The sequence below is a fragment of the Paeniglutamicibacter antarcticus genome (assembly GCF_039544305.1).
Lineage (GTDB): Bacteria > Actinomycetota > Actinomycetes > Actinomycetales > Micrococcaceae > Paeniglutamicibacter > Paeniglutamicibacter antarcticus_C.
The window spans coordinates 1-226940 of record NZ_BAABLK010000034.1 but is presented as its reverse complement, the minus strand read 5'-3'; the positions used below and the strand labels follow the sequence as shown (position 1 = coordinate 226940).

At 61.8% G+C, this 226940-nt stretch carries 221 protein-coding genes, 5 tRNA genes and 6 pseudogenes (1 of these 232 running past the window's edge); 150 read left to right on the top strand and 82 right to left on the bottom strand.

Annotated features, from left to right (window positions below):
• The 3 genes from paaZ to ABEA12_RS12615 form a co-directional block, all read left to right on the top strand.
• Positions 1-709 carry the 3' portion of a phenylacetic acid degradation bifunctional protein PaaZ gene (paaZ, locus tag ABEA12_RS12625; protein ID WP_210099984.1) on the top strand. It extends 1418 nt beyond the left edge of the window, so 709 of the gene's 2127 nt are visible here — the last part of the coding sequence; its start codon lies beyond the left edge, outside the window; the stop codon is at positions 707-709.
• A gap of 205 nt (positions 710-914) precedes the next feature.
• A complete protein-coding gene (locus tag ABEA12_RS12620; protein ID WP_210099985.1) occupies positions 915-2132 on the top strand; it encodes a phosphotransferase in 1218 nt (405 codons plus the stop codon).
• Between the two features lie 142 nt (positions 2133-2274).
• A complete protein-coding gene (locus tag ABEA12_RS12615) occupies positions 2275-2745 on the top strand; it encodes a hypothetical protein (protein ID WP_210099986.1) in 471 nt (156 codons plus the stop codon).
• A gap of 97 nt (positions 2746-2842) precedes the next feature.
• Here the strand turns inward: ABEA12_RS12615 and ABEA12_RS12610 are convergent, their stop codons facing one another.
• Positions 2843-3511 (bottom strand): response regulator transcription factor, encoded by a 669-nt coding sequence (locus tag ABEA12_RS12610; protein WP_210102468.1) that lies wholly within the window; start codon positions 3509-3511, stop codon positions 2843-2845.
• A complete protein-coding gene (locus ABEA12_RS12605; RefSeq protein ID WP_345468469.1) occupies positions 3507-4973 on the bottom strand; it encodes a sensor histidine kinase in 1467 nt (488 codons plus the stop codon). Before ABEA12_RS12605 ends, ABEA12_RS12610 begins: the two co-directional genes overlap by 5 nt.
• A 2280-nt stretch (positions 4974-7253) precedes the next feature.
• On the opposite strand from ABEA12_RS12605, the gene ABEA12_RS12600 reads away from it, so the two are divergent.
• A complete protein-coding gene (locus tag ABEA12_RS12600; protein ID WP_345468466.1) occupies positions 7254-8117 on the top strand; it encodes an SDR family NAD(P)-dependent oxidoreductase in 864 nt (287 codons plus the stop codon).
• A gap of 192 nt (positions 8118-8309) precedes the next feature.
• Here ABEA12_RS12600 and ABEA12_RS12595 read toward each other — a convergent pair whose 3' ends face one another.
• Positions 8310-8762: a hypothetical protein gene (locus ABEA12_RS12595; RefSeq protein ID WP_210099987.1), complete on the bottom strand. Its 453-nt coding sequence runs from the start codon at positions 8760-8762 to the stop codon at positions 8310-8312.
• A gap of 416 nt (positions 8763-9178) precedes the next feature.
• Here ABEA12_RS12595 and ABEA12_RS12590 point away from each other — a divergent pair, with 416 nt between their 5' ends.
• Positions 9179-9703 carry a nuclear transport factor 2 family protein gene (locus ABEA12_RS12590; RefSeq protein WP_210099988.1) on the top strand — a complete coding sequence of 175 codons (525 nt, stop codon included), beginning with the start codon at positions 9179-9181 and terminating at the stop codon, positions 9701-9703.
• A 570-nt stretch (positions 9704-10273) separates the two neighbouring features.
• On the opposite strand, the gene ABEA12_RS12585 is transcribed toward ABEA12_RS12590, so the two are convergent.
• Together ABEA12_RS12585 and ABEA12_RS12580 are read right to left on the bottom strand one after the other, a co-directional pair.
• Positions 10274-10501, bottom strand: coding sequence for a hypothetical protein (locus ABEA12_RS12585; protein WP_210099989.1), 228 nt, complete (start codon positions 10499-10501; stop codon positions 10274-10276).
• A gap of 362 nt (positions 10502-10863) precedes the next feature.
• Complete coding sequence (locus ABEA12_RS12580) at positions 10864-12540, bottom strand: thiamine pyrophosphate-dependent enzyme (protein ID WP_210099990.1); 1677 nt, start codon at positions 12538-12540, stop codon at positions 10864-10866.
• Between the two features lie 280 nt (positions 12541-12820).
• Between ABEA12_RS12580 and ABEA12_RS12575 the strand changes: the two genes are divergently transcribed.
• From ABEA12_RS12575 to ABEA12_RS12560, 4 genes are all read left to right on the top strand, one after another.
• A complete protein-coding gene (locus ABEA12_RS12575) occupies positions 12821-13399 on the top strand; it encodes a GNAT family N-acetyltransferase (RefSeq protein WP_345468460.1) in 579 nt (192 codons plus the stop codon).
• Between the two features lie 492 nt (positions 13400-13891).
• Positions 13892-14251, top strand: a complete 360-nt coding sequence (locus ABEA12_RS12570) for a GntR family transcriptional regulator (protein WP_210099992.1) — start codon at positions 13892-13894, stop codon at positions 14249-14251.
• A complete protein-coding gene (locus ABEA12_RS12565) occupies positions 14248-15147 on the top strand; it encodes an ABC transporter ATP-binding protein (RefSeq protein ID WP_210099993.1) in 900 nt (299 codons plus the stop codon). The genes ABEA12_RS12570 and ABEA12_RS12565 overlap by 4 nt, the downstream gene beginning before the upstream one ends.
• Before the next feature lie 2 nt (positions 15148-15149).
• Entirely contained in the window at positions 15150-15863 is a 714-nt protein-coding gene (locus ABEA12_RS12560) for a hypothetical protein (protein ID WP_210099994.1), read from the top strand.
• Between the two features lie 201 nt (positions 15864-16064).
• Here ABEA12_RS12560 and ABEA12_RS12555 read toward each other — a convergent pair whose 3' ends face one another.
• Positions 16065-16478 carry a dihydrofolate reductase family protein gene (locus ABEA12_RS12555; protein ID WP_345468455.1) on the bottom strand — a complete coding sequence of 138 codons (414 nt, stop codon included), beginning with the start codon at positions 16476-16478 and terminating at the stop codon, positions 16065-16067.
• A gap of 376 nt (positions 16479-16854) precedes the next feature.
• Between ABEA12_RS12555 and ABEA12_RS12550 the strand changes: the two genes are divergently transcribed.
• The 3 genes and pseudogenes from ABEA12_RS12550 to ABEA12_RS12545 form a co-directional block, all read left to right on the top strand.
• The gene (locus tag ABEA12_RS12550; protein WP_345468452.1) at positions 16855-16989 is read left to right on the top strand and encodes a hypothetical protein; all 135 of its coding nucleotides are present in this window, start codon (positions 16855-16857) and stop codon (positions 16987-16989) included.
• A pseudogene (locus ABEA12_RS18710) lies at positions 16949-17365 on the top strand (FAD-dependent oxidoreductase); the annotation flags it as partial. The gene ABEA12_RS12550 and the pseudogene ABEA12_RS18710, both read left to right, overlap by 41 nt.
• 353 nt (positions 17366-17718) lie before the next feature.
• Positions 17719-18096 (top strand): annotated as a pseudogene (locus ABEA12_RS12545) (FAD-dependent oxidoreductase); the annotation flags it as partial.
• 22 nt (positions 18097-18118) lie between these two features.
• On the opposite strand, the gene ABEA12_RS12540 reads toward ABEA12_RS12545, so the two are convergent.
• The 5 genes from ABEA12_RS12540 to paaI form a co-directional block, all read right to left on the bottom strand.
• The gene (locus tag ABEA12_RS12540) at positions 18119-18460 is read right to left on the bottom strand and encodes an HNH endonuclease (RefSeq protein WP_210099995.1); all 342 of its coding nucleotides are present in this window, start codon (positions 18458-18460) and stop codon (positions 18119-18121) included.
• Between the two features lie 79 nt (positions 18461-18539).
• Positions 18540-19244 (bottom strand): nicotinamide mononucleotide transporter, encoded by a 705-nt coding sequence (locus tag ABEA12_RS12535; protein WP_210099996.1) that lies wholly within the window; start codon positions 19242-19244, stop codon positions 18540-18542.
• A gap of 87 nt (positions 19245-19331) precedes the next feature.
• Positions 19332-19949 (bottom strand): TetR/AcrR family transcriptional regulator, encoded by a 618-nt coding sequence (locus tag ABEA12_RS12530; protein ID WP_210099997.1) that lies wholly within the window; start codon positions 19947-19949, stop codon positions 19332-19334.
• Positions 19950-20061: 112 nt separating this feature from the next.
• Entirely contained in the window at positions 20062-21381 is a 1320-nt protein-coding gene (locus tag ABEA12_RS12525; protein ID WP_210099998.1) for a phenylacetate--CoA ligase family protein, read from the bottom strand.
• 50 nt (positions 21382-21431) lie between these two features.
• Complete coding sequence (gene paaI, locus ABEA12_RS12520) at positions 21432-21872, bottom strand: hydroxyphenylacetyl-CoA thioesterase PaaI (RefSeq protein ID WP_210099999.1); 441 nt, start codon at positions 21870-21872, stop codon at positions 21432-21434.
• A 261-nt stretch (positions 21873-22133) separates the two neighbouring features.
• Between paaI and ABEA12_RS12515 the strand changes: the two genes are divergently transcribed.
• On the top strand, positions 22134-22499 hold the full coding sequence (locus ABEA12_RS12515) for a hypothetical protein (protein WP_210100000.1): 366 nt from the start codon (positions 22134-22136) through the stop codon (positions 22497-22499).
• Positions 22500-22598: 99 nt separating this feature from the next.
• Here the strand turns inward: ABEA12_RS12515 and ABEA12_RS12510 are convergent, their stop codons facing one another.
• A complete protein-coding gene (locus tag ABEA12_RS12510; protein ID WP_210100001.1) occupies positions 22599-23651 on the bottom strand; it encodes a GNAT family N-acetyltransferase in 1053 nt (350 codons plus the stop codon).
• Positions 23648-25810, bottom strand: coding sequence for a S9 family peptidase (locus ABEA12_RS12505; protein ID WP_210100002.1), 2163 nt, complete (start codon positions 25808-25810; stop codon positions 23648-23650). The genes ABEA12_RS12510 and ABEA12_RS12505 overlap by 4 nt, the downstream gene beginning before the upstream one ends.
• Before the next feature lie 933 nt (positions 25811-26743).
• On the opposite strand from ABEA12_RS12505, the gene ABEA12_RS12500 reads away from it, so the two are divergent.
• On the top strand, positions 26744-28144 hold the full coding sequence (locus tag ABEA12_RS12500) for an amino acid ABC transporter substrate-binding protein/permease (RefSeq protein WP_210102471.1): 1401 nt from the start codon (positions 26744-26746) through the stop codon (positions 28142-28144).
• A gap of 32 nt (positions 28145-28176) precedes the next feature.
• On the top strand, positions 28177-28899 hold the full coding sequence (locus tag ABEA12_RS12495; protein WP_210102472.1) for an amino acid ABC transporter ATP-binding protein: 723 nt from the start codon (positions 28177-28179) through the stop codon (positions 28897-28899).
• A gap of 112 nt (positions 28900-29011) precedes the next feature.
• On the opposite strand, the gene ABEA12_RS12490 is transcribed toward ABEA12_RS12495, so the two are convergent.
• The 6 genes from ABEA12_RS12490 to ABEA12_RS12465 form a co-directional block, all read right to left on the bottom strand.
• A complete protein-coding gene (locus ABEA12_RS12490) occupies positions 29012-29815 on the bottom strand; it encodes a polysaccharide deacetylase family protein (RefSeq protein WP_345468441.1) in 804 nt (267 codons plus the stop codon).
• A gap of 218 nt (positions 29816-30033) precedes the next feature.
• Positions 30034-30501, bottom strand: a complete 468-nt coding sequence (locus tag ABEA12_RS12485) for an HAD hydrolase family protein (protein ID WP_345468438.1) — start codon at positions 30499-30501, stop codon at positions 30034-30036.
• Positions 30502-30910: 409 nt separating this feature from the next.
• The gene (locus tag ABEA12_RS12480; protein ID WP_210100004.1) at positions 30911-31606 is read right to left on the bottom strand and encodes a Crp/Fnr family transcriptional regulator; all 696 of its coding nucleotides are present in this window, start codon (positions 31604-31606) and stop codon (positions 30911-30913) included.
• Positions 31607-32093: 487 nt separating this feature from the next.
• Positions 32094-33008 carry a MetQ/NlpA family ABC transporter substrate-binding protein gene (locus ABEA12_RS12475; RefSeq protein WP_210100005.1) on the bottom strand — a complete coding sequence of 305 codons (915 nt, stop codon included), beginning with the start codon at positions 33006-33008 and terminating at the stop codon, positions 32094-32096.
• A gap of 97 nt (positions 33009-33105) precedes the next feature.
• A complete protein-coding gene (locus ABEA12_RS12470; RefSeq protein ID WP_210100006.1) occupies positions 33106-33825 on the bottom strand; it encodes a methionine ABC transporter permease in 720 nt (239 codons plus the stop codon).
• Positions 33816-34856, bottom strand: a complete 1041-nt coding sequence (locus tag ABEA12_RS12465) for a methionine ABC transporter ATP-binding protein (RefSeq protein WP_210100007.1) — start codon at positions 34854-34856, stop codon at positions 33816-33818. The genes ABEA12_RS12470 and ABEA12_RS12465 overlap by 10 nt, the downstream gene beginning before the upstream one ends.
• A 503-nt stretch (positions 34857-35359) precedes the next feature.
• Between ABEA12_RS12465 and paaA the strand changes: the two genes are divergently transcribed.
• The 8 genes from paaA (at position 35360) to ABEA12_RS12425 (ending at position 41016) form a co-directional block, all read left to right on the top strand.
• Positions 35360-36349 carry a 1,2-phenylacetyl-CoA epoxidase subunit PaaA gene (paaA, locus tag ABEA12_RS12460; protein WP_210100008.1) on the top strand — a complete coding sequence of 330 codons (990 nt, stop codon included), beginning with the start codon at positions 35360-35362 and terminating at the stop codon, positions 36347-36349.
• Between the two features lie 3 nt (positions 36350-36352).
• Positions 36353-36646, top strand: a complete 294-nt coding sequence (gene paaB, locus ABEA12_RS12455; RefSeq protein WP_210100009.1) for a 1,2-phenylacetyl-CoA epoxidase subunit PaaB — start codon at positions 36353-36355, stop codon at positions 36644-36646.
• Positions 36643-37503, top strand: coding sequence for a 1,2-phenylacetyl-CoA epoxidase subunit PaaC (gene paaC / locus ABEA12_RS12450; RefSeq protein WP_210100010.1), 861 nt, complete (start codon positions 36643-36645; stop codon positions 37501-37503). The genes paaB and paaC overlap by 4 nt, the downstream gene beginning before the upstream one ends.
• A gap of 17 nt (positions 37504-37520) precedes the next feature.
• A complete protein-coding gene (paaD, locus tag ABEA12_RS12445; protein WP_210100011.1) occupies positions 37521-38006 on the top strand; it encodes a 1,2-phenylacetyl-CoA epoxidase subunit PaaD in 486 nt (161 codons plus the stop codon).
• Positions 38003-39199: a 1,2-phenylacetyl-CoA epoxidase subunit PaaE gene (gene paaE / locus ABEA12_RS12440; protein WP_210100012.1), complete on the top strand. Its 1197-nt coding sequence runs from the start codon at positions 38003-38005 to the stop codon at positions 39197-39199. The genes paaD and paaE overlap by 4 nt, the downstream gene beginning before the upstream one ends.
• An 85-nt stretch (positions 39200-39284) precedes the next feature.
• Positions 39285-40064 carry an enoyl-CoA hydratase/isomerase family protein gene (locus tag ABEA12_RS12435; protein ID WP_210100013.1) on the top strand — a complete coding sequence of 260 codons (780 nt, stop codon included), beginning with the start codon at positions 39285-39287 and terminating at the stop codon, positions 40062-40064.
• 287 nt (positions 40065-40351) lie between these two features.
• Positions 40352-40783: a hypothetical protein gene (locus tag ABEA12_RS12430; RefSeq protein WP_210100014.1), complete on the top strand. Its 432-nt coding sequence runs from the start codon at positions 40352-40354 to the stop codon at positions 40781-40783.
• A gap of 23 nt (positions 40784-40806) precedes the next feature.
• Complete coding sequence (locus ABEA12_RS12425; RefSeq protein WP_210102474.1) at positions 40807-41016, top strand: helix-turn-helix transcriptional regulator; 210 nt, start codon at positions 40807-40809, stop codon at positions 41014-41016.
• On the opposite strand, the gene ABEA12_RS12420 is transcribed toward ABEA12_RS12425, so the two are convergent.
• Together ABEA12_RS12420 and ABEA12_RS12415 are read right to left on the bottom strand one after the other, a co-directional pair.
• On the bottom strand, positions 41013-42305 hold the full coding sequence (locus ABEA12_RS12420) for an MFS transporter (RefSeq protein ID WP_210100015.1): 1293 nt from the start codon (positions 42303-42305) through the stop codon (positions 41013-41015). The two genes, ABEA12_RS12425 and ABEA12_RS12420, sit on opposite strands and share 4 nt — an antisense overlap.
• Before the next feature lie 55 nt (positions 42306-42360).
• Positions 42361-42810 carry an Lrp/AsnC family transcriptional regulator gene (locus ABEA12_RS12415; RefSeq protein ID WP_210100016.1) on the bottom strand — a complete coding sequence of 150 codons (450 nt, stop codon included), beginning with the start codon at positions 42808-42810 and terminating at the stop codon, positions 42361-42363.
• 219 nt (positions 42811-43029) lie between these two features.
• Here ABEA12_RS12415 and ABEA12_RS12410 point away from each other — a divergent pair, with 219 nt between their 5' ends.
• The 5 genes from ABEA12_RS12410 to ABEA12_RS12390 all read left to right on the top strand — a co-directional run bounded on the left by ABEA12_RS12410 (position 43030) and on the right by ABEA12_RS12390 (position 48105).
• The gene (locus tag ABEA12_RS12410; protein ID WP_210100017.1) at positions 43030-44199 is read left to right on the top strand and encodes a thiamine pyrophosphate-dependent enzyme; all 1170 of its coding nucleotides are present in this window, start codon (positions 43030-43032) and stop codon (positions 44197-44199) included.
• Positions 44196-45296, top strand: coding sequence for an alpha-ketoacid dehydrogenase subunit beta (locus ABEA12_RS12405; RefSeq protein WP_210100018.1), 1101 nt, complete (start codon positions 44196-44198; stop codon positions 45294-45296). Before ABEA12_RS12410 ends, ABEA12_RS12405 begins: the two co-directional genes overlap by 4 nt.
• On the top strand, positions 45293-46732 hold the full coding sequence (locus ABEA12_RS12400) for a dihydrolipoamide acetyltransferase family protein (RefSeq protein WP_210100019.1): 1440 nt from the start codon (positions 45293-45295) through the stop codon (positions 46730-46732). Before ABEA12_RS12405 ends, ABEA12_RS12400 begins: the two co-directional genes overlap by 4 nt.
• A gap of 619 nt (positions 46733-47351) precedes the next feature.
• Entirely contained in the window at positions 47352-47816 is a 465-nt protein-coding gene (locus ABEA12_RS12395) for a hypothetical protein (RefSeq protein ID WP_210100020.1), read from the top strand.
• Positions 47800-48105, top strand: a complete 306-nt coding sequence (locus ABEA12_RS12390) for a transcriptional regulator (protein WP_210100021.1) — start codon at positions 47800-47802, stop codon at positions 48103-48105. The genes ABEA12_RS12395 and ABEA12_RS12390 overlap by 17 nt, the downstream gene beginning before the upstream one ends.
• 670 nt (positions 48106-48775) lie before the next feature.
• Here ABEA12_RS12390 and ABEA12_RS12385 read toward each other — a convergent pair.
• Positions 48776-49756: a Clp protease N-terminal domain-containing protein gene (locus ABEA12_RS12385; RefSeq protein WP_210100022.1), complete on the bottom strand. Its 981-nt coding sequence runs from the start codon at positions 49754-49756 to the stop codon at positions 48776-48778.
• The gene (locus ABEA12_RS12380; RefSeq protein ID WP_210100023.1) at positions 49753-49998 is read right to left on the bottom strand and encodes a hypothetical protein; all 246 of its coding nucleotides are present in this window, start codon (positions 49996-49998) and stop codon (positions 49753-49755) included. The genes ABEA12_RS12385 and ABEA12_RS12380 overlap by 4 nt, the downstream gene beginning before the upstream one ends.
• A gap of 425 nt (positions 49999-50423) precedes the next feature.
• Here ABEA12_RS12380 and ABEA12_RS12375 point away from each other — a divergent pair, with 425 nt between their 5' ends.
• The 3 genes from ABEA12_RS12375 (at position 50424) to ABEA12_RS12365 (ending at position 52819) form a co-directional block, all read left to right on the top strand.
• A complete protein-coding gene (locus ABEA12_RS12375; RefSeq protein WP_210100024.1) occupies positions 50424-50645 on the top strand; it encodes a hypothetical protein in 222 nt (73 codons plus the stop codon).
• A gap of 119 nt (positions 50646-50764) precedes the next feature.
• On the top strand, positions 50765-51598 hold the full coding sequence (locus ABEA12_RS12370; RefSeq protein ID WP_210100025.1) for an MBL fold metallo-hydrolase: 834 nt from the start codon (positions 50765-50767) through the stop codon (positions 51596-51598).
• 21 nt (positions 51599-51619) lie between these two features.
• Positions 51620-52819, top strand: coding sequence for an MFS transporter (locus ABEA12_RS12365; RefSeq protein WP_210100026.1), 1200 nt, complete (start codon positions 51620-51622; stop codon positions 52817-52819).
• Here ABEA12_RS12365 and ABEA12_RS12360 read toward each other — a convergent pair.
• Positions 52774-53703: a phosphatase PAP2 family protein gene (locus tag ABEA12_RS12360; RefSeq protein WP_210100027.1), complete on the bottom strand. Its 930-nt coding sequence runs from the start codon at positions 53701-53703 to the stop codon at positions 52774-52776. The genes ABEA12_RS12365 and ABEA12_RS12360 overlap by 46 nt on opposite strands.
• Positions 53704-53862: 159 nt before the next feature.
• On the opposite strand from ABEA12_RS12360, the gene ABEA12_RS12355 reads away from it, so the two are divergent.
• From ABEA12_RS12355 to menD, 8 genes are all read left to right on the top strand, one after another.
• Positions 53863-54453: a winged helix-turn-helix domain-containing protein gene (locus tag ABEA12_RS12355; RefSeq protein WP_210100028.1), complete on the top strand. Its 591-nt coding sequence runs from the start codon at positions 53863-53865 to the stop codon at positions 54451-54453.
• The gene (locus ABEA12_RS12350; RefSeq protein WP_210100029.1) at positions 54450-55136 is read left to right on the top strand and encodes an SRPBCC family protein; all 687 of its coding nucleotides are present in this window, start codon (positions 54450-54452) and stop codon (positions 55134-55136) included. Before ABEA12_RS12355 ends, ABEA12_RS12350 begins: the two co-directional genes overlap by 4 nt.
• A gap of 52 nt (positions 55137-55188) precedes the next feature.
• Positions 55189-56187, top strand: a complete 999-nt coding sequence (locus tag ABEA12_RS12345) for an o-succinylbenzoate synthase (RefSeq protein ID WP_210100030.1) — start codon at positions 55189-55191, stop codon at positions 56185-56187.
• A 233-nt stretch (positions 56188-56420) separates the two neighbouring features.
• The gene (locus tag ABEA12_RS12340) at positions 56421-56954 is read left to right on the top strand and encodes a transposase (protein WP_345468556.1); all 534 of its coding nucleotides are present in this window, start codon (positions 56421-56423) and stop codon (positions 56952-56954) included.
• A 298-nt stretch (positions 56955-57252) separates the two neighbouring features.
• The gene (locus ABEA12_RS12335) at positions 57253-57504 is read left to right on the top strand and encodes a hypothetical protein (protein ID WP_210100033.1); all 252 of its coding nucleotides are present in this window, start codon (positions 57253-57255) and stop codon (positions 57502-57504) included.
• Positions 57505-58107: 603 nt separating this feature from the next.
• On the top strand, positions 58108-58545 hold the full coding sequence (locus ABEA12_RS12330) for a hypothetical protein (RefSeq protein WP_210100034.1): 438 nt from the start codon (positions 58108-58110) through the stop codon (positions 58543-58545).
• Positions 58546-58679: 134 nt separating this feature from the next.
• On the top strand, positions 58680-60755 hold the full coding sequence (locus tag ABEA12_RS12325) for a PhoX family protein (RefSeq protein ID WP_210100035.1): 2076 nt from the start codon (positions 58680-58682) through the stop codon (positions 60753-60755).
• Between the two features lie 96 nt (positions 60756-60851).
• The gene (gene menD / locus ABEA12_RS12320; RefSeq protein ID WP_210100036.1) at positions 60852-62651 is read left to right on the top strand and encodes a 2-succinyl-5-enolpyruvyl-6-hydroxy-3-cyclohexene-1-carboxylic-acid synthase; all 1800 of its coding nucleotides are present in this window, start codon (positions 60852-60854) and stop codon (positions 62649-62651) included.
• Here menD and ABEA12_RS12315 read toward each other — a convergent pair.
• From ABEA12_RS12315 to ABEA12_RS12300, 4 genes are all read right to left on the bottom strand, one after another.
• The gene (locus tag ABEA12_RS12315) at positions 62648-63439 is read right to left on the bottom strand and encodes an amino acid ABC transporter ATP-binding protein (RefSeq protein ID WP_210100037.1); all 792 of its coding nucleotides are present in this window, start codon (positions 63437-63439) and stop codon (positions 62648-62650) included. The genes menD and ABEA12_RS12315 overlap by 4 nt on opposite strands.
• Before the next feature lie 11 nt (positions 63440-63450).
• Positions 63451-64245 carry an amino acid ABC transporter permease gene (locus ABEA12_RS12310; protein ID WP_210100038.1) on the bottom strand — a complete coding sequence of 265 codons (795 nt, stop codon included), beginning with the start codon at positions 64243-64245 and terminating at the stop codon, positions 63451-63453.
• 93 nt (positions 64246-64338) lie between these two features.
• Positions 64339-65127 carry an ABC transporter substrate-binding protein gene (locus ABEA12_RS12305; protein ID WP_210100039.1) on the bottom strand — a complete coding sequence of 263 codons (789 nt, stop codon included), beginning with the start codon at positions 65125-65127 and terminating at the stop codon, positions 64339-64341.
• Positions 65128-65308: 181 nt separating this feature from the next.
• The gene (locus tag ABEA12_RS12300) at positions 65309-66646 is read right to left on the bottom strand and encodes an isochorismate synthase (RefSeq protein WP_210100040.1); all 1338 of its coding nucleotides are present in this window, start codon (positions 66644-66646) and stop codon (positions 65309-65311) included.
• Positions 66647-66762: 116 nt separating this feature from the next.
• Between ABEA12_RS12300 and ABEA12_RS12295 the strand changes: the two genes are divergently transcribed.
• Complete coding sequence (locus tag ABEA12_RS12295) at positions 66763-67461, top strand: demethylmenaquinone methyltransferase (protein WP_210100041.1); 699 nt, start codon at positions 66763-66765, stop codon at positions 67459-67461.
• A gap of 187 nt (positions 67462-67648) precedes the next feature.
• On the top strand, positions 67649-68746 hold the full coding sequence (locus ABEA12_RS12290) for a polyprenyl synthetase family protein (protein ID WP_210100042.1): 1098 nt from the start codon (positions 67649-67651) through the stop codon (positions 68744-68746).
• Between the two features lie 46 nt (positions 68747-68792).
• On the opposite strand, the gene ABEA12_RS12285 is transcribed toward ABEA12_RS12290, so the two are convergent.
• The 3 genes from ABEA12_RS12285 to ABEA12_RS12275 are packed head-to-tail and all read right to left on the bottom strand — an operon-like array spanning position 68793 to position 71160.
• Complete coding sequence (locus ABEA12_RS12285) at positions 68793-69284, bottom strand: HIT family protein (RefSeq protein WP_210100043.1); 492 nt, start codon at positions 69282-69284, stop codon at positions 68793-68795.
• A 10-nt stretch (positions 69285-69294) separates the two neighbouring features.
• Positions 69295-69729 (bottom strand): hypothetical protein, encoded by a 435-nt coding sequence (locus ABEA12_RS12280; RefSeq protein ID WP_210100044.1) that lies wholly within the window; start codon positions 69727-69729, stop codon positions 69295-69297.
• 24 nt (positions 69730-69753) lie between these two features.
• Positions 69754-71160 carry a PucR family transcriptional regulator gene (locus tag ABEA12_RS12275; protein WP_210100045.1) on the bottom strand — a complete coding sequence of 469 codons (1407 nt, stop codon included), beginning with the start codon at positions 71158-71160 and terminating at the stop codon, positions 69754-69756.
• Between the two features lie 112 nt (positions 71161-71272).
• Here ABEA12_RS12275 and ABEA12_RS12270 point away from each other — a divergent pair, with 112 nt between their 5' ends.
• The 3 genes from ABEA12_RS12270 to gabT all read left to right on the top strand — a co-directional run bounded on the left by ABEA12_RS12270 (position 71273) and on the right by gabT (position 74636).
• Entirely contained in the window at positions 71273-72865 is a 1593-nt protein-coding gene (locus ABEA12_RS12270) for a sodium-dependent transporter (RefSeq protein WP_210100046.1), read from the top strand.
• A complete protein-coding gene (locus tag ABEA12_RS12265) occupies positions 72862-72999 on the top strand; it encodes a methionine/alanine import family NSS transporter small subunit (RefSeq protein WP_210100047.1) in 138 nt (45 codons plus the stop codon). Before ABEA12_RS12270 ends, ABEA12_RS12265 begins: the two co-directional genes overlap by 4 nt.
• A gap of 296 nt (positions 73000-73295) precedes the next feature.
• The gene (gene gabT / locus ABEA12_RS12260) at positions 73296-74636 is read left to right on the top strand and encodes a 4-aminobutyrate--2-oxoglutarate transaminase (protein ID WP_210100048.1); all 1341 of its coding nucleotides are present in this window, start codon (positions 73296-73298) and stop codon (positions 74634-74636) included.
• A 121-nt stretch (positions 74637-74757) separates the two neighbouring features.
• Here gabT and rarD read toward each other — a convergent pair whose 3' ends face one another.
• A complete protein-coding gene (rarD, locus tag ABEA12_RS12255) occupies positions 74758-75705 on the bottom strand; it encodes an EamA family transporter RarD (protein WP_210100049.1) in 948 nt (315 codons plus the stop codon).
• Positions 75706-76064: 359 nt separating this feature from the next.
• Here rarD and ABEA12_RS12250 point away from each other — a divergent pair, with 359 nt between their 5' ends.
• A complete protein-coding gene (locus ABEA12_RS12250; protein ID WP_210100050.1) occupies positions 76065-77462 on the top strand; it encodes an FAD-dependent oxidoreductase in 1398 nt (465 codons plus the stop codon).
• A 308-nt stretch (positions 77463-77770) separates the two neighbouring features.
• Here ABEA12_RS12250 and ABEA12_RS12245 read toward each other — a convergent pair whose 3' ends face one another.
• Positions 77771-79270, bottom strand: a complete 1500-nt coding sequence (locus ABEA12_RS12245; RefSeq protein ID WP_210100051.1) for a catalase — start codon at positions 79268-79270, stop codon at positions 77771-77773.
• Between the two features lie 57 nt (positions 79271-79327).
• Positions 79328-79756 (bottom strand): Fur family transcriptional regulator, encoded by a 429-nt coding sequence (locus ABEA12_RS12240; RefSeq protein WP_210100052.1) that lies wholly within the window; start codon positions 79754-79756, stop codon positions 79328-79330.
• Between the two features lie 71 nt (positions 79757-79827).
• Between ABEA12_RS12240 and ABEA12_RS12235 the strand changes: the two genes are divergently transcribed.
• From ABEA12_RS12235 to efeB, 5 genes are all read left to right on the top strand, one after another.
• Positions 79828-81108 carry an MFS transporter gene (locus ABEA12_RS12235; protein WP_210100053.1) on the top strand — a complete coding sequence of 427 codons (1281 nt, stop codon included), beginning with the start codon at positions 79828-79830 and terminating at the stop codon, positions 81106-81108.
• A 105-nt stretch (positions 81109-81213) separates the two neighbouring features.
• Entirely contained in the window at positions 81214-82083 is an 870-nt protein-coding gene (gene htpX, locus ABEA12_RS12230; RefSeq protein WP_210100054.1) for a zinc metalloprotease HtpX, read from the top strand.
• 382 nt (positions 82084-82465) lie between these two features.
• A complete protein-coding gene (gene efeU / locus ABEA12_RS12225; RefSeq protein WP_210100055.1) occupies positions 82466-83314 on the top strand; it encodes an iron uptake transporter permease EfeU in 849 nt (282 codons plus the stop codon).
• A 46-nt stretch (positions 83315-83360) separates the two neighbouring features.
• Positions 83361-84521, top strand: coding sequence for an iron uptake system protein EfeO (gene efeO, locus ABEA12_RS12220; RefSeq protein ID WP_210100056.1), 1161 nt, complete (start codon positions 83361-83363; stop codon positions 84519-84521).
• Between the two features lie 5 nt (positions 84522-84526).
• Positions 84527-85846 (top strand): iron uptake transporter deferrochelatase/peroxidase subunit, encoded by a 1320-nt coding sequence (gene efeB, locus ABEA12_RS12215; protein WP_210100057.1) that lies wholly within the window; start codon positions 84527-84529, stop codon positions 85844-85846.
• Positions 85847-85958: 112 nt separating this feature from the next.
• Here efeB and ABEA12_RS12210 read toward each other — a convergent pair whose 3' ends face one another.
• Positions 85959-86447, bottom strand: coding sequence for a YajQ family cyclic di-GMP-binding protein (locus tag ABEA12_RS12210; RefSeq protein ID WP_210100058.1), 489 nt, complete (start codon positions 86445-86447; stop codon positions 85959-85961).
• A gap of 157 nt (positions 86448-86604) precedes the next feature.
• On the opposite strand from ABEA12_RS12210, the gene ABEA12_RS12205 reads away from it, so the two are divergent.
• A tRNA-Tyr gene (locus ABEA12_RS12205) sits at positions 86605-86686 on the top strand.
• 155 nt (positions 86687-86841) lie between these two features.
• On the opposite strand, the gene ABEA12_RS12200 is transcribed toward ABEA12_RS12205, so the two are convergent.
• Positions 86842-87606 carry a hypothetical protein gene (locus ABEA12_RS12200; protein WP_210100059.1) on the bottom strand — a complete coding sequence of 255 codons (765 nt, stop codon included), beginning with the start codon at positions 87604-87606 and terminating at the stop codon, positions 86842-86844.
• Between ABEA12_RS12200 and trxA the strand changes: the two genes are divergently transcribed.
• Entirely contained in the window at positions 87605-87976 is a 372-nt protein-coding gene (trxA, locus tag ABEA12_RS12195) for a thioredoxin (protein ID WP_210100060.1), read from the top strand. The two genes, ABEA12_RS12200 and trxA, sit on opposite strands and share 2 nt — an antisense overlap.
• Before the next feature lie 13 nt (positions 87977-87989).
• Here the strand turns inward: trxA and ABEA12_RS12190 are convergent, their stop codons facing one another.
• Positions 87990-88982: a DNA-3-methyladenine glycosylase family protein gene (locus tag ABEA12_RS12190; protein ID WP_210100061.1), complete on the bottom strand. Its 993-nt coding sequence runs from the start codon at positions 88980-88982 to the stop codon at positions 87990-87992.
• Positions 88983-89076: 94 nt separating this feature from the next.
• Between ABEA12_RS12190 and ABEA12_RS12185 the strand changes: the two genes are divergently transcribed.
• Both ABEA12_RS12185 and ABEA12_RS12180 read left to right on the top strand, forming a co-directional pair.
• Positions 89077-90453 (top strand): cystathionine beta-synthase, encoded by a 1377-nt coding sequence (locus ABEA12_RS12185; RefSeq protein WP_210100062.1) that lies wholly within the window; start codon positions 89077-89079, stop codon positions 90451-90453.
• Positions 90454-90467: 14 nt separating this feature from the next.
• A pseudogene (locus tag ABEA12_RS12180) lies at positions 90468-91553 on the top strand (cystathionine gamma-synthase); the annotation flags it as partial.
• Between the two features lie 86 nt (positions 91554-91639).
• On the opposite strand, the gene ABEA12_RS12175 reads toward ABEA12_RS12180, so the two are convergent.
• Positions 91640-92827: an amidohydrolase gene (locus ABEA12_RS12175; RefSeq protein ID WP_210100064.1), complete on the bottom strand. Its 1188-nt coding sequence runs from the start codon at positions 92825-92827 to the stop codon at positions 91640-91642.
• A 59-nt stretch (positions 92828-92886) separates the two neighbouring features.
• Entirely contained in the window at positions 92887-93324 is a 438-nt protein-coding gene (locus ABEA12_RS12170; RefSeq protein WP_210100065.1) for a hypothetical protein, read from the bottom strand.
• A 140-nt stretch (positions 93325-93464) separates the two neighbouring features.
• On the opposite strand from ABEA12_RS12170, the gene ABEA12_RS12165 reads away from it, so the two are divergent.
• The 6 genes from ABEA12_RS12165 to ABEA12_RS12140 all read left to right on the top strand — a co-directional run bounded on the left by ABEA12_RS12165 (position 93465) and on the right by ABEA12_RS12140 (position 97938).
• Positions 93465-93737 (top strand): metal-sensitive transcriptional regulator, encoded by a 273-nt coding sequence (locus ABEA12_RS12165; RefSeq protein WP_210100066.1) that lies wholly within the window; start codon positions 93465-93467, stop codon positions 93735-93737.
• 10 nt (positions 93738-93747) lie between these two features.
• Positions 93748-94443 carry an MOSC domain-containing protein gene (locus ABEA12_RS12160; protein ID WP_210100067.1) on the top strand — a complete coding sequence of 232 codons (696 nt, stop codon included), beginning with the start codon at positions 93748-93750 and terminating at the stop codon, positions 94441-94443.
• A gap of 325 nt (positions 94444-94768) precedes the next feature.
• A complete protein-coding gene (locus tag ABEA12_RS12155; RefSeq protein ID WP_210102475.1) occupies positions 94769-96757 on the top strand; it encodes a DEAD/DEAH box helicase in 1989 nt (662 codons plus the stop codon).
• A gap of 123 nt (positions 96758-96880) precedes the next feature.
• Entirely contained in the window at positions 96881-97057 is a 177-nt protein-coding gene (locus tag ABEA12_RS12150; RefSeq protein ID WP_210100068.1) for a hypothetical protein, read from the top strand.
• 665 nt (positions 97058-97722) lie between these two features.
• A tRNA-Thr gene (locus ABEA12_RS12145) sits at positions 97723-97794 on the top strand.
• Between the two features lie 70 nt (positions 97795-97864).
• Positions 97865-97938 (top strand) — tRNA-Met (locus ABEA12_RS12140).
• 94 nt (positions 97939-98032) lie between these two features.
• On the opposite strand, the gene ABEA12_RS12135 is transcribed toward ABEA12_RS12140, so the two are convergent.
• The 3 genes from ABEA12_RS12135 to ABEA12_RS12125 are packed head-to-tail and all read right to left on the bottom strand — an operon-like array spanning position 98033 to position 101447.
• The gene (locus ABEA12_RS12135; protein WP_210100069.1) at positions 98033-98788 is read right to left on the bottom strand and encodes a succinate dehydrogenase/fumarate reductase iron-sulfur subunit; all 756 of its coding nucleotides are present in this window, start codon (positions 98786-98788) and stop codon (positions 98033-98035) included.
• Entirely contained in the window at positions 98785-100728 is a 1944-nt protein-coding gene (locus tag ABEA12_RS12130) for a fumarate reductase/succinate dehydrogenase flavoprotein subunit (protein ID WP_345468373.1), read from the bottom strand. The genes ABEA12_RS12135 and ABEA12_RS12130 overlap by 4 nt, the downstream gene beginning before the upstream one ends.
• Positions 100725-101447 carry a succinate dehydrogenase cytochrome b subunit gene (locus ABEA12_RS12125; protein ID WP_210100071.1) on the bottom strand — a complete coding sequence of 241 codons (723 nt, stop codon included), beginning with the start codon at positions 101445-101447 and terminating at the stop codon, positions 100725-100727. Before ABEA12_RS12125 ends, ABEA12_RS12130 begins: the two co-directional genes overlap by 4 nt.
• Positions 101448-101783: 336 nt before the next feature.
• Between ABEA12_RS12125 and ABEA12_RS12120 the strand changes: the two genes are divergently transcribed.
• Both ABEA12_RS12120 and ABEA12_RS12115 read left to right on the top strand, forming a co-directional pair.
• A complete protein-coding gene (locus ABEA12_RS12120) occupies positions 101784-102479 on the top strand; it encodes a VTT domain-containing protein (RefSeq protein WP_210100072.1) in 696 nt (231 codons plus the stop codon).
• A 180-nt stretch (positions 102480-102659) separates the two neighbouring features.
• Positions 102660-102731 (top strand) — tRNA-Thr (locus ABEA12_RS12115).
• Between the two features lie 71 nt (positions 102732-102802).
• Here the strand turns inward: ABEA12_RS12115 and ABEA12_RS12110 are convergent.
• Positions 102803-103411 (bottom strand): DedA family protein, encoded by a 609-nt coding sequence (locus ABEA12_RS12110; protein ID WP_210102476.1) that lies wholly within the window; start codon positions 103409-103411, stop codon positions 102803-102805.
• 285 nt (positions 103412-103696) lie between these two features.
• On the opposite strand from ABEA12_RS12110, the gene ABEA12_RS12105 reads away from it, so the two are divergent.
• From ABEA12_RS12105 to ABEA12_RS12070, 8 genes are all read left to right on the top strand, one after another.
• Positions 103697-105754: a MinD/ParA family ATP-binding protein gene (locus tag ABEA12_RS12105; protein ID WP_210100073.1), complete on the top strand. Its 2058-nt coding sequence runs from the start codon at positions 103697-103699 to the stop codon at positions 105752-105754.
• A 1-nt stretch (position 105755) separates the two neighbouring features.
• Complete coding sequence (locus tag ABEA12_RS12100; protein ID WP_210100074.1) at positions 105756-106691, top strand: DUF2797 domain-containing protein; 936 nt, start codon at positions 105756-105758, stop codon at positions 106689-106691.
• Between the two features lie 32 nt (positions 106692-106723).
• The gene (locus ABEA12_RS12095; protein ID WP_210100075.1) at positions 106724-107008 is read left to right on the top strand and encodes a hypothetical protein; all 285 of its coding nucleotides are present in this window, start codon (positions 106724-106726) and stop codon (positions 107006-107008) included.
• Between the two features lie 86 nt (positions 107009-107094).
• Positions 107095-107547, top strand: a complete 453-nt coding sequence (locus ABEA12_RS12090; RefSeq protein ID WP_210100076.1) for an FAS1-like dehydratase domain-containing protein — start codon at positions 107095-107097, stop codon at positions 107545-107547.
• Positions 107544-107984, top strand: a complete 441-nt coding sequence (locus ABEA12_RS12085; RefSeq protein ID WP_210100077.1) for a MaoC family dehydratase — start codon at positions 107544-107546, stop codon at positions 107982-107984. Before ABEA12_RS12090 ends, ABEA12_RS12085 begins: the two co-directional genes overlap by 4 nt.
• A gap of 5 nt (positions 107985-107989) precedes the next feature.
• Entirely contained in the window at positions 107990-109228 is a 1239-nt protein-coding gene (locus tag ABEA12_RS12080; RefSeq protein ID WP_345468358.1) for an MFS transporter, read from the top strand.
• A 10-nt stretch (positions 109229-109238) separates the two neighbouring features.
• On the top strand, positions 109239-110315 hold the full coding sequence (locus tag ABEA12_RS12075) for a UDP-N-acetylmuramate dehydrogenase (protein ID WP_210100078.1): 1077 nt from the start codon (positions 109239-109241) through the stop codon (positions 110313-110315).
• A 45-nt stretch (positions 110316-110360) separates the two neighbouring features.
• Complete coding sequence (locus ABEA12_RS12070) at positions 110361-111467, top strand: winged helix DNA-binding domain-containing protein (RefSeq protein ID WP_210100079.1); 1107 nt, start codon at positions 110361-110363, stop codon at positions 111465-111467.
• Positions 111468-111477: 10 nt separating this feature from the next.
• Here ABEA12_RS12070 and ABEA12_RS12065 read toward each other — a convergent pair whose 3' ends face one another.
• The 19 genes from ABEA12_RS12065 to ABEA12_RS11975 all read right to left on the bottom strand — a co-directional run bounded on the left by ABEA12_RS12065 (position 111478) and on the right by ABEA12_RS11975 (position 128765).
• Entirely contained in the window at positions 111478-111858 is a 381-nt protein-coding gene (locus tag ABEA12_RS12065) for a cupin domain-containing protein (RefSeq protein WP_210100080.1), read from the bottom strand.
• Positions 111859-112119: 261 nt separating this feature from the next.
• Positions 112120-112269: a hypothetical protein gene (locus tag ABEA12_RS12060; protein WP_210100081.1), complete on the bottom strand. Its 150-nt coding sequence runs from the start codon at positions 112267-112269 to the stop codon at positions 112120-112122.
• 739 nt (positions 112270-113008) lie between these two features.
• A complete protein-coding gene (locus tag ABEA12_RS12055) occupies positions 113009-114076 on the bottom strand; it encodes an Ig-like domain-containing protein (RefSeq protein WP_345468352.1) in 1068 nt (355 codons plus the stop codon).
• A 317-nt stretch (positions 114077-114393) separates the two neighbouring features.
• Complete coding sequence (locus ABEA12_RS12050) at positions 114394-114834, bottom strand: hypothetical protein (RefSeq protein ID WP_210100083.1); 441 nt, start codon at positions 114832-114834, stop codon at positions 114394-114396.
• Positions 114835-114905: 71 nt separating this feature from the next.
• Complete coding sequence (locus ABEA12_RS12045; RefSeq protein ID WP_210100084.1) at positions 114906-115565, bottom strand: hypothetical protein; 660 nt, start codon at positions 115563-115565, stop codon at positions 114906-114908.
• Between the two features lie 91 nt (positions 115566-115656).
• The gene (locus ABEA12_RS12040; RefSeq protein WP_210100085.1) at positions 115657-116154 is read right to left on the bottom strand and encodes a hypothetical protein; all 498 of its coding nucleotides are present in this window, start codon (positions 116152-116154) and stop codon (positions 115657-115659) included.
• A 682-nt stretch (positions 116155-116836) separates the two neighbouring features.
• Positions 116837-117124 (bottom strand): transposase, encoded by a 288-nt coding sequence (locus tag ABEA12_RS12035; protein ID WP_210100086.1) that lies wholly within the window; start codon positions 117122-117124, stop codon positions 116837-116839.
• Positions 117125-117598: 474 nt separating this feature from the next.
• The gene (gene asd, locus ABEA12_RS12030) at positions 117599-118717 is read right to left on the bottom strand and encodes an aspartate-semialdehyde dehydrogenase (protein WP_210100087.1); all 1119 of its coding nucleotides are present in this window, start codon (positions 118715-118717) and stop codon (positions 117599-117601) included.
• A 64-nt stretch (positions 118718-118781) separates the two neighbouring features.
• A complete protein-coding gene (locus ABEA12_RS12025) occupies positions 118782-119240 on the bottom strand; it encodes a hypothetical protein (RefSeq protein ID WP_210100088.1) in 459 nt (152 codons plus the stop codon).
• Positions 119237-119482 (bottom strand): NF038396 family protein, encoded by a 246-nt coding sequence (locus tag ABEA12_RS12020; protein WP_345468345.1) that lies wholly within the window; start codon positions 119480-119482, stop codon positions 119237-119239. Before ABEA12_RS12020 ends, ABEA12_RS12025 begins: the two co-directional genes overlap by 4 nt.
• A complete protein-coding gene (locus tag ABEA12_RS12015; RefSeq protein ID WP_210100089.1) occupies positions 119479-120051 on the bottom strand; it encodes a dihydrofolate reductase in 573 nt (190 codons plus the stop codon). The genes ABEA12_RS12020 and ABEA12_RS12015 overlap by 4 nt, the downstream gene beginning before the upstream one ends.
• Positions 120048-120851 (bottom strand): thymidylate synthase, encoded by an 804-nt coding sequence (locus tag ABEA12_RS12010; RefSeq protein WP_210100090.1) that lies wholly within the window; start codon positions 120849-120851, stop codon positions 120048-120050. The genes ABEA12_RS12015 and ABEA12_RS12010 overlap by 4 nt, the downstream gene beginning before the upstream one ends.
• A 154-nt stretch (positions 120852-121005) precedes the next feature.
• Complete coding sequence (locus ABEA12_RS12005; RefSeq protein ID WP_210100091.1) at positions 121006-121386, bottom strand: GntR family transcriptional regulator; 381 nt, start codon at positions 121384-121386, stop codon at positions 121006-121008.
• Entirely contained in the window at positions 121383-123278 is a 1896-nt protein-coding gene (locus ABEA12_RS12000) for a hypothetical protein (RefSeq protein WP_210100092.1), read from the bottom strand. The genes ABEA12_RS12005 and ABEA12_RS12000 overlap by 4 nt, the downstream gene beginning before the upstream one ends.
• Before the next feature lie 99 nt (positions 123279-123377).
• Entirely contained in the window at positions 123378-123707 is a 330-nt protein-coding gene (locus ABEA12_RS11995) for a GNAT family N-acetyltransferase (RefSeq protein WP_210100093.1), read from the bottom strand.
• A gap of 81 nt (positions 123708-123788) precedes the next feature.
• Entirely contained in the window at positions 123789-124754 is a 966-nt protein-coding gene (locus ABEA12_RS11990; protein ID WP_210100094.1) for an NUDIX hydrolase, read from the bottom strand.
• Between the two features lie 4 nt (positions 124755-124758).
• Positions 124759-126972, bottom strand: coding sequence for an RNA degradosome polyphosphate kinase (locus ABEA12_RS11985; RefSeq protein WP_210100095.1), 2214 nt, complete (start codon positions 126970-126972; stop codon positions 124759-124761).
• Between the two features lie 90 nt (positions 126973-127062).
• Positions 127063-128040 carry a mycothiol synthase gene (gene mshD / locus ABEA12_RS11980; protein ID WP_210100096.1) on the bottom strand — a complete coding sequence of 326 codons (978 nt, stop codon included), beginning with the start codon at positions 128038-128040 and terminating at the stop codon, positions 127063-127065.
• 26 nt (positions 128041-128066) lie between these two features.
• Complete coding sequence (locus ABEA12_RS11975) at positions 128067-128765, bottom strand: winged helix-turn-helix domain-containing protein (RefSeq protein WP_210100097.1); 699 nt, start codon at positions 128763-128765, stop codon at positions 128067-128069.
• Between the two features lie 227 nt (positions 128766-128992).
• Here ABEA12_RS11975 and ABEA12_RS11970 point away from each other — a divergent pair, with 227 nt between their 5' ends.
• From ABEA12_RS11970 to ygfZ, 3 genes are all read left to right on the top strand, one after another.
• The gene (locus ABEA12_RS11970; protein WP_210100098.1) at positions 128993-129730 is read left to right on the top strand and encodes a hypothetical protein; all 738 of its coding nucleotides are present in this window, start codon (positions 128993-128995) and stop codon (positions 129728-129730) included.
• 239 nt (positions 129731-129969) lie between these two features.
• Positions 129970-130569, top strand: coding sequence for a heme-binding beta-barrel domain-containing protein (locus tag ABEA12_RS11965; RefSeq protein ID WP_210100099.1), 600 nt, complete (start codon positions 129970-129972; stop codon positions 130567-130569).
• Between the two features lie 2 nt (positions 130570-130571).
• The gene (ygfZ, locus tag ABEA12_RS11960; protein WP_210102479.1) at positions 130572-131645 is read left to right on the top strand and encodes a CAF17-like 4Fe-4S cluster assembly/insertion protein YgfZ; all 1074 of its coding nucleotides are present in this window, start codon (positions 130572-130574) and stop codon (positions 131643-131645) included.
• 94 nt (positions 131646-131739) lie between these two features.
• On the opposite strand, the gene ABEA12_RS11955 is transcribed toward ygfZ, so the two are convergent.
• The 5 genes from ABEA12_RS11955 to ABEA12_RS11935 form a co-directional block, all read right to left on the bottom strand.
• Positions 131740-132468, bottom strand: coding sequence for a GNAT family N-acetyltransferase (locus tag ABEA12_RS11955; protein WP_210100100.1), 729 nt, complete (start codon positions 132466-132468; stop codon positions 131740-131742).
• 139 nt (positions 132469-132607) lie between these two features.
• Positions 132608-133636 (bottom strand): 6-phosphofructokinase, encoded by a 1029-nt coding sequence (locus ABEA12_RS11950; protein ID WP_210100101.1) that lies wholly within the window; start codon positions 133634-133636, stop codon positions 132608-132610.
• Positions 133637-133861: 225 nt separating this feature from the next.
• Positions 133862-134125, bottom strand: coding sequence for a PspC domain-containing protein (locus ABEA12_RS11945; protein ID WP_425571778.1), 264 nt, complete (start codon positions 134123-134125; stop codon positions 133862-133864).
• 52 nt (positions 134126-134177) lie between these two features.
• Positions 134178-134405, bottom strand: a complete 228-nt coding sequence (locus tag ABEA12_RS11940) for a hypothetical protein (protein WP_210100102.1) — start codon at positions 134403-134405, stop codon at positions 134178-134180.
• Positions 134402-135997: a PspC domain-containing protein gene (locus tag ABEA12_RS11935; protein WP_345468332.1), complete on the bottom strand. Its 1596-nt coding sequence runs from the start codon at positions 135995-135997 to the stop codon at positions 134402-134404. The genes ABEA12_RS11940 and ABEA12_RS11935 overlap by 4 nt, the downstream gene beginning before the upstream one ends.
• Before the next feature lie 125 nt (positions 135998-136122).
• On the opposite strand from ABEA12_RS11935, the gene ABEA12_RS11930 reads away from it, so the two are divergent.
• Positions 136123-137397 carry an ATP-binding protein gene (locus tag ABEA12_RS11930; RefSeq protein ID WP_210100103.1) on the top strand — a complete coding sequence of 425 codons (1275 nt, stop codon included), beginning with the start codon at positions 136123-136125 and terminating at the stop codon, positions 137395-137397.
• Positions 137390-138064, top strand: coding sequence for a LuxR C-terminal-related transcriptional regulator (locus tag ABEA12_RS11925; RefSeq protein ID WP_210100104.1), 675 nt, complete (start codon positions 137390-137392; stop codon positions 138062-138064). The genes ABEA12_RS11930 and ABEA12_RS11925 overlap by 8 nt, the downstream gene beginning before the upstream one ends.
• A gap of 103 nt (positions 138065-138167) precedes the next feature.
• Here ABEA12_RS11925 and ABEA12_RS11920 read toward each other — a convergent pair whose 3' ends face one another.
• Positions 138168-139367, bottom strand: coding sequence for a pyridoxal phosphate-dependent aminotransferase (locus ABEA12_RS11920; RefSeq protein ID WP_210100105.1), 1200 nt, complete (start codon positions 139365-139367; stop codon positions 138168-138170).
• 238 nt (positions 139368-139605) lie between these two features.
• The gene (locus ABEA12_RS11915) at positions 139606-140184 is read right to left on the bottom strand and encodes a hypothetical protein (protein ID WP_210100106.1); all 579 of its coding nucleotides are present in this window, start codon (positions 140182-140184) and stop codon (positions 139606-139608) included.
• A gap of 171 nt (positions 140185-140355) precedes the next feature.
• Here ABEA12_RS11915 and ABEA12_RS11910 point away from each other — a divergent pair.
• From ABEA12_RS11910 to ABEA12_RS11875, 8 genes and pseudogenes are all read left to right on the top strand, one after another.
• Positions 140356-140428 (top strand) — tRNA-Trp (locus ABEA12_RS11910).
• Positions 140429-140545: 117 nt separating this feature from the next.
• A complete protein-coding gene (secE, locus tag ABEA12_RS11905; protein ID WP_210100107.1) occupies positions 140546-140815 on the top strand; it encodes a preprotein translocase subunit SecE in 270 nt (89 codons plus the stop codon).
• 58 nt (positions 140816-140873) lie between these two features.
• Complete coding sequence (nusG, locus tag ABEA12_RS11900; protein ID WP_210100108.1) at positions 140874-141740, top strand: transcription termination/antitermination protein NusG; 867 nt, start codon at positions 140874-140876, stop codon at positions 141738-141740.
• 133 nt (positions 141741-141873) lie between these two features.
• Complete coding sequence (gene rplK / locus ABEA12_RS11895) at positions 141874-142305, top strand: 50S ribosomal protein L11 (protein WP_210100109.1); 432 nt, start codon at positions 141874-141876, stop codon at positions 142303-142305.
• A gap of 166 nt (positions 142306-142471) precedes the next feature.
• The gene (gene rplA / locus ABEA12_RS11890; RefSeq protein ID WP_210100110.1) at positions 142472-143179 is read left to right on the top strand and encodes a 50S ribosomal protein L1; all 708 of its coding nucleotides are present in this window, start codon (positions 142472-142474) and stop codon (positions 143177-143179) included.
• 1346 nt (positions 143180-144525) lie between these two features.
• Positions 144526-145080, top strand: coding sequence for a 50S ribosomal protein L10 (rplJ, locus tag ABEA12_RS11885; protein WP_210100111.1), 555 nt, complete (start codon positions 144526-144528; stop codon positions 145078-145080).
• Positions 145081-145149: 69 nt separating this feature from the next.
• On the top strand, positions 145150-145524 hold the full coding sequence (rplL, locus tag ABEA12_RS11880) for a 50S ribosomal protein L7/L12 (RefSeq protein ID WP_210100112.1): 375 nt from the start codon (positions 145150-145152) through the stop codon (positions 145522-145524).
• Between the two features lie 203 nt (positions 145525-145727).
• Positions 145728-146789: pseudogene (locus tag ABEA12_RS11875) on the top strand (acyltransferase family protein); the annotation flags it as partial.
• 100 nt (positions 146790-146889) lie between these two features.
• Here the strand turns inward: ABEA12_RS11875 and ABEA12_RS11870 are convergent.
• Positions 146890-147396: an aminoacyl-tRNA deacylase gene (locus ABEA12_RS11870; RefSeq protein ID WP_210102482.1), complete on the bottom strand. Its 507-nt coding sequence runs from the start codon at positions 147394-147396 to the stop codon at positions 146890-146892.
• Complete coding sequence (locus ABEA12_RS11865; RefSeq protein WP_345468320.1) at positions 147390-148367, bottom strand: thiolase family protein; 978 nt, start codon at positions 148365-148367, stop codon at positions 147390-147392. The genes ABEA12_RS11870 and ABEA12_RS11865 overlap by 7 nt, the downstream gene beginning before the upstream one ends.
• Positions 148368-148687: 320 nt before the next feature.
• On the opposite strand from ABEA12_RS11865, the gene rpoB reads away from it, so the two are divergent.
• Together rpoB and ABEA12_RS11855 are read left to right on the top strand one after the other, a co-directional pair.
• Positions 148688-152194 (top strand): DNA-directed RNA polymerase subunit beta, encoded by a 3507-nt coding sequence (gene rpoB, locus ABEA12_RS11860; RefSeq protein WP_210100113.1) that lies wholly within the window; start codon positions 148688-148690, stop codon positions 152192-152194.
• A gap of 193 nt (positions 152195-152387) precedes the next feature.
• Positions 152388-156281, top strand: a complete 3894-nt coding sequence (locus ABEA12_RS11855) for a DNA-directed RNA polymerase subunit beta' (protein ID WP_210100114.1) — start codon at positions 152388-152390, stop codon at positions 156279-156281.
• A 1030-nt stretch (positions 156282-157311) separates the two neighbouring features.
• On the opposite strand, the gene ABEA12_RS11850 is transcribed toward ABEA12_RS11855, so the two are convergent.
• Together ABEA12_RS11850 and ABEA12_RS11845 are read right to left on the bottom strand one after the other, a co-directional pair.
• On the bottom strand, positions 157312-158052 hold the full coding sequence (locus ABEA12_RS11850; RefSeq protein WP_210100115.1) for a class F sortase: 741 nt from the start codon (positions 158050-158052) through the stop codon (positions 157312-157314).
• A 36-nt stretch (positions 158053-158088) separates the two neighbouring features.
• Positions 158089-158865, bottom strand: a complete 777-nt coding sequence (locus tag ABEA12_RS11845; protein ID WP_210100116.1) for a hypothetical protein — start codon at positions 158863-158865, stop codon at positions 158089-158091.
• A gap of 878 nt (positions 158866-159743) precedes the next feature.
• On the opposite strand from ABEA12_RS11845, the gene rpsL reads away from it, so the two are divergent.
• From rpsL to truA, 39 genes and pseudogenes are all read left to right on the top strand, one after another.
• Positions 159744-160118, top strand: a complete 375-nt coding sequence (gene rpsL, locus ABEA12_RS11840) for a 30S ribosomal protein S12 (RefSeq protein WP_210100117.1) — start codon at positions 159744-159746, stop codon at positions 160116-160118.
• Positions 160118-160588, top strand: coding sequence for a 30S ribosomal protein S7 (gene rpsG, locus ABEA12_RS11835; RefSeq protein WP_210100118.1), 471 nt, complete (start codon positions 160118-160120; stop codon positions 160586-160588). Before rpsL ends, rpsG begins: the two co-directional genes overlap by 1 nt.
• Before the next feature lie 81 nt (positions 160589-160669).
• A complete protein-coding gene (gene fusA / locus ABEA12_RS11830; RefSeq protein WP_210100119.1) occupies positions 160670-162784 on the top strand; it encodes an elongation factor G in 2115 nt (704 codons plus the stop codon).
• Positions 162785-163018: 234 nt separating this feature from the next.
• On the top strand, positions 163019-164209 hold the full coding sequence (gene tuf, locus ABEA12_RS11825; RefSeq protein WP_210100120.1) for an elongation factor Tu: 1191 nt from the start codon (positions 163019-163021) through the stop codon (positions 164207-164209).
• A 198-nt stretch (positions 164210-164407) separates the two neighbouring features.
• A complete protein-coding gene (locus ABEA12_RS11820) occupies positions 164408-168442 on the top strand; it encodes a hypothetical protein (protein WP_210100121.1) in 4035 nt (1344 codons plus the stop codon).
• A 70-nt stretch (positions 168443-168512) separates the two neighbouring features.
• Positions 168513-168638 (top strand): hypothetical protein, encoded by a 126-nt coding sequence (locus ABEA12_RS11815; RefSeq protein WP_345468310.1) that lies wholly within the window; start codon positions 168513-168515, stop codon positions 168636-168638.
• Positions 168639-169203: 565 nt separating this feature from the next.
• Positions 169204-169512 (top strand): 30S ribosomal protein S10, encoded by a 309-nt coding sequence (rpsJ, locus tag ABEA12_RS11810; protein ID WP_013349689.1) that lies wholly within the window; start codon positions 169204-169206, stop codon positions 169510-169512.
• A 19-nt stretch (positions 169513-169531) separates the two neighbouring features.
• Positions 169532-170182: a 50S ribosomal protein L3 gene (gene rplC / locus ABEA12_RS11805; protein WP_210100122.1), complete on the top strand. Its 651-nt coding sequence runs from the start codon at positions 169532-169534 to the stop codon at positions 170180-170182.
• A 4-nt stretch (positions 170183-170186) separates the two neighbouring features.
• A complete protein-coding gene (gene rplD / locus ABEA12_RS11800; protein ID WP_210100123.1) occupies positions 170187-170789 on the top strand; it encodes a 50S ribosomal protein L4 in 603 nt (200 codons plus the stop codon).
• Positions 170786-171088, top strand: a complete 303-nt coding sequence (rplW, locus tag ABEA12_RS11795) for a 50S ribosomal protein L23 (protein WP_210100124.1) — start codon at positions 170786-170788, stop codon at positions 171086-171088. Before rplD ends, rplW begins: the two co-directional genes overlap by 4 nt.
• A 30-nt stretch (positions 171089-171118) precedes the next feature.
• The gene (gene rplB, locus ABEA12_RS11790) at positions 171119-171958 is read left to right on the top strand and encodes a 50S ribosomal protein L2 (RefSeq protein ID WP_210100125.1); all 840 of its coding nucleotides are present in this window, start codon (positions 171119-171121) and stop codon (positions 171956-171958) included.
• A gap of 12 nt (positions 171959-171970) precedes the next feature.
• Positions 171971-172252 carry a 30S ribosomal protein S19 gene (rpsS, locus tag ABEA12_RS11785; protein ID WP_210100126.1) on the top strand — a complete coding sequence of 94 codons (282 nt, stop codon included), beginning with the start codon at positions 171971-171973 and terminating at the stop codon, positions 172250-172252.
• Positions 172253-172308: 56 nt separating this feature from the next.
• Complete coding sequence (rplV, locus tag ABEA12_RS11780) at positions 172309-172674, top strand: 50S ribosomal protein L22 (protein WP_210100127.1); 366 nt, start codon at positions 172309-172311, stop codon at positions 172672-172674.
• A complete protein-coding gene (rpsC, locus tag ABEA12_RS11775; RefSeq protein WP_210100128.1) occupies positions 172675-173505 on the top strand; it encodes a 30S ribosomal protein S3 in 831 nt (276 codons plus the stop codon).
• A complete protein-coding gene (rplP, locus tag ABEA12_RS11770; RefSeq protein ID WP_210100129.1) occupies positions 173506-173922 on the top strand; it encodes a 50S ribosomal protein L16 in 417 nt (138 codons plus the stop codon).
• A 2-nt stretch (positions 173923-173924) separates the two neighbouring features.
• Positions 173925-174233, top strand: coding sequence for a 50S ribosomal protein L29 (gene rpmC, locus ABEA12_RS11765; protein WP_210100130.1), 309 nt, complete (start codon positions 173925-173927; stop codon positions 174231-174233).
• Positions 174233-174520, top strand: coding sequence for a 30S ribosomal protein S17 (rpsQ, locus tag ABEA12_RS11760; RefSeq protein ID WP_210100131.1), 288 nt, complete (start codon positions 174233-174235; stop codon positions 174518-174520). The genes rpmC and rpsQ overlap by 1 nt, the downstream gene beginning before the upstream one ends.
• A gap of 176 nt (positions 174521-174696) precedes the next feature.
• Positions 174697-175197, top strand: coding sequence for a hypothetical protein (locus ABEA12_RS11755; protein WP_210100132.1), 501 nt, complete (start codon positions 174697-174699; stop codon positions 175195-175197).
• A gap of 74 nt (positions 175198-175271) precedes the next feature.
• Positions 175272-175676 (top strand): endonuclease/exonuclease/phosphatase family protein, encoded by a 405-nt coding sequence (locus tag ABEA12_RS18705; RefSeq protein WP_425571777.1) that lies wholly within the window; start codon positions 175272-175274, stop codon positions 175674-175676.
• A gap of 373 nt (positions 175677-176049) precedes the next feature.
• Positions 176050-176418, top strand: coding sequence for a 50S ribosomal protein L14 (gene rplN, locus ABEA12_RS11750; RefSeq protein ID WP_210100133.1), 369 nt, complete (start codon positions 176050-176052; stop codon positions 176416-176418).
• A gap of 2 nt (positions 176419-176420) precedes the next feature.
• Positions 176421-176765 (top strand): 50S ribosomal protein L24, encoded by a 345-nt coding sequence (rplX, locus tag ABEA12_RS11745; RefSeq protein WP_210100134.1) that lies wholly within the window; start codon positions 176421-176423, stop codon positions 176763-176765.
• Complete coding sequence (rplE, locus tag ABEA12_RS11740; protein ID WP_210100135.1) at positions 176765-177334, top strand: 50S ribosomal protein L5; 570 nt, start codon at positions 176765-176767, stop codon at positions 177332-177334. Before rplX ends, rplE begins: the two co-directional genes overlap by 1 nt.
• Positions 177335-177396: 62 nt before the next feature.
• Positions 177397-177795 (top strand): 30S ribosomal protein S8, encoded by a 399-nt coding sequence (rpsH, locus tag ABEA12_RS11735; protein WP_210100136.1) that lies wholly within the window; start codon positions 177397-177399, stop codon positions 177793-177795.
• 21 nt (positions 177796-177816) lie between these two features.
• A complete protein-coding gene (gene rplF / locus ABEA12_RS11730) occupies positions 177817-178353 on the top strand; it encodes a 50S ribosomal protein L6 (protein WP_210100137.1) in 537 nt (178 codons plus the stop codon).
• Positions 178354-178355: 2 nt separating this feature from the next.
• Positions 178356-178727: a 50S ribosomal protein L18 gene (gene rplR / locus ABEA12_RS11725; protein WP_210100138.1), complete on the top strand. Its 372-nt coding sequence runs from the start codon at positions 178356-178358 to the stop codon at positions 178725-178727.
• 29 nt (positions 178728-178756) lie between these two features.
• Positions 178757-179452: a 30S ribosomal protein S5 gene (gene rpsE, locus ABEA12_RS11720; protein ID WP_210100139.1), complete on the top strand. Its 696-nt coding sequence runs from the start codon at positions 178757-178759 to the stop codon at positions 179450-179452.
• Positions 179453-179454: 2 nt separating this feature from the next.
• Entirely contained in the window at positions 179455-179661 is a 207-nt protein-coding gene (rpmD, locus tag ABEA12_RS11715; RefSeq protein ID WP_210100140.1) for a 50S ribosomal protein L30, read from the top strand.
• Between the two features lie 2 nt (positions 179662-179663).
• Positions 179664-180119 carry a 50S ribosomal protein L15 gene (gene rplO, locus ABEA12_RS11710; protein WP_210100141.1) on the top strand — a complete coding sequence of 152 codons (456 nt, stop codon included), beginning with the start codon at positions 179664-179666 and terminating at the stop codon, positions 180117-180119.
• 295 nt (positions 180120-180414) lie between these two features.
• Complete coding sequence (gene secY, locus ABEA12_RS11705; protein WP_210100142.1) at positions 180415-181719, top strand: preprotein translocase subunit SecY; 1305 nt, start codon at positions 180415-180417, stop codon at positions 181717-181719.
• The gene (locus ABEA12_RS11700) at positions 181716-182288 is read left to right on the top strand and encodes an adenylate kinase (RefSeq protein ID WP_210100143.1); all 573 of its coding nucleotides are present in this window, start codon (positions 181716-181718) and stop codon (positions 182286-182288) included. The genes secY and ABEA12_RS11700 overlap by 4 nt, the downstream gene beginning before the upstream one ends.
• A gap of 106 nt (positions 182289-182394) precedes the next feature.
• The gene (map, locus tag ABEA12_RS11695; protein ID WP_210100144.1) at positions 182395-183225 is read left to right on the top strand and encodes a type I methionyl aminopeptidase; all 831 of its coding nucleotides are present in this window, start codon (positions 182395-182397) and stop codon (positions 183223-183225) included.
• Positions 183226-183286: 61 nt separating this feature from the next.
• Positions 183287-183448, top strand: a complete 162-nt coding sequence (locus ABEA12_RS11690; RefSeq protein WP_210100145.1) for a hypothetical protein — start codon at positions 183287-183289, stop codon at positions 183446-183448.
• Positions 183449-183456: 8 nt separating this feature from the next.
• Positions 183457-183678, top strand: a complete 222-nt coding sequence (gene infA, locus ABEA12_RS11685; RefSeq protein ID WP_007271050.1) for a translation initiation factor IF-1 — start codon at positions 183457-183459, stop codon at positions 183676-183678.
• Positions 183679-183761: 83 nt separating this feature from the next.
• A complete protein-coding gene (rpmJ, locus tag ABEA12_RS11680) occupies positions 183762-183875 on the top strand; it encodes a 50S ribosomal protein L36 (protein ID WP_071894985.1) in 114 nt (37 codons plus the stop codon).
• A 152-nt stretch (positions 183876-184027) separates the two neighbouring features.
• Positions 184028-184399 (top strand): 30S ribosomal protein S13, encoded by a 372-nt coding sequence (rpsM, locus tag ABEA12_RS11675; RefSeq protein WP_210100146.1) that lies wholly within the window; start codon positions 184028-184030, stop codon positions 184397-184399.
• A 43-nt stretch (positions 184400-184442) separates the two neighbouring features.
• Positions 184443-184844 (top strand): 30S ribosomal protein S11, encoded by a 402-nt coding sequence (gene rpsK / locus ABEA12_RS11670; protein WP_210100147.1) that lies wholly within the window; start codon positions 184443-184445, stop codon positions 184842-184844.
• A 173-nt stretch (positions 184845-185017) separates the two neighbouring features.
• The gene (locus ABEA12_RS11665; RefSeq protein WP_210100148.1) at positions 185018-186025 is read left to right on the top strand and encodes a DNA-directed RNA polymerase subunit alpha; all 1008 of its coding nucleotides are present in this window, start codon (positions 185018-185020) and stop codon (positions 186023-186025) included.
• A gap of 94 nt (positions 186026-186119) precedes the next feature.
• Positions 186120-186629 (top strand): annotated as a pseudogene (gene rplQ / locus ABEA12_RS11660) (50S ribosomal protein L17); the annotation flags it as partial.
• A gap of 137 nt (positions 186630-186766) precedes the next feature.
• A complete protein-coding gene (gene truA / locus ABEA12_RS11655) occupies positions 186767-187705 on the top strand; it encodes a tRNA pseudouridine(38-40) synthase TruA (protein WP_210100150.1) in 939 nt (312 codons plus the stop codon).
• Positions 187706-187784: 79 nt separating this feature from the next.
• On the opposite strand, the gene ABEA12_RS11650 is transcribed toward truA, so the two are convergent.
• Positions 187785-188600, bottom strand: coding sequence for a DUF4184 family protein (locus tag ABEA12_RS11650; protein ID WP_210100151.1), 816 nt, complete (start codon positions 188598-188600; stop codon positions 187785-187787).
• A gap of 561 nt (positions 188601-189161) precedes the next feature.
• On the opposite strand from ABEA12_RS11650, the gene rplM reads away from it, so the two are divergent.
• From rplM to ABEA12_RS11630, 4 genes are all read left to right on the top strand, one after another.
• On the top strand, positions 189162-189605 hold the full coding sequence (rplM, locus tag ABEA12_RS11645; RefSeq protein WP_210100152.1) for a 50S ribosomal protein L13: 444 nt from the start codon (positions 189162-189164) through the stop codon (positions 189603-189605).
• 36 nt (positions 189606-189641) lie between these two features.
• Positions 189642-190142 carry a 30S ribosomal protein S9 gene (gene rpsI, locus ABEA12_RS11640; protein WP_210100153.1) on the top strand — a complete coding sequence of 167 codons (501 nt, stop codon included), beginning with the start codon at positions 189642-189644 and terminating at the stop codon, positions 190140-190142.
• A 173-nt stretch (positions 190143-190315) separates the two neighbouring features.
• Complete coding sequence (gene glmM, locus ABEA12_RS11635) at positions 190316-191662, top strand: phosphoglucosamine mutase (protein WP_210100154.1); 1347 nt, start codon at positions 190316-190318, stop codon at positions 191660-191662.
• Between the two features lie 128 nt (positions 191663-191790).
• Positions 191791-193134, top strand: coding sequence for a UDP-glucose dehydrogenase family protein (locus ABEA12_RS11630; RefSeq protein WP_210100155.1), 1344 nt, complete (start codon positions 191791-191793; stop codon positions 193132-193134).
• A gap of 100 nt (positions 193135-193234) precedes the next feature.
• Here ABEA12_RS11630 and ABEA12_RS11625 read toward each other — a convergent pair whose 3' ends face one another.
• The 3 genes from ABEA12_RS11625 to ABEA12_RS11615 form a co-directional block, all read right to left on the bottom strand.
• Positions 193235-193360 (bottom strand): hypothetical protein, encoded by a 126-nt coding sequence (locus ABEA12_RS11625; protein ID WP_345468279.1) that lies wholly within the window; start codon positions 193358-193360, stop codon positions 193235-193237.
• Between the two features lie 669 nt (positions 193361-194029).
• Positions 194030-195565, bottom strand: coding sequence for an NAD(P)H-hydrate dehydratase (locus ABEA12_RS11620; RefSeq protein ID WP_210100156.1), 1536 nt, complete (start codon positions 195563-195565; stop codon positions 194030-194032).
• 82 nt (positions 195566-195647) lie between these two features.
• Positions 195648-195998, bottom strand: a complete 351-nt coding sequence (locus tag ABEA12_RS11615; RefSeq protein ID WP_210100157.1) for a holo-ACP synthase — start codon at positions 195996-195998, stop codon at positions 195648-195650.
• A gap of 186 nt (positions 195999-196184) precedes the next feature.
• Here ABEA12_RS11615 and ABEA12_RS11610 point away from each other — a divergent pair, with 186 nt between their 5' ends.
• The gene (locus ABEA12_RS11610) at positions 196185-196748 is read left to right on the top strand and encodes a mycothiol transferase (RefSeq protein ID WP_210100158.1); all 564 of its coding nucleotides are present in this window, start codon (positions 196185-196187) and stop codon (positions 196746-196748) included.
• Between the two features lie 86 nt (positions 196749-196834).
• On the opposite strand, the gene glmS is transcribed toward ABEA12_RS11610, so the two are convergent.
• Positions 196835-198706 carry a glutamine--fructose-6-phosphate transaminase (isomerizing) gene (gene glmS, locus ABEA12_RS11605; protein WP_210100159.1) on the bottom strand — a complete coding sequence of 624 codons (1872 nt, stop codon included), beginning with the start codon at positions 198704-198706 and terminating at the stop codon, positions 196835-196837.
• 148 nt (positions 198707-198854) lie between these two features.
• Between glmS and coaA the strand changes: the two genes are divergently transcribed.
• From coaA to ABEA12_RS11570, 7 genes are all read left to right on the top strand, one after another.
• Positions 198855-199814: a type I pantothenate kinase gene (gene coaA, locus ABEA12_RS11600; protein WP_210100160.1), complete on the top strand. Its 960-nt coding sequence runs from the start codon at positions 198855-198857 to the stop codon at positions 199812-199814.
• 93 nt (positions 199815-199907) lie between these two features.
• A complete protein-coding gene (mscL, locus tag ABEA12_RS11595) occupies positions 199908-200306 on the top strand; it encodes a large conductance mechanosensitive channel protein MscL (RefSeq protein WP_210100161.1) in 399 nt (132 codons plus the stop codon).
• A gap of 176 nt (positions 200307-200482) precedes the next feature.
• Complete coding sequence (gene alr, locus ABEA12_RS11590; RefSeq protein WP_210100162.1) at positions 200483-201685, top strand: alanine racemase; 1203 nt, start codon at positions 200483-200485, stop codon at positions 201683-201685.
• Positions 201678-202241 (top strand): tRNA (adenosine(37)-N6)-threonylcarbamoyltransferase complex ATPase subunit type 1 TsaE, encoded by a 564-nt coding sequence (gene tsaE, locus ABEA12_RS11585; protein WP_425571776.1) that lies wholly within the window; start codon positions 201678-201680, stop codon positions 202239-202241. The genes alr and tsaE overlap by 8 nt, the downstream gene beginning before the upstream one ends.
• 2 nt (positions 202242-202243) lie before the next feature.
• Positions 202244-202915: a tRNA (adenosine(37)-N6)-threonylcarbamoyltransferase complex dimerization subunit type 1 TsaB gene (gene tsaB / locus ABEA12_RS11580; protein WP_210100164.1), complete on the top strand. Its 672-nt coding sequence runs from the start codon at positions 202244-202246 to the stop codon at positions 202913-202915.
• A gap of 47 nt (positions 202916-202962) precedes the next feature.
• On the top strand, positions 202963-203397 hold the full coding sequence (rimI, locus tag ABEA12_RS11575) for a ribosomal protein S18-alanine N-acetyltransferase (RefSeq protein WP_210100165.1): 435 nt from the start codon (positions 202963-202965) through the stop codon (positions 203395-203397).
• A gap of 110 nt (positions 203398-203507) precedes the next feature.
• Complete coding sequence (locus ABEA12_RS11570) at positions 203508-204104, top strand: hypothetical protein (protein WP_210100166.1); 597 nt, start codon at positions 203508-203510, stop codon at positions 204102-204104.
• A 1032-nt stretch (positions 204105-205136) separates the two neighbouring features.
• Here the strand turns inward: ABEA12_RS11570 and ABEA12_RS11565 are convergent.
• A complete protein-coding gene (locus ABEA12_RS11565; protein ID WP_210100167.1) occupies positions 205137-205475 on the bottom strand; it encodes a hypothetical protein in 339 nt (112 codons plus the stop codon).
• A 53-nt stretch (positions 205476-205528) separates the two neighbouring features.
• Between ABEA12_RS11565 and ABEA12_RS11560 the strand changes: the two genes are divergently transcribed.
• The 3 genes and pseudogenes from ABEA12_RS11560 to tsaD all read left to right on the top strand — a co-directional run bounded on the left by ABEA12_RS11560 (position 205529) and on the right by tsaD (position 208217).
• Positions 205529-206740 carry an O-antigen ligase family protein gene (locus ABEA12_RS11560; protein ID WP_210100168.1) on the top strand — a complete coding sequence of 404 codons (1212 nt, stop codon included), beginning with the start codon at positions 205529-205531 and terminating at the stop codon, positions 206738-206740.
• Positions 206741-206910: 170 nt separating this feature from the next.
• Positions 206911-207072: pseudogene (locus ABEA12_RS11555) on the top strand (GNAT family N-acetyltransferase); the annotation flags it as partial.
• A gap of 71 nt (positions 207073-207143) precedes the next feature.
• A complete protein-coding gene (gene tsaD, locus ABEA12_RS11550; RefSeq protein ID WP_210100169.1) occupies positions 207144-208217 on the top strand; it encodes a tRNA (adenosine(37)-N6)-threonylcarbamoyltransferase complex transferase subunit TsaD in 1074 nt (357 codons plus the stop codon).
• A gap of 175 nt (positions 208218-208392) precedes the next feature.
• On the opposite strand, the gene ABEA12_RS11545 is transcribed toward tsaD, so the two are convergent.
• From ABEA12_RS11545 to ABEA12_RS11535, 3 genes are all read right to left on the bottom strand, one after another.
• On the bottom strand, positions 208393-209598 hold the full coding sequence (locus ABEA12_RS11545; protein WP_210100170.1) for an IS110 family RNA-guided transposase: 1206 nt from the start codon (positions 209596-209598) through the stop codon (positions 208393-208395).
• 352 nt (positions 209599-209950) lie between these two features.
• A complete protein-coding gene (locus ABEA12_RS11540) occupies positions 209951-211093 on the bottom strand; it encodes a glutamate--cysteine ligase (RefSeq protein ID WP_210100171.1) in 1143 nt (380 codons plus the stop codon).
• A gap of 150 nt (positions 211094-211243) precedes the next feature.
• Positions 211244-212497, bottom strand: coding sequence for a class I SAM-dependent methyltransferase (locus ABEA12_RS11535; RefSeq protein WP_210100172.1), 1254 nt, complete (start codon positions 212495-212497; stop codon positions 211244-211246).
• Between the two features lie 440 nt (positions 212498-212937).
• Between ABEA12_RS11535 and ABEA12_RS11530 the strand changes: the two genes are divergently transcribed.
• The 11 genes from ABEA12_RS11530 (at position 212938) to ABEA12_RS11480 (ending at position 226013) form a co-directional block, all read left to right on the top strand.
• A complete protein-coding gene (locus ABEA12_RS11530) occupies positions 212938-214818 on the top strand; it encodes a polysaccharide biosynthesis protein (RefSeq protein WP_210100173.1) in 1881 nt (626 codons plus the stop codon).
• The gene (locus tag ABEA12_RS11525) at positions 214815-215954 is read left to right on the top strand and encodes an aminotransferase class I/II-fold pyridoxal phosphate-dependent enzyme (protein WP_210100174.1); all 1140 of its coding nucleotides are present in this window, start codon (positions 214815-214817) and stop codon (positions 215952-215954) included. Before ABEA12_RS11530 ends, ABEA12_RS11525 begins: the two co-directional genes overlap by 4 nt.
• A 797-nt stretch (positions 215955-216751) precedes the next feature.
• Entirely contained in the window at positions 216752-217375 is a 624-nt protein-coding gene (locus tag ABEA12_RS11520; RefSeq protein WP_210100175.1) for a sugar transferase, read from the top strand.
• On the top strand, positions 217365-218033 hold the full coding sequence (locus ABEA12_RS11515) for an acetyltransferase (protein ID WP_210102484.1): 669 nt from the start codon (positions 217365-217367) through the stop codon (positions 218031-218033). Before ABEA12_RS11520 ends, ABEA12_RS11515 begins: the two co-directional genes overlap by 11 nt.
• Complete coding sequence (locus tag ABEA12_RS11510) at positions 218030-219259, top strand: glycosyltransferase family 4 protein (protein WP_210100176.1); 1230 nt, start codon at positions 218030-218032, stop codon at positions 219257-219259. Before ABEA12_RS11515 ends, ABEA12_RS11510 begins: the two co-directional genes overlap by 4 nt.
• A complete protein-coding gene (locus tag ABEA12_RS11505) occupies positions 219256-220323 on the top strand; it encodes a polysaccharide biosynthesis protein (protein WP_210100177.1) in 1068 nt (355 codons plus the stop codon). The genes ABEA12_RS11510 and ABEA12_RS11505 overlap by 4 nt, the downstream gene beginning before the upstream one ends.
• Before the next feature lie 2 nt (positions 220324-220325).
• Positions 220326-221189: an SDR family oxidoreductase gene (locus ABEA12_RS11500; protein ID WP_210100178.1), complete on the top strand. Its 864-nt coding sequence runs from the start codon at positions 220326-220328 to the stop codon at positions 221187-221189.
• A 13-nt stretch (positions 221190-221202) separates the two neighbouring features.
• Positions 221203-222345: a non-hydrolyzing UDP-N-acetylglucosamine 2-epimerase gene (gene wecB, locus ABEA12_RS11495; protein ID WP_210100179.1), complete on the top strand. Its 1143-nt coding sequence runs from the start codon at positions 221203-221205 to the stop codon at positions 222343-222345.
• Between the two features lie 16 nt (positions 222346-222361).
• Positions 222362-223618, top strand: a complete 1257-nt coding sequence (locus ABEA12_RS11490) for an MATE family efflux transporter (protein ID WP_210100180.1) — start codon at positions 222362-222364, stop codon at positions 223616-223618.
• A complete protein-coding gene (locus tag ABEA12_RS11485) occupies positions 223615-224802 on the top strand; it encodes a polysaccharide pyruvyl transferase family protein (RefSeq protein ID WP_210100181.1) in 1188 nt (395 codons plus the stop codon). The genes ABEA12_RS11490 and ABEA12_RS11485 overlap by 4 nt, the downstream gene beginning before the upstream one ends.
• Complete coding sequence (locus ABEA12_RS11480; protein WP_210100182.1) at positions 224799-226013, top strand: glycosyltransferase family 4 protein; 1215 nt, start codon at positions 224799-224801, stop codon at positions 226011-226013. Before ABEA12_RS11485 ends, ABEA12_RS11480 begins: the two co-directional genes overlap by 4 nt.
• Positions 226014-226940 lie beyond the last annotated feature (927 nt).

Genomic DNA, 226940 nt, shown 5'->3' with positions numbered 1-226940 from the left:
CGAGACCGCTCGCAGCTCCACCGGCCACGGAGCCCCGGTGCCGCACCTGGTCCACGGCGGCCCCGGCCGCGCCGGTGGCGGCGAGGAACTCGGCGGCATCCGCTCGGTCTTCCACCACATGCAGCGCACCGCCATCCAGGGTTCGCCGAACATGCTCACCGCCGTTACCGGGGTCTGGCACGCCGGCGCCGACCGAGTGATTGCCGGATGCGACGAATTCGGTGCAGTCGAGGGCGCGATCCACCCCTTCCGCAAGTCGCTGGCCGAGCTACAGATCGGGGATGCCTTCGCATCGCCGCTGCGCGAGGTCACACTGGCAGAGATCACCGACTTCGCCAACGAAACCGGTGACACCTTCTACGCGCATACCGATGCTGCAGCCGCCGAAGCCAACCCGTTCTTCCCCGGCATTGTTGCCCACGGCTACCTGCTGGTCTCCTGGGCGGCGGGACTCTTCGTCCAGCCCGCACCGGGACCGGTCTTGGCCAACTACGGCCTGGAGAACCTGCGCTTCATCACCCCGGTGCCGGACGGCGACTCGATCCGTGTCACCCTTACGGCCAAGAAGATCACTCCGCGTGTCACCGACGAATACGGTGAGGTCGCGTGGGACGCGGTCATCAACAACCAGGATGGCGAAATCGTTGCCACCTACGACGTGTTGACCCTGGTGGAGAAGGAAAACACCACCTACGCCAACTGGTCCTAGGCTGGTCCTGGCATTGGCCGGTCATCCGTTTCCCCTTGGGGGGGGTGCGGGCGACCGGCCAATGCCGTTTCCGGGTTGCCGCGGTGCACCGGCAATGGTGGTTCGAATCCCTGCGGATGTGAGATGGTATCGGACAGGGGGGAAAGGTCTCGTTGGGACTCCCGGCCTTTTGGACCCTCGAGAGTGTAAAAGGAACGAGGCATTGATGAATCCACCGGCTGTCCAGGGTCCCCGGCACTGGGATGAACGCGAACAACTTGAGTTCTTCGGATCAATCGAGTTTGCAGGGATCCTTGCAGAGGCAGTTGCGTCCATGGGTCTTGCCAATGCCAAGGTGTCCGTGGCAGAGCTGCACCACCGCCCCGGGGCCGGCGTCTCGGGTGTCTTTGCGGCGAATAACGGGTCCTCCAACCTGTATCTGGGCGCCACCGCCGAAAAACTGGATATTGTTCCCGAGGGGACCGTGCGCCTGGATAGCGGCAGGGGCACCGTGGTCGTTTGGCTGCATCCAGCGGATCCGTTGCTTCCAGGGCTGCCGCTGGCCACCACCCCGGCTTTGGTGGAGGAAAACTGGGGAGGCGGCCGCGTGCTCCAGGACCTGCGTACCTTGGCCTACCGCCCCCTGCGTCGGGCGGTGATGCACGCACGGTTCACCGACGGGCACCAACTGTTCCTCAAGGTGCTGCGCCAGGATTCGCAACTGTTCCATGATAAGCACCTGGCATTGCTGGAGGCAGGCGTCCCTGCGCCGATTCCTCTTGGCCCGCCAACCAGCGGCGTGCTTGCCCTTCACCGGGCCACCGGCGAGGCGCTGGCCGAAGGCCTCATGCATGCCCCGGGCCTGCCCTTGGAACCGCAAAAAATCATCGAGCTCCTTGACTCATTGCCGCAATCACTGATGAATGTGCCCGCCCGGCCCGCATGGTCGGACAGGCTGGGCTGGTATGGGCATGCCGCCCAGACGGCAGTGCCGGACCAAACAGTGAACATCGGATCCATGCTCCAACGTTTGGCCGGCATCCTGGAAGACTCCGAGCGCGGTCAGCTGGTTCCGAGCCACGGGGATTTCTATGAGGCAAACGTCTTTTTCATGGACGGAAACATCACCGGACTGCTGGACATTGATTCGGCGGGCCCCGGATACCTGGTCGATGACTTGGCCTGTTTCTTGGGCCACCTGGCGGTATTGCCGGGCTTGGACCCCCGCTACGGGCGGGTTAACGGCTACCTCGAGATCTATGCCAAGGCCTTTGAACGAGAGCTGGCGAACCGCGATGTCCCGGGTCGCGGCCTCTATGCGCGGGCTGCATGCGTGGTCCTGTCCCTGGTGGCAGGGGCCCGAGACGAGACAAACCCCGGCTGGCACGCCGTTGCCTTGGCCCGGCTGGCCGTAGTCGAGCAACTGCTCACCCGGGCCGGTTAGCCTTCGGGACGCGGAAGCGACGGATATGGCACCGGCTGCCCAGATGAGAACTTTCTCATCGGGTTCTCCTCTTCGGCTCACATTCACCGGCCATGCTGGAAACACGGCAATGGCAGTGCAGTGATCGAAGGAGCAGGAAACGATGAAGAAGTCGCGTACGTTTTGGTCAATCACGGGTGCACTTGGAGTGATGGCCATCGGTGCAGGCATCGGGGCGGCACAGCCGATCTTCCCGAGTAACGCGCCGGTCAACCTGCACGAAGGCGTGACGCTGCCTGGGCCTTCGTCGGTGAAACGGGTCGCCGGCTCCGTCAAGATCGAAGAGAGCCCTACACAAGTGGAGATCGGTGCGCCCCAATCGGCAACCCCTGTGTCTGTGGTCGAACCCGACCGGTCTTCGGCGCCGGCTGCCCCGACTGTTTCGGCCAAGCCTGCCGTTTCCCCTGTGTCTGCTAAATCAGCGGTGTCCCCGGTATCGGCCAAGTCTGCGGTCTCCCCGGCTTCAGCGAAATCGGCTGTTTCGCCGATCTCTGCAGCGTCGGCCGTGTCTGCGTGGTCACCGCAGTCCCCGCCTTCGGCCCCCTCAGCACCCTCGGCGTTCAGCGCCGATTAGCTCTCGGTTCAGGCCCCGGCGCTGAGACCGGATCCCATCTTCAGGCCGGAGCCCGTTACATGGTTCACGTGCATTTGTTTGCAGGCCGTGCGAGAGATCAGGCAGGTTCCTCGAAGCGGTAGCCCATGCCCCTGACCGTGGTGAACCATTCGGCGCCCAGCTTGTTGCGCAGGTACCTCACATACACGTCCACGACGTTGGAGCCGGGGTCAAAATCGTACCCCCAGACCCTCGAAAGCAACTGTTCCCTGCTCAGCACGTGTCCAGGGTTGCGCATGAAGGCCTCGGCCAGGGCAAACTCCCGGGTCGATAGATCGATCTCACGGCCGGAGAGAATGGCCCGGCGGCTACCGAGGTCAAGTTCCAGGGACCCGGCCTTCAAGGTGTGGGTATCGGCTCCGTTTGCCTGGGGGCGCAGGCGTAAACGCACTCTCGCCAGAAGCTCTTCGAAGCGAAAAGGCTTGGCCATGTAGTCGTCGGCGCCACCTTCCAACCCTGCCACGGTGTCATCGATGCTGGTTCGGGCAGTCAAGATGATCACGGGGGTATCCACGTGGGAGCCTCGAATGCGTTTGAGTACATCGAACCCGTCCTCATCGGGAAGACCCAGGTCAAGGATGATGAGCTCAAAATCCTGGGCTTGGGCCAGGGACCCTCCTTCCAACCCGGTCGCGGCAACGGTCGGCTGGAAGCCCGAGGCCTTGAGCCCCTTGGCTATAAAGGAGCTGATGCGTTCCTCGTCCTCGATGATCAGGATCCGGCTAATGGTCATCTCCTCCTTCATGCAAGGGTATTTCGATGATGAACGTGGAACCGATGCCAACATCGGAGGTGACGCTGACGCGTCCGTGGTGTGCCAACGCGATGGCCGAGACGATATTCAGGCCAAGTCCGGAGCCTTCGGTCCGCTTTGAGTTGTGGCCCCTGCCGAAGCGTTCAAAAATTCTCGCCTGGTCCTCCGCGGCAATGCCGACTCCTTCGTCCCGGACCCAGAGCCGCAAACGCGGCACCTTCGCGTTGGGGTCGGCGATATTGGTGCCCAAGGTGATGGTTGTTCCCGGGACGGTGAACTTGGCTGCGTTCGAACATAGCTGCAGCATCGCCTGAGTGATCCTTTGTGGATCAAGAACGGCGGTGGCTTCACTGCGGTGGCCGATGCGCCACCTGCGCTCACCCAGGGGCCGGGCCTTGTCCAGCAGCTCATCAAGCAGCGTACCCGTATTTGTGGCAACAGGGTTGATGAAGTCGACACGGTTCGATTTCGCCAGGGTCACCAGGTCATTGATCAAGGAGGACATTCGGTCCAGCTCCGCCAAGGCGATGTCGCGCGACTGGTCCACGTCGTCGGGGTCGAGCCGATCCATGAGTTCGAGGTGTCCACGGATGATGGTCACCGGGGTCCTGAGTTCATGGCCGACATCGTCCAGGAGCTGGCGCTGGGAAACCATGGCCTTTTCCAAGCGATCGAGCATGGCGTTGACGGTGATGGTCAGTTCGGCAAGGTCATCGCGGCCAACAACCTCGATGCGCTGTGTGAGGTCCGATTCGGAAATCTGTCGAGCGGTGTCCCGGAGCAAGGTGACCGGCAGCAACAGCCTACCCACGAGCATCCAGCCCGCGACCCCGGCAACCAGCAGCACCCCGAGTCCGACCAACAGGTACATCAAGAAACCATTGTTCAAGGCCCGTTTTTCGGCGGAGTAGTCAAAAGCGAACACCAGGTGGGCCGGCGTGGTTTGCTCGCCCAAGACGACCGGTACTGAGACCGCCCGGTAGGTCCTTACGCTGGTGGTCACTGACTCGAGAATGATTTCGTGGTGCGAGGCCTTGCTGCTCGCCCAACGAACGAACTCGTCATCGTGCTCCAACCTGAGATCGACCACTTCCGGAGCCGTCCATCGGATCTTTTCGTTCACCACGCTGAGCATGCCTTCGTGATTCGACGGGAGCTTTTGTTGCATGGCCGTATAAAGGAGCACCTCTGCTGTCATGTGCTCCGGGAACAGCGCCGGATCGGTGCTGCGGCCCGCCAAGACCCGAAACTCCTCGACACTGCGCTTGAGCGAGTCATCGATCCGATTGTCCATGGTGCTTAGTTGCAATAGATACACGACCGTTCCCGTAACCATGAACGCGATGGTGATGAGCCCCAACATGCCTGCGAGCACGCGCGAGCGCACCGATGAGCCCTGTTTTGACGGTTCGGATGCCCTGGCAGTTTCCTGCATGTGTGGGCCTCTACCCGGCTTTCTAGTCATCATCATCGTCGTCCACGTCGTCCACGTCGTCCACGTCGTCCACGTCGTGATCATCGTCGTCGTCTGCCACCGAGGGGGGAAGGGGGTTGACGGGGGCGGATGTGCCAGGCACGACGCTCGGTGCCCGCGTTGCCGTCACGCTGCTAGGTGTTTGCGGTGGACTTGGAGACTTCGAATTTTCCGTGGTCGGGGAAGGCCTCGGGGATTCGTCGGGAAACGGATTCGTGGGCGAAGGACTCTGTTCGATGGTGATGCGAGGACCCAGTTTTACCGGGGGCCTGGCAGAGACTTCTTGGGCCACAACATAGACGCCGAGGGCGAGGACAACGAATACCGTTGCCCAAAAAGCGACCTGACGTCCTCTGCGTGAACCCATGTCCACTAGTATGACCCAGATAGATGAGACGCAGATGAGACCCTTCGATCACCGCTGAAGCGGCCAAGAAAACTCCGAGAGAGCGGCGGGTGCGCTGGGATCACTTGGTCGAATCATTCTCTTCCCGGGCACACCCGGAAGCTCGGTACGAGATCGAGCTGTTGTTGTGTTTCCGTTGTACCCGGCTCCGCCCAAGGGGTACCAACCGTCGTCGTCGCAAACCCACACAGGGAAGCGGGAACCGTCCACGACGAATCAGAACCGTTCATTACCAGAGTGCCAGTTAGCAGGGCCACCTAGGGTTTCGAGGGAAGAACAGGCAGCCAGGGCACAGCACTATGGTCGGTTGCCGAAAAACGAACAGTCGCCCCCGGACAAAGTTCGTGGCGACTAGCGGACCAGGTACACAGAATGGCACCGGGAAGCCGCGGCGCCCCCGGGACGTGACCCTGCGAAGCCAATCTTCGGTACTTATGCCCTGGATCCTCAGACAATGTGAAGGTTAGCGGCTAATGGTCTCCCGAGGCTGAGACTTAGGCCATCCGGTGCCAGCTTGGTCAAGAGATCATGATTCGTCGATGCACCCACGCGCTTTGAAGCACCACCGCACGGATGACCTCCACCCAGCACTGCCCGGGAACCAGATGTTGGGGAACAACCATGCCATTTTCGCTCAAGAATTCTTCGTTAGAGGGTCCGGGTACTTTCAGACGACGAGCACAGGGTCTTTGGTGACAGGCGCGGACTTTGGCTGACCTCTTTGCTACCGTTTCTGGTTTTAACGGCGGGAACAGTGACCTATGCGGGCCGCCCGCATTTGGAGCAGTTCCCCGGTCCGGCTTGAACCCCTTCTCGGGGGCAAGATCACCAAGGGGCGATGCACGCAGCTGAGCAACACGGTCCCCGCGAGCGATTCGCTGGTCGCTGATCCTCACCGTCAGGCAGTTCCAGGATGCTCCTTCTATTCCGGCCCAGTAATGGCCGTTCGTCACATGTTGCGGTCCGTCGGCAGCGCGGTGTCCGGATCCTGCGGTGTTTGGTGCGATGGGCTGCACCGGGGGCTTCCGGTGAATGTACCGAAACCCCCAAGAAGCGGTCCGGGCTGCGCCTCTGCAGTTCCACATGCTTTTCCGCTGGGCGGGGCGCAGTTCCGTGGCGAGCCCAGGGCAAACGGCGGACGTGGGTGGGTGCGACGAGTAACCATGCCCAGATGTCGGCAGTCTGAGGCAGAAGCTGCATGCGGCACCGCCGAAGAAGGAAGAACCGGCTGCCGGCATCAGCGATCCGGCGCCTATTCAACGACGGCCCGGAGATCCAACGCTAGGCGGCTTTGCCAACTGTCACTGCCTGCGCCCCGGAGCACAAAATAAGGCTGATTTCCCGTGAACTGCCCAAGCAACAGTGAGGCGGGATGAAGGCATCCTCGGGTGCCGAAACGACTTTCCGCCACAATCCGCCACCCCGAGGATCCAAACGATTCCGAGGGCTTCCTTGGACCTGTGAATCGCTTTCAAATCCAAGCCCCACAGCAGAGCGATGATTGGCTTCGCAGCTGTTCGAGGTAAGTCCGAGGTGCCGCTCAGGATGTGTGCAGGCGCGACCATGGGGTGTGGTCTCGAACGCTCGGGGTAGGGGGTTCTTGCATTCGGCACGTCATTCGCTCACGAGGGGTTTCCCCCGGTTCGATGGTTCCAGACACGAGCATGGGCTTAGCCAGGCGGTAGAAGGGAGAGAGTGCTTCTTCCTCGCATCAAGCATTGGCATCCCGCTGAACGGGACCGCCGATGGGTGGGCACGTAACCGTACGCTGTAATTGATGTGATTCGGACCATGCTGACGAGATCAGTGGCCGCTTAACGACGAACGGAGTCCACGTGGGTATCAGTGCGGATCGAGTGGTGGTGGTCACCGGGGCCAGTAGGGGAGCCGGCAAAGGCATAGCACTGGCACTGGGTGAGTCGGGGGCCAAGGTTTATGTCACGGGACGCACGCAAAGTGAAGGCGATGCGCCGTTGCCGGGCACCGTGTTCGCTACCGCCGAGGAAATCAATCTACGGGGTGGCATCGGCGTGCCGGTCATCGTCGACCACAACGATGATTCCCAGGTGCAGGCACTTTTCGAAAAGGTGCGTGAGGCTGACGGACGGCTCGATATCTTGGTGAACAACGCGTTCGCGGTGCCGGACATGCTCACGACTCCCGGCCCGTTCTGGGAGAAACCCTTGAGTATGCTCGACATGTTCAACGTGGGAGTGCGCTCGAGCTATGTCTCGAGCTACTACGCAGCTCCGCTGCTTCAGGCAAACGGTCAAGGTCTAGTGGTGAACACGTCCTCGTTCGGCGGCACGTGCTACATGCACGGTCCAGCGTACGGTGCCGTCAAAGCAGCGGTCGACAAGATGGCCCACGATATGGCAGTGGACTTCCGCCCATACGACGTCGCCGTTGTCTCAATCTGGATGGGTATCCTCAGAACTGAACGCACTCTCGCCGCGCTAGAGGAAACCCCGGGGACTTATGACGAGATGATGGCCACTGCGGAATCTCCGGAGTTCACAGGACGTGTGATTGCCGCGCTTGCACAAGACACTGATCTGATGAAACGCAGTGGCAAGGTTTTGATCGGTGCCGAGGCCGCACACGAACTCGGGATCGTCGATATCGATGGCAAGCAGCCTCCCTCCCACCGCCCATTCCTCGGGAATCCACCCACCTTTGCCGACGCCGTTATTGAGTGACACATCGTGACTTCGCGGACAGAAGCGCCGATGAGACATTTGACCCATCACCAAGCCCGGACGAACGCTCCGGAGATGCACTTCGTCGAAGAGGACGAAGAATCGCTTGGGGTTCGTACTTACGGTTTTGCGCGTGCAGGGATCAGTTGGCGACAACTGAGCAAGGCAGGCAATGGAATCATCACCTCGGCGTTAAAGGGCATGGCACAGATAACGTTTCCCGATAAGGTCTGGGATTACCGCGGTGGCCGATTCGTTGCCGACAATTGCAGTCTCCGTAACCACACACGCGACGACAGGGCGGTGCTCTCGAGCCCAGTCCTTGGCTTGGGTGCTCCATGCGATCCGGTACCCGGGCATCCGGAGAGGATGCCCGGACTGATCGGACTGCAGCTTCTCCTTTACCTCGTCCGCGAAAAGCTGCCGTCCGGGGTGGAGCAGGAAGGCGGACGCGGGCGCTCCAACCACATGTTGTTCTACACCGAGGACGCAGACCACGCGCTCGTCCACTACGTGAAGCACCTGCGCGAGAACCCCTCCACGATCTTCCACGTACTCTTCAAAATAAGTGCCTTCACTCAAGTGTTGTCCCATCCGCGCAGATCCCTCACCGCGCAGCGTTTCCAGAAGCCCGGCAGCTGCCATTGTCGCGCCTCACGGAAGGGGACTTGTAAAAGCACGTGGCCGACTACCCACGCAGCGACTCCCCTGACGCAATCACTGTGTACCGCGCCACGGGGTTCAGCCGGGAATACCGCCGTTGTTGTCCTGCAACCTGCGCCACGCTCGCTATTACTGGCTCACTTGCGTAAGCGATGTCGGTTCCGCGCTGGGGAAGCGTCCGAGCAACCAGAACAACTCCTTGGAGATGTCAGGGGTGTAAAAACGGTGACAGGTGGCGCTAGCATGCTTTCCCCGAAGAACCGGGAAGAGGCCGGTGCCGCGTTCATTGAGTTCTTTCATGACCCCTAGGACACCTTGGGCACAAAAGGTGCCACGGAAGATGGCGACGCCGGGAAAATTTTAGTCCAGCCCAAGAATAGTAGAAATGGAGCAACCCAGTGGATCTGACGCAACGAATCGATGCCTTGGAACAAATCGAGGAGATCAAGAACCTCAAGCACAGGTATTGGAGAGCCTGTGACGGAAAGGATCCGAAGACATTCCGCGACTGCTTCATCCGCGTAGGAGCGAGCATCGACTACGGTCAGCTAGGTTCTTTCGACGATGCCGATCCGATGACGGAGATATTCACACAGATTGCGCTGCACACCGTAGATGGCAAGCATGTTATTTACGATATGCACCACGGAGTGCACCCAGAAATCGCGCTGATCGACAAATACACCGCCAAGGGTCGATGGACGCTTCGGTTCCGGCAGGTAAATCTGATGGACCACACCGAAACGATCTCGACCGGGGAGTACAGCGACGAATATCGACTCGAGGACGGCCACTGGAAAATGTCCAAGTGCCACTTCACCGAGACGTGGTCCATCCGCCGACCGTTGACCGCCGATACCGTGATCACCGAGGGTACTTTCGCGCGGGTGGATGCGATGTGTACCGAGAGCGCCGCACCGTAGCATCGGTCGTCGCCTTGCCCGGTCGGCTTACAAGATCAACGGTGATTTCCATATACCGATCGGGCCACCCGACCCGCGTCCTGGGTCCATTCGATGGTGAATCCACACGCCCCTGCCGTGGGGCGATGCCTGCTTCACTCAACGCCTGGTCAAAGCAGCGTTAATGACGTCCGTAGCACCAGCAGCCAAGCTTCAGCCATATGCCAGTCGCCTCAGTACACGACGAAGGTCATTTTTTATTGTTTCGCGGGAAGCAAACAGGACGGCTTTTTCACCGACTGAGCTGTCGTTGCCGGCAGATACCGCAGGAAAGGGCGCTTGATGCCGCCACTTTCGCCAACCAAGGACAGGATGGCGGACACGGCGTGAGGCATGTCGTGGCATGCTCAGTGCGGGAGAACCTAGTGCAGGGACCATCGGGCAGGGATGCTCGATGGAGCTCGAACGGCGTGTGAGGGAACAAGGTCCAGGTCGGTACCGTGCGAGGGAGGTGCTCTCTTTTTTCTTGCGTGGGGCACCCGTCGGCTTTGTGGTGGGCGCGGCTAGATAGCCACCTCCCTGTCTGGTCAATCACCGGAACAGGCCAAACCCGGCGTTGCCAGCCCCAGATACCATCTGGACCAGACCTGAGACCTGTTTGATCCACGCAGCATCGGCCACCATGTCCGGATTCATCCGGCCCTGCGTGACTTCTTCTGTGGCTGCATCCACAGCACAAGCAATGATGCTTCGGCCGTGGACATCGATTCCACCACGGTCACGCTCGAACGTCTCGGAGTCTCGACGGTCCCTGGCCATGCGTCTACCTGGCCCTACCAAAGCCGGACGATCGGAATTTGTGCTTTGGGAGGGGCAACCCGCAGGAATTGTTGGCGTAGTTCCTGACCGATACCGGCTTCCCGGAACAATCGGCACCACCTGCCCGGACTGGCCGTACCATGAAGCCGTATCTGCCATTCCTTCCTTGGGGTACAAATAGCCAGTGTGAGGCGAGGACTCGAGATCGGTAAAGCGAAGCGATGCGGCGTCTTGTGGTGGCGGCCGATCGCTGCAGCTTCAGGAAACTAGCACGCGGGAATATCAAGAGCCCGCGAACACGCCGCTGCTAGTGCTTATCCCAACGTGGAATTGTTATCGGGCCAGCATTGAAAGGAGCGTGGCTAGTACGCCTTGACTCGCTGCTCCACGATCAAGTGAACCAGCGCAAATGTTCCCTTGCCGTCGATCGCCTCCAGGGCCGCCTCGAGTGCGGAAGGGATCTCGCTGTCGTGCTCGACCCGGACGCCGAAGCCACCGAAAGCCTGGGCCATGAGCGCGAAATCCGGGTTGGCTAGTTGGGTGCCGGAAATACGTTCGGGATAGTGGCGTTCCTGATGGGTGCGGATGGTCCCGTACTCTTGGTTGTCCATCACGATGACCAGCGGGGTGGCACCGTATTGTGCCGCGGTGGCAAGCTCCTGGCCGTTCATCAGGAATTCCCCGTCACCGGCAATGGTCACGATGCGTCGCCCCGGGAAGTTCAAGGACGCGGCGATCGCCGATGGTACTGAGTAACCCATGGAACCGTTGCGCGCGGAGATCATTGAGGCGTATTTCTCGGTGGGGAAGTAGCGGTGCGCCCAGTTGGTGTGCTCGCCCGCGCCCAGGGTGACCATTGCGTCCGAGGGCAGCCCCGGAACCAAGTTGGCCATCAGCGTATCCATGCGTGCGGGGCCGTCGGAAGGCCTCGCGGTGGGCAGTGCGGCGAATTTCTCCTGTTCTGCGCGCATGCGTTCGGTGAAGGACTGCCATTCCGGTTTGTCGATGAGTTCCATTTTCACCAGGTCCCTCACGAAGACGTCCGGCTTGGAAACGATTTGGTGGGAGACAGCCCCGGAGCGACCGCGCAGCGATGAATCGATCGTGACCAGGAAGTTCTTCTTGGACCAGTCCTGGCGGACCAAGAAGCCATCGGTGATGACATCTCCGGGGACCGTGCCGACGAACACCATCAGGTCGGTTTCCTCAAGCAGGTCGTAGGTGGGTTTGGGTCGGCCGTAACCGATCGGGCCAACGTACGACGGGGAGCTGAAAGGGATGTTCCCCTCGCAACGCCATTCGACCGCGGCCGGCAAGTGGTGCTCCTCGAGCCACGCGGTCAGCTCGTCGGTTCCTGCTTGGGTCCAGTCATTTCCACCGAGCACGAACAGTGGCTTGGTGGATTCCTCGAGCGCGGATTTAAGCTCCTTCCAATCGGTCACCGTCATCCCGCCGCTGGCCACCGGAATCACCGGGTGCAGGTCGGGGGAGACCAATTCGCGAATGACGTCTTCGGGTAGCCCGACAACCACGGGTCCGGGCCGGCCACTCATGGCGGAGAACATGGCTTCGGCAACGATTTCCGAGGCACGCTCCGGATGGTCCAAGACCATGACCCTTTTCGCTCCGGTGTCGAACCACGCCTTGATGTCGAACTCCTGGAACGCCTCGCGATCCCTGTGGGCGAAAGGGATCAAACCCACGAACAGGATCATCGGTGTCGAGTCCTGCCATGCGGTGTGCAGTCCGACATGGGCGTTGGCGGCACCGGGACCACGAGTCACCATCGCGACACCGGGACGCTGGTGCATTTTGCCGTCGGCTTCCGCCATGTATGAGGCGCCGCCCTCGTGGCGGCAGACAACGGTTTCGATCCGGGAGTGGTGAAGTCCGTCCAGGACATCAAGGTAGCTCTCCCCGGGGATCACATAGGCGCGTTCCACGCCGTGGGCAACGAGGGTGTCCACGATGAGATGGCCGGCCGACTTCTTGGTTGGTGTTGGGCCTTCGGGTTTTGCTTGCTGTTCTTGGGCGCTCATGAAGGTTGCTCCTTGCTGTCGCCGTGGCACACGCGACGAATGTTGCACGGCGGGCACCTCGTTGTGCTCTACCGTGTCGAACTAAATCTAGGTTTCCAGCAAATGTACATGATGCCTGGTCACTGCCCCCTTACTGCGACGAAATGCGTTAGTCACAATGGGTCGTTGATCACAATGTCTTGTATTGCCTGGGGGAGCGGGCAGTGCGCTCGGTCTTGGCAAGGGTGGAAGTGCATTGCGGGTGGATCCGGGGTCATCAGCGAGCGGCTATGTTGGTTCAATGCTCTTCAGATCCAGGCCCGCCTCATCGATATGCTTGCGTTCTTGGACCGACTCCGCAGGCGACATTGAATCCATCCTTCGTGCATTCGATGTTGATGACATGGCAGCCCAGTCGAGCGGGCCGATCTCCTCGGAGGCGGCTGCGCGGCGTTGGGTGGAACCATGGATGGATTCAGCGGGCCAGCAAGGCGTGGCATTTGCCATTGACATCGATGGGACAGCTGTGGGCCACGTGCTGGCCAGCGCCATTGACCACCGGCACGACACCGCATGGATTTCCTATTGGGTCACTCCTCAGCAGCGCGGAGCGGGGCTCGCCTCGAGGGGACTTGCGGGCCTGGCTGACCATTGCTTGGGCGCACTCGAGCTTTTTCGGCTCGAACTGGCCTACCGGGTGAACAATCCGAGCTCGGCTGCTGTGGCCAGGAACGCCGGATTCTTGGTCGAAGGGGTTGAGCGGGCCAAGCTGCGCTACCTGGATGAGTCGGGGAAACCGCAGCGTTTCGATGTTGAAACGTGTGCCCGGCTCCGCAGCGATCCCCCGGCCTCGGTTGCGCCGCTTCGCGTCTGTGACTAACAACAGCTGTGCGGAGCGCTCCTCCCTTTCGATGCGCGAAGCCGGTCAATGAAACGAGGGGGTCCCGCTGGAGAGCGGAAGCCATTGTCAAGCGCCATGGCATGCCTGCGAGAACGCGCCTAGCTGCCTTGGGGCATGGTTGAAATCCAGGCCCCGGGATGGCCTTTGCGCCGCGCGGTGAGGCGATTGCCACTGTTCCGCTCGGCACCCGTTACTTGACCAGGGGTGTTAGCCCTGACGGTGACTCAGGCAAGGCGGTGTTTCGTTGAATGCGACTTCTCTTCAAACGTGTTGGCGGCCGGATTCCGGTGCTCATTGGCCGCAGGCTATTCAAACCACGGATCAATGGATCGGCACCGTGCCCGCCAGGCAAGGTCGGCCTCGCTGCGACCTACGTGGGGTTGCGGATGGAGGTAAGCCGCGTGCGGGCTATTGACTCCATAAAAACAGGCGCGTAGGTTAACTAGTAGACTATAGAACCTAGGTGGTGACATGCTCTCTGGAAACGGCCCGATATTTCAACAAATCTCCGAACGGGTTGCCGAAGACATCATCAACGGCACGTACAAGGAGGAGGGCAGCGTGCCGTCCACGAACGATTACGCGGCCTTTTACCAAATTAGCCCTATCACGGCGGCAAAGGGCATCAATGTCCTCGTCGAACAGGGCGTGCTCTACAAGAAGCGCGGTGTCGGGATGTTCGTGGCACCAAATGCCCGCGACCGGTTGAGAGCCCAACGGCGCGCCATCTTCCTTGAACAACACATCGCCCCTTTGCTCCGCGAAGCGGACTTGCTGGGGATCGGCGCCGACGAACTCGCCGAAATGATCAAACGAAAGGACCTCTCATGACCAACGCCATTGACATCCAGAACGTCACCCGCAGCTTCGGCAGCGTCAAAGCGCTCGATGACGTCAGTTTCGTCGTACCACCCCATTCCATCATTGGCCTTCTGGGTCGCAACGGCGCGGGCAAGACAACGATCATGTCGATCATTGCCGGCCAGGACCGGCCCTCCGAGGGCCGGATCGAAGTCTTGGGGCATACCCCGTTTGAGCATGCCGCGACGTTGTCCCAGATCATCTACGTCCGGGACAACCAGCGCTACCCGGATGATTACAAGCTGCACCACGTGCTGCGGATCGCTCCAGATTTCGCTCCCAACTGGAGTTCGGAACTTGCAGCGGAACTTGTTGAGAGGCTCCGGATCCCAGCCAAGACCCCACTGAAGAAGCTCTCCCGGGGTCAACTCTCAGCGATTGCGATCGTGCTGGGTCTTGCCTCGCGTGCTTCTATCACCCTGCTCGACGAGCCTTATCTGGGGCTGGACGTCACCGCGCGCGCGCTTTTCCACGAAGTATTGATTCGTGACTATGCCGAGCACCCACGCACCATCGTGCTCTCGACCCACCTCATCGAGGAATCCGCATCGCTTCTTGACCGGGTCGTGATTCTGGACAAGGGCCGTGTCGTGGTCGATGGGGACGCCGAGCAGGCACGCGACGAGGCATACATCCTCAGTGGAAACACCGATGCCGTAGCGAAATTGTTGGCTGGACGCACCGTGCTGGAAAGGAAATCCGTTGGAGCACTGACATCGGTGACAGCAGCCGGACCGATCGATGAAGTACTTCGCGATCGGGCTGTGGCAAACGGCGTACAAGTCGCCCGCCCGTCGCTGCAGGAACTCGTCTCCGCCTACGGGGCGGACGAATCCGGGTTCCCTGAAACGAAAGAAGCTGAGTAAGCATGAGTGTCATCATTCCCGCAACAACGAAGCTGCATCTGAACAAGCGTGAGACGACTTTCTTGGTGCCGCTGTACATCATTGTGACGGTTGCCGTGATCTCGGTGTTGATCTCGCTGCTGTTCTGGCGCTCCGGAAGCCTCCCCGGAACGCCTGATTGGATCCAGGGCTCACAGGTCAATCCCGGAATGGCGTATGCGCTTCCCGGTTTCCTCGTGTACCTCGGCGTGCAATCCATCGCCACCACGTTCCCCTTCGCACTGACGCTGGGCGCAACCCGGCGCTCGTTTGTGGCCGGCACCCTGCTGTGGTCGGTGATCGTCTCGGCTGCCATGGCCGTTGCCTTGGCAGTGCTCACGACGCTTGAACTGGCAACCAACCACTGGTTCGCCGGGTTCTATGTATTTGACATCCATGTGCTCGGTGCCGGGGATCTTGGCCGGCTGCTGCCGATTGTGTTCCTCGCGACCCTATCGATGCTCTCAATCGGCGGCGTCTTCGGGGCCTCGTGGATTCGGTTCGGAGCACGCGGACCACAAATGATCGGGATAGGGACAGCCCTGGTGCTCATTGTCGCGCTAATCATCATTATCCCCTCGGGCCCGACCATCCTCGCGGCGTTCAAGCTATGGTGGCTCGCCGTGGCGGCAATGGTTGCGATCATCCTTTCGGCGCTCGGTACCTGGAAGCTGCTCCGAACCGCGATCGTGCGGTAAGGATGGCAACAACAACAGCACGCAGGACGGGCCAACGCCGTTGCAGTAGGCCAGGTGCCTGGACGACAAAGCAAGAAACGTCGATCGGGCACCTGCTCGCTGTGGCACGCTCATGCTTCGTAAGCACGGATCGGGGAGCGGCAACCCAGAAATGACGTCACCCACGTGCCGGCTTTGCTGGCGCGTTCTGCGCGCGAGTTGCTACCGGGGCGTGGCACGGGAGTACTCGGCGATGACCACCCCGGAGTCGAACGCACGAAAACGTGTGCGCTTGAACTGCCTTGGATCGTAGGCCATGCCCCCGAACAGGGATATCTCGTCCCCGAGGGCGACCGGGTTGATCTTGAGGGTCAGATGATCGATTTCAGCGAAAAATGAACCGGCTGGAAGACCGCCGCCGGCCACCCAGATTCCCGTTCCGGCTCGGCGACGCAGCTTGCGGATGGTGGCGCAAGGATTTGCACGGAAGGTGATCTCCGAGGGACCGGTGCGGGGTTGGCGGGAAACCACGACCTGGTTCAGGTGTGGGTAGGGGCTGGCGATGCCGGCATCCAGTGCGTGGGATATAGGTGTTCCATCCCATGAGCACCGTGTCGAACCTCGATCCATCGGCATGCAGCCCGAGTACGGATTGGACGTGCGCCGGGATCGTGTCGGCGTATTCTTCGAGGATCACCTCCATATGGTCCCCGCTTGGCCCGAACGCACTGAAGTCGCCGTCCGGAGCTGCGATCTTGCCGTCCCTGCTCATCGCCACGTAGTACGTCAGTCCTCGCATGGGGGTCCGCATCGGCGGCATCAGTGGTCAGAAACGACCGTGCGACGGCTCGGGGGCCAGGCACACAGGACCCAAGGCAGGGGTGCTGGGAGCCGGCGGTATGACGAGGCCACTAACCAAAGCCCAGGTGCTTGGCTTCGAATGCGGAAAGGATGCGGGCGGAGGGGGGTGGAGCTGCGCCGGAAGCCTCTAGGCTGAAAGGAGGATTGGACGTTGAAGGAGAGAGCCGGACCGATGCTGCAGGACACTTCGCTCGCCGAGCAAATCGAGGCTGCCGCCCAGGATTCGCTGCGCGTACTCATCGTTGGTGCGGGGGTCGCCGGAGTGTGTTGCCAGGCTGCTGCGTGAACAAGGACTGCATCCGGTGCTGCTGGAACGTGCGCAAGCCCGAACGGGTGGCGGCTACATGCTGGGACTGATGCCGCTTGTCGATGAGCCGTTACGTCGTGCGGGCGTGTGGGAGGAGTATAGGGATCGCAGCATGACGATGCGTCGCTATCGGCTGAGCTCGAGCCATGGTCGGGAAGTGCGTACGTACTCGTTTGATGCGGTGCTCTGCGCGTACGGCAGGTATGGGGGCATCGAACGCGGAGAACTGATCCAAGTGATGTCCGGGGGAAGTTTGCCGGTAAGCTTCGGGACCAGCGTTGGCTACGTGGGGCAAGACGAACTCGGGGCCGCGGTGGGAATCAACACTGCAGATGGTTTGATTGATGCGCGCTTCGATCTGGTGATCGCCGCCGATGGGATGCATTCAACGACTCGGGACCTGGTCGTGGATGCCGGTGATGTCGAGGAGTTCGACACCGGCTGGGGAGGCTGGGTGGTGTGGGCGGATGCCAACCCGACCCAGAGCGATTTGTATGCCGAAACCTGGGGCCGCGGCTTCTTTATCGTGAGATATCCGCTCCGCGACAAGGTTGGCGTCTTTCTCCGAGGTCCACGCACTGCAACCGCTGTTGGTCCGGCAGCATTCGGATGCAGCGCCCGAAAACGGCTGAGCCGCGTGGATGAGTCCAACGCCCAGGCGTTTTCAGCCATCGGAGCGGCTCGGGGCCCTACTATTGGAAGCTTTCTAACACCCGTTGCAACCGCTGGGCACAGGGAAGGGCAGTGCTCCTTGGGGACGCGGCGGCCGACTTCCTTCCCACGGCAGGCATCGGCGCGGCCATGGCGCTGGAATCGGCAGCGATATTGGCCGCGCAGCTCTGTGGTGTCAGCGCAGCCGGTGTCCAAGAGTCGCTGAAGGACTACGCGCGCCGGCAACGTCCGTGCGTTATTGCCGCGCATGAGAATTCCCGTCAGCTGGCCAAGATCATGCTCCGCACCGGTCGGGTGCCCTGCATGGTCCGGGATATTGCCATGCGCTTCATAAGCCTGAACATGGCCTTGGGGCCGATCCTCACGTTGCATCGGAACCCATCGCTGAGGACCACAACCGCCACGGAGCACTGATTAGCAACCTGGGATGCCGATGCTATGCGGTTCCAGGGGGAACAGGTGGCCTCTCGGCGTTGGAGTCCAACGCCAGCGTCCGGGCCAGCACGCGCTGGATCGTGAAGCAGCGAGCGAGGAATGCACGTTCATCAAGCACGCGACGCCGCATCCACGAGGTCACCTCGCGGTTGCCCTTGCTTGCGTTGCAGGTGCCACATGCCGGGACGACGTTTTCGAGGGTGTACCGTCCGCCGCGGGATATCGGCTGGACGCAGTCACGTTGCATGGTTGCTTCGCTGGATCCGCAATATGCGCAGCCGCCCCATGCATCCCTGAGCGCACCCCATTGAACCTCGTTGAGGTCGTTATCGACCCGACTCATGCGGCGCTTGCGCCGGCGTGCGGCACGCAGCCTTCTAGCGCTGTCGTTATTTCATCGGCCCGTATCTGCAGTGGCAAGGCTACGCGGTGTAGGGGCTCGGCGGATACTTGGCTGTCGACTGCATATCGGCTTCCAGCGATTCCTTGGTGTGCTGGTTGCGCCACGTAAACCAGCCGTAGATCCCGGCCAAGGCCTGGAACACCGTGACGCCAAGCAATCCCAGCGCGGGGTTGTTGCCAAAGAGCACGATGATGTAGGCAATGGAGGAGACCGAAGCCGCCAACCATGCCCAGCGGTAGCCGCAGGCAACGCCTATCAGCGCAACTACCAGTGCCGCCTCTGCGGCCAGCGAGACCCACAGGGAGGTTGTCCCATCGGTGAAGATGAACCCGGTGGTGAGCATGCGACCCATGCGCAAGGCGGCGAAGACGGCCAGCAGGACTACGCCGACCAGCAATGATTTGATGCCGAAGCCGCGTTGGACGACCTTGCGGCCGAAGCGCCCAGCATTCTCGAAGCGGGAGAATCGCCAGAGGCCAAAGGCGGCAGCCAACAGTGCCGGCACCGCGTAGAAGAGGAAGGAGCGCTCTTGGAACTGCAGGGCAATGACCAGGGGACCCGCGAAGACCGCCAGGATTTGAGCCCACCAGCCAAGGTCGTTGCGCCGGGCCAGCAACACCATGGCGATGAAACTCAGCAGTGCCGAGACCGAAAAGAGTGCAACCTGGGTTCCGGAATCCGTTCCCGGGGCCTGGGAAAAAAGATTGTAGAAGAGTTCGTCCACGAAAAATACTGCCTATTCACAAAGAAAAACGGTGGGGCCTTGCTGTGTCTCAGCTATCGAGCGTAGCCGGTGATCGGATTGGCGCCGCTATTGAGCGCGCTTGTGTAACCCATCGAACATCATGGTGATGGCATGGTCCTCGACCTGCTGGGAGGTGACGTCCCCGTCGTCACGGAACCACTCGACCAGGGAGTTGATCGTGCCAAAGAGCAGGCGGGTAGCCGTGCGCGGATCGATGTCGCTGCGTAAGGAGCCTTCCTGCTGAGCCTCGACCACCAGGTCGGAGACCTTGCGATCCACCGCGCGGCGGCGTTGGAGTGCGTCGCGTTCGATTTCGGTGTTCCCGCGCAACCGCAACAGCAAGGTGACGTACTGCTGGCGCTTGACCAAGACCCGGATGGTTGAGCGCAGGAAGAACTTCAGCCGTTCCTCGGCGGTGCCTTTGCTGGCACGTTCATCCCGGGCGATTGCCTCAAGGGGAACCAGTGCTTCGTCAAGAGCCAGCCGCAGCAGATCGCCCTTGGAAGGGACATGGTGGTAGATCGCAGATTTGCTGATGCCCAGATGCTCTGCAAGCTTGCCCATCGAGGTGGCGTCGTAGCCGTGCATGTTGAATACCTCCACGGCAATGGAGAGGACGGATTCCTGGTCGTATCCGGGCCGACCTCGCTTGGTTGGCGATGGGTTCGCAATGCTGGCAGTCATAGTTCCTCATTGTCTCACGAACGGTCGGTCGGTAAGCATCGAGCGTTAAGCCAGTTTGGGGGTGCTGGAATGGGCAAGCCATTCCAGCACCCCCAAATCACGGGCTTTGCCTTTACTTCTCACGCAGGTCGTAGATGCGGCGCAACTTGCCCGAGGAACGGGCCAGGGAACCGGGGACCACGACCTCGATGGCGCACGAGGAACCGACATGGATCTTGATTTGCTTGGCCAGGTCCTTGCCGGCCTGGATCGCGCGGTCCGAATCACAATCCTCACGGCGCTCGATGCGGACGGCGAGCTGGTCCATACGGTCCGGCCGGGTGATCTCCAGCTGGAAGTGCGGGGACAGACCCGGGATCCTCAGCGCGATTTCCTCGATCTGTGAGGGGAACAGATTCACCCCGCGCAGAATAATCATGTCATCGCTTCGCCCGGTGATGCGGCCCATCCGGCGGTGTCCCTCGCGGGCGGTGCCCGGCAACAGACGGGAGAGGTCGTGGGTGCGGTAGCGGATGATCGGCAGTGCCTGCTTGGTCAACGCGGTGAAGACCAGCTCGCCGTGCTGGCCGTCGCCGAGGACCTGGGTGTCATCGAAGGCGTCAATGATCTCCGGGCGGAAGTGGTCCTCCCAGATGTGGTTGCCGTCCTTGGTTTCGTGTGACTCCCCCGCAACCCCGGGGCCCATGACCTCTGAAAGCCCGTAGATGTCGCACGCGTCAAGGTCGAACATGACCTCTAGCTCGTGGCGCATTTCCTCGGTCCACGGCTCCGCTCCGCACACCGCGGTCTTCAGGGATGTCTTGCGAGGGTCCAGGCCCTGGCGCTGCATGGCATCGCCGATGGTCAGCAGGTAGGTCGGCGTGGCCAGGATTGCATCGGGTTCGAAGTCCTGGATGAGCGTGATCTGCTTTTCGGTCTGGCCTCCGGACATCGGGATCACGGTGGTCCCCAGGTGTTCGGCGGCTGCGTGGGCTCCCAGACCGCCGGTGAACAAACCGTAGCCGTATGCGTTGTGGACCTTCCAGCCCGGTTTGACGCCCGCGAGGCGCAGGCAGCGAGCGCCGAGCTTGGCCCAGTCGTCGAGGTCCTTCTGGGTGTAGCCGACAACGGTGGCGCGACCGGTGGTGCCCGAAGAGGCATGGAGGCGTGCGACCTCGTGCTGCGGGACGGCAAACATGCCGAAGGGGTAGGTCTTGCGCAGGTCTTCCTTTTCGGTGAAGGGGAACTTGGCCAGGTCGGAGAGTTCCTTCAAGTCCGTGGGGTGAACCCCTGCGGTGTCGTACTTCTCCCGATACAGGGGAACGCGATCGTAGGCATAGGCCAAGGTTTCCTTCAGGCGCGCGAGCTGGATCGATTCGATCTGGTCGCGGCTCATGGTCTCTTCTGGATCCAGTGGGTTGGGCAGTTCGATCCGGGTGGATGTCTGGGTCATGTCTTGGCCTAACGCGCGGTGGGTTTTTATAACGGGAAGAGAGCGGGTGCTCAGGAAGGCTTGGGGACCGTGCGGGAACGGCCGCGGAACTCTGCAAGCACTTCATCCTCGGCGCCGGGGACGCTCTGGAAGATCTGGATGTCGTAGATTCCGCTGCGCCCTTGCTGCTGGCGACGGTCGGCCACTGCGGTGAGTGTCCGACCGGGAATCCCTGGCTTGAGGAAGTTGATGTCTACGCCCGAAGCCACGGTGATGGTGTCCGCGGATCCGGTGTGGGGGTTGCAGGCCAGCGCGAAAGCAGTGTCCGCGAAGGCGAAGATCATCCCGCCGTGGGCGATGCCAAAACCGTTGAGCATCTCTTGGCGCAGTTTCATGGTGATCGTTGCGTGCCCGTCATCGACCTTGAGCAGCTCGATGCCCAGCCATTCCGATGCGTAGTCGTTCTTCAGCAGGGGATGCGCCGGAAGCGCATCGACGCCAGTTTCGCTCATGAGGGAGGCCTCTCAGTTATTTACCGAACGATCATTAGGTAATCCTGAATTGTGAGATAAGTCAAGACACGGGGTCGGAAACACCGAGTTTCCGGGCGACACATCGTCGTCAACTTCCACGTAATCCCATGGGGCGTCCGCCGATGCCGCGGGCCCGAACCAACCGGGGGCGGCAGGACGAAAGCCCCTACACGTCTCTGGGGACCTGGGTGCAGACTCAAAAGTGGAACAACCGGTTGTTTTCAAAGGAGTTGATCGGCAATGCGTAGAACGACACCTAGATGGAGGCGTTGGGAAGACTGGACGGTGGCCATCGTTGGGCTGGTCATGGCACTGACCCCCATATGGTCCAGGGGAATCGGCAATTCCGTGCCGATGCTCATCACCGCGGGGGTATTGCTGCTGGTGGTCGGCTCGATCAACCTGGCGGCACCAAACATGTACGGAATCGAGGCCGGACAGATCCTGGCGTCGGTCCTTGCCATCGTCCTGCCGTGGCTTGGGTACTTTGCCGGCGCCAACATCCCGGCGCTGACTGCATGGATCGGTGGCGGAATCGCCTTGCTGGCAACACTGCTGGCAATCAAGCCGAGCATCGATGTATCGCACAGGCTGCAACACACCTAGGGCACACTTCCCTTGAGGGCTTTCGGTGCCCGTCGGCGGCAGCTGGCTCCGGCGGGCACCGCCACGTCACCGTGGCCGGCTGCCACCGGCCAAGCTGCGCTATGCCGTGGTCCGGGGGCCCCAGGGTTCATGCAAGATCTGTTCGTAGAGCCCGCGGATGAAGGGTTCCTTGGCCGCGTTGTAGTCCGTCACGAGTCCTGCCCCGCCGCCGGCGTCATTGATCTGCGCGGCGGCGGCCCGCTTGATGCGTCCATAGGCGTCGCGGTCCGCATGATGGGTGCGCAGCCAGTCGCGGAACGCGATCATGCGCGAGGTTTCCGGCGAGCCCGGGGCAAAGACATGGATGTTCGCCGCCGGAAGCCCCGAACCTGCAGAGGGGACCAGAAGCCGGTGACGGTACCAGCCCGGTTCCCGCAACCGCAGGACAAAGCCCGCGGCCTCGAGCAACGGGAGGTACAACGCTTCGCTGTCCGGGTCTTGGAGGGTCAACACGACATCGATCACCGGCTTGGCATCCAACCCGTGGACCGAGGTTGAGCCGAGGTGCTCGATGGCCAATGCACTGGTCCCCAGGGCATCGCCGAGGCGTTCGGCGAGCGCAGCGTATTGAGGCGCCCACGCAGGGGAGGGGGCCACGACACGTACCGGCTGTGGGGTGGGGGGCCCATCGACCCACGCAAGGGAGCCGTCGTCGGCTTCCAGGTCCCTGAGCAGCGCCATGCGGGGCAGCACGCACAGGTATCGTCTGCGCGCAGGCCAGCGCGGATCGGGCGCCGAATCGCTGGTGTGGAAGCCGGCGGCGCGATAGAACCCGACGGCGTCGTCATCGGTGCAGGCCACCACCATGGCGCCGGTGTCCGCTTGGACCCGGTGCACCAGGGCGGTTGCCATGCCACTGTGCCGGTGCGCCTGGTGAACCGCAAGGTATTCGATCTGCACCGCAACGCAGTCCAGCCGTCGATACAGCGCCAGTGCCACGGGCCCGCCGCCGCGCTCATCGGGCACCACCAGCAATGCCATGTTGCCCAGGCCGCGGATCAGGGTATCAAGTGCATCGCCGGTGGCGTCGCTGGCGCTGGTGAGCAGCGCCCGGAACCCCGGGTCCTGCGCCATCTCCTCCGGGCGCCCTTGACGGACCGGCGTGGGACTCATGCGCCCGCGGGGTTCAGGCCCAGGACATCAAGTGCGAACGCGTAGTCCCAAGCACGGGTCTTCCAGCCCTCGTAACGTCCCGAAGCGCCACCGTGTCCGCCGTCCATTTCGATCTTCATGACGATAGGTGCGCCTCCCGTGGTTTCCTCGCGAAGCTTCGCCACCCACTTGGCCGGCTCCACGTAGAGCACACGGGTGTCGTTCAGCGAGGTCACTGCCGCGATCCTGGGGTAGGGCAGGGCCGTAACGTTTTCATACGGGGAGTATGACTTCATGTATTCATAGACCGCCGCATCCTCGATGGGGTTGCCCCATTCCTCCCATTCCAGCGCCGAGAGCGGAAGCTCCGGGTCCAGGATGGAGGTCAGGGCGTCGACGAACGGGACCTGGGCGATGATGCCGGCATAGAGCTGCGGGGCGAGGTTTGCCACGGCGCCCATGAGCAGCCCGCCGGCCGATCCGCCCAGTGCGACGATGCGGGCAGGGTCCGCCCAGCCGGTATCCACCAAGTGCTTGGTGGCATCCACGAAGTCGGTGAAGGTGTTCTTCTTGGTCAGCTTCTTGCCATCGAGGTACCACGACCGGCCCAGTTCGCCGCCGCCGCGCACATGAACGATGACGAAGACGACCCCGCGGTCCAGCAGCGAGAGCCGGGGGATCGAGAAGCCAGGGTCCATCGAGGCCTCGTAGCTGCCGTACCCGTAGACCAGGACCGGGTTGGGGGAGGCGTTGGTGATATCCGAGCGTCGCAGGATAGTCAGCGGGACCTTGGTGCCGTCGGCCGCTGTGGCCCAGTCGCGGGTGGCCAGGTAGTTGGCCGGGTCGTAGTCGTTGACCTGCGTTTGCTTGCGCAGGGTCAGGGTGCCGTCGGCCAGCGTGTAGTCGTAGACCCGTGGCGGAGTGAAATCGGAGGTGTAGGTCAACCGGATCATCGGGGCTTCAAGCTCGGCATTGGCCAGGGAGGCTGTGTAAAGCTCCTCGTCGAAGGCCGGTTCCACGGGCGCGGACTGGAAATCGGTTCCCAGGTGCGCCAGCGGCATGACCGAGATGCGTTCGGTGGTGTCCTTGCGCACGGCAATGACCAGGTGGGTGGCGGTGGAGGCGGTGCCCTCGATCTTGACGGTGTCGCTGTGTCCCACGACGGTGTCCCACTGCTGCTGCTCGTAGGGCAAGGCCAGCTGGGATGCACGCAGCAGCGAGACCATGTTGTTCAACGCGTCGCGGTCATGGGTGATCACATAGGCGCGACCGTCATCCAGGGTCACGGGGTCAACCGCGTGCAGCAGGCGGTGTTCGCGGCCGAGGAGCACGACCGGGATGGCGTTGGCGTCGGTCAAATCAAGGGTGAGCGTCTCGGAGTACTCGGAGTTGCCGATGGAGATCAGCAGTTCCGTGCGGTCCGAGGAGAGCTCGAAGCCCAGCCACATGCCCGGGTCGTCTTCCTGGAACACCACGATGTCATTTTCCGGGTCCGTGCCTAGGGTGTGTGCCTTGATCTGGTGCGGACGCCAGGAGTCATCGACAACCGTGTAGAAAACCCTTTTTCCGTCGGGGGAGAAGAGAATGCCGTAGAAGACGTTCTCGATGGTGTCCGGCAGCAGGTCCCCGGTCTGCAGGTCCTTGATGCGCAGGGTGAAGCGCTCGTCGCCGGCGTTGTCCTGGGCATAGGCCAGCAGCGTTCCGTCTTCGCTGACGGCCAAGCCGCCCAGGGAGAAGAAGGGCTTGCCTTCGGCTTCCTTGTTCCCGTCAAGCAGCACTTCCTCGCCCTCGATGGGAACCCCGGCCTCAATGGCGGGCGGGGTCCAGTCTGCGGCAAGGTCACCGGTGTCAGTGGCTGCGACCCGGCACTGGACCGAGTATTGGGAACCTTCCGAGGTCCGGGTGAAGTACCACCAACCGCGCTTGCGGGCCGGTACGGACAAATCCGTTTCCACCGTGCGTGCCTTGATCTCGTTGAACAGGCTCTCGCGAAGGGTTTCCTGGTTGGCGGTCACGGCATTGGCGTAGGCGTTCTCGGCCTCGAGGTGTGCGCGGACCTGCGGGCTGTCCTTGTCCCTCAACCATTCATAGTCGTCAATGAAGGTGTCCCCGTGGTGGGTGCGTGCGGTGGGGACCTTGGGGGGCAGGGGTGCCTGGGGTGCTTGCTCTAGGTGGCTCATGCATCCATTCAATCGGACCAACGGGCAAAACACCGTGGCGCTTCGCCCAACGCGGACACGGGACATCGCGTCCCGTGGATGCCGGCGGGTCCGGCGGAAACGATCCTGCGCGGCCCGCTCGGGCCAGCCAGCGGTGCGCCGCGGAGAGAAGGCGTGGCACACCAAGGTGCACATCAGGCTAGTGTCGCCGAGCCGTGCGAGGACGAATGCTGCCACGTTGCAGAAGACAAACACGGGTGCACCGAAGAATGTTTCCACGACCCCGTATTCATCCGCCTGCTGGCCACCGTTCATCTTCACGACGAAGGCAATCGAGGAAAAGCGCTGCGGTGAGGTTCCACAGGGCGAGCAGGTACGGGTTCGTGATGGAGGCCTCGGCTGGCGTTGGCGCCCGGTCCCCATCCGCCGGGGATGTTGCTGGAGGGTTGGTGCCCGGATCGTATCCACCCCGGGCGGCAATCGGTACGCCTCGGCGGCAACGTGGCCGAACCGAGACGCGGGCGCTGGGCGGGGCAACGGTACGGCGGGTTGGCCCCGGGGCAGGCGCCGCCAAGCCGGGCCGGCCGCTGATGGATCGGTGGACGGCGCTCGCCGAGAGGGAATCCCAGGCCCGAATCCACGATCCGCGTCCACATCGACGTCGTTGATATAGCGCCCAGAGGAGGCCTTCCGGTGTCTGGATCGGGCACCGGCGAGCCATTCTTCTACCATTTGACGCCCGGCGGCGGATATCGATGCGCAATTGTAGCGCCGGGGCCACCGCGTGGGTTCTGTCACAGCGGCGCGGGAGCATCTAGGCTATGACGCGTGTAACCACCGTCGCACCACGAAGGCGGGATCCACGATAAGGAGAGTGAACGACCCTTGAAGACGTCCAGAACGACACGAGGTCCGCGGACCTGGCCCAGGGCGGTGCTTGCTGCAGTCCTGGGCATGTTCCTGCTGTTCGGGGGTGCCGGCGCTGCCATGGCACAACCCGCCGACGGCGGGGTCGAAGGCAAGACCTTCGTCATCGGCACCGACACCACCTTTGCCCCTTTCGAATTCCGCCAAGACGGCGAACTGACCGGCATCGACATGGACCTGGTCCGTGCCATCGGCGACGAGGAGGGCTTCAGCGTAGAGGTCCGTTCCCTCGGGTTCAACGCAGCCCTGCAGGCGCTGACCTCAAACCAGGTCGACGGCGTGATTGCCGGAATGTCCATTACCGATGAACGCAAGGAAGTCTACGACTTCTCCGAGCCCTACTTCGAGTCCGGGATCCAGATGGCTGTCGCCAAGGACGACGACGCCATCACGGGATATGAGGACCTCAAGGGCAAGACGGTGGTTGCCAAGACCGGCGCCGAAGGCGAAACCTACGCCAAGTCGATTGCCAAGAAATACGGGTTCAAGGTCAAGGGACTTGACCAGTCCGCGACCATGTACGAATCGGTGAAGTCCGGCAACGCGGTTGCCGTCTTTGACGACTACCCGGTGCTTGCCTACGGCATTGCACAGAACAACGGGCTCAAGACCGTGACCGACAAGGTCCCGGGCGGTTCCTACGGCTTTGCCGTGAACAAGGGAAAGAACACCGCGCTGCTGGCCTCGTTCAACGACGGGCTGGCCAAGCTCAAGGCCAACGGCGAGTACGACAAGATCCTTGACAAGTACCTTGCCGATCCCACCGCCTCGGTGCCCACGACCTTCTGGGACCTGTTGACCAAGTCCTTCCCGGCACTGATGAGCGGGCTTGGGAACACCCTCCTTGTCACCGCCATTTCCTTCGCGGTCGCGATGGTTCTTGGCCTGCTTGCCGGGTTCATGAAGATCTCCCACAACATCGTGGTGCGCGGGATCGCGACGACCTTCGTCAACGTCTTCCGCGGCACCCCGATCCTGGTTTGGGCGTTCTTCTTCTACTTCGGGTTGTCCCAGCTGATCGGCCAGACGGTCAATATCTGGGTCGCCGGCGTGCTGACGCTCTCGCTGAACGGCGCGGCGTACATCGCCGAAATCGTCCGCGGCGGCATCCAGTCGGTGGACCCGGGCCAGCTCGAGGCCTCGCGTTCGCTGGGCCTTGGCTACGGCAAGTCGATGCAGAAGGTCGTGGTTCCGCAGGCCTTCAAGATGATGACCCCCTCGCTGATCAACCAGCTGATCATCATGCTCAAGGACTCCTCACTGCTGCTGGCCATCGGCTTTGCCGAGCTGCTCTACCAGGGCCAGCAGATCTACGCGGCGAACTTCCGCGTCACCGAGACCCTGCTCATCGTGGGCGTCATCTACTTCGTTGCCATCATGGCCCTGACCAAGCTGGCAAACTTTGCCGATAGGAGGTTCAACAAGTGAGTGCCTCACACGTTGAAACAGTAAAACCATCCATGATCACCGTCAACGGATTGCGCAAGTCCTTCGGTCCCAACGAGGTGCTCAAGGGCATCGACGTGGAGATCGCCGAGGGAGAGGTCGTCTGCGTGATCGGGCCCTCGGGCTCGGGAAAATCCACGCTGCTGCGTTGCCTGAACAAGCTCGAGGAGATCACCGCGGGACAGGTGATGGTCGACGGCTTCGATGTCACCGACCCCAAGGTCGACATCAACGAGGTCCGCCGCCACGTGGGCATGGTCTTCCAGCACTTCAATCTCTTCCCGCACATGTCGGTGCTGGAGAACATCATGCTGGCCCCGGTGGAATCGAAGAAGGCGAACAAATCCGATGCGCGCGAACAGGCGCTCAAGCTCCTGGCTCGCGTGGGGCTGGAGGAAAAAGCCAATGCGCGTCCTGCATCGCTCTCGGGCGGGCAGAAGCAGCGCGTGGCCATCGCCCGCGCGCTGGCCATGAACCCGGGCATCATGCTCTTTGACGAGGCCACCAGCGCACTTGACCCCGAAATGGTCGGCGAGGTGCTCCAAGTCATCCGTGACCTGGCTGCTGAAGGCATGACGATGGTCCTGGTGACCCACGAGATGGGCTTCGCCAAGGAAATCGGCGACAGGGTGATCTTCATGGACGACGGCGTCGTGTGCGAATCAGGTTCCCCGGAGGAGCTCTTTGGCAACCCGCAGCAGGAACGCACCCAGGAGTTCCTCTCCAAGGTGCTTTAGGGCAACCACGCCTATTTCCTGAGAACCCGAAGCCCGCGTGGTTTTATCGACCCAATGATGGGGATAGGGCGAAACCACGCGGGCTTCTTGGCCTTTGAAGAGTGTGGGGTAGCTAGTTCTTGGTTGCCGGGTGCTGCCCGGTTCCGTAGCCGATGCCGGGCTTGGGCTTGGAAATGAGTTCGCTGACGGTGACGAAGTGGTAGCCCTTGGCTTGGAGGTCGGTCAGGATCCTTGGCATGGCCTTGATGGTGGATTCGTGGATGTCGTGCATCAACACGATCGATCCGGGCTCCACCTTCTCGGCGGCCTTGACGGTTTTTTTCGTGTCCCGGGTCTGCCAGTCCAGGGTATCCACGCTCCACAGGGCCACCGGCACGTCCAACGTCTTCTTCAAGCTCGTAGGGATTGCGCCGAAGGGCGGCCGGATCAAGGTCGGCTCTTCACCGGTGGCTTTTTTGATTGCCGCGTCGGTCTTGCGCAACTCGCGCTGAGCCGCGGCCAGCGACATCTTGGTGAGGTCCCGGTGCGAGAAGGTGTGGTTGCCCAGCTCGTGGCCCCGGTCCAGCTCATCGCGGACGACGCCGGGGTGCTTGGCCACGTTTTCTCCGATGAGGAAGAAGGTGGCCTTTGCCTGGTGTTCATCCAGGAGGTCCAACAGCGACTCGGTGTAGGTCCCGGGCCCGTCGTCAAAGGTCAGTGCAACGCATTTGACCAGGCTGCAGTCGGGGCCGGGGGGCTCGGGGGCATCCCGGGGGGACGTCCGGGCCTTGGTGGGGGAGCCCTGCTCGGTTGCCGGGCCCGTGCGGTACCCGTCCCAGCTATCGCTTAACGGAGCACCGCAACCTGCCAGGACCAACGGGAGCACCAGGGCGCCAAGCAGGCGAAGAAGGATCGAGCGGTTAACCATGGTCACCATGATTCCGCCTCAACCTGCAAAGTTCCTCAAACCAACCCGCGTTTTCCCGCCCGGTGTGCGTGGGATCACGGAGGGTTGCCGCCGTGCGGATTCCAGCTCACCCCCAGGTCTCGTCGTGCTCCCTCCCCGGAAATGGCCCGTGGATTCACGGGGCCGGTTGTCTCGGACTTCTTGTTGCGGTACTTGACCAAGCGGTCGGCGTAGAAAAGTGACCATCGTCACGCCGATCTCGTGGACGAGCATTCCCGTTGCCATGCGGACCTTTTGCAGCAGGACGCCGGCGAGCAGCAATACCACGGTGCCCACGGCGATGAACGTGTTTTGATGCGTGTTGCGCCCCGTTGCCTTGGGCAACGAGCACGAGTGCACCAATTGGCCACGTGGTGGCCCACCGGGATCACATCGGCGCCCTGGATGTAGACGTCGGTGCCCACGCCCATGGCCATGCCGACATCGGCGGTAGCGATGACCGCAGCGTCGTTGAGCCCGTCGCCGATCATCGCGGCCCTGTGGACTTCGGACTTCAGCCTCGCCGTGATCGTGACCTGGCCCGCGGGCATCAATTCGGCATGGACCTTATCCAGTCCCGGCTGCTCTCCGATTAATGCGCCGGGGCAGGCGATGCCCAGAAAGGTCAGTGCGAATTCGACGTTGTGGCTGAACGCCAGCGCGAAGAGAGAAAACACCACGGTGGCCGGGGTGTGGATATGGCAAAGAGGTCAAGGAAGCGCTGGGCACGGGCCTTGGCTTCCCGGGTATCCTCGACGGGCTCGCGAAAGGACCGCTTGGTCTATTCCAGGGTCCGGGCTTCAAGCCAGGCACCGATGATGAACAGGAACCCCAGGACCTCGGCTTCGACGTGCTCCCGGATCATCGAGGCGACGTTGGGCGTAATGGGGAGACGAGCTGGTCGACTCCGAAGGCGTTGGCGTGCAGGGCAGGAAGGGGCGGATGGCCGTGGGCACCCCGGCCAAGACTGCCGTGGCAAACAGCGTGGCACCGCGCGCAAGCTACAGGGAAGCCCGAGGGCGATGATCAGCGGCTCCGGTCAAGATCCGGCACCGAGGTGTGGAGATACCTGCCGGCGCGCTCCTGCTAGAGGAGGGAAAGCGCGGGTTTGTCGTGCAGCTCGATCACCCGTGCGGGGTGCAGGGAAATCCAGCCTGAATCCTCGAAGTGCGCAAGCTTCCTGCTGAGGGTTTCCGGGGTCAAACCCAGAAGGGATGCGACGTCCTTTTTGGTGATCGGCAGCCGGAGGCGGTCGGTTTGGTCCGAGGCGGATACCGCCAGCAGGTAGGCGGCCACCCGGTGGTCTGCATCGTCCCCTGCCATGGAGCTGAGTTGGTTCTCGGTCACCGCAAGGCGGCGGGAGAGAGTCTCGAGCATCTTCACGGCCACGCTGGGAAAGCTCAACAGGTAAGCGTGCAGGTCATCGTGTTGCAGCGAACAGATGTCTGACTTTTCCAGTGTCACCGCGAAGTGGTCGGCGGCGGAACGGTCGACGAACGTGGACTCGCCCAGGAAATCCCCTGGACCCAGGATCCTGATGACTTGTTCGTGCCCTGCGGCGGTGATCCGGTATATCTTCACCAGGCCGCTGTGGATGATCATCAAGCTGGCGTTGCGTTCGCCTGCACCGTAAAGCTGGGTGTTGCGCGGGTGGCTGTGCGGAACAACCCGTCTGGCGACTTCGGCCAGCTCGGAATCCGAGAGTTGGGCAAAGAGCGGAACGCGGGCAACAAGTTGTTCCAGCGCGCGTTCGCCTCCGGGATGGACATGGTGTTGGTGCATGGTTTCAATCCAACCATCAAACAGCGCAAGGTTCGGGCCCCTGACACGGTGGAGGCGCCCGCATGCGGGCCGCGACCCCGGCCGACGGGGGATTCAAGCCGTCAAGCCGGGGTCGCGGACGGGGGCAAGATATGGGGTTCTGGGAAAGCACGGGGCTGCCAAGGCCGGAAATGGGCTTTGCGATCTTCTTGGTGCTCGGGGGCATTGAGTCGTAGTTGACTTAGACCTTGCTGGAAATGAACATCACGTTGATGCTCTCTACCCCGGAAGCTTGCCGGAAACGCCCTCGATCTTCTAGACGCAGGAGGGACAGGTGAACGGTTCGGTCTCGAACTTTGCGGTTGTTATGCGTGGACCACGTTTTCGTGCTTGGTGGCTGATGGTTCCACCACCGTATCTACATCGCGATTCACGGGCGGGCGTCTAGATCTGGGTCAAGACAGCCTGAAATCGCTTTACCGGGCACCGTACGGCCTCCGGTCTTGGGCTACTTGGCCTCGATGGGTACCAGCAGGTCCTTGGCCGAAGGATCGGTTCGCAGGAACTCCTGCACGGCCGGGTCCTGGAAGGCCTTGATGAGGTTCTTGACGTTCTCGGTGTCGCGGTATTCGGTGGCCACGGTCAGCTGCCCGGCAAATTCGTCGGGTGCCGGTGGGGCGAAGATCTGCTGCTCGAGCGGCACCTTGGCCGCGACGTAATACTCGGTGTACCCAACGGCGGCATCAAGATCCGGCAGGGAACGCGACTGCGCGGCGAAGTCAAGCAACTTGAACTTGATGCCCTTGGGATTCTCGGCCACATCTTTCTGCGTGGCCTTCCACTTGTCCACCCCGTCGGCGAGCTTGATCAGCCCGGCGCGCTCGAGCAGGTGCAGCCCCTGGGCCTCGTTGGCTGGATCCGAGTAGAGCGAAATGGTGGCGCCGTCGGGAATCTCCTCGACGGACTTGTACTTCTCGCTCCAGATCCCGAATCCCCAGCGGAAGACGGGGGTCGCTGCCTCGAGCTTGAAATCGGGGTTGGCTTCAAGGACCTGGGAGAGCCAGAGCTTGTGCTGGTAGATGGTGCCGGCGACCTCGCCGGTGGAAACCGCGCGGTTCAGTGTTGTCGAATCGGCCAGGCCCTTGAATGCCACCTTGATGCCGTACTTGGGTGCGATTTCTTCGGCCACGAAGTTCACCAGCGCCTGCTCGGCGTGGTTTCCCTCGGCGGTGACCACGGTGAGTGTGGCACCGGCGACGTTGTTCGGTGATTTGGTGCCTGCGTGGCCGTTCAGTGCGATGGCCGTTGTCAGGGCGGCGGCCACGGAAATGACGCCCACGGCCCAGGGCCACTTCTTTTTCTTGTGCAGGGTGAAACCGTGGGACTCTGGCCCCGTCTGGGTTTGAGGGTCGGTGATAGTCATGAAGGTGGGTGGCCTTTCGGTCGGCAGCGATGCGGTGGGGAACGCGGAAAAACAATGCGGGAAACGTGCGGGTCAGGTGGCGGGTAAGAACAGGATCCTAGGCGCGGCGGCGCAGGTGCGGCGTCGTTGTGCGCACCAGCGCGTCGCCGGTGAGCTGGACAACGGTGACCATCGCGATCAGCAGCAAAACAGTGGCGAGCATGACGGTCTGGTCGAAACGCTGGTAGCCGTAGGTGACGGCGACATAACCGATGCCGCCGGCACCGATGGTCCCGGCAATGGCTGAGTACTCGATCATGGCAATGGTGTTGATGGTCAGCCCGCCCAGGATCGCCGGCACTGCTTCTCCCAGTTGCGCGGTGCGGATGATCTGCAGCGGGGATCCTCCGGAAGCGCGTGCCGCAGCGGTCACCGAACGGGGGACATCGCGCAGGCAGTTCTCCACCAGCCGGGCAAAGAACGGGATCCCGGCCAGCGTCATGGGAACCACCGCTGCGGAAATTCCGATGTTGGTGCCGGTGACGAACCGGGTGAACGGGACGATCGCGGCCATCAGCACCAGGAACGGCAATGACCGGCCGATGTTCACGATCCAGCTGAGCACCGTGTAAGTGCCAGCGTGCTCGAAGAGTCCTCCCGGTGCCATGTTGTGCAAGGCAACCGCGATCGGGGTGCCCAGAGCCACCACGATCAGCATGACGATCCCGACCATTGCCAGGGTCTCGCCGAGTGCCGGGACAAGCAACTCCGGTAATTCGGTCAGGGGAGTGTCGGCAAGTGTGTGGATCGCCACCGCGGAAGGAATGCTCAGGCCCATTGGAGTTCCTCCTGTGCGTGAAGAGCCGGTTTGGGATCCAAGTCGGCGATGCCTGTTTCCAAGGGTGTTGCATGCAGGCCGTGGCGGGCAAAGGCCGCCACGGCCAGGTGTGCCGGAGCACCGAGTCCAACGGTGGCGTTTCCGGTGCTGGCTCCGTTGATGCTTTGGATGGTGGCCGCCAACAGGGAAACCGGCTCGCCCAGGTCGGCCGAGACGCGTTGCAGCCAGTCGGCGGGAACGGATCGTGAATCGTAGCCCACCTGCCAGGCGCGGGTCCCGTCCGCTGGCTGAGCCGAGGCGAGCCGTGGCTGCAGTGCACGGCCGAGGACCGAGTCGTGGTCGGTGAGCAGCTCCAGCAAGGAACCCTGTTCGGCGATGCGTCCTGCATGGAGCCGGGCCGCGGAATCAGCGACATGCAGCACGGTGTCCATTTCATGGGTGATGAATACGACCGCGAGGTCCAAGTCGTCGCGCAGCTCGCGCAGCAGCGCGACCACCGAACGGGTGGTCTCCGGATCCAGCCCGGAGGTCGCCTCGTCGGAGAGCAACACCGCCGGGCGCAAGGCCAATGCGCGAGCAATGCCCACGCGTTGGAGCTGGCCGCCGGAAAGTTCGAAGGGGTAGTGCGTGGCCCGGTGAGAGAGTCCCTCTCGTTCCAGCAGCTCGCCGACCCGCGACTTGGTCTCGGCCGGCGTCACGCCAAGGTACTGCAGGGGCAGGGCAATGTTCTCGGCCGCGGTCCTCCGCGAGAGCAGGCTGGCTGACTGGAAGATGGTGCCGATGCGGCGACGGGCGACGCGCAGCTTACGTTCGGGCAGGCGTGCCAGGTCTTCGCCGTTGACGATGATTTGTCCGGAAGTGGGGCGCTCAAGCAGGTTGATGCACTGGGCCAGGGTGGATTTCCCTGCCCCCGAAGGGCCCACGACGGCAAGGATCTCGCCGGCAGCGACATCGATGTCCAAGTTGTCCAGGACCTTGATGGACTCTTCCCCCTGTCCATAAACTTTGGTGAGGTTCTTCAGGCTGATCATGCGTTGGTTCTCCATGCTGGATTGGCGTCGGCCGGTCAATAGCAGGTGGCCGAACCCCGTGGGGCCGGCACCGGGGATGAACCATTCTGTGTCTGTTTGCGCGGCAGTTTCCACGGGGCAGTCACACGCTGGCATGCCAGGACTTTCTTCGTCATGTGCGGGGTTGCTTCACCGCTTTTGTTACTCACGATGAATGTCAGCCGGAGCTCAATGTCGCCCGGTGACTTCCCGGTGGTATTAGGCGAGAATGGCGTGCTATGGACCCTGAAACGACAAAATGCGCTTGGAAGGATTGGTGCACGGCCGTGGCAACAGGTTTATTTCGGTAGCGAGAATGGCTGCCGGCTTGTGGTTCCGCACCCTGCCGGACCGGTGGCGCCGCAGCATCCCCGGTCCTCAGGACGGCGACTTACGGGGGCGCGGTGATTGACGGAAAGGTGTGCGTCCGCATATCCTGAACGAACGGTCAGTAAATAATTCTTTGTCACAGTGAGGTGAGCACTATGGCTGCACAGCAAAAAGGCAGCGGATCGCTATCCGCAGTTCTTTCTCCTGAGGAGCAAGCAGGACAGGATCGATTCGAGCAGATCATTGCCGACGATTCCCGCATCGAACCGCGCGACTGGATGCCCGAGGCATACCGCAAGACGCTGACACGGCAGATGTCGCAGCACGCGCACTCCGAGATCATCGGGATGCAGCCCGAGGCGAACTGGATCACCAGGGCCCCGTCGCTGAAGCGCAAGGCGATCTTGATGGCCAAGGTGCAGGACGAGGCCGGACACGGCCTCTACCTCTACTCGGGCACCGAAACCCTTGGCACCCCCCGCGACGTGCTCAACGACCAGTTGATGTCCGGCAAGGCCAAGTACTCCTCGATCTTCAACTACCCGGCACGCTCCTGGGCAGACATGGGTGCCATCGGCTGGCTGGTCGATGGCGCAGCCATCGCCAACCAGGTTCCGCTGTGCCGTGCGTCCTTCGGCCCCTACGGCCGTGCCATGGTGCGCATCTGCAAGGAAGAATCCTTCCACCAGCGCCAGGGCTTCGAGATCCTGCTGGAACTGGCCAACGGCACCGAGGCCCAGAAGAAGATGGCGCAGGACGCCGTCAACCGCTTCTACGCCCCGTCGCTGATGATGTTCGGTCCTCCGGACTCGGATTCGCCGAACTCCTCGCAGTCCACCGCGTGGAAGATCAAGCGCTTCTCCAACGACGAACTGCGCCAGCGCTTCGTGGGCATGATCGCCGAGCAGGTCAAGGTCCTGGGCCTCACGCTTCCGGATCCCGAGCTGCGCTTCGATGAGAAGTCCGGCAGCTGGATCCACATGGACCTGGATTGGGTCGAGTTCAAGGCAGTCATTGCCGGCGCCGGACCCTGCAACGCCCAACGCCTGCAGCGGCGCCGCGATGCACACAACGAAGGCGCCTGGGTGCGCGAAGCTGCCGCAGCATACGCGGCAAAGATGGCTCGAAAGACTGAGGTTGCTTAGGTTATGACCGAAACACAAGGCACTTGGCCGCTCTGGGAAGTATTCGTTCGTTCCTCCCGAGGGCTCTCGCACGTGCACGCCGGTTCGCTGCACGCCCCGGATTCCGAGATGGCGCTGCGCAATGCACGGGACCTGTACACACGCCGCAACGAAGGCATTTCCCTGTGGGTCGTGGCAAGCACCGACATCATCGCCTCGGACCCCGATGCCAAGGGGATGTACTTTGAATCCCCGCAGGGCAAGGACTACCGGCACGCGACCTACTACGTCAAGAGCGAGGGCGTGAAGCACCTGTGAGCGCACACAAGACCGACCACACCTTTGACAGCTTCGGGGATTCCACCGCCTCGGCAACCCGTGTCACCCCGGGCAACGCACTGCGCCCCGAGGACATCGCCATCCAGCAGGGGAAGCCCAGCGAACTGGTTGCCCAGTACGCGATGCGACTGGGCGATGACGCCCTGATCCTGGCTCAGCGCCTCTCGCACTGGATTTCCCGCGGACCCGAACTCGAGGAAGACATTGCCCTGGGCAATATTGCCCTGGACCAGTTGGGCCATGCCCGCTCCTTCCTTTCCTATGCCGCCTTGGCGTGGGACAAGACCGAGGACGACTTGGCCTACTTCCGCGAGGAAGAGGACTTCCGTTCGCTGCATATCTTCGAACAGCCCAATGGGGACTTCGGGGTGACCATCATGCGCCAGCTGATCACCTCGATCTACCAGCACCTGCTCTACACCGCACTGCTGGATTCGAGCGACGAGACGATCGCGGCGATCAGTGCCAAGGCAGTCAAGGAAATCGACTACCACCGCGACCACGCGATCGCCTGGACCCTGCGACTGGGCCTAGGCACCGAGGAATCGGCCAGCCGCATGCGCCATGCGCTGGACATCCTGTGGCCCTACGTGGGGGAGATCTTCGAGGACGAGGAACTCCACGCACAGCTCGGCGACGTGGGCGTAGCCCCTTCTTCGTTGCATGCGGCTTGGGAAGAGGAATTCACCTCGGTGTTGAAGGATGCCGAGCTCGAGCTCCCCACCGTTCCGTTCGCGATGGCCCGTGGTCGTCGCGGCGAGCACTCCGAACATCTTGGCTTCATCTTGGCCGAGATGCAGGTCCTGGCGCGCAAGCATCCTGGCGCCACCTGGTAAGCAAAGGACAAAACGACATGATTGCCACCGCCATCGAACTCCGCGAGATTGCCTCGCGCGTCACCGACCCCGAGATCCCGGTACTCACCATCGCGGACCTCGGGATCCTGCGCGACGTGGAAATGGAGGGTGACACCGTGGTTGTCACCATCACCCCCACCTACTCCGGCTGCCCGGCGATGGATGCAATCACCGAGGACCTCGGAATCGAATTCAGGAAATCCGGATACGAGAATGTCCGGGTCAACCTTGTCCTCTCTCCGGCTTGGACAACCGACTGGATAACCGAGCCGGGCAAGACCAAGCTGGAAGCCTATGGCATTGCCCCGCCCACGGGCACCGGACACCGCGGTCCGGTGACCCTGGGCATGGCAGTGAAATGCCCGCAGTGCCATTCGCTGAATACCAAAGAACTCTCCCGTTTCGGTTCCACGGCGTGCAAGTCCATGTACCAATGCAAGGACTGCCTGGAACCCTTCGACTACTTCAAGGTGCTCTCATGACAGACACGACTGCCGCTTTGCCCGACAACGAAGACGTTGACGCCGAAGTACCGGGACGGCGCCGGACAACCTTCCACACCCTCACGGTCGCCGAGGTCCGACGGCTCACCGCCCACGCCATCGAGGTGACCTTCGCGGTCCCCGAGGAGTTGCAGGGCCAATATGACTACCTGCCGGGACAGTACGTTGCCCTGCGCAAGGAACTCGAGGACGCCGAGGGCAACGTCGTGGAGCTGCGCCGCAGCTACTCGATTTGTGCCGAGCCGAGCCCCGGGGCCATCCACGTGGCCATCAAGCGAGACATCGGCGGCATCTTCTCCACCTGGGCCAACGAGTCCCTGGTGGCAGGGGACACCATGGATGTCATGAGCCCCACGGGCGGGTTCATTTCCAAGCACAAGATGACCGGGATGAACGATCCCGAGTCGATCGACGTGGAAAACGAGGACACCTTCGTGGCCGTGGCCGCCGGATCGGGCATCACCCCGGTGATGGCGATTGCCCGTACCGTGCTGGCAGCCAACGACCACGTACACTTCGACCTCATCTACGCGAACAAGGCAGCCATGGACGTGATGTTCCTGGAGGAACTCGCGGACCTGAAGGACCGCTATCCCGCACGCTTTGCCCTGCACCACGTGCTTTCGCGCGAACAGCGGATCTCCCCGCTACTCTCGGGACGCATCGACGCGGAGAAGCTGAGCAAGATCTTGGGCTCGATCATCCGCACCGACCAGGTCGATGAATGGTTCCTTTGCGGCCCCTTCGAACTGGTCCAGCTGGTACGCGATAACCTCTCGGCCCAGGGGGTTCCGCCGGAGAAGGTCCGCTTCGAGCTGTTCACCACCGGTGAGCCCAATCGGCCCGAAGGCAACATCGGACGCCCCGTCATCATCGACGAGTCCGATGAGACCTACCAGATCGAGTTCAAGCTCGATGGCCTCCAAGGCGAGGTCAAGAGCCCGGTGAACGCACGCGAAACCGTCCTGAACGCCGCACTGCGGGTTAGGCCGGATGTTCCCTTCGCCTGTGCAGGCGGAGTGTGTGGCACCTGCCGCGCCAAGGTCATCGAAGGTGCGGTGGAGATGGAGGAGAACTACGCTCTGGAACCGGACGAAATTGAAAAGGGGTACGTGCTCACCTGCCAGTCGCGCCCCACCACCGCGCGCGTCTCGGTCGACTACGACGCCTAGGCACTATCTCCAAGGCAAGGATCCATCGGCTGCTGCCGGTGGATCCTTGGCATATGTCCCGCAAAACCTGAGTGAACGGACCAAAATGATCGAACTGAGCATTTCCGATGGCGTAGCCGAGATCGTCCTCAACGCCCCGGAAAAAATGAACGCGCTGAACGAGGCTGCGCTGGAGGAAATCTCAGCTGCCTACGACAAGGCTGCCGAAGGCGTGGAGAGCGGCGAGGTCCGTGCGCTGTTGCTGCGTGGGGAAGGCCGCGGTTTCTGTGCCGGACGTGATATCTCCGGTGTTGTTCCCGCCGACGACGATGTCATGGGCTACCTCGGGGGCAAGGTGCAGCCATTGCTGGCCAAGATGTCATCCTTCCCGGCGCCGACCTTCGCCGCCGTCCAGGGCGGTTGCCTCGGAGTGGGCCTGGGCCTGGCCATTGCCACCGACGTTGTTTACGTCGCCGAGAATGCAAAGATCGGCTCGCCCTTTGCGAATCTTGGAGCGACCTTGGATTCGGGAGGGCATTGGCTGTTCACCGAACGGCTGGGAACGCACCGCACACTGGATTTGATTTACACCGCCGAGCTGATCAGCGGTGCCGACGCCGTGGCCTCCGGCCTGTTCTCCCGCGCCATGGACGCCGAGGACTTGTTGGAGAACACGCGCCGTATCGTGGCCAAGGTTGCCACCGGTGCCACCGAGGCGTTCCGCGCTTCGAAGGAACTTGTTGCCCAGATCCGTGATGCCCGGCTGGGATTGTGGGAGTCGATGGCCGACGAGAACCAGGCGCAGGCCGATCTGTGCGCTACCGAGGACTATGCCGAGGGTTTCCTTGCATTCCAGGAAAAGCGCAAGCCCACCTTCAAGGGCTAGACAGACGCTCTCTGCTGGTGTTTTTGAACGGCGTCCCTGCCATGGCGGGACGCCGTTTCTGCGTGCGGAATTTTTCGCGGATTCCGGCGAGGACGAACATGTAGCTACATGTGCCGTCGTTGACTCGCGATGGGATGTGCCGGGATTTCTGCCCAAGCGGACCTATCCGCGGGGTGTCGACGCGGTCCTTCCACCGCGTGAATGTCAAGTATTATTTACATCCATCCATCCGTCCGATCGGTAAACTCCAAGGTAAAGTATTCTTTACATTTTGGGATTTGATGAGCATGGCCGATGAAGAAAAAGTGGCGTGGACGACCGTTGTTTCCGCTGGAATTGGCATGCTGGCGTTTGCCGCCGTAGTGCTGCTTTGTAACGTGGCCGGCAGCGTCGTGGGCGAGCAAAACTACTCGCTTCAGATGCTCGCGTGCGTTTTCGTCATGGCTGTTCCCGTGTGGGTGATGCGGGCGGTTTTGCTGAAAAGCAGTGGTGGTGAAGGTGTGGGGGCCGATGAGAGGGATCTGGAGATCACTGGACGCGCAGACCAAGCCCAGTTCCGAGTCCTGTTGTTGTCCTCGGCGATAGTGTTGTCCTTGGCTTTCAACGAGACCGAGCACTTTTGGATCGCTTCGACCATTTTTGCTGGATTGGGACTCTCAGTCATTGTCGGTGCCGTAGTGCAGCTGCGCGGTTATCGAAGCGGTGTGCGGGCGTGGTGAGCCGGGGACAAATCGGCAACTCCATGCGCGAACTCAGGGGTGCGAGTGAGAACATGACCCAAGCGGAACTTGCCGCACGGATCGGGGTCACACGGCAGACCGTCATTGCCATCGAACACGGAAAATATTCACCCTCGCTTGAAACCGCATTCCGCATTGCCCAGGTCTTTGGCAAGCCGCTCACCAGTGTGTTTTCCTATGCGCCCGGATCTCCGGGGCAAGGTACCGGCTAGGCTTCTTGACGGTTCGTGCGCCGTACCAAGGGGATCAAAGGCAAAGCGGAGAAGGCCGTAAGGCCTACCCAGATCCACATGGCCTGCTGCAGGCCCAAGGCATCGCCCAACAGGCCGCCGACAATGCCAAGGAACGGCACCGGACCCATGGTGAAGACTAAACGGAAGCCCTGCTGACGGCCCATCATGTGCTCCGGGGTAAAACTTGCCAGCAGTCCGTAGGCGGTTGCGTTGTAGGAGACCATCAACGCGTTGTAGAGCACCGAATGGGACACCACCATCGCCAGCGCTCCGAGTGGGGCCAACGCTGCCAAGGGCATGAGCGCCACGACCAGAGGCAGGCCAAGGATCGAAAAGGCCAGTATCCGGTATTCGCCCAGCTTCGCCACAAGCACCGGAACCACCAAGGAACCCAGCAATCCGCCAACGGCAATGGTGGAAATGACCAGGCCAATCACCTGTGGCGTGAATCCAAGGACTTTCACGAAAAACAGGGTTTCCAGGGCCGAGCCAAAGGCCAGGCCCATGTTCGTCATCACCGAAGAGGAAATCAGCGCTCTTATCGTGGGGTGTTTGAGCGTGAACCGAAGCCCCTCCCCGAAGGACCGCCTGAAGCCGACCCGCGTCGCCGGTAGCGAGTGGGGTGCGGGTGAGGATCCTGTTTGAGGAAAGCCCCACAACAACGTGGCAGCGGCGAACAGGTTGGCCGCCGCGGCCACGAACAGCGTGAATGGTGCCGAGATCACTGAAATCAGGATGCCGGCGAGCCCGGGGGAGATGATTCCCGCCGAGGTGTCGACGCTTTCCTTGCGTGCAAAGGCCGAGCAGGCCAAACCGCGTCCCACCATGCCCGGTATCGCCGAACCGGCACCCATGGCCCAAAGCATGCCCGCAGCACCGACAAAGAACGAAACGAACACCAGTTGCGGATAGCTCAACACACCCAGCATCCACGCCAGCGGTACCGAGGATATCGACAGCCCCGCAGCCAACTGGGCCCACATCATGGTCTTGATCCGGTTGACCCGATCAAGCATGATGCCTGCGGGGACGGCAAGGAACAAGAAAGCCATGGATTCGGAGGCATTGAGCATTCCGATTTGGGTCGCGTTGGCCCCGAGCGCATAGATTGCCACCAGATCGTTCGCGACGTTCAAAATGCCCGAGGCTACCGCCCCGAAGGCCACGGACAACAGCAGGACGGGGAACCCTGGGACACGCCTGAGCTGCCCGGGGAGCGGTGGTCCGTCGGATTGAACAGGGGCTGATTCGACCGGGGTCTCCTTCACCAAGGCACCCGAAGTGCTAGGTCCATGGGCACGAGCCTATGGTCGAACTGCGGAACTAGCGCGTATCGACATCCTCGAAAACCAGGAACGTCTGGGTGTCCAGCACCCCCGGCATGGCTTGGATCTGTTCAAAGATCACCCGGCGCAGATCCACGTTGTCACGCGCGCGCACCAAGAGGATCACGTCGAAGTTCCCGCCGACGAGCCCGATGTGGTGGACTTCGTTCATGGCAGCAAGGCGTTCGCGCAGTTCCCGCCAGGAGTGCTGGCGCAATTTCAGGGTGACGTATGCGCTGGCGCGCAGCCCGGCACGCAGGGGGTCGATGACCGCGGTGTAACGGGTGATGACACCCTCGTCCTGGAGCCTGTTGATCCGGGAATATGCGTGCGCCCGTGAGACGTGGACCTTCTGCGCAACGGTGGTGACTGACTGACGTCCGTCCTTGGTCAGTTCCTCCAGGATCCGCCGATCCACCTCATCGAGTCGAACCGAGGGAGTCTCCATGGAAACGTCGCTTTCTGCTTTGTCTAGAAACCATCTTGTAGTAATGGTCACATTTTCAATCTGTCTACAAGAATAGCAATCTCATGCACAGTTTTCCAGAATATTCTACGAAGCTGGATACATTACCGCCAAAATAGCCATACTTGAGATAAGAACTGACGCGCTGCCCGGTGATCCCCGTGGTTTGCGTCCGACGAAGACACCAGAAAGGCGTGAACCGTGACTAGCACCGAACCACGCGATGCAATCGAGCAGGTGAGCAGTAAATTCGGAATCACCCCCGAGGACTACATGCTCCCGGCCCGGACCGAAATCCATATGCTTGATGTCAACGGCAAGTTGCACCCCTCGGGGCAGCAAGGCGCCGAGCCCGGTCACGAGTATCCGCTGCCAAGCCCCCGGGCCCTCGTGGATGCCTACGAGCAGCTGGTCGTCGGACGGCGCGTCAACGACCAGAACTCCGCTCTGGTGCGTCAGGGACGCATGGCCGTCTACCCCTCAAGCCACGGACAGGAAGCCTGCCAGGTCGCCGCGGCCTTGTGCCTGGGTGAGAATGACTGGATGTTCCCGACCTACCGCGACTCGGTGGCCGTCATGGCCAAGGGCGTTGCCCCCATGGAGGTCATGGTCGGCTTCCGCGGTGACTGGCACTGCGGTTACGACCCGAAGCAGTACAAGGTCTCCGCGCAGGCGACACCGTTGACCACCCAGCTGCTCCATGCCGTGGGCGTGGCCCACGCCGCGAAGCTGCGTGGCGAGGACACCGTCGTGATCGCCATGTGCGGCGACGGCGCCACCTCCGAGGGCGACTTCCACGAGGCCCTGAACTTCGCCGCGGTCTTCAACCTCCCGGTGATCTTCTTCGTGCAGAACAACCAGTACGCGATCTCGGTTCCGCTTTCCCAGCAGTCCGTCGCACCGTCGCTGGCCCACAAGGCAGTGGGCTACGGCATGGCCGGCGAGCGTGTGGACGGCAACGACCTGGTGGCACTGCTCTCGGTGCTGGGCCGCGCCGTGCGCTTGGCCCGCGAGGGCAACGGCCCGTTGCTGGTCGAGGCACACACCTACCGCATGCAGGCGCATACCAACGCCGATGACGCGACCCGTTACCGCGAGGATGCCGAAGTCCAGGAATGGATTGCCAAGGACCCGGTCACCCGCATGCGCACCTATCTTGACGAGGCCGGACTGCTGCCCGAGGAAACCCAAGCACGGATCACCGCCAGCGCCGAGGCAGTGGCCAAGACACTGCGCGATGGCATGAATTCGGAAAACGTCCCGGATCCAGCCGAGCTCTTCGCCTACGTTTACTCGACCCCCACCACCCAGATGACCGAGCAGGCGGCAATGCTCGCCGACGAACTCGCCCGCGAGGAGGACGCAAAATGAGCCCCACCGTAACCACTTCTTCGGCCGAGAACGGCAACGTCAGCGCGGCAACCGCCGAGGCTGCGGCACGCACCGCGGACACCGGCCTGAAGCCGGTGACCTTCGCCAAGGCACTGAACACCGCGATGGCCGATGCCATGGCGCTTGAGGACTCGGTATTGGTCTTCGGTGAAGACGTCGGCGTCCTGGGCGGAGTCTTTCGCATCACCGACGGACTGACCAAGCGTTTTGGCACTTCACGCTGCTTCGACACGCCCTTGGCGGAGTCCGGCATCGTCGGCATGGCCATCGGCATGGCGATGAACGGCATGCGCCCGGTCATCGAGATGCAGTTCGATGCCTTCGCATACCCGGCCTTCGAGCAAATCGCTTCGCACGTTGCCAAGATGCACAACCGCACCAAGGGCAAGATGAAACTGCCGATGGTCATCCGCATCCCCTACGCCGGCGGCGTCGGGGGAGTGGAGCACCACTGTGACTCCTCCGAGACGATCTATGCGCACACCCCCGGACTCAAGGTCTTTACCCCGGCCACGGTGCGCGACGCCTACCTAATGCTGCGCGAAGCCATCGATTCCCCGGATCCGGTCATCTTCATGGAGCCCAAGAAGCTCTACTGGTCCAAGGAACAGGTCGACCTCGACGCGTTGCGTGTTTCGCACGAGACCGACGCCGTTCCGCCGACCGAAGGAAAGGCAGCCATCGCGCGCTCCGGCACCGACGCCACGTTGGTTGCCTACGGTCCCTCCGTTTCCACTGCCATGGCCGCCGCGGAAGCAGCAGCCTTGGAAGGGCGCAGCATTGAAGTCATCGACGTGCGCACCATCGTTCCGCTGGATGACGCCACGATCTGCGCCTCGGTGCGCAAGACCGGGCGGGCAGTGGTCATCGCCGAGGCCCCCGGATTCGCCTCGGTGGCTTCGGAAATCGTTGCCCGGATCCAGGAACGGTGCTTCCACTCCTTGGCAGCACCGGTGCTGCGCGTGACCGGGTTCGATACCCCGTACGCGGCGCCGAAACTTGAGAAGTACTACTTGCCATCCGTTGACCGCATCCTGGATGCCGTGGATGCCTTGCAATGGGAGGAAGGAGCATGAGCGTGAAAACCTTTTTGTTGCCGGATCTGGGTGAGGGACTGACCGAGGCCGAGCTGGTGAAGTGGCTTGTCTCCGTAGGCGACACCGTCGTCATTGACCAGCCCATCGCGGAGGTCGAAACAGCCAAGTCAATGGTGGAGGTGCCAAGCCCCTACGCCGGAACCGTACATGAACTCCACGGCGCCGTCGGGGAAATGGTGCTGGTCGACACCCCGTTGTTCTCTGTCGTCGAAGAAGGCAGCTCCGCGCCCGAGAAGGCGCCGGAACCCAAGGAAACGACACCTGTGCGCGAAGTGGCGCAGAGCTACCGCGAGGAAGAGCAAGCCGGTGCCAAGGCCCCGGAAGGCGGAGGCTCGGGCAACGTGCTCATCGGCTATGGGACCCCCGAGGGGCTCTCGGCCAAGGCGCGCAAGCGTCGCCCGCGCAACGGCGCCGGCAACACCCCGGCACCGGCAGCCCAAGAAGCCGCTTCAACGCCTCGCAGTGCACCGTTGGTCATCTCGCCGCTGGTGCGCAAGCTGGCCAAGGACCGCGGAGTGGACATCGCCACGCTCAACGGAAGCGGCGCCGGCGGGCTGATCCTGCGCGCCGACGTCGAGGCCGCCGCAGCCAGAAGCGCAGCCCCGGCTGCTCCGGCAGCGGCACCAGTGACCCCATCGGCACCGGTGCCTGCTTCCGCAGCGCCGTCGGCCGGCGCGGTCACCGGCATACTTGATCCACGTTCGGGCCTGGCTGTTGCTTCGCGGACCCCAATCAACGGCGTGCGCAAGACCATTGCCCAGGCGATGACCCGCTCGCGCAGCGAGATCCCCGAGGCAACCGTGTGGGTCGACGTCGATGCCACCAACCTGTTGCAGATGCGTTCGGCCATGAAGGCGAGCGATCCGAACAACACACCGGGCCTGCTGGCGTTCATTTCGCGCTTCGTCGTTGCCGGGCTGCAGAAGCACCCAGCATTGAACAGCCGCATTGAAACCAACGACCAAGGTGAATCCGAGATCGTTGGGTTCGACGGCATCAACCTGGGCATTGCGGCGCAGACCGATCGCGGGCTGATGGTTCCGGCCATCCGCAACGCGCAGAAACTCAGCGCACGCGGCATCAACGCCGAGCTCGCCCGGTTGACCGAGGTCACCCGCGCCGGCAAGGCAACGGTTGCCGAGCTCACCAGCGGCACGTTCACGTTGAACAACTACGGCGTCTTTGGTGTTGACGGGTCTGCCGCCATCATCAACTACCCGGAGGTTGCGATCCTGGGTGTTGGCCGGATCATCGACAAACCGTGGGTTGTCGACGGTGAGCTTGCCGTACGCAAGATGACCGAGCTGACATTGGCGTTCGACCATCGTGTGTGCGACGGCGGCACGGCGGCAGGCTTCCTGCGCTTCGTTGCAGATGCCATGGAGAACCCGGCCTCGGCGCTGGCGGACCTCTAACAGCGCAGCGCATCGCTTGAGCATGACAATGCCCGGGCCATCTGACCAGCATGGTCCGGTGGCCCGGGCATTGACGTAGCTGGCGGGGTGGGCCCTGCCTCGATTTCCCGGGTGGGTACGTCCGTTCCTGCTTCAGGTTCGTAAGATTCGAGCCTGGTGGGTGTGGCGACAGCAGACGCTGTGGAAGGTTGGATCGGAAATCCACGCCATGGTCGAATCCTCCCTGGCAACATGGCCGTGGCTGCAACGGATAGCTGATGAAGACGCCGAGGGCCGGTGATTGCCCGTGGCAACAGATGGTTTGCTCTTGAACTTCGGCGAATCCATCGATCTGTAGCTATCGGAGTAGCCTGCCGCTTCAGGGGCGTTCCACGGACAGACCAGCGGACGTGTCAAATGGAATCATCGATACTCATCGTCTGCAACGGAGCAAGTCAGAGAAGGTTCTGTTCGGTTACGAACCTTCTTGTGGAACGCTTAGTTCTTGGAGATTTATGACGCTCTTTCTAGTTCGATCGATGGATCGCCCATAAGAACGCCAAGTAGGAGACGTACTGCCTACTTTTTGACTTTCCGTCCCGGAAAGAGCACGCTTTCCCTAACGGAAAGCGAGGAAGTCGTGACCGAGAACAAGCGAAGCTCAGAAGATTTTGATCCCCGTGAAATGCTGGCCGAAATCGACGGCGCCTCAACTGCCATGGTGGGCTCCACGGAAGCTCCCCGCAGCTTCATGTTCACGTTGCTGGCACTTTTGACGACCGTCATCACACTGCTCGACGTGGTCTCATGGCCAATGATTCTTGGCTTGTTCACGCTCCTCATTCCCCTGGGTCTTTGGTACTACTTGTTGATGCGAAACCGTCCCAAGGCACGAACCGTGCTGAGCCACTCTGGACCCTACATAGGATACGGCCTCCTGTTTGGCCTGGTCATGCAGTTCAGTCGCTTTTGGGAAGCGGAATCTTGGGGTGAAGGTGCCGCGAAGTGGCTCGTCGTATTCACAATTCTTGGGTTCTGCATCTCCCGAATGCGGTCAGCGACGATAAAGAATCGACTCAAGGACGCCAATGAGCGCCCCCTGTAATCCTGCGAAGTTCGACGACTTGATTCATGCCCCGGTTCGATTACGAATCTGTGCGAGCCTGGCCCCGCTTCAGTGGGCCGAATTTGCCCAGCTCCGCGACTCACTCGGAGTTGCGGATTCAGTACTGAGCAAGCACCTCAAACAACTAACAGACGCAGGTTACCTCGATGTCGAACGCTTCACCAAAGCAGGGCGATCTCATATTAGAGTTGCGCTGACCAGCGATGGCCGCAAAGCCTATGTCGGTCACGTCGGTGCCCTGCGCGCCATGACCCAGATCGTGGAGTAGTCCTGGCTTCGCGACTACGTTCCGTACACCGTTCCTTTCCGGAACGTCAGCGCCACAAAACCTCAAAACCCAGAATTCGGCCCAAGTGGGCCCGGCTATCGACCGGCTATCGGGACGAACCATCTTCGGAGCATCGACTGATCCGGGCTCAGAGTCGTGGTTTGCCCCGCGAGGGTATCTGTGCTCGCAGAAACACAACACCATTCACGACAAGGTGGGGCAGAAACGAAAATCCCGACTTGGGCGTATAGCGGAGACATGCCATAGGGTCAGGAAATGAATTCAATGATTCGGGTCCAGAAGTACTTCGGGTTGGACAAAACAACCATTGCTAGCGGTTTCCGTGCCAATACGAGGGCAGGGAACATGCCGGTCTGTGAGCGATGCGGAGCGTTGGTGTCTTACGATGCGCAACAGTTGCACACCGATTGGCATAAACAAGGGCTCCGGTAATCCGCCATCCGCGACAACCCGACTGTTTCAATGCGTGCTCCCGCCGTCCAATTCGCCTGAGCAGACCTTCCGGTTCCTGTACGGTTCCTGTTGCGGGCACGATCCACAGCGGAACTCGATGACGTGTGGCTATGAGTCCCAGCTCTCCGCGTCGGCTTTTCTCGGCTTGGGTGCCTGCCGCTGCTTCAAATGGGTCCGTTGATTCTCGCCCCTGAGGTTAGCGAAATGCTCGACTGATCGCGCTGCCAGTCTGGAACAGGGTGATCCACCCGAGGAATCTCTGGAGGGGTCGTAACGGCCATGCCACGAGACTCCGCCAACCATGGCGTCGAGACCATGACTTAGTGATCTGGATCTGGGTACCACCGCTTGTGTTCACCAAGGCGAACTCGGTCAGAACCGAACTATCTTGGGCGACGTCGGGATGCGCGAAACTCCACGCAATCCTTTGCTGCCGGTGCGCTGTGACGAGTTCAATGCTGCGGCGGCGAAACTGGGCCTTTATCTTCACCGGCCTCCCATCTGGGTGACTTATGGGCGCCAGACCCTGCCAGATCGGACCTCGCGACGCTTCCTGTCCGCTGTGTTCGATGGAACCGATACTAGGTTCCCACTCGGGAATGCGTGTCGGGTCTGCGAGGAACTCCCACACCTTTTCCATCGGTGCGGAAACGAACGTCTCCGACGAAGCCGAGATCCGACCCTTCACCTTTGCTGGGACAGGCCTGGTCTTCTCTGCAGGTGTGTCGAGCTGCTTGCGCAGAGCGTCGGGCGTCGTACCTAGCCGGTCTAGGATTTCGGCAATCAAACCACTGGGCTCTGCGACCAGCTCTCGCAATACTGCAGCGGCGTCGCCCGTCTTGTTTTTACCATTGGATTTGGTGATCAGATCAAGAGCGCGAGGACTCCATTCATACCCGTCCGTTTCGTGGAACACGATCCGTCCGGCCTCGGGGAATGAGGGCGCGATGCCGAGCGACGCAAGTTGCGCTTCGTGTTGTTCTTCAACCGCGTGGCGGGCAGCTTTAAGGTCAATACCTATGCTGCGAAGCGCGCGTCCGGCGGATTGGTCATTAATAACGAGGGCCAGGAACAGGTGCTCGATGTCTGCTTCCCGAAGGCCGCGCCGAGAGGCTTCTTCCATGGCGGCAAGCGAGAGAGATTGACTAGTCTGAGCAGCGCGAACGAGCTTGTTCATCCGTTCCTCCTGAGGGTCGGGATCGTGGGGTCAATTCGTTTGGAGTGCTTCTTGTGAGCGGCCTGCCGTGTCACTCCAAGCGCGTCAGCAATGTCCTGCCAGTTCATGCCTGAACGCAGCGCTGCCTCGACCTGCCGAAGCTCCAAAGTGTCCGCGAGCACGCGCAACGAAGCCACTGCCCGCAGCCCCGCCCTCGGGTCGCTGGTGTCGGCTGCCACTGCGGCGATTTGCAAAGACTTCATACTGTCAACCTACGTTGCTACATACATTTTTGTCAACCAAAGTTGCTGCAACGCCACAGCTTGCGTATGTCTAGTTCCGCTGTCCCAGTGAACGTTCTTTCGTGGAACGGATTGAACTGAGCATCTTGGTGGTACCAGATGTGACGAATGCCCACGCATAGACGCCAGTTTCTGCTGAAAACCATGGGTGGATAATATGGCGTGTGCGGCTTCATCTGCGTGGTTGGGGGCCTGATGAGGAGTCTGATTGGCTGCAGGGCAGCAGATCTGTCAGTGGCGGCCAGGATTGGCAGGACAACACGGGCCCGAGCGCCTGGAGACCTCGGAGGCTTGAAGCGCACTTGAGCCGGGGCGGACTGCGAGCATCCCTGGGTAAGGAGAGGGAGACTTTTGGAAGTACCCTCTCGCCCCTATGGCCAGCAGGCTTGTCGATCTATCCTGAGGGCATGGACAAACTACCTGTTGAATACGCGCAGTACCTTGAAGGCAAGGACGAGCTCCACGTGGAATCGATCATGCCGATCTTCCGCGAGTCCATCGTCGAGGGACTATACGGTGTGCACATCCGCGGACTCAGCGGCCACTCCGAGCAGGCATACGTGGATGAGACAGTGCCCTTCGGCAAGATCAAGATCACTTCCGTCTGACACCGTTCTGCCCCACCTGCCCTGAACCCAGCGAGGCTGGCCCCGAGGGATGGCCGCTTCATGCAGAATGTTCTTGTGGACAAGCCGGTAGCGGGACAAGGGGAGAGGTGGAGCACCTGATGCAACCCTCGATCCCCGTCGTGGAAGAACTGGGCCAGCGTTGCTGGCGACTGGTCAACCATGGATTCTCCATGAACACGGGTTTGGTGGTGGGAACGGAACGAGCAGCAGTGATCGACACCGGCTCGGGTCCCCGGGAAGCAGCCGGCCTGTATAGGGCCATCCGAGGGATCACCGACCTGCCACTGCTTGTTATCAACACCCACGCCCACGGAGACCATGTTTTCGGGAATGCCTATTTCGCAGCCCGGGGCGTGGAGGACTTCTACGCCAGTGCGGAGGCAACGGAGCACCTTCGAGTCCACGGCCATGCCGAACGCGAACTAGTGCGCTTTCTGGAACCCGAAATGGCGTTGGGCCAAGGCGAGTTCACGAACCTCGTCGTCCCGCAGGAAATCGTGTCGGGAGCAGGCATCACCATTGACCTGGGAAACCTCAGCGTCGAGGCCTTTGGCCTGGGGCCGGGCCACACCCCAGGAGACCTGCTCGTGCGCCGCGGCCGGGTCTTGTTCACCGGTGACCTGGTCGAACAAGGCGGGCCACCCAACTTCGAGGATGCGGACCCATACCGATGGGCCGAGCTGTTGGGACGGCTCGAACAGGAATGCGCCGAAGATGACATGGTGGTGCCAGGCCACGGGAACGTGGTCGACAGGGACTTCATCTGCCGTCAACATCGTGAAATGCGTGCGGCGATCGCCTGCGGCCAAGGATTCGTGGACTCATGGCCAAGCGGGAGCTTCGATGCGACGGCGGACCAGCTTGGTCAGCTTCCCTACGGGGCCGAACAATCAGCCATCTTCCTGCAAAGGCTGCGCCAAGGCATGCCGTAGCCGGTTGCGTAGGATGAAAACATGAGCGAGCAACCTTTCAGCCTGCGCACGATGGCCGTGAAAGTGTACTCACCCTCCCTGCTCTACGGCTTGGGGCTGGGCGCAGTGACCCCGATCATCGCCCTTTCCGCGCTGGGCCGCGGAGCCTCGGTGGCGACCGCCGCTCTTGTCGTCACCTTGGTCGGTGTAGGTTCGCTGATCTCGAATATTCCCGCTGCCGTGCTGACCACGAGGTTCGGTGAACGCATCGCCATGGTGGCAGCTGCCGGATGGGCATCGCTGGGGATGGTCCTGGGTATCATCCCCTCGAACCTCGGCCTGTTTGCCGTGGGTGTCACCATGTTGGGCATGGCCGGCGCCGTCTTCAACCTGGCCAGGCAGACCTACCTGGCAGAGGCCGTCCCGCTGCAATTCAGGGCCCGGGCGATGTCGAGCCTCGGCGGGGTCATGCGCATCGGGGTGTTCATCGGACCCTTTGCCGCCACCTTGGCCATGAACTGGCTGGGTATCGCGGGAGCCTACTGGGTGGGCATGGTGGCGATGGCGGTATCGATGGTGGTGTGCCTATGGATCCCGGACCTGACGGCCCGAGCACCCGTGGAGGCCGGCCAGAATCGTGCAGGGGGCTCGATGTGGAGCATTGCCAAGGACCAGTGGAGGATCCTTCTCGGGATCGGGTTGGGCATCGTGTGCATTTCTGCGGTCCGCTCCACCCGCCAGGTCGTCCTTCCCCTGTGGGGCGAGAACATCGGGCTGGACGCGGCGACCATTTCGCTGATCTACGGGTTCTCGGGCGCCATCGACATGCTCATCTTCTATCCCGCGGGCAAGGTCATGGACACCCGGGGCCGGGTCTGGGTGGCGGTGCCGTGCATGGCCGTGATGTCCGTGGCCTTGTTCCTGTTGCCGTTGACCCACGGTTTCGCCACGATGCTGGCGGTGGCAATGCTGCTGGGATTCGGCAACGGCATCGGTTCGGGCATCGTGATGACGCTGGGCGCCGACTATTCCCCGGTGGCGGGCCGTCCCAAGTTCCTGGGATTGTGGAGGCTGCTTTCGGACACCGGGTCGATGGCAGGACCGGTGTTGCTTGCGACCCTTGTTGCCGTGGCAACCCTGGGCGCCGGGGTATGGATGATCAGCGGGATCTCACTGCTGGGTGCAGGGCTCTTTGGCTACTTCATTCCCCGAACCAACCGCCGGCGAATGGGTGCCCCATAACGGGAAAACAGTTCGTAGACGACCAAACCGGTTGCCATGGCCATGCCAATAATCAGGACCAGGCCCACGGCCAGGAACACCAGCAAGGGTGCCTTCTGCAGGGTCCCGATCGTCGGGTGCGGCATTACTGCCGCCAAGGCCAGGGCCCCGGCCGCTGCCAAGGCACCTGTGGCTGCCAAGAACCGCAGGAGCATCTGCGACACGGGGCGGGGGCCCGAAGCCGTCCCAGCCCGGTCAGGGTCGTTGCCGTGTGCATGTCGCAGAAACAGCCCGGCCAGCACGCTCCACCAGGCAACGACCAAGTAGGCGCCAATCACATCGCTGGGGCGGTGCCAGCTGAGCACCAAGGTCGATGCCCCGGCGATGGCGGCGTACAACCAGCCCAGCAGGGCCACCAGAGGCCGTTTCGCCACGGGTACGACGATGAAGATTGCGGCCATCGCCGCCGCGGCAAAGGTCGTGTGCCCCGAGGGGAACGAGTTCATCGAGGCCCCGGAAATGTTTAAGTCGGGTCGATCCAACACGACGTGCTTGAACAACTGGGTGGACCCGGTGGCACCGAGCAAAAGCGCCCCGGCCACAGCTGGTTGCAGCACGTCGCGCCTGCGCAGTACGGCGATGAGGATAAATACGCCGGCCAGCAACGCCGATACGACTGGCATGTAGTCCAAGAAAGCCAGGGCAGGACCTCGGGTCTTGTCTGCCTTCAGGAACGTTTCCCCGCCCAGAAGAGCCGCCTCATCGATCCACTGCCCGAGCTTGGTGTGAATGAAAAACCTGTAGCAGGCCCAAAAGAGGGCAGCCAAGAACACAAGTGCCGCATACCAAGGTACGAGGGATCGGCCCGGGGCGCGGCTTGGCGATTGCTTGGAGGAAAAGCTCATTGACAATAGGATTCCACACAATGCCGGTGAGGTGCCTTGAACGTGGCCCTTCTCCTACTAGTTCCTCGCTCCATGGCAGGGGTGCGGGATCGATCCGGCAAGGCCCGAGGACCTAAACCACCTATTGACAAATAAATTTGTCAATAGGATGCTTGGGCCATGTTGGACCTCGAAGTGATTGAAGATCCGCGCGCTGCCGCAGCAGCGTTGGACCCCATGCGCCAGCGCCTGCTGCTCGAACTCCACGAGCCTGCCTCGGCAAGCATGTTGGCGAACAGGCTGGAGATCCCTCGTCAGAAAATCACCTACCACCTCAACCAGATGGCCGGACTCGGACTTGTGACCGAAGTGGAGCTGCGGCGCAAGGGAATCATGACCGAGAGACTCATGCAGGCGACGGCAGCCTCCTACATGATTTCGCCCACGAGCATTGCGGCGCTAAGCCCGGCACCCGAATCCATGAAGAGCGAATTCTCCGCGACCTGGCTGCTCGCCTTGGCCGCACGGACGATGCGGGAAGTAGGTTCCCTGATCCTCGGCGCGCGCAAGACAGGCAGGACGTTCGGGACCTTTTCCATCGATGCAGATCTGGTATTCGCCAACGCCCACGAACGTGCAGCGTTCAGCCGTGACCTCGGACTCGCCGTTGCCGAGCTTGGAGCAAAATACCACGACAAGAATGCCGTCTCCGGCCGTGCCCATCGCCTGGTCGTAGCCATGCACCCCACGCTGAAGGAAGGCACGCCATGAGCAAGGAATTTGAGATTGTCGAAGAACTAAAGATCGACAGCACCCCGGAACGCATTTGGGAAGCCGTCACCACGGCCACGGCCGGCTGGATGTTCCCCACCGACCAATGGCCGGCCGTGCGCGTCGTTGATGAGTACCCCACGCACCTGGTGACCCGCATGGACGGGCCCGAGGGCTGGTTCAACCAAGTCGAACATGTACTTTCCCCGCAAGGGAACGGGACCGCAATGCGCTATGTCCACTCAGGGATATTCGTCGAGGACTGGAACAACCAGTACGACGGGGCCTCGAAGCACACGGTGTTCTACCTGCACACCCTGGGGCAGTACCTGCGCCATTTCGACGGGAAACCGGTGGCTTTCAGTGACATCCAAGGGCCCGGCGCCTCGACGGCCCCGGATGCTCTTGCAACCTGGCTCTCGGCGCTGGGGATCAACGACGAAGTGGAAGGCTCGGTGTTGGACCTTGAGCTGCCCGGACGCGGGAGCAGCCGGATCACCGTGGACTTCCGCAACGAGAACTTCGTCGGACTGCGTACACAGGACGCGTTGGTGCGGATCTTTGGCCGCAACGTCTTCGGTGCTCCCCTCGGGGTTTCCATTCACGACTTCGGTGCCGGAGCCGATGCGCAGACGAACACCGCGCTGTGGCAGGCAGCCATTGATGCCGCGTTCCCGGGCTGAGCGCCGCACGCACGTGCCAGTGGCCGCTGCCGGCACCGATAGGCTGGAAACCATGAACCAACTGCCCGATCTTGCCGAGCTCATCGACGCCTCACATGTAGTCACCTTGCCCATGAACGTCCAATTCCGTGCAGTGCGCCATCGCGAGGCGTTGCTTCTCGAAGGGCCCGCCGGCTGGGGCGAATTCTCCCCGTTCCTCGAATACGGTCCTGCAGAGGCCGCCGCTTGGTTGCGTGCGGCCATTGAAGCTTCCTGGGAGGGATACCCCGACCCGGTACGCACTTCCGTGCCCGTCAACGCAACGCTGCCGGCTGTCGACCCCGGGAGAGTTGCCGGGATCCTGTCGTCCTACGACGCTGCCCACACGATCAAGGTCAAGGTCGCGGAACAAGGCCAGGACCTTGCCCAGGACGTGGCCCGGGTGGCTGAGGTGCGCCGGCTGTTCCCTGAGGCCGCCATCCGCATCGACGCCAACGCCGGGTGGAACCACGACGAGGCCATGGCCGGGCTTGAAGCCTTGGCGGAATACCGGCTGCAATACGCCGAGCAGCCGGTTGACGGCATCGACGGGCTGGCACGGGTTCGGCAGGAAGTGGCACGGCGCGGCCTCGGGGTGCTGATCGCCGCGGACGAGTCTGTGCGCAAGGAGTCGGACCCACTGGCTGTCGCGCGTGCGCAGGCCGCTGACTTGATCGTAATCAAGGCGCAGCCCTTGGGCGGGGTGCGCCGGGCTCTGGAGATCGTTCGCGACGCTGGTTTGCCGGCCGTGGTGTCCTCGGCTCTGGACACCTCCATAGGCCTGCGCCAAGGCGCCGCACTGGCGGCAGCACTACCCGCGTTGCCCTACGCGTGCGGGCTTGCCACGGGCTCCCTCTTTTCCTCTGACATCACCACGGACCGGTTCCTCGCGGTGGGTGGAGAGCTTCAATTACGAGCGATCACTCCCGACCCTTCCCTGCTGCGCAGCCATGCCGTCAGTGCCGAGCGCCGATCTTGGTGGCACCGACGCCTGGCTGAATGCCACCGCGAATTGCTGCGGAAAATGGGCTAGGACCCGAGGGGTGGATCCCATGGCTTACTCACTGTGCAGGGAACCATGAGCCACCTCCAGGGCAATGGGTGATGGAAGCCCCTGTGGCCTCCTGCATCCAATGCCCAAGGACGGCTTGGGGCAATCCGTAGGACCTGTCCTACCCGGAAGTGGCCCTTGGCCGAAGCATGCACGGGCCTGTTGATCAGGTGGCGTAAATCCCCGGGGTAAGAACAAAAACGCCGCTGCCCTGAATAAATTCTTCAAGGAAATCGGCCTCGAAAACACCCAAAAACATCGAGGCGGTCAGCATGGACCTCGGAGCTGCGTTCATCAAATCCGTGAAGGCCAACGCGCCGAAGGCCGCCATCTGCATTGACCCGTTCCACTGTGTCCAGCTGGCCTCCAACGCCCTGGAAACCGTCCGTCGTGCCTTCTGGCAAAAGACCCGGGAACTACCCGATAAATCCTTCGCCAAGAGGTACAAGGGGAACCCCTGGGCACTGCTGAAAAACCCCAGAAAGCTCAACGATGCCCAGCATGCCACCCTGAAACGTATGCGCGCCGACAAAGGAGAACTTTGGGAAGCCTACCTACTGAAAGAATCCCTGCGGGAAGTCTTCGCCGGGGACCTGGATCACGAGGATGTCATGGGCATGATCAGCCACTGGTGCGATGCCGCGACCGCCAGTGCCTTGGCCCCGTTCATGGAGGCCGCAGCGACTATACGCGGGCATATGGAGGGCATATACCAAGCGGTCACTCGAATGGCAAGCATGAGGGCCTGAACAACAAGACCAGATCCATGACCCGACGTTCCTACGGGTTCCATTGGCCGGAGGCTGCCTTGGCAGTAATCATGCTCGCCTGCGGACCGGTCACCACTCGGCTCCCATACCAGAAATGACGGCACCCACATTTACCTCAGGAGAGCCAAATATTCTCTAATAGATAAGTGCCCCGGCGGTGCGGAAAAACCCTGGGCCATGATAACCGCTTACAGGAGTGATTACGTGAGCAACCATACCTTCACACCCGGCACGCACGTGAAGGTATTTCCATACGGCGAGACTGGCACCGTGGCCGATGCCCCGGAAATCTCCGCACATTTCACCCGATTCGGCCCCCGTCGTCATCGACGGACCCCCCACGGCAACCCCACGTAGCTCTGACAATCTTGTTGTCATCGAGCCCGCACCCGCCGCGCCTGTGAAGGCCTCCGCCGTTGGATTCCTGCGAAAGCGCCCCGAACTCACCACCCCGGACACAACATACACCGACCTGCTCGTCGCCGCCACTGATGTGGACCTCCCGCCGTCAGCGCTGTTCGATGCGTAGGGCATCGTGACGCGTGAAGTCGAGGCCACTGCACGAAGCGCGCTATCCAAGTGACCATGCAACGGGTGTTCTACGCGTCCTGCATCGGCACGCCCTACTCGCCTGCGCCCTCCCCACCCTCTTCACTGGCCTCTTCTGGACCTCACCACTCCCCAACGGGCACATCTTCCGTGTGACCGTGTGCCCGTGTGCCCGTTTGCGGGGGTTGGGATGCGGACACAACGATTTCCCCTGTGCCCGTTTCCGGGTCCCTGGCTCGCGTCGTTTCCACTCACCCGTCGTAACCCAGTGAGTCCAGGCAAAGAATCAAGCCGAACTGGCGGCAACCGTGACTCGACGTTTTGATCAGCCTCTAGCCATGACATACCTTCGCTGGCCCTCGTTTCGGGGGTCGGCTATTGGTGTTGACCTATACGGGGCAGGTCATTTTCAGCACGGCGGCAATGGGGGCCAAGCAAGCCTGCACCTGGGCGTTCCGTTCAAGATCCTTAGATCCCTCCCCGTGAGTACCTTAGACCCGTCCCGCACTTGTCCCAGTGGGACACCATTGGGACAACCTCGGTCCCACCTGCATAGACTCAACCTAAACTCCTTGGAGGAATCATGAAGAAAGTAGCTACCGTCGCCCTGCTGGTCCTGGCGCTCACCGGATGCGTGTCTGAGAGTTCCCTACCCCAGATCTACAGCCCACCCGCTGTAGAGACGGCGATTAAAGAAGCCTCGGCTGAGGACCTCTCGCAAGCCTGGGCGGACACCCAGATCAACCACTTCCTAAACGGCTACGGAGCTGCGAGCTTCGCAGGCTTCCTGGAAGGCACTCCGCACAGAAACATTGACTCCTGGTCTTCGCCCGAAGAGGGGGTTCTGGTGGTTAGGGTATCGAGCAACAACTGGGAAGAGAAGTACCTCAGTTCTCTCGCCTTCGACATGATGGGCAAAGCTGGCTGGGAAGACCACAGCTTGAAGCTGGTCCGCGTCACTTCCTACGACGGCTCGGTGTGGGCGGATACCCCGCGTGCCCACGTAAATGGACTCCACTAATCAGGCTCTCCCTGTCTGGCAGGATGGTCACCGCGTGTTAGCCGGCCGTTAACCCTGTAGCCTCCAGATGCTCACCGGTGGCTGCAACGCTGGGATCGAAGCCAAACATCCACCAGCGTTGCACGGAGAAAACAATGAGCCTCACCCGCACCTTCCTGCCCATGCTCGGACACACCCGGGGAAACCGCGATGCGGCCACCTGTCACTTCAAGTGCGGGAACGCCTGTGCCAAGGACGTGTGCAACACCAGCACGAACACCTACTTCCGCGACATCGCCGACACCGCACTAAGCCGTCGAAGCATTTTGGGAATCGGCGCGGCCGCTTCAGCGGCCTTGGTCATTGGCGTGGACACCCGCTCCGCACCGGTGGCCCATGCGGACACCATCATCGCCCCCAACGGTGGAAGCAAGCTGCGTTTTACCGCCATCGCCCCGGTACCGCGGAACCGTGATGCGATGACGGTCCCCGAAGGCTACGACTGGGCCCCGATCATCCGCTGGGGGGACCCGCTGTTCAACCACGCACCGAAGTTCAACATCGCCAAGCAGAGCGCCAAGCGCCAAGCAGGGCAGTTCGGTTACAACAACGACTACCTGAACGTCATCGTGGACAAGTACTCGGGGCGCTCGGGCGTGCTGGTGGCCAACCACGAGTACACCAACGAGGATTTGATGTTCGACCCGCAGTGGTTCGAGGCGAACAAGGCGGAGGCCGCGAGGATCGCCATGGCCGCGCACGGGTTTTCCGTGGTCGAGGTCAAGCGCGCAAAGAGCGGTGGGCCGTGGTCCTACATCCGCGGAGGAGAGCGCAACCGTCGGATCACAGCCACCACGGTATTTGCCATTGATGGCCCCGCCGCAGGATCCGCGTTGCTGCAGACCACTTCCGATCCCACCGGGCGCAAGGTGCTTGGCACCTTGAACAACTGCGCCGGAGGAACCACGCCCTGGGGAACAGTGCTCTCGGGCGAGGAGAACTTCAACCAATACTTCCGCGGCACCGGGTCCGCAACCGATGCCCGCTACGGTATTGCCGATGAAGCGACCGAGCGCGGCTGGGAGGATGTGGATGCGCGGTTCTCCGCGCGCAACCCGGGGTACAAGAACGAGGCCAACCGTTTCGGCTGGATCGTGGAGATCGATCCGCAGAATCCCGACTCGGTTCCGGTGAAGCACACTGCGCTGGGTCGTTTCAAGCATGAGGGCGCCAACGTCCGGATTGCCGATGACAAGCGCGTGGTTGCCTACTCGGGGGATGACGAGCGATTCGACTACGTCTACAAGTTCGTTTCCGCCAAGAAGTACCGTCGCGGGGACCGCAGGCACAACATGACACTGCTCTCGGCGGGAGACCTCTACGTCGCCAGGTTCTCGGGAAACTCCCCGGCCCCCGAGATCGACGGTTCGGCCGCGGTACCTGCCGACGGTTCGTTTGACGGTACCGGGACATGGCTGCCGCTGGTGAAAGACGGAGCCTCCATGATCCAGGGCATGAGTGTGGAGGAGGTGCTTATCTACACGCGCTTGGCCGGTGACAAGGCCGGCGCCACCAAAATGGACCGGCCGGAGGATGTGGAGCCGAGCCCGGTGACTGGCAAGCTCTACATCGCCCTGACCAACAACACGCAACGAAACACCGCGGGCAAGGCCAGCGTGGACGAGGCGAACCCGCGAACCCGCAACCGCGACGGCCACGTCATCGAACTGACCGAACGAAACAACGACGCGACGGCCACCGAATTCTCGTGGAACATCCTGCTTGTCGCCGGGGATCCCGCCACGGATAAGAGCACCTACTTCTCGGGGTACCCCAAGGAAAAGGTCTCACCCATCTCCTGCCCGGACAACCTTGCTTTCGATTCCAAGGGAAACCTCTGGATCTCCACCGACGGCCAGCCCGGCACCATCGGGTACTGCGACGCGCTGCACAAGGTGACGCTGAATGGAGAGGAGCGAGGAAAGGTCGAGCAGTTCCTGGCCGTCCCGGCGGGCGCCGAGACATGCGGGCCCCTGGTCCACGATCGCGACGGCTCGGTATTCGTGTCGGTCCAGCACCCCGGAGAAGGCGGCACGTTCAACGAGCCGATATCCTTCTTTCCCGACTACGTAAAGACGGCAGGAAAAACCAAGCGCGGCGAGGTATATGGGCCACGGCCATCGGTGGTCCAGGTCTTCACCGATACCAAGGGACGTGGGTCCAGGAAGTGATGGCGGCCCACGACCTAGCTTGCGCCGACGCGCCAGCGGCTGTCCAGGGGTAGCCGCGAAACCGTTCTTCTCCGGAGCGGAATTAGGATGGAAGACATGCCACCTGATTCCACTACCGAAATCTCCTCCATGGATGTTGCCCGCCTGCTGCTGGCTGCCCTGCAGCTCCAGGGGGTGCGTGAGGTGGTGATATGCCCCGGCTCGCGCAGCGCGCCGTTGGCGTACGCACTGGCCGAGGCCGAAGCGACCGGAGCGATCCGCCTGCACGTGCGCATCGACGAGCGCGGTGCCGGGTTCACCGCACTTGGTCTGAGCCTGGCCAGTGGCGCTCCGGTACCCGTGGTCACCACCTCGGGCACCGCGGTGGGGGAGCTGCTACCAGCGGTCATGGAAGCCAACCACGTTGGAGCAAGACTGCTGGTGCTATCGGCCGACAGGCCCAGCGAATTGCATGGAACCGGGGCCAACCAGACAACCAACCAAATCGGCCTGTTCGGAGTTCACGTTCGTGGCAGCGTCGACATCCCTGCGGGAACCAACCCGGGCCCCCTAGTCACCGATGCATTGAAATCGGCGAACGGATCCAATGAAGTGGCCCCCGGCCCGGTGCAGATCAACGTAGCGTTCCGGGACCCGCTGGTTCCCGGAACCGATGATAAACTGCCGAACTTCGGCGCCAACGTCTCCTCTCCGCCGGCATCGCGCGAATCACGCACGGATCCGGGATGGAGGAACTACGAAGCACTCTCCGAATATCGAACCGTCGTGGTTGCCGGACATGATGCAGGTCCGGAAGCAGAGGACTTTGCCCGGGCGTCGGGGCTGCCGCTCTTCGCGGAACCGAGCTCCAACGCGCGATACGGGCCCAACGCCATCGGTCCGTACCGGACATTGCTTTCCAAGCACATGGCCCGCATTGAACGTGTGGTTCTATTCGGCCGGCCAACCTTGAGCCGACCCGTGGCATTGCTGCTGGCCAATGCCAACATCAAGTCGGCGCTATGGGCACCGGTACCCGCCCCATGGTTCAAACCCGGCTGCAGAGGCGAAGAACCCATCAGCGATCCGGCAGCATTGGTGGAATTCGCCGGAACCCCGCCCGAGAACTGGCTGGGGCAGTGGCGGCGCCTGGGGACACATGCCCGGAGAGTCATCGAAGAAGCCATCACCAATCACGGAGGACTCAATGGCCCGTTGGTGGCCAAGGAGGTATGGGCGCAAGCCCACGGGAACCTGGTCCTTGGATCCTCCAATGTGATCCGCGATGCCGATCTCTGCGGACAGCCAGCGGGCCAACCCGGTGCAACGGTTTACGCCAATCGCGGGTTGGCCGGAATCGATGGCACCGTGGCCACGGCCACGGGCATTGCCCAAGCACGTGCAGGCAGCAAGACCACGCTTTTGGTGGGAGACGTGACGTTCCTTCACGATGTGGGTTCCCTGCTCATCGGGGAGGGCGAACGCGAGCCCGAAATGGACATAGTGGTGCTCAACGATGCCGGCGGTGCCATCTTCTGCACCCTTGAACATGGTGCTGTTGAGGAATCCGGAAGGTACGGGAGCGCTGTCGAACGGCTCTTCGGCACGCCCCACCACGTGGACATCGCGCCATTGGCCGCTGCCTACGGCTGGGAACACCGGAGGGTGGAGACCCTCGATGGACTCAGGTCCGCCCTGCAGGTTCCTGGTACCAGGCGGATTATCGAGGTGGCTGTGCCACGTGCGGGCCTGCGTGCCATGCATAGTGAAATCGCTGGGCTCGTCAACGAACTGGGCTGGCCGGAGGGTTCCGAGATCGAGAACGCCGCAGGTTTTTCAAAGACAGCTAACGAACGAAGGGCGGTTTCCATCCCGGGATGGAAACCGCCCTTCGCCGCCGGGAAAGCCCGTGCCTAGTCGGTGATGTCCACGTGCGTGGGATCAAGCACGCGCCTGAGGAAGTCCTGGGTGCGTGGCTGTTGGGGATTGCCGATGATCTCCTTGGCGGGGCCCTCTTCGACGACGACTCCACCGTCCATGAAGATCACGCGGTCCGCGACCTCCTTGGCGAAGGACATCTCGTGGGTGACCACCAGCATGGTCATGCCGGCTTTGGCCAACGAGCGCATGATGGCAAGGACCTCGCCAACGGTTTCCGGGTCAAGCGCCGAGGTTGGCTCGTCAAAGAGCATCAGCGTCGGGTCCATGGACAGCGCCCGGGCAATGGCCACGCGTTGCTGCTGCCCACCGGAAAGCTGGTCCGGAAAGCGATCGCCGAAGTCTTCAAGGCCGACGCGTGTGAGGTTCTTCTGGGCCACTTCACGCGCTTGCGCCGCCGGCCGCTTGAGCACCTTGGTCTGCGCAATGGTGCAGTTTTGGGTGACGGTCAGGTGCGGGAACAGGTTGAATTGCTGGAAGACCATTCCGACCTTTTGGCGCATCTTGTCCAGGTCCACGTCTAGATCGGTGGTTTCAAAACCACCCACGTGGATGACTCCGGCATTGGGCTGTTCCAAGAGGTTGACGCACCGAAGCAGCGTCGACTTGCCCGAGCCCGAGGGACCGATCAAGCAGACCACCTCGCCGGGTTTTACCTCGAGGTCGATGCCCTTGAGCACCTCGTTGTCGCCATAGGACTTGTGCAGCCCGACGATGGAGACTCCGGCAGCCTTGAAGGCTGTGGTGTGGTTCGTATTCTCGTTCATGACTCTTCTGCCTATCGATTCGTCCGCGCCGTGCGCGATTCAAACTTGCGAGCGACCAAGCTCAACGGAATGGTGATGACGAGGTAGAATGCGCCGGCCACGATCAGCGGGGTGATTCCGGCCCCGAGGCTGATCACGCCGTCGCGGCCGAACTTGGTCAGTTCGAACTGCGTGGCCATGGCCCCAAGGATGAATGCGAGTGAGGAATCCTTGGTGAGCAAGATGACCTCGTTGGTCAACGGCGGCAGCACGATCTTGAAGGCCTGCGGGATCACGATGGTGATCATGGCGCGCCACGCCGGCATGCCCAGTGAGCGTGCTGCTTCGACCTGTCCCACCGGGACGGCCTGCAGGCCGGCACGCAGGGTTTCGGCGATGTATGCCGAGGACACGAGCCCCAGGGCCACCATGACGGTCACCGGCTGCGGCCAGAGCACCCCGGGGAACGCGGTGGGGACGCCGAAACCGAAGGTGATGAGCACCAGGATGGCGGGAACGCCGCGGAAGAACTCGATGAATCCGGTGGCCAGCCAACGGTATGGTCCGAAACTTGCCGTTTTCATCAGCGCCAGGATCAGCCCGAGGGTCAAGCCGAAAGCGAACGACAGGACCGTGTAGTACAGGGTGTTCTTCAGGCCAACGGTGATGAGCCCGGGGAACATCGGCCCGAGCTTTTCGAAGTTGAAGAACGTCGCATTGATGACACTCCAGTTGGCAGTGAGCAAAAACGCGGCAATGGCACCGACGAAAATGACAATCTGAACGATTCTGCTTATGCGAGCTCGGCGACGTGGTGTCATGGCCATGAGTTCTAAGCCTTCCCTAAAATTGGGTGAGGCCCGGTTCCGATCGGGAGCCAGGCCTCACCTGAATACTTGCATCAAATTATGCTGAAGTGATTACTCGATGGCGCCAAACCAGGTGTCCGAGAACTTCTTCAATGTGCCGTCATCGGTGATGCGCTTGAGGGTTCCGTTGACCTTTTCCAGCAGGGCGGTGTTTCCCTTGGCCACGGCAACGCCGAGCTGCTCGCCAGACTTGAAGTCCTCGACGCGCTTGAGCGTTGGTTCGTTCTTGATGGCGTAGCCCAGGATTGACTGGTTGCCCAACGAAGCCACGGTCTGGCCGCTCTTCAGTGACATGACCTGGTCGTTGCCGGTGTCGTACTCCACCGGGACCAAACCGTTTTCCTTAGCGAACTTGGATCCGGTGGTCGCCTGCTGTACACCGACCTTCTTGCCCTTTGCGGATTCGACATCGGTGATGCCCGAGCCTTCCTTGGCAACCAAGGTCAGATCGTCATCCATGTAAGGGGTGGAGAAATCCATGTTTCCCTTGCGCTCATCGGTAATGGAAACCGAGGAAATCGCCGCGTCGCACTGGGTCTTGAAAAGGCCCGACTGAATCGAATCGAAGCTCGCCACGACCACGGTGAGCTCCGCGTCCAGGTCCTTGGAGATTTCGGCGGCGATATCCATGTCGAAGCCGACGTTCTTGCCGTCCTTGACGAATTCGAAGGGCTCGTACGGAATGTCCGAGCAGACCGTGAACTTACCGTCGTTGATGAGCTTGACCGCGTTGGGGTCCTCCGACGCGGCGGGGGCGTCGCTGCCGCCACAGGAGGTGAGTGCGAGTGTGCCTACAGCCGCAACGGCCAAGGACTTGAGCACGGTGGATGAAATCCGCATGGAGTGTGATCCTTCTCTAGGTGATCGCTCGCAAGGTTTGCGTTGAAATTCATTCTAACCGGAAGTTGCAGACCTTTTGAGATATGCCTCACAGGCTACATTCTTTTTCTGTGGGTAAACAAGGCTCGTTGTGCAATTGTTGTACTCTGGCGGGGTCTTCCCAGCTGGGAGACCGAAACAGCTAAATTCCCAGGGCCTCGCGCATGGGGCGCATCTTCGCCCACGATTCGGCGAGCTCGGCCGCCGGCTCGGACGCGGCAACGATCCCGCAGCCGGCGTAGAGCCTGACGGAGGTTGGGGACTCGATCACGCCACCACGCAGGGCAATGCCAAACTCACCGTTGCCTCGCGTATCTATCCAGCCGACGGGCCCGGCATAGGGTCCGCGGTCCATGCCTTCAAGCTCGCGCAGGATCCGACCGGCTTCCTTGGTGGGTGTGCCGCACACCGCGGCGGTGGGGTGGAAGACCTCGACCAGGTCCAGCACGCTGGGTACCGAACCGTCGGCGCGGGCAGCCAGGGACGCCTTCACATCCGATGCCAGATGCCAGACGTTGGGCAGTTCCAGGACGAATGGCTCCTCGGGTGCTTCCATGCCAGAAGCCAGCGGCCCGAGTTGGTCGGTGAGCGAGTCGATGGCCAGCTGGTGTTCGTGACGTTGCTTCTCGTCCTCGAGCAGCATGCGGTGCGCATAGCGCGAATCTCCGCGCGGCGCCGTTTCCCGGTCCAGTGTCCCGGCCAGGACCCGGGCCTCGGCCACGTCCCCGCGTACCCGGACCAGCATTTCCGGTGTGGCACCGATCAGCCCGTCCACCGAATACGTCCAGCAGTCGTTGTAGCGAAGAGCGAGTTGACGCAAAACCTGCGCGACGGCGATCGGGGTGCCGAGTTCGGCAACGGCATCCCGGGCCAGCACGAGTTTGGTCACGGCCCCGGAATCGATGATCGAGATGCCCTTGCGCACGGCATCCTTGTAGTCCGTCTCGGATATCTGGCCGTCGACCAGCTTGTCGGTGCCCACGCCCAATTCGCGCTCCGGGGAGTACCCGTCCAACAAAGAGGCAAGTTCCGCCTCGGCTGCATCCGCGCTCAACACGACATCGGGCTCCGCGACCGTGTAAGTGATCCAGCTGGCGTTCTCGTTGCGGCCAACCACGATCCTGGGAACGATGAGTCGGGAGGAATAGGTGCTGCTGAAGGAGAATGCGAAGGCGCCGTAGGCGATCAGGCCCGTACCGGGGGCCTTTAGTGGATCCTGGACATCGGCGGCTTCGGCAAGGGCATCCCACCACGCGTGGGCCAAGGCAAAGCGCTCGGGACCCGAGGCGTCAAACCTGGCAACCTGGCCAAAACCGATGGTTCCCTGACCGTGGCGCGACCACACCAGGGAATCGTCGCGGGTGAGGTAATCGAGCAGCCCGTGCTCGCTCATGGCCGGTCGCTGGATGGTGATTGAACGCAGCTGCGGGATAGCACCCGCGGCCTGGGCGCCCACGGCGTCGGAAAGTTGGGAAGTCATGATCTGCCCAGCTTACCGCCGGGAAACATGGGGTGGGCGCTCCAGTGGTGCCGCTCACTGGTACTGCGCAACCCGGACGTTTTCTCCTTGCCGCCGAACTTTGCGACAATGGGAAGGTGAGCCGTGCATCGCTGGAAAAGCGCCCCGAAGAAGTCCAAGCCATGTTTGATGATGTTGCCGCGCGTTACGACGTGATGAATGACGTCCTTTCGCTGGGCCAGACCCGGCGCTGGAGAAAGATCGTCGTCGACGCGGTGGGTGCCAAGCGTGGCCAACGGGTCCTTGACCTGGCCGCCGGAACCGGCACTTCATCGGAACCCTATGCGGACGCCGGTATCGGCGTCGTGGCGTGCGATTTCTCCCAGGGCATGCTCAAGGTCGGCAAGCGCCGCCGCCCGGACATCGACTTCGTTGCCGGGGATGCTACCAACCTCCCCTTCGCCGATAACAGTTTCGATGCCTCCACCATCAGCTACGGACTGCGCAACGTCACCGATCCCAAGCAGGCGCTGGCAGAGATGCTGCGCGTCACCAAGCCCGGCGGGACACTGGTCATCGCCGAGTTCTCCCACCCCGCTTTTGCCCCGTTCCGCACCGTGTACACCGAATACCTGATGCGCGCGCTGCCGCCGGTGGCCAAGAAGCTCTCCTCGAACCCCACCGCGTACGTTTACCTCGCCGAATCCATCCGTGCCTGGCCCAATCAGGACAGGCTGGCCGCGTGGATCGAGGAAGCCGGTTGGGAATCGTGCCGCTACCGCAACCTCTCCGGAGGCATCGTGGCCGTCCACCGGGCCACCAAGCCGTTGGCCTAGAAGTGGTATTCGTCCGGGGCGCCGGGTCTCCGACCTGCCATGTTCCGGGCACAAAGGCGGCTCGCACGCCGAATGGCGATAGAGTGAACCAAGTACTTGAGCAGCTGGTAACATCCCGCCAGCAACCAGAATCGGCCAACGTGCCGCGGCTGGAACCGACCGTCGAGAGATTGTAAGTCTTAGAACAGTGACTGATTCCCAGACCAACTGGACAGCTGCCGGACACGGTGTGCATGACTCCCTTGATTTGAACCCGGAAACCAGCGTGCTGGCAGCCGCGGTCAACCTTCCCGGTGGCTTCGGCAAGATCGCCCTGGACCCCGAGTTCGGCCCTGCCATCGCCACCGGACTGGCGAAGGTCGAGAAGCTCTTGCGCGATGCCATCGCCAATTCCGATCCGCTCATCGATGCCACCAGCCGCCACCTGATCGAGGCCGGGGGCAAGCGCATCCGACCATTGCTGGTGATCCTCACCTCGCTGCTGGGCAACGGGGTGACCAAGGAAGTCATCAAGGCCGCTGCCATCGTGGAGTTGACCCACTTGGCCACGCTCTACCACGACGACGTCATGGATTCGGCGCCGTTGCGCCGCGGGGCACCGACGGCCCACGAGGTCTGGGGCAATTCGGTGGCGATCCTCACCGGTGACCTGATCTTTGCCCGCGCCTCCGTGCTCGGTTCCGAACTGGGCCCCGAGGCAGTGTCGATCCAGGCGCACACCTTTGAAAGGCTTTGCCTGGGACAGCTGCACGAATCGGTGGGCCCGCGCGAGGGCGACGATCCGATCGAGCACCACCTGAACGTGATCGCCGACAAGACCGCGTCACTGATTGCCACCTCCGGCGCGTTCGGCGCACTCTTCAGCGGGGTGGAGCAGTACGTCGAGGTGCTGCGTTCATACGGTGAGAAGGTCGGCGTCGCGTTCCAGGTCGCGGACGACGTCATTGATGTCACCGGGGCGCAGGTCCATTCCGGCAAGACACCGGGAACCGATCTTCGTGAAGGTGTTCCGACGCTGCCGATCCTGTTGATGCGCGATGCAGCCGCCGCCGGAGACGAGTCGGCCGCTTCGGTGCTGGAGCTGGTTGACGGCGACTTGAGCGCAGATGAGGACCTGGCCCGCGCCGTGGAAGCCGTTGCAGGGAACCCCGCGACGAACCAGGCCTGGGATGTGGCCCGGCACTGGGCAGATTCCGCCATCGAAGCCCTGGCGCCGTTGCCGGAGGGAACCGTCAAGGAAGCACTGGTTGCCTTCGCCGACGCAGTGGTTACCCGCGAGCTTTAGACGGCACTATCGCACGACGGCCGGGAGGCCAGGCACCTTGCAGGGCTCAAGCCCAGAGATCCGCTTCGGCCAGGGCCGCCCGCAACTGGGCGGCCTTTTCCGCGCGCTCCTCAATCGAGACGCGGTGGCGTAGGCGCCCGTAGAGATTGTCCCCGGAAAAGCGGGGGAAGACGTGCTGGTGGTAGTGCCAGACGTGTTGGTTTCCGGCAGGTTCGTTGTGCTGCCGGGTGCTGGTCCCCTCCGGGTTCCATGCCTGCTTCATGGCCAGGGCGATTCGCCTGGTCTCGAGCATGATCCGGAAAGCGACATCATCAGGCAAGTCGTAGAGGGCCTCATGGTGCTCCACCGGGATGACCATGGCATGGCCGCCATGGGGGCCGAACCCGTCGCAGGCCATGATGACGGCAACCTGCTCGGTACGGTAGATCAGGTCCGAGGCCACGCAGAGGTTGCCCTCGGAGAGCTCTCCTGCGCGTAGCAGTTCACAGAACGGGCACCGGTAGCCCGGTGGCGCATGCGATGTCCACAATTGGCCCATGCGCGATGCGTTAGTTGGTGAGTTCGGGGGAAAGCTCGTCAAAAACCCAGCTGAACATGTCCAGGACGTATTCGCTGAAGGTTCCTTCCTCGCTTTTCCAGATCGCACGGGCGTTTTGCCGGCGGTAGACAATCGGGTCCGGGACCTCGAGCTGGTCGACGCGGATGCCCCACACGTACTTTTCCTCTTCGTCCTCAAGGAACAAGAGGTAGCCATCCTCGACTTCGAGTTCGTCGGGGTCAAAGAAGTAGTGGTACGCCTCCATCATGTCCTCGCAACCGCCCAGCGCAAGGTAGAACTCGTGCAACACCAGCGGGATGGGGGAGCCGACCTCGGACAGGGCCTCTTCGATCTCGGACTCGCTCAGCCCGTCTTGAACTTGCCACTCGTCCTCGAGGTATTGCGGAACCAACGAACGGAACTTCTCAAGGAACATTTCAGCCATGCATCCATACTATCGGCCACTGGCTCAGTTCAGGTCCATGGCGGTCAACGCCAGCCACAATTGGACCCGATCGGCGGTTTTCGTAGGGTCATAGCCGGAAAGCTCACTGATTTGCTGCAATCGGTAACGCACGGTGTTCCGGTGCAGTCCCCGGGCCCCGGCTACGGCACCGACGCTTCCGTCGAGTTCCAGGTAGTTGCGCAAGGTGAGAACCAACTCAGCTGCGTGCTTCTTGTCGAACGCCTGCAGCGGATCCAACGCTTCGTGGGCAAGTGCCTGCAACGGGACATCTCGGGCCGCGAGCAGCAAGGAGGTCAGCGAGAGCTTCGAAGGGGTGTTGATCCGTTCGCCGTGACGCAGCGCCTCGACGGCTTCGAAGAAGCTCCAGCGCAGCCCGTTGGGCTGGGTGTACCCGCCGCCGAATCCCACGCTGGCGCTGATTCCCCCACCTTGGAGATAGCTGTCGATGGCTGAGGCAACAGCACTGCCGTCGTTCAGTGCCACGACCAAGGCCAGCCGATCCTCAACGATCGCCGAGACGATGTGCTCGAATTGCGGTGGAATGGGCAGGGTGCGCAGAGCCTTTTCCTGCCCCTGGGAACCGGCCACCAGCACGACCGAGTGGGCCTTGCCGGGAACAACCCCGATACCCAGCAGCCGGGCGTCGGCCTCGGCGCCCTTGAGCGTGCCGGCCATCAGGTCCGAGAAGGCTTGGCCGGCGACCAGCCGTGTGGATTCGCGTAGCCGGGCCTGGTTGGCAAGCTCCAGCCCGATCAGCCCCTGGGCGTAGTGGACCAGTCCGTCGTGATCGTAGGGCTCGGCAATGTACAGCGTGCATTTATCCTTCAGGCCGGTGGCGATGGGTACCTTGTGCCAGTTCTCTTCGCCCAGCTCGGGCCCGTGGACGCGGGCCCCGAACTGGGTCAGCACCACCGCGGTGCCCAGCATCCGGGAGAGCTCTCGCAGCATGGAGCGCAAACCACCGGTAAGCAGCGTGGAGGCCAGCTGCTGGTGGCCTTGAAGGAGTTGCTCGAGGCGCTTGAGGTGGTCGTCGTTCAGTGCGTCGGCGATCAGCTTGGTGATGGCAACGAAGGGGGTCTCGTACGGTACCTCGAACACCGGCAGGCCCAGTTCCGTGGCCTTGCGGATGACGGCAGCGGGAACGCTGCGGTGGCTTAGCCCCGTGCCATAGCCCAAGGCCAGCGCACCGGCTCCGTGGACAGTTGCCACGAACGCTTCCTGGTTGGCGATGGTGTTGTGGCGGACGCCGGTGGTGAGGACGATTTCCTCGCCGGTGAGAAAGGGGGAGGGATCGCGCATTTCGGTGACGGCCGCCCATTCGATGGGTTTGTTTCCCGCGCCGCAGATACCGGTAAGTGCCCTCAGTGCCAGGGAGCGGGACTCGAGTAGTTTCGAAAGTGTGATGGCCATGCACTAATACTATCCAATATGTTGTGCATCCGCACGGTCATTTATGGTGGAAACGGCAGAAGAGGGCCGTGAACTCCTATAGCGGGGGTCACATCTGGGTTAACGTGGGTGCATGACCACTCCATCTTCAGCTCCAGCCGGAAAACCGACTCTGGCCAGTAGAGAGACATTTTCTACTCGGAAACTCTTCATCCTCTCGGCCATCGGCTCCGCCGTCGGCCTGGGGAACATCTGGCGCTTCCCCTACATCGCTTACGACAACGGTGGCGGCGCCTTCCTTATCCCGTACCTTGCCGCGCTGCTAAGCGCCGGCATCCCGCTGCTTTTCCTCGACTACGCCGTCGGGCACAATTTCCGCGGATCCGCCCCGCTTGCCTACCGCCGACTGCACCGCGGCGCGGAGGTCCTGGGCTGGTGGCAGGTGCTGGTCTGCTTCATCATCGCCATCTACTACGCGCTGATCATCGCGTGGGCCGCCATGTTCACCTGGTTCTCGGTCACCAAGGCCTGGGGCGATGACGCCGAGACCTTCTTGCTCAAGGACTTCCTGCAGGTCGCCGATGTCCCGGGGATCAGCTTCGACTACGTTCCCGCGGTTTTCTGGCCACTGCTTGTCGTCTGGATCGTGATCATCGCGATCATGGTTGCGGGCGTGCGCAGGGGAATCTCACGGGCCAACGGCATTTTCCTGCCGCTGCTGATCGTCATGTTCGTGCTGCTCGTGGTGCAGTCGCTGTTCCTGCCCGGTGCGATGGATGGATTGAACGCGTTCTTCACCCCGAACTGGGAGGCCTTGGGCGACCCGCTTGTATGGGCTGCTGCCTATGGACACATCTTCTTCTCCCTCTCGGTGGCCTTCGGAATCATGGTGACCTACTCCTCCTACCTCAAGCGCAAGACCGATTTGACCGGTTCGGGCATGGTCGTGGCCTTCGCCAACTCGGGGTTCGAGATCCTTGCCGGCATCGGTGTTTTCGCCGCCCTGGGCTTCATGGCCCAGAGCGCCGGAACCGCTGTCGACGAGGTGGCCGGGGCTGGCATCGGGCTGGCATTCATCACCTTCCCGACCATCGTCTCCGAAGCGCCGTTCGGGGCGGTGCTAGGCGTGTTGTTCTTTGGCACGTTGGTCTTCGCCGGGATCACCTCGTTGATCTCGATCCTCGAGGTCATCGTGGCCGCGGTGCAGGACAAGTCGGGCTGGAACCGCGTCAAGTCCTCGCTCGCCGTTTGCATCCCGGTCTCGCTGATCTCCATCGTGCTGTTCCCGACGGTGACCGGCCTGCAACTGCTGGACACCTTCGATGCTTTCGTGAACAGTTTCGGCATCCTTGCCGGGGCATTGGTCGCCGTGGTCCTGATTTCATGGGTCTTCCGCAAGCTCCCCGTGCTTTCCGCTCACCTGAACAGGTATTCGACGATCAAGATGCGCAAGACCTGGATGATCCTCGTTGGTGTCGTGTCCCCGTTGGTCCTGGCCTTCATGCTCTACAACGAGTTTGTTGCCAAGATCAAGGAACCCTACGAGGGCTACCCGTTGGACTTCCTGGCCGTATTCGGTTGGGGAATGGCCGGTGCACTAGTGGTTGGTGCAATCATCCTGACCCTGATCCCATGGAGCAGCAAGTCCAAGGTCGACGATCCGGAATATGCGGAAATCGTCGCACGCGAAGAACATGAAATTGAAGACGAGGAGGCAACACGATGACACCCATCGCCATCACCATGCTGATCATTTCCCTGTTGATCATCTGGGGCGGGCTGGCGCTCGCCTTGGTCAACCTGTCCCGGCACCCCGAAGACGAGGGAAACCTCCCGGAGGAGATCGCACCGGAACTCTGAACGTTTCGTAGCGAAATCCTTGGCGGGCCCGTGCCCCGGAATAGTTTCCGGGGTGCGGGCCCGCCCTCGTTCCCGGGTGGGAAGCCACCCGGGACGGCAGCGTATTCCTCTGTGCAATTGCACCGCAGCTTTGCTCGCTGGCTGTGCCGATCCCACTGGCGCCCACCCGCGGCAGCGGCATAGGCTACCGGGAAGTACACACCACCAAATCGCCGGGTTGACCCGTGCCCCCACCGCCATGGAAGCCGGTCGGGGAGCAATCGGGGAGCGCCAGGTCCGGGAAGGACTGAAAGTTCATGAACATTACCTATCGCATTGAACAAAAACGACAGATCAACGGCGCATTTCCCGGACCCAAATCGGTGAAGCTGGCTGAGCGACGCACCAACGCGGTGGCCCTGGGCGTTGCTTCATCACTGCCCGTCTACGTCGCGGATGCCGACGGCGCAGTGATCGTCGACGTCGATGGCAACTCGATCATCGATTTGGGGTCGGGCATTGCCGTGACTTCCGTCGGCGCCTCCAATGAAAGAGTCGCCGCAGCCATTGCCGCACAGGCCGCCCGCTTCACCCACACCTGCTTCATGGTGACCCCCTATGAGGGTTATGTTGAGCTTGCCGAAAAGCTTGCCGAGATCACCCCGGGGACCCATGCCAAGAAGGCGGTCTTGTTCAACTCGGGTTCCGAGGCCGTGGAGAACGCCATCAAGGTGGCGCGTGTGGCCACGGGACGCCAGGCCATCGTGGCCTTCGACCACGCCTACCACGGCCGCACCAACCTCACCATGGGCCTGACAGCCAAGGCCGCGCCCTACAAGCGCGGATTCGGCCCGTTGGCCCCGGAAATCTACCGCATGCCGATGAGCTACCCGTTCCGTGAGGAAAACCCGAACATCTCGGGCAAGGAAGCCGCCGAGCGTGCCATCCTGGCCATGGAGAAGCAGATTGGCGGCGACCAGATCGCAGCCATCATCATCGAACCGATCCAGGGCGAGGGCGGCTTCATCGTCCCTGCCGCCGGATTCCTGCCCAGGATCGCCGAGTGGGCCAAGGAGCAAGGCATCGTCTTCGTCGCAGACGAGGTCCAGACCGGCTTCTGCCGCTCCGGAGCCTGGTTCGCTTCGGACCTCGAAGGAATCACCCCGGACATCATCACCGTGGCCAAGGGGATTGCCGGTGGCATGCCGCTATCGGGCATCGTGGGCCGGGCAGAGTTGCTGGACACGGTCCACCCCGGTGGCCTGGGTGGCACCTTTGGCGGCAACCCCGTTGCCGTTGCCGCCGCCCTGGAAACCATCAAGTTCATGCAGGAGCAGGACCTTTCGGCTCGTGCCCGGGAAATCGGTGAGCAGTTCTTCCTCCGCATGTCCACGATGCAATCCGAGGTCTCGATCATTGGCGATATCCGTGGCCGCGGTGCCATGGTTGCCATCGAGATCGTCAAGGCCGGCGGCACGGAACCGGACATGGAGGTCACCAAGAAGATCGCCGCTGACTGCCTGGCGGCCGGGGTGCTGATCCTTACCTGCGGCACCTACGGCAACGTCATCCGCCTGCTGCCACCACTGGTCATCAGTGATGAGCTGCTTGCCGAGGCCTTCGAAGTGCTCGAAGGGGCCATCCGCGCCAACGCGTAGGCAACCTCGAGCAACGGCGGGCCGGGTTCCCGAGCTGTATTGACAGCTTGGAAACCCGGCGCGCCGTTCCGTTTCCGGAACGTGCCCGGGCACCGGATACACCGTCTTGGGGAAGGCCTGGTCAGGAGGCCCTGACGGGAGTGATCCTGTGCGGCTGGCGGATCATGTCGATGCTCAAGATGATGACCGCGACCCAGACCAGCGAAAAGCCGATCAACCTCTCTGGTGGCATGGGCTCCTTGAAGACGACCATCGCCACGATGAACTGCAGGATGGGGGCCAGGAACTGCAAGGTGCCAAGCGTGGTCAGGGGCAGGCGACGCGCAGCGGCCCCAAAGAGCAGCAGCGGCACCGCGGTGATGATGCCGCTGGCGGCCAGCAGCCAGAAGTGCCCGGGACCGGCCGAAAGCACCGTGTCCTTGTTCGAGGCCACCAGCCATGCCAGGAACCCCAGCGCCGGGATCGTGAGAATAGCGGTTTCCATGCTCAGGGATGTCAGCGCCGTGGCGGTGCGGCCCACGAGGTTCTTCACGAAGCCGTACAGACCGAAGGAAAAAGCCAGGGTCAGTGCGATGTAGGGGACGTTTCCATAGGCGAATGTGAGGGTGATGACGGCTGCCAGTCCGAAACCAATGGCCACCCACTGCAGGGTGCGCAACTTTTCCTTCAGGAAGATCACGCCCAACGCAATAGAAACCAACGGGTTGATGAAGTATCCCAGTGCGGCTTCCGCCGCGTGGCCATTGAGCACGGCGTAGGTGTATGTCAGCCAGTTGATCGAGATGAAGACCGAGGCGACCGATAGGCGGACCACAGCTTTGCGGTCCCGGCCCAGTGCCAGGAAGCTGTTCCAGTTCCGTGTGAGGCTCAGCAGGATCATGCAGAAGACCAGCGAGAAGACGATCCGGCTGGCAACGATTTCCCACGGGGAGGCCAAGGAGACGGTCAGGAAATACAGTGGCATCAATCCCCACAGGCCATAGGCGCCCAGCCCCTGGACCAAGCCACGAGTGCTTTCGGCCGAAGGTTCGCTCGCCTTGGTGGATGTGGTGGACTGCGTTTGGGTCATATTCTGCTCACTCGTACGTACGTGCGTGGTTGCTGCTCGGGGAGCCCCTGTTCGCCAGGCACTCGGGCCCGAAGGGGTCGGGTCAAGCGTTGGTTCGGGCTGCTCGCGGGTACCATTGGTTTTTGGTGTTGTGCCGTGGACGTTTTCCGCCCCATGGTGTGAGCATATCCCGGGTCCGATTTTGTCGTTGACTGGCAAGATCGGTGGATCGCGTTTTTCTCCTGTCGGTTCGCGGACCGGAGCGCCAGGAACGTGAGCATGGCCACACTCGTTCACGTTTGCCGGCCGACGCCAATTAGACTAGCTTGGTGTGCGCTATTTGCGCGGTCCAGTGATCATCCTCCGGAAGGAACCATCTCGTGTCCGATTCAGCAGTACGTCCGCTCCGAGTCGCGATTATCGGGGCGGGTCCAGCTGGCGTCTATGCTGCCGACATCCTCACTAAGGCTGAGCGGGAGTTCGAGGTCAGCATCGACCTGCTGGATTCCTACCCCGCTCCCTACGGTCTGATTCGATACGGTGTGGCGCCGGATCATCCGCGGATCAAGGGAATCGTCAAGGCCCTGCACAAGGTCCTGGATCGCGGGGACATTCGCTTCCTGGGAAACGTGACCTACGGCCGCGACCTGACGCTCACCGATATCCGCGACATGTACGACGCCGTCATCTTTGCCACCGGAGCGGTCAAGGACGCCAACATCGAGCTTCCGGGCATCGAACTTGAGGGCTCTTTTGGTGCCGCCGATTTCGTGTCCTGGTACGACGGCCAGCCCGATGTGCCCCGGACCTGGCCGCTTGAGGCTAAGGAAGTCGCTGTGCTGGGCAACGGGAACGTCGCCCTGGACGTGGCACGGGTGCTTTCCAAGCACGCCGAGGACATGCTCATCACCGAGATCCCGGACAACGTGTTTGAGGGCCTGAAGGATTCCCCCGTCACCGACGTCCATATCTTCGGCCGTCGCGGACCGGCGCAGGTGAAGTTCACGCCGCTTGAGCTTCGCGAACTGAGCCACAGCCGTGACGTTGACATTGTTCTCTACCCCGAGGATTTCGAATTCGACGAGGCCTCGGATGAATTGATCAAGTCCAACAACCAAGTCAAGACCATGGTCAACACGCTGACCAACTGGATCGTCGAGGAGCAGGACACCGGCGCCTCGCGGCGCCTGCACCTGCACTTCCTGCATAACCCCGTCGAGGTGATCGGCGAAGACGGCAAGGTCGTTGGGATCAAATTCGAACGCCAGGAGCTTGACGGCAACGGCGGCGCACGGGGGACCGGGGAGTTCGTTGACTACCCGGTCCAGGCCGTGTACCGGGCTGTCGGCTACCTTGGCTCAGAGCTGGCCGAGCTTGAATTTGATGCAAAGCGCGGGATCATTCCCAACGAGGGTGGCCGGGTGCTCGACGCCGAAGGCACCCACGTCCCTGGTCTCTACACCACCGGCTGGATCAAGCGCGGTCCGGTAGGCCTGATCGGCCATACCAAGGGAGATGCCCTGGAAACGATCGGAAACCTTCTCGAGGACCGGCTGTCGCTGCCCGTGGCCCTGCACCCCAGCGAGGACGCGATCATCGAATTGCTGGAATCCAGGGGAGTCGAGTACACAACCTGGGACGGCTGGAAGAAGCTCGATGAGCATGAGATCTCCCTTGGAGCCACGAACACCCCGACGCAGACCTCAAAGGGCCCGGTGGACCGTCCCCGGGTGAAGGTCGTTGAGCGCGAGGAAATGGTCCGGATTTCCCGAGGCTAAATCAGCAGCCGCAAGGGTCCGATTTTTTTGCGAAGCAGCGGAAGACCCGGGCCCTTGTTTTTGCCTTTTCCGATGCTTCACCGACTCGGTTGGGGGCTCTGGCCCGTTGGCCTGAAGCAGGTCCCGTCATCTCAAACACGGATCGTGCCGCGGGGCGTGCATGTTCGATGTTGATGCGTTACTTGGCGGCGGGATACTGGCCCGAGGGCAACCACGGGCGATCAACAAAAAGTCCGGCCGGGCTTCCCGCAAAGGGGAGCCCGGCCGGACTTTTGTCAGAACCGGTGGTTCAGTGGTTCAGCGGTTGGTTAGACGAGGCTGCTTGCATTTTCGAGTCCACCGTCGGTGGCGCCTGCAACGCTGGCTGCGTAGTTGTCGCGCAGCAGCTGGCCGAGGTTTGCATCGACGTTACTCCAGTACTGGAAGAAACCTTCACGGATGGACTCGATGCTGATGCCCTGGCACTGGCCCAGAAGGGTTGCGTGGAAGCGCGCCTTGGACTCTGCGCTGTAGACCTCGCGGTACAGGGTACCTGGCTGACCGAAGTCGTCGTCCTCGGAGCGCAGGGTCGCTGCTGAGCGAACCAGCTCGCCGTCGGACTCCCAGCCACCTTCAACTGCGCGTTCCGGCGCTGCAGCCGGGCCACCGAAGGAGTTCGGGGTGTAAACGCGTGCTTCAGCATCGTTGAAGTGGTACTGCATGGCACCTTCGTGCATGTAGGTCTTCACCGTGGCTGCGTGCGGCTGGTTGACCGGCAGCTGGTTGTAGTTGGTGCCGATGCGGTTGCGCTGGGCATCCGGGTAGGAGAACACGCGGGCCATCAGCATCTTGTCGGGGCTGATGTCGGTGCCCGGAACCATGTTCGACGGGGAGAAGGCAGCCTGCTCGATCTCGGCGAAGAAGTTCTGCGGGTTGCGGTTCAGCGTGAAGTGGCCAACCGGGATCAACGGGTAATCCTTGTGCGACCAGGTCTTGGTGATGTCGAACGGGTTGAAGCGGTAGGTCTTGCCCTCTTCGTAGGGCATGATCTGGACTTTGACGTCCCAGGTCGGGAAGTTGCCCTCTTCGATGTTCTCGAACAGGTCGCGACGGTAGTGGTCAGCGTCCGAGCCGGCAAGCTTTTCGGCTTCCTCGTTGCTCATGTTCTTCACGCCTTGGCGGGACATGAAGTGGTACTGCACCCAGAAGCGCTCGCCTTCGGCATTGATCCACTGGTAGGTGTGCGAACCGTAGCCGTTCATTTCACGCCACGTGGTCGGCAGGCCGCGGTCGCCCATGAGGTAGGTGACTTGGTGGGCGGACTCGGGGGAGTGCGTCCAGAAGTCCCACTGCATGTCTGCGTTGCGCAGCCCGGAGGCGCCCATGCGCTTCTGCGAGTGGATGAAGTCCGGGAACTTGAGACCGTCGCGGATGAAGAACACCGGGGTGTTGTTGCCCACGATGTCGTAGTTGCCCTCGGTGGAGTAGAAGCGAAGTGCGAAGCCACGCACGTCGCGCCAGGTGTCGGGGGACCCCTGCTCGCCGGCAACGGAGGAGAAGCGTGCCAGCGTCTCGGACTTGGCGCCCGGCTGGAAGACCGCTGCACAGGTGTACTTCGAAACATCTTCGGTGATGACCAGCTCACCGAAGGCTCCGCCGCCCTTGGCGTGCGGGTTGCGCTCCGGGACGCGCTCGCGGTTGAACGAGGCAAGCTTCTCAACGAGGTAGCGGTCGTGGAGTGCTGTGACGCCGTCGGCGCCGACGGTCAGCGAATGGGCATCGCTGGCAACGGGAGCACCGCTCTGGGTGGTGGTGAAGTTCTCGCTCAAGAGACTCTCCTTCATAATGTGGGGTTGGTAACTCAACTGCCGGATCAACGGTGCCGCCTAGGCGGCACCGGATTTCCTGCAGCCTTCACAGACGCCCTGGTATAGGACGTCAGCAATCTGGATTTCCATGCCATGGTTCTCCGACGGTGTCAGGCAGGGGGCATGGCCCACCGCGCATTCGACGTCTTCGATCCGGCCACAGCCGGTGCATATGGCGTGATGGTGGTTGTCATTGACGCGGGTCTCATAGAGAGCCGCGGAATGCGGAGGGGTAAAACGGCGCAGCATTCCCTGATCGGTCAGATCATTGAGCACGTTGTACACGGACTGGATGGAAACATCGGGCAATGCACGATGAACGTGCTCGATGACTCTCTCTGCCGAGGAATGCGGGTTCGCATCAAGGACATCAAGCACGGCAAGGCGGCCGCGGGTAACCCGCAAGCCGAGATCTCGCATCTGTGCCGAATAATCCATGTGACCCATTCCACCCCCTTATTTTGAATATGTCAAGATAAGGAATGCCTTGGTGTGCCTCCACTGGCTAAACTCGGTGGGTGCCCCGACTCCTTGCTGACCTGACACCCATACGCGAAAGCCCCGCATTCAAGCGGCTGTGGATCGGCAATGCCCTCTCCGCCGTGGGTGGGCAATTCACCTTGGTTGCCGTCAGCCTCGAGGTCTATGCACTGACCGGTTCCAGCCTCCATGTTGGTCTGCTCGGTGCGTTTGCGCTTGTCCCGCTGGTGCTGACCGGTCTTTATGGCGGGTCCATCGCCGATGCGCACGACCGCCGCAAGGTTGCGCTCGGCTCCGCAGTACTGCTGTGGGCGGCAACCGCGGCCATCGCGGCCCAGGCCTGGCTGGGGGTGGACAACGTCTGGCTGCTCTACGGGCTGGTGGCCCTGCACTCCGCAGCAGGCGGGATCAACCAGCCCACCCGCGGCGCCATCATTCCGGCGATCGTGGGCCTGAAGCTTTTGCCGGCCGCCAATTCGTTGAACATGGTCACCTTCGGTATTGCCCAAATGGTCGGTCCGCTGCTCGGTGGACTGCTCGTCGCACAGATCGGGTTCGGCTGGACCTACTCCCTGGACGTACTCACCTACGGCGCCGCAGTCTGGTCCGTCTACAAGCTCCCGCCGCTGCCGCCCGAGGGAACCCCCGCAAAGGCGGGGCTGAAGTCGGTCATCGAAGGTTTCCGGTTCCTGGCAACCCAGCCCAACGTCCGCATGACTTTCCTGATCGACATGGCGGCCATGGTCCTAGCGGCGCCGCGGGCACTGTTGCCTGCCATCGGAGCGGTGCTGATCGGCGGGGGAGAGCTGACCATGGGTCTGCTGCTGGCGGCAACAGCGATGGGGGCCTTTCTGGCAGGAACCTTCTCCGGTCCCGTGGGACGCATCCACCGCCAGGGCGTCGCGGTCTTTGCTTGCGTCAGCGTGTGGGGAGCGAGCATCGGACTCTTCGGGGTGGTCGTGATCCTCGCATCCCGGGCTCCGGCCCCGGCCGACGGTTCGGCGGGCGCATGGATCTGGCCCGCGGCCGGTTGCATGGCCCTTGCAGGTGTCGCGGATGCCATTTCCTCGGTCTTCCGCACCACGATCCTGCAAACGGCCACACCGGACCACCTCCGCGGACGGCTGCAGGGCGTCTTCATCGTGGTGGTCGCCGGTGGGCCAAGACTTGGGGAAATGCTATCGGGCACCGTGGCCGCGGGTCTCGGCGAGGGATGGACGCTGCTGGCCGGCGGAATCGCGTGCATCCTGGTCGCAGCGGCACTCATGCGCTGGGAGCCTGGCTTCTTGCGCTACGACTCCAGGCACCCGGTTTCCTGAGAGTCGGGATCCAGCCGGAACAAAGTCAACACACAGCCGGTTTACGTAGAATGAGGGCATAATGGCCCCGGAAGACCCGGAGCGGATATCGAGGAGAGAACTGCAGTGCACAATCACAACAACGGACTGAAGACGGCGGGATTGCTCGGTGGACTGTTCGCACTGCTGTTGGGCCTTGGCGCATTGTTGGCTTCGGGAACCGGGAGCAGCAGCTTCATTTGGATCTTTGCGCTTATCGGTTTGGGCACTACTGCCTACGGTTACTGGAACAGTGACAAGCTGGCGATCCGTTCGATGAAGGCCTACCCGGTCACCGAGGCCGAGCAGCCTGCCATGTACCGGATCGTGAGTGAACTCTCGATTACCGCCCAAGAGCCGATGCCGCGACTCTACGTCTCGCCCACGTCGGCCCCCAACGCGTTTGCCACGGGCCGCAACCCGAAGAACGCCGCGGTGTGCTGCACCGAGGGCATTCTTCAGCTGCTGAACGAGCGCGAGTTGCGTGGGGTTCTCGGGCACGAGCTCATGCACGTCTACAACCGCGACATCCTGACCTCCTCGGTGGCAGCGGCCGTGGCCGGTGTCATCACCTCCGTGGCACAATTCATGCTCTTCTTCGGCGGGGGCCGGCGCAATGCCAATCCCCTGGCGATGATCGCCATGGCGCTGCTTGCACCGCTGGCATCAACCGTCATCCAGATGGCCATCAGCCGCACGCGTGAATACGACGCGGACGAGGATGGGGCAAAGCTGACCAGCGATCCGCTGGCGCTGGCTTCGGCCCTGCGCAAGCTCGAAAACGGGGTGCAACGTGCACCGCTTTCCAACGACGACCAGAGCCTGGTGAATACCTCACACCTGATGATCGCCAACCCGTTCGCCGGTGGAGCAAAAAAGCTCTTTTCCACCCACCCTCCGATGGATGACAGGGTAGCCCGGCTGGAGAAGATGGCCGGACAATCCCTGGGGCACTAACCCTCTGCAGCGACCCGCAAGCACCATAAGCACGGCCCCGGACAAACGGTTCGGGGCCGTTTGCCGTATCCGGCCATGACCTGGAGCCGCACGACACACAGTCCGCATGCTGGATCGACTCCTGGAAAAGGAACCAATGACGAATTGGCTTCGTGTTCCATAGCGCCTAGTGAGCGTATATTTGTGTCGTTCCTGGGGGTCATGGCGGAGAGGCCGGTCCGGAAAGGGCACCGATTTCGGTTTGCGGCACCAGCTAAGTCGGTAGTAATCTCATTAGGTGATAGGTCTGTGGCCTATTCGTCGCAGTCACGCCTAACCCTGATGGCCCTGTCCCGCAGGCATCTCGCCGGCTGGCACTGAACCACGGAGGCAGTCCCCTGATATGACCGGTAACTTCCTGATCGGCCTTCGCGAAGGCCTCGAAGCAGTACTCGTCGTTGTCTTGCTGCTGGCCTATGTCCGCAAAAGCGGACGCGCCTGGTTGCTGCCGAGAATATTCGCCGGTGTCGGGTTGGCCGTCGCCGTGTCGCTGGGCTTCGGTGCACTGCTGACCTTCGGACCACGCGGACTGACCTTCGAAGCCCAGGAAGCAATTGGCGGGGGACTGTCGATCATCGCCGTCGGATTCGTTACCTGGATGGTGTTCTGGATGGCCAGCGCCTCCAAGACCCTCGCCAGTGATCTCCGCGGCAAGGTCGATCAAGCGGCGGAAGGCTCGGGATGGGCCCTGGTGCTTGTCGCTGCCTTGGCCGTGGGCCGCGAAGGCCTGGAAACAGCGTTGTTCCTTTGGGCAGCCACACGAGCCACCGGGGAAACCTGGGAGCCGTTGCTTGGTGCAACATTGGGGATCCTGGTCGCCGTAGCGCTCGGTGCATTGCTGCACCGCGGGGTGTTGCGGATCAACCTCTCCAAGTTCTTCACCTGGACCGGTGCCGCGCTGATCGTAGTCGCCGGCGGGGTCCTTGCCTACGGGATCCATGATCTACAGGAAGCCGGGATCCTGCCTGGCCTTCACAACCTGGCATTCGATGTATCGCACATCATTGCCCCCGGAAGCATCATCGGCACCCTGCTCAAGGGCGTCTTCAATTTCTCGCCGGCCACCACTTGGCTCGAGGCCATCACCTGGACCCTCTACGTAGCCTCGGTGGGCACCATCTACTTCCTCCGCGTCCAGGCGCTCCGGATTGCCAAATCGGTGCCCGTGGCTGCCGAACCTGTTTCCACCTGAACCTAATTTTCCGTCGTCTCCCTCAAGTTCACGTATAAGGACCTTCATGAAACTTGCCAGCCCCCTTTACGCCACAGCTGCACTCTCCGTGGCAGCCATGGGACTTACCGGTTGCACCACCAACACCCCGCAAGCCCAAGGGGACGGTGCCATCCAGGTCACCAGTACTGCAGATGCCTGCAAGCTCTCAAGCACCTCGGCGCCAGGCGGGACAGTGAAGTTCACGGTCAAGAATGAAGGCAGCCAAGTCACCGAGTTCTACCTGCTGGCCCAAGACGGCCTGCGGATCATTGGCGAGGTGGAGAACATCGGTCCGGGGCTAAGCCGCGACTTGGTGGTGATGGCACCCGAGGGTGACTACATCACGGCCTGCAAACCCGGAATGGTGGGGGACGGCATCCGCGCAGACCTCGCACTGGGCGCAGCACCGGCCGGCCAAAGCGTCGGCGCCGACCGTTCAGAAAAGCAGGAGACGGCAACCACGCTCTACGCGGCTTACGTCAAGGACCAGACCGAACAGCTGGTGACCGGGACCAAGGACTTCGCTGACGCGTTCGCCGCCGGCGACACGGCGAAGGCCCAGGAACTGTATCCAAGCGTGCGTATGCACTGGGAACGCATCGAACCCATCGCCGAGTCCTTCGGCGATCTGGACCCCATCCTTGATGCGCGCGAAGCGGACTTGGAAAAAGGGCAGGACTGGACGGGCTGGCACCGTGCCGAAAAGGAACTGTGGCCACCGGCCAACGGATACAAGGCCATGAGCAAGGATGCGCGGGCAGCCTTGGTGACACAGATGGTATCGGATACCGACGAACTGTATTCACGCACCCGGGATATGACCTTTACCCCGGACCAGCTCGCCAACGGGGCCAAGGAACTCCTTGACGAGGTCGCCACTGGCAAGGTCACCGGAGAAGAAGAGATCTGGTCGCACACCGACCTTTGGGATTTCCAGGCCAACGTTGACGGTGCCCGCATTGCCTATGAAGACCTCAAGCCGTTGTTGGCCGATTCGGACCAGGAACTGGACGCCACGTTGCAGAAAAACTTTGATTCGCTGCAAAAGTTGCTGGACCAGCACAAGAAGGGTGACGGTTTCGTGTTTTATGACGAACTGGACGAAGCCCAGGTGCAGGAACTGAGCACTGCTGTTGACGCGCTCGCAGAACCGCTGTCCAAGCTGACCGCCGCCGTAGTGAAGTAGGAAACATGTTTGGCAACCGAAAAGCAAGCAAAGCAAAAGCGCCGGGGAATCCCAAGGCGTCGGACGGGGGCTCCGCTGCCGTGCCCAGCCGCCGTACGCTGCTGGTTGCCGCCGGGGCCGGTGGGCTTGGGATTGCCGCTGGAGCCTTGGGGCATGGGGCGTTCGCGGCGCAGGCCCAGGAAGCGCCGAGCAGCGATGTCGTGGCGTTTTACGGGGAACACCAGGCAGGAATTGCCACACCCATGCAGGACCGCATGCACATCGCCGCCTTCGACGTCACCGTCGACAGCCGGGAGGAACTCATCTCCCTGCTCAAGGACTGGACGGCAGCGATTGAACAACTGATGCGCGGAGAAGACGTGGGCGAGTTCGGGGCGACCGGCGGGCACTATGATGCCCCTCCGGAGGACACCGGGGAAGCGATTGGGCTCTCTGCCAGCCACCTCAGTGTCACCATTGGCTTCGGCCGAAGCCTCTTTGAAAATGCGGACGGGCCGCGATTCGGGCTCGACGGCAAGATCCCCGACGCCTTGGCCGATTTGCCGCATTTTCCCGGGGATGCGTTGGAGGAATCCCGCAGCGGTGGGGATATCGTGATCCAGGCCTGCGCGGATGATCCGCAGGTCGCCGTCCATGCGGTGCGAAACCTGATTCGCATCGCCTTCGGCAAGGCCCGGGTGCGGTGGTCGCAAATCGGCTTTGGCCGGACCTCCTCGACGTCCACCAGCCAAATGACACCCAGAAACCTCTTCGGCTTCAAGGACGGGACCTCAAACCTGAAGGCCGAGGAACAAAAGGGCCTGGACGAACATGTATGGGTCAGAGAAGCCACGGGTGAGCAGTCCTGGATGAATGGCGGCAGCTACCTGGTGGCTCGCCGTATACGCATGCACATGGAAACCTGGGACCGCTCACCCCTGAGCGACCAGGAGAACATCATCGGCCGCACCAAACGCGAGGGCGCACCTTTGTCCGGCGGCGAGGAATTCTCCGAGCCTGACTTTGCCATGCCAGGCCGGGGCGGACCTGTCATGCCGGTTGACTCGCACGTGGCACTGGCCCACCCCTCAGCCAACAACGGGGTCCAGATGCTGCGCCGTGGCTTCAACTACACCGACGGCTCCGATGGCCTGGGCCGCTTGGATGCGGGATTGTTCTTCATCGCCTTCGTTGTGGATCCCCGCACGCACTTCGTGCCGATGCAGAACAACATGGCCAAGAATGATGCGCTGCAGGAGTATCTCAAGCACACGGGATCCGGGCTGTTTGCCGTCCCGCCAGGAATCAGCCAGGGCGGATACCTGGGCGAATCCCTGTTCGCCTGAGCCCCGGCGACACGCCACGTAGATGGCATGAAGCAGGAGGGGATGCCAAGGCCTGAATCGGTCTTGGCATCCCCTCCTGCTTTGGTCGTGCAGCTCCTGAAACGAGAATCGCTTAGCGGAAGTTCACAAACTGCAGGTCTGCATCCTCGAAGGTGCGCAGCAGGCCCATGGTGTCCTGCAGGTCGTCGCGGGACTTCGAGGAGACGCGTAGCTCGTCGCCCTGGATCGTGGACTTCACGCCCTTGGGGGCTTCGTCACGAATCAACTTGTTGATCTTCTTGGCAACATCCTGCGCGATGCCTTCGACGATCGATGCCTCGATCCGGTATTCCTTGCCCGAGGCAAATGGCTCCCCTGCGTCCAAGGACTTCAGGGAGATGTTTCGGCGGACCAGTTTGGCCTGCAAGACATCCAGAACGGCCTTGACTCGCTCCTCGGAGTTCGCCTTCATCAGGATCTTCTCGCCGCTGAAGTCGACTTCAGCGCCAATGCCCTTGAAATCGTAGCGCTGGGCAATTTCCTTCTGCGCCTGGTTCAATGCGTTGGATACTTCTTGGCTGTCGACCTTGCTGACAACATCGAACGTTGAATCGCTCGCCATGTGAGCCTCCTTGGATAGGGAATTTGGGCTTTGTCTTCAAGAGTACCGGGGTGCAGCAAGTGCCCGAAAATCGGGGGTTTTTTCCGGTGGCGATACCCCGATTTTATTCTTGGGAATAATTCAGGTAGAGTTTCTACTCGTTCCGAAGAGAACATTCGGCAGATTACCCGAGTGGCCAAAGGGGGCTGACTGTAAATCAGCTGGCAACGCCTTCACTGGTTCGAATCCAGTATCTGCCACCGAATGAACGAAGCCCGTGTCCAAATCCAAGGATTTGGACACGGGCTTTTTCGTGTCTAACGGTGTCTGGGGATCCAGGGGAAGAACGCCCCCCGGTCCCCGATCCCCGGACCGCGGATACGGACAGGGGCAGGGCTACTCAATCAGCGGAACTTCACGCGGCCATGTGCTCAATCACCGGCACCACGTAAATGTCCCAAAGCAACATGATCGAATCATCCGGGGCTTCCAACACCGCGTGATAGTGGGCCCACTGCCATTCGGTGGCACCGTTGTCCTCTGGCGGCTTCGCAGGACATGAGCCCGGAGTGAGCCACCGCCTGCCGTTCCAAATCGCCTGCAACTGGCCAACGGCCGTGGCAGCAGCCGTAGTATCCTCCAGTGCTACCGGGAAAGACACCCGTTCCTGGATCCGCTTTGCGGGAGCGAGAGCGAACGGAGTGGATTCAACAATGGTCAAGTCCAAGGGAAGTGCTTCGACGTAGCTCTCCGCCAACAGCATTCCCTCAGACAAGGCCTTGCGCCCGGATTCTCCGGAGGTGATCAGCAGCAATGTACAACGTGTCATGTCCGTGGTGGCATCGGCCCTATTTGCCGGTCCTGACGGACCTGGTCCCGATGCGTCCTTCCTGATATCCATGAAACCGGTGCTCCCACGCAGGGGAGCGGGGCTGGCTGGAGGAACCCGGTGGGCAACGATTCGCGGGTTCGCACTGGTGGTTGTGGCGAAGGCTGCCTCCCGTGCGGTCTGGACGTGAACGAGGTTTGCCTTGAGCTTACGACCGTGTCCGCCATCGTTGGCCGGTGCTGCCCAACCTGTGGATAAGTACCCGGATATCGGCTGGTCGGTGTAAGTGAGCAGGAGCACAAAAGACGCCGACTGCGGTGAGCCAGCAATCACGCGGTACCGTTGGTGCATGGCTACTATCAATATCACCGAGTCTGAGTTCACGACGACGTTGGAAGAAAATAGCATTGTCTTCGTAGATTTCTGGGCTGCATGGTGCGGACCTTGCCGCCAGTTTGCCCCGATCTACGACGATACCTCCGAGAAATACCCGGAGGTTAAATTCGCGAAGGTCGATACCGAAGCCGAGCAGGGTCTGGCGCGGGCGGCAAACATCACCTCGATCCCGACCTTGATGGCATTCCGCGACCAGGTGCTGGTGTTCTCACAGCCCGGGGCGATGAACGCCTCGCAACTTGATGACCTCGTGGTGGCCGTCAAGGGAATCGACATGGAGCAGGTCCACGCACAAATCGCTGAGCAGGAATCCCAGGCGAAGTAGGTTCCTCCCTCGCTTAACGGCGGCGGTGGTCCATGGGTGCAACCCGTGGGCCAAAGGCCTGCTTGCGGTGCCCGGAGAGGCTGATGAGGCGCACAACGCGTTGGCGGTTTCCGCTGAACGGGGCCAATAGCTCGAGCATTCCGGAGTCATCGACCCTCGCGCCGGTGAGTACCTGACCGACAAAGGCCGCAAGGTGGTAGTCGCCGACCGATACGTGGTCGGCTGCCCCATGGGTGCGCTGGAGCACCTCGGCAACTGTCCAGGGTCCGATTCCGGGAATCGATTCGAGTGCCGCGGCCAATGTCCCGACCCCCCTGACGTTCTCCCGCGTGGCCCCCAGCTCCAGCAATGCCCAGCGCTCAAGTGCGGGAGCGGCCGCGGCGGCCCGCAGTGCGGTCGACGAACGGCTGGCATCCACACGGGCCTGATGCCACTGCCACGGCTGCAGGGTACGCACAGCAACCGGTGACGGCGGCAGATACATGCCTTCCGGCGCGGGCCCGGGCGCAAGGCCTCCCGCTGCCTTGCATAGGTAGCGCCATGCAAAATTCGCCTCGATGATGGTGACCTTTTGCTCCAGGATCGCCGGCAACAGTGCATCAAAAACACGGCCGGTGGATGGCAGCCGCAAGCCCCTGTTGAACTTCCGGCTCCTGGACACCGTGGGATGCAGCAGCACCGAAGTCTCCGGGGCGTCGAAGGTGCCCCAATCGTCGTAGGCTCCCACCAGATGCAATCCCCGCTCCACAGCGTGGTCGGCGCCAGGGCCCCACGCGTTGAGGCGGACCTCGGGCTGATGGGCACCCGAGCATGTAACCAGCAGCGTGACCGCCCCCGATGGGGTGTTGAAACACAGCCAGGCATTGGAATCCTTGATGCGTGCCGTGGGATCCCCGGCACCGCGTTGCAAGATGCCCAGCGACTGGCGCAACGAATACGGCCCGTGCGGCGTCCAAGAGGCTTGCGCATCGCTTTTCGGCAGTGCGTTTGCTGTGGAATAGGCCATGGCTCCATACTCTCACCGGAGCTCTTTTTTCCGCGCATGACGATTCACGACGAACCGCCACAGCAATGTCGATGCCCGCCGGTAGAGTGGCGCCATGAAGTATGCGCACACAGTGATGGACCTGATCGGGAACACCCCGTTGGTCAAGCTCAACTCGGTCACCGCCGGCATCAAGGCCACGGTGCTGGTGAAGCTTGAATACTTGAATCCAGGTGGTTCCATCAAGGACCGCATTGCCCTGAAGATGGTGGAGAACGCCGAAGCCAGTGGTCAGCTGCAACCAGGGGGCACCATCGTGGAACCAACCAGCGGCAACACCGGGGTCGGGCTCGCCATGGTCGGCCAGCTCAAGGGCTACAAGACGATCTTTGTGACCCCAGACAAGGTCGGGGAGGAAAAACGCGATGTGCTGCGGGCCTACGGTGCCCAGGTCGTGGTGACACCCACTGCCGTGGCCCCCGATTCGCCCGAGTCCTACTACGGCGTTTCGGACAGGCTGGTGCGCGAGATCCCGGGGGCTTACAAACCCGACCAGTTCTCCAACTCCGCCGCACCCGAGAGCCACTACGAGTCAACGGGCCCGGAGATCTGGGAGGACACCGACGGCACGCTGAGCCATGTGGTCATCGGTGCCGGAACCGGGGGCACGATCACCGGCACCGGACGCTACCTGAAGACGGTTTCGGCGGACCGCGCCGGCGGACCGGTCAAGGTCATCGCGGTGGACCCCGACGGCTCGGTGTATTCCGGGGGTACAGGCCGCCCCTACTTTGTTGAGGGAGTCGGAGAGGACATGTGGCCCGGGAACTACGACCCCGGTGTCCCCGACGAGGTCATGGCCGTTGACGACGCCGAAGCATTCGAAATGACCAGGCGCCTGGCCCAGGAGGAAGGCCTGCTCCTGGGGGGCTCCTCGGGCATGGCTGTTGCCGCGGCGCTGCGGCTCGCCCGCGACCTGCCCGCCGACGCGCTGGTGGTGGTAATCGCCCCCGATGGAGGGCGCGGCTACCTGGGCAAGATCTTCAATGACAAGTGGATGCGTTCCTATGGCTTCATGCGTGATGATGCAGCGGCAACCGTTGGGCAATTGCTGGCCACCAAGCCCGCCGAGCTTCCGGAGCTCATCCACACCCACCCCAACGAATCGGTCCGGGATGCGATTGGCATCATGGGCCAATACGACGTTTCGGCACTGCCGGTCCTTTCCGCCGAGCCTCCGGTGCGGCTGGGCGAGGTGTGCGGCTACATCGACGAGCGCACCTTGACCGGGAAGCTGTTCCGCAATGAAATCTCCCTCACGGACCCCGTCGGACCGCTGGGCACCGCACCGCTGCCGCTGATCGGGATCCACGAGTCCATTGACCGTGCCAACGAACAGCTCTGTGACCACGATGCCTTGCTGGTCACCGACGACGGGGCCGCTGTCGGTGTGATCACGCGCCAAGACCTGCTGACCTACCTCACCACCTAAGAAAGGTGCCACCCATGACCGAGAACACCCAAGGTTTCAACACCCGAGCCGTCCATGCCGGACAGGGATTCGAACCGCGCACCGGCGCCGTGGTCCCACCGCTGCATTTCTCCTCCACCTATGCCCAGGACGGCATCGGCAACCTGCGCGCCGGCTATGAATACGGCCGCGGCGGAAACCCCACGCGTGATGCGTTGCAGGAACAGCTGGCCGCCGTCGAGAACGGCACCCACGCCTACTCGTTTTCCTCGGGCCTTGCCGCCGAGGACTCGGTAATCCGGGCCCTGGCCGAACCCGGGGACCACATCGTGCTGGGCAACGATGCCTACGGAGGGACCTACCGGCTGATCTCCCGCGTGCTCGGTGGTTGGGGCATTGGCAACACCCCCGTGGACATGGGCGACCATGCGGCGCTGAAGGATGCGGTCGAAGCCAACCAGACCAAGCTGGTGTGGGTGGAGAGCCCCTCGAACCCGATGATGCGCATTTCCGATATCAGGGCGATCGCCAAGATCACCCACGAAGCCGGTGCACTGCTGGTGGTGGACAACACCTTCGCCTCCCCGGCGCTGCAGCAACCACTGGACCTCGGCGCGGACGTGGTGATCCACTCCACCACCAAGTACATCGGCGGGCACTCGGACGTGGTTGGCGGAGCGGTCGTCCTCAATGACCCGGTGCTTGCCGAGGCCATCGGCTTCATCCAGTTCGCCGTGGGAGCGGTTTCCGGGCCCATGGACGCGTTTTTGACAACACGCGGGCTCAAGACCCTGGGCGTGCGGATGCGCACCCATTCGGAAAACGCGATGGCCGTGGCCCGCTGGCTCCAAGGACGCCCCGAGGTCGAGGCCGTGCACTACCCCGGGCTGGAATCCCACCCCCAGCACGAGCTGGCCAAGTCCCAGATGAGTGACTTCGGGGGCATGGTCTCGGTGCAGTTCAGCGGCGGGGAGGATGCGGCTCGCACCGTTGCCGAGTCGACCAGGGTCTTCACCCTTGCCGAATCCCTGGGCGCCATCGAATCGCTGATGAACTACCCCTCGGAGATGACCCACGCCTCGGTGAAGGGCACCGAGCTGGCGGTCCCGGTGAACCTGCTGCGNACGGCAACCTCGTGAAACGGACAGAGCGGCGCCCGGGGGTAGAAACCCCCCGGGCGCCGCCCTGTACCAGGTGTTCGCTTCGCCTATTCCGGGACGACCTTGCGGGAGATAACCACCGGGGTGCGGGTTGACGCGTCGTATTCCATGACCTGGGTCCCGGAGATCCAGACGCGCATGGCCCGGGACATCGCATCCAGCGGATCCCCGCTCCAGAGCACCATGTCCGCGTCCTTGCCGACCTCAAGGGAGCCCATGCGATCGGCAAGGCCAAGCACCCGTGCGGGGTTGATCGTGATCGATTCCAGCGCCGTGAGAGGGTCAAGGCCTTCCTTCACCGCCAGGGTGCATTGGAGGATGAGGAAGTTGATGGGGATCACCGGGTGGTCGGTGATGATCGAGATCTCGACCCCGGCCTCTGCCAGCCGGCGCGGGTTGGCCAGCGATCGTCCACGCAGCTCCACCTTGGACTTGGTGGTGAACAACGGGCCGATCAGCACCGGGATGTTGCGCTTGGCAACCACGTCGGCGATCACGTGGGCTTCGGTGCCGTGGTCAAGAACCAGGTCGTAGCCGAATTCCTGCGCCAGGCGCAGCGCGGTCGCCACGTCGTCGGTGCGGTGGGCGTGCTGGCGCCACGGGATCTCGCGGCGTAGCACCATGGCCAGGGCCTCGAGCTTCGCATCGCGCTTGTTCGGGTCGTTGGCGGCCATGTAGTTCTGCGCCTCGATGAACGCCTGACGGATCACCATCGCGGTTCCCAGCCGGGTGGAGGGCGTCTTGTCCTTGGCGCCGTAGATGCGCTTGGGGTTCTCCCCGAGCGCGGACTTGATGCCGCTGGGGGCGCGCAGCACCATCTCGTCGATGTAGCGCCCATGGGTGTGTATCGCCGCGGCCTGCCCGCCGATCGGGTTCCCGGATCCGGGGTTCACGTTCACGGTGGTCACCCCGCCGGCCAGCGCATCGTCGAACCCTGGATCGAAGGGGTCGATGGCATCGATGGCGCGCACCGCGGCCATGTTGGGGTCGGTCATCTCGTTCACGTCGGTGCTTGAGGATGACTCGCCCTCGGGATGCATGCCCAGGTGGACGTGTGCGTCGATGAAACCCGGCAGCAGCCACTGGCCACCGGCATCGATGGTTTTGGTGCCTTTAGGCAGCTCGGTCCCGGCACCCAAAGCGGCGATGGAACCGTCCTTGACAAGGACGGTGCCGGTGAATCGCTCCCCGATGATCGGGACGACATGTGCATTGGTAATGGCAAAAGTACTCATTGATGCACTCTTTCACGATTCATCGCCCCTGCCCACGGGTTCGCGGGCAGCACTTCGGCTCAGCCGGCGTTGCGGTTCTTTTCGAGTTGTCGCTGTGTACGACGCTTCGCCCGTGCCTCCTTGGCCTGCGGGGCAAAGTACTTGATGGTTCCCGGGCTCCAGAGCAGTGCAACGCCGATGAGCAACAGCGCACCGAAGATGCCCACGCGCACCCCGCGGGTCATCAACGGGATCCCCACGATGATTCCGCACCAAGTCAGCGAGATGCGGCCGGCAAGCATTGAACGCCACAGCTGGAAGGTGAAGTACCCGATGACCAGGCCCAGCCCGAGAAGCGCGATGCCGGCGCCCCAGAACCCGGGCGCCTCGTTGGCGGGCCGGGAGATGGCGTTGAGGAAGAAGCCGCCGGCGAACGCCAATGCCGAGGCGGCGGTCGCGACCCACCACCACCGGGCGGTGCGCAACGATGCCGGCAGGATGGCCCTGGGTGTTTTCACGTGGTTCGCACCGGTGTGCTTTGAAGCTGCTCCATGCACCGCAGATTACCCGATGAATGAGCCACGGGGGATTCATCCCACGGCCGCGGCGGTTGCCGGCAGGGCGGCAAAAGTACCCTACGGGGTATATTCTGGTGGGTATGGAACTTGACCCGATCGAATTGAAGCCGGTACTCAACAGGCTTAAGCGTGCCCAAGGCCAACTGGCCGCAGTGATCCGCATGATCGAGGAAGGCCGCGAATGCTCCGATGTGATCACCCAGCTTTCGGCGGCGTCCAAAGCCATGGACCGTGCGGGATTCAGCATCATTGCCAGCGGCCTGGAATCCTGCATGCTCGCCGAGGCCAAGGAACCGGGTTCCGCGCAGCTTGACCGGGACAAGCTGGAAAAACTTTTCCTGTCCCTGGCCTAGGATCGAGCCCATGGGCCTTTCCGCTGACATCGACCAAGACCAGAGCACCCCCGTCGCTATTGGCAGGCTGGAAGCGGTGTGTGTCGTGCACGCGCTGAAGCCGGATGCCGGCGCCGTGGGAATCACGGCGATCGACAAGCGTCCGCTGGAAGGACCGGTCAAGGTGCGCAAGATCGGCCTGTATGCCGATGTGCAGGTGGACCGCGAGCACCACGGCGGCTACGACCAGGCGCTCTACGCCTATTGCAGTGCGGAGGCCGAACGCTGGGGCAAGGAGCTGGGCCGGGAGATCCCTGCCGGGCTGTTCGGGGAAAACCTTCGGGTCTCCGGCGTCGAGACCTCCGATGCGGTGGTGGGGGAGCGCTGGCAACTTGGCTCCCGCGTCATCGTTGAGGTCACTTGCCCCAGGATCCCATGTTCAACCTTCGCCAGGCACCTGGAAGAGGCGGACCTGGTCGCCCGTTTCACCGAAAGGGCGGACATCGGCTGCTTCTTGAAGGTCATCCGTCCGGGAAAAATCCATGCGGGCGATGAGCTCGCGGTGCTCTCGCGGCCAGGGCACGGGGTGCGGATCCGCGATGTCTTCCGCGGCCCCACCTACGAGCAGGCGCAATTGCTGCTGGAGCATCGCGAACGCAGCGGCCAGGGCATACCGGACAAGGTCCTGCGCACGTTGCCCGAATCCGCCGCCGAAACCAGGCACTGAACCGCAACGGCGCTAGCCAACGTGCGTCCTGACGGCACATCATAGTGTGTAGCGACGCATCTGTGCGCAAGCTCACCGGGATTAAGTAACCCAAGTTGTGCACGAGACGATAAGATAAAGTGTTCACTGTTTCCGGCTTCCCTCGCATTCTGCCCAATTTTTGAGGCAGAAGCTCGTCGTGTGTGAGCCCGCCAACGATGCGGGTTGTTCCTTTCATAGGGGAGTCGCCGGACCAAAGTGATTGCGTCCGATTGTGCTGCGGAACCTCGTTGATACGGGGTCTATTCCGCCCCTATGAATGAGGTAATTCTCCTTGTCTTCCGACATGCCCGAAAACCAGCCCACCGCCGAAACCAAGACCGAAGACGACTCGATCCTCTTCACCGACCTGGGCCTCGACGGCCGCGTCCTGGCCGCCGTCTCCGACCTGGGCTACGAAAAGCCCTCCCCGATCCAGGCGGCAACCATCCCGCTGCTGCTCGAAGGACGCGACGTCGTCGGCGTCGCACAGACCGGCACCGGCAAGACCGCAGCGTTTGCCCTTCCCGCCCTGTCCAAGATGGCCGAACTGGCCGATCTGAACGGCACCGCCCGCAAGACCCAGGTCCTGGTCCTTGCCCCGACCCGTGAGCTTGCGCTCCAGGTAGCCGAGGCCTTCACCTCCTACGCCAAGCACATGGGAGACTTCACCGTCCTTCCCGTGTACGGCGGATCCCCCTACGGCCCGCAGCTTGCAGGCCTTCGCCGCGGCGCCCAGGTTGTCGTCGGCACCCCGGGCCGCGTCATCGACCACATCAACAAGGGCTCCTTGGACCTCTCGGACCTGCAGTACGTGGTCCTGGACGAGGCCGATGAAATGTTGCGCATGGGCTTCGCCGAAGAGGTCGACAAGATCCTTGAAGCCACCCCGGCGGAAAAGCAGGTTGTGCTCTTCTCGGCCACCATGCCTTCCTCGATCCGCCGCATCTCCAAGCGGTACCTGCGCGACCCACAGGAAATCTCGGTCAAGTCAAACACCACGACCGAACCGAACATCCGCCAGCGCTACGTCCAGGTCATGGGAGCCCACAAGCTCGACGCCGTGACCCGCATCCTGGAGTCCGAGCCCTTCGAAGGGGTCATCGCGTTCGTGCGCACCAAGATGGCCACCGAGGACCTCGCCGACAAGCTCAAGGCCCGTGGCTTCACCGCCGCCGCCATCAACGGCGACATCCCGCAGCAGCAGCGCGAGCGCACCATCGAGAACCTGCGCGACGGCAAGATCGACATCCTCGTCGCCACCGACGTTGCAGCCCGTGGCCTCGACGTTGAGCGCGTGTCCCACGTGATCAACTACGACATCCCGCACGACACCGAGTCCTACGTGCACCGCATCGGGCGCACCGGCCGTGCAGGGCGCAAGGGCGACGCGATCCTGTTCATGACCCCGCGTGAGAAGTACCTGCTCCGTGCCATCGAGAAGGCCACCCGCCAGACCGTGGAACTCATGCACCTGCCCAGCGTCGATGCAGTCAACGACAAGCGCCTGGCCAAGTTCGCCGATAAGATCGGTGAGACCATCTCCTCGCAGGACCTGACGGTCTTCCGCAACCTGGTGCAGAAGTTCTCCGCCGAGAACGAAGAAATCGACGAGGTCGAGATCGCAGCAGCCCTGGCCCACATGGCACAGGGAGGCCGCTCGCTGCTCATGCAGGAAATGCCGACCCCGCCGGCCAAGCAGGCACGCATGGCCAAGGGCGGCCGTGACGGCTTCGGCTCCCGTGGCCCGACACGTTCACTGACCGAGGGCAACGCCACCTACCGCATCGCGGTGGGGCGTCGCCAGCGCGTCATGCCCGGTTCCATCGTTGGCGCACTGGCCAACGAGGGTGGCCTGACCTCCGCACAGATCGGTGGCATCGACATCCGTGCCGACCACACCTTGGTGGAGCTTCCAGCGGATCTTTCCTCGGACCAGAAGAACTCGCTTTCACGCACCCGCATCGGTGGCGAACTGATCCACCTCGAGCTGGACAACGGACGCAGCCCGCGCAGCGAACGCAACGATGACCGCGAAGCCGGCCGCGGCGGACAGGGCGGCGGCGGATACCGTGGCGGCCAGGGCGGTGGCGGCGGATACCGCGGCGGCCAGGGTGGCGGCGGCGGATACCGCGGCGGCAACGACCGTCGTGAGGGTTCCTCCGAAGGCGGCCGTGGCGACTCCGGCGGCGACCGCGGTGGATACCGTGGCGGCCAGGGCTCGTCGGAGCGTGGCTTCGGCGGCTCCTCACGCAAGCCACGCACCACCGGCGGCCCGCGCCGTCGCGATTACTAAGCACTAGCTCTACCAAGTACCCCCGGACGGGGTGCCTCTTCCAAAAAAAGGCAAGAGGCACTGCCCTTTGGGGGTACTTGCTTTAAGGCCTCGGGCCCATCTTCGTTTCCATGCATTGGAAGCATGGGCGTCGGACCACCGGTCCATGACGCGCCGGCATCCCTGGAACCAAGGAGCCGGAGCCTGTTGGATGCCGAGCACGGACGCGAGTCTGACGCCCGGATGCTGCCGGGCGAGGTGTTCGTGGGCGGGGCGCCTAAGCTCTTTGGTCCACGCGTGTTGCTGCGCGTGCCCGCCTAAGGATGATGCGGCGGATGCGTGCCGTGAGGTCAGTCGGGGGCCTGCGGGTTGGGCAACGAGGGAGGATGGCGGCCAGCCGGCGTCGGGCCCGATTGCGGGGGTACCAACGCGACAATCGGCACCTATCACCCGCCGGCGGTGGACCCGTCTTCCCTCCACGGTGCCCGGGGAAGCTACCGGTTGGTGGCGGGAACCGCGGCGATGACCCCAGGGCGGCCCCAAGACGCCCATGGACCACGGTGGACCTCCAGGACGTTTCGCGCCGTGGGCAGGGGTGGCGGGGGCCTTGGTGGAATGCTGTGGTGCCGCCTTGGATGTCGATGCCTGCTCGGTGATAAATGCCAGGGCAACCCCATGGGCGAAGCTTCGACAGAAGGTGGAGGGGGCTGGGCCCCCCAGCGCCGGCGTGGATGTGCCCGGCGATGGCGCAGAAATCCTGTCGCAGTTGCCCGGGCGGTGGCATCGGTGCCCGCCGAAGGACCTCTGGTCCCGGTGATCTTTTTGCCGGCTTGCGGCAAAGCGGTAAGACTTCATGATCCCGGTCACCCAAAGGCGTCGTGAATGAGGCCCTGACAAGCTGTGTTCAGCAGGTTTTGTGCCGTCAATCACAAAGGCATATCCCGATTTCACAGGGTTCAAGATTGCTGGTAGAGTTCTTACTCGTTGCCCCCCTAGCTCAGTGGTAGAGCGCGTTCTTGGTAAGAACGAGGTCATCGGATCGATTCCGATGGGGGGCTCGCAATGGAATGGCCCGCACCGAAGTCTGCTCGCGAGAGAACAAGGCGCGGAGCGGGTTTTACCATTCGTGGCGGCTTAGCTCAGCTGGTTAGAGCGCACGACTCATAATCGTGAGGTCCCGGGATCGAGTCCCGGAGCCGCTACAGACACAGAACCCGTCTTGCTTGCAAGACGGGTTCTGTCGTTAAGGATGCCCCGGCCCGCCTCTGGAAACGCGTTGGTGCACGGCGCCAAGACTCAGTCCTTCTTGTCCTTGTCCCACAGGGCGGAGAGCAGGTCCGCGTTGAGGAAAGATATCTTGTCCAATGAGATTCCGGCGGGGCAAACGGCCGTGCATTCGCCGATTTGCGTGCAACCGCCGAATCCCTCGGCATCGTGCTGGGCGATCATGTCCAACGCCCGGGAATGACGCTCCGGCTGGCCTTGGGGCAGCAAGCCGAGGTGGTTTGCCTTAGCACCGGTGAAGAGCATGGCTGAACCGTTTGGGCAGGCCGCGACGCAGGCCCCGCATCCGATGCAGGCAGAGGCGTCAAAGGCCGCGTCGGCGTCGACCTTGGGGATCAATGTTGAGGCTGCATCCGGTGCTGCCCCGGTCGGTGCGCTGATGAAACCTCCTGCCTGGATGATCCGGTCCAGGGCGCTTCGATCCACGATGAGGTCCCTGAGGATCGGGAACGCCGTTGATCTCCACGGTTCTATGTCGATGGTGTCGCCGTCGTTGAAGTGGCGCATGTAGAGCTGGCATGCGGTGGTCAAGGCCTCGGGACCGTGGGCGATGCCGTTGATGACCAGGCTGCACGCACCGCAGATGCCTTCGCGGCAGTCGTGGTCAAAGGCGACGGGATCATCCCCGGATTCGGTCAGCCGGTCATTGAGCACGTCGAGCATTTCCAAAAAAGACATGTCGGGGGAGATCTCCTCGATGCCGTAGCTGGCCATCGCGCCGGACGCGGCGCGGTCCTTCTGGCGCCAGATCCGCAGGGTGATGTTCATTTGTAGCTCCTCTGGGCCAGCTCGATGTTCTCGTACTCGAGGTTTTCCTTGCGCAGCCGTGGCGGGGAGCCCTCGCCGGTGAATTCCCAGGCGGCGACATACGCGTAGTTTTCATCGTCGCGCAGTGCTTCGCCTTCCTCGGTTTGGCTCTCGGTGCGGAAGTGGCTGCCACAGGACTCCTGGCGGTGGAGCGCGTCGATGCACATCAGCTCGGCCAGTTCGAAGAAATCCGCGACGCGGCCGGCGCGTTCCAGTGCCTGGTTCAGTTCCTCGTTCTCGCCGGTAACCTTGACGTCCGCCCAAAACTCGTCCTTGAGCCCACGGATGAGCCCCACTGCATGTCTCAGGCCCTCGGCGTTGCGTTCCATCCCGCAGTACTCCCAGACGATGCTGCCGAGTTCCTTGTGGAACGAATCGACGGTCCGCCCACCATTGATGCCCAACAACGTGTTGATGCGTCCGCGGACCACCTCCAGGGCCTTGAGCGCCTCCGGGTGGGAGGCATCGAGGCCCGCATCGGCAGGATTCTTGGACAGGTAGTCGCTGATGGTGTTGGGCAGGACAAAGTACCCGTCCGCCAGGCCCTGCATCAGCGCGCTGGCTCCCAAGCGGTTGGCGCCGTGGTCGGAGAAGTTGGCCTCGCCGATGACGAACAAGCCGGGGATGGAGCTCTCCAGGTCATAGTCGACCCACAGTCCGCCCATCGTGTAGTGCACGGCGGGGTAGATACGCATCGGGACCTCGTAGGGGTCCTCCGCGGTGATCTTTTGGTACATGTCGAAGAGGTTGCCGTATTTTTCCTCGATCACATGCCGACCCAGACGGGAGATTGCGTCGGCGAAATCAAGATAGACGCCGCGTCCTGCCGGCCCCACCCCGTGCCCGGCATCGCACTGGTTCTTGGCGGCGCGTGAGGCCACGTCACGGGGGACAAGGTTGCCGAAGGCAGGATACTGGCGCTCAAGGTAGTAATCCCGCTCCTCCTCGGGAATCTGGCGCGGGTTGCGGTCGTCCCCGGCCTTCAAAGGTACCCAGATGCGTCCGTCATTGCGCAGAGATTCGCTCATCAAGGTCAGTTTCGACTGGTGCTCCCCGCTGACCGGGATGCACGTCGGGTGGATCTGGGTAAAACATGGATTGGCAAAAAGCGCACCCTTGCGATGCGCACGCCAGATGGCCGTGGTGTTGCATCCCATGGCGTTGGTGGAGAGGTAGTAGACGTTTCCGTATCCGCCGGAGGCAAGCACCACGACGTCCGCCAGGTGCGTCTCGAGCTCGCCGGTGACCATGTCGCGGACCACCATGCCCCGCGCCTTGCCGTCGATGACAATGAGGTCGAGCATTTCATGGCGCGTGTGCACTTGAACGGACCCCGCCGCGACTTGGCGTTCAAGGGCTTGGTAGGCGCCGAGCAGCAGCTGTTGGCCGGTCTGGCCCCTTGCGTAGAAGGTCCGCGACACCTGGACCCCGCCAAATGACCGGGTGTCCAGCTGCCCTCCGTATTCGCGGGCGAAGGGCACACCTTGGGCGACGCATTGGTCAATGATCGAGGTGCTGATCTGTGCGAGGCGATACGTGTTGGACTCACGCGAGCGGTAGTCCCCGCCCTTGACGGTGTCGTAGAACAGCCGACGAACGCTGTCCCCGTCGTTGCGGTAGTTCTTCGCCGCGTTGATCCCGCCCTGGGCGGCGATGCTGTGGGCCCGGCGCGGGCTGTCCTGGTAGCAGAAGCTCTTGACCTGGTACCCGGCTTCGCCCATGGTGGCGGCCGCGGAGGCTCCGGCCAATCCGGTGCCCACCACGATGACCGTGCGCTGGCGACGGTTGGTGGGGTTGATCAGGCCAACGCCAAAGCGCCGTGCCTCCCATTGGCCCTGGATCGGTCCCGAGGGAGCCTTGGTGTCCTGCAGCGGTTCCCCGGCCTCGTAAAACTCGGTCATTGCGACACCCATCCTGCGAAAATAGCCAATGGCGGAATCAGGAAGCCCACCAGGATCAGCAATGAAACCACGGTGGCAAGCTGGTTGAGCAAGCGCCTGCGGGCCGGGGAGGAATTTGCCCCCAACGATGCGAAGGCGCTCCAGATCCCGTGGCGCAAATGGAAGCCAAGCGCGGCCAAGGCGATCACGTAGGACAGCACGACCCACCAGATGGAGAAGTTGTTGATCATGCGCTGGTACGGGCTTGGAGAGGTGCCGCCCGGGGCAATGACGTCAGCGCTCAGATTCAGGATGTGGTAAATCACGAACAGGCCTATGACGACGCCGCCCCAGCGCATCGTGAAGGAGGCATAGCTGCGTTGGACACCGCGTCGGTTCTTCGTGCTCTGGTACCTTCGGCTGCCCCTGCCCTGCGTGGCAAACCTCGAGCGGTGCCACAGGGTGATCGCCGAGAAGATGTGGATCAGGACGCTGGCCAGCAGCACCACCCTCAGGATCCACAGTGCACCGGCATAGGGCAGGAGGGGTTCACCGATCTCCCTCAAATACTCCGAGTAGCCGTCGAAGGCTTCGCCGCCCTTGAAGATCTTGAGGTTGCCGTACATGTGTGCCAACAGAAAAAGCACCATGATCAGGCCGGTGACCGCCATGGCGCCGTGCAACGCCACCGCCGACCGTAGGCTGGAGGTGCGCGTAGTGGCCACGTTGCCGGTTCCCATGGGCTTACCATAGATCCACTTTGTGACACAAGCCAGCATTTTTGGCAAAAGCATATGTGCACAGGCAGTGGTCCCGGGCAGCTGCCACTTGCACCGGTGGTCGGAAACAACGGCTGAACCACCCTCGTTCCCGCGTTGGGATCGATCGCCTCAGGAGGAAGGTGGTTCGATGAATGCCATATCTCGTTCCGAGGAAATACGTCGGTTGGGGGAGTGTTTAAGAGCGTAGGGGCTGAATTCACGGTTTTGTGGATACGGCGGGTTGGCCATGAAACCGATCCGTTTGGCCAGCCAAAGATCATGATGCCTCGATGGCTGTCATATGGTGATGCAGTGATGTCATTTTCTAGTGTCCAAGCAACCCTTGCTGCTCTGGCGGTTCAACCTGTTTCCGCAAGCTTCCTTCCGGACTGGCTGAATCCCGATGTTTTCCTTCGGAACCCCGCATTGGGCCCGTGGGCCATCTTGCTGATTTGCGGAATCGTGTTTGTCGAAACAGGCCTTTTGGTGGGTTTCTTCCTGCCCGGGGATTCCATGCTTTTCACTGCAGGACTGTTGGTTGCCACTGGCGCCCTGGATGTCAGCCTGCCGCTGTTTGCCGTGCTGATCTTCATTTCGGCGTTCGCCGGGGACCAGGTCGGGTACCTGATCGGCCGCAAGGCCGGACCGCCCATTTTCAACAGACCCGATTCGCGGTTCTTTCGCCAGGAATATGTCCAGAAGGCCCATGCCTTCTTCGAACGCTTTGGCGGCAGGGCAGTGGTGCTTGCCAGATTCGTCCCCATTGTCAGGACATTTGTCCCAGTCATTGCCGGTGTCGCCCACATGCACTACCGCTTTTTCTTGCTCTTCAACCTGATGGGCGCGCTGCTTTGGGGCGTCGGGGTCACCATGCTGGGCTTCTGGTTGGGCCAGTATGCTTGGGTCGGTGAGAACATCGACATCATTTTCATCGTTATTGTGTTGATCTCCGTGTTGCCCATTGGCTTCGAGCTGCTCAAGGCCAGTCGGCGCAAACCGACCCAAACGTAGTCCCTGCGCAGCGGGGAGCAAGCCGAGATTTCTCCGTCCGCCGCCGTACCCCCTCCCGCGGATGACCGGCTTTCGCCGCCGGGCAATCCCCGCGACGCGATGGGGACTTGTGTCGTTGGTCATGCCGGTGCGCCTCGATGTGCATTTTACGTCGATCATTGGGTAGAGTATTTTCTCGTTGCCCCCCTAGCTCAGTGGTAGAGCGCGTTCTTGGTAAGAACGAGGTCATCGGATCGATTCCGATGGGGGGCTCGGAGAGAAAAACCGCGGTTGAACCTGGGTAATCAGGTTCAACCGCGGTTTTTATTTGCCCGCAGCCGTTGCTACTTTCGCAACGAGGTGTTTCCGCTTAGCCGCGAAACGATGCGGTCGATCACGAAACCCAGCGCGATGGCCACGGTCACGGCGATCACCATTCCCAGCAATTGGTGATTCTCGAACCACTGCCCGGCCAGCATGCCGATGAGCACGGAGTAAGCAGCCCAGGCGACACTGGAAAAACACGTCAGGATGACGAATGTCCGGTGATTGAACTTCGAGGCCCCGGCGACCAGGTTCACCGCGACACGACCAATGGGAATGAACCGGGCAACCAGGATCAGGGACACGGGACGAAGCCGCAATTCATATCCGGCCCAGGCGAAAGCATGCTGGAACCTTTTGCGGCGCATCCAGGAGAACCTGTCGGTTCCTATGGCGCGACCCAGGATATAGGCGACGTTGTCACCCACGAAAGCTCCAAGGCCGGCAACCGTGCCCAGGATCCAGGGGTTCGGAATCCCTTGGGACGGCACCAGGGAAGCGAGCGCCACAACCAGGGATTCACTGGGGACAGGTGGGAAGAACCCATCAATCGCGCAAAAGAGAAAGATCATCAAGTACGAAAGGGGGTTTCCTGCCGCGTCAATGATGAATGCATTAATCGCATCCAATGCGGTGGAGATAAAGTCCAAGAGAAATCCTGTTCGTCCATGGTCCGAGGGCACCGAAAAAGGTCAGTACACGCTTCCTCTCATCTAGGCTAGCGAGGACCTATACCATTTTCCTACTTTCCCGCCAACCGTGATCAATCCGACTCAATCAAGCGGTTCACGTGGGTTGCCCGATAAGATGGGCGAAGTGCGAAAACCGCTGGCATCTGTGCCTGGCCTGGAAACCGGGTGCGATGGGGTCATTCGTTCACGAAGACTATGAACCTTCAGGAGAGGACGAAGCACATGCCCAACGCGGACTTCAACAAGGAATTCCCGACCCGTGCCTCTCTGCGGCGAGCCCGCCAAGCAGAGCTGGCTATCCAGGAAAAGGCCAAAGACGAAGCCAAGAAGAACTCGGAAACGCCTCAGGGCGCCGATGAGTTCGATGCGGTTCCCGAATCCGGTGCGACGGGTTCCCCGACCCCGGCTTCCAGCGGAGATGCCAAGGGCAAGCAGGCAGAGGACCGTGCAGCCCAAGGTGCAGGGGCCAAGCCAGCTGCTTCCTCCGGAAGCGCGAAGCACGCGCCGCGGAACAACGCAGCGTCGAGCGAAGACTCAGTGAAGCCACAGGGCAAACCGGCTCCCGATGCACAGGGCGTGCTCAAGCCCACCTCCGCGAAGGAGAACGCGGCGCCGTCGAAGGACGCCGCGCCCAAGAGCGTGAACGCCCCCGCGGCGGCTGCTACCGCGGCGACTCCCACCCCCGGTCCGAAGGTCGAGGCCAAGCCGGCGGCGCCGAAGGCATCGGATTCCAAGCCCGCGCCAGCCAAGGGGCAAGCCCCTACCGCGGCGAACGCCCCGAAGCCGGCAGCACCGGCTACTTCGAGCGCCAAGCCCGTAGCCCCGGCAGCCAAGCCCGGCTCGACTGCAGCCCCGGCCAAGACGGACAACGCCGTCCCGGCTCCGAAGCCTGCAGCTTCAAAGCCCGCACCGGCAACGAAACCGGCAGCAACGACAAAGCCCTCTGAGCCGAAAGTGAAGCCTGCCGACACCCCGGGTACCAAGCAAACCGCAGCACCGGCCAAGCCGGCCGCACCAGCGCCCGGCAAGCCTGTCGCGAAGCCGGCACCCGTCGCTGATTCCAAGAAGCCGGCGGAACCCAAAGCCGTGGCGAATCCCACCGTGGCCACGAAACCGGCCCCGGTCGCTGATTCGAAGAAGCCGGCGGAACCCAAGGCCGTGGCCAGCGAAGCGGTGACTGCAAAGCCGACCCCGCCCAAGGATCCAGCGAAGCCCACCGGAGCAAAGCCTGCAGCCAACGCCACTGCTCCCGCGCCGGAACCGACGAAGAAGGCCTCCGACGGCGCAGCTGCCGAGGACCTGTCCACACCCGAAGGACGCCGCCAGGCGTTCCGGGAAATGAACCCCGCGACCGGCACACGCGATACGTTCCTTCGCCCCGAGGAAGAAACAGCGGTAAGGGCCGAACGCGGTTTCCGCGGTTTCCTCGCGCGCCTTGGATTCAACATGAAACCCTCCGTCGAGGAAGTCGAGGAACGCAAGTGGCGCCGGACCGTTGGAACGCGGTTAAGCGAACCCAAGACGATCTCGGTGGTCAACGGCAAGGGCGGAGCGAACAAGACACCCACTGCCGTGCTGCTCTCAGCGGTTTTCGGCAGGGACACCGGTGACCCGGTTCTGGTCTGGGACAACAACGGAACCCGCGGAACCCTGGGATGGCGCACCGTCCAAGGACCGCACAGCGCCCATTCCATGGACCTGCTCGAAGCCGCCCCGCGCCTGAAGGACGTCAAGGTCGGGGACCCTGTCATCCACGAATACACGCACTACCAGCCCGAGGATTGCTACAGCGTGCTGCGTACCGATCCCACGTTGCTGGCCAGTGAGCAGTTCGTCAATGCCGCTGACTTCGATGAACTGCACGGCATCGTGTCACGGTTCTTTGCCTTGACCATCGTGGACTCGGGCAACGACGAATCGGCAGAACGCTGGATGCGCATGATTGACCACACCGACCAGCTGGTCATCGCGAGCACCACCGTGGAGGAACACGCCGAGGCCGGAGCACTGCTTCTCGAGGCACTGGCCAAGCGAGGGGGACACTACGCCGAGCTTGCCAAGAACTCCGTGGTGATCGTCTCCCAGCACCAGCCGCACGGAAACAATGAACAGCTCGAGCGCATTGCCCAGGGTTTCGGCCGGCTGGCCCGCTCCGTGGTGACCGTGCCCTACGACGCAGCACTGGTCAAGGGTCAGATCCGCTTCGAGGCCCTGCGTCCGGCGACGCGCCGTGCATGGCTTCATGCCACCGCGGCGGTGGCCGGGGCACTGCACGGTTAAGGTGGGCACCACTGCCTTGCTCTGCCGCGGGATCAGGTGGCCTTCGGCCCCCGGAACCCCGTACCTGGCCCTCGAGGATTCCGGGCAGCGCGAGCACGATGTGCTCCTGGAGCCCGGCACCGGGCTGGGTTTCACCGTGGTGACCGGCCGCTGGTGCCTGGGCCACCAGCTCATCCATGACAAGTCCCACCGCACCCACGTGCCGTGCAGGGCACAGGCACTTCTGAGCAGCGGCACGCAATGTCCGGACTGCGTTGCCGCAGATGAATCACGCCCCATGCATGATTTCCACCGCTCGGGCAGGGCCGGATCCGGCCTGCGCGACTACCTGGCCCAACCGCATTGGCTCTACATTGCCACCTTTGCCCAGGGGACCACGAAGGTCGGCACGGCAGCGGAACCCAGCAAGTGGCGCCGGCTTGCCGAGCAAGGTGCACTCAGTGCCCGCTACGTGGCGTGGTGCCCCGACGGGGCAGCCGTGCGCATCCTCGAAGACCTGGTCACCAGCGAACTGGGCTTCACCCAACAGGTGCGTGCCAACTCCAAGGTACGCGGGCTGCTGGAAAACCACGAGAGCACCAAGCAGCTCGATGCACGCAACGCCGATGAGGCCACCGGTGTGCGTGGGATGCTCACCGGGCTGGACCCCGAGCTGCTGGCCGGATCCAGGGTCTCGTGCGAAACGTGGTCACCGCCGGATCAGGGCCTTGGACTGTTGGCCGGATTCGACGCCCAGGCACTGCAGCCCTATCCCGGGAAGCTGGGCGAGGGGGAGCACGGCTTTTCCGTGAGCTCCGTCTCCGGGCAGGTGCTTGGCGTCCGGCTTGGCGGGCAACCAGAGATATTCGTGGCCAACGCCGCATTGCTCAAGGGGCGCAAGATCGTGATTGGTGAGCATGCCACGGCGCCGCCGCCGGTGCAGTCCGCCCTCTTCTAAACCGATTTGCCGTGCTGAATTAGGATTGGACCATGACCAATACCCCCTGGGAAGCTTCTTCCGGACTGTACAAGAAACTGGCGCTCGGTTCGATCGTGGTTTCCGGTACGGGCATCATCTTGGCCCTCATCGGTGCCAACACCCACAACCTCGCGTTGATGTACACCGCGTTGGGCATCATCGGCATCGGGCTGGTGTCCCACATGATCGGGATGGTGGTGCGCACCCGCGACGCCCGCGCCTGGCGCGTCTCCCAGGGGCTGATCAGGCCCAAGGCCCCCAAACGTGTAAAACGTACCCCCGACGACACCGCATAGCGGGCACAGGCACCCGTCGGGCGGTGCCTGCGCCCGGTATCCCCTTTGGCAAGATCACTGACCCCACGCAAGGAGCGGCAGAACAGATGAGCATCAACCCCGAGTTGGCGGGCCGGATCTACCCGACCCAGGAACCCTATGTGGTGGGCCGCGAGAAGATCCGCGAATTCGCCGCGGCACTCAAGGCCACCCACCGGGCCCACTACGACCTTGAAGCGGCCGCCGAGCTGGGCCACAAGGACCTGCTGGCCCCGCCGACCTTCGCCATCATCGTTGCCCAGCGAGCCGACGGGCTCCTGGTCTCGGACCCGGCCAGCGGAATCGACTTCTCCCGTGTGGTCCACGCGGACCAACGCTTCACCCACCACCGTGCGATCATTGCCGGGGACGAGCTGCTGGCCGAGCTGCATGTGGACTCCGTGCGTGCCATGGGCGGCGGAGCAATGATCAGCACCCGCGCCGAAATCAGCACGGTCCACGGGGACAAGGTCGCAACCACCGTGTCCTCGATCTTGGTACGAGGAGAGGAAAGTCCGTGATTGACTTCGACACCCTGGAAAAGGGACAAAAAATCGGGACCACCACCATCCAGGTGAACCGTGGGGACCTGGTGGCCTACGCCGGTGCCTCGGGGGACTTCAACCCCATCCACTGGAACGAGCGCTTCGCCACCGAGGTCGGCCTGCCCGGGGTCATTGCCCACGGCATGTTCACCATGGGGGCCGCGGTCCAACTGGTCTGTGACTGGGCGCAGGATCCCGGTGCCGTCATCGACTACCAGACCCGCTTCACCAAGCCGGTCCCGGTGGCCGATCCGGCAGGATCAAACCCCTCAGATGACCCCGGCACGGCCATCGAGGTCAGCGGCGCCATCGGCGCCCTTGATGCGCAAGCTCGCACCGCACGCGTAGACCTGACGGTCAGCGTCCAGGGCACCAAGGTGCTCGTCAAGGCCCAGGCCGTGGTGCAACTCTGAAAGAGGTGCCCGGCGCCGCCGGGCGGCCCCGCGGAGGCGCCAAGCGGGCGGATCCCGCAATCGTGCCGTGGCGCAACGGCGTCATCGCGCTCTACCTTGCCTCGGGGCTGGTCCTTTCCACCCTGGTCTCCCGGTTGCCGGCGGTGCGCGATGCCCTGGGGCTGAGCCACGGCGAGGTCGGGTTGCTGCTCTTGTGCATGACGGCAGGCTCATTTGCCTCTGTCTCGGTCTCCGGATACCTGGTGATGCGCCTGGGCTCCACGCGCACCGTGGTGCTTGCCGCCACGTTGACCACGGTGTCGCTGGCCGCCGTGGGACTCAGCACGGCGGGCCTGCATTCGCTGGTGCTCACCGGTGTCGCCCTGGGCCTCCAAGGCGTGGGCAACGCCTCTTGGAACGTCTCGGCCAACGTCCAGGGTGCCGCCATGGAGCGGGCCCTGGGCGTTTCCATCATGCCCGCGTTACATGGCTTCTTCTCCGTGGGCACCGTCATGGGTGCAGCAGCAGGGGCCTTGGGCGCGGTCCTGGATGTTCCGGTTTCCTGGCACTTCGCCGTGGTTGCAGCCGCGGTGCTGGTGCTGATCTTTGCCGGCACCCGGGTCTTCAGGGCAGATCCATCCAACATCGGCAGCGGGCACTCGAACAAGTCGTTGCTAGCCGCGGCCTGGCGCGAACCACGCACCCTGGTGTTGGGCGCTCTGGTGCTGGGCATGGCACTGGCGGAGGGCGCCGCCGGGGACTGGGTGGCGCTGGCGCTCTCCGATGGCTACGACGCGATCAACTCTCTGGGAGCCATCGGCTACGGCATCTTTGTCACCGCCATGACGGTGGCCAGGATGGGCGGAGGCAGGGTCCTGGAGCGCCTGGGACGCGTGGCGGTCATCCGGCTCTCAGCCACCAGCACGCTGGCCGGGCTGATGCTCTTTGTCTACGGACCGAACCTCTATACCGCCTTCGCCGCGCTGGTGTTCTGGGGATTGGGAGTGGCCATGAGCTTCCCGGTGGCGATGAGTGCGGCCTCGGATGACCCGTTGCGCGCCGCGGCCCGCGTATCGGTGGTCTCCACCATCGGCTACGGGGCGTTTTTGGGCGGCCCGCCGCTGTTGGGGCTGCTGGCCGATAACCTGGGGTTGCTCAACGCTCTGGCATTCGTGGGTATCCTTGTGCTCGCATCCTTCTTCCTCGCCCCGGCCGCAGCACCGGCCAAGGCAGCACCCCGACCAACCGGCACAGACGAAAGTTAGGCAAAATACAGTGAACACCCAGATGCTGGCATCCCTGACCACCACCGGCGTGGGAGGCCCGGCCACCACCTTGCTGCGGGCAAGAACCGAAGACGAGATCGTTGCCGCCGTTTCCGCAGCCGACGCCGCGGGTGCGGACCTGCTGATCATTGCCGGGGGCTCCAACCTGGTCATCGACGACGCGGGGTACCCCGGAACGGTGCTGCAGATCGCCAACCAAGGCGTCACCATCGGCAAGGAGCTCTCCGACGGACGTGTGCGGGTGGACATCGCCGCCGGGCACCCGTGGGACGACGCCGTGGCCCAGAGCCTGGCCGCCGGGCTCTGTGGGCTCGAGGCACTCTCCGGGATCCCCGGTTCGGCCGGGGCCACCCCGGTGCAAAACGTTGGAGCCTACGGCTCCGAGGTCGCCCACACGCTGCTCGAGGCCAGGGTCTACGAGCGTGAAACGGGATTCACCACCTACTTCGGCAATGCCGGGCTGGGCTTCGGCTACCGCGACTCGCTGCTCAAGCGCAGCACCACCAACGGCTCACCGGCCTACGTGGTGCTCTCGGTGAGCTTCGCGTTGAAGCGCAGCGGCCTCTCCGCACCGATCCGCTACGCCGAACTGGCCCGGTCCCTGGGTGTGTCAGCCGGGGAACGCGCCGAGGCCGCAAGCGTGCGCTCCACGGTGCTTGCCCTGCGCGCCTCCAAGGGGATGGTGCTCGATGCCGGGGACCGCGACACCTATTCGACCGGGTCCTTCTTCACCAACCCGATAGTGCCCGAGTCCGTCCTTGCACTGCTGCCGACCGACGCCCCGAACTTCCCCGTCGCCCAACCGGGCATGGTCAAGCTCTCGGCCGCCTGGTTGATCGACCGGGCCGGGTTCGCCAAGGGCTACGGGCTGCCCGGCACCGAGGGGGAAACGGTGGCCGGAGGGCGGGCCAGTCTGTCCACCAAACACACCCTGGCCATCACCAACCGCCAGGATGCCTCCAGCGCCGACATCCTGGCCATCGCGCGCGCCGTGCGCGCCGGCGTCCAGGGACGCTTCGGCATCGAACTGGACCACGAGCCGCTCTTGATCGGCTGCGCCCTCTAGGGGATCGTGGGTCGGACAATGCCAGGGAAGAGACTCCACCGCAGCGTGACACCCGTTGGGCTGGCCCGCATGCGCCTGGCCGCCCAGGGACTACTGCCCGGGATCCCGGCATCCACCCTCCAGGTACCGGCGAGCACCCCGGCCCAGGTGGTCGGTGCGCTTGGCATGATGCAGGCCCAGGACCTTGCCCAGGCATGTTGGGCCGTGGGCGTCAGGCTACCTGGCAGCTCACTGGGAACGATCCATGCGGCGCTGGGCGAAGGCTCGCTCATCCGGTGCTGGGGTGCCCGGGGCACCTTGATGTTCACCACCCCCGCGATGCATGCCCCGCTGCTCTTGGTGACGGCCCCGCGCATGGAGGCAGCCATGGCAGCAATCCGCAAGCGCGAAGGGATCACGCAGACGGAGATCGCCACCCTGGCCAAAGCGGCCCGGATCCGTTGCGGCGCCGGCGGTGCGACGCGTGCACAATTGCTTCAGGCCTTCGCTGATTCCGGATCGGGCATCGAGGGCCAGCGCGGCTACCACCTGATCGTCGCTGTTTGCCTGCGCGGCGGCATCGTGCAGGGCCCCATGGAACCAGGAAGCGGCACCCGGCAGCTGTTCATGGCAACCGATTCCTGGATCCCGGGGAAAACCGCGGACCTCGACCCCGGGAACGCGTTGGCCATGGTTGTGCGTGGCTACTTCGAATCCCACGGCCCGGCCACCGTGGAGGATTGTGCGTGGTGGTTGGGGTTGACCCTGGCCCGGGTGCGCGCCGGGCTGGAGGATTGCACCGGGGCCCTGGCCAGCGTCTCGGTGGGCGGTGCCACCTACCACTTCGCTGCCTGCCACGAGGAGCGCTTGGAGGACCCTCCGGGGGCGCGCAGCGTGATCGTCCTGCCGGGCTTCGATGAATTCCTGCTCGGCTATCGCCGGCGTTCGGCGACGCTTGCCGCGGAACACGTGCAGGAGGTGACCCCGGGAAAGAACGGGATCTTCCTGCGCACCGTCCACGCCGGCGGGAAAACCGTCGGCACCTGGGGCGTCGGTGGTACGGCGAGAAACCCGCAGGGGCACCATGTGCCGTTCGGGCCAGATCCAAGTGCATCCCGGGCCAAGGCGATTGCCGCGCGCATTGAGGCCTACATCGAGTTCAGGCGCAGCTAGCCCCCGGGGGTCAGTCCGTGGCCGGTTCGGGCCAGTTCCGGATTCCAGCGACGAAGTTCGCGGGTCCGGCGGCCACCAGCAGATCGGCAGGTTCGCTTCCCGGGTTCGTCAACGCGACGGCTTCGTCCTTGCCGACCAGCACGGAATCGCCCACGTTGACGTCCACGGACTCGGCGCCCTTGGTGATCCTCACCATTCCGGAAGTGGGTGTCAGGATGACGTCCGAGCCTTGGTGCCGGTGTGCGGCCATCCCCGCCCCAGGTGGCACCTGGACCCGGACAAGGCCCACATCCGGCCCGCCTTCGACCCCGCCGATCAGGACCGTGACCGTAGGTGCGTTGGGCATTGGCGGCTGTCGCAGCAATCCTTCGTCGTGCTTGATGAGTTCCATCTTGTTTACCTCCGTGCAGTGGCGATTCCCCAAAGGACTTCAATATTAGGTTAGCCTATCCTTGCTTCTGTGTCTTGTGCTCAGCGGGGAGGGAACGCCACGGATCCCTGGGTGCCTTCTGGCTTGCCGCGCACCGTGCCGGCATTGCCGCGGTGGGGACGGTGCGTGCAGAGCCCGTACGGCAAAGGAAAAGCCGACCGTCGGTTCCGCCCCGGTGAGGGGGAAAGGAATCGACGGCCGGCTTTCGCGTGGCTGCAAGGGTCAGAGGCGGCCCTGCGCGATGGCCAGCATGCGGCGCATCTCGAGCTTGCTGATGCGGCCCACGGGGATGTACAGGGTCACTGCGGCAAGGGAAGCATCGACGGCGTTGCGGTTGATCGGGTCAAGCACGATCACCGAATCCGCGTTCATGCGAAGGGTGGATGCGACATCGATCCGCGGACCGTCACACCAGTGGGGCAGCGAAATCGTCGCGGACCTACGCGGTATAGTCGCGCCCGAGCAGGGAAGAGGATCGACAGCTTGGCCAAGGCGGCAAGATCGTGGGCGTGCAACAGCGAAGTCGCGTCTTCGGCAAATATCGGGCGGCACCGATCGCCTTGGAGGCGCGAAAGCAAGGGGATCGTGATTTGCGAAGTCGCTTTGTCCTGCATGAGTAACATCGGGACGGAGCCGACCTGATGCGACAACCAACAAAGCCAACGGAAGACGTCAAGGATCCACCACCAAAGGTTCACCCTGGTGGGCGGCATTCGTGTGCTTGCAGTCAATGCCTTGAGCGGGTACTTGCAACGGTTTCTCGCAACGACGTCCGCGAGGCAGCTGATTGGGGGGATCTTCATAGATTCGTTGGTACCAGCAGACCGCGGGCATTGTGCTAACCCTTGAAGCTCTACCTCCCCTTGTCTGTCAAAGCAAAGCTCGGCTTCTTATTTGCCACTTGCTCGAGCCCAATGTGAAGCTCGACTCCTGACTGAAGGTAGTTGGCTGCTCTTGTCTGGCTGGTCACATGCCCGAAAAATAGCCGAGTGCGGATCGAATTGCGGTGGTGGGGTCCCCGTTGTCGCTCGATGTGGGGTGCGGTGGCAGAGGAAACTAATGGTGCGGGAGCACCACGTCGTCGTGCGTGGGCCGTGGTGAGGCTTGCTGGCTAAGGGGATGAGGTGAAAGCGGCGGTAGTGAAGACCCACTGCGTGGATTGCTTGATTCCGTTCGACCAGGTGGGTGGAATGGTGGTCGCCGTCTTGGCCAAGAACTTGTCAGCGACGCCCAATGCATGGGGTGGGTTGTCAACGGTTAAGCTGTTGCCGAGACTGAAATTTCGGGTATTCGACATCGATAGCTGGCTATTTTTATTGGTGCCTATCAGCGAGATCACTGTGGTGTTCGGCGATTTTGTTTGTAAGTGCGAGGGGCTGACATTTCCTGTCGCATTGGTGACGGTTCCCGATTCTTTGTTTACTAGTTTCGGTGTGGCCATGTTCTTGTACGTGATAACCCAAGCACTCGCACCCCGGCCTGGCTGCTGGTTCTTTACGATCTGGAGGTCATTGATCCTCGCCGAGGTTTCAGTCCCAGCCGCACGCCACCACGACTGCAGCCCTATATGGGAATCACCCTTGACATGGTCGATATCGCCCCATTCGGAAGAGTCGACATCCGACTGGGCCCTTTCGGTGTTAAGTAACACGAGCAGCACCAGATCACCTTTTGCGGTTCCCTGCGGGTACTGGACGTCTACGTTTTCCGTGCTCTTCGCTATGGTCTTCACTGGCCCTGTCGCGAAGTAATTGCCGCCGGCTTGGGTGACGGTGATTGGACCGCTGCAGCTACTGGTACTGGGATTGTTGTAGCTGTCAGTCGGATTGTAGATTGCCTGCCAATGGTATGTTCCGCCGGTTGGCTGCAGAGAAGCGGTGGCTGAGCCCGCATTTAGGCCCTGTGCTGGGCTGGTGAAGCTCGCCACGCCGGTGCAGTTAACTGTGGGGTAAAGCCTAAAAGTTACGGTACCGGCCGGAGTGCCGAAGCCAGAATTTCCGATGACCTTCGCGGTAGCCGTGAAACTGCTCCCGGCGGACCCGGACTGCGGACTGATATTGCTGATCGTAGTCGTCGTGGCTTGCTTGGGCGTGGTGGCGGTGACCGTGGCAGGGCTGCGCCACTGGTGCAGCTGCGCCGTCAGCGACCATTTGTATGAGGTGTTGGGGGTCAGCCCCAAGATTGTACAGTCAGTGGCAGTGGTCGCGGGGTGTGCCGCGCAGCCATCCAGGGTTCCTGGGGCCTGCGTCAGGCCGTACCCGGTGGGGTCAAAGGGCTGGGTCCAGGAGAGCCCGGCGCCTGTCGCCGTCAAGGGTGAGGCTGTGAGCTTGGGGGCCGGTATTGTGGCGGCATCAGAGCGGGCGTGTGAACCAGTTGACGTGGCTGTCCAGTAGCCGTCCGCCGGGCCGCCGAGGCCAAGAACGAGCCCGACCATGGCGGCTACTGCGATGTAGCGCCGGAACCTGCTGCGAGCCGGAGCATGGTTTTGGGCAGCACTCATTGCTTGACCTCGACGGTGATAGGAATATCGAACGTCGCACCCTGGCAGCCTGCCGCGGAAGTCAGGCTCATCGATGCGGCCCCCGGAAGATGCAGCACCTTGGTCGATCCACCGGCCAGCTCAATATCCAAGGCGACGGCCTCGGGCATACTGACACCGGAGGTGCCCACGGTGGTAGGCCAGCCCGAATCATTGGTGCATCCAGCTGCACCGGTGACGCTCACTCCGCCGCCTTGGGAGGCGCGCAGTAGTGTCACCGGTATGGCGTTCGGATTTTTCACCTTCACGATCAGGTCCCCGGTCTTTCCTGGGTAGAGACGGGCTGTCGAGGTCCCGGTCGTGGCTGGCAGAATCTCCATCGGCTTCAACGTGCCGGTCGCAGCGATATCTGCGCCAGAGCCACCACTGGCGAAGTAGGCAATCGCAGGGGTGCTCATTAGCCCGCAGCCCAGCGTCAGGATGCAACCGGCGGCCATTAACCCGGTGCGTCGTACTGATCGGGGCCGGTTCATGAGGATGCCTTGTCACGGCGACGCTTGGCCGCAGCGAGCAGAATCCAACCCGCCGAAACCAGGAGGCCAGCACCAAGTATGAGCCCGCCGAGGGCTGCGCCGGTTCCGGGCAGGTCTTGGTTGGGTCCGGGGCTGCTTGGCTCTGTGTAGGTCGCGGCCCCGACGAAGGTGAAGTGCAGCATCTTCTCTCGGCAATTGTCTTGGTTGGTGGGGGTGTTCTTGAGCTGGATCGGCAGGCCCGCGGTCTCAGCGTGTCCGTTCGCAGGCACCTGTAACACTCCGGAGAAGCTTGGCAGAAGCAGTTTTTCGGCTGAGCAGCCCGAGGGTGGAGAGGGGAAGCTCGGGTCAAGGCGCATCGTGATGTTCTGGACCTCAATCGGTCGGTCCAGCGTGTTGTGTACCTGGTAGACCAGGCATCGGGTCACCCCGGGGATCAGCATGGCTGTAGGGCCCTCACATTGGATTGTGGCGGGGGAATCAGTCGGCATCGCCCGGATTTCGCCGTCGATCTTGAAGGTGGAGGAGCTTGAAGCCAGCACAATCGTAATCGGGGGCGTGTTGAGGGTGGTGAGCAGGAACGCGAAGACAGCGAGTAGGCCGACACCGCTGGCTATCATCCATGAGAAAGGCCAACGTGGAAGCGTAAACACGCTCACCTAGCCCACCTGACTTTCCCTTGCCTCGCAGCGAAACCGCCCATCCCGGGACCGGGACGGGCGGTGATCTGAACTAAATGATTAAGAGGATCTAGCTGACCGTGTACGCGAGGTTGACGGTGGCGCCCTTGCAAGCGTCCTGGTTCTCTTCTAAGTTGTTTTTGAACTGGATCGTCGCACCGGTCCACGAGCCCACCTCGGAGCCGGCCGGCACTTCTTCATTAACCGTCATCGCCGCATCCGTGAGGGTGTAATCCGCCGCTTCGCAAGTACCCGCAGCGGCGCCGCCCGCTTTGTCGACCGAGACGATGGCTGCCGTTACCGTCCCGACATAGACCGGGCCGCCATTGTTGGTGAGGTTGTCGAAGGTGCCGCTGAGCGTCTGGGCGGTGTCGCCTGGGTACATGGGCGTAACGACAGTGGTCTGGTTGACAACAATGTCGGTGCTGGTGCCAGTGACTGCAGTTCCTGTCCCCGCGCCGCCCACGGTCCAGTAGGCGATGGCTGCGCCAGCGCCGACGGCCAACAGTGCTGCCGTGACCAGTGTGATCTTCTTCTTGCGGCCCAGCTTCGATGCGTTCTTGTTCATTACGGTGCTCATGTGTGTTTCTCCCCTGGTTTGTGGCTTCGCAGTTGTATCTGACTAGAACCGACGAAGCCTGAAATGACTACCATAACAGACGGGAATCATCATTAAAGCCACAAGATAGATTATTTAGCGTGCATGAGAATCCTGACGCTGACTTGTGTAAATATTTTCTTTACGACTCACCCGAGTGCTTCGCGATGGACAGCTCGATGACAGTTTTGATGGGGAAACGCATACTAGTTGATTATTTCCGGAAAGGCGTCCTAGCAAGTGACCAGGATGTGAGTTTCTAAATGTTCCAGTGGAGGGGCGAACTTCGGACGATTCTGGATGAGTAGTTCTATGGGGCGACCGCTGGTAGGCGACCAGTAAGCGACCCCGTTTTACTCGTTATGCCAAATCGCTAGCGTCATGGCCAACAGGCGCTTCAGGACACGGACTGTAACGCTGGCCGCGCCCGGGGCACCGTGCCGGTAAGGGTCAAGCTGACCTTTGAGGGTGTCGTTGATGGACTCGATGAGCATCAAGAACGGCCGTCGTAGTCGCGGTTTCTCGCCCTTTCGGAGCGCTTGAAGAGGCCCGATCCCTATGCGGTTCACGGTGTTCTCAAATTCGGTCCCGAAGTAGGTCTAATCCTCGATGAGGAACTGGCGGTTCCCATCGGCCCGGCCTGGTTCATGGTTTAGGTGCCGGCGAGGATATCGAGGAAAACCAGGCGTTCATCGGTCTTCGCCCCGGTCAGCGCGGAGCCAACCGGCAGCTTTTGCAAGTTGCAGACCAAATGCAGGTGCAAACCACAGAAATACCGGTTATGGGAAGCGCGGAACCCATGTTCGGCCCATCTGGTCAAGTCTGAACGGTGCTCCGTCTGCCGCTTGCGTGCACATTTGACCGGTTTCAAATCAACGACCCGGACATCTTCGATGTAGATCGCGGTGCTCTTGGCTAAGGTGCCGATGAGCCAGTCCATCGTCGGGTATCGCCTATGCAACCGTCTGCTGAGGCCAGGTTTTTCCCGGGACGCTAGGGAAGCATCGCGGCGTGGAGCTCCCTAGCATGGCGCAATCAAAGGGCCTCGGAAACGATTCCATGCAAGGTCTGCATCAAGGCCAACGTCATCATATCGGCGTCATAAGTCCGGGGACTGATCCCGATCCGGGGAGGTACGGAACCCGTTCTAAGGCGGTTCTTTCGCAATTACCTGGCCGCAAACTTGGAGTGCTGTGGCGCGGGTGGCCAGATCCTCGTCCACATCTATCTTCAAGCATGCCGGGGGTGGATACGCCGATTCTGTACCTCCTTTGCTCCCGCGTTGAAGGTAACGCGCCGAGAGAACCACTTATAAATTCTCGACTAGGGTACGGCAAAAGGAAAAGCCGACCGACGGTTCCGCCCCGGTGAGGGGGAAAGGAAGCGACGGCCGGCTTTCGCGTGGCTGTGTGGGTCAGAGGCGGCCCTGCGCGATGGCCAGCATGCGGCGCAGCGGTTCGGCGGCGCCCCAAAGCAGCTGGTCCCCGACGGTGAAGGCGGAAATGTACTTCGGGCCCATCTCGAGCTTGCGGATGCGGCCCACCGGGATATCCAGGGTGCCGGAGGCGGCAACGGGCGTCAGCGCGTCAACGGTGGCTTCCTTGGTGTTCGGCACCACCTTGGCCCATTCGTTGTCCTGCGCCAGGATCTTCTCGATCTCGGTGACCGAGAGGTCCTCGGTGAGCTTGAGGGTCAGTGCCTGGGAATGTGAGCGCATGGCCCCGATGCGCACGCACAGCCCGTCGATGACGACCTTGTTTGAGTTGGTATTGCCCAGGATCTTGTTGGTCTCGACCCCGGCCTTCCACTCCTCCTTGGACTGCCCGTTGCCCAAGTCCGCATCGATCCACGGGATCAGCGAGCCGGCAAGCGGCACGCCGAACTGGGTTGCGTCCAGGCCTCCGCGCTGGGCGGCAAGCACCTTGCGGTCGATCTCCAGGATCGCCGAGGCCGGGTCGTCCAGTTCGCCGGAGACGTGGTTGTTGATCTCGCCGAACTGGGTCAGCAGTTCGCGCATGTGACGGGCCCCGCCGCCGGAGGCTGCCTGGTAGGTCATCGCCGTGCCCCACTGGACAAGCCCGTTCTTGAACAATCCGCCCAGGCCCATGAGCATGCACGAGACGGTGCAGTTCCCGCCGATGAAGTCCTTGGTGCCCGAAGCCAGCGAGGCATCGATGACGTTGCGGTTGATCGGATCAAGCACGATCACCGAGTCATTGTTCATGCGCAGGGTGGAGGCGGCATCGATCCACAGTCCGTCCCAGCCGCGGGCACGCAAATTGCCATGGATCTTTGCGGTGTAGTCCCCGCCTTGGGCCGTAACGATGATCGGCAGTTTGGCCAGGGTGTCAAGGTCGTAGGCGTCCTGCAGGGAAGGGGCACCTTCGGCAAATGCCGGGGCGGCACCGCCTGCATTGGAGGTAGAAAAGAACACGGGATCAAGGTTCGCGAAGTCGCCCTCGTCCTGCATGCGTTGCATCAGGACGGAGCCGACCATGCCACGGTAACCAACAAAGCCAACGGAAGAAGTCATGGATCCAGCTTAAGGGGTGCGGGCCCCGGGAGCGGATTCGGTTACGAACCGCTGCAGATAAAGGTTACGGCAGGTGCAGGGGTGCTTGCAGCGAGGGCTTGGGCACCCCGCGGGCCTTGCGCAGTTTGCGTGCCCGGTGTTCGGCCAGGCCCAGGTGCATGAAGTACCAGCCGCCGGCTGCCAAAAAGGCCGTGACGAAATACATGCCCGTCCGTTCCCCGGGCGTGGGACCCTGGTCGATGAAGGCAAAGATACCCAAGGCCAAGGTTGCCAGCCAGAACAGGGTGCCGCCGACGAGCATGCCCGGGCCGCTGGCGATCTTGGGCCCGGGGCCGCCGGTGACGAAGCCGATCTCTTCCTTCTTGTAGCTGAAGAGTTCGCCGTCGACGGTGCGCACCAGGCACCGGGCCTCGCCCCGGGTCATGGCCTCGTCATGGGCAAGGATGACCGCCTTGTCACGCTTGTCGCGTTCGGGGTCGTAGTACCGGAACATGCTTTTGGGCTTGCGCGGAGCCTCGCTCATCGACCCGTGCCGGTGTCCTGTTCGGCCAGCAACCGCTTGCGGGTGCCCACTGCCTTCAAAGAACCAAAGGCGAAGAGCTGGGTGATCGTCAGGATCAGGATCAATCCCACGATCTTTGACCCGGTGATGATCAAAAAGAGGCCCAACCCGGCAAAGACCAGTGCGAAGAGCGGGAAGAGCATGTAGCCCAGGACGAACAGGGCCTCGGGGTTGGCCTTCAAGGCTTTGATGCTCTCTTTCATGCCTTCTTCTCCCATGCTTCGATACGGTACTGCGTACCGTTCTTGGCGGTGCTCCAGCCGGTGTCCGGTTCGCTGAGCACCTTGGACCACGATCCATCGAGTATCGGGGCCTTGGTATCGCCCTCCGGTTCGGCATTGATGAGGGTCCGGAGGGCCAACTGGGCGGCCTCGGCGAAGAGCCCGTAGATCTCGCCGCCTCCGATCACCCAGATCTCTTGGGCGCCGGCGCCGGCGCGGGCAGCCTTCAGCGCTTCCAGTGCCGTGGCCACGGGTATCGCGCCGGAGTTGGTGAGTTCCTGGTGGCGCGAGGCATCGCGGGTGATCACGATGTTGGTGCGATCGGGCAGCGGTCGGAACTTTTCCGGGAACGATTCCCAGGTCTTGCGGCCCATGATCACCGGGTGCCCGGTGGTGGTTGACCTGAAGTAGGCCATGTCCTCGGGCAGGGTCCAGGGCATCGACCCGTCCTTGCCGATGACGTGGTTGGCCGCTTCGGCCCAGATCATGCCGATGCGTTCGCTGGCGTTGGTGTTGGCGCGGTGTCCGGCGCCTTCGTTGTTATTGCTCATACGGCGATGGGGGCCTTAATCGTCGGGTGGTGTTGGTAGCCCTCGATCACGAAGTCATCAAGGGTGTACTCGAAGATGGAGTCGGGGGTGCGTGCGATGCACAGGCGGGGGTACGGGTACGCGGTGCGCGTGAGCTGCTCGGCGACCTGTTCACGGTGGTTGTCGTAGATGTGGGTATCCCCGCCGGTCCAGATGAACTCGCCGGGTTCCAGCCCCAGCTGGTCCGCCACCATGGCGGTCAGCAGCGCATAGGAGGCGATGTTGAACGGAACGCCCAGGAACATGTCGGCGCTGCGCTGGTAAAGCTGGCAGGAGAGTTTGCCGTCGGCCACGTAGAACTGGAAGAACGCATGGCACGGCGGCAGCGCCATGTTTTCGATTTCCGCGACGTTCCACGCCGAGACGATGTGCCGGCGTGATTCCGGGTTCTGTTTCAGGGAGTCCATGACCTGGGAGATCTGGTCGATGTGCCGCCCGTCGGCCGTGGGCCAGGAGCGCCACTGCACCCCGTAGACCGGCCCGAGCTCCCCGTCGGCATCCGCCCACTGATCCCAGATCTTCACGCCGTTCTCGCGCAGGAAGGCGGTGTTCGAATCCCCGCGCAGGAACCACAGCAGTTCCACGGCAACGGACTTGAAATGCACCCGCTTGGTGGTGATCAACGGGAAGGACTCCGACAGGTCAAAACGCATTTGTCGGCCAAAGACACTCGAGGTTCCGGTGCCGGTGCGATCGCCCTTGGCAGTGCCATGGGCCAATACGTCACGCAGCAGATCCTCATAAGGGGTTTGAATTCTCACCGCTTCAGTCTAGCCGCCCCGGCGATCCGTCTTGCCCGGGCCCCGGGCAGCATGACCGCTGCCTCGGTACGGGCTTAGCAGGTCAAACCCTCCACCGGCAGCCCGTATTCACGTTCCACTTCGCCATCGCGGTAGCGAGGTTCCTTATAAATGCCTAGCCGCCAGCGCGCAGCCGGCCCCGCAGAAGCGCCAGCAAGGTGGCGTCCTCGATGCCCGCGGCGCGTGCGGCGGCGATCAATTCGGTGATCTTTGCGTAGATCCCGCCCTCGGCATCCACGGTGGTGGAGCTCGGAGCATGGGTCACCACGGTCCCCAGCCGCCGTCTGCTTTCGATCAGGCCGAGTGCCTCAAGTTCCTTGTAGGCGCGCGCCACGGTACCGGTGGCAACGCCCAAGTCCCCGGCCAGAGCCCGCACGGTGGGAAGCCGGGACCCGTCGGCCAGCTGCCCTACGGCGATCAACGAGGCGATCTGCGTGCGGATCTGCTCGAACGCGGGAGTCGCGTCGCGCAGATCGACGGTGACCAGCGCGGTCAATGGCTTCTCCCGCTCGTGCTCGCGCGTTGGGTTGGCGAGTCGGTCCGGGATCCGCGCATGGCGGTTGACGCCGGAATGAAACACAGCACAAGGCCCAGTACCAGGGTCACCACCTGGCTGGCAGAGGGTCCCACGTCGGCGGCGACGTGATCCGAGTATGAGAGGGAACTCGACGCCCAGTAATCGAGGTTGGCCAGGCTCGATGCCACCAGCAGGCCTACACCGCCGAAGACCCGGGCCCCGCGATGGGCCACGAGGATTCGAATCCTACGGTCTTCACCCCGGCTTGCACCGGCCAACGCACCTCGTGTGCACGCGATGCGGTGCAGCGCCCAGGCAAGCAAACCGGCTAGGATCATGGCTCCCAGGAACCACCAGGCGGCGGGCGCGATTTCCGGTGGTGCTTCCATCGCGAAGACAACGATGCTTGCCAGGCCCGCGGCGGTGCCGCAGCCGATGGTGGCGATGAACCAAGCCGGAAGCAATGAAGAGCGGACAACGGCTGGTCTTGCCCCGGTGCCCAAGCGGCGAGAGACGCCATGGGCTGCCAACGCCTGGATCAGGAAATAGCCCAGGGCCAGCAACGCCAGGGCACCGGCCAGTGATGCAAGTTCCTCCAGCCTTCCCGGTCCGGTGGAGGAAATGAGTTTGTGGACCTCTTCACCGTTTTCGTTGACGATCTCCCAGCTGCTGGAACCCCGGGTCGATAGCCCGGAAGGAAGAATCACCATGACGATGACCAACGCGACCGAGATGCCTTGGGCAAGGAACAGCAGGTCGCGGGCGTTGGAATAGGCGAGCGAGTGCCAGGCGGTGCCCGGGCCAACGGCGGGGTCTAAGAACGAGAGCTGCGGGGGAGCCCAAGCTGCCATCGCTATCACCGCCACGATCATCCAGATGCCATTGGCGTTTACCAGCCATCCGGCGAGGGACTCGGCGCGGCCTTCACCTGTGCCCCGGGAATCCGTCGAAAGTCCCCAAGCGGCGCGTGCATCCATGCCCTGTGCCAGGTACTGCAGGGACATGGCGCCAAAGCCGGAGACCACGATCACCGCGGTGCGCAGCAGCCTGTTGATCCACACCCTGCGCAGGATGTTGTTTTCTTCCGCGTCAAGGGTTTGCAATGGCGGGCGCCGGATCACCAGGATCGTGATGCCCGCAACACTGGCCAAGACCAGGCCCAACCCGCCTGCCAAGTATGGACCCACCACGGAGCCGGGCCCGGTGCCGTCGATGCCCGGGAGTGAGATCATCTCTCCATCGGCGCGCAGCTGATCGATCTGGTCCGCGGAGAGAATGTTCCCGTCGGCATCAACGGGATTGCCGAATTGGTCGGTTTCCCCCGCGAAGCCCTGGAGGAAGGGCTGTCCGGAATCATCAAGCCCCCCGCTTTCCGGGCCTTCCACCGAGCTCCAAGCGCCGGCGTCGTATCCGGTGCGGGAGGGCGCGCCGGCGTCGTTCCACGCGGCGGCGATGGCGATGGAACTCAACAGCGTGACGAGGAGCAGCACCCCTGCAAGGTATCGGGGAACCACTTTCTTGGCGCTGCGTACTTCCAGGGACGCGGTTCGCACCGGTTGCAGGTGCCGCGGCCACGTGTACTGGCCAATCAGGTAGACCGCACCGAGCCAGAATCCAGGGGCCGCCGCGTGCACGGCGAGGTGTTCAAAGCCGGTTGCGTTCGCGGGGTTCCCCTCTGCGGTGGCCCAGAGGTTGGACAGGCCGGAGGTGCCGCTGGCAAAGAACGCAATCACCGCGGTCCACAATGCATGGCGGGATACGCCTGTGGTGTTGGCCCGTGACGCCGGGTCTGCCGCCATGAAGCGCAGTACCACATAGATCAATGCCGCACAGAGTGCCAAGGACAGGCTGGCTGCGGAGAATGCGTCCATGGGAAGTGCCCCTCGAATGACTTTTGTATCAATGTGTCAACTCATTGAGACAAAGTTCGAGGGGGAATGCAAGGGTAGGCGCCGCCGGCGGCCAAATCGTTATCCGGCGAGCAGGTCGTTGTACTCCGGGTAGCGGCGTAGGTAGTCCTGGACGTAGGAGCAATGCGGAACGATTCTCAGTTCGCGCTCCCGCATCTGTTCCAGCACCAGGGTGACCAGGGCGCGTGCGTAACCCTGGCGACCGTATTCCTCGTTGATGATGGTGTGTTGCAACGTGGCGACGTCGCCCTCCAGGCTGTAGCCCAGGAACCCGATAAAGGTGGAGCCGTGCCACAAGCCGTAACGGCCGCGGTCGGCATCGTGGTTGAGGCGCAATCCCTGGTGGGCAATCTTTTCCACGTTCTTGTCGTGGGCTTGGTGGGGGGCCATGATGCACTCCTTGCAATGCTCTGAAAACACCGGAACCCCGCGTTGGGGCCCCTGCTAGAAGACTACCGCGAAGCGGCAGCCCTAATCCTCAAACGCGTCGTAGACTTCCACCGAGATGAGCTTGCGCTTGCGCGAGAGCGGTTGGTGCACAACGATCACCGCACCGGGGTGCAGGTACGGGTCCGTCGCGGGCAGGAAGGACGCGGGGGCCGGCTTCAGCCGCTCCCGCAGCTCGGCGATCACCGGCGGAAGCACCGGGCGGTGCGTGCACACCGCCTGAGGACGGCGCTTGTCCAACAGCTTGGCCACTGCCTTGCGGGCCTTCTCCGGGTGGCGCTTGGCCTCGTGCTCGGTGAGCGAACCCAGCATCTTCACGTTAAAGCGGTGCTGCTTCAAGTATGGGGCCACCGTTTGCACGCAGCGTGTCCAGGGGCTCGAAGCCACCCTGGCCGGACGCCAAGAGCCCAGCAGCCTGGCCACGGCCAGCGCCTGGCGTTCCCCGGTGGCGGCCAACGGACGCTTGCCCTCTTCGCGGGTCCATTTCGAACGCGGCTTGGCCTTGGCATGGCGCACCACCACAAAAGGGTGGGTCTCCAGCAGGCCCTCCTTGTACGCACCCACCAATGCCTCCAGCGGTTCCACGTCCCCGGGGTTGGTCAGCCACGCCCGTGCCATCTTCGGGCTGGCCCAGCGCACCGCGTCGGTTTCCTTGCCGTCGGGCACCGGCGGGGTGCCGGTGGACTTGGCGGCCCAGTAGTAGACAACCTTGGCGCCGGCGCCCACCTGGTAGCTCATGGCCGGCAACGGGATGCCCAGGGTGATGTCCATGCCGACCTCTTCGAAGACCTCCCGGGTGGCGCACTCGGGCATGGTTTCCCCGGCGTCGATCTTGCCCTTGGGCCAGGACCAGTCGTCGTAGCGGTCGCGGTGGATCATCAGGACCTCGAGGCCCTCGGTGCCCACGCGCCAGATCAGTGCCCCGGCCGCCTGGACCTCGAACTGCCCGGCCCTGATCTCGGGTGAATCGCTTGAACGCGTGAAATACACGGCCCTAGCGCCTCACGACTGTCCGCTGGCGGGTCCGCGATTCGATCAGCCACGACTGGATGTCCTGAAGCGGGGCGCCGTCGGCGTCCTTGTGGTGCCGGGTCCACTCGCCTCCGGAGTCCAGGTGCCAGCTGGCGGTGCCCGGGTCCATGTAGCGGTCCAGCAACGCCACCAGGTCGGTGATGTCCTCCCGGCTGCTCAGCGAAACCAGCGCCTCGACGCGGCGGTCCAGGTTGCGGTGCATCATGTCGGCCGATCCGATGTACACCACCGGTTCCCCGGCATTGGCGAACATGAACACCCGGCTGTGTTCCAAAAAACGGCCCAGTACCGAGCGCACCTTGATGTTCTCGCTCAGCCCCGGAACCCCGGGGCGCAACGCACAGATCCCGCGCACGATCACATCGACCTGCACCCCTGCCTGCGAGGCGCGGTAAAGGGCGTCGAGGATTGCCTCGTCGACCATCGAATTGACCTTGATGACCACCCGGGCGGGAAGCCCGGCCTTGCGGTTGGCGATCTCCGCCTCGATCCGGTCGATCAGCCCCGAACGCAGCGAGCGCGGGGCGACCAGCAGGCGCTTGAACGTTGAGCGCGGGGCATAGCCCGAGAGCTGGTTGAAGAGCCTCGAGAGGTCCTCGCCGACCGCGTCGTCGGAAGTGAGCAACCCGAGGTCCTCGTAGTAGCGGGCGGTGCGCGGGTGGTAGTTGCCGGTGCCGATGTGGCAGTAGCGGCGCAGCTTCTCGCCCTCGCGTCGGATCACCAAGGAGAGCTTGGAGTGGGTCTTTAGCCCCACGATCCCGTACACGACGTGCACCCCGGCCTGCTCGAGCTTCCGGGCCCAGGTGATGTTGGCCTGCTCGTCGAAGCGTGCCTTGATTTCCACCAGCGCCAGGACCTGCTTGCCGGACTCGGCGGCATCAATCAATGCATCCACGATCGGGGAATCGCCACTGGTGCGGTAGAGGGTCTGCTTGATCGCCATGACCTTGGGGTCGTTGGCGGCCTGCTCCAAAAACGCCTGCACCGAGGTGGAGAACGAATCGTAGGGGTGGTGGAGCAGGATGTCGCGCCGGCGCATCGCGGCGAACACGTTGGCGGCCTTGGAGGTCTCGGATTCATTGAGGAACCGCGAGGTGTGTGCCAGGTGCTTGGGGTAGTGCAAATCGGCACGGTCGATGCCCGCGATCACGCCCAGCCCGCGCAAATCCAGCGGCGCGGGAAGCTCGAAGACCTCATCCTCGTCGACACCCAGCTCGCGCACCAGCAGCGCCCGGATGTTGGGGTTGATGTCCTCGACGACCTCCAGGCGCACCGGGGGGCCGAATCGGCGGCGCAACAATTCCTTCTCCAGTGCCTGGAGCAGGTTTTCCGCATCGTCCTCCTCAACCTCGAGGTCCTCGTTGCGGGTGACGCGGAAGAAATGGTGCTCGACGATCTCCATGCCCGGGAACAGGTGCTCCAGATGCACGGCGATCACTTCCTCCAGGGAGATGAACCGTGCCACCCTGCCCGGGGAGTTCCCGGCGCGCGGGCCGTCAACGGAGATCAACCGGGGCATGGTGTCCGGGACCTTGAGCCTGGCGAAGAGCTCCTTGCCGGAAACCGGGTTGCGCACCACCACAGCGAGGTTCAGCGAGAGCCCGGAAATGTAGGGGAAGGGGTGTGCGGGGTCAACGGCCAGCGGGGTCAGGATCGGGAAGACCTGGTCGATGAACCAGCGGTGCTGCTCCGATTGACAGCGCTCGTCCAGCTCGTCCCAACCCACCAGCAGGATCTGTTCCTCGGCCAGGGCCGGGCGCACCGCCGAGGCGAAGACCTCCGCGTGGCGCAACTGCAGCGCATGGGCCTCGGAGAGCAGCATTTCCAGCTGGTCGATGGGGCTCACGCCGGCCGCGGAGGTCACCGCCAGTCCGGTGGCGATCCGGCGGTTGAGCCCGGCAACGCGCACCATGAAGAACTCGTCGAGGTTCGAAGCGAAGATCGAGAGGAAGCTCACCCGCTCCAGCAGCGCCAGTTCGGTGTCCTCGGCCAGCTCCAGGACCCGGGCGTTGAAGTGCAGCCAGCTCAGCTCACGGTCCAGGAACCTGTCGTCGGCGAAGTCGCCGTCGGGGATCGGGGAGGGCTCGAAGTCGGGCAGCTCGATCCTGTCCTGCGTGGCACGGGATGCCGGGACGTCCGTGATGCCCACGGAGGAGGTGATTGGGTGCGGATCCATGGCTGTTGCCCCTAGCGTTCAATGAAGGTGGAGATTCCGTGTCTGCGCACATCGTGCCACGCCTTCAAGGCCGCGGCACGGCGTCGTTACCTAGCTTAGCGAAACCGGTGCGTACATGACGTCGACGTCCCATTTGGTGAAGCCCAGCTTCCGGTACAGTGCCACCGCCGGGGTGTTGTCCGCATCGACGTAGAGCATCAGCGCATCCAGGCCCAGCGAGTCCAGGTGCGCGATGCCCGCCAGGGTGAGTACCTTGCCCAGCCCGGTGCCCTGGGCCTCGGGGATCACGCCCACCACGTAGATCTCCCCGATCGCCTGGTGCTCGCCGGTGGTGGGGGAGGACAGCGCGGGGTGCACCTTGGTCCAGTGAAAGCCCAGGATCTTTCCGGCCTTATCGACCGCCAACAGGAAGCCTGCGGGGTCGAACCAGTCCTCGGACATGCGTGAGGCCAGGTCCGTATCGGTCATGGCGCCCTGTTCCTGGTGCTGGGCAAATGCCGCGGCGTTCGCCGCAACCCACCCCGGGCCGTCGGTGGCAGGATCGAACGCGCGGATGGTGATGTCTTCGGGCACCTCGGGTGCCGGGACCTGCGTGCCGGCGACCATGCGCATGCGCCACAATTCGCGGATCGGGGCGTAGCCGAAGCGTTCGGCCAGCTTCGCGGCGGCCTCGTGGTTCCCGTGGGCCCAGGCACGCAGGGTTCCTAGGTCAAGTTCCGTGCCCAGCGCGGTGATCAGCGCGGCGGCGATCCCCGAGTCCCGGAAGGAGGGGTGGACCACCATTTCCAGGGTGCCCGGGTTGGCCTGGTCCCCGCGCACGGCAACGGCGGCGCCGACAAGGTCGGTGGAGACAGTGTCATCGTCCTGGCCCAGGTAGCCGTAGGCACCCACCAGGAGCCCCGAGGCTGAGGCCGTGCGCAAATCGACAAGGGTCTGTTCGCTCAGCGGGGGGTTGCCGTCGGCTTCCTCTGCGGCGGCGAGGAGCTGGAGCAATTCAGAGAGCACCGCCGGCTCCGGGGTGCCGGTGACGATCTCGATGCTGACTTCGGGTTTCGGTGCGGCGTTCATACTTCCTAAGATAGCCGCAGCGGCACCTAGGCGTCGATTGTCTCGCTGTTTTCGCGGCGTTGCGGGGCGAAACGGTATCCGACGTTACGCACCGTGTTGATGAGTTGCTCGTTCTCGGTGCCCAGCTTGGCGCGCAGCCGGCGCACATGCACATCCACCGTCCGGGTGCCCCCGTAGTAGTCGTGGCCCCAGACCTCGTGGAGCAGCTTCTCGCGGGTGAAGACCCGGCCGGGGTTCGCCGCCAGGTACTTGAGCAACTCGAATTCCTTGTAGGTGAGGTTCAGTGCGGTGCCGTGCACCTTGGCGGTGTAGCTGGCCTCGTCGATGAGCACCCCTGCGACGCGGATGGGGGCGCCCGGGGCTCCGGGGGCAGGCGGAGTGCGGGCCGTGGCCAGGCGCAACCGCGCCTCGACTTCCGCCGGTCCCGCCGTGTCCAGGAAGACGTCATCGACCTGCCACGACGCGGAGACCCCTGCCATCCCTCCCTCGGTGAGCACCAGCAGCAGCGGGGCACAGACACCGGTGCTGCGCAGCATTTGGCACAACGTGCGCGAACCGGCCAGGTCCTTGCGGCCATCGACCAGCACCACCTCGGCATCCCGGATTCCCGGCAACGCGCTGGAGTTTCCCGGTAGCACCCGCACCTGGTGGGAAAGCAGCTCGAGGGCGGGAACGATCTCGGCGGAGGAGCCCGCGGCGTTGGTCAACAGCGTGATCACTGCCATCTTGGCCTCCCCGTGCGGGCTTGGGTTTCCGGCTCCCTGGTCTTGGAGGCACCGCGTTGGCGGTGCCCGTCGGTCCGTGGAGCGGGAAACGGTGCTTACCTCATGAAGTATAGGTGGCGGCGGGCTGCCGCGGCTGAGCAGCGGCACCGGCACGCCCAACACGCGGTGTGTCCAAGGCGCGGGGCGAAATAGGGGCCACCGGGTGGCGGTAAGGCAGGATGGATGGCGTGAGACTCAAAGTTTTGGCCACAGGAACCATTGCCCTTGCCCTGCTGGTTGGTGCCGGCTACCTTCCCGGGGACACCACCTGGCCGCTGGTCGCGGTGTCGGTGGTGTTACTTGCGCTTTTTTCGATCGGTTGGCCCCGGCTGATGAAGCTGCCCTCCCCGATCCCGGTGTCTGTGGTGATCTTCCTGGCCGGAACGGCCGCGACGTTGCTGGGACTGATGCAGGAGCCGGGCCCGTCCCTGGAAACCGTGGCCCCGGTGGTGGCCGCCGGAGTGATCCTTGTCTTCCTCACCCAGCTGGTGCGCGGCACCGATGCGCAAAAGCGCCTGGAGTCCGTCGCCGTGGGTATTTCCGGCATGCTCGTCGCCGCGTTCGGATCCGGTTGGGTCATGCTGGGAATCGATTCACGGTGGCACGTGCTGGGGTTGGTTGCGGGGATTTCCATGGTGGGCGCAGCAGTGCCCGGGATGCTGCGCTGGCCTGACCGCATCGTCTTCCCGCTGGGACTGGTGCTGGCCGTGCTGTTGGGCGGGGCCGCGAGCTTGCTGGACCAACGTATCGGCGTTCTCCCAGCACTGGTCCTGGGTGCGGGCTGCGGGCTAGTCGTTGTCGCCGTCAGGGCCATGCTGGTGTCCGTGGGCGGACCCAAGGGCACCCTCCAGATGGCCGCCGCGGCACTGGCACCGCTGCTCGTGTGCGGATCCTTGAGCTGGTACGTCTCCGCGTTGTTGCTCTAGCACCGGGGAACGGGCCGGCGCCGCGGCGCGGGCAGGTGGCCGATGTCATGAAAGACGCGGTGCGCCGGGCGAAGCAGTTAGGATGGTGGCATGAACGAATACCTTGGACTTGAAATCTTCTTCCTCACCCTGCTTGTCGTAGCGGGCTTGGGCATGGCCGGCTTTGCCGGGCTTGTGGTGGCACGCCTCTTCAAGGGCCAGAAGTAAGCAACCACTAAGCAGCAAAGGGAAGCGCAGCGATGGCAATCGAGATCCCTACCGACTTGACTCCCGAACTGGTGCCGCTCTCGTGGCTGATCGGGACCTGGGAAGGTTCCGGGCGCCTGGGCGAAGGCGAAACCCAGGACGAGCACTTCTTCCAGCGCGCGAGCTTTACCCAGAACGGGCTTCCGTTCCTGGAATACAGGTCCGAAACCTGGATCACCGACGAGCAGGGCAACATCTTGCGCCCGCTCACCGTTGAAACCGGGTTCTGGTCCCTGGAGCGTCCCATGGTCGACGCCGACCCGGGTCCGGGAATGACCCCCGGGGAGGTGGTCCCGGCACTGCGTTCGGCCCAGGACGTCGAAGACCTGCGCACCGACGATGACGGGTTCAAGATCCAGGCGAACATTTCGCACCCCGGTGCGATCAGTGAACTCTATTACGGCGTCATCACGGGCCCGCAGATCCAGCTGGCCACCGACTTGGTGACCCGCGGGTCCAACGCCAAGGCCTACGCCTCGGCCACCCGGATCTACGGTCTGGTCAACGGGGATTTGTACTGGCGCTGGGATGTATCCACCGGCGGCAACGAGTTGAAAGCGCACGCCTCGGCCGCCCTGAAGAAACAGGGATGAACATGGCGAACTCGCCGTTATTGTCACGACCCGGCGCAGTCGCCGGAGCACAGACCGACGCGGGCGTAGCTGCCCACTACGGGGAACCCAACAAGGAACAACGCGCACTTTTCAACGGTGACGCGATCGCGGATCTCTCCCACTTCGAAGTGGTGCAACTTGCCGGTGAGGACCGGCTGACGTGGCTCAACACCCTCTCCAGCCAGGCCTTGGATAACCTGCATCCGGGCCAAAGCACACAAACGCTGCTGCTCACGGTGCAGGGCCGCATTGAATTCGACATCCGCGTGCTTGCCGGCACCGACTTCCTCTGGCTGCTTCTGGAGCCGGGCCAAGCCCGGCTGCTGGTCACCTTCCTTGAACGCATGCGCTTCATGATGCGCGTTGAAATCACCGACGTCTCTGAGCAGTACGCACTGCTGGGCGCCTGCGCCGCGCAACCGGCCTTGGCACACTACCCGGTGTGGATCGACCCGTGGCCAGGGGTGGCCGTTGGCGGCTACGCCTACTCCGCTCCCGAGGAGCACCCGGGCACCGAAAGCCCCTGGTACCTCTACATCGTCCCTGCCGCAGAGCTGGAGGCCGCTGTGGGGACGACGCCGCTGGCCGGGATGCTCGCTGTCGAGGCCCTACGCATTGCCGCCTGGCGCCCCCGCTTCGGCTTCGACACCGACGAGAAAACCATCCCGCATGAGCTGGATCTGATCCGCACCGCCGTGCACCTGGACAAGGGCTGCTACAAGGGCCAGGAAACCGTGGCCCGCGTCCATAACATTGGACGCCCACCGCGGCGCCTGGTGTTCCTGCAGCTTGACGGCTCGATGCACACGCTTCCCGCCGTCGGCTCCGAGGTCCGGATCGGTGAGAAGGTCATCGGAACCCTGACCTCCGTGGCCACGCACTTCGAGGCGGGTCCGATCGCCCTGGCAATCATCAAGCGCAACATCGACACCGAGTCCGACGTCGATGTCGTGGACGGCGAGGAACACTACGCCGCCAAGCAGGAAACCATCGTGAGCCCCGATGCGGGGCAAACCGCCGGACGCTTCACCGGATTCCTGCGCACGCCGCGCTAAGACCGGCAGCTACACGACGACGCCGCACCGGCAAAAAGGGGGGGCGGGACAAGCGCACTGCGTTTGCCCCGGCCCCCCTTTTTTCATGCCCTGCCTACATGCCGTTGTGCAGTTTCAACGTCATCATGGAGCCGACCACTTCAAAGCCCAGCGAGGTGGCAAGTGCGTTGGCCGCATCCTGGCCGTCCTTGATCCGGGCCTGCGGGATCAGGCCCTCGGAGAGTGCATCGTCCACGGCAAGGGCGGCTGCGTACCGGCCCAGCCCGTGGCCGCGCATTTCGGGGTGGGTGAGCACCCTGGTGTCAGCCAGCAGGGTGCCGGGGCTCGTGTAGCCGGAGCCGGCCACCGGATCGTCACGGGTGTCGGAGAAGAGCACGAAGCATTGGTCCCAGGCGTCCAGGGTGGTAGAGACGGCGTCGTCGCGCGGGGATTTCTCGCGCAGCTCCGCCAAGTCATCGATGTCGACAGAGACGGTGATGTGTTCGGAGTCCACGATTTCGCAGGGGGAATCGAGGTAGGTCAGCGCGTCGACCCCGAGCGAGCGGATCGAGGGTGCCAGCCCCCAGGAATGCAGCAGCCCCAGCAGCGCCCGGTCATCGACGAAGTGGTGGGCAGCGGTTTCGCGCAGCAGCGGCAACAGTTCCTCGGGGGCGCGCACCACCTGGTGGTCGCCCAGGTGCAGCACCTCGACCTTGTCGGTGCCCAGTGAGGGCACGAAGAGGCTCACCGGCTCGCGGTCCGGTTGCAGCCCGGAGTCGGGCACACCGAATTCGCGGGCCCAGGACAAGGCGATGATGGCACGGGTGCCGAATTCAAGATTCACGTTCCGAGCCTAATGCAGGAGCAGGCCGTTGGCTGTTGTTGGCGTCCCGTGGCCTTCAAAATCAGGAAGGCCACGGGACGCCACACCGCAGGCAAAGGCGGTACGGTGCGGTGCGCCGTTGGCACCCGACGAAGCCGAATCAGCCGAAAAGGATCTTGGCCTCCTCGTAGCGGTCCTGCGGTACTCGCTTGAGGTTGTTCAGCGCGGCCTGGAAAGGGACCCTGTTGATCTTGGTGCCGCGCAGCGAGACCATCGAACCCCATGCCTCGTCGGTGACCGAATCCACCGCAGCCATGCCCAGTCGGGTGGCCAGCACGCGGTCAAAGGCGCTGGGCACCCCGCCGCGCTGGATGTGTCCAAGCACCGTGGCCCGGGTCTCGATTCCCGTGGCGTCCTCGATGAACGGGGCGAGCTGCTCGCCGATCCCACCCAGGCGCGGACGGCCAAAGGCGTCCAACCCGCGCTCGGAGAAGGCCTCCTCGGCGCCCTCGGGCACAAAGCCCTCGGCGACGACTACCAGGGGCGCACGCCCGCGGTCGCGGGCCTCCGAGACCCAGGCGTAGATCTGTTCCATAGTCGTTGACTGCTCGGGGATCAGGATCGCATGGGCCCCGGAAGCCATCCCGGCGTGCAGCGCCAGCCAGCCAACGTGCCTGCCCATGACCTCGGCGATCATGCAGCGGTGGTGCGATTCCCCGGTGGTGCGCAACCTGTCGATGGCCTCCACGGCGATCTGGTTGGCGGTGTCGAAACCGAAGGTGTAGTCGGTGGCGTCCAGGTCGTTGTCGATGGTCTTGGGAACCCCGACGATTTTCAGCCCGGCATCGGTAAGCCGCTTGGCCCCGGCCAGGGTTCCTTCGCCGCCGATGGCGATGATCGCATCGACGCCCACGCGCTCCAACGTCGCGGCGATGTTTTCCGGACCGGAATCCGCTCCCTCGAACGCGTTGGTGCGTGAGGTGCCCAGGATGGTGCCGCCCTGCTTGGAGATGCCACGGACCGCGGTGCGGGGCAACTCCATCGCATCGCCTTCCTTGACCCCGCGCCAGCCATCGCGGAACCCCACGAATTCATGGCCGTAGCTCTTGATGCCGTTGAGCACCGCTCCACGGATGACCGCGTTCAACCCGGGGCAGTCCCCGCCACTTGTCATGATCCCGATGCGCATGCAAACTCAATTCCTCGTAGCTGCTCGATCACCCGCAAAGCGGTTCTTGGTTTTGCGGGTGTTTGTGTGCTGGAGCGCGACGTTGGGCTCGCCATGAGCCAGTCTAGCCAAGCCGGGGTTGTGATCGCCACCACCGCGGGGTTCGACGTTCGTTAAAGAGGCCCGTGGTGCCCGGGGGTTTCGCCCCGGGCACCACGGCCCCTGCCTACGGAAAGCCGGTGCGCCCTAGCTCACCGCACGGATCATCTTCTGCAGGGGGATCGAGTCGTCCTGTGCCGGAAGCAGCAGCCACGCCACGATGTAGGCGCCCAGGCCCAGGACCGGGAGCAGGAAGCTGAGCAGCACGCAGATGCGCACCAGGGTAACGTCCCAGCCGAACTTCTCGGCGATGCCGCCGGCGACGCCGCCGGCCAGACGCTTGGGGCCGCGGCGGAAGGGGATCGAGCGAAGGGAATTGAAAAAGGTGTCCATGGTGTCAAAGTCTTTCATGTTGAACGCGGAATGCTTGTGTGGACCGGCAGGCAAGCCGGTAGTTTCCGGCCTACCGGGCTCGGCGGGCCGCGATGATCCCCGCAATGATCAGGATCGCCCCGGCGCCGCCAATCAGCCCGATGAACAGCAACGGCGTGCTGAAGGCGAAGTTCAGCAGCAGGCCGGCGAGCAACGCGATTCCGACGACCAGCAGGATCAGGCCGAAGACCAGGGTTCCGGCCGGAAATGCGGGGGCGGGATCGTTGTGGGTGTTGGGTCCTGTGACGTGCTGGCTCATGGTGCAACCTCGGCTTTCGCTACGTTGATCTCGATGCTGTTGAATGCGCCTTCCAGGTCCAGGTACAAGGTGGGACCCGAAGCGCCGGGGTTGAGCTCGGTGAGACCGTTGCGCACCTGGGTTTCGGAGCCGTTGATCTGCATCGAGGAGAAGGGATTCTCGGAGTCGATGAGCACCGGGATGTTGTCCGGCAGCGTCAGCTTCATCGAGGAGAAGACATTGTCGATCTTCACCGTGGTGTCCGAGGTGATTGTGGAGTAGGAGCGCAAATCCGTCTCCCCGGAGTGGAAGACGTTGGTCATCGTTCCCGAGTCGGTGGTGCTGATTCCCATGAAGCCGGAGTACGGACCGTTTTCACGCAGCGATCCGCCGCCCCAGACCAGGGCCAGGACAAGTGCCGCGATGCCGAATCCAACCAGTGCGCCGCCGGTGCGGTTCTTCACCGCTGCCCCGATGATGCCCAGCGCGATGATGATCAGTGCCACCGCAAGCCCCACGGCGACGGCGTTGGCCGGCAATACCAGCAAGCCCAGCTTTTCCAGTCCGGTGACCAAGGCGAAGGAGAGCACCGCCAGGCCCAGGACGATGGTTGCCGCATAGCCGGGGATGGACTTGTGGCGTGCCGGGCGCGGTGTCTTGGAAGGTTCCGGCGCCGCCGGCCTGTCGAAGGTCGCCGAGGCCCCAGGCGCCGTGCCGTAACCGGGGTTGGGGGTCGGCCGTGGCGCTGTCGGGCTCCCGTACGCCTTGGAGGGCTCCGGGGACTCGGAGGTATCGGCTGGTGGAATCGGCATGGTTTTATCCTCTGTGAAGGGCCTGGTGGCTGGCCCGCTGCCGGGCAACGGCGTGTGGGTTCCGATGGCGTCTATCGGTGAAGCGGCCTGCGTGGTTCCGGAAACGGCCCGGTCATCGGGTTCAGTGTCGCCGCCCTTTGGCTTGGAGCGGTTGGCATCGTCCCCGCTCGTTCCTGGTGAGTCGTTGTTGTCCGGAAGCGGGACCATGCCCTGCAGGGCATGGGCGGACAGCGGAGTCGTTGCAGAGGCCCCGGGCGTGAATGGTGCGCTGGCCGCGGAGGTGCCCTGTTCGAAGCCGGCGTGGCCGGCGGGGTGGGTTGGTGGCGCGGGGGACGGCTCGCTTGGCCAGTGGTAGCCGGAGCCCGGCTTATCCTGATCGCGCCCTGCCCCGGCGAAGCGTCCACGGCGGGCGAAGATCAAAAAACCGACTCCCAGGATCACCAGAAGGGTCCAGAACCCGCCGTCCCACCAACCAAAGGCGGCCGGGGAGCTAACGGAGCCGACGATGAAGAAGATCAACGCGCCGGTCATCCCGTTGCTCCAATGCCCGGCGAGGACCTCTTGGAAGTGGATCCGCCCATCGGGCCCCGGTAGGAAAGCCCAGGCCAGCCCGTAGAGCAGCAAACCGACGCCGGCCACGAAGCACAAGGCCACGAAAATGCCGCGCACCAAGATCGGGGAGATCCCGAATCGTTGGGCAACACCGCAAGAGACGCCGCCAACCCAGTGGTCTTCGCCGCGTTGCAGCCCCAGTTCCCGTACCCAACGGAAGAACCCGTTGTCCATCGATGATTCGTTCATGCTTCCATCCTTGTCCTCAACAGGCTCCGCCCGCTATGGGGGTCGCCCCTGATTGAACCCTGAGCGGTACCCCGGAAGAAGCCAAAAGACCGGGAAACACGGCGCCGGCATGCTTGGATGGATACATGAGCCAAACACCCCTGCGCCCCGCACTGTTGCGCGGGCAACCCCGCGTCATCGCAGGGGTATGTTCGGGGATGGCCGCCCACCTCGGAGCGCCGCTTGCCTGGGTACGTATCGGTTTTGCCCTGGCCAGCTTGCTGGCCGGGGCCGGAATCGTGCTTTATGCCTGGCTCTGGATCTTTTTGCCCAGCGCCGATGACGCCAAACGAGATGCCGCTCGCGCCGCCGGCACCCGGCGCTTCACCCTGGCCGAGGAATTGGGGCCCAAACCCGATGCCCCGGATACCGACCCCGCGGAAACCGCCGCGATGGCCTCGCTGCGCCAGGTCCTCATCGGCCTGGCCCTGCTCCTGGTGGCGGGCTTGGCCGCGGCGCAACTGCTTGGTGTCCAGATCCGCTGGAACCTCATATGGCCCACGCTGGTGGTTCTTTCCGGCGCGGTGCTCACCTGGACCCAGCTGGATGAGGGCGGGCGGGCAGGACTGCGCAAGAGCACCGGGTCCCTGGAGCCCAAGGGCCTTGCCCGGCTGCTGGTGGGGCTGGCCCTGGTGGTCGCCGGAGTGCTCTTGCTGCTCAGCGGTTCGGTGGGACTGAACGCACTGCTTTCCGGGCTGGCGGTGGCCTTGGCGGTGATTGCCGGCCTGGTGCTGGTGCTGTTGCCGTGGGCGTTGCGGTTTTGGCGGGACTTCGTCTCCGAGCGGGCGAACCGGGTGCGTTCGGCCGAACGTGCGGACATCGCCGCGCACCTGCACGATTCGGTGCTCCAGACCCTGGCCCTGATACAGAAGCGTGCGGATGACCCGGCCAGGGTGCTCACCCTGGCCCGTGCCCAGGAACGCGAGCTGCGCTCCTGGCTCTATGACGAGCCCGAGCGAAGCAAGAATGAAATCAGCGCAGCGATCCGCGCTGCAGCGGCGGAGATCGAGGAGCTCTACCTGGTTTCCATCAACGTGGTGGCCGTGGGGGAGCGGACCGGGGCCCCGGGACACGACGCGCTGTTGCAGGCCACTCGTGAAGCGTTGACCAATGCAGCGAAGCACGCCGGTGGCACCATTTCGGTCTATGTCGAGGCATCGGTGTCCCTGGTGGAGGTATTCGTGCGTGACCGGGGGCCGGGATTCGACCCCGAAACGGTCGGCACCGACCGGCACGGGGTGCGCGAATCAATCATGGGGCGCATGGAACGCAACGGCGGGCATGCAAGCATCAAAAGCGATACGGAGGGCACCGAGGTGCACCTTGTGATGGAATCGGAAAACGGAGAAGACAATGACTAAGGCTACCGAGGGCACCACGACGGGCAAGGTTCCGGTGGTGGTGGTCGATGACCACGGGATATTCCGTTCCGGGCTCAAGGCGGATCTGGATAACCGCATTGAGGTGGTCGGGGAGGCCGCCACCGTCGAGGACGCCATTGCCGTGGTCCATGCCCGGCGCCCCGCGGTGGTGCTGCTGGATGTGCACCTGCCCGGCGGACGCGGCGGTGGTGGGGCCGAGGTGCTTGCCGGATGCGTCGACGTGTTCGATGAGGTGCAGTTCCTGGCCCTGAGCGTCTCGGACTCCGCCGAGGACGTGGTCACGGTGATCAGGGCCGGGGCCCGCGGGTATGTCACCAAGTCCATTTCGAGCACCGAGATCTTCGACGCGGTGCTGCGGGTGGCCGGCGGGGATGCGGTGTTCTCCCCGCGGCTTGCCGGGTTCGTGCTCGATGCCTTTGGTACCCAGGCGGCGATCAGCGCCGATGAGGAACTGGATCTGCTCAGCGCCCGTGAGCTTGAGGTCATGCGGCTGATCGCCCGCGGTTACAGCTACAAGGAAGTTGCCAAGGACCTGTTCATTTCGGTCAAGACCGTCGAAACCCATGTTTCCTCGGTCTTGCGCAAACTCCAGCTTTCCAACCGGCATGAACTGACCCGTTGGGCCGTAGACCGACGGATCCTCTAGAACCCAAGTCCCCGGGGCAGGGATGCGAAAGGTCGGTGGCCGGAACCGCGCTGCGGATTCCGGCCACCGACCTTTTGCCATCGGGTAAAAGGTGCCTGCCTGGCTACTTGGCTTCGCCCAGCAGCGTCGCCAGCCGGCCCACGCCCTCGGCGAGGTCGTCGTCACCCAACGCGTAGGACATGCGGATAAAGCCGGAGGGGCCGAACGCCTCGCCGGGAACCACCGCGACCTCCACCTGCTCCAGGATCAATGCGGCAAGCTCGGCACTGGTGCGCGGCACCACGCCACGGATCTCGCGGCCCAGTAGCCCACGGACATCGGAATACGCGTAGAACGCTCCCTCCGGGACCGGGCAATTCACGCCGTCAATGGCGTTCAGGGCGCTGACCATCGCCTTGCGGCGGCGGTCGAACGCCGTGCGCATCTCGATGACAGCATCAAGGGGACCGGAGACCGCGGCAAGCGCGGCCATCTGCGAGACGTTTGCGACGTTCGAGGTTGCATGCGATTGCAGGTTGGTGGCGGCCTTGATGACATCGATTGGTCCTGCCATCCATCCCACGCGCCATCCGGTCATCGCATAGGTCTTGGCCACGCCGTTGAGGATGATGACCTTGTCGCCCAGTTCCGGGGCAGCGGTGGCGATCGAGGTGAAGACCGCGTCGTCGTAGGTCAGATGCTCGTAAATCTCGTCGGTGATGACCCAAAGGTCCTTGGACGCCGCCCACCGGCCGATTTCGGCGACCTGGTCCGGGGAATACACGGCGCCTGTCGGGTTTGAGGGCGAGACGAAGAGCAGCACCTTGGTCTTGGGACTCAACGCCGCATCGAGCTGGTCGATGGTGACCTTGTAGCCCTGTTCAGGACCGGCAAAAACCTCAACGGGGACACCGCCGGCCAAGCGGATGGCCTCGGGGTAGGTCGTCCAGTAGGGGGTGGGCACGATGACCTCGTCACCGGGATCCAGCAGGGTGGCAAACGAGTTGTAAACCGCTTGCTTGCCGCCGTTGGTGACCATGACCTGTGCGGCGTCGAGCTTGTATCCCGAGTCCCGCATGGTTTTCTCCGCCACAGCGGCCCGCAGCTCGGGCAGTCCCGCTGCGGGGGAGTAACGGTGGTACTTGGGGTTGCGTGCCGCGGCAACAGCTGCCTCGACGACGTAGTCGGGGGTGGCGAAATCCGGTTCGCCGGCACCGAAGCCGATGACCGGACGTCCCGCAGCCTTCAGTGCCTTGGCCTTGGCATCGACGGCGAGAGTGGCGGATTCTGCGATGGACCCGATTCGTCGGGAAATGCGTGACATGGCGTCGCTTCCTGGAATGGAGATATGGACGTGCGGATAAGCCAAGCTTAGTGCGGGCGGAGGTTCGGGCACCATTATTCTCCAGACACACCCGCGTAGTGTGAAGCTGCGTCCAAGGTGGCGCGTGCCCATGGCGGTGAACGCCGCCGCCGCGATCTCCGCACGTGGGATGGCTCAGGTCAGCGGTCCTTAGGCTCAATCCACACAACCCGGGGGCGCCGCCGATGCGCCCATCGGGCTAGTGTTCCGGGTCGCGGCCGTAGCGCTGGCGAAAGAGCTCTTGGGCCGGCTCCGCGTCGAGGTCCCGCTCCAGCTGCCGGTGGCGCACCTGATGCCACTGGAGGTAGGCCGCAGCGCCAAGAAACAGCGGAGGAGTCAGGGCAAAGGGCAGGAAGAGCACTCCCGAATACTCGACCAAGCCGAATTGTGCGCCTCCGGCCAGCACCAACAGGCTCATTCCCGCCCACGTCAGCAAGTTGACGCCCAACCGCATGGCCCATAGGGCAAGGCCAACGCCCAGGTACCACGACAGCGGCAGCGCAGAACCCATGGCCAGGACGCCCACCAGTGCACCTAAGAACAGTTGAAGCACCATGGTTCCTGATAGTTCCCTCTTTGCGCGCAGGCAGATCCAGACGCCGATGGCGATCAGTGCGGGAACGGCGGCCAGCAGCAATTGGGGCAAGGCACCGGGGGAGGGGGAATAACGTGCGGTGATCCGAAGGATCGCATCGAGCGCGGAACCACCGGCAAAAACCAGCAGGACCAGGGCGCTGGACAGCTCGGGGGAGACGGCCTTGGCGGTGGAGGGGAGCATGCACGCAAACCTAGCAGTGGAAATCCGCCCGGGTTTCCTGCGGTGAAAGGGCTCCGGGAGGCCCGGTTCGACAAGCAGCACGTTCTTTGCGTAGACTTAATCCTCGGTGTTGGAAAACATCTGGATCACCAAGTCGACATCGATTTGATGGTTCGTGGGCGTAAGCACCATAGGGTAGTGGCGCAATTGGTAGCGCAGCGGTCTCCAAAACCGCAGGTTGCAGGTTCGAGTCCTGTCTGCCCTGCGCAGTGGCAATCATCTACGATTGCTCGGCGAATATTCACGTCACGGTGTGTTGTGGTCGATACGGCTGTGGCACACCGTGATTGTTTCAAGTGGGACAATCTGAAACGAGGAATCGGTGACCGAAACGACTGCGAGCAACTCGCATGGCGCTGGGCACAACAACAAACCGTCCAAGGCCGGTTTCTTTGCGGGCATTGCCCTTTTCTTCTTCCGCCAGATGATTTCCGAACTGAAGAAGGTCGTCACCCCGACGCGAAGCGAATTGGTCAACTACACGTTGGTCGTCATCGGCTTCGTCGTGTTGATGATGCTGATCATTTCCGGTCTGGACTTCGTGTTCGGCAACGGATCGATCCTTGTCTTCACCAATTCGCCCGAACAATAACCTGGGATCATTCGCCCCAATATTTCTGGTGAACCAGTAACAGAAAGCAGGAACCGCAGTGTCCGAGCAGGAACACGAACCGCAGGCCACCGAAGAACTCGAAGGCCAGGGCGTAGAGGTCGATACCAATGAGGTGTCGACCAATTCCGTCGTTTCCGAGGACGCCGAGCAGGCTCCCGTTTCCGAGAACGCCGAGCAGGCTCCCGAGGATCAGGCTCCGGTCTCCGAGGATGCCGAGCAGGCGCCCCGGGATCAGGCTCCAGTCTCCGAGGATGCCGAGCAGGCGCCCGGGGATGAAGCCGAAGAGGAAACCCCGGCTGTGGATCCCATCGAGGAATTCCGCACCCAGCTGCGCCGCCAGCCCGGTGAGTGGTACGTCATCCACTCCTACGCCGGTTACGAAAACCGCGTGAAGCTCAACCTCGAGACCCGTAGCCAGACCCTTGGCATGGAGGAGCTCATTTATGAGATCCAGGTCCCGATGGAAGAAGTCGTGGAGATCAAGAACACCACGCGCAAGATCGTGCGTCGTGTGCGCATCCCCGGCTACGTGCTTGTCCGCATGGAACTCACCGACGCCTCATGGGGTGCGGTCCGTCACACCCCCGGTGTCACCGGCTTCGTCGGCAACGCCCATGACCCGGTCCCGCTGCGTCTTGATGAAGTCTTCTCGATGCTCGAGCACACCATCGTGACCGAAGAAGAAGGCGAGCACTCGAAGTCGGGCCGCGCCCCGATCACCGAGGTCAACGTCGATTTCGAGGTTGGCGAATCGGTGATCGTCAACGATGGCCCCTTCGAGACTCTCCCGGCAACGATCAGCGAGATCAAGCTGGATTCCTCGACAATGGTCGTGCTGGTCTCGATCTTCGAACGCGAGACCCCCGTGACCCTGTCGTTCAGCCAGGTCACCAAGATCCAGTAATATTTAGACTTCGTGCCTGCGCCCGGATGCTTTACCGGGAGCACGGCACGGTTTCGGCCGCCGAGCCACGGCGGTCAACCCCCCGAGGCACGCTCCTGTGCAACGGGGCAACGCAACAGAAGAAGGACCCGACATGGCCCCCAAGAAAAAGGTCACCGGACTCATCAAGCTGCAGATCAACGCAGGCGCCGCAAACCCGGCACCTCCGATCGGTCCCGCGCTTGGTCAGCACGGCGTCAACATCATGGAATTCTGCAAGGCTTACAACGCGGCCACCGAGTCGCAGCGTGGCAACGTGGTTCCGGTTGAAATTACTGTCTACGAAGACCGTTCTTTCACCTTCATCACCAAGACCCCGCCGGCAGCCGAGCTCATCAAAAAGGCTGCAGGCGTTGCCAAGGGTTCAGCTACCCCGCACACCGTCAAGGTTGCCAAGCTGACCCAGGCCCAGGCCGAAGAGATCGCCGCCACCAAGATGGAAGATCTCAACGCTAACGACATCAAGGCCGCTGCCTTGATCATTGCAGGCACCGCCCGCTCGATGGGCATCACCGTAGAAGGCTAAGCAACACCTTCCACACCCGCGAACCCGGAGAAGATCCAGGAGCGCACACCCAAAAACAATAAAGACGATGCGGAACCATCCGGAATCCTTCCGGTGCACCACATCGCAAGTGGCAGGGTCGCGCGCGATCCATACATGACCACGACTGCATAAGGAGAAAAAGCAGATGGCAAAGCGCAGTAAAGCATTCGTAGCCGCCGCGGCTAAGATCGAAGAAGACAAGTTCTACGCTCCGGTTGACGCCGTCGCACTGGCCAAGGAAATCGCCTTCTCGAAGGCTGACGAGACCGTTGAGGTTGCTTTCCGCTTGGGCGTTGACCCGCGCAAGGCCGACCAGATGGTCCGCGGCACCGTTATCCTTCCCCACGGCACGGGCAAGACCGCCCGCGTCCTGGTGTTCGCCAACGGCGACAAGGCAGAAGCCGCAATCGCGGCCGGCGCCGACTTCGTTGGCTCGGACGACCTGATCGCCAAGATCGCCGGCGGCTGGACCGATTTCGACGCAGCAGTTGCAACCCCTGACCTCATGGGTAAGGTCGGCCGCTTGGGCAAGGTACTGGGTCCTCGTAACCTGATGCCGAACCCGAAGACCGGCACCGTCACCATGGATGTGGCCAAGGCCGTCAGTGAAATCAAGGGTGGCAAGATCGACTTCCGCGTCGACAAGCACTCGAACCTGCACTTCATCATCGGCAAGGTTTCCTTCGATGCCCAGAAGCTGGCAGAGAACTACGCAGCAGCACTGGACGAGGTGCTTCGCCTGAAGCCTTCCTCCTCCAAGGGCCGCTACATCACCAAGGCCACCGTGGCTTCGTCCTTCGGTCCCGGCATCGCCGTTGACCCGAACGTCACTAAGGTGTTCGCAGACGCCTAAGCGCATCTGACCTTGCAGATATCCCGTTCCCACCACGGTGGGGGCGGGATATCTGCGTTTAACCCCAGAAGTGCCCCGAGCATGCTTCCTGGGGCCAGAGCGGCCTGGAATGCGGGCAGCGCTACCTTGCCCGCTGCCCCGGGGTACGAACACGACACCGATGCAGGGCCCATCAGCAGGAACCTTCCGGTTGGTAGATGCAAAGGTCGGCATCGTGGCGGTGTGCCATGAACCCGGGCTGGTGCATGCTGGATTGCCTTCACGCTCCGAGGTCCCTGGTGGCCAACTTTGCGCCACGCAGCCGACCAGCACAAGTTCTCGTGTGGGCAGGGGCACTTCAGCACTCATGGTGAATCCGTGAGGCATGATGCCTTCCGGGTGGGTTCCGGAGCACGGATGCGATCAGGGGGAACCAACATCAACGTTGGGCAGCTGTCGCATCGCGCAACAGCTCGTCGAAGTCGTATTGGCCCTCGAATCATTCACCGTCGTGTTCCAGCAGCGAAGCGTTCGTGGACGTGGGGATCTCGGCCCCACCGGACCGGTTGGCCATTCATCCGGGCATTTCCGCTTTTGCGAAGGAATATCGATATGCGTCATCGATCACACCCAGCGTCGTGCAGGGTGGAGGTCGGAAGCGGGAAGCATGGAAAAGACCATGGGCAAGTTCCGTATGAGGGGATGTCGGATCTATGTTTGACTACTGGTTTTGGATTTCCGGGGATGTGAACGAGCCCAGTCGCCGCACTTCATCTAGGAACGGCGGCGGCGCATTGGTTCGATGGGTTCCAGTGCCCTGGAAGAAGCGCAGGACGGTTTGGGGTGCAGGCAGTGGAAATCCTGCTATTATTAATTCGTCGCAATCTGATTGCGACTTGGTGACTATGTCACCACGCGTTCCCCGGCGGAGACCCCAAGCCCCGCCCCGAACGCGTTACCGCAGCAATGCGTTCCCCCAAGTTGCATTGCTGCACAGGCAGGCCCCTCCCTTTCGCTATCCCCCAAGAAGCGAAACCCGAGGGGCCTGCCGTCTTTTCATCGCCAGTGGGCCTGGAAGGGGGATCCCTGGCCTTGTAGCCAAGAACACCACGGGTTCGATTTGGAGTCGAAGACATTGCGCTGTTAGGCTTGTTCATACCGAAGACCGTCGGTCGAGTATTGCTGCTTTGAGCAGTAATACTCCGAAAGTCCCACAAGGACGACCTGCGCAGGTGAACGAAGTGTATTTGACTCAATTTTATTGCGTTATTTCCGCCCCGTGCATCCTGCATGGGGCGTTTTTTATGCCAGTACTCCTGGCCGGGCTACATCGACTGGTATCAGATCTATACCCCGGAAGGAGTGTTATGGCAACGCCGATTAAGGTTTCCGCAGTTGAGGAAATCGCCGTCGACTTCAAGGAGTCGACCGCCGCTGTCCTGACCGAATACCGTGGGCTTACTGTTGCGCAGCTCAAGGCGCTTCGCCGTTCACTTGGTCAGGAGACCAAGTACGCGGTTGTGAAGAACACCTTGACTGGTATCGCAGCAAAGGAAGCCGGCATCGAAGCATTCGACGGCCAGCTTTCTGGTCCGACTGCAATCGCCTTCATCAAGGGCGATGCAATTGCTGCCGCTAAGAGCCTCACGGATTTTGCCAAGGATAACAAGCAGCTCATCATCAAGACCGGTTACTTCGAGGGCAAGGCCCTTGACGCAGCCGGGGTTGCCGCACTGGCAGCCCTTGAATCGCGTGAGTTCCAGCTTGCCCGCGTGGCTGGCGTGTTGCTGGCACCGGCTTCCGCCGCTGTCCGCACCATCGAAGCACTGCGCGCAAAGCTCGAAGAAGCAAACGGTGGCGCTGCTGAAGCACCTGCCGAGGCCGAGGCACCTGCTGCCGAAGCCGCCACCGAAGAAGCCTAAGCTTTCTTCAACCCCCTCACTCAAGTAACTTGCGGCACGCATGTGCCGCCAACGGAAAGGACGCCCATCATGGCGAAGCTGTCCACCGAAGAGCTCTTGGAAGCCTTCAAGGAAATGACCATCATCGAGCTCTCCGAGTTCGTAAAGACCTTCGAGGAGACCTTCGAGGTCTCCGCAGCAGCTGTTGCAGTTGCTGGCCCGGCCGCCGGAGGCGCCGAGGAAGAAGCCGAGCAGACCGAATTCGACGTTATCCTCCTGGGCCCGGGCGAAAAGAAGATCGCAGTGATCAAGGAAGTCCGCGCCTTGACCTCGTTGGGTCTGAAGGAAGCCAAGGAGGTCGTTGACTCGGCTCCCAAGGCTGTCCTCGAAGGTGTCACCAAGGAAGCTGCAGAGAAGGCAAAGGAGGCCCTCGAGGCCGCCGGCGCATCGGTTGAGCTCAAGTAGTTCTCCACTTTTCCGCCTCTGGCCCGTAGAACCATTTGGTTTTGCGGGCCAAAGGTCTTTAACGCCCGTTTGAACCGCCCCGGCAAGCTGGAGATTAACTGTGACTTCGGCCTCATAATTCCCCGAGGAAGGTCGAATCCTTTGTTCTTTGCTATCGTAGATAACGGATAGATAACGATAACAGTGGACCGTGAGGGGGGGGGATGGCGATGTCTAGCAGCGGAACGATCCTGCTCAACGCACCGTCAAAGGTGACCCAGGACAAGCCTGCTCCCCAGGTGAAACCCGCAGCAAAGAGGGCACCGCGACTGGCACTGCTCGACGGATTGCGTTTTGCGGCGGCCTTGCTCGTCGTCCTTTACCACTACACCGCATGGCACCACGGATTCTGGGGCACCGAGGAAGCCAAGGATTCCTGGCCCGGACTTTCAAGGATCAGTGTCTACGGCAACATGGGCGTCCAGCTGTTCTTCATCATCAGCGGATTCGTCATCCTGCTTTCGGCATACGGCAAGGGCGCAGGACGGTTCATCGGATCGCGCGTCGGGCGGTTGTACCCCGCCTATTGGGTCGCGGTTCTGGCCACCGGGTTTCTCGTCATCGTGATGTGGCCCAAGATGGGTGCGGGCCTCGGATTGAAGGAAGTTCTCGCGAACCTCACCATGTTCCATCCCGCCATGGGGCTTAGGCATATCGACGGGGTCTACTGGACACTGTGGGTGGAAATGCGGTTCTACCTGCTGATCCTGGTGCTGATCGTGCTCCGGTTGCTCACCATCCGCGGCATGACGATCCTTGCGGCACTGTGGCCGGTGCTCGGTCTGGCAGCGAACCTGATGGGTCGCGAGTCCGCGGACAAGATGCTCATGAGCGAGTACGCACCGCTCTTTTGCGGCGGAATCCTCCTTTTCTTGATCTACCGCTTCGGGCACAGCATCATGCGCTGGTCCCTGTTGGTGCTCAATGTCGGAATCGCCGCATACTTCACGGGGCTCAACGGGCCGCAGGAAGCCATGGAACTTGTTGGCTACCAGATCCCCGCATGGCATTACTGGCTCATTGTGTCGGGACTCTTTGCTGCTGTCGCGGTGCTATCCCTGACGCCGCTGCGCAAGGTGCAGTGGAAGTTTCTTGCCGTGTTGGGCGCGTTGACCTACCCGCTTTACTTGTTGCACCAGGTCTGGGGTTGGTGGATGATCGACCACCTCGCTCCGGTACTGGGCAAAAACGTGACTCTCGCAGTGGTCATCGCCACCGTGCTGGCGGCCGCATTCCTGGTCCAACGTTTCGTTGAACGGCCCTTGGCAAAGCCGCTGGCCGCAGCAACAACCAAGGGGCTGGACCTTGTTGGTGTCCGGCTCGGACTCAAGGCCAAGCCGGAGGCTCCGGTTCCGCGTCGCCGATGTCCGCGACCGTTGCATCCAAGGCCGCGAGCAGCTGTGCAGATTCCACAAACGCGGAATGACCGCGGCCGCCGGCCCCGATGCAGACCCTTCCTTGTTCGACGCCGAAATCAGCGTAGACCGGCCACGGTGTGCTCGAGCCCAGCGGAGTGATGGTGCCGCGTTCATAGCCCGTTGCCGCCAAGGCCACGTCGGGTTGCGGCAACGACAGCTTGTTGACACCCAGCAGCGAGCGCAGCTTGGGCCAGGAAATGACCCTGTCACCTTGAACTAGAACAAAGAGGAACGTTCCGTCCTTGCGCTTGACCACCAGGGATTTAATGATTTCATGTCGCTGGATCCCCAAGAGCCTTGCCGCCTCCGGGAGGCTGCCAGCCGGTGGCCGGGAAACGACATGGACCTCGAGTCCGCGTGCGGTGGCATCGCGGATCATTCGTTCCACGCCGGCTGGCAATCGTTGCGTCACCATCTTCTGCTCCTCGCGGCCCAGCAACGGCGCACCGCACTGTCCGCCGCCGCGCGGTTTGACCGCCCACTTGCCGCGCCCCGACGTTTCAATTCCAATACTGCACTCAATGCCGGGCGTGCACCCGATGCCCCGATGGGGTGACGCAAGGCAATTGCACCACCACGGATGCTTACCTTCTGCAGTGGGCAGTGGCGAGCCTTCGGGGGTTGGCACGCAACGGCATCGAAGGCCTCGTTGATCTCGATGAAATCGAGTTCCGTGGTGGCCCAGGCACGGGTATCCAGCGAAGCGGCGATGGTATGCAAGGGTTGGGAGTGCAGCGAGTTGTCCTGACCGGCCACCGACCCGGAAGCATCTATAGTCGAGGGCACCTCATTGCCATGGGCCTGAGCGTACTGCCGGGAGGCAAGGATCAGTGCGGCAGCACCGTCGGACAGGGGAGAGGAATCGCCGGCAATGCCGGCGGCGGCTGCCGCCCGATGATCGGATGCGGCGGCAACTTCGACCTGCCCTAAGCAGGTGCGGCCCGGTGCGGGGTTATGCCTCTCCGTGCGCACTCCCACCGGATTGCCGCCAAAGGAATCTGTGGGCACTTCGTTGGCCACCGAGTCAATGGAGATGATGTTTGCGTAGGTCCATCCCGTGCGCGAACCCGGCAGCAGATGCCGTGCTTGGGACATCGACTCGTGCCCGCCGGCGAGCACCACATCGGCATCGCCCACGAGGATCAAGCGTGCCGCATCGCTGATGGCTGCCAGCCCGGAGAAGTAGACCTTGTTCAATGTGGGCGCATTGACGTCCCGGCCGATGCCCGCTGCGATGGAGCTTTGTCGTACTGGGTTCTGTCCGAAGCCGGCCCGGATCGCTGCGGCGCCCGGCTCGATAGCGATCGGTGTTGAAGGCGGGCCGTCGGGGTGGCCGATGCCAGTGCGGCCGCCGGCGACGATGGCTGCCTCACGCGGTGAGGACATGATTGGAGATCTCCCTTACCGGTACCGTTGCTGAATCGAGGCTGTTCGGCACCTGCCTCCAGGTTATCTCGATGTGTTTAGGGACACAGGAGCCATCGTCAATGGTGACGGACACCTCACCGAATATGGTGCGTGGGCTGCCGGGTTGCGTGTTCATGGATGGACATGGTAGGTCGGATGGTGTAATGTAGAGATTTGCGTCTTCTCTTTTCATCTCCGGCCTTCATATAGCGGTAGGCCTGCTCAGCGGTGCTGTGATCAGTGAAACTCTTCACAGAGAGAGAACGCCGGAAACCTGACGGTCTGTGGAAGGATCCATCTTGGTCGCCTCGAGCACCTCTAACAACCAAACCGCTAGTTCGGCCCGCAGCGCGGAATATGCTGGCCGACTTTCTTTTGCAAAGATTCACGAACCACTTGACGTCCCCAACCTTTTGGCGTTGCAGACCGAGAGCTTCGACTGGCTCATCGGCAACGAGCGCTGGAAGAACCGTCTGGCGTACGCCCAGACCATTGGCGATACCAGTGTAGCCAACGTCTCCGGACTTGCCGAGATCTTCGAAGAGATCTCACCGATTGAAGACTTCCAGGAGACAATGTCCCTGAGCTTCTCGGAGCCGGAATTCGCCGACCCCAAATACACTATGGCCGAGTGCAAGGACCGCGACGCAACGTACGCGGCCCCGTTGTACGTTAAGGCCGAGTTCATGAACAACAACACGGGCGAAATCAAGCAGCAGACCGTGTTCATGGGCGACTTCCCGCTGATGACCGACAAGGGTACCTTCATCATCAACGGCACCGAGCGTGTCGTGGTGTCCCAGCTCGTGCGTTCCCCCGGTGCCTACTTCGAGCGCACCCCGGACAAGACCAGTGACAAGGACATCTTCACTGCGAAGATCATCCCCTCACGCGGTGCATGGTTCGAGCTGGAAATCGACAAGCGCGACCAGGTCGGCGTTCGCCTCGACCGCAAGCGCAAGCAGTCGGTCACCGTCCTGCTCAAGGCCCTGGGCTGGAGTGAAGGACGCATCCTGGAGGAGTTCGGACAGTACGACTCGATCCGCGCCACCCTGGAGAAGGACACCACCGATACCCAGGAGGAAGCACTCCTGGATATCTACCGCAAGCTCCGCCCGGGCGAGCCGCCGACGGTCGATGCCGCACAGGCATTGCTGAAGAACCTGTACTTCGAGGCCAAGCGCTACGACCTGGCCAAGGTCGGTCGTTACAAGATCAACCGCAAGCTCGGTGTCGACACCCCGTTGAGCGACCCGGACGCATCGGTGTTGAACATCGATGACATCGTCGCGATGATCAAGTACCTCGTTGCCTTGCACGCCGGTGAAAAGAACGTTTCGGGCATCCGCGAAGGCAAGCCCGTCCAGTTGACCGTCGCCATTGACGACATCGACCACTTCGGCAACCGTCGTATCCGCGCCGTGGGCGAGCTGATCGAGAACCAGGTCCGTACGGGTCTTTCCCGCATGGAGCGCGTGGTCCGCGAACGCATGACCACGCAGGACGTCGAAGCGATCACCCCGCAGACGCTGATCAACATCCGTCCGGTTGTTGCCGCGATCAAGGAGTTCTTCGGAACCTCCCAGCTCTCGCAGTTCATGGACCAGAACAACCCGCTGGCCGGCTTGACGCACAAACGCCGTCTTTCCGCGCTGGGCCCGGGCGGTCTCTCCCGTGACCGTGCAGGCATGGAAGTCCGTGACGTCCACCCCTCGCACTACGGACGCATGTGCCCGATTGAAACCCCCGAAGGCCCGAACATCGGCCTGATCGGTTCGTTGGCGACCTATGGCCGCATCAACGCCTTCGGCTTCATCGAAACCCCGTACCGCCAGGTCGTCGACGGCAAGGTCACCGGCCAGATCGACTACCTGACCGCCGATGACGAGCTGGAATCGTTCATCGCCCAGGCCAACGCGCCACTGAGCGAGGACGGCTCCTTCATCGAAGACGGCGTCCTGGTCCGTGAAAAGGGCGGTGGCGGCGAGCCCGTCATCGTCGAGCCGCTTGAGATCGAATACATGGACGTTTCCCCGCGCCAGATGGTGTCGGTGGCAACGGCCCTGATTCCGTTCCTCGAGCACGACGACGCCAACCGCGCCCTCATGGGTGCGAACATGCAGCGCCAGGCAGTGCCGCTGCTGGCTTCGGAGTCCCCGCTGGTGGGTACCGGCATGGAGAAGTTCGCAGCAGTGGATGCCGGTGACTCCGTCATCGCCACCACCGGCGGCGTTGTCTCCGAGGTCTCCGCGGACCTGGTTACCGTCATGAACGATGACGGCACCGAGGCTGCCTACCCGATCATGAAGTTTGCACGCTCCAACCAGGGCAACGCATACAACCAGCGCGTGATGGTTTCCGAGGGGGATCGGGTTGACTACAACTCGATCATTGCCGACGGACCATCCACCGACAAGGGCGAGCTCGCCCTTGGCAAGAACCTGCTGGTCGCCTTCATGTCCTGGGAAGGGCACAACTTCGAGGATGCGATCATCCTCTCCCAGCGCATGGTCTCCGAGGACGTGCTCACCTCGATCCACATCGAAGAGCACGAAGTCGATGCCCGCGACACCAAGCTCGGCGCCGAAGAGATCACCCGGGACATCCCGAACGTCTCCGAGGAAATCCTGGCCCAGCTCGACGAGCGCGGCATCATCCACATCGGTGCTGAGGTCGAAGCCGGCGATATCCTCGTTGGCCGTGTCACCCCCAAGGGCGAGACCGAGCTGACTCCCGAGGAGCGCCTGTTGCGCGCCATCTTCGGCGAGAAGTCCCGCGAAGTGCGCGACACCTCGCTGAAGGTTCCGCACGGCGAGTCCGGCGTGGTCATCGGTGTTCGCATCTTCGACCGCGACAACGACGACGACCTGCCTCCGGGCGTGAACCAGCTGGTTCGCGTCTACGTGGCACAAAAGCGCAAGATCACCAACGGTGACAAGCTTGCCGGTCGCCACGGCAACAAGGGTGTCATCTCCAAGATCCTGCCGATCGAGGACATGCCGTTCATGGAAGACGGCACCGCCGTTGACATTGTGCTGAACCCCCTTGGTGTTCCCGGCCGCATGAACGTCGGCCAGGTACTGGAAATTCACCTGGGTTGGGCTGCCAAGCAGGGCTGGAAGATCGAGGGCGAGCCGGAGTGGATCAAGGATCTGCCCGCGTTGCCGCGCGAAGTGGTAACAACCACGGTCTCCACCCCGGTGTTCGACGGTGCCTCGGAGAATGAAATCCGCGGCATCTTGGACCACACCAACGTCACTCGTGACGGTGTGCGCCTGATCGACAACACCGGTAAGACCCGTCTGTTCGACGGCCGCTCCGGCGAGCCGTTCCCGGACCCGGTCTCCGTGGGCTACATGTACATTTTGAAGCTCCACCACCTGGTGGACGACAAGATCCACGCCCGCTCCACCGGCCCGTACTCGATGATCACCCAGCAGCCGCTGGGCGGCAAGGCCCAGTTCGGTGGCCAGCGCTTTGGTGAGATGGAAGTGTGGGCCCTGGAGGCCTACGGTGCCGCATACACCTTGCAGGAACTGCTCACGATCAAGTCCGATGACATTCACGGTCGCGTGAAGGTATACGAGGCGATCGTCAAGGGCGAGAACATCCCGGAGCCAGGGGTTCCGGAATCGTTCAAGGTTCTGATCAAGGAAATGCAGTCGTTGTGCTTGAACGTCGAGGTCCTCGGAACCGACGGCAACACAATCGAAATGCGAGACTCGGATGAAGAAGTCTTCCGGGCCGCGGAAGAACTCGGCATCGACCTTTCACGGTCGGAGCCGAACTCCGTCGAAGAGGTTTAGTTCCACGGCGTGATCCAAGGGGTTCGGGGGAGCGGGGCACCTGCAGCAATGCAGGGCAACCGCTCGCCCGCCCTGGATCACCGCATCGAACTGGATACCTTCCAGACCCAACGGTGAGCGAGAGTCCGCATTGGATTCCCGAACACCTCACCACATTAGACTTCAGAGAACTTAGAAGAGAGATAAGGACCATATGTCCAGCGAATCCTCATTCGGCCTCATGCGCATCGGCCTGGCAACAGCGGAAGAGATCCGCGGGTGGAGCTACGGCGAGGTAAAGAAGCCCGAAACCATCAACTACCGCACACTCAAGCCGGAAAAGGACGGTCTTTTCTGTGAAAAGATCTTCGGTCCCACCCGCGACTGGGAGTGCAACTGCGGCAAGTACAAGCGCGTGCGTTTCAAGGGCATCATCTGCGAACGCTGTGGTGTTGAAGTTACCCGTGCCAAGGTCCGCCGCGAACGCATGGGACACATCGAGCTCGCCGCTCCGGTGACCCACATCTGGTACTTCAAGGGCGTTCCCTCGCGCTTGGGCTACCTGCTTGACCTGGCTCCGAAGGATCTTGAGAAGATCATCTACTTCGCCGCCTACATGGTGACTTCCGTTGACGAAGACCGCCGCCACGCCGAGCTGCCCAACCTCCAGGCCCAGCATGACCTGGAACGCAAGCAGCTGGTCCACACCCGCGACTCCGACATCGCCGCCATTGCCCGCGAACTCGAGGACCAGCTTGCTACCCTCGAAGCCAACGGTGCCAAGGCAGCGGAGAAGAAGAAGACCCGCGATTTGGCCGACAAGACGATGGCACAGGTGCGTAAGCGCGCCGATGCCGACATCGAGCGCCTTGACCAGGTCTGGGACCGCTTCAAGAACCTGAAGGTCGCAGACCTCGAAGGTGACGAAGGCCTGTTCCGTTCGCTGCGCGAACGCTACGGACTGTACTTCGAGGGCTCCATGGGCGCCGAGGCGATCCAGAAGCGTCTCGAAAACTTCGACATGGAAGCCGAAGCGGAGATCCTTCGCGAGATCATCGAAAACGGCAAGGGTCAGCGCAAGACCCGTGCGCTGAAGCGCCTTAAGGTCGTCAACGCGTTCCTGACCACCACCAACTCCCCGTTGGGCATGGTTCTTAACGCCGTTCCGGTGATCCCGCCGGAGCTTCGCCCGATGGTGCAGCTCGACGGTGGCCGCTTTGCGACCTCCGACCTCAACGACCTGTACCGCCGCGTGATCAACCGCAACAACCGCCTCAAGCGCTTGTTGGACCTCGGTGCGCCGGAAATCATCGTCAACAACGAAAAGCGCATGCTGCAGGAAGCTGTGGATTCGCTCTTCGACAACGGCCGTCGTGGCCGTCCGGTGACCGGACCGGGCAACCGCCCGTTGAAGTCGCTCTCCGACATGCTCAAGGGCAAGCAGGGGCGCTTCCGCCAGAACCTTCTGGGCAAGCGCGTCGACTACTCCGGTCGTTCGGTCATTGTTGTCGGTCCGCAGCTGAAGTTGCACCAGTGTGGCCTGCCTAAGCAGATGGCACTGGAGCTCTTCAAGCCGTTCGTGATGAAGCGCCTGGTTGACCTCAACCACGCACAGAACATCAAGAGCGCCAAGCGCATGGTCGAGCGTTACCGTCCGCAGGTCTGGGACGTTCTCGAAGAGATCATCACCGAGCACCCCGTGCTGCTCAACCGTGCACCTACCCTGCACCGTTTGGGCATCCAGGCATTCGAACCGCAGTTGGTTGAAGGCAAGGCCCTTCAGCTCCACCCGCTGGTTTGTGCTGCCTTCAACGCCGACTTCGACGGTGACCAGATGGCAGTGCACCTGCCTCTGAGCCCCGAAGCCCAGGCGGAGGCCCGGATCTTGATGCTCTCGAGCAACAACATCCTCAAGCCTTCCGACGGCCGCCCGGTGGCCTTGCCCTCGCAGGACATGATCATCGGTCTGCACCACTTGACCACCAAGCGCCTCGACGAGAAGGGCGCCGGTCGTGCGTTCTCCTCGGTCGCCGAGGCGATCATGGCCATGGACCGCGGGGAACTTCACCTGAACTCACCGGTCAAGATCCGCGTCACCGGCTTCGTCCCCTCCGAGGGCCAGCCGGCTCCCGAAGGCTGGATCGAAGGCGAAGAGGCATTGATCGACACCTCGCTTGGTCAGGTCCTGTTCAACGAGACCCTTCCTGCGGATTACCCGTGGGTGGAACACGTTGCAGGCAAGGATGCCCTCTCGGACATCGTCAATGACCTGGCCGAGCGCTACCCGAAGGTCGTCACGGCAGCAACGCTGGATAACCTCAAGGACGCCGGCTTCAAGTGGGCCACTCGTTCGGGCATCACCGTTGCCATCTCCGACATCACCTCGAACATGGACAAGGCATCCATCCTTGAGCCATACGAGGAGAAGGCGCGCCGCGTCCAGTCGCAGTACGACAAGGGCCTGATTGCGGACACCGAGCGTCGCCAGGACCTCATCGACATCTGGACCAAGGCAACCGACGAGGTTGCTGCGGCCATGCAGGCCGGCATGCAAGAGCTGAACACCATTAACCGGATGGTGACCTCAAAGGCTCGTGGTAACTGGTTGCAGCTGCGCCAGATTGCCGGTATCCGTGGCCTGGTGTCAAACCCCAAGGGCGAGATCATCCCGCGTCCGATCAAGTCTTCCTACCGTGAAGGCCTGTCTGTTCTTGAGTACTTCATCGCGACCCACGGTGCCCGTAAGGGACTTGCCGATACCGCGCTGAAGACCGCCAACTCGGGTTACCTGACCCGTCGTCTGGTGGATGTCTCGCAGGATGTCATCGTTCGCGAACAGGACTGCGGCACCAGCCGTGGCTTGAACGTGCCGATTGCCTACACCGACGAGATCGGGACCGTGCGTATGCACGACACCGTCGAGAACTCGGCTTACACCCGTACGTTGGCCACCGACGTGACCGACGAGAAGGGCAAGGTGCTGGCACAGGGCGGCGCGGATGTGGGCGATGTGCTCATTGACGAACTGTTCAATGCCGGTATCACCGAGATCAAGGTCCGCTCCGTGCTGACCTGTGAATCAGCGGTTGGAACCTGCGCACTGTGCTACGGACGTTCCCTGGCCAGCGGTAAGACCGTGGACATCGGTGAGGCCGTGGGCATTATTGCTGCACAGTCCATTGGTGAGCCCGGTACCCAGCTGACCATGCGTACCTTCCACACCGGTGGCGCTGCCTCCGCGGAAGATATCACCCAGGGTCTGCCCCGTATCCAGGAGCTCTTCGAGGCACGTACCCCCAAGGGTGTTGCCCCGATCTCCGAGGTTGCAGGACGCGTGACCATCGAGGATTCCGAGAAGCAGCTTCGCATCGTGATCACCCCGGACAACGGCGACGAAGAAATGGCCTACCCGGTCCTTCGCCGCGCACGTCTGTTGGTTATCGAGGGCGAATCCGTGATCGTTGGCCAGCAGCTGGTTGCCGGTGCAATCGATCCGAAGCAGGTCCTGCGAGTTCTTGGCCCGCGTGAGGCGCAGAAGTTCCTCGTTCGCGAAGTCCAGGAGGTCTACCAGTCCCAGGGTGTTGGCATCCACGATAAGCACGTGGAAGTCATTGTTCGCCAGATGCTGCGCCGCATCACCGTCATCGAGTCGGGCGAGACCGACTTGCTTCCGGGTGAGCTCGCGGACAAGGCACGATTCCAGTCGCAGAACCGCAAGGCAGTCTCCGAGGGCAAGCGTCCGGCATCTGGCCGTGACGAACTGATGGGTATCACCAAGGCTTCCTTGGCTACCGATTCCTGGCTCTCGGCCGCGTCCTTCCAGGAGACTACGCGTGTGCTGACCCAGGCCGCAATGGAAGGCAAGTCCGATCCATTGCTCGGCCTGAAGGAAAACGTAATCATCGGTAAGCTGATCCCGGCCGGTACCGGCCTGGACCGCTACACCCAGGTGAACGTGGAACCAACGGAGGCGGCGAAGGCTTCGCTATTCTCCGGACAGTCCGCATTCTCCTCTGGCATGGACTACGACGGACTGGAGCCGGGCCTGAGCCCGGAATTCCACGCCATCGCCATGGATGACTACGATCTCGGGACCGATTTCCGCTAAGGCGTAACGCCTTTCCCCAGCCTGTCTGGGGGAAGGACACGCAACAAGGCCGGCCCGCGCCGTGCTTCTTCTTATTCCCGCAAGGGGAAAGGGAAGCGCGTTGCGGGCCGGCCTTTCCTTTGCCCGTGCACGGTAGCCGGGCGTGGATGTAGAGCACACGGAACCCCGGCCTTGCAGCACCGCAAGTACATACATCTTGCTGCAATCCCGGCAGGCGGGCCCGTGCCGGAGTCCGGGAAGAGCCAGTACGGCACAGCATTGTTGACCTGAGGTCCTGACATCGGTGGAAGCCGATCGTCAGGTGATGACGTCGCATCCCCGCAAACCGGGCGACATTAGGCTGAAGAGAATATTCGCCTATGGGAGGTATCTCCTATTCGACTTATCTTGATTGAGACGCTGCGCTCAGCCCATCCGGGGTGGAACGCCGAAGTCCGACTGAGCCGCGTGCATGCCTTCCATGGCAATTGCCTTGGGTTTTTCCGTTGGCTATGTAGAGTGCTTGTGGTGCGATAAATCGAGGTATTGCACCACGCCGTGAATGGTAAAGGCGCTCTTTGTGCTCTTTCGCCACAGTGGATCCGGTTCGGGGACCGAGGGAAACGGATACCGCGCGCAGCCAAAAGGCCCTGACCTTCTTTAGGCCAGGGCCCATGGGGGTGGGGCGTGGGCTCGGATCCATGGATCACGCCACATGGCCAGGCGAGGAGACAGGGGGCGTAGTCGGTTTCACGATGCAACAAAGTGTCAGGGCGATGCCTGTTCCAAAGAGCCAAGATCGAGACGTCGGATAGAGCCGGCGCGCGCTAGCGACCAGAACTATGTCGTGATATTCACTCGTTAGCAACCGGCAGTGCCAGGGCTTCAAGGGGCGGCTCTGCTTCTGTTTTGCCCCGGGGGCATCAAGTGTTGTGCCGTTGAATCCGCGGATCCCATCGGAAACGTCCTGACGCACCGATGGCCGCACCCGTCAGGCGCGACCATCAAGTATCGTCGGTGCTTCCCGGAGGCGGGAGCGCGTAGTAGCCGTCTATGCCGGGTGGGTCGAGGTGAGTTCGGCGTAGACCACGATGTTGTCAGCGTGACGGGCCGTCGTTTTGTTAAACGTCCCGCCGCAAGTGATTAGCCGCAATTGTGCGTCGTCGGTGTTTCCGTAGGTATCCATGGAGGAAAAGTCCGGTTTCGGTGTCTGTTCTACTCGGGTGACGGTAAAGACCGCGACCTTTCCGTCTTCTCGCGTCACGGAGATTTCATCGTTCTTGTGCAAGGCGCCGAGCTTGAAGAAGACTGCCGGGCCCAACTGGTTTAGCGCCGTGACGTGTCCCAGGATCACCGCCGGTCCTTTTTCCCCGGGAGTGGGTCCGCGATCAAACCAACCGGCTGGCGAATCCGTCAGCAGCGGCGGGACGCCAATGGTTCCATCGTCTTGTAGTCCAACGTTCATCAGGTCGGTATCCACGTCAATGCTGGGAATGGTGAGCCGGGTGGGCTGGGATTTTTTCAGTATCAAGTCCCCGGGGGTCGAGCTAAACAGGGGGAATGCCGGATCCTGCTTCGCCGGCTTGGTACCGGCCTCGGGGGCCGTGATGGCCGATGGTTGCTCGCTCGGCGCAGCGGGTCCTTCGATGGCTTCGGAGACCAGCGGTGAAGGGGGAGGGGCCTCCCCCTTCACGCCGGCTCCAACCAACACCGATCCGACAAGGCCAACCGCGACAATGCCCGTGAGCGCGAGAGCGCGACTCTTGGTCTTCCAGTTCTGGATGTGCTTCATCAGTAGTGGACCTTTCCGGTGTTGGTTTGGGTTGTTCTAGTTCTGCTCGCCCTGGCGGCGACGAACCATGTAGACGCCGGCGCCGGCGGCAACCAGTACCAAACCGCCACCGAGGGCGATCATGCCGTTGTCCATCCCGGCTGTGTTGCCACCACCGGTTTCGGGATTGCCGTTGGGCATGTCCATCTGTCCGGCGGTCAACGTGCCGCACAATGCGGGCGAAGTCGCCGCGAGGGGAAGCTTCGGGTCAAGGTCCGATTTGGCCTTGGCTCCTTCCGCGCTCAGCGTTGCCGGATCCAGGCCATGAACCACCACGGTGCCATTGCCGGCCTTGATGGCCTTGATGGTCTTTGCATTCATGGTGAAGGTGCGCTCGTAGGTAAAGCTGTCACCCATGCCTCCCACCGCGAGGTCCAAGGCTGCCTTGTCGCTGGTGTCCCCGCTGGTTGACAGCGTGGTGCCGATCATGCCGTAGGACGGCATGCCCTCGGTGGTGCTGATGACCCCGTCACCGTTCTTGTCATCGGCCATGGTGGGGCAGGTGCCCTGCGTGTCCGTGGTGATGTGGGCGTGCTGGACGTGCGGGTACGGCTTGCCGTCAAAAGTCTTGGCCAGTCCGCTGACCTTTTCGGTCACCGTTGCCTGGTCACCCTTGATGCTGACCATCACGGTGCCGGTGGCGCCGCTGCCATTGACCTCTTTGAGCTCGGTTTGGAAGGAGTGGGTTTCCGTTGCGGCTGATGCGCCCGCAGCCGAAGCGGCGATCATTCCCAGTGCGAGTGCCGGTGCGGCCAAAAGTTGTAGCTTCCTCATGAGGGTCTTCCCTTTCGTGAGGGTGCCGCCCCTTGCGGCCGGCACCGATGTTGTGACTATATCCCGTGTCACACGTCTCATTCGGACCAGGGGGTGGCTGCGGATTGGAAAGCCTCCGATAATTTTCCGTGGAGTTGGAGGAGCATGGGGAAAATCCTTGTTCTGCATGGGAAAAATCCACGGCTGCGGTTGGGACGGCACATGTCAGGACGAATTTATCCGCTGGCTCGATGGGCGCGCCGCAAGGCTCTATGACGGCCAGGGAAGCCAGCGTCCAAGGCGCCAGGTGCTGTCCGGCGCCGTGTTGCTGTCCTCCGGCGGGGGCAGGGTACCCGGGACTTCTCAGGCCCGAGGCCCCGCAGCATCCGAGTGCAACACCATGGAACAAATTGGGAGTGCTTCATCGAGTGTGATCGGTGGTCCCGCCGCCGCCCGGGGTTGCCCGGACGGCACCTGCGCCAGTCTGATGCTTGGGGGCATGGTGTTGAGCGGGGCTTAGGACCGCAGCACCTTGTGTGATTCGCACCCCAAGCAGTGAGGCTGTTGGGCCGGTGTCGACGCCGCGAAGGGCCTGATCACACGGTGGGGGCCGCGCGGGCGCGTGCCGCCGGTGCAATTGGTGCCTGGCGAACCAGGTGCTCCGTGACCCCTGGTGTCACGCGCCTCCGGTCATGCGTGCTAAGCTTGTGCTAATTGTTTTTCATGTGTGGCAAATGGACACGGTCCGGGTTGCGGGTAAGTTGCGCAACATATGCCACACTTTCGCACGCCTAGGGTCAAAACCGAAATCGCTGTGATGAAACGACTATAAACGCAGCGTCTGCAAGCAGCTTGATTGCGGGTGGCGCCGCAAGACATAGAAACCGGAGGACACGAAAGTGCCTACTATTCAGCAGCTGATCCGCAAGGGTCGCTCGCCGAAGGTCACTAAGACCAAGGCCCCCGCCCTCAAGGGCAACCCAATGCGTCGTGGCGTATGCACCCGTGTGTACACCACCACCCCGAAGAAGCCGAACTCCGCACTTCGTAAGGTCGCACGTGTGCGTCTTGCCGGTGGCGTCGAAGTGACTGCTTACATTCCGGGCGTTGGCCACAACCTGCAGGAACACTCCATCGTGCTGGTGCGCGGCGGTCGTGTGAAGGACTTGCCGGGTGTGCGCTACAAGATCGTACGTGGCGCTCTCGATACCCAGGGTGTCAAGAACCGCAAGCAGGCTCGCAGCCTCTACGGTGCCAAGAAGGAAGGTAAGTAATGCCTCGTAAGGGTCCCGCCCCACAGCGCCCCCTCGTCTCGGACCCGGTCCACGGTTCCCCGCTTGTTACCCAGCTGATCAACAAGGTTTTGGTCGACGGTAAGAAGTCAACTGCAGAGCGTATCGTTTACGGTGCACTCGCAGGTGTGGCAGCCAAGAACAGTGCCGACCCGGTTGTCACCCTGAAGAAGGCCATGGATAACATCCGTCCGGCCCTCGAAGTTCGCTCCCGCCGTGTTGGTGGCGCGACCTACCAGGTACCAGTTGAGGTCAAGCCCGGACGCTCCACCGCGCTGGCTCTGCGCTGGCTCGTTGGCTACTCGAAGGCTCGCCGCGAGAAGACGATGATCGAACGTCTCATGAACGAGATCCTCGACGCGTCCAATGGTCTTGGTGCCGCTGTCAAGCGTCGCGAAGACACTCACAAGATGGCAGAGTCCAACAAGGCCTTCGCCCACTACCGCTGGTAAAACGAGTTTTGTTCGGTTGGCGGGATTGGTCCATGACCGGTTCCGCCAACGCAACGGACATAACCAACAAAGGGAGACATCGTGGCACAGGACGTGCTTACCGACCTTAACAAGGTCCGCAATATCGGTATCATGGCTCACATTGATGCCGGTAAGACCACTACTACGGAACGCATCCTGTTCTACACGGGTGTGAACCACAAGCTCGGCGAAACGCACGACGGCGGCGCAACGACCGACTGGATGGAGCAGGAAAAGGAACGCGGCATCACGATCACGTCTGCCGCCGTGACCTGCTTCTGGAACGACAACCAGATCAACATCATTGACACCCCGGGCCACGTTGACTTCACCGTCGAGGTTGAGCGCTCGCTGCGCGTCCTTGACGGCGCGGTTGCAGTGTTTGACGGCAAGGAAGGCGTGGAGCCGCAGTCCGAGACTGTCTGGCGCCAGGCTGACAAGTACGAAGTTCCGCGTATCTGCTTCGTCAACAAGATGGACAAGCTGGGTGCTGATTTCTACTACACCGTAGAGACCATCGTCAAGCGTCTTGGTGCCAAGCCGCTGGTCATGCAGCTGCCGATCGGCGCCGAGTCTGAATTCATCGGTGTCGTTGACCTGATGACTATGAAGGCATTCGTCTGGGAAGGCGACTCCAAGGGTGATGTCACCATGGGTGCCGCCTACGAGACTCGCGAAGTCCCGGCAGACATGCTGGAACAGGCCCAGGAATACCGCGCCAAAATGGTCGAGGATGTCGCCGAGAGCTCTGACGAGCTCATGGAGAAGTTCCTCGAAGGCGAAGAGATCAGCATCGATGAGCTCAAGGACGGCATCCGCAAGATGGTCGTCAACTCACAGCTCTACCCGGTCTTCTGTGGTTCCGCATTCAAGAACCGCGGCGTCCAGCCGATGCTCGATGCTGTCATCGATTACCTTCCTTCGCCTCTGGATGTCCCGCCCATGATTGGGCACGACCCGAAGAACGAAGAGATCGAACTGATCCGCAAGCCTAGCGAAGACGAGCCGTTCTCGGCTTTGGCCTTCAAGATTGCGGCTCACCCCTTCTTTGGCCAGCTCAACTTCATCCGCGTCTACTCCGGCAAGGCAACTCCCGGTACGGCGCTGTTGAACTCGACCAAGCAGAAGAAGGAGCGCATCGGCAAGCTCTTCCAGATGCACGCCAACAAGGAGCAGCCGGTAGACGAGATCCACGCGGGTCACATCTACGCAGTGATCGGCCTCAAGGACACCACCACCGGTGACACCTTGTGCGATCCGGCCAACCCGATCGTGCTCGAGTCAATGTCGTTCCCCGCTCCCGTGATCTTCGTGGCGATCGAACCGAAGACCAAGGGTGACCAGGAGAAGCTCTCCACGGCCATCCAGAAGCTTTCGGCCGAGGACCCGACGTTCACCGTCTCCCTCAACGAAGACACCGGCCAGACCGAAATCGGCGGCATGGGCGAGCTTCACCTGGATATCCTGGTGGACCGCATGCGCCGCGAATTCCGCGTCGAAGCCAATGTCGGCAAGCCGCAGGTTGCATACCGTGAAACCATCAAGAAGGCCGTGGCGAAGGTTGACTTCACCCACAAGAAGCAGACCGGTGGTTCGGGACAGTTCGCAAAGGTCCAGGTCTCGTTCGAGCCCTTGGAAGTTGTCGATGGTGTCATCTACGATTTCAAGAACGCCGTTACCGGTGGACGTATTCCTCGCGAATACATCCCGTCGATCGACGCCGGAATCCAGGACGCCATGCAGTTCGGCATCCTTGCCGGCTACCAGATGGTCGGCGTGAAGGCTACCCTCATCGATGGTGCCTACCACGACGTCGACTCCTCGGAAATGGCGTTCAAGATCGCTGGTTCACAGGTGTTCAAGGAAGGCGCACGCCGCGCCAGCCCGATCATCCTCGAGCCGGTCATGGATGTCGAAGTCCGTACTCCCGAGGAGTACATGGGCGACGTCATCGGTGACTTGAACTCCCGCCGCGGATCCATCGGTTCGATGGAAGATGCTGCAGGCGTGAAGGTCATCCGTGCAACGGTGCCGCTGTCCGAGATGTTCGGTTACATTGGTGACCTGCGTTCGAAGACCCAGGGCCGTGCCGTGTACTCGATGACATTCTTCAGCTATGCAGAGGTCCCGAAGGCAGTTGCCGAAGAGATTATCCAGAAGGCCCGCGGAGAGTAATCTCCCGGACCAGGAATTGGCCGTGACCCCGTCCCTCGGGTGAGTGGCCGCACGGTGTGGCCGGAGCAGGGAAATCCACTGCGGCCACACCTGGCCAACTAACGGATCTTCACTTTGATCCCGCAGCTAACCGCAATTTAAACATTTCACAAGCCCCCAGTAGACTTGTACGAGTTTCGCCCGCGATCCGAGTGGGCGAGGTACGTCTTCTGTAAACGTTTCTAGGAGGAACCTGTGGCAAAGGCAAAGTTCGAGCGGACCAAGCCGCACGTCAACATCGGCACCATTGGTCACGTTGACCACGGTAAGACCACGTTGACGGCCGCCATTTCCAAGGTACTTGCTGACAAGTACCCGGATCTGAATGAGCAGCGCGATTTCGCGAATATCGACTCGGCGCCGGAAGAGCGCCAGCGCGGTATCACCATCAACATCTCGCACGTCGAGTACCAGACAGAGAAGCGCCACTACGCGCACGTTGATGCCCCGGGTCACGCTGACTACATCAAGAACATGATCACCGGTGCTGCCCAGATGGACGGCGCAATCCTCGTGGTTGCCGCTACCGACGGCCCGATGGCACAGACCCGCGAGCACGTTCTGCTGGCCCGCCAGGTTGGCGTTCCCTACCTGATGGTCGCGCTGAACAAGTCCGACATGGTCGATGACGAAGAGCTCTTGGACCTGGTGGAAATGGAAGTTCGCGAACTTCTGGATTCACAGGGCTTCGACGGCGAAGAGGCACCGGTTATCCGCGTTTCGGGCCTGAAGGCCCTGGAAGGCGACCCGGTTTGGGTCAAGTCCATCGAGGACTTGATGGATGCCGTTGACGAGCACGTCCCGAACCCGGTTCGCGACAAGGACAAGCCGTTCCTGATGCCCGTTGAAGACGTCTTCACCATCACCGGCCGTGGCACCGTTGTTACGGGCCGCGCCGAGCGTGGAACCCTGAAGATCAACTCGGAAATCGAAATCGTTGGCATCCGCCCGGTCCAGAAGACCACGGTTACCGGCATCGAGATGTTCCACAAGCAGCTCGACGAGGCATGGGCCGGCGAGAACTGTGGTCTGCTGCTTCGCGGCATCAAGCGCGAAGACGTAGAGCGTGGCCAGGTCATCGTGAAGCCGGGTTCCATCACCCCGCACACCGATTTCGAGGCCAACGTCTACATCCTGTCCAAGGATGAAGGCGGACGCCACAACCCGTTCTACTCGAACTACCGCCCGCAGTTCTACTTCCGCACCACGGACGTCACCGGCGTTATTACCTTGCCGGAAGGCACGGAAATGGTTATGCCTGGCGACAACACCGAAATGTCAGTCGTGCTGATCCAGCCGATCGCCATGGAAGACGGCCTCGGCTTCGCGATCCGCGAAGGCGGCCGCACCGTTGGTTCAGGTCGCGTTACCAAGATCGTCAAGTAGTCTTTTCTACCCAGAGATCTTGACCTAACGGTCCAAGGAAAAGCCCCCGTAGCATTGTTTCGACAGTGCAACGGGGGCTTTTCCCGTGTCTGCGTACATGTTTATCTAACGAATGGTCTGAGAGGGGTACGCTGGAGTCCGGCAACCTCCCGACGTGGGACGGCATGGCTAGGACCCAGGAGGAAGCGGGATACCCCTATGAGCGAGTCGAGCGTTACCTTGCTGGTCATAGTCATCTTTATTGCCGGGATATTCCTTGGTCGGTACGTGGCCAGCAGAAAGTCCCGTGAACCCGGCTCCGCCCGGAACCCTGAAGCGGACCGAACTGCTCTGGCCAAGGCCTGGCAGAGTGGATTTGCCGCGGGCACCCAGGAAGCGGCCCGGAACGCGGATGCCCTCCAAGTGGGGATTCCCGGTACCGTCCGTTTCGAATCAGCTCACCCCGAAGCAGGCGCGCGAGCGGTGAACCCGCCCCCGGAACCCATCGATAATTCCTCCGGATTCCAACCCGCGGCCTCCGGTGTTGCGCCGAGACAGCACCAAGACCGGTCTCCTGCCTGGATGGCTGCCGACGGATCGCCAACGCCGGTTCCACCGGCCCGCGCAGTACCCGTTGATCCGCGCGTGCGGGCCCTGCGCAACATCAACATCACCTTGTACGTCGCAGCCCTGCTGATGGTTGCCGCCTCCTCGTTGTTTATCGCCTTGGCACTGCCGGCAACGGCCAAAGTGGTGGGCCTGGGCATTGTCACTGCGGGGTTCTACATCATTGGACTGGTGATGCACGCGCGCAGCGAACGCCTGCGTCCGGCCGCCGCAGCCTTTGCCGCCACCGGACTGGCACTGATCCCGATGACGGGACTCGCCCACTACATACTGCTTTCGACCACCCCCGGGACCAGCTGGTTCGTCACCTCGCTGGTGGGTACGGCGGCGTTTATCTACGCGGCAGGAAAACTTCAATCCCGGATTGTTGCTTCCCTGGCAATCACTTTCCTTATCTCCACCGCCTATGCCGGCGGTGCCGTGTTGAACCGCGGCCTGGTCTACTACTTCCTCTTTTCCATGCTGTTGGCCACCGCAATCTCCCTTGTTGGATTCAAGAAGCCGCGCTGGGTCACGAACATCTACGTTCAGTCCTTTAGCGCTGCCCACCGCTACCTGGTGCCTGCCACCCTGGCCGCCTCCATCTTCTCCATCGCGGTGCTCGAGGCCAAGGACTATGCATGGCTCTTTGCCGCGGCGGCCACCTACTATGCAGTGGCCGTACTCAGTGCCCCCGCGGCCGAACGCTTCGTCCAACTCGCCGCCGCCCGTGTATCGGGGATGATCAGCATCGGCACCTTCCTCCATGTCGCGGAGGTTCCGCTGACGGACATCTTCCGAATCCTGGCGCTCATCTTGTTGCTGCAGCTGGTCGCGCTGGCACAATATGCCGCGGGCTACGGGAAGCGGCTGGGGCTCAAGGAAGGAATCGTGAAGACAGAAGCCTGGGTCCTGCTTGCAGCGGCCTCGCTGTCCACGGTCCTGGGGGCCGAAGGACTGCTGCACGATCCGTTCATGACCGGGGGCGGCAGCAAACTGGACCTGAACTGGTCGTTGGCGCTATTGCTGGTCGCCGGTATATTCTTGGCCGCCAAAGAAGCAGGGAATTTCCTTTGGGCCCCGTTGGGCATAGCGCTCCTGGGGTTGTTTGAACCCATGGGCGGCAACCTGGGGCGCCAGTCACTGGTGATGGCGGTCGCGGTCATTGCCACGTGGTTGCTTTCACGCACCTCAACCGGTGTGCCTGCATTGCTCTTGCGTTGGGCTGCACGCATCGGATCAGTGCTGGCGATCGGGGACATGTTCTCCTTCGCCGCGTCCGACTGGGTGCTAAAGGCACGCGGCGGTGGCGGGCCGACGCGAATGAGCAGTGCCGAGAGCCAACATTCGTTGGTGCTCGGCGGCGTCGTCGAGATCGCCACCCTCACGGGGGTCGTGCTGGCTGTGCTGGCTCAACTTGTCATTGCCGCCGTGGTGCTGCGAGGTCTCCAGGGGCCCGGGGCCGGAAGTGCCGAGGCCGGGTTGCGCCGGTTCAAGGAGCTCGGCGAGTCGTTGATCTTCGCTTGCGGTGTACTGTGCGCCGCGACACTCACATGGTTGTTGGGTTCCTCGTCCGCCGGGATGCGCGGCACCCTGGGCGATGTCGATGCCAGCTCTTCGGGTTGGAGCACCGTGCTATGGCTTGGGTACCAGTGGGACACGATCCTGCTGTGGATCCTCCTCCTGGTGGGCTTGGCCGGTGCAACGATGGTCCTTGGGTACCGGCGGGGGCAGGCACGTAGCTCAACGAAGGCAACTTCGCTCTCGTGGGACCTGCTTCCAATGGCGTTGGTCCACCTCGGAGGGCTGATGGCGCTCCTTGCTGCCCTCGGGCTGGCAGAGGGGAAGGATCCAGCGTGGATGGTGGAACTCGTCGCGGTTATCGGGCTGCTCCATGTGGGGATCCGGATCACGGCCGGCACCGAGGTGGCAACAAGGATCGGTTACACGATCCTGGCCCAGGTGCTTTTCTCCGGTACCGCCTGGCATGTTGCCGACCGGTTAGACATTGACGGCCACGGGCAGTTCGCGCTCTTTGCCTTCACCCTGGCTCTGCCCCAGGGGTTGCGTGTGCTCCTGGGCAGGAACGCGCCCACCCGGAAGCCCGCTGACCCGCGCACCGCACTCACGGTGCTGGTCCTTGTACTGCAACTTCTCATCCCGTTGTTCTATATGGGTGTCCACTCCGGTGGGTACGACCAGGGCTCACTGTTGGTCCAGTCCATGTGCCTCTTGGCACTTGGGGGCATCATCGCCAGGTTCCGCGGCCGACGTGAAGCACTGTTGGTTTACGCCTCGATTCCCGCGGCGATCGGCGCGCTCGGGCTTGTCCTGGTGCCGGCACTCGGAGGCGAGTTGCGTGTCGGGGGATGGCTGCCGAATCCGTTGTGGGACCAGGATGTCGCCGGCATCTTGGTGGTTTTGATGCTCATCGGCATCCTGGTTGCCGAGCAAAGGAACCTGCTGGGCCGCAGCTACCGTTGGGTCCGGGTGGCCCTCGGACCGCTGTACTGGGTAGCGCTGTTCGCGCTGCATGAGGGTTTCGAGCACGGATGGCAGCTTGTCGCAGGACTCCTTGGAGCTGCCGGCTTCTTGGTTTTCGCCGCAACGTGGGGCATTCCGTTGCTGTTGCTGGCCAGCGGGGCCTTCGTGTTCTTTTCCTCCCTCCAAGGTTTGGCCTTGCTCCACCAGATGGCCGGCCAGCGCGGCAGCGAGCCGCTGGACACGATGCTCGGACTTGGGGCGAGCTTCATTATCTTGCTGATCGCGGCCCTCTTCGGCGGCCGTTTCGGCACGGCGCCGACACCGTGGGCGCTGGTGCTCCAACGCAGCGAGGGATGGAGCACCGCACACGCCCGGGTCCTGTTTGGGTCGGCGTTGGCCAGTCTCGGGATCGGGGGGATCCTTGGCCAAGTCCACGACTTTGGTCCCCACGTGTACGCCGGGGGAGCGATGGTGCTGGTCGCCGCCTTAGCCGCCGCTGCACTGGAGGTGCCGCCATCGTGGAGGGAGCCGGGGTACGAGGTTGCTGCATTGGTTGGCGCCGCCGTCATTCAGCGTTGCTGGTGGGTCGGGGTGGGCGAAATGAGCGGGTTCGCCGTTCTCTACTATTGGGTCATTACGTTGGCCCTGCTGGCAAGCTACGAATTTTGGCGGATCCGCGAACGAAACGGGACAGCGGTTCTCTCGGTGTCGGCGGGCTTGCTCTCGGTGACCGGGGTGGGGACCATCATTTCCTCCAGCGTGGCCCAGCAGCTGGTCGTGTTGCTGTCCTTCACCGCGCTGCTGGTTTTCGGCCTGGTGACCAACCGCAAGATCTTCACCATCTGGGGTGCCGTCGGGGTGTCCGTTGCGGTGCTGTGGTTCCTGCGCGGATTCACCTTCCTGCTGCTCCTGCTGATTGCCGTGGCCCTGATCGTCCTGGCGCTGTGGCGTCTGGGCAAGATGAACAGCTCTTCCCAAAAACCGGGGGACTTCTCATCGGGCGGCGCGCCGGCCGATCACCTCAAGGTCCCGGCCAGCGGTGCGCCAGAGAGTGATCCCCGATGCGGGGCGATGGACCCAGGTGCCGCGCAAGAGCCCCGGAAGCCAAGCGGCCTGCCGTGGATGAAACAAGGTGGGCAGGATCCCGCCGACGGCCAGTCCTAGGTGTGGCCAAGCGGGAATCCCTGCCCTCGTATCGCTGGCCATGGCGGGGCCAGCGGTTAGGCTTAGGAGCATGAAGCTGTTGATAGTGATGCTGATAATCGTGCTGGTGATCGTTGTCGTGGCGAGGTTGCGCAAGCAATTCTCCCGGGAGATCCAACGCGCCAAGAACATCCGCAGGGCCAACCGCGAGGATTAGCCAGCGGCAAGCAGGGCCCGCAGGGCCCAGGTGAGCCTGCTCACGTGGATCGTTCCGCGGACGGTGATCGACTTGGCGCCGCCGTGGTGATGAGCCCCGAAAATCCGGCAACCAGCGCTTAGGCCTTAACCGATCCCCGTTTGGCCATGGCCCTTGGCGGGCCGTGGTTTCGCCTTGGCAAGACTGGGGATTTTGTGTTTGGGCCCAAAACCTGCCACACTAAATAAGTTGTTCGTGACCATTTCCATGCTTCATGTCTGCAGATCGGGAAACCGAGACCGGGACAAGTGGTTTTCAACCGAGATTGTGTCTCACCCGGGATAATGCCCGGGGCTGGGGAGCAATACAACCGAATTTTCGGAAACCACGAACATCACCCCATCGTTTTTATTCGGGTTAGTATCGCTTTCAAACGCGACACGCCCGAGCGCGGGGGTCGGGCTTCGGCGGATTGAGGAACCCGGATTCATCCGGATTCAGTTCGATGCGAGGCGTGCCGGTCCGAAAGGGCCCGTAGGGCACAGTAACTGTACAGAGAGTGCTAATTAGAAAGAGGCATGACGCCATGGCGGGACAAAAAATCCGCATCCGGCTGAAGTCGTATGACCACGAGGTCATTGACGTTTCTGCCCGGAAGATCGTAGAGACGGTCACGCGCGCAGGCGCAACCGTAGTCGGCCCAGTGCCGCTGCCAACGGAGAAGAACGTGTACTGCGTTATCCGTTCGCCTCACAAGTACAAAGACAGCCGTGAGCACTTTGAAATGCGCACGCACAAGCGTCTGATCGACATCGTCGATCCGACCCCGAAGGCCGTAGATTCGCTGATGCGTCTTGACCTGCCGGCGGACGTCAACATCGAAATCAAGCTCTAGGGGAGGTGGCGAGAAAACTATGACCGCAACCCGTAATGTCAAGGGACTGCTGGGCACGAAGCTCGGCATGACCCAGGTGTGGGACGAGAACAACAATCTCATCCCGGTCACCGTTGTACAGGCTGACAGCAATGTCGTCACTCAGCTGCGCAACGCCGAGCGCGATGGCTACACCGCGGTTCAGATCGGCTACGGCCAGATCGACCCGCGCAAGGTCACCAAGCCGCTCGCAGGCCACTTCGAGGCAGCAGGGGTCACCCCGCGCCGCCACGTCGTTGAGCTGCGCACTGCAGACGCCGATTCCTACGCCGCAGGCCAGGAACTCTCCGTCGAAATCTTCGCCGCAGGCCAGAAGGTCGACGTCGTTGGAACTTCCAAGGGTAAGGGCTTCGCCGGCGTCATGAAGCGCCACGGCTTCCACGGTGCTCCGGCATCGCACGGTGCTCACAAGAACCACCGTAAGCCCGGCTCCATCGGTGGCGCGTCCACCCCGGGCCGTGTATTCCGCGGCCAGAAGATGGCCGGCCGCATGGGCGCCGAGCGCGTCACCACGCAGAACCTCACGGTTCACGCTGTGGATGCCGAGAAGAACCTCCTGCTGATCAAGGGTGCCGTTCCAGGCGCCCGCGGCCGCGTCGTACTGGTGCGCACCGCTGTGAAGGGAGCATAACTAAATGTCTAAGGCACTTACCGTCGAGTTCCCTACGGAGATCTTCGACGTTCAGACCAACGTTCCGCTGCTGCACCAGGTCGTTGTGGCCCAGCTGGCAGCTGCTCGTCAGGGTACGCACAAGACCAAGAACCGCGCCGAGGTTTCCGGTGCGGGTCGCAAGCCGCATGCACAGAAGGGCACCGGCCGCGCCCGTCAGGGTTCAATCCGTGCTCCCCACATGACCGGTGGCGGCGTCGTGCACGGCCCGACCCCGCGCGATTACAGCCAGCGCACCCCCAAGAAGATGAAGGCTGCTGCATTGCGCGGCGCCCTGTCGGACCGCGCTCGCAACAACCGCATCCACGTCATCGAATCCCTGGTTGCCGGCACCACGCCGAACACCAAGGAAGCAATGGCCACCCTGCGCTCTTTGTCCGAGCGCAAGAACCTGCTCGTAGTCATCGACCGCGCCAACGACGTTGCAGCGCTTTCGTGCCGCAACCTGCCAGAAGTCCACGTCCTGTACGTCGACCAGCTCAACACCTACGATGTGCTGGTTGCCGACGACGTGGTCTTCACGAAGGCCGCATTCGATGCCCTGCTCCAGAAGGAGGAAGCCAAATGAGCACCCTCTCAAAGGCTCCGCACGATGTGGTCATCGCACCCGTTGTTTCGGAAAAGAGCTACGGTCTGATCGACGAAGGTAAGTACACCTTCCTGGTCGACCCGCGTTCAAACAAGACGGAAATCAAGAACGCCGTGGAAGCTATCTTCTCGGTCAAGGTTGACTCCGTAAATACCCTTAATCGTGCCGGCAAGCGCAAGCGCACCAAATTCGGATGGGGGACTCGCAAGGCTACCAAGCGTGCGATTGTCTCCCTGAAGGAAGGCTCGATTGACATCTTCGGCGGTCCGCTTTCTTAAGCGGAGACCACTTTAACGAGGAATTAAACTATGGGAATCCGTAAATACAAGCCGACTACCCCGGGCCTTCGCGGCTCGAGCGTAGCCGACTTCGCAGAAATCACCCGATCGACTCCGGAAAAGTCGTTGCTTCGCCCGCTCCACAAGACTGGCGGCCGCAACAACTCCGGTAAGATCACCACCCGTCACAAGGGCGGCGGACACAAGCGCCAGTACCGTCTGATCGACTTCCGTCGTCATGACAAGGACGGCGTGCCGGCGAAGGTTGCTCACATCGAGTACGACCCGAACCGCACCGCTCGCATTGCGCTTCTTCACTACGCTGATGGAACCAAGCGTTACATCATCGCACCGAACAAGCTCGTCCAGGGCGACACGATTGAAGCTGGCGCAGAAGCCGACATCAAGCCCGGCAACAACCTGCCATTGCGCAACATCCCGGTCGGTACCGTACTCCACGCTGTGGAATTGCGTCCCGGCGGCGGTGCCAAGATGGCTCGTTCAGCAGGTGCCTCGGTGCAGCTGGTGGCCCGTGAGGGTCGCTTCGCACAGCTCCGTTTGCCGTCCGGCGAAATCCGCAACGTCGACGTGCGCTGCCGCGCAACGATCGGCGAGGTCGGCAACGCCGAGCAGTCGAACATCAACTGGGGCAAGGCAGGGCGCATGCGCTGGAAGGGCGTTCGCCCGACCGTCCGTGGCGTTGTCATGAACCCGGTCGACCACCCGCACGGTGGTGGCGAAGGCAAGACCTCCGGTGGACGTCACCCGGTCAACCCCAACGGTAAGCGTGAGGGACGTACTCGTTCCAAGAACAAGGACAGCGACAAGATGATTGTCCGCCGTCGCCGCACCGGCAAGAACAAGCGATAGGAGCCTGGAAACATGCCACGCAGCCTGAAGAAAGGCCCCTTCGTCGATCAGCACCTTTTTGTTAAGGTCGCTGCTGAGAACGAAAAGGGCACCAAAAACGTCATCAAGACGTGGTCCCGCCGTTCGATGATCATCCCCGACATGCTCGGGCACACGATTGCCGTACACGATGGACGTAAGCACATCCCCGTGTTTGTCACCGAGTCGATGGTCGGGCACAAGCTCGGCGAATTTGCATCGACGCGGACGTTCCGCAGCCACGTGAAGGACGACAAGAAGGGCAAGCGCCGCTAACCCGCAAGGGTTAACGAGTGCTTAGCACTTCTTCGAGAGACGAGAGAAGGAAAGCAATGGAAGCCAAGGCAATTGCGCGCCATGTTCGCGTGACGCCTATGAAGGCCCGGCGCGTCGTCAACCTTGTTCGTGGCAAGCAGACGAACGAAGCACTGGCGATTCTGAAGTTTGCCCCACAGGCAGCTTCAGAGCCGGTGTTCAAGGTTGTTGCATCGGCCGTGGCTAACGCCCGCGCCGCCGCAGACCGCGAGGGTGTCGCGTTCAACGAAGACGAGCTGTTCATCAGCGAAGCGTTTGTTGACGATGGTCCGACCATGAAGCGGTTCCAGCCGCGAGCCCAGGGTCGGGCATACCAGATCAAGAAGCGCACGAGCCACGTCACCGTGGTCGTCGCAACCCCTAAGAAGGGTGGGGAAGAGTAAATGGGACAGAAGGTAAACCCGCACGGGTTCCGACTCGGTATCACTACCGACCATGTTTCGCACTGGTTCGCCGATAGCTCCAAGGTCGGCCAGCGTTACAAGGACTTCGTCAAAGAAGACATCCGTATCCGCGAACTGATGACTGTTGGCATGGAACGCGCCGGCATCGCACGCGTGGAGATCGAACGTACCCGTGACCGTGTTCGTGTGGATATCCACACCGCACGCCCGGGCATCGTCATCGGTCGCCGCGGCGCCGAAGCCGATCGCATCCGCACCGAGCTCGAAAAGCTCACCGCCAAGCAGGTTCAGCTGAACATCCTCGAGGTCAAGAACCCCGAGATTGAAGCTCAGCTTGTTGCACAGGGCATTGCCGAGCAGCTTGCTTCGCGTGTGGCTTTCCGCCGCGCGATGAAGAAGGCCATGCAGTCGGCAATGCGCGCAGGTGCCAAGGGCATCCGCGTTCAGTGCTCCGGTCGTCTGGGCGGGGCAGAAATGTCCCGCAAGGAGTTCTACCGCGAAGGCCGTGTGCCGCTGCACACCCTGCGTGCGAACATCGACTACGGCATGTTCGAAGCTAAGACCACCTTCGGCCGCATCGGCGTGAAGGTATGGATCTACAAGGGCGACGTGACCTCGAAGGAACTGGCAGCCCAGGCTGCAGCAGCTCCCGCTCGTGGTCGCGGCGATCGTCCCGGTGGACGTCCGGGTGGACGCCCCGAAGGTGGCGAACGTCGTCGTCGCCCCGAGCGCAGTGCAGCACCGGGAGCGGAAGCAGCTCCGGCTGCCGAGGCAGCTCCGGTTGCAGCCGCAGAAGGAGGAAAGGCTTAAATGCTTATTCCACGCCGCGTAAAGTACCGCAAGCAGCACCACCCCGGTCGGAGTGGTACGGCTTCGGGCGGTACAACGGTAGCCTTCGGTGAGTGGGGTATCCAGGCGCTTACACCGGCCTACGTTACCAACCGCCAGATCGAGGCCGCTCGTATCGCCATGACCCGCCACATCAAGCGTGGCGGCAAGGTCTGGATCAATATCTATCCGGACCGTCCGCTGACCAAGAAGCCTGCCGAAACCCGCATGGGTTCCGGTAAGGGTTCGCCGGAATGGTGGGTCGCAAACGTCAAGCCGGGACGGGTTCTCTTCGAACTCTCCGGTGTAACCGAAGAGGTAGCACGCGAGGCATTGCGCCTGGCAATCCACAAGCTGCCGTTGAAGGCACGCATTGTGCGTCGTGAGGGTGGTGAATAGGAATGGCAATTGGATCCAAGGATCTAGCAACCGAAGCACTGGACGGCTTTGATAACGCCCGTCTGGTCGAGGAGCTAAAGAAGGCCAAGGAGGAGCTTTTCAACCTCCGTTTCCAGTCGGCCACCGGTCAGCTCGAATCGCACGGCAACCTGAAGACTGTCAAGCGCGACATCGCACGTATCTACACGGTACTGCGCGAACGCGAACTGGGCATTCGTGCAGATGTCGTTGTACCAGTGGAAGAAGCCAAGAAGGCCAAGAAGTCTTCAAAAAAGGCTGAAGCCGCTGAAACGACAGAGGAAGCCAAGTAATGAGCGAGAAGGAGAACGTAGTGGCTGCACCAGCAGAACGCGGCGACCGCAAGACCCTCCGCGGGTACGTGGTTTCCGACAAGATGGAGAAGACCATCGTCGTTGACGTGGAGGACCGTGTTAAGCACGCCCTTTACGGCAAGGTCATGCGTCGGAACAAGAACGTCAAGGCTCACGACGAAGAGAACAGCGCCGGTATCGGCGACATGGTCCTCATCGCCGAGACGCGTCCCCTGTCTGCCGACAAGCGCTTCCGCCTCGTGGAAATCATCGAAAAGGCCAAGTAGCCCTTTCGCCCTGGTTTTCACTCTGACGTGAACCAAGCACAACACCCCGTACCGACTGGATAATCCAGCAGGTCCGGGGTGTTTTGCGTTTCCCTCGATTGCGCACCGGTAGTCATGGTGCACTAGTACCCGTGGGGCCGGTGAACCGGCCCGAAGCAAAGGGCCGGGGAGAGAAGATGGGCACGATGATCAGGGGAGAGCGGAGGACGGCACGCAAACCGAGACTCCGCCACCTTGTCCCCGTGATTGTGACCGGACTTGTCCTCATTGGCCTGCCGCGCCTGGGCCTTGGCCATTCAACGCTGCTGGCCGTGCTTCAGGCCCTGCTTCCTGTGATCTGCATCCCAGCACTTGTCCCGTGCCTGTACCTGGCCATCAGGCGCGCGTGGGTTTCAACCGTGGTGCTGGCGCTGTGCGTGGTGCTGGCCATGGCGCCCACATGCAACCCGGCTGCGGCCGGTTGCATTGCGGATGAAACGATCCCGGTGCTGTCGCTGAATGCGGGCCGCGGACTCGCTGGCCCCGCCGGCCTTGGCGCTGCAATCACGCAATCGGATGCCGAGGTGCTCGTGTTGGTCGAAGCCAGCGAACCGATGATCAGCGCGGTGGAAGAGGCCATGCCGCAGTGGAAGTTCACCAACAGGACGGGCCCGGTGGTGTCAGGGGGGAGCGGTTGACACCGTGATCCTCGCGGTGCATCCGCTGCACGGTGAAGAACCCGCAGCGCGGCAGTCCGCCGGGGCGCTGTTCGATGTCCCGGTGGCTGTCATCGATCACCCTCGGGCACCAGAAGATCTGCGTAGCCGGGATCCATCCGGTGCCCCCGACCCGTGACCCTGCCTCCTGGGCGGATACCCTAGAGACGGTACGGGCCTGGTCACAGGAAAAAACGGAGATGCCGTTGGTGCTCGCCGGGGACTTCAATGCCACCCGCGCGCAACCGGGTTTCCGCGCTCTGGCCACAGGTTTTGCACAGTCGGCTCCCTCGTGGGGGCCTATTGGAATCGGTTCGTGGCCTGCCAACACCAAGGTTCCGGCCTTTGCCGCCAACGACCACGTCTTGGCCCGGGGTCTTGCTGCTGGGCGATCCGTGCCTCTGGTGGTCGCAGGAACCGACCACCATGGGATAGTGGCTCGGTTGGCTTCATGTCGATGATCCGAACGGACCTCGGAGGGCACCGATCCACCGAGGGATATGTGATCAACCACGCCGCATTGGCCCCTACCACATGGTTTCGGGATGACGCATCCGTGCGGTAGACTTTTTATTCTGTGCGCGTTATGTATGGAGACTATCCACCTCCGAACCTAATGCACAGTGCAGCCGGAGGGTTTTTTACGGGCCCGCAAGGCAGTGCGGCATAGCTCTGGGCTAACGCCTCGGCCCTGCTTCCCCAGCATAAAACGTTCATCGCGCCTTGGCGCTGTGAATCGTGGTGTATGGAGGTGGGGGTAAGCGGAGGCCTGGATGGACCATATCTGTTCCGCAAGGCTCCCTAGGAGAACCAGCGAGACGACAGGAGTAAATAGTGATTCAGCAGGAATCGCGACTAAAGGTTGCTGACAACACCGGTGCTAAGGAAATCCTTACCATTCGTGTTCTCGGTGGCTCTGGCCGTCGCTACGCAGGTATTGGCGACGTTATCGTCGCCACCGTCAAGGATGCAATCCCTGGCGGAAACGTAAAGAAAGGTGACGTCGTCAAGGCTGTCATCGTTCGCACCAAGAAGGAACGTCGTCGCATTGACGGTTCCTACATCAAGTTCGACGAGAACGCGGCCGTCATCCTCAAGGCTGACGGCGAGCCACGCGGAACCCGTATTTTCGGTCCCGTGGGTCGCGAGCTTCGCGACAAGCGGTTCATGAAGATCGTTTCCTTGGCTCCGGAGGTGCTGTAAGCATGGGTGCAAAGATCAAAAAGGGTGACCTGGTTCAGGTCATCACCGGTTCGGACCGCAACAAGCAGGGCAAGGTGCTGAAGGTTTTCCCCGCAGCACAGCGCGTCATTGTTGAGGGCGTCAACCGCGTCACCAAGCACACCAAGGCCGGTCAGACCGAGCGTGGCACCACGACAGGTGGTATCGAGGTCGTTGAGGCCGCGATGCACATCTCGAATGTCGCAATCGTTTGCCCGGAAACAAAGAAGCCGACCCGCGTTGGCTTCCGCGAGGAAACAGTGGAGAAGAACGGCGTGTCCAAGACCGTCCGTGTTCGCTTCGCCAAGTCTTCCGGAAAGGCACTGTAATGACTGAAGCAGCTGTGAAGACCCAGCCACGCCTGAAGGCCAAGTACAAAGCCGAAATCCGCGAAGTTCTGACGAACGAGTTCAGCTACGCCAACCCGATGCAGGTTCCGGGTCTGGTCAAGGTTGTTGTGAACATGGGTGTTGGCGAAGCCGCCAAGGACTCCAAGCTCATTGAAGGTGCGGTCAAGGACCTCACCGCCATCACCGGCCAGAAGCCGTTGGTCACCAAGGCACGCAAGTCGATCGCACAGTTCAAGCTGCGCGAAGGCATGCCGATTGGTACCCACGCCACCCTGCGCGGGGATCGCATGTGGGAATTCGTGGATCGTCTGGTTTCGCTGGCACTGCCGCGTATCCGTGACTTCCGCGGCCTGAGCCCGAAGCAGTTCGACGGCAACGGCAACTACACCTTCGGTCTCACGGAACAGTCAATGTTCCACGAAATCGATGTTGATTCCGTTGACCGCGTTCGCGGCATGGACATCACCGTAGTGACCACCGCGAAGACCGACGACGAAGGCCGTGCCTTGCTCAAGGCCCTGGGCTTCCCGTTCAAGACCGCCAACTAGATCACTTACGTTGCAGGTCCGCGCTTGCGCGGAAACCGTAGCGAGGAAGGGCAGAAGCCCACATGACAATGACAGATCCTGTCGCAGATATGCTGACTCGTCTGCGCAACGCCAACTCGGCTTACCACGACACGGTTTCCATGCCGTCGAGCAAGCTGAAGGTGCGCGTTGCACAGATCCTCAAGGAACAGGGCTACATTGCCTCGTTCGTTGAGGAAGCAGCCGAGGTTGGCAAGAAGCTGACCGTCACCCTGAAGTTCGGCCCGAGCCGCGAGCGTTCAATCGCTGGCGTCCGCCGTATTTCAAAGCCGGGCCTGCGTGTATACGCAAAGTCCACTAACTTGCCGCACGTCCTTGGGGGCCTCGGCATCGCAATCCTGTCCACGTCCTCCGGTCTGCTCACCGACCGCCAGGCAGCCAAGAAGGGTGTAGGTGGGGAAGTCCTCGCCTACGTCTGGTAACGGGAAAGGGAGAAAAACACCATGTCACGTATTGGACGTCTTCCGATCACTGTTCCTGCCGGCGTCGAGCTCAAGATTGAGGGAAACCTCGTTTCCGTCAAGGGCTCCAAAGGCGAACTGAACCACACCGTAGCCAACCCGATCACCGCTGTTCTCGAAGAGAACATCGTGACCGTGGCCCGCCCGAACGACGAGCGCGATTCGCGTTCGCTGCACGGACTGACCCGGACGCTGATCGAGAACATGATCATCGGTGTCACCACCGGCTACGAAAAGAAGCTCGAAATCCACGGTACCGGTTACCGCGTCGCAGCAAAGGGCCAGAGCCTCGAGTTCACCCTTGGCTTCTCGCACCCGGTTGTTATCCAGGCTCCCGAGGGCATTGCCTTCGTGGTCGAGGGAAACAACAAGATCACCGTTTCGGGTATCAACAAGCAGCAGGTTGGCGAAGTATCCGCCAACATCCGCAAGCTCCGCAAGGCCGACCCGTACAAGGGCAAGGGCATCCGGTACGCTGGCGAAATCATCCGCCGCAAGGTCGGAAAGGCTGGTAAGTAACCATGGCTCTGGGAATCAAGGGTAAGAGTAAGGCAGCCGCACGCGGCCGCCGCCACCTGCGTGTCCGTAAGCGCGTTGTTGGCTCCGAGGCGCGTCCGCGCCTGGTGGTCAATCGTTCGGCCCGACACATCTTCGTACAGGTCGTAGACGACAGCAAGGGCATCACCGTTGCTTACGCGTCCACGATGGAAGCTGACTTGCGCACATTCGAAGGTGACAAGTCCGCCAAGGCCAAGCGCGTTGGCGAGCTCGTCGCCGAGCGCGCCAAGGCCGCCGGCATCGAATCCGTGGTCTTTGACCGCGGTGGCAACAAGTACCACGGTCGCGTGGCTGCTGTTGCCGACGGTGCACGTGAAGGTGGGCTGGCACTGTGAGCGAAGCAACCAACAAGAAGGAAACTCAGGTGTCTGAAGCTACTGTTGCAGCCGAGACCGCTGCTGCTCCCGCTACCGAGAACGCCGGCGCCAAGCGCGGCGAAGCTCGTGGTGGCGAAAAAAGCGGACGCGGCGGCGAAGGCCGTGGACGTGGCGAAGGTCGTGGCCGTGGCCGCGATTCGAAGGATAGCCGCAACGACGACAAGGACAAGTTCCTTGAGCGCGTTGTAGCCATCAACCGCGTATCCAAGGTCGTCAAGGGTGGTCGTCGCTTCAGCTTCACCGCACTTGTCGTCGTGGGTGACGGCAACGGACTCGTTGGCGTCGGCTACGGCAAGGCCAAGGAAGTTCCGGCGGCAATCGCCAAGGGCGTTGAAGAAGCCAAGAAGTCCTTCTTCCGCGTTCCCCGCGTCGGAACCACCATCCCGCACCTGGTGCAGGGTGAAGACGCAGCCGGTGTTGTCTTGTTGCGTCCCGCAGCTCCGGGTACCGGCGTTATCGCCGGTGGTCCGGTCCGCGCCGTACTCGAATGCGCCGGCATCCACGATGTTCTGTCGAAGTCCATGGGCTCGAGCAACCAGATCAACATCGTTCGCGGCACCGTTGCAGCACTGAAGGCTCTTGAAGAGCCGGCAGCTGTCGCAGCACGCCGTGGCCTGCCGTTGGACGAAGTTGTTTCAGCCCAGATGCTGCACAACATCCAGAACCAGAAGGCAGGTGCGTAATAGTGGCAAAGAACATTGTCCCTAGCGACGCGAAACTGGCAATCACCCAGACAAGGTCCACCATTGGTGGCAAGCAGAACCAGCGCGATACCCTTCGCTCACTCGGCCTGAAGCGCATCGGACACACCGTGTTCCGTACCGCCGATCCGGTGACCGTAGGCATGATCAACACGGTTCCGCACCTCGTCAAGGTCGAGGAGGCGAAGTAATCATGGCTGAAAAAGAAAACGCACTGAAGGTACACCACCTTCGTCCGGCCGCAGGTGCCAAGACCGTCAAGACCCGCGTGGGTCGTGGCGAGGGATCCAAGGGCAAGACCGCAGGTCGCGGTATGAAGGGCACCAAGGCGCGCTACCAGGTCAAGGCCGGCTTCGCCGGTGGCCAGTTGCCGCTGCACATGCGCCTTCCGAAGCTCCGCGGCTTCAAGAACCCGTTCCGCGTCGAGTACCAGGTTGTCAACCTGGACACGATCTCGGAACTGTTCCCCGAAGGTGGCGAAGTCACCGTTGAGGCGCTGATCGCGAAGGGCGCTGTTCGCAAGAACGAGCTCGTCAAGGTCCTTGGCTCGGGGGAACTGACCGTGAAGGTCGAGGTGAAGGTCAACGCCTTCTCTTCCTCCGCAGCACAGAAGATCGCCGCAGCCGGCGGCTCTGCAGTAGAGCTCTAAGCTACGTGGTCTCTTGATCACACAGTGAGAGAGGGGTGGGCCTGGAATTCGCTTAGCGAATACCGGGGTCCGCCCCTTTTTCTTTCTTGCCGCTATACGCCCGGTTCGGTCCCGTTGACGTTCTTGGACGTCATAAGCGGGCCCCGGAGGGGCATCATCGGGCTGAAAATATCGAGCAGCCCGGGATTGATCACAGCCTTAGCCGTGGCGCATTTGGTGTCTCACGCGTAACGCCGGATAGAATCGATAGGTCAACCCCCCGGGTACCCCCGGCCACCACCAATCAGGAGGACGCTTGTTCAGCGCCATTGCCCGGGTATTCCGGACGCCTGACCTGCGACGCAAGTTGTTGTTCACGCTCGCCATCATCGCGATCTACCGCTTGGGTGTATATATCCCTGCGCCCGGTGTGGACTACTCAAACGTCCAGCAGTGCCTTGCCGCGGGTGACACCACCGGCGGGCTTTACCAGTTCGTCAACCTGTTCAGTGGCGGAGCGCTGCTGCAGGTCTCCATCTTTGCCATGGGCATCATGCCCTACATCACCGCATCGATCATCGTCCAGCTCTTGCGCGTGGTCATTCCGCGCTTCGAGGAGCTGCACAAGGAAGGCCAGTCCGGACAGGCCATCCTCACCCAGTACACGCGTTACCTCACGATCGCGCTGGGCCTGCTGCAAGCAACAACGCTTGTCTCCCTGGCCCGAAGCGGGAACCTCTTCCCCTCCTGCCAGCTTCCGATCGTCCCGGATGAGAGCCTCTTTGTCATCATCTTGATGATCATGACCCTGACGGCCGGCACCGGCCTGATCATGTGGATGGGCGAGCTCGCCACCGAGCGCGGCGTCGGCAACGGCATGTCCCTGCTGATCTTCGTCTCCATCGCCTCGGGCTTCCCCGCTGCCATGGGCGCCATCGCCACCTCGCAGGGCTGGGGAGTCTTCGTTGGCGTGATCATCATCGGCCTTGCGGTCATTGCCCTGGTCGTGTTCGTCGAGCAGTCCCAGCGCCGGATCCCGGTGCAGTATGCCAAGCGGATGATCGGCCGGCGCACCGTCGGCGGAACCTCCACCTACATCCCGATCAAGGTCAACATGGCCGGGGTCATCCCGGTGATCTTCGCTTCCTCGATGCTGGCGCTGCCACAGATGCTGGTCTCGTTCAACACCCGTGCCGACGGCACGTTGCCGGGCTGGGCGCTGTGGGTGCAGACCTACTTCTCCAGCTCCTCGCCTCTGTACATGATCGGCTACGGCCTGTTGGTCATCGGTTTCACCTACTTCTACGTCGCAATTACGTTCAACCCGACCGAGGTTGCCGACAACATGAAGCAGTACGGCGGGTTCATCCCGGGCATCCGTGCCGGCAAGCCCACGGCCGAGTACCTCGAGTACATCCTCAGCCGCATCACTCTCCCCGGTGCCTTTTACCTGGCATTCGTGGCATTGATCCCGTTGATAGCCTTTGTGCTGATCAATGCGGACCAGAGTTTCCCGTTTGGCGGTACCTCGATCCTCATCATGGTTGGTGTGGGTCTTGAGACCGTCAAGCAAATCAACGCGCAAATGCAGCAGCGACACTACGAAGGACTTCTGCGATGACAAGACTGTTGATCATTGGACCTCCCGGCGCCGGCAAGGGCACCCAGGCGGACCGTATTTCCCACCGCCTCAATGTTGTGGCGATCTCCACCGGAGACATCTTCCGCGCCAACGTCAAGGGCGGAACCCCGCTTGGTGTCGAGGCGAAGAAGTACATTGACGCCGGGAACTTCGTTCCGGATGAGGTGACCAACCAGATGGTGCGCGACCGCCTGGCCATGCAGGACGTGGCAGAGGGATTCCTGCTCGATGGCTACCCGCGCACCAGCGCACAGGTCGATGAGCTCGATTCGATCCTCAAGGATGGCGCAACTCAGCTCGATGTGGTGCTGCAGCTGACCGCCGACGACGACGAACTGGTGACCCGCTTGCTCAAGCGCGCCCAGATCGAAGGCCGCGCCGATGACACCGAAGAGGTCATCCGCCACCGCCTTGGCCTCTACCACGAGGAAACGGCCGTAGTGGTCAACCGTTACCAGGAGCGCGGCATTGTGCGCCAGGTAGACGGGATTGGCGAGATCGACGAGGTCACCAACCGCGTCATGGACGCATTGGGACAGAGCAGCTAAATCACGCACGCACACAAAACCGCGGGGATCGGCACACCAGTGCCGTCGTCCCCGCGGTTTTTGCGATAATGAGGTGCATGAACGTCTTTGGAAAGGGACACACACCATGGCTTTCGGCCAACGTAAAATCGAGTACAAGACCAACGGGCAGATCCTGAAGATGCGTGAAGCCGGGTTGGTGCTGGCCGAGGCATTGGACGAGGCTTCGGCCGCCGCACAAATCGGTGCGACCACCGCGCACCTGGATGCGGTCTTCGGAGCCGTCCTTCAACGCCATGGGGCAACGAGCAACTTCAAGGGCTACCACGGCTTCCCGGCGAACATCTGCGCCTCGGTCAACGACGAAGTCGTCCACGGGTTCCCGAGCGAGTACGCGCTCAAGGACGGGGACGTGCTGAAGATCGATGGTGGCGCCATCATCGATGGCTGGCACTCGGACTCTGCACGCACTATCATCGTCGGCACCGCCGACCCCGATGACCAGCGCCTCTCGGATGTCACCCAGGAAGCGATGTGGCGGGGAATCGCCGCGTTGGCCGAGGCCCGTTACGTGGGCCAGGTCGGCGACGCCATCGATGACTTCGTCTCCGGTGTCCCCGGGGAAGCCTTGGGCATCCTGGAGGACTACGTGGGCCACGGGATCGGCTCGGAGATGCACCAGGCCCCGGATGTGCTCAACTACCGTACGGGGCACCGCGGTGCCCGCATCAAGCCGGGGATGTGCCTGGCCATCGAGCCCATGTTGGTGCGTGGGGATCTGGAAACCAAGGTGTTGGCCGATGACTGGACCGTGGTGACCGTTGACGGGCAACGTGCCTCGCAATGGGAACACAGCGTTGCCATTCACCTCGGCGGAATCTGGGTGCTCAGCGCCCATGACGGGGGAGTGGCGGGACTGGCGCCCTTCGGCGTGGTGCCTTCCCCCATCACGTCCTAGCCACTTGGCGTGCTCCGTCAGCCCGGGATGCACGGGTCGACTGTGGGCAAGGTAACAAAATATGAAGACCCCGATGATTTCCCTTATGGCCATCGGGCGCGTAGGCTTGACTGTTGGTTGTCTGTTCCTTGGTGCCCAAAAGCTCACGCTTGGGGTAACGGGGCGTTCGATGGCCAAGACCATTAATCTGTTGGCGGTAAATACTGCCAGCAACAAAAGTTAGCGGAGGATATGGCCAAGAAAGAGGGTGTCATCGAGGTAGAAGGCGCTGTGTCAGAGGCACTGCCCAATGCGATGTTCCGTGTTGAGCTGCCCAACGGACACGTTGTCCTTGCAACTATCTCGGGAAAGATGCGTCAGCACTACATTCGAATCCTCCCTGAGGATCGCGTAGTGGTGGAACTCAGCCCGTACGACCTCAACCGCGGCCGTATCGTGTACCGCTACAAGTAAAGATTTTTGTTCCTCCTTCCCTTGGGAAGGACGACAAAGGTAGTTACGCTCCACTGAAACCGCAACCGCAAAAGGAGTAAGCCTTGAAGGTTAACCCTAGCGTGAAGCCGATCTGCGATAAGTGCAAGGTGATCCGCCGTAACGGTCGGGTCATGGTGATCTGCGAAAATCCACGCCATAAACAGCGTCAGGGCTAAATTTCCTTCACGGGAAATCCTTACGCGTAGTAACTGATATCGGCAGCACAGCATCCATCGCGTGATGCATACCCGCGGCACGGAGGCCGTGGACCGGGAACACCCGGGATTGTGCTGCTTAAGACCTCCGCATATCGAAAGGTAGACAGCATATGGCTCGTCTAGCTGGCGTAGACATCCCGCGCGAAAAGCGCGTGATCATTGCGCTCACCTATATCTACGGCGTGGGCAAAACCCGTGCAGAACAGACCATCACCGAGACTGGGATCAACCCGGAAACTCGCGTGAAGGATCTGACCGACGCTGAGCTGGTTCAGCTGCGTGACTTCATTGAAGGCTTCAAGGTCGAGGGTGACCTCCGCCGTGAAGTGGCAGCTGACATTCGCCGCAAGGTGGAAATCGGCTCCTACGAAGGCATTCGCCACCGCAAGGGCCTGCCGGTCCGCGGACAGCGCACCAAGACGAACGCCCGTACCCGCAAGGGCCCGAAGCGCACCGTCGCCGGTAAGAAGAAGACCCGCTAAAACTAGCGGTCGTCACTAAGCCAATTTTCTCGTAGGAGTAAGAATGCCACCAAAGACTCGTGGAGCGGTACGCAAGCCGCGTCGCAAGGACAAAAAGAATATCCCGCTTGGACAGGCGCACATCAAGAGCACCTTCAACAACACCATCGTTTCCATCACGGATCCGAACGGTGCTGTCATCTCGTGGGCCTCTGCCGGCGAGGTAGGGTTCAAGGGCTCGCGCAAGTCCACTCCGTACGCCGCACAGATGGCCGCCGAGGCCGCTGCTAAGCGTGCCCAGGAACACGGAGTTCGCAAGGTTGACGTCTTCGTCAAGGGGCCGGGCTCGGGACGCGAAACCGCGATCCGTTCACTGCAGGCCACCGGCCTTGAGGTTGGGTCCATCTCGGACGTTTCCCCAAGCGCACACAACGGTTGCCGCCCGCCAAAGCGTCGCCGCGTCTAACCAATGACTGTCCAGCGTTGATGCCGCCGCGTCTTCTTCCCGCAAGGAAGAAGACGCGGCGGCATGAATGCCATGGCATGCCAGCCCGAATAAGACGAACGCCGACGAGGCATACGTCGTTTCCACCCCCTGTGTTGCGTCATATAGCGGACGCTCGCTGAAAGGAAATGTAAGTGCTCATTGCACAGCGCCCTACCCTGACCGAAGAAGTCGTAGCGGAGAACCGCTCCCGTTTCATTATTGAACCGTTGGAGCCTGGCTTCGGCTACACCCTGGGCAACTCGATACGCCGTACCCTGCTTTCCTCCATTCCTGGTGCAGCTGTCACCAGTGTGCGGATCGACGGGGTATTGCACGAGTTCACCACCGTAGCCGGTGTGAAGGAAGATGTCACCGAGCTGATTCTGAACATCAAGAGCCTCTCGGTATCCTCCGAACATGACGAGCCGGTCGTCGCCTACCTGCGCAAGCAGGGTCCTGGCGTCGTCACCGCAGCCGACATCACCCCGCCAGCCGGCGTGGAGTTCCACAACCCGGATTTGCACATCGCGACTTTGAACGCGAAGGGCAAGTTCGACATGGAGCTGACCATCGAACGTGGCCGCGGCTATGTTTCTGCAGCGCAGAACAAGAACGTGGACCAAGAGATCGGTCGCATCCCCGTGGATTCGATCTACTCGCCGGTGCTGAAGGTGACCTTCCGCGTGGAGGCCACCCGTGTTGAACAGCGCACCGACTTTGACAAGCTCATTGTCGATGTCGAAACCAAGGACTCAATGCTCCCGCGCGATGCCGTTGCATCCGCTGGTACCACCTTGGTTGAACTGTTCGGCCTGGCTCGCGAGTTGAACACGGCCGCTGAAGGCATCGAGATCGGCCCGTCCCCGACGGACGCCGCCCTCGCCGCCGATATGGCATTGCCGATCGAGGACCTCGAATTGACGGTTCGCTCATACAACTGCCTCAAGCGTGAGGGCATCCACTCCGTGGGTGAACTCGTTTCACGTTCCGAGGCTGACCTGATGGACATCCGCAACTTTGGTGCGAAGTCCATCGACGAGGTCAAGGCGAAGTTGATCGATTTGGGTCTGGCCCTGAAGGATTCCCCTCCAGGCTTTGATCTCGCAGCACGTGCCGCAGCCATTGGCGACGATGACGTTTACGGTGAGGAAGAAGTCTAAGACTTCTTGGCCCACCAGCTATAGAACTTAAACCTTTGCGCCCGGATTCCCACCGGGATCCCGGGCGCAAAGGCCACCATAATAGGAGAACACTATGCCTACCCCACCAAAGGGTCCGCGTCTCGGCGGTAGCGCGGCTCACGAGCGTTTGATGCTCGCGAACCTCTCCGCGCAGCTGTTCGAGAGCAAGTCCATCACCACCACGCTGACCAAGGCCAAGCGCCTTCGTCCGCACGCCGAGCGCCTGATCACCTTCGCCAAGCGCGGAGACCTGGCCTCACGTCGCCGCGTCCAGGCAGTCATTGCCTCGCGCAGCCGCACCAACAAGTCGATCGTCCACGAGCTGTTCGAGAACATCGCACCGCTCATGGCCGAGCGCGAGGGTGGCTACACCCGCATCACCAAGATCGGCAACCGCAAGGGCGACAACGCCCCGATGGCTGTCATCGAATTGGTCATGGAGCCGGTTTCCCCGAAGCAGGCAGTTGTGCAGGAAGCCGAAAAGGCTGCCGCCGTTGCCGCTCCGGTTGAAGAGGCCGCCCCGGTCGAAGCAACCGAAACCGCCGAGGTCACCGAGACCGAAGCAGCAGAGGAGAACAAGGCCTAGTCCTTGTCCACCTTTGGCAACAGCCAATAAAGCGGCCCGGTGCATCTTCCCCAATACGGGGAAAGCGCACCGGGCCACTGGCTTTAAACGGCGCCGGCGAGTCATTGGCCGATGCCCGGAACTAGGATTGAAACATGTTGACTCCCGCCCCTGAACCGGTGAATCCCTTGATGGCTCCCATCGGCAGCCCAGATGAACCGGCCATGGTGAGGATGTGCGTGCGCCTTGGATACGACGGATCCGGATACAACGGCTGGGGGATCCAGCCCGGGCTGCCCACTATCCAGGGGGCGATGGAAGCCGCACTGGCCATGCTCCTGCGCCGCCCGGTGCGCACCGTCGTGGCCGGACGCACCGATGCCGGGGTCCACGCGCGGAACCAGATGGTCCACTTCGACATCACGGCCACCGAATTCGTGGCCCTGGCCCGGGGCGCGGAGATCTCACCCGAACGCGCACTGGTGCGCAGGCTGCGCGGCGTGCTGACCCGGGAACACGGCACCATCTTGATCCACCAGGCCATGGTGGCGCCGGCAGGGTTCAACGCACGTTTTTCCGCCCTGTGGCGCCGCTATTCTTACCGGATCGCGGACGGGGCAGGGAACTGGGAGCCACTTTCGCGCGGCTACACCATGTGGCACAAACGCGAGATCGACGTGGAGTTGATGGCTGCCGAGGCGAAAGACATGGTCGGAAGGCACGACTTCCTGGCCTTCTGCAAGCCGCGTGAGCGGGCCACTACGATCCGGACCCTCACCGAGTTCTCCTTTACCCGCGATCGCTCGGGCATCGTGGTTGCACACCTGAAGGCCGATGCTTTCTGCCACAACATGGTCAGGGCGCTCATCGGTGCGTGCGTGTTAGTGGGCGATGGCAGGGAAGAGCCCGGTTGGGTTGGGCAACGGCTGGAAGCCGGAGTTCGTGATGCCAAGACGTTCCTTGCTGATCCGCGGGCCCTGGTGTTAGAGGAAGTGGCCTACCCCGAAGCCGGTGAAGCAGCGGCGCGCGCCGAACTCACCAGGGCCCGGCGCCTGCCTAAAGAACCGGCCACAGCCACCGAAACAGCCCCATAGCCCCGCACGCCAGCGCGACCAAAGACGCAGTTGCCCTTGGCGCCACAGGCCCAGGGGCGGGCCTCGTGGGGCATGGAGGCTAGTGGTTCTGCACGGCCGGGCCAGGCCCCGTATAGGTCGCTGAAACCGTGTGCCAGGCAAGCCCGTAGAGCAACGCGGCAACCAACAAGCCCGCGCCACCGCGCAGGATCACCACCTGGAAGAACATCTCCGCACTCAGGTAATCGTGCACGGCCGGGGCCAACGGCATTGCACGCGCCGCCATGAGTGCCGCGGGGCCAAGAAGAATGAAGGCCAGTAAGATGGTGCGCACTTTTTGGTACGTGCAATCTCGGGGCTCGTGAGTCGGGACCGCGATCCGTCGCCGGTGCCGATGCCACAAAATCAAGACCGTGAGCCCCGCCAGGGTGCTGACATGCTGCAGGATGCGGTAAAGCGGAAGATCCGGAACCGGTTCAAGGGCCAGCACGGGCACGTGGCGAACCACCCATCCGGTGGAGTGCGTGAACGAATCCCAGATGAGGTGGGTGAGCAGCCCGATGAGCAAAGACAGAAATGTCCACAACACCGGGTGAGCCCAGGAAGGCGCAGGGCCTACGGGCTTTGTCTGTTCCGGGAACCAGTGGGTGCCCAAAGCCCAGCGGATCGGTCTGTCCACTACCCACAGGAACGCGGCCAGCACCAGCGCCAGCGGCAGGCCCACGTCCAGGATGTGGGTGAACTGATGGGATTGGACCCCGCTGAGCAGGGCCGACAGCCATCCGACCGAAGAGGGCTTGAGCATCACGAAGTACGGCAGGTCCGGAGCCATGGCTCCGGCGACCAGAGCTATCGGCACCAAGGGATGACGCAGGAAGGGCAGGACGGCAGCGTTGTGCGCCAGGGTGAAGGGCAAGGGGATCCTCGAAAAACGGGGCCTGATGGCCCGCAGGCCAGGGGAGCTGCAAGATGCCCTGGGGCAGTGCAGCACCAATCCTATGCGGCGAAGTGCCCGCACCGGCAGATTCACCCTTTCGCCACCGCAATGACAGCCTGACGGCAATGACCGAGACGTGAATTGCGACGTGCGGTCCGGGGGAGCGCTCGAGGTGCCTACGGTTCACGAAAAGTGGCGAGCTGGCGCACCAGTACGACTCCAGGGGGGTGTTTTCTTCTTGCGGCAGAGGGCCTGTCGCCAGGCTCACGCCACGCGCTTTGGTGCCTGCGGGTTTAATCCGATAGACTTGCCGCTGTTGTGCGTGTCCTTTGTTCGACACAACCTTCTTCGTGTGGCGGCTCAGTTGCAGAGCCACTGGTCTGCGGGGATTGCGAACATCCATGGACGGCCGGTCCTTCCAGTCCTCACCTGGCGAACCGGAACAGCACATCGAAACACAGCACGTTCAAAGACAGCGGATCTCACAGCCGTTGCCCGGGATTGTGCTTGACCAGTAACCAATAAACAAAGGCAATTACAGTGCGTACGTTCACTCCAAAGCCGGCTGACCAGACACGCCAGTGGCACATCATTGATGCCACAGACGTTGTGCTCGGTCGCCTCGCCGTCCAGGCCGCAACCCTGCTGCGCGGCAAGCACAAGGCTACCTTCGCCAACCATATGGATATGGGCGATCATGTCATCATCATCAACGCCGAGAAGGTTGCCCTCACCGGTGCCAAGCTCGAAAACAAGCGTGCCTACCGCCACTCGGGTTTCCCGGGCGGCCTGAAGTCCGTGACTTACGCCGAGCTTCTTGAAAAGAATCCGGTCCAGGCAGTGGAGAAGGCCATCAAAGGCATGCTTCCGAAGAATTCCTTGGCAGCGGATCAGCTGACCAAGTTGAAGGTCTACCGCGGTGCCGAGCACCCGCACGCTGCACAGCAGCCACAGACCTTCGAAATCACCCAGGTCGCGCAGTAGCGCTGGGCCCCGAGAACAAGAATTTAGGAGATTATCGTGGCTCAGAACACTGAAGAGATCACTGAACTCGAGGGTGAAGCGCCGACTTCGTACACCTCGGAATCCACAACGGTTGAAGTAGAAGCCGTCAAGGAACGTCCGGCATTGACCGTTGCAGGTGCAGCGGTCGGCCGTCGCAAGCAGGCAATTGCCCGCGTGCGCGTCGTTCCGGGAACCGGCCAGTGGACCCTCAACGGCCGCTCGCTGGACAACTACTTCCCGAACAAGCTGCACCAGCAGGACGTCAACGAACCGTTCAAGCTTCTTGAGCTTGATGGCGCCTACGACGTCATTGCACGCATCCACGGTGGTGGCCCCTCGGGCCAGGCCGGTGCGCTGCGCCTGGGCATCGCCCGTTCGCTGAACGAGATCGACCGCGACAACAACCGCGCTGCGCTGAAGAAGGCCGGCTACTTGACCCGTGACGCACGCGTCATCGAGCGCAAGAAGGCTGGTCTCAAGAAGGCCCGCAAGGCTTCGCAGTTCTCCAAGCGCTAAACCGCTTGCGCCGGGTTCTTCCCGGTACCGAAGGGCCTCGGCATTCGTGCCGAGGCCCTTCGGGCGTTAACGGGGCATTTAGGTGCTGCCGGGTCACGCATCCGGGCAAGATTCTTGCGGGAAACGCCCCAGATGCACGGTGCGCAAGAAATCTGGCCCTATGATGGATGACGATGGCAAGGTTATTTGGGACCGATGGTGTCCGCGGAAAAGCAAACGAACTTCTGACCCCCGAACTGGCGATGGCGCTTTCACAGGCCGCCGCCATGGTGTTGGGTCACGAACAAATACATGACGGGCGTCGTCCCGTGGCGGTGGTGGCCAAGGATCCGCGGATCAGTGGCGACTTCATTTCGGCTGCCATCGAGGCAGGACTGGCAGCATCCGGGGTCGACGTGCACGATGCCGGAACTCTTCCGACTCCTGCGGCCGCTTACCTGGTCGCGGATCTGGACGCCGACTTCGGCGTGATGATCTCCGCCTCGCACAACCCCGCGCCGGACAACGGGATCAAGTTCCTGGCCCGCGGAGGCAAGAAGCTTGATGATGCCCTGGAAGATGCCATCGAGGCGGCACTGGAGAAACCCAAGTACCGTCCTCTCGGCGGGGACGTGGGGCGGATCGCGCGCTTCGCCGATGCCGAGGACCGCTATGTCATGCATCTGTTGCAGTCCCTGCCCAATCGCTTGGACGGCATGAAGATCGTCCTTGATTGCGCCCACGGCGCGGCTTCGGGCTGTTCGCCGGAGGTCTTCAGCGCCGCCGGCGCCGACGTCGTTGTCATCGGTGCCACACCCGATGGCATCAACATCAACGACGGCTACGGATCCACGCACCTCGAGCGCCTGCAGGCTGCGGTGCTGGACAACGGTGCCGACCTAGGAATTGCCCACGACGGCGACGCCGATCGGTGCCTGGCCGTTGACCACGAGGGATCTATCGTGGACGGGGACCAGATCATGGCCGTCATGGCCAGGGACATGAAGGACCGCGGGGTGCTGAAGGACAACACCCTGGTCGCCACCGTGATGAGCAACCTCGGGCTGAAGATCGCGATGCGCGAAGCGGGCATCACCATCAAGGAAACCGGGGTGGGGGACCGCTACGTGCTTGAGGGCATGCGTGCCGGGGGCTTCAACCTGGGCGGGGAGCAATCGGGCCACGTGATCTTTGCCGACCACGCAACCACCGGCGACGGGGTGCTCACCGGCCTGCATATCGCCGCACGTGTCAAGGCCACCGGCAAGAGCCTCAAGGAACTTGCCGGCGCCATGACGGTACTGCCCCAGGTATTGATCAACGTCAAGGGCGTTGACAAGGAAGCCGCACCGAGCAACCAGAGGCTGATCATGGCCATTGCCAGTGCCGAGGCGGAACTGGGCGAGAAGGGACGGGTACTTCTGCGCCCGTCGGGCACCGAGCCGGTGGTGCGCGTGATGGTCGAGGCCACCTCGCAGGAGATGGCACAGTCCCTGGCCGAGTCCCTGGCAGCCGTCGTCGCGAAGGAACTCGCGCTTTAGTATCTCCTTGCAGTCCGGCCGCGGCCCAATGCACCTGGGCCCCCCGGCCCACGTCATTGGGCCGTGTTCGTTTTTAGGCGTGCAGCATGGTGTTGCTCGGTGAATCGTTGAAAGGGTGTCCCGCGGGCATGAGCATGAAGATTTCGGTGGTGGGCACCGGTTACTTGGGCGTCACCCACGCCGCCTGCATGGCGGAACTGGGCTTTGAGGTCATTGGAGTCGACGTGGACCCGCACAAGGTGCGGATGCTCTCGGAGGGACACCTCCCGTTCCACGAGCCCGGCCTGGGAGAGCTATTGCGCACCCATGTCGAATCGGGCCGCCTGCGCTTCACCACCGACTACGAACAGATCGCCGAGTGGGCGGATGTGCACTTTATCGGCGTTGGAACCCCGCAACGAAATGACGGACACGGCGCAGACATGCGCTACGTCGATGCTGCGGTCATCGAGCTGGCCACCCGCATCCGCGGCAAGGCACTGATCGTGGGCAAGTCCACGGTCCCGGTCGGCACCGCACGCAGGCTGCACGGGCTGATCGCAGCCACCGCGGATCCGCAGGCGGACATCACCCTGGCCTGGAACCCGGAGTTCTTGCGCGAGGGCTACGCGGTACGTGACACCATGACCCCGGACCGGCTGGTGCTCGGCTGCGAGGAGGCGGGATCAGAGGCCATCCTGCGCCAGGTCTACGCCCGCGCCCTGGATGCCGGCACCCCGGTGATTGTCACGGACTTCGAGACCGCCGAACTGGTCAAGGTGGCCGCCAACGCGTTCCTGGCCACCAAGATTTCCTTCATCAACTCCTTCGCGGAGATCACCGAGACCATTGGCGGGGACATCACGGTGCTGGCCGACGCGTTGGGCCACGATGCGCGCATCGGCCGCAAGTTCCTCAACGCCGGGGTAGGTTTCGGAGGCGGCTGCCTTCCCAAGGACATCCGGGCGCTGCAGGCGAGGACCAGCGAGCTGGGCCTGACCCATACCATGGGGTTCCTGGCCGAGGTCGACGAGATCAACCTGCGCCGCCGCGAGCGTGTGGTGCGCCTGTCTCACGCAATGCTCCAAGACCAGCTGGTCGGTGCGCGCGTGGCGGTGTTGGGAGTCAGCTTCAAACCCGATTCCGACGACGTACGGGATTCACCGGCACTCGATATTGCCGTGCGGCTCTTCAATGCGGGAGCCGACGTGCTGGTCTATGACCCCGAGGGCAACAAGAACGCAGCAGAACGCTTTCCCCGGCTGTTCTACGCCAATGACCTCGCCGAGGCCGTGGCCAACGCGGATCTGGTGCTGCTGCTCACCGAATGGGCCGAATTCAAGGCCTTGGTGCCCGCTGATCTGGAGCAGCTGGTTGCGGCGCGCCGGCTCATCGACGGACGCAACGTGCTTTCCCGCTCCCAATGGGAAGAAGCCGGCTGGGAAATCGTGGGCATGGGCCAGCACTACGCCCCGCTGGATGGACAGCTTTAAACCCAGCAAAGCGCTGGCTCTGGCCAGTATCGAGGGGTCAACAAGAAGCCGTTGTCCTGTGGAACCGGACTCGAGAAGGCCAAAGCCCACGGCCGCCGGCTTAGTTGAAAATGAACATCGTTCCGATGAGGATCACGACGATCCCCAGAAGTCCTAATCCGGCGTACCTCCAGTAGGTACCCGTCCCGGTCCCGGTCAGGCGCATACGCCTCTGGCTGCGTGTCATTACTCTTCGTCCCAAATGTGCTCTCCCAAGTACATGGCTTCCCCCAAGGAAGCCGCTGCGATAGACGATAGCAGGTGATACGCGGGTCTTAAGCACTATGACCACGGGATTCGAGGTGTCGTCCCCCGCAAGGGCAAACTGCCAGTCATTGGGATTGGCTGGTCTCGAGCATGGCACTGCCACGGCATTCCGGGCGATCCAATAAGAATGTGCACGGAATGCCGTGAGGCTTTTGATATCCCTAGTTCAGGATGATGAACGCGCCGATGGCCACGGTCGTTAGTATCAGTAGTACCAAGCCGATATTCTGCCAGATGACAGGGATGCGAGGCCCCGTCCGGTAGTACCGATTGTGTCCCCGTGCCATGAGTCTTCTTTGCAAGATTATCCTCCCAAGTTGCCAGCTTCCTTCCCCAAGGAGGCCGTTTCCTGACCTTAGCAGGTGAGGGCAATACCCGACAGGAATATGACAACCGAAATGGCGAGTCGATCCATCAAAAATAGGGGCTCGGCAGACCGGTTGCCGCATCGACCAAGGCGAAGCTTCAGCGACAAGCGAGGCCTGTCGTAAGCCGTAGTTTAGATATTGCCGACCATTGGCGTGTTGGGCCGCTAACGGTCGAGAAGCAGCGCAAAGGGATCCCGCGAGGACCCGAGGGCCGTTGCTCCCTAGAGTCCCAGGTCCCGGGCGGCCCGGGGTAGCTCAACCAGCAGGTCCACGGCACTGACCGTGCCCTCGTGCGCGGCCAGCGCGCCTGCATGGGCATGGACCAAGGCTCCTGCCGCTGCAAGGTCGGTCAGCTTGTGGGTTCGGGCCACGACATCCTCGTTGCTGGAGGCGGTGCCGAAGTGCGCGGAGGCCAGGAGCGTACCCAGAATCCCGGTGAGCACATCCCCGCTGCCGGCAGTGGCCAGGTCAGGGGTTGCTGCATGAACGATCAGGGCGTATCCGTCGGGAGCAGTGCAAATGGTTGCTGAGCCCTTGAGCAACACGACGCAGTCGTAGGCGACCGCTGCCCACCTCGCCCAGCGGAGCGGATCGGCGGCAATGTCGCGTGAGCTCACGCGTATCCCCGCCTTGGCCAGCAGCGCGTTCAGTTCCCCCGCGTGCGGAGTAAGAATACGTAGCTGGCGGTGGGTGCCGGGTTCGAGCATCGCCAGTGCACCGGCGTCGATGACACAGGGGTTGCCTGATGCAAGGACTTGGTCCAGGTGCTTGCGGGTCTCCGCGGAATCCTCCAGCCCAGGCCCGATGGCCCAGGCCCCGATGCGGGTGGCACCCTCGCGCTCGTTGCGGCGGTTGCGTGCCAGCAAAGAGGTGAGTTCGGCCGAACCCAGCCCTACTGCCTCGGGCACCTGGGTCGTCAGGGCCGCGGCGACGTTCTGCGGGACGATGGTGCGTAGCAACCCCAGCCCGCAAGCGACAGCGGAACGGGCACTGAGCACTGCTGCACCGGGATACCTGGCGGATCCTGCCAGCAGTCCCAGCACACCGCGCTGGTACTTGTGCCGGCCCGCCGCTGACCAGCTGTCGTCTTGGTCCAGCAGCAGCTCGAGGTCATCTCCTTGAACCACCCAGGCCTCGGGTTCGGGCAAGGTTGCCTCGAGTCCCAGGTCCACGACGTGGATACGTCCCGAGACCAGATGCCCGGAGCCAAGAACCAGCCCGGACTTCAGGGCACCGAATGTCACAGTCTTGTCGGCGGGGATCACACTGCTTGCCGCACCGCCGGTGTCGGAGTTGACCCCGCTGGGCATGTCGCAGGCCAGCACGGGGATATCGCGGGGGATCGAGGGCAGCTCGATGCCAGGACGGACCCCGGTGCCGTACCCGGCGTCGATGAGCAGGTCGCATTCCACCAGAAGCTCCTCCAGGGCCGTGGCGGGCGCGGTGCGCCCGCCAGCGCGTTGAAGTGCTGCCATGCCCTCTGGGTGGGCGTGGGAGGCCAGCAGCACTGCCGTGGTCGCGACACCTCGCTTGGTCAAGGCTGCCAAGGCGAAGAGGCCGTCGCCGCCGTTGTTGCCAGGTCCGATCAGTGCCACGACCCTGGACCCGTAGACGCGGCCGGTGTGTTCCTTGAGCATCAACAGCCCGTGATGGGCCAGAGCTGCAGCAGCCTGGCGCATCAGCCTTAGGTCGCTGGCATCGCGGATCAACGGAGTTTCGGCATCTCGTACGTGGGAACCTGTGTAGACGGGGATCATGAGTTCACACTACCGAACTGTCGCACCTGTTTGCCGCAGGTTTTCGCCGTTGACGCAATGCCTTTGGTGCTTTGGCCCGGACTTAGCGCTCAGCGACGACCATTGCCGTGGCCAGATCGCCGTCGTGGCTCATCGAAAGGTGCCAATGAACCACGCCTTTGCAAGCGGCAGCCTCGGCCACCGAACCGTCCACGACCACGAAGGGGTCCCCGGCCTGGTCCTTCTCTATCCAGCAATGTTGCCAGTTCATGCCCGCCGGAGCACCTAATGCCTTGGCAATGGCTTCCTTGGCGGCAAAGCGGGCGGCCAGGGAGCGTACATGCAACTTGCGTTCGGCGGGAACGAAAAGGCGTTGAAGCAGCGCCGGTGTGCGCTCCAGCTGTTCCTTGAAGCGCGACACCTGGACAACATCAACACCAATTCCCACGATCATGGCTTCGAGTTTATCGGCTCCCTGGGAGCTACTGGTGCCGCGTCCCGAAAGCGGGCACAGGGACCGGCGTCGCAGTGCTGAAGAGCACCGGCGGATATCGGGGAATCAGGCACTGGTACGGGAACGGATCCACGTCGTAGGCTTCAAGGCATCGTGCACAGTGCGCCAAAGCGAAGGAGAGCAAGAATGGGACTGAAGGAAAACGGTGTGGAAACACCGGCAATCATGTTGCTAAATGATGGTTTCACCAGGGTCCACGAGGGCATCGGGTCATTGCTGACAGACGCCACCGAACCCATGCTTGGCTTTCGGGCCAGCAGCACCGCCAACCCGGTCGGGTGGCTCATTTGGCACCTCAGCCGGGTCCAGGACGATCACTTCGCCCATCTTGCGCACGCATTGGATCCCGGTTCCACGGCAGAGCAATGCTGGATCGCCAGTGATTGGGTCTCACGATTCGACTTGCCCTACGAGGTCAATGACACCGGGTATGGACAAAGCAGCGAAGAAGTCGCCGCGTTCGGGATGTACGAGGCTGAGCTGCTGTTGGGCTATCACGCAGATGTACATGAGCGGGCAAGAAAGATCCTTGCCGGGCTAAAAGATGGCGACTTGGCCACGGTTATTGACACGAGTTGGGATCCAGCGGTGACTGCAGGGTCCCGGTTGGTCAGCATCTTGGGGGAGACCACCTCGCACTTGGGCCAGGCGCAGCTTGTGCACGGGATATACAACGACCGACAGAACTGACGACTAGTAGCTTAAACAACCGCGCGGTGGCGTTGCCACCCGAGAAGGGGAAGCAACGGCACCGCACGGATGGGAAGCGTAGCGGACTACTCGACGGTGACCGACTTGGCCAGGTTGCGCGGCTGGTCCACGTCAAGGCCCTTCACGGTGGCAAGTTCACAGGCGAAGAGCTGCAACGGCACGGTGGCCAGCAACGGCATCAACAGCGTCGGCGTTTCCGGGACATAGAACAGGAACTCGGCGAACTCGCGCACCGCTTCGTCGCCGTTCTCGGCGATGACCAGGGTCTTGGCGCCGCGGGCACGCACCTCTTGGATGTTCGAAACCACCTTGGAGTGCAGCGAATCGCGGCCGCGCGGGGAAGGGACCACCACAAAGACCGGCTTGCCTTCATCGATCAGGGCGATCGGGCCGTGCTTGAGCTCGCCGGCAGCGAAGCCCTCGGCGTGGATGTAGGCGATTTCCTTGAGCTTCAGGGCCCCTTCCATGGCAACCGGGTAGCCCACGTGGCGGCCCAGGAAGAGCACCGATTCGGTGTCCTGCATCGAACGCGCCAGGGACTTGATTTCTTCGGCCCGATCCAGGATTTCCTGGATCTTGGCAGGGATCTTGCCCAGGTCGGCGAGGATGTCCTTGATCTGGCCGGTGAACAGGTTGCCGCGCAGTTGTGCCAAGTACAGCCCCAGCAGGTAGGTGGCGGTGATCTGCGCCAAGAATGCCTTGGTCGAAGCCACAGCGATTTCCGGTCCGGCGTGGGTGTAGAGCACGGCGTCGGATTCGCGCGGGATGGTGGATCCGTTGGTGTTGCAGATCGAGAGGATCTTCGCACCCTGTTCCTTGGCATAGCGCACGGCCATGAGCGTATCCATGGTTTCCCCCGACTGGGAGATGGACACGACGAGGGTGTTCGAATCCACGATCGGGTCACGGTAGCGGAACTCGTGGCTCAACTCGACCTCCACGGGGATGCGGCACCAGTTCTCAATGGCGTACTTGGCAACCGATCCGGCATAGGCCGAGGTGCCGCAGGCCAGCACGACGATCTTGGTGACCGAGGCGAGTTCCTCCGGGGAGATTCGCAACTCGTCAAGGGTCAGGTGGCCGTAGGCATCCGAGCGGCCCAGCAGCGTGTCGGCGACGGCCGCGGGCTGGTCGAAGATCTCCTTTTCCATGAAAGAGGCAAAGCCACCCTTTTCAGCACTGGCTGCATCCCAATCGACGTGGAATTCCTTGCCCTCGGCCGGGTTGCCCGAAAAATCGGTGATGGTGTGGGAATCGGGGGTGATGGTCACGATCTGGTCCTGGCCCAGTTCCACCGCGCGGCGGGTGAAGTCAATGAAGCCCGAAACATCCGAGCCCAGGAAATTCTCGCCATCCCCCAGTCCCAGGACCAGGGGGGAGTTGCGGCGTGCGGCCACCACGACACCGGGATGCTCCGCATGAACGGCGAGCAGGGTGAAGGCGCCCTCAAGCTGGCTGGCGGTCAGCTCCATGGAGCGGGTCAGGTCACCTTCGCCGTCTGCGCGGTAGATCGAGCCGAGCAGCGCGGCTGCCACCTCGGTGTCGGTATCGGAAATGAACTCGACGCCCTCGGTGCGTAGCTTGGCCTTGAGCTCGGAGAAATTTTCGATGATGCCGTTGTGGATCATGGCGAGGTTTCCCTCATCGGCCAGGTGCGGGTGGGCATTGGCATCCGTGGGGCCTCCGTGGGTGGCCCAGCGAGTGTGTCCGATGCCGGTCAGCGACGCCGGAAGCGGGTCGGCTTCCAGTACCCCCACAAGGTTGGCGAGCTTGCCTGACTTCTTGCGCGATTCGATGCCCGCCTCGGTCACCACCGCCAAGCCGGCCGAGTCGTAGCCGCGATATTCGAGGCGTCGAAGACCCTCAAGGATCACATCGAGCGCGCCGTGATTGGCCGAGCGTCCAGCATTACCTACGTATCCAACGATTCCACACATGAAAAAAACAGTACCGCCTGACAACGGGCGGTAGATACATTTGCCTCGGCGCGATGGCATAAATTTTTGTGGGCATGAACATATGAGCTACGTATGGAAATTTGGAGACGTTTGGGATTATGGGCCTGTTGTTGGCACAATTCAAGGCGTGAATGGACAGCGTGCGGACGAAAACAGTGCAACGCCCTTCGTTGAGTTGGACCGCCAGACATGGGCCAGGCTGTCCCATGAGCTGAAGCAGCCACTTGACGAGGACGATCTGCGTCGGCTCAGCGGCCTGGGTGAGCAACTGAACCTCGCGGAGGTCCGGGAGGTCTACCTGCCGCTTTCTCGCTTGTTGAACCTCTACGTCCAGGGCGCGGCCTCCTTGCACCAAGCGACCAATACCTTCCTGGGCAAAAAGGCGCGGCGCACCCCCTTCGTCATCGGTGTTGCCGGTTCGGTGGCCGTGGGCAAGTCAACGACCGCCCGTGTGCTGCAGGAACTGCTGCGTCGCTGGCCAGATACCCCCGATGTGCAGCTGATCACGACCGACGGATTCCTCTACCCCAACGCGGATTTGGAGCGACGCGGGATCCTGCACCGTAAGGGCTTTCCGGAGTCCTACGACCGTCGCCGGCTGCTGCGCTTCGTCTCCGAAGTGAAATCCGGGGCCCCCGAGGTACGTGCCCCCTGGTATTCGCACCTGAGCTACGACATTGTTCCGGGCAAGGAAGTGGTGGTGACCTCGCCCCAGGTGCTGATCGTCGAGGGCTTGAACGTCCTGCAGCCGGCGCGGGCCCGCACCGACGGCACGGCCGGACTGGCACTGAGTGATTTCTTCGACTTCTCCGTCTATGTCGATGCCCGCACCGCGGACATCGAGGAGTGGTACATCCGCCGCTTCATGAAATTGCGCTCCGGCGCGTTCTCGGACCCCAAGTCCTACTTCCACCGCTATGCCTCGCTGAGCGACGAGGAAGCCAGGGAAACCGCGCACGGCATCTGGAAGCGGATCAATGAGCCGAACCTGCGCGAAAACGTCATTCCCACCCGCGGACGGGCACAGCTGGTGCTGAGCAAATCTGCCGACCATTCGATCCGCCGCATGCTGCTGCGCAAGATCTGATTCAGGCAACGCCCAGACAACCGTGATAAGAATCCTGAAAGAATTCCAACGCGACTATGGCTTACAACCGAATCCGTGTGTAAAGCTTGGGACATGCTCAAAGGATTCAAGGAATTTATCATGCAAGGCAACGTTGTTGACCTTGCCGTTGCCGTGGTCATTGGTGCAGCTTTTGGTGCCGTGATCACCTCTCTGGTCGACAACATCATCATGCCGTTGATCGCCGCACTGGTTGGAGCGCCGAACTTCGACGCCTTCCTGGTGCTCACGCTCGGTGAGGGCGTGGAAATTAAGTTCGGTGTGTTCCTGACCGTGTTGGTGAACTTCATCCTGATCGCTGCAGCCATCTACTTCATCGTCGTGGTGCCGATGAAGAAGCTCAACGACCTTCACAAGGCCCGCCTAGGCATCGAAGAGCCCGAGCCGGAGCAGGACCCGCAGCTTGCCCTGCTGGCCGAAATCCGCGATGAATTGCGTAACCGGACGGTCTGATCCGCCACGGTGTGCAGCACCGTGCACACACCGCACATGCCCCCGGCAACGACCTCCCTCGAGGAGATATCGACCGGGGGCATTGCTGTGTCCGGGTGCCGGCCGGCAGCGCTCGCGTAGTGGGACCAAGTGCGCCAATAGGGCAAGCGCCAAGGTGAAAGTGGGATGATGGAGCCGTGAGTGCTCAATCAACACATCAGACCGAATATCCAACCACCGAGAAGGACGCGACAACGGAGTCTCCCTGGGAACGGCGCGCCATCATCGACCTGGCCAACGTCCGCGAAAACGTGAAGCGGGTGGCCGAGCTCGTGGCCCCGGCCGCCATCATGGGCATCGTGAAGGCCGACGGCTACGGACACGGTGCCGTGGCCGTGGGGCGCGCGGCGCTGCAGGCCGGGGCGACCTGGCTGGGATGCGCCCACGTCTCCGAGGCCCTGAAACTGCGTGTTGCCGGTATCGAGGCACCGTTGCTGGCCTGGCTGCACACTCCGGGCACTTCCTTTGCCGCGGGCATTGCCGCGAACATCGACCTGGCGGTCTCGGGCTGGGAACTTGAGCATGTTGCCGCCGCCGCCACCGAAGCGGCACAACCGGCACGCGTGCACCTGAAGATCGACACGGGCCTTGGACGCAACGGCAGCACACCCGAGGACTGGGAAAAACTGCTCGGAGCCGCTGCTCGGTACCAAGAAGAGGGCCTGATGCGCGTGGTGGGCGTCTTCTCCCACCTGGCCGTGGCGGATGAGCCAGAACGCCCGGAAACAGATGACCAGCTTGAGGCCTTCAACCAGGCGATCGCGCTGGCCGAGGACGCCGGATTCGACTTCGAGGTACGGCACATCGCCAACACCCCGGCGATCCTCTCCCGCCCGGACTCCCACTACGACATGGTCCGGCTCGGACTTGGCATGTATGGTCTCAGCCCCTTCCCCGGAGAGAGCCCCGAAACCTACGGTCTGCGCCCGGCGATGAAGCTCGTGAGCCGGATCGCCAACGTCAAGAAGGTCCCGGCTGGGCATGGAGTGGGCTACGGGCTGCGCTACCATACCACGGAAGAGACCTACCTTGGACTGGTCCCGATGGGCTATGCCGACGGAGTGCCGCGCGGTGCCATGAATGCGCCGGTGAGCATCAATGGAACCATCTACCCGGTGCGCGGCACCATTGCGATGGACCAGTTCGTGGTGGACCTGGGCCCGGATATCGATCCGGAAAAGATCCTCGGTTCAGAGGTCATCCTCTTTGGCGGGGACGGCCCCTCGGCCACCGAATGGGCCGATGCCACCGGGAGCATCAACTATGAGATCGTCACCCGCATTTCCCCGCGGGTTCCGCGCCAGTTGGTGGAGGGGACCTGGGGTGAATCGGGTGAATAAGACGCACCCCAAAGCGGAACTTGAGCTTGCGGGCATCGATGCCACCCGCAAATTCGCGCATTCACTGGGATCGATCCTCAGAACGGGGGACCTGTTGGTCCTCACTGGGGAACTAGGGGCGGGTAAGACCACGTTCACCCAGGGCCTGGGCTACGGGTTGGGCGTGCGCGAGGGAATCATTTCCCCTACCTTCGTGATCTCCCGCATCCACCCCGCACTTGGGGCAGGACCCGACTTGGTCCACGTCGATGCCTATCGGCTGAGTAGTGCCGCTGAAGTCGATGACCTCGATTTGGAAGCGAGCATGGGTAGCTCGGTCACCGTCGTGGAATGGGGAGCCGGCAAGGTCGAACAGCTCAGCGATTCCCGCCTGGAGATCGTGCTGCTGCGACCGGGCTCCGTCCAGAAGCACGAGGACCTGGTCTTTGACTTCCACGAGGGCGAGGACGACGAGCCGCGAACCCTCACGCTCGTGGCCTTCGGCCCTCGCTGGGAAAACGACGAGGACCTCGGCGCCTTGCTGGATGGGTTTACGAGCCAAGCGACAAAGGACTAGGAATGCTTTTACTGGCCATTGACACCTCCGCCAATGCATCGGCAGCACTGCTGGCAGTGCAAGGCTCCACCGTTGCGGTGCGCGGCGCCTTCACCTCGGACAAGACAAACGACCATTCGGAGGTGCTGGCTCCGGCCATCGAGGCCATGCTGCGCGCCAGCGGCGGGGCCAAGCCCGATGCGATCGCCGTGGGTGTGGGCCCGGGTCCGTTCACCGGGCTGCGCGTGGGCCTGGCAACGGCGCGCACACTGGGATTCGCGTGGGACGTGCCCGTCCACGGGGTCATGAGCCTGGATGCCATTGCCTTGGGGGCGCTCGCCGGGGAACCGAAAGACGACTTTACCGTCGCCATCGATGCCCGGCGCAAGGAACTCTATTGGGCGCGGTACGACAAACACGGTGAGCTCATCGACGGCCCGCACGTCACCGTCGCGGAGGAAGTCCCGCCGGGGGACATCTACGGTGCCGGTGCCGGCCTGTATGCCCAGCGGCTGGTTGCAGTGGGCGCGAACCCGGTCCCGGGGTTCGAAGACTCGCACCCCGACGCCGTGGCCTTGGGCACCCGTGCTGCACAGGCACTGGCCACCGGCACCGCATTGCTGGGCACCGAGCCGCTGTACCTGCGCGAATCCGATGCCAAGGTCCCCGCGGTGATGAAGGGAAAACTGCTGTGAGCCAGTGCCCAACCAACCCCGTGCCGGGGGGACTGGATACCCGGCCCATGAAACAGGCGGACGTCGACGCGGTATGGGAGCTGGAAAAAGTACTCTTCCCCACCGACGCTTGGCCCCGTGAGATGTACATCGATGAACTTGGGCTCACGGACACTCGGAACTACTGGGTCGTGTGCGACGCAGACAAGATCGTTGCCTACTGCGGGTCGATGTGCGTGCTTCCCTTGGCCGACGTGCAGACCATCGCGGTGAACCCCGATTACGAGGGCAGGGGGATCGGGACGCACCTGTTGCGGCTGATGATCACCACGGTCACGCAGCGAAGCGCCACCGACCTGCTTCTTGAAGTCAGGGCGGATAACCCGCGCGCCCAGGGCCTGTATGAACGCCATGGTTTCGAGGCGATCCACCGTCGCGCGCGATACTACCGCGACGGGGTCGACGCCGTGATCATGCGCAAGGCGCTCGTACCGGCTGACTGAAATTGGCTGGCAGCCAGCAGGGAATCGTTCGTATCTTCGGGCGGGGAGAGCAAAGTGCACTATTCGCCGCAATTGACGGGTCGGTTGCTGAATCCCGCGTGCAGACGCGAGTGAGCGTCAACGAACTGGTGGCCGCGAATGCTAATGCCCCGCTGGCGACGCCCACCTATGACGGTACCGGGCAGACTGTCTACCCCGACGTGGCGCGAATCCCCGGAGGGCTTGGCCCGCAAGGCTTCGAATACTGGATGGGAATCACCCTCTACCCTGACGGTGTGGACACCACAGAGAGCCCTTCAATCCTTGCTTCACATGACGGTACAACTTGGGTAGTCCCAGCCGGGTTGACCAATCCTATTGCCGCGCCAGCTACCGGCTTCTGGCCGGACCCGGACCTGACATTTGATCCTGCCAAGCGACGCCTTTACCTATTCTGGCTGGGTATGCGCGTGGCATGGACCGACAACGGCAAGGACTGGACCGCGCCATTCGTATTGGTTTCGACACTCTCCGGCGAGGTATCGCCCGCAGTCATCAAAGACAGCGGCGGGTACAAGATGTGGTCGGTGCAGAAGGTCGACGCCGGGGCCACTAATAAGATCTTCCACCGAACCCACGACTCACTGGAGACCACATGGCCAGCCGACGTCACGGAATGCACCTTCACCCCGCCGTCCGGCAAGGAACCGTGGCACATGGACGTTTAAAAAGGCCGGCGGTCTTTACTATGCGCTGGTGGCTTGCTGCGATGTGGAAACCTCTGGCGCGAATACGGTCCTGTACTTAGCGACGTCGCTTGACGGGATCAAGTGGGAGCTCGGCGAATCGCCTTTGATCGCTGGCGCTTCGGGCAAGTGGGATGACACCAACATCTACCGTGCGACTATCCTGCCCGCTGACGGCGTGGGCGGCATCGTGGCTGACATTTGGTACTCTGCACGTTCCGCGACCGGCAAGTGGCGCACTGGCCGCACCACGCTGCGCTGGGCCGACCCAGCAGTGGAGACCCGCGCACCCTTGGCGGCAGTCGCGCAACATACCAACGCAGTTGAGTCCAAGGATTCCACCCGGAACCTGATAGCCAATGCAACCCTGCTGGCCTCGATTGGCACGCGACCGGCAGGAACCACGAACAACCTCGTCGGTGCCACCGGGCAGGGCCGGGAGGCCGCCTTGGATGCCTACAAATTCACAATGCCGGGCTCAGCCGCCGCATTCACTCTCGTATTTGCTGGGTTGCCCGTGACGGCGAATCTGTCCTACACGTTCACGTTCTACGGGGCCAGCGACACGGACGGGCACCCCATGTCCGCACGCCTCCTGTGGCTGAACTCAGGCGGCACGGCGTTACGGACCGACCAGCCCGCATCAGCAATCGCCCGGCCTCGTGGGGGCCGCTTCGCCCGCATACGACTGACTGCCACTGCCACTGCCCCGGTCGGTGCGGTCACAGTGGAAGCCATGATGGCCAACGGCGCGGGACTCGGGACGTCGGTCATCTACTACTGGAAGAAGGCGCAACTAGAGCAGTCAGCCGAACCAACCGAGTTGACCCCGGGCGTGGCAGACCGCCACGTTGCCATTGCCAGGCAGACGCGGAACCTTAGTGAATGGCTCGGCCCGGTCACCGGCACCGGACAAGCGGTGCTGGCCGCCGTCACGGCGAACGGGGCATTCCAGGCCCCGCGCCTCGCGACGGACAATCTCCCACCGGCCGCAGAAAACGAGGGAGTGGCGTTCTACGGCACCACGAGGAAGATGCTCGTCCACTCGGACGGGATCGCGGGGCGGGTCATGTCCACCATGTCGACCCGCACAGTGAGGGTTGTGGCAGGAGGCGCAACTCTCACCCATGAAGACGAGATCGTGGTTGTCACGGCGGGATCATTCCTGCCGCCGATCACGCAGACCCGGCCCATCCCGGTGGGCCGAATGTTCACGATCAAAAACGGGTCGGCCGCAGCCATCACATTCCTCGCCGCAGACGGGAAGGAAGTGAACGGTTCCACCGCATCCACCTCAATCCCGGCATGGGGGGCGACCTCCGTAGTCTGGACCGGCACCATGTGGGTCACCATCTATCCACGCCACCGGATGTATGCCGAAAGACCAGCGCTGATAGTCTGGTCAGATGACAAGCACCCCCGAAGCACGCCGCACGCTGGTTCGGAAAGAGTACGTCGCGCCTACCTCGGCGCGGCGTGCAAGGCATTTTTCGGTCGGCGGCTTCGCATCCGCAATGGTCGCTTTCATCGCCGCATGCGAGCCCAACATAGCCCTCCGATATGGGCCGTTCATCGCGATCGCGGCTTTCATACTGAGCAGGCCATGGCGAAACCGAATCGGCCTGACGGAATGGGCGCTCGTCGCATACTTGCTATGGGCGCTACTTTCCCAAATGTGGACGCAGTACCCGGACGTGGCCACCGGGCAGCTCATTGTCCTGGCCTCACTCGCCACCATGTTCGTTGGGATAAGGGCGGCTACCTGGTGGGGGCAGAACCAAGCCCTAGCAGTAGCGGGATACGTTGCCGGTGGCTTGTATGGACTCGCACAAACCTCTCTCCAGCTCATCACGGGTGAAGGTGAGATCTACACAGACGAGTTTGGGCGCATCACACAGGTGGGCACGTTGAACATCAACTACGTCGCCTACACGACACTCACTGCAATCGTGTTGATCCTGCTGGCGCTACAGGGCGGGCAGATCAAACGCCGGCGCATGAAAATGCTCATTTTTGCAATCCTCGGCATCCTTGTGATCGGCGCTGTCTCCACCCAGACAAGAGGCGTCCAAGTGTCCCTAATGTTGCTGGGTGCTTGGATCGTGATATCAAAGCTTGGGCGGCCCCTGAAAACGATTACCGCCGCCTGTGCGGTCGCCATTGTAAGCGTAAGCGCTGGATGGGCATCGAGCTTCTTGGACGATCTGGACCGCGGAAACAGGGGCGTCGACGGACTGTCCGGGCGCACGATCCTGTGGGAGACCGCTCGCTCCAAATGGGTAGATTCGTTCTTTGCCGGCGAGGGAATGGGGGCTGACCGGGTACAAAACGCCGGATACCTGCCAACGCATAACACGTTCCTTGGGCTGGGTATGACGCTTGGAGCGGTCGGCTTGGCACTGTTCTTGACCTTCGCGGTGAGTTCTTTGAATGAACGAATCAAAGGCCTAAGAATCCGTGACCGGCGATTCCCACTCATCATGATAATACTCGCGTTCACTCCAATCCTACTAACCAGCTCTTGGGAAGCTACAGCCTCCGGCTGGGTTGGACTGGCCCTGCTGTCGACACCGATCCTCGCCACCACAAACCAGATAAAAGCACGACGCACAGCGTAGGCCGCAACTCCATCACGCAATGCGAGGGCGCTGCCGTTTTGGTGGGGCCCTCGTCGTACCCGAATGCAACTATCTGCCGGGATAGTGCACATGAGACTGAATCGAATAACGATCACTCACATGTGCCAATGACGAACTTGTTGCGGCTGATGATCACCACGGTCACGCAGCGAAGCGCCACCGACCTGCTTCTTGAAGTCAGGGCCGATAATCCGCGCGCCCAGGGCCTGTATGAACGCCACGGCTTCGAGGCGATCCACCGTCGTGCGCGGTACTACCGCGACGGGGTCGACGCAGTGATCATGCGCAAGGTGCTCGTACCTACTGTTTGATCCGGGCACTCCGCGGCTTCATTCAAAGGCCACTTCGCCCAAAGCGGGGCGCCGGGCCTAAAATTGGTTCTATGTCCCTTTCTGCACCGCTTGTTCTTGGCATTGAATCCTCTTGTGACGAAACAGGGGTGGGGATCGTGCGCGGAACCGAGCTCCTGGTCAATGCCGTGGCTTCCTCCATGGAAGAGCACGTGCGCTTCGGCGGAGTCATCCCGGAGATCGCCTCCAGGGCACACCTCGATGCATTCGTTCCAACCCTCTCCGCGGCGTTGAAGGAAGCAGGCGTGTCCCTGGAGGACATCGACGCCATAGCGGTGACCAGCGGGCCGGGGCTCTCCGGGGCGCTGATGGTGGGAGTCGCCTCGGCCAAGGCCCTGGCGTTGGCCACCGGCAAGCCGCTGTATGCGATCAACCATCTGGTCGCGCACGTGGGTGTGGGCATCCTCGAGGGCGGGAAACTGCCCGAAAACCTGGGTGCACTGCTGGTTTCCGGAGGGCACACTGAAATCCTGCAGGTCAACTCGCTGACGGACGACGTGCGCCTGATCGGTTCCACCATCGACGATGCCGCCGGCGAAGCGTACGACAAGGTTGCACGCCTGCTGGGCCTGGGGTATCCCGGGGGGCCGGTGATCGATGCAATAGCCAAGGACGGGGACCGCAAGGCGATCCGGTTCCCGCGCGGTCTCACCATGCCCAAGTTCATCGGAACCGCGGAAGACCCCGGAAGGCACCGCCATGACTTTTCCTTCTCCGGGCTCAAGACCGCTGTGGCGCGCTGCGTTGAACAATACCAAAAACGTGGCGAAGAGGTGCCCGTTGCGGATATCGCAGCAGGCTTCCAAGAAGCCGTGGTCGACGTGATCACCTCAAAGGCGGTGCGTGCCTGTACCGAGCACGGGCTGAGCAACCTGCTGCTCGGTGGCGGCGTGGCCGCGAACTCGCGGTTGCGCGAGTTGCTGGCGGCACGATGTGCCTCCGCGGGGATTACCCTGAGGGTGCCGGCGCGTGAATTGTGCACCGATAACGGGGCGATGGTCGCCGCCCTCGGTGCCCAGTTGGTGGCCACCGGGAACGCCCCGACAGGCCTGGCGTTCTCCACCGATTCCGGTCAGCCGGTGAGCATGGTTTCGCTGGCTGCCTAAGATCAGCCGCCGTCACGAGACGTGCGGGGGGGGTGCCCCTATCTTTTTCGCAAGTCCTTTTCGGGTTTTTCCCGGAAAATGTTTGGGGATCTCGGAACCGGCGTTTTTGGGCATGGCTTCGCGGCCTGACCCGGCGGCGTGGGGTCGGACTTTGGGGCGGTATTCGGTTGAGGTTCTAGGCGGCGAGAGCCTGTGGTGCTTCATAGATGCTGCCATCGCGGAGCATCGCAAACAGGACATTGCAACGCCGACGTGCCAGCGCAATGACCGCTTGGTTGTGTTTCTTGCCCTCGGCGCGTTTGCGGTCGTAGTAGGCCCGCGAAACCTGGTCTTTGCATTTGAGCGAGGCGAAAGCCGAAAGGAACAAAGCCCGCTTGAGGACCTTGTTGCCCTTACGCGAAGAGTGGTCTCCCCGGATCGAGGTCCCGGATCTCCACGTCACCGGCGCCAGACCGGCATAGGAAGCCAGATGCCCGGCGGTGGCGAAGTCCTTGCCGGTGACTTCGGTAAGGATCCGTGCTTCGGTGCGGATCCCGACCCCCGGCATGGAATCAAGCATCAGATGCAGCGGGTGGTCTGTGACCAGTTCCTCGACGCGTTTGAGCACGGTAGCGCGGGCTGAGCGGCTCTGGGCGAGCATGCGGGCCAGTTCGGGCAGGACGATGCCGGCTGCCTCGGTGCCCGAGACCACCACGGTTTGGGCAGCCAAGGCAGCGGTGATTTCATGGGCCCAGCCCTTCCAGGCCCTGGGTGCGTGCTTGCGCAGCAGGGCGCCGATGCGGGCTTCTCCGGCCCGGCGCAGGGCTGCTGGGCTCGGGTATTTGGCCAGCAGTTCTGCCATGGCTACGTGGTCAAGGTGCGGGCCGATGACCCGTTCCAGGGCCGGGTGGATCTGGGTCAGTAGCCCGCGGATGCGGTTGGAGGTCGCGGTTGACTGTTTGGCGTGGTCATCATCGAATCCGCAGAGCATCGAGAGCTCTGCGACCTGCTCTTCGGGGACCTCGACGGTGCGCAGGGTGTGGGGCATGGTGCGAGCGGCGTCGGCAATAATGTAGGCGTCTCGCGGATCGCTTTTGGCTTCGCCCGGATGCAAATCAGCGATGCGGCGCATCGCCAGTCCTGGCAGGTAGGCAACCTGGATTCCAGCGGCGTGGGCGACCGCGACAGGCAGCGCGCCGATGGTGGCTGGCTGGTCCGCCACAAAGAGCAGCCGTCCGTGCTTGGACAGGGACTTGATTAGGGATTTGAGCTTGGTCTCGTCTTGGGGCAGGGCCTTGTCCAGCAGTTTCTTCCCGGCCTTGTTCAGGGCTACTGCATGGTGGTTGGACTTGCCGACATCGGCGCCGATATAAACGTCGATGGTTTCGTGTTCGTTGATCATGGCGCACCTCATTCGTCAGGCCATCAACGGGTGGTGGCATCGGATGAAACAGTGCTGGCGCGTCTTTACGGCTCCACGGCTCGGCATCCACGTTGCGACCGACAATTGGACTGGTGCTGTCTTATCCGGATCCGGCCCCTATGAGCGGTATCCCTGGTGCCTCTCGAATCTCGGTGACAGCACTCCCCGGATCATGAAAGAACAGGGGGAGTGAATCATGCCGAGACCGACAGGCCAGCAACCCCAATTCTTCCTCAATGAGTCCGTTTAAGGGGCTAGTTAAAAGGTAACGGGGGGGATTCCCCATCCGCCCCATCCGCCCCGCACATCGGGTGCCGCTTCGGTCTTCGGGTCAGACTCGATGCATGCGGCGGACGTTGTCCCGCACGACCTCGTGGAGGTCGCCGTTGTGGGCCGAGGCCACCTTGTGCTGCCACTGGTAGCCGGCGCCGCCGATGATGATCCGCTTGACGTCCTCCAGCTCGGCACTGCAGCCAAGCTTCTGCGCCACGGGAGCCAACCGCTCGAGTTCCTGGAGCAGGTGTTCAGTTACGAGCATCTCGTCACCCGCTGCGTTGAGGATGATGATCGCATCCATGCCGTACCGGGCGGCGCGCCACTTGTTCTCGACGCGGAACCACGGTGGCATCACCGGGATGGTTCCACCGTTGTCCAGAACGGTGGACATCTCATCGACGAGGCATTGAGTCAGTGCGGCAATCGCGCCGATGTCCTGCAACGAGGACAAGCCGTCGGAGATGCGCATTTCAACGGTGCCGAAGCGGGGGACGGGGCGCACATCCCAACGGATCTCGGACAGGTCGTCAATCACACCGGTGTGCATCATGTCAGCCACGTAGGCCTCGTACTGTTCCCAGGTGGGGAAATGGTATGCGATCCCTGCGGTGGGAAGCTGCTGGAACATCAAGGCCCGGTGCGAGGCGTAGCCAGTGTCCTCCCCGCCCCAGAAGGGGCTAGAAGCGCTCAAAGCCTGGAAGTGCGCCTGGTAGTTGGTCAGGCCATCAACGATCGGCAGGGCCTTGTCGCGCGAATCGATCCCGACATGGACATGCACCCCGTAGATGACCATCTGCTGGCCCCACCACTGGGTGCGGTCGATCATCTTGGCGTAGCGGTCCTTGTCCGAGACCGGCTGCAGCTTGGGCGGAGCAAAGGGATGTGACCCGGCGGAGTATAGGTCGATGCCCATCGGGTCGGTGACTTCACGCACGGCCACGAGGTTCTCATGGAGTTGTTCCTTGGCCGCTGCAACGGTTTCGCATACACCGGTGACGATTTCCACGGTGTTCAGCAGCAGCTCCTGCTTCACGTGGGGGTGTTCCTCACCGACAGCCAGTGAGCCGTGCCGGAGGTTCAATTCGGCAAGCACTTCCTCGGCAACCGACCGCAAGTCGCAGGTCTGGCGATCCACCAGTGCTACTTCCCACTCCACCCCGAGGGTGGACTGGCGTGATGATGCGAAATCTATGTGCACCGAACCTCCATGATTCATGCGGACTAGCCACCCAACGTATTTCCTCCCGACAGTCTATCGAGCGAATGCACATCGATGGCACCAGTGCCTCAGGACCCGGTGAGACGCCGGGAACCAAGCCGGTGCCACTGCGCCCGCGAGCAGGCGTGGCTAGTTTAGGGGTTCGACCTCGATGACCAGGCGTTGCTCCCCCACGCGGGTGAGGATCAACGTAGCCTTGTTCTTCGCCTCGCGGCCGGTGCCGGCCAGCAGGATCTTGCGCAATTCCTCTGGGGTGACGTCCATGCCGCGTTTCTTGATGTCAAGGACACCAATCTTCTGCGCCTTGACCCACGAACGCAGGTTCTTCACGTGGTAGGGGTGGACAGCCACGACCTTATATCCCTTGGCGAGTGGTGTCGCAACGGCCTCCGCGGAGCTGAAGTAAGCGATGTGCGGATCGATGAGGTGGCCACCGGTTGTCTTGAGCAGCTCGTCGATCAGGCCGGCACGGATCACTGCGCCGTCAGGTTCGTAGATGTATGAATCGATCTCGCCGACCGGGACCTCGCCGCGCAACGCGGCATCGGGATCGAAGTCCACTTCGCTGGTGAGTTCCACCGCGCCGTGGGCGCCGATGACCAACGCCGCGCGCCTGACGCCCTTGCGGGCCAGTGGGCCGAACCAGAGAGCGGCCTCGGTGACGTCCCCGTTGATCGATACCCACTGGACCTCGCAGTTCGCCGGGACCGCGGTGTGAGGCAGCCCCGGACCCATTTTCACACCCACGGCCAGCCCCTGATCCGCCAGCGACTCGACGAAGGACAGCGGTGGGCTGAAAGCCTCGGGATCGAAGATGCGCGAGGTGCCGGAGGTGTCGGTGGTGCGTCGGGCCGGATCGAGCCAAACCCCGTCGAACCCGGTGAGGTCGAAGGTCGTGGCATCGGCGTTGACCACGCGCGCCGTGGGCCATGGCATGAGGTTCAAGGTGGCTGCTGCTGCGGTGGTTTCATCCAATTCCACGGCGGTGACGTCGATCTCGGCGCTGGCCAGGGCGAGCGAGTCCGCGCCGATGCCGCAACCCAGGTCGGCGACCATCTTGATCGAGGCACGGGTGAAGCGCCGGGCATGGAGGCCCGCAAGTTTCAGGCGGGTGGCCTGTTCCAGACCGTCGGGGGTGAAGACCATTCGATCCGCGAAGGGTCCGAACTTGGTCCGCGCCTTGGATCGCAACTGCGCCTGCTGGACCACGGCGGTGACCAGCTCCACGGGGTGGCCAGCCTTGCGCAACGACAGGTTGAGGTTCAGCGCTGCTTCCTTGGTGCCGGCGGCGGAAGGGTCCACGGAGTTCAGCAGTTCCCATCCTTCGGGGGCCAACAGGATTGCCAGCTGGGATGCTGCGGCTTCGGAGCTTTGGTTTGCCATGCTTTCCAGCCTAGCGTTTTGTCTGCCGGACTTGTGATGCAACGAAACACGAGCCAACGTCAAATGTAGTCAAAGGTAAGAGACAACGATTTCTCGAGGGTTCAGACTAAAATGGAAAAAGCTCCGGCGCATCTGTTGGAAATACGTGTTCATTGCTTACCAAAGGTGACACTCGGTCACTTCGATTTGGCCACTTTGGTCTCTGGATATGGCCTTGAACAAAACGCCAAACAGGGGCAGGACGCAAGGAAATCCTTGGCAGCAGTCTCGTTCCATTTTCTGGCGAACCAAAGAGACACAAAATTGCTGATTTGCCTAGTATATTCACAAGAATATTTCCGGGCTAGTAGACCCCGCCGCGTTTGGTATGGTTTGTATGTTTGTGACTGGTTCTTTTCCAGGCGCACACAAAGTCCACATACTTCCAGGGGGAATTATTTATGGAGTCCGGAAAGACCGCGTCTTCTGACAGTAAAAGCATCAATCCATCGGTTTACTCGAGACCCGTGAGATACAGCCTGTTCGGACGCCTTTACATATTTGGAGACGCCCTTTCTTGGGTCATCGCCTTCCTCCTCGCGGCTTGGTTTCGCTTTGAACTGCAGATATCAGAACTGAACATTACTTCCCTGATTCTTGTTGGACTCGCGGTCGGAGCCGCGCATCTTGTAATTGGTGTCGCAGGGGGACTCTATAGACGCCTCAACTATGCAACATTCGATGAGATCAGGGCGCTCGCGCTCTACACGGCGTTCGTTGGAGCTGCCGCCACGGTCCTGCTTTTCGTCTTCGGCCTGAACTGGGATGTTCCTCGCAGTACTGCGCTGATCGCGACCCCTATTGCATTCCTTGGAATGTGTGGTTTCAGGTATGTTTCCCGCTCTATCAAGCATTTCAGGAATCGTCCTGGCGCAGATGCCAAGGTAACGATTCTCTATGGGGCCGGCTACCTTGCCGAGACAGTCATCCGTCGCATGCAATCCGATGGCGACTCAAACTTTCGCCCTGTCGCATTGATCGATGACGATCCTTCGAAAATGCGCAGGCACATCCGTGGCGTTCGCGTCATGGGAAATATCGACGCACTAAAGAAGGTGGCGGTTTCCACCGGCGCCACCGATCTGATCATTACTATCGGACGTGCTGATGCTTCCCTCATCCGCAGGATCTCAGAAGCCGCCAAGGACGCCGGACTCAATGCCATGGTGCTGCCATCGTTCGATGGAATCCTCGCTGGTAAGACCAATCTGTCAGATCTTAGGGATATCTCTATTGAAGACCTCATTGGGCGCAACCCCGTGGATACAGAAGTGGCATCGATCGCAGGCTATTTGGCCGGCAAAAAAGTCCTCGTGACAGGCGCTGGCGGATCGATCGGTTCTGAGCTATGCCACCAAATTTTGAAATACGCACCAGCAGAACTGATCATGCTTGACCGTGATGAAACCGGCTTACAAGAAGCACAATTGGGTACCGTGGGCCATGGCTTGCTCCATACACGCGATGTCGTGCTCGCCGATATTAGGGACATCGAAGCACTCACCGCAATTTTTGAAGACCGTCGTCCAGACGTAGTTTTCCACGCCGCGGCCCTCAAACACCTTCCCATGCTGGAGCAGTACCCCGATGAGGCATGGAAGACAAACGTCATCGGCACCCTCAACGTTCTCCAGGCTGCAAATCTGATCAATGTGGAGACCTTCGTAAACATCTCAACCGACAAGGCCGCGAACCCGACCAGCGTCCTTGGTCACTCAAAGCGCGTCGCCGAGAAACTGACCGCCTGGATGGCCAGCACAACGGATAAACCATATATTTCCGTTCGTTTCGGCAACGTAATCGGAAGCCGGGGGTCAATGCTCCCTACCTTCCGCCGCCTCATTGAAGCAGGCGGTCCTGTGACAGTTACCCATCCCGATATCACCCGCTATTTCATGACCATTCCTGAAGCCTGCCAGCTTGTCGTGCAAGCAGGTGGCATTGGGCGCGCCGGCGAAGTCCTGATCTTGGACATGGGTGAACCGATCAAGATCATGGACGTGGCTCAACAGATGATTGAGATGTCGGGGAAGGATATCGAGATTGTCTTCACCGGGTTGCGTGAGGGTGAGAAGATGCACGAGGTGTTGATAGGACAGAATGAAGTCGACACTCGGCCTTTCCACCCGAAGATTTCCCACGCCAGGGTAAAACCCATGTCACCTGAACAGCTGGACAAAGGCGGATGGGAACTTCGAATGGCAAATCAGTCGGACACTGCTGAAATGCGGGTAGCCGAATCTAAAACAGACAGCTTGAACTTGACGGGAAATCGACTGTGAACGACCGCATTTTTATGTCCTTGGCAGATGTTGGTGAGATCGAAGAAGAATTCGTCCTACGCGCCATGCGATCGGGCTGGATAGCGCCGCTTGGTCCTGACGTAGATGCTTTTGAAAAGGAACTCGCCGATAGAGTAGGCGTTGAGTATTCCGTAGCCTTGAGTTCTGGAACGGCTGCACTTCACTTGGCGCTCTTAGGACTCGGGATTGGCAAAAACGACATAGTTTTAAGCTCTACCCTGACTTTCGCGGCTACGGCCAATGCAATCGTCTACACGGGCGCAGAGCCGTATTTCATTGACGCTGATCCCGAAACAGGAAACATGGATCCGCAACTGCTTAGAGCGGCCCTTGAAAACCTCGCAGCCGTGGGGCGTCAGGCAGCCGCCATAGTTCCGGTGGATTTGCTCGGCAAAACGGTTGACTATTCGTCGATTCTGGAGATCGCCGCAGCGTATGGTGTACCCGTCGTCTGCGATGCTGCAGAGTCGTTGGGGGCAACGCACAATGGGCAAGCGGCAGGTTCATTCGGTCGAGCTTCCATCGTTTCTTTCAACGGCAATAAGATCATGACGACTTCCGGCGGCGGGATGCTGCTGACCAATGATGGCGAACTTGCATCTCAGGCACGTTATTTGGCAACCCAGGCACGTCAGCCTGTGGCTCATTATGAACATGTTGATATTGGCTACAACTATCGGATGAGCAATATTCTTGCAGCGCTTGGGCGCGCGCAGTTGAGTCGTTTAGACGCGATGATCCAAAGCCGTCGTGAGCTAAAAGAGCGCTACCGGTCTTATTTTGGCAACATTGACGGCGTGGAGATCTTTGGTGGGAAGTTCGATCGAGAAGATAACCATTGGTTGACTTCCATCTTGGTCGACTCATCTATAACTGGCTGGACTCAAGCACAATTTATGGATGCCCTAGCCCACGAAAACATTGAGTCCCGTCCATTGTGGAAACCAATGCACCTCCAGCCGGTATTCGCGGAAGCTCCCCGGCTCGTCAATGGCACTTCTGAGAAGCTTTTCGAGACCGGGCTTACTCTTCCAAGTGGATCGTCTCTGCTCGAAGAACAGATAGCGCGAGTGTTCATGGTCATCAACAAGTTTATTACTGACAAAAAAAGATAGATCTTTCCAGTGAGCTGCGACATTTCACATGAATAGTATCAACGATCAAATCTCAGTGACGCGAGAAAATGCATAGGGAGATCGCAAAGCCCAATGCGAATCTTGAGTCTTCATGCCATTCCTAGATTGTGCACGGTCTAGGTGATGGGACTGTGCCGCATCGGCTCGAGAATGGGGAAGGGACAGACCGAACGTTAAATACACCTGGAAACAAGAAAACCGCGGGGGTTCCGCGACTGACCACGGAGCAGACCGAAGTTTGAACGAAAAAATCATTCTGTCTGCAGCCGTTGTAGGCGAACTCGAAGACCATGCCGGCAACCGGGGAAGCACTACGAGTGTCACCACTCAGGTTACAACTACCCTATCGACTACTTTCTTTCCACTACGGTTGGAGGGAGCGGAACTCGTGCGCCTCGGTGGCAGGATGGGGACACATCGCAAGCTACATGGCCAGCCTAAGGATCTTTTCTCTCGTATCGATGAGGTCGAGTTCTTCCCTGCCGCGGATTATGAGGCAAAGTACTTCGGTTTGCGCGTGATTTCCAGCGACGAATCAGTAACTAAGCGGATCATCGAGGACCGATTATCAGCACTGGTGAGTAAAAACAACGTGGGCTGCGCAGTTGCCAAGTCGACACATTGCCAACCAAGACCCGCAAACTACCAGAGGGCGAACAACGATGTCGCAGGGAGACGGTTCGAGCAGTGCCTAGCTCTCCCGTGCAGCTCGTCGTTAGAAAACTGAAGTGCCAGCTCGTCGCCGATAGGATTTCGGAGTTTAGGGAGACACCAGCATGAGCATAAGAATACAAATTTACGATGTGGTCAAACGCGGCATCGATATATTTGGAGCGGGAACCGGACTTGTGGTGCTCTCACCCGTGATTGGTGCAGTTGCACTCGTCGTGCGTGCGAAGCTCGGTTCGCCGGTCCTGTTCAAGCAGGATCGGCCGGGACGCAACGGCAAAATCTTCACCCTCTATAAGTTTCGGAGCATGCTGGACGTCGACGAGACGAAGAATCTGGTGAACGACGAGGACCGACTCACAAGTTTCGGTCGGGTGCTTCGCTCGACAAGTGTCGATGAGTTACCTTCCCTGCTCAATGTGCTGCGTGGCGACATGAGCTTGGTCGGTCCGAGGCCTCTTTTGGTGTCCTATCTACAGCGCTACACGCCTGAGCAGTCTCGTCGCCACGAGGTTCGTCCAGGTGTCACCGGGCTCGCACAAGTGAGGGGGCGCAACGCTATCAGCTGGGACGAAAAGTTTCGATTCGATGTCGAGTACGTTGATTCGTGTAGTTTTTTTCTCGACGTGCAAATCATAGTGAAAACCTGCTTCGCAGTACTTAGACGACAAGGAATCACGCAGGCAGACCACGTGACTACGGCAAAGTTTGGTGAAGAAAATGACGCGTGACGCAGTGGTGATCGGGGCAGGAGGTTTCGGCCGCGAGACACTTGACGTGATCGAAGCATGGAACAGCAGTGCAGGCGGTGACTCATACAACGTGCTCGGGGTTATCGATGATGCCCCATCAACAACGAATATTGAACGTTTACGCAGAAGAGGGTATTGCTTTCTTGGCGGATTCGAAGTGCTCTTCGAATTACGTCTTCCGTTCGTGTACTTCGTCGGGATCGGTACCCCCTCTCTGCGAGCCCGCATTGTCGCTCGTTGCGACGAACAAGCTTGGCCAGCTGGCACCGTCGTACATCCCTCCGCTTCAATCGGGTCCGAAACTGAGTTCGGAGAGGGAACCATTATTTGCGGCGGCGTGCAAATATCAACGAATGTGCGGCTTGGACGCCATGTTCATTTGAACCCCGCTTCTGTGGTCGGTCACGACACATGTATAGGCGACTACAGCTCAGTGAACCCAGCAGCAGTCGTCTCAGGAGATGTCGCAGTGGAAGAACGCGTGCTGATCGGTGCCGGAGCTGTTGTACTTCAGCAATTGACCGTTGGTGCCGGCTCCACGGTCGGAGCCAACGCTTGCGTGACCAAAAACACTCCAAGGGGTTCGATTGTTGTTGGAGTTCCTGCAAAGCCCCGTCTGCGGGGCCTGTCCTCATGAAAATCCTGATCGTTAGCCAGTATTTCAAGCCTGAGAATGTGTCAATCCCGTCTGACATAGCCGAAGCACTTTCCGCGCAAGGGCATAGCGTCCGCGTTCTAACCGGCTATCCGAACTACCCTACGGGACATATCTTTCCCGGTTTCAGCCAAAAATGGCGACAGCGTTCAGTTGAGAATGGCATTGAAGTATGTCGTGTCCCGCTCATCATCAACCACTCCCAACATTCGCTCAAACGGATGCTGAACTACGTGTCGTTCGCATTTACTTCAGCTTCGGCTCGTAGTTTCGCTCGCGATGCTGATGTTATCTATGTGTACGCCACTCAAATGACTCCTGCGCTTGGCCCTTGGTTGTGGCGGATGACGGGTGGGGCACCTTATCTGCTTCACGTAGTGGATCTTTGGCCGGACTCCGTGGTGGGGTCAACCATTGTGGGTGGTCACCGTCAGGCTCAAGCCGTAGAAAGAATGCTAAATTTATGGATTGGCCGCGTATACAAACGTGCATCCATGGTTGTCGGTATCTCACCGACAATGGTCAAAACGCTCGTATCCAGGGGCCTCGATCCTCAACGCGTTGAGCTTGTATACAACTGGGCCGATAGTTTCCCAAATTCTCGAACTGTGCCGGAACCCAACCGCCCGATCTACGATGGCATCGATGTCGTCTACGCAGGAAATGTTGGGGAAATGCAGGACCTCGAAGTTGCAATTAGGGCTGTAGCGAAGGCCGCGGATTCTGGTGTGAGACTTAGCATCATTGGTGACGGGATCGCCAAGATTGGTCTGCTGCAGCTCGCGTATGAGTTGGGTGTCTCTAATGTACGATTCCGTGACCCTGTTCCCCGATCGCAGATGCCTGAAATCTATGCAGAGGCGGATTTTGCTCTTGTTAGTTTGAAAGACTTGGAGGTCTTTCGGGGTACCATTCCTTCGAAATTTCCGTCTGTTCTAGCTCATGGAATTCCCGCGATCACTACGGTTCAAGGTGATGTGCGTGCGATGAATGAACAGCATGGGTTGGGGATCGCTGCCGATGCGGAATCTGTGGACGACCTAGAACGCGCATTCAGAGAAGCCGCGGCTCTTGGATATGAAGAGCGAAAACTCATGGGTGACAGAGTTCGAAACTTCGCAGAAAGACTATTTACAAAAAATACTGCGATATCAAAGATAGAGTCGTTCCTTATAAGAATTGTTGAAGAAAGGCATATTGAGAAATGAATGAGACGTATGATGGAGCCAAGGTGCTCATTACTGGTGGGACCGGGTCGTTTGGACACACTGTTGCCCGGCAGTTGCTCGCCCGGGACATCGCAGAGGTACGCATCCTGAGCCGAGACGAGGCAAAGCAGGATTTCATGCGACGCGAACTCTCTGACTCTCGGCTGCGTTTCTATGTAGGCGATGTTCGTGATTTTGAGAGTGTGAACCGTGCGAGTCGAGATGTTGATTTCGTGTTTCACGCAGCAGCCTTGAAGCAGGTTCCATCATGTGAGTTTTTCCCGATGGAAGCAGTCCGAACGAATGTGCTAGGAAGCGAGAACGTGGTTCGGGCGGCGGAGCAAAACGAGGTTAAATCTGTTGTTTGCCTCAGCACTGACAAAGCCGTCTACCCGGTTAACGCGATGGGTATGTCCAAAGCGATGATGGAGAAAGTCGCGCAGTCACACGGATTGAATAACCCTAACGCGGTAACTACGGTTTCGTGTGTCCGGTATGGGAACGTTATGTACTCGAGGGGTTCAGTGATACCGCTCTTCATCAGTCAGCTAAAGGCTGGTAAGAATCTCACGGTCACAAACCCTGAGATGACACGTTTCATGATGTCTCTTGCGCACTCGGTTGAATTGGTGGAATTTGCGTTCCAGAATGCACGCCAGGGCGAACTCTTCGTGCGTAAGGCTCGAGCCTGCACCATCCGGGTTCTTGCGCAGGCATTGATCAATCTTTTTCAGACCAAGGCAGAGGTTGAGGTCATTGGGACCCGGCATGCAGAGAAGCTGTCGGAAGCACTGGCAACGCGCGAGGAGCTGTCACGTGCGCAAGACATGGGTGATTACTTCCGCGTAATTCCTGACAATCGTGATCTTAACTACAGCCTATATTTTGAAGAGGGCAATGTTACGCAGGGTAGCTACACGGACTACGATTCGCACACGGTCGAACGAATGAGTGTCCAGGATGTGGAAGAACTGCTATTGACATTGCCTGAGGTGTGTGCGGAGCTCAGCCACGCAGGTATTGGCTACCCCCGTTCGTCGCCGACTAAGATTGGACGCAACTAACTATGCGGTCAATTCTTGTCATCGGCGCCGGCGGCATGGCCGGCCACGTCATATCGACGTATCTCAAAGAGTCGGGTTCCTTCGACGTTTCGACACTCTCCGGGCACCACCGAGTGAGCGCCGAAACAACTTTGCTCGATGTGACGGACAATACAAAGTTCACTGAGTACTTGGATAAAGGTTCGTTTGACGTGATCATCAACTGCATCGGTTCCTTAGTTCAGGCGTCAGAAGATCGAAAAGATCGTGCAGTGTATCTGAACGCTTACCTTCCACATATGCTTGAGCAGCGCTATGCAGAAACTTTTACGAAAATCATCCATCTCAGCACAGATTGCGTTTTCTCAGGAGAAAACCCACCTTACCGGGAGGAATCGGTTCCTGACGGAGCTCTGTTCTACGATCGCTCTAAGTACCTGGGAGAGCTCGTAAACAACAAAGATCTCACTTTCAGGATGTCAATAATTGGTCCTGATTCGCAATCAAACGGTCTCGGTCTGTTCAACTGGTTCTTCGCCCAACACGACCGCATTTCAGGATACATCGGAGCAATGTGGAACGGTGTCACCACCATCACGTTAGCTCATGCCATCCACGAAGCCATAGAACAGGATCTAACCGGCCTGTATCATCTGGTTCCCAAAGGAAATATCTCAAAGTATGAACTGCTCAAGCTCTTCCAACGAGTCTTCCGTCGGGACGATATTACGGTCACCCCGAAGGATGTCGCGTCGGCTGATAAAACTCTACTCAGCACCAGAGGTGACTTCGATTTCACCATTCCTTCCTATCCAGAACAGATCGAAGAAATGCGTTCATGGGTCGAAGACCATTCCGCCATATACCCGCATTATTCAATGCCTTAGCAAGGATAGCCTTATGACAAAACGACTCAAGGTGATGACCGTCGTCGGAACTCGCCCGGAAATAATTAGACTCGCACCGACGATCACATTACTCGACCGACATGTCGATCATGTGCTAGTTCACACTGGCCAGAACTACGATTATGAGCTGAACGAGGTGTTCTTTGAAGACCTTGGGCTTAGACAACCCGACCACTTTCTGAATGCAGACACCTCTTCGCTTGGAACAGCTCTAGGAAGCATCCTCATCAAGACCGAGGAAATACTGACAGCTGAGCGTCCCGATGCTTTCGTTGTGCTGGGGGATACCAATAGCTCTATCTCAGCGCTGATGGCCAAGCGAATGAAAGTTCCCGTATTCCACATGGAAGCCGGCAACCGTTCATTCGATGAGAACGTACCCGAGGAGATCAATCGCAGGCTGGTTGATCACATTTCCGACTACAACCTTGTCTATACCGAGCATGCACGTCGCAACCTACTGGCCGAGGGGATTCACCCCTCGCAAGTTCTGCTAACCGGGTCGCCAATGAGAGAAGTGTTGGATCAGAACGCGGATCGGATTGCCGCGAGTGATGTGCTGGAACGACAAGGATTGGTGTCCAATGGGTATTTTTTGGTGAGTTTGCACCGCCAGGAAAACGTTGACAACCCGGAGCGTCTAGCTGAGGCGATCGAATCCCTACAAGCGATTCGGGCGGTTTACGGATTGCCGGTGCTGGTCTCCACCCACCCACGTACGCGTAACCGGCTAGAGGGACTTGGAGAAGATGAGAAGGACGGAATCGTATTCCATCCCCCGTTCGGGTTTCACGACTACATCAAGCTACAGCAGGAAGCTAAACTCGTGCTCTCTGACAGTGGGACCATCAGCGAAGAGTCGAGCATTCTAGGTTTTCCCGCAGTGACCATGCGAGACTTCATCGAGCGTCCCGAAGCCCAGGATGTCGGGGCGATCATTACCACCGGCCTACATTCCGACGCGGTCATGGACTCGGTGCGCATAGCGCTCGACTTTGATGCCCGGCGAAAATACTCACCAATCCCCGCAGAGTACGAAGTCATCAATACCTCTGAGCGGGTACTCGCTTTTGTTCGCTCGGCGGTGCACTCGCACTCGCAGCGCACGGGTCTTCGACGTGAAGAGTTCCACTAGACGTATGGCGGAGAGAGTGGAAGAAGAAGACCAAAAAAAGGCTGTAACTAAGGGTGGAATCCTCGCAACTGTCTCTGGCATCGTACGTTCTGGCCGAGTGTACTTCGGCATCACAACGAATGTGCTTTCCAGTGTGGGAAATTTCGCAATTAGCATCAGTCTTGCTCGCGTTCTGGGCATTTCCGAACTCGGCGAGTTTGCTGTCGCATTCGCGTTCTACGTCTTTTGCGCAGGTTTGATCCGAGCGGCCGTGTGCGAGCCTTTGTTAGCCATGAGTCCTAGTCGGCTAGCGTTATCGTCCGGATCGAATCGCGTTTCGCTTATCGGTTTTGCCTTCGCATTGTTGCTTGTTCCCTTCGGTCTAGTCTTCTCGATGCCGTACATTGCGATGCTAGGGCTTGCGCTTCCCGGGCTCGTCCTTTTTGACTATTCGAAATCGATGAACTTGGCCATGTTCGATCGTAAAATCTCTCTCATTCAGGAAAGTGTCTGGACTTTCGTCTCGATGATCGCGGGCACACTGCTTCTTCTGGATCGGATCACGGGATTCCAAGGATTCGTGATTTGGGCTGCGTCGGGTGCGGTTATTGGTTTTACGACCGTGCTTTGGCAGTCTTTCGGAATCCGTCCGACGTGGAACCTCGCTAAGAATGATACCCACAATGCACTCGCTTTCGGAGGGGACTACATTATTGGTTCTGGGGCTTCCCAGGTGAACTTCAACCTTATCGGCGTAGTTGCCGGTCTTGCCTCCGTCGGGTCGCTTCGCGCGGGTGGGACACTTCTTGGGCCAGTGTCGATCGTTATTGGAAGTGCACAAACCCTCGCCATTCCTTATTTAAGTCGCGGTATTGCCCATGGTGGTCGTGTGACGGCGTTGAGAGCGCTCGCGAGCACTTCGCTTATCGCCGTGTTGTCGATTCCGATCCTGGCGATTATGGCTTTCTTCCCTCCATTTCTGGGGGAGATGCTGCTCGGCGAAAACTGGGCGTATGCTGAGCCGGTCCTGCCGTTCCTAGCTCTAGAGATGGCCGCTATTGCAATGACAACAGTGCCTTTTGCCGGGTTCCGAGCTCTTCAAGCAGGGCGAGCAAGCGTGCTGATAAGGTTTAGCCTTGCTGTAATAAGAGTGACGACTGTAGTTCTCGCGGCAACGGTAAGCGGGGTGCTCGCCGCTGCGATTGCGATGGCTTTCACCAGCTGCCTGGGAGCGATTGTTTGGTGGAGCGGGTACCTATTTCAACTTCGAAGGAAAACGAGGACAGCAATTTGAATAGCCAATCGCCGAAAGTGGGCATCGTTGGGCTCGGTGAAGCCGGTAACCTCGGCGACGACCTGATTCTTATCGCCACTGTAGACGCTATCTACGAAGCCGATCCGGGGTCCGCAATCTCATTCCTTTCTTTTGGGCAAGAACTTGACTGGAGTAAGCTCGCCAAGGAACGTGGCTACCCTTCTACTCCGCTGCGCGTCCTAGCGAAGGCAGAGATCCCACTGTTGAGGCAGAACTCAACGTTGTATCGGGATCGGGACATAATTATATTCGGTGGTGGTGGTCTGATACAGACCAGCCATGATAAGAATCGTCCCTACAACTGGCTCAGCTACCTCCCAAAAACCGGTCAGGATGCCCCATATATTGTCGCAACAGGGCTGGGTATGGGTCCGATTTCAGAGGTCTGGAAAAGACGACTGAGGCGAATGGGTACACCGTTCGATTCTGCGTGGCTCAGAGACTCAGACTCTGTGGTTCTTTCACGGGAAGGACTTGAATGGCCTGGCGAAGAATGCCGTGATTTCATTGATAATCATTTTATTTCTTCCCTGTCTCTCCCTGGAGTTAATCGTCGCGCTGAAACCGGTCGGCTCGGTGTAGCGCTTCGAGCGTGGCCTAACTTTAGTGTTGACGATGCCGTTGAGCATATCGAATCGGTGATCCATCGCCATGAGTGCGAAGAAGTGGTGCTCTTCGTACTCGAATCAAATAAAGGACGGGGAACTGACGTTGACTTTAATGAAAAGATCGCTCAGCAGCTCAGCCTAATGGCACGCGTGCACGCATACGAGGCACACGAACTGATTGAGTTCCTAGATGACATGTCGAATGTAGATCTCGCTATATCGATGAAACTCCATTCCAGTGCAATTTGGGCGACGATGGGGGTACCGATGTATCCGGTCTTTTACGCGCCTAAGGTGGCAGCTCTTTTCGGGAGAAAGTACGAAGGTTTCGAAGTATTGGATGAAATCGTGCAGATTCGCACTGAAGTTGAGGACGTACCCAGAGCGCACCAGACGGTCATCGATGATCTGGGTAATCTGAAAAAGAAGCGTGATGCGGGAGGCAGTCGATTCTCTATGAAAGCAAAGTTTTATTACCAGTCAGCGAACCTAATTAGAGCAGTGGTGAGTAGAATTAGGTTGGGAATGTCTATCAAAAAGCGAGTAGCTGGATGAGTGTCCGAATCGCCTTGGTCGTTTCCGAATACCGGACGGAAGCGGCCCCGGGTGGCGGTGTTTCTACGGTGGCCGACTTCGTGTATTCCTCGATCTCATCCATGCCGGAGTGGGAAATTGAGATCTTCTCCCCAAGAATGTGGGGTGGAGCCCCGGAGAGCCAGCGCATCCTCGACCCACATAGTTGGCTTCGCGGGCCACAAATCCGTCATGGTGAAGTAGGCGGTGTGCCGGTGACCTACGTAGGTGCTGCTTTCGCCGAATTTGAACCGTTTAGATTCCGTTCCCGGCGCGTGCTCCGTCACTTGCTGTCTACATTTGATCTGCTAATAGTCGTTGCAGGAACACCGGCTGTATTTGAACAGGTCAGGGGCATTGATGTGCCAATCCTTGCGCAGGTAGCCACCACGATCGAGGTGGAGCGGGCACGGCTGGTCACACAGGGTGGTGTGCTCCGGCGTCTCTACTTCCGGCTGAACCGTAGACTGGCCTCGCGGCTAGATCGAAGCGGTGTCCGGATTCCCCAGCTCATTCTGGCCGAAAATCCGTGGATGGAGAGCTGGTGCAAAGCAAACGGTGCCAAAGACGTGCGTATCGAGCTGCCCGGCGTGGACACGGAGTTCTTCTCACCGCATGAAGATATGTCCCCACCGGAGGGTTCCGGTTACATCGTCTCGGTCGGCCAACTAGGAGACCCTCGGAAGGATTTTGGGCTGCTTCTTCGCGCTTATCATCATGCTGTCAGTCACCACGGGATCGAACAGCGGCTGGTGATCGCGGGTCGTGGCGGTCTTCCCTCGGACGTGTATCAAACACTGGATCGTCTCAATCTGGGCACGCGAGTGGAGGTGCGCGGTGACCTCAGTTCGACTGAGCTACGCGATACTTATCGTGGTGCCGATCTCTTTGCTATGTCATCCAGTGAGGAAGGGTTGGGCCTCGTGCTCGTTGAGGCGATTGCATGTGGAATTCCTATCGTGAGCACCGCCACTGAGGGAGCCAAGAGCGTCGTAGCTACTACAGGTGTCGGTGAGCTCGTCAGTTTTGGGGATGTTTTGGAGACCCGGCTGGGACAGGCCATTGCAGAGTTGGCCAATGCTTCGGAAGAACGAAAGGTGCAGGGAGAACGGTCTCGATTGGCAGCAGTTAAGCACTTCAGCTTGGAAAGCACGGGGGAGAAGTTTCGTAATGCTGCGGCCTCACTCATCTGAGGACCTATCTTATTGCAGCCGTGGAAAAAAACCGTGTAATGTTCGTTTCGCGACACAAATGACTGGCCATTCTCGCCCACAGAATAACTCGACTGAACCAATCACGGGTAGATAACTTGAAGAAAGCGCACGCGGGACAAAAGAAACGAACTATGTGGGGTTTGGCGAATCCCGTCGCTCTAGAAACAGAAACCCGAGGGATGGGTGGGCAAGGTACTCAAGCCCAACGAAGTTTGCAGCTTTATATCGGCGCTTCCCGACGGCCTTCACTCTGCTTGCCCCGTATATTCTGCTGATTCTGCCTCCAGCTGAACCCTAACGTCTGGTTTCTCATCGGTGTAGCTTCTCTCGCACTCACGGGCACGTTCGTTCCAGACCTTTTCGGTACGAAGCGGAGAAGAATCATGGTGCCGGTGAGTATTCGATGCTTTGGGGACCACCCGTTATTGCCGTAGGGGGCCACTGATATTGCCGTTGGGGACCAGCTGAATATTGGCTTCTGTGGGCTCCACCTGTGGTGCGGGTCAGCACCATCGACCGATAAGGCGAATGGCGTGGTTGAGCACCACTGCTGGTGTGTTTAAGCATCACCTGAAAGTTTCCTTCCACCGTGTGATGGTCACGTGGTGGAAGGAGTACCGGTAATGGTAGGGAAGATCAAAGTGAAGCTGGTGGTGCAGATGCGTAATCAGAACCTGTCGCGTCGAGCGATTGAGTCCGCCTAATCTATGACGGAGGTGCCAGTGGTTCCCCACCACGCCACCACTGGTTGGCAAATATGCCTAGGTGGTACGTCCATTCTGCTAAATAGCGTCTGAAGGTACTCATGTTCCGGCTTGTTGGTACTTCCGTTCTGCTCACACGGTACCGCTCGAGCACTTTTCATGATCATCTGATTTGATCGCCACACAACACGGTGCGGCGAGC

Coding starts and splice junctions, on each gene's coding strand:
- ABEA12_RS11915 (WP_210100106.1), bottom strand. CDS start 140,184: ATGCTCCCCTCCACCGCCAAGGCCGTCTCCCCCGAGCTGTCCAGCGCC.
- ABEA12_RS12050 (WP_210100083.1), bottom strand. CDS start 114,834: ATGAGCACCCCTGCGATTGCCTACTTCGCCAGTGGTGGCTCTGGCGCA.
- ABEA12_RS12065 (WP_210100080.1), bottom strand. CDS start 111,858: ATGGAACTCATCAAGCACGACGAAGGATTGCTGCGACAGCCGCCAATG.
- ABEA12_RS12615 (WP_210099986.1), top strand. CDS start 2,275: ATGAAGAAGTCGCGTACGTTTTGGTCAATCACGGGTGCACTTGGAGTG.
- rplJ (WP_210100111.1), top strand. CDS start 144,526: ATGGCAACGCCGATTAAGGTTTCCGCAGTTGAGGAAATCGCCGTCGAC.
- glmS (WP_210100159.1), bottom strand. CDS start 198,706: ATGTGTGGAATCGTTGGATACGTAGGTAATGCTGGACGCTCGGCCAAT.
- ABEA12_RS12130 (WP_345468373.1), bottom strand. CDS start 100,728: ATGACCGAGTTTTACGAGGCCGGGGAACCGCTGCAGGACACCAAGGCT.
- rplW (WP_210100124.1), top strand. CDS start 170,786: ATGAGCACCCTCTCAAAGGCTCCGCACGATGTGGTCATCGCACCCGTT.
- ABEA12_RS11520 (WP_210100175.1), top strand. CDS start 216,752: ATGAGCATAAGAATACAAATTTACGATGTGGTCAAACGCGGCATCGAT.
- ABEA12_RS12435 (WP_210100013.1), top strand. CDS start 39,285: ATGATCGAACTGAGCATTTCCGATGGCGTAGCCGAGATCGTCCTCAAC.
- ABEA12_RS12240 (WP_210100052.1), bottom strand. CDS start 79,756: ATGGGTCACATGGATTATTCGGCACAGATGCGAGATCTCGGCTTGCGG.
- ABEA12_RS11610 (WP_210100158.1), top strand. CDS start 196,185: ATGGGACTGAAGGAAAACGGTGTGGAAACACCGGCAATCATGTTGCTA.
- ABEA12_RS11975 (WP_210100097.1), bottom strand. CDS start 128,765: ATGGCAGTGATCACGCTGTTGACCAACGCCGCGGGCTCCTCCGCCGAG.
- ABEA12_RS12135 (WP_210100069.1), bottom strand. CDS start 98,788: ATGAACATCACCCTGCGGATCTGGCGCCAGAAGGACCGCGCCGCGTCC.
- ABEA12_RS12565 (WP_210099993.1), top strand. CDS start 14,248: ATGACCAACGCCATTGACATCCAGAACGTCACCCGCAGCTTCGGCAGC.
- rpsQ (WP_210100131.1), top strand. CDS start 174,233: ATGAGCGAGAAGGAGAACGTAGTGGCTGCACCAGCAGAACGCGGCGAC.
- ABEA12_RS12315 (WP_210100037.1), bottom strand. CDS start 63,439: ATGAACGAGAATACGAACCACACCACAGCCTTCAAGGCTGCCGGAGTC.
- ABEA12_RS12165 (WP_210100066.1), top strand. CDS start 93,465: ATGGAACTTGACCCGATCGAATTGAAGCCGGTACTCAACAGGCTTAAG.
- rplE (WP_210100135.1), top strand. CDS start 176,765: ATGACTGAAGCAGCTGTGAAGACCCAGCCACGCCTGAAGGCCAAGTAC.
- ABEA12_RS11950 (WP_210100101.1), bottom strand. CDS start 133,636: ATGCGCATCGGGATCATGACAAGTGGCGGGGACTGCCCCGGGTTGAAC.
- ABEA12_RS12035 (WP_210100086.1), bottom strand. CDS start 117,124: ATGGACTGGCTCATCGGCACCTTAGCCAAGAGCACCGCGATCTACATC.
- ABEA12_RS11865 (WP_345468320.1), bottom strand. CDS start 148,367: ATGTCCTCACCGCGTGAGGCAGCCATCGTCGCCGGCGGCCGCACTGGC.
- rpsG (WP_210100118.1), top strand. CDS start 160,118: ATGCCTCGTAAGGGTCCCGCCCCACAGCGCCCCCTCGTCTCGGACCCG.
- ABEA12_RS12530 (WP_210099997.1), bottom strand. CDS start 19,949: ATGACTGCCAGCATTGCGAACCCATCGCCAACCAAGCGAGGTCGGCCC.
- ABEA12_RS11995 (WP_210100093.1), bottom strand. CDS start 123,707: ATGGCCCCCCACCAAGCCCACGACAAGAACGTGGAAAAGATTGCCCAC.
- rplA (WP_210100110.1), top strand. CDS start 142,472: ATGGCAAAGCGCAGTAAAGCATTCGTAGCCGCCGCGGCTAAGATCGAA.
- efeU (WP_210100055.1), top strand. CDS start 82,466: ATGACCGGTAACTTCCTGATCGGCCTTCGCGAAGGCCTCGAAGCAGTA.
- ABEA12_RS12475 (WP_210100005.1), bottom strand. CDS start 33,008: ATGACTATCACCGACCCTCAAACCCAGACGGGGCCAGAGTCCCACGGT.
- ABEA12_RS12585 (WP_210099989.1), bottom strand. CDS start 10,501: ATGGCCAGGGACCGTCGAGACTCCGAGACGTTCGAGCGTGACCGTGGT.
- ABEA12_RS12270 (WP_210100046.1), top strand. CDS start 71,273: ATGACCACTCCATCTTCAGCTCCAGCCGGAAAACCGACTCTGGCCAGT.
- tsaB (WP_210100164.1), top strand. CDS start 202,244: ATGCTTTTACTGGCCATTGACACCTCCGCCAATGCATCGGCAGCACTG.
- gabT (WP_210100048.1), top strand. CDS start 73,296: ATGAACATTACCTATCGCATTGAACAAAAACGACAGATCAACGGCGCA.
- infA (WP_007271050.1), top strand. CDS start 183,457: ATGGCCAAGAAAGAGGGTGTCATCGAGGTAGAAGGCGCTGTGTCAGAG.
- ABEA12_RS12200 (WP_210100059.1), bottom strand. CDS start 87,606: ATGCACCAACGGTACCGCGTGATTGCTGGCTCACCGCAGTCGGCGTCT.
- rplP (WP_210100129.1), top strand. CDS start 173,506: ATGCTTATTCCACGCCGCGTAAAGTACCGCAAGCAGCACCACCCCGGT.
- ABEA12_RS12025 (WP_210100088.1), bottom strand. CDS start 119,240: ATGAGCGAGGCTCCGCGCAAGCCCAAAAGCATGTTCCGGTACTACGAC.
- ABEA12_RS12275 (WP_210100045.1), bottom strand. CDS start 71,160: ATGGCCATCACACTTTCGAAACTACTCGAGTCCCGCTCCCTGGCACTG.
- ABEA12_RS12480 (WP_210100004.1), bottom strand. CDS start 31,606: ATGCACCAACACCATGTCCATCCCGGAGGCGAACGCGCGCTGGAACAA.
- ABEA12_RS12265 (WP_210100047.1), top strand. CDS start 72,862: ATGACACCCATCGCCATCACCATGCTGATCATTTCCCTGTTGATCATC.
- ABEA12_RS12280 (WP_210100044.1), bottom strand. CDS start 69,729: ATGGCTGAAATGTTCCTTGAGAAGTTCCGTTCGTTGGTTCCGCAATAC.
- ABEA12_RS12120 (WP_210100072.1), top strand. CDS start 101,784: ATGTCATTTTCTAGTGTCCAAGCAACCCTTGCTGCTCTGGCGGTTCAA.
- ABEA12_RS11515 (WP_210102484.1), top strand. CDS start 217,365: ATGACGCGTGACGCAGTGGTGATCGGGGCAGGAGGTTTCGGCCGCGAG.
- rplF (WP_210100137.1), top strand. CDS start 177,817: ATGTCACGTATTGGACGTCTTCCGATCACTGTTCCTGCCGGCGTCGAG.
- ABEA12_RS11930 (WP_210100103.1), top strand. CDS start 136,123: ATGAGCCAAACACCCCTGCGCCCCGCACTGTTGCGCGGGCAACCCCGC.
- ABEA12_RS11815 (WP_345468310.1), top strand. CDS start 168,513: ATGAAGCTGTTGATAGTGATGCTGATAATCGTGCTGGTGATCGTTGTC.
- rplB (WP_210100125.1), top strand. CDS start 171,119: ATGGGAATCCGTAAATACAAGCCGACTACCCCGGGCCTTCGCGGCTCG.
- ABEA12_RS12605 (WP_345468469.1), bottom strand. CDS start 4,973: ATGCAGGAAACTGCCAGGGCATCCGAACCGTCAAAACAGGGCTCATCG.
- paaE (WP_210100012.1), top strand. CDS start 38,003: ATGACAGACACGACTGCCGCTTTGCCCGACAACGAAGACGTTGACGCC.
- rpsH (WP_210100136.1), top strand. CDS start 177,397: ATGACAATGACAGATCCTGTCGCAGATATGCTGACTCGTCTGCGCAAC.
- ABEA12_RS11620 (WP_210100156.1), bottom strand. CDS start 195,565: ATGATCCCCGTCTACACAGGTTCCCACGTACGAGATGCCGAAACTCCG.
- ABEA12_RS12380 (WP_210100023.1), bottom strand. CDS start 49,998: ATGAAGTCTTTGCAAATCGCCGCAGTGGCAGCCGACACCAGCGACCCG.
- truA (WP_210100150.1), top strand. CDS start 186,767: ATGTTGACTCCCGCCCCTGAACCGGTGAATCCCTTGATGGCTCCCATC.
- ABEA12_RS12365 (WP_210100026.1), top strand. CDS start 51,620: ATGAGCGAGCAACCTTTCAGCCTGCGCACGATGGCCGTGAAAGTGTAC.
- ABEA12_RS12555 (WP_345468455.1), bottom strand. CDS start 16,478: ATGCCGATGGATCGAGGTTCGACACGGTGCTCATGGGATGGAACACCT.
- ABEA12_RS12095 (WP_210100075.1), top strand. CDS start 106,724: ATGACCAATACCCCCTGGGAAGCTTCTTCCGGACTGTACAAGAAACTG.
- ABEA12_RS12515 (WP_210100000.1), top strand. CDS start 22,134: ATGCGTAGAACGACACCTAGATGGAGGCGTTGGGAAGACTGGACGGTG.
- rplO (WP_210100141.1), top strand. CDS start 179,664: ATGGCTGAAAAAGAAAACGCACTGAAGGTACACCACCTTCGTCCGGCC.
- ABEA12_RS11855 (WP_210100114.1), top strand. CDS start 152,388: ATGTCCAGCGAATCCTCATTCGGCCTCATGCGCATCGGCCTGGCAACA.
- ABEA12_RS11755 (WP_210100132.1), top strand. CDS start 174,697: ATGGGCACGATGATCAGGGGAGAGCGGAGGACGGCACGCAAACCGAGA.
- ABEA12_RS12330 (WP_210100034.1), top strand. CDS start 58,108: ATGAAGAAAGTAGCTACCGTCGCCCTGCTGGTCCTGGCGCTCACCGGA.
- rpsS (WP_210100126.1), top strand. CDS start 171,971: ATGCCACGCAGCCTGAAGAAAGGCCCCTTCGTCGATCAGCACCTTTTT.
- ABEA12_RS12430 (WP_210100014.1), top strand. CDS start 40,352: ATGGCCGATGAAGAAAAAGTGGCGTGGACGACCGTTGTTTCCGCTGGA.
- ABEA12_RS12470 (WP_210100006.1), bottom strand. CDS start 33,825: ATGGGCCTGAGCATTCCTTCCGCGGTGGCGATCCACACACTTGCCGAC.
- rplC (WP_210100122.1), top strand. CDS start 169,532: ATGACCGCAACCCGTAATGTCAAGGGACTGCTGGGCACGAAGCTCGGC.
- paaI (WP_210099999.1), bottom strand. CDS start 21,872: ATGAGCGAAACTGGCGTCGATGCGCTTCCGGCGCATCCCCTGCTGAAG.
- ABEA12_RS11920 (WP_210100105.1), bottom strand. CDS start 139,367: ATGTCACGCATTTCCCGACGAATCGGGTCCATCGCAGAATCCGCCACT.
- ABEA12_RS11850 (WP_210100115.1), bottom strand. CDS start 158,052: ATGAAGCACATCCAGAACTGGAAGACCAAGAGTCGCGCTCTCGCGCTC.
- glmM (WP_210100154.1), top strand. CDS start 190,316: ATGGCAAGGTTATTTGGGACCGATGGTGTCCGCGGAAAAGCAAACGAA.
- ABEA12_RS12620 (WP_210099985.1), top strand. CDS start 915: ATGAATCCACCGGCTGTCCAGGGTCCCCGGCACTGGGATGAACGCGAA.
- mshD (WP_210100096.1), bottom strand. CDS start 128,040: ATGAACGCCGCACCGAAACCCGAAGTCAGCATCGAGATCGTCACCGGC.
- ygfZ (WP_210102479.1), top strand. CDS start 130,572: ATGGCGAACTCGCCGTTATTGTCACGACCCGGCGCAGTCGCCGGAGCA.
- ABEA12_RS12015 (WP_210100089.1), bottom strand. CDS start 120,051: ATGAGCAATAACAACGAAGGCGCCGGACACCGCGCCAACACCAACGCC.
- asd (WP_210100087.1), bottom strand. CDS start 118,717: ATGACTTCTTCCGTTGGCTTTGTTGGTTACCGTGGCATGGTCGGCTCC.
- ABEA12_RS12385 (WP_210100022.1), bottom strand. CDS start 49,756: ATGAACAAGCTCGTTCGCGCTGCTCAGACTAGTCAATCTCTCTCGCTT.
- ABEA12_RS12595 (WP_210099987.1), bottom strand. CDS start 8,762: ATGGCAGCTGCCGGGCTTCTGGAAACGCTGCGCGGTGAGGGATCTGCG.
- ABEA12_RS12580 (WP_210099990.1), bottom strand. CDS start 12,540: ATGAGCGCCCAAGAACAGCAAGCAAAACCCGAAGGCCCAACACCAACC.
- ABEA12_RS11820 (WP_210100121.1), top strand. CDS start 164,408: ATGAGCGAGTCGAGCGTTACCTTGCTGGTCATAGTCATCTTTATTGCC.
- paaD (WP_210100011.1), top strand. CDS start 37,521: ATGATTGCCACCGCCATCGAACTCCGCGAGATTGCCTCGCGCGTCACC.
- ABEA12_RS12300 (WP_210100040.1), bottom strand. CDS start 66,646: ATGACTTCCCAACTTTCCGACGCCGTGGGCGCCCAGGCCGCGGGTGCT.
- ABEA12_RS12150 (WP_210100068.1), top strand. CDS start 96,881: ATGGGCGTCGGACCACCGGTCCATGACGCGCCGGCATCCCTGGAACCA.
- ABEA12_RS11945 (WP_425571778.1), bottom strand. CDS start 134,125: ATGAAAGACTTTGACACCATGGACACCTTTTTCAATTCCCTTCGCTCG.
- ABEA12_RS12345 (WP_210100030.1), top strand. CDS start 55,189: ATGAACCAACTGCCCGATCTTGCCGAGCTCATCGACGCCTCACATGTA.
- ABEA12_RS12040 (WP_210100085.1), bottom strand. CDS start 116,154: ATGAACAAGAACGCATCGAAGCTGGGCCGCAAGAAGAAGATCACACTG.
- ABEA12_RS12425 (WP_210102474.1), top strand. CDS start 40,807: ATGCGCGAACTCAGGGGTGCGAGTGAGAACATGACCCAAGCGGAACTT.
- rarD (WP_210100049.1), bottom strand. CDS start 75,705: ATGACCCAAACGCAGTCCACCACATCCACCAAGGCGAGCGAACCTTCG.
- ABEA12_RS12285 (WP_210100043.1), bottom strand. CDS start 69,284: ATGGGCCAATTGTGGACATCGCATGCGCCACCGGGCTACCGGTGCCCG.
- rimI (WP_210100165.1), top strand. CDS start 202,963: ATGAAACAGGCGGACGTCGACGCGGTATGGGAGCTGGAAAAAGTACTC.
- ABEA12_RS12490 (WP_345468441.1), bottom strand. CDS start 29,815: ATGGTGACCATGGTTAACCGCTCGATCCTTCTTCGCCTGCTTGGCGCC.
- ABEA12_RS11935 (WP_345468332.1), bottom strand. CDS start 135,997: ATGAACGAATCATCGATGGACAACGGGTTCTTCCGTTGGGTACGGGAA.
- ABEA12_RS12305 (WP_210100039.1), bottom strand. CDS start 65,127: ATGCGGATTTCATCCACCGTGCTCAAGTCCTTGGCCGTTGCGGCTGTA.
- ABEA12_RS12540 (WP_210099995.1), bottom strand. CDS start 18,460: ATGAGTCGGGTCGATAACGACCTCAACGAGGTTCAATGGGGTGCGCTC.
- rpsC (WP_210100128.1), top strand. CDS start 172,675: ATGGGACAGAAGGTAAACCCGCACGGGTTCCGACTCGGTATCACTACC.
- ABEA12_RS12185 (WP_210100062.1), top strand. CDS start 89,077: ATGAAGTATGCGCACACAGTGATGGACCTGATCGGGAACACCCCGTTG.
- rpsJ (WP_013349689.1), top strand. CDS start 169,204: ATGGCGGGACAAAAAATCCGCATCCGGCTGAAGTCGTATGACCACGAG.
- trxA (WP_210100060.1), top strand. CDS start 87,605: ATGGCTACTATCAATATCACCGAGTCTGAGTTCACGACGACGTTGGAA.
- ABEA12_RS11510 (WP_210100176.1), top strand. CDS start 218,030: ATGAAAATCCTGATCGTTAGCCAGTATTTCAAGCCTGAGAATGTGTCA.
- ABEA12_RS12465 (WP_210100007.1), bottom strand. CDS start 34,856: ATGATCAGCCTGAAGAACCTCACCAAAGTTTATGGACAGGGGGAAGAG.
- rplL (WP_210100112.1), top strand. CDS start 145,150: ATGGCGAAGCTGTCCACCGAAGAGCTCTTGGAAGCCTTCAAGGAAATG.
- ABEA12_RS12060 (WP_210100081.1), bottom strand. CDS start 112,269: ATGAACGCGGATTCGGTGATCGTGCTTGACCCGATCAACCGCAACGCC.
- ABEA12_RS11700 (WP_210100143.1), top strand. CDS start 181,716: ATGACAAGACTGTTGATCATTGGACCTCCCGGCGCCGGCAAGGGCACC.
- ABEA12_RS11500 (WP_210100178.1), top strand. CDS start 220,326: ATGCGGTCAATTCTTGTCATCGGCGCCGGCGGCATGGCCGGCCACGTC.
- rpsK (WP_210100147.1), top strand. CDS start 184,443: ATGCCACCAAAGACTCGTGGAGCGGTACGCAAGCCGCGTCGCAAGGAC.
- ABEA12_RS12415 (WP_210100016.1), bottom strand. CDS start 42,810: ATGGAGACTCCCTCGGTTCGACTCGATGAGGTGGATCGGCGGATCCTG.
- ABEA12_RS12190 (WP_210100061.1), bottom strand. CDS start 88,982: ATGGCCTATTCCACAGCAAACGCACTGCCGAAAAGCGATGCGCAAGCC.
- ABEA12_RS11565 (WP_210100167.1), bottom strand. CDS start 205,475: ATGGTGACCCACATGGTGCCGGTCCAGACTACGGAGGTCGCCCCCCAT.
- ABEA12_RS11530 (WP_210100173.1), top strand. CDS start 212,938: ATGGAGTCCGGAAAGACCGCGTCTTCTGACAGTAAAAGCATCAATCCA.
- ABEA12_RS12175 (WP_210100064.1), bottom strand. CDS start 92,827: ATGAGTACTTTTGCCATTACCAATGCACATGTCGTCCCGATCATCGGG.
- ABEA12_RS11560 (WP_210100168.1), top strand. CDS start 205,529: ATGACAAGCACCCCCGAAGCACGCCGCACGCTGGTTCGGAAAGAGTAC.
- ABEA12_RS12400 (WP_210100019.1), top strand. CDS start 45,293: ATGAGCGTGAAAACCTTTTTGTTGCCGGATCTGGGTGAGGGACTGACC.
- ABEA12_RS12575 (WP_345468460.1), top strand. CDS start 12,821: ATGCTCTTCAGATCCAGGCCCGCCTCATCGATATGCTTGCGTTCTTGG.
- ABEA12_RS11535 (WP_210100172.1), bottom strand. CDS start 212,497: ATGGCAAACCAAAGCTCCGAAGCCGCAGCATCCCAGCTGGCAATCCTG.
- ABEA12_RS12000 (WP_210100092.1), bottom strand. CDS start 123,278: ATGGACGCATTCTCCGCAGCCAGCCTGTCCTTGGCACTCTGTGCGGCA.
- ABEA12_RS12335 (WP_210100033.1), top strand. CDS start 57,253: ATGCCCCGGAAATCTCCGCACATTTCACCCGATTCGGCCCCCGTCGTC.
- ABEA12_RS12355 (WP_210100028.1), top strand. CDS start 53,863: ATGTTGGACCTCGAAGTGATTGAAGATCCGCGCGCTGCCGCAGCAGCG.
- ABEA12_RS12105 (WP_210100073.1), top strand. CDS start 103,697: ATGCCCAACGCGGACTTCAACAAGGAATTCCCGACCCGTGCCTCTCTG.
- ABEA12_RS12090 (WP_210100076.1), top strand. CDS start 107,095: ATGAGCATCAACCCCGAGTTGGCGGGCCGGATCTACCCGACCCAGGAA.
- efeB (WP_210100057.1), top strand. CDS start 84,527: ATGTTTGGCAACCGAAAAGCAAGCAAAGCAAAAGCGCCGGGGAATCCC.
- menD (WP_210100036.1), top strand. CDS start 60,852: ATGCCACCTGATTCCACTACCGAAATCTCCTCCATGGATGTTGCCCGC.
- rpmC (WP_210100130.1), top strand. CDS start 173,925: ATGGCAATTGGATCCAAGGATCTAGCAACCGAAGCACTGGACGGCTTT.
- ABEA12_RS12570 (WP_210099992.1), top strand. CDS start 13,892: ATGCTCTCTGGAAACGGCCCGATATTTCAACAAATCTCCGAACGGGTT.
- ABEA12_RS11985 (WP_210100095.1), bottom strand. CDS start 126,972: ATGGATCCGCACCCAATCACCTCCTCCGTGGGCATCACGGACGTCCCG.
- ABEA12_RS12210 (WP_210100058.1), bottom strand. CDS start 86,447: ATGGCGAGCGATTCAACGTTCGATGTTGTCAGCAAGGTCGACAGCCAA.
- rplV (WP_210100127.1), top strand. CDS start 172,309: ATGGAAGCCAAGGCAATTGCGCGCCATGTTCGCGTGACGCCTATGAAG.
- ABEA12_RS12325 (WP_210100035.1), top strand. CDS start 58,680: ATGAGCCTCACCCGCACCTTCCTGCCCATGCTCGGACACACCCGGGGA.
- ABEA12_RS18705 (WP_425571777.1), top strand. CDS start 175,272: ATGTCCCGGTGGCTGTCATCGATCACCCTCGGGCACCAGAAGATCTGC.
- ABEA12_RS12510 (WP_210100001.1), bottom strand. CDS start 23,651: ATGAGTCCCACGCCGGTCCGTCAAGGGCGCCCGGAGGAGATGGCGCAG.
- ABEA12_RS11845 (WP_210100116.1), bottom strand. CDS start 158,865: ATGAGGAAGCTACAACTTTTGGCCGCACCGGCACTCGCACTGGGAATG.
- wecB (WP_210100179.1), top strand. CDS start 221,203: ATGACAAAACGACTCAAGGTGATGACCGTCGTCGGAACTCGCCCGGAA.
- ABEA12_RS12360 (WP_210100027.1), bottom strand. CDS start 53,703: ATGAGCTTTTCCTCCAAGCAATCGCCAAGCCGCGCCCCGGGCCGATCC.
- ABEA12_RS12505 (WP_210100002.1), bottom strand. CDS start 25,810: ATGAGCCACCTAGAGCAAGCACCCCAGGCACCCCTGCCCCCCAAGGTC.
- ABEA12_RS11630 (WP_210100155.1), top strand. CDS start 191,791: ATGAGCATGAAGATTTCGGTGGTGGGCACCGGTTACTTGGGCGTCACC.
- rplK (WP_210100109.1), top strand. CDS start 141,874: ATGGCCCCCAAGAAAAAGGTCACCGGACTCATCAAGCTGCAGATCAAC.
- mscL (WP_210100161.1), top strand. CDS start 199,908: ATGCTCAAAGGATTCAAGGAATTTATCATGCAAGGCAACGTTGTTGAC.
- ABEA12_RS12405 (WP_210100018.1), top strand. CDS start 44,196: ATGAGCCCCACCGTAACCACTTCTTCGGCCGAGAACGGCAACGTCAGC.
- rplD (WP_210100123.1), top strand. CDS start 170,187: ATGTCTAAGGCACTTACCGTCGAGTTCCCTACGGAGATCTTCGACGTT.
- ABEA12_RS11925 (WP_210100104.1), top strand. CDS start 137,390: ATGACTAAGGCTACCGAGGGCACCACGACGGGCAAGGTTCCGGTGGTG.
- ABEA12_RS12525 (WP_210099998.1), bottom strand. CDS start 21,381: ATGACCCAGACATCCACCCGGATCGAACTGCCCAACCCACTGGATCCA.
- ABEA12_RS11545 (WP_210100170.1), bottom strand. CDS start 209,598: ATGATCAACGAACACGAAACCATCGACGTTTATATCGGCGCCGATGTC.
- rpsM (WP_210100146.1), top strand. CDS start 184,028: ATGGCTCGTCTAGCTGGCGTAGACATCCCGCGCGAAAAGCGCGTGATC.
- ABEA12_RS11480 (WP_210100182.1), top strand. CDS start 224,799: ATGAGTGTCCGAATCGCCTTGGTCGTTTCCGAATACCGGACGGAAGCG.
- ABEA12_RS11940 (WP_210100102.1), bottom strand. CDS start 134,405: ATGAGCCAGCACGTCACAGGACCCAACACCCACAACGATCCCGCCCCC.
- ABEA12_RS11615 (WP_210100157.1), bottom strand. CDS start 195,998: ATGATCGTGGGAATTGGTGTTGATGTTGTCCAGGTGTCGCGCTTCAAG.
- ABEA12_RS11965 (WP_210100099.1), top strand. CDS start 129,970: ATGGCAATCGAGATCCCTACCGACTTGACTCCCGAACTGGTGCCGCTC.
- ABEA12_RS12350 (WP_210100029.1), top strand. CDS start 54,450: ATGAGCAAGGAATTTGAGATTGTCGAAGAACTAAAGATCGACAGCACC.
- ABEA12_RS12310 (WP_210100038.1), bottom strand. CDS start 64,245: ATGGCCATGACACCACGTCGCCGAGCTCGCATAAGCAGAATCGTTCAG.
- ABEA12_RS11870 (WP_210102482.1), bottom strand. CDS start 147,396: ATGGTGACGCAACGATTGCCAGCCGGCGTGGAACGAATGATCCGCGAT.
- ABEA12_RS11505 (WP_210100177.1), top strand. CDS start 219,256: ATGAATGAGACGTATGATGGAGCCAAGGTGCTCATTACTGGTGGGACC.
- ABEA12_RS12370 (WP_210100025.1), top strand. CDS start 50,765: ATGCAACCCTCGATCCCCGTCGTGGAAGAACTGGGCCAGCGTTGCTGG.
- paaB (WP_210100009.1), top strand. CDS start 36,353: ATGACCGAAACACAAGGCACTTGGCCGCTCTGGGAAGTATTCGTTCGT.
- map (WP_210100144.1), top strand. CDS start 182,395: ATGGCTTTCGGCCAACGTAAAATCGAGTACAAGACCAACGGGCAGATC.
- rplX (WP_210100134.1), top strand. CDS start 176,421: ATGGGTGCAAAGATCAAAAAGGGTGACCTGGTTCAGGTCATCACCGGT.
- ABEA12_RS12560 (WP_210099994.1), top strand. CDS start 15,150: ATGAGTGTCATCATTCCCGCAACAACGAAGCTGCATCTGAACAAGCGT.
- tsaD (WP_210100169.1), top strand. CDS start 207,144: ATGTCCCTTTCTGCACCGCTTGTTCTTGGCATTGAATCCTCTTGTGAC.
- ABEA12_RS12500 (WP_210102471.1), top strand. CDS start 26,744: ATGTTCCTGCTGTTCGGGGGTGCCGGCGCTGCCATGGCACAACCCGCC.
- ABEA12_RS11625 (WP_345468279.1), bottom strand. CDS start 193,360: ATGACACGCAGCCAGAGGCGTATGCGCCTGACCGGGACCGGGACGGGT.
- ABEA12_RS12495 (WP_210102472.1), top strand. CDS start 28,177: ATGATCACCGTCAACGGATTGCGCAAGTCCTTCGGTCCCAACGAGGTG.
- ABEA12_RS12390 (WP_210100021.1), top strand. CDS start 47,800: ATGAGCGCCCCCTGTAATCCTGCGAAGTTCGACGACTTGATTCATGCC.
- ABEA12_RS12155 (WP_210102475.1), top strand. CDS start 94,769: ATGCCCGAAAACCAGCCCACCGCCGAAACCAAGACCGAAGACGACTCG.
- efeO (WP_210100056.1), top strand. CDS start 83,361: ATGAAACTTGCCAGCCCCCTTTACGCCACAGCTGCACTCTCCGTGGCA.
- ABEA12_RS11690 (WP_210100145.1), top strand. CDS start 183,287: ATGAAGACCCCGATGATTTCCCTTATGGCCATCGGGCGCGTAGGCTTG.
- rplR (WP_210100138.1), top strand. CDS start 178,356: ATGGCTCTGGGAATCAAGGGTAAGAGTAAGGCAGCCGCACGCGGCCGC.
- ABEA12_RS12020 (WP_345468345.1), bottom strand. CDS start 119,482: ATGAAAGAGAGCATCAAAGCCTTGAAGGCCAACCCCGAGGCCCTGTTC.
- ABEA12_RS12125 (WP_210100071.1), bottom strand. CDS start 101,447: ATGGGAACCGGCAACGTGGCCACTACGCGCACCTCCAGCCTACGGTCG.
- paaA (WP_210100008.1), top strand. CDS start 35,360: ATGGCTGCACAGCAAAAAGGCAGCGGATCGCTATCCGCAGTTCTTTCT.
- ABEA12_RS12160 (WP_210100067.1), top strand. CDS start 93,748: ATGGGCCTTTCCGCTGACATCGACCAAGACCAGAGCACCCCCGTCGCT.